The organism is Streptomyces araujoniae (genome assembly GCF_050871195.1).
Lineage (GTDB): Bacteria > Actinomycetota > Actinomycetes > Streptomycetales > Streptomycetaceae > Streptomyces > Streptomyces bacillaris.
In genome coordinates this window covers 6604074-6834759 of record NZ_CP194070.1, presented here as the reverse complement: position 1 = coordinate 6834759, position 230686 = coordinate 6604074, and the positions used below count along the sequence as shown (strand labels likewise).

Genomic DNA, 230686 nt, shown 5'->3' with positions numbered 1-230686 from the left:
CCGGCCGTTCCGGCCGTTCCTCCGATGCGGTCACCGGGTGCTCCTCTGGTCGGTCGCGTCCTGGCCGCACGAGCGGCGTACGACGAGACGGGCGGGCAGGGTGACGGACTGCGGGGTCCGTCCTTCGATCAGGTCGGCCAGCGCGCGGACGGCGGCCCGGGCGAGGTCCGCGGTCGGCTGGGCGACGGCGGTGATCGGCGGGTCCGTGTGGACGAACCACGGGATGTCGTCGAAGGCGGCGAGCGCGATGTCGTCGGGGACCCGCAGCCCCCGGGCCCGGATGGCGTCCAGCGCGCCGAGCGCCATCAGGTTGTCGGCGGCGAACACGACCTCGGGCGGCTCGGCCAGCGCGAGGAACCGCTCGGTGGCCCGCCGGCCGCTGGCGGCCTGGAAGTCGCCCTGCCCGATGTAGGCGTCGGGCAGCGCGAGCCCCAGCTCCCGCAGGGCCTCCCGGAACGCCTCGACGCGCTCGTTGCCGGTGGTGGTGGCCGCGGGTCCGGCGATGATCGCGAGCCTGCGGTGGCCGAGCCCGTGCAGATGCGCCACCAGGTCCCGGACCGCACCCGTACCGTCGGCCCGGACGACGGGCACGTCGATGCCCGGGATCCAGCGGTCCACGAAGACCATCGGCGTACCGCTCAGGGACACCTCCCCCATCAGCGGGGAGCCCCCGTCGGCGGGCGAGACCAGCAGTCCGTCGATCCTGCGGTCGATGAGGGTGCGGATGTGGTGGTCCTGGAGCTCGGGCCGCTCGTCGGCGTTGCCGATGATGACGCTGTAGCCGAGCGCCCGCGCCTCCTCCTCGACGAACCGGGCCAGCTCGGTGAAGTACGGATTCAGTACGTCGCTGATGACCAGGCCCAGCGTCCGGGTCTGCGCGGTGCGCAGGGAGCGGGCCACGGCGTTGGGCCGGTAGCCGAGGGCGTCGACGGCGGCGAGGACGCGCGTGCGCGCCTCCGCGCTGACGGACGGATGGCTGTTCAGCACCCGTGACACCGTGGCGACGGAGACCCCCGCCTGGGCCGCGACATCCTTGATGCTCGCCATGTCCGGACCACCTCCTTGTGGTTTCCGTACACCTCGAAACCAGGGGGTGGTGCGCTCGCACGACGCCGTGGAATCGATTACAGCGACGATTGGAATCGATTACACGGCTGAAAACAAGCCCCTCCTCCGTGTCCGAGACCGGATCGTGACTGGAGGAGGGGCTCAAGCCGCCGGCACCGGACCATGCGCTCCGGGCCGGCAGCCAGGTGTCGATGACCTCCGCGACGAGTGCGGCGCCGCGGCTGTTCTGGTGGATGCGGTCGGTCGTGAGCACGAGACCCCGTCACCGCGAGAGCGTGTCGAGGCTTCGGCGCAGTACGGCGTACCGGAGGAGGACGCCGACGCCGGCCGCGGGCGTCGGCTCCCGGTACGGGATCGGCGGCGGGTCCGCTCGGCGCGGCTCCTCGGTCTGGCGTTCGTGGAGCGGGAGGCAGGCCGCGTCGTTGGCCGTCGCCATCTCGGCGATCATCCGGCTGTACGCCCGCGGTGCACGCGCCGCCGCTCCGTCGAGCTGCCGGCCGAGGACCGGGAGCGACAGCAGACCGATCGTCGCGTCGGTCTCCGCCCGCAACCGCTCGACCACGGCTCCCAGGCACTGCTGGAACCACCCGGCCGAGGGGCGCTCGGGGAGGCGCTTGCGCCTCATGGTCCGTTCGACGGGGTGGCCGGGGAGGCTCGCCCGGGCGCCGTTGGTCCCGATCAGCACGGTGATCACATCGGGCGGGTCCGCGACGACGCCACCACGGCGACGCGGCCGGGCCGGAGGCGCGCGCCCGGCAAAAAAAGCCGGTCGGAGCGACGCAATCTCGCTCTGACCGGCTTCATCTGGTCGTTCGACCGTGGTGTCCGAGGGGGGACTTGAACCCCCACGCCCGATAAAGGGCACTAGCACCTCAAGCTAGCGCGTCTGCCATTCCGCCACCCGGACAAGGTGTCTGCCGTTCGCGGTGTGTTCCCCGCGGCGACAGAGAAAACAATACCAGGGGTTCGGAGTGCGTTTCACCTGCTTATCGGGGGCATACCCGGTGGTCAGTGGGGTGCGGCGTGCCGGTGCGAGTGGCCTCCGCGGTCCGGGGAGGTCGCGGGGCTACCTTCGCGTCCATGAGTGATCGCGGCTACCGGCGGCCCCGTCCGCTGTCCCCCCTGCGCGAGCATCTGCGCGACACGTTCTGGTTCGCCCCGACCATGGGGTTCGTCTCCGTGTTCGTGCTGTGGCTGGTCGCGTCCGAGGTGGACGACGCGATCGTCGCGTTCCTCCGGCGGGAGGAGGCCTACGACGAGCTGGAGACCCTGATCTCCCTCGCCCAGGACACGAAGACGATCGTCACCCAGATCAGCTCCGCGATGCTGACCTTCATCGGTGTGGTGTTCAGTATCTCGCTGGTCGCCGTGCAGATGGCCAGCGGGCAGCTCACCCCCAGGGTGGTACGGATCTTCGTCCGCAGCCGGATCAGCAAGGCCACGCTGACGGTGTTCCTGGCGACGTTCCTGTTCTCGCTGCTGGTCCTGGCCTCGTACGAGAGCGAGACCGACCCGCGCCGGGCGGTCTCGGTCCCGCTGCTGCAGAGCCTGCTCACGCTGGTGCTGGTCGGGCTGAGCCTGCTGCTGTTCGTCGTCTACGTCAGCTCGACGCTGCGGCTCATGCAGGTCGGGCCGGTCGTCGACCGGATCGCGCGGGACTCGTTCCGGGTGCTCGGCCGGATGCCCCGGGGGCCGGGCGGGTCCGAGGGGCTGGGGGCGCGGACCGGGCAGGTGCTGTACGAGGGGCGGGCCGGGGTGCTGCGGGACGTGAACACGGCGCGGCTGGTCCGGGTGGCCCGGCGGCAGGGCGTCGTCCTGCGGCTGATCCCCCGGATCGGTGACTTCGTGGTGCCGGGGACCCCGATGTTCGCCGTCCACGGCGGAGCCGTACCCCCTCGGCACCGGCTGCGGTCGGCGGTCTCCGTCTCGGTGGAGCGCACCCTGCACCAGGACCTGGCGTTCGGGCTGCGTCAGCTCTCCGACATCGCGCTGCGGGCCCTGTCGACGTCCGTGAACGATCCGACCACCGCCGTCCAGTGCCTGGACCGGATCGTGCAGTTCCTCGCGGTCGTGGTGCGGCTGCCGCTCGGCACGGTGCACCACCGGGACCGGGCGGGGCGGGTACGGCTGGTGCAGGAGGGGCCGGAGTGGGAGGACCTGGTGGATCTCGCCTTCGAGGAGATCCGGTGGTGTGTGACCGGAAGCCCCCAGGTGTCGCGGCGGCTCCTCGCGGGGCTGGACGATCTGATGCTGCTGGCGCCGGAGGAACGGCAGAAGCCGCTGGTCCGGCACCGGGCGCTGCTCGTCGAGGCCGTGGAGCGGAGTGTTCCGGTGGCCGCCGACCGGGAGTTCGCCCTGCTGCCGGACCGGCAGGGCATCGGGTAGCCCCGCCGGTCCGGCACGCGCCTGGCGCCTCAGTCGCCGCAGCGGCCCGTCCTCAGCGAGTGCAGGTGCTCACTGGACTTCCGGGCGAAGGCGAGGGACTCCACCGGGTTGTCGTGCTCGGCCTGCCAGTGGTGGTAGGTCCGGCCGTGGTGGGTCCGGCTGGTCACCTTGGACAGGAACGTCTTGTAGTCGATGTCCCCGTCGCCCACGTCCGTCATGCGGTAGCCGTCGCGGGTCGTCTCGTCCCGTACCCCGTCCTTGACGTGGAAGAGGGGATACCGGTTCGGGTACTTGAGGACGTACTTCAGCGGGTCGAGCGGGGCCCGGGTGCCGTCCACGCGCTTGCTGAACCGGAACTGCGCGCAGTACGCCCAGTAGATGTCCATCTCCAGGTAGACCAGGTCGGGATCGGTCTCGGCGAGCAGCACGTCGTAGAGGCGCACCTTCGGCTTGTCGGTGGCGAAGGAGAACTCCTCCGCGTGGTTGTGCTGGTAGAACTTCATCCCCCGCTTGCGGGCGGCGGCGCCGTACGTGTTGAAGTCGTCGGCGGCCCGCTTCCAGCCGTCCACCGTGGAGCCGTAGCGGAACGGGCCGGAGGCCGTGCCGATGTGCTTGAGGCCGAGGGCCTGGGCGTCGTCGAGCACCTTCTCCAGGTTCTGGGCGAAGGTGTAGGCGCCGGGGTTGTTGTCGTCGTAGTAGCCGACGTGGCTGCCGATCGGGTTGAGGCCGTGGTCCTTGGCCAGCCGCTTGAGCTGGGCGAGGGTGATGGGGCCGGCCGAGCCCTGGGTGTAGCCGGCCAGTTCGATCTCGTCGTAGCCGTACTTCTCCAGCTCGGCGAAGACGGGGGCGAAGCCGAGCGTGGAGATCTTGTCGCGCAGGCTGTAGAGCTGGATGCCGAGGCGGCCGGGGGGCAGGACGGGCTTCCCCTTGCCCTTGCCGTGGCCGTGGCCGTGGTCCTGGCCGTGGCCGTGGCCCTTGGCAGGTCCCTGGGCTGCGGCGGCCTGGGCGGTCGCCGTGCCGATGATCGTGGCGGCGGTGGCTCCGGCGGCGACGCCGAGGATGTTGCGGCGGCTCAGTCTGCGGGCGAGTTCGGTGTCCTTGGAGGTGCGGCTCATGTTCGCGTGGCTCCCTTGGATGACGTGGCGGGACATGGGGTGAGCGGTGCGGTGCCGGGTGCGCGACGGGGGATTGTCAGTGCAGTCCGGCAAGCTGGAGGAGCAGGGACTTCACCTCGGTGGCCCTGACCCGGTCGGTGAACGCGTGGGGGGTGGAGCAGAGGATGAGCGGACCTTCGTCGTCGCTCTCGGGGAAGCGGCCGTGGCTGCCGCGAATAGGTGAGGGGTCCAGGGGGACGACCGCCATGCGGTAGCGCATCCCGAGCTTCTTGCGGGCGACCGCCGAGACGGCCTTGAGCCGTACGTAGGGGTCCTCGGGGTCCATGAAGAGCTCGACGGGGTCGTAGCCGGGCTTGCGGTGGATCTCGACGAGCTGGGCGAAGTCGGGGGCGCGGGCGTCGTCGAGCCAGTAGTAGTACGTGAACCAGGCGTCCTTCTCCGCCACGGCCACCAGCTCTCCGGAGCGGGGGTGGTCCAGGTGGTTCGCCTTCTTGCCCTCGTCGTCCAGGAGCTGGTCGATGCCGGGCAGGTCCGCGAGCGCCTCCCGGACCGCTTCCAGGTCCTCGGGGCGGCGTACGTAGACGTGGGCGAGCTGGTGGTCCGCGACGGCGAAGGCGCGGGAGGCCATCGTGTCCAGGTACTCCATGCCGTCCTGGGTGTGCACCTCCAGCAGCCCCGCGCGGCGCAGCGCCCGGTTGATGTCGACGGGGCGGCTGACGCGGGTGATGCCGTATTCGGAGAGCGCGACGACGGTACGGCCTTCGGCGCGGGCGTCGGCCAGCAGCGGGGCGATGGCCCGGTCCAGGTCGGCGGCGGCCCGGTGGGAGCGCGGGTCGTCGGGGCCGTAGCGCTGGAGGTCGTAGTCGAGGTGGGGCAGGTAGCAGAGCGCGAGGTCGGGGGTGCGGGTGGCGATGATGTGGCGGGTGGCGTCGATGATCCATTGCGAGGAGACCAGGTCGGCGCCGGGGCCCCAGAAGTGGAAGAGGGGGAACGTGCCGAGTTTCTCGGTGAGTTCGTCGTGCAGGGCGGGGGGCCGGGTGTAGCAGTCGGGTTCCTTGCGGCCGTCGGCGTAGTAGACGGGGCGCGGGGTGACGGTCCAGTCGGTGTCGGCGCCCATCGCGTACCACCAGCAGATGTTGGCGACGGTGTAGCCGGGGTGGGCGCGGCGGGCGGCGTCCCAGAGCTTGTCGCCCGCGACGAGCCCGTTGTGCTGGCGCCAGAGCAGGACGTCGCCCAGCTCGCGGAAGTACCAGCCGTTGGCGACGATGCCGTGTTCGGCGGGCATGGTGCCGGTGAGGAAGGTGGACTGGGCGGCGCAGGTGACGGCGGGCAGGACGGTGGAGAGGGGGGCCCGCGCTCCCTGCTTCCCGAGTGCCGTGAGGTTGGGCATGTGGGCGAGGAGTTGCGGGGTGAGGCCGACGACGTCGAGGACGAGGAGGGGGGTGGGGCCCTGGTGGTCTGCCGTGCCCGGGGTGGTTCCGGGGGCGTCGTTGCTCATGGCAGCTCCTTGAGGCCGAGGTCGACGAGAAGGTCGCGGGCGAGGGTGAGTTCGGCGGCGATCCCGTCCGCGAGCTGGGTGCGGGTGCGGGGGCGGAGTTCGGCGGGGAGCGCCTGCCAGGTGTACGTCTCCACCTCCAGGTGCCGGGTCAGGGGCACGGCTCCCCCGACGAGCCGGGTCAGTGCCGTGCGGAGGACGGGGAGCGTGGAGGTGAGCGGGGGTGCGGGGGGCGCGTGCAGCGGTACGTGGAAGTGGGCGCGCCAGGGGGTGGAGTCCGGGAGCGCCCCGCCGGCGATCGCCTCGTCCAGGTCGTCGGTGCCGCGCAGCCCGGCGGCGGTGCGCGTGCGGGTCTGGTGGAGGAAGCGCGGTTCGGCGAAGGCGGCGAGCGCGGTGCGGACCTCGGGCAGGTGGGGGTGTTCGGCGTGCAGGGCGGCGGAGAGCTGGGACTTGACGACCGGGACGCCCGCGGCGGTGAGGGCGTCGAGCGCGGTGCCGGGGTCCTCGAAGGAGGTCGCCAGGTGGCAGGTGTCGACGCAGATGCCGATGCGCTCGTGGCCGACGTCGGTGAGCGGGGCGATGGCGTCGGCGGTGGTCTCCACGGTGCAGCCCGGCTCCGGTTCGAGGCCGACGCGGATGGACTTGCCGGTGAGTTCGGCGAGGGCGTCCAGGCGCTGGGCGAGCGTGGTGAGGGCGGTGCGCGCGGCGGCGGGGGCGCCGGGGTCGGTGGCGTAGGGGGTGCGCCAGGCGAGCGGGAGGGTGGAGATGGTGCCGTCGGTGACGTCGTCGGGGAGGAGGGCGGCCAGCAGGCGGGCCAGGTCGGTGGTGTGGGCGAGCCGGTCGGGTTCGGTCCAGTCCGGCCGGTAGACCCGGTACTTGACCTCGTCGGCGCCGAACCCCTCGTACGGGAAGCCGTTGAGGGTGACCACTTCGAGTCCCCGGCCGTCGAGTTCGGCGCGGAGGGCGCGGAGTTCGGCGGGGTCGTTGGTCAGGGCGCGGGCGGCGTCCCGGGCAAGCCAGAGGCCGATGCCGAGCCGGTCCCGGCCGAGCCGGCGGCGTACGGGTTCGCAGTGGTCGCGGAGCTGGGCGCGGACGCCGTCCAGGGTCTCGGCGGGGTGGACGTTGGTGCAGTACGAGAGGTGGACGACGGACCCGTCCGGGTGGCGGAAGCGCATGGCCTCACTCCCCGCCGCGCAGGATCGAGTTGCCCTCGTGGAGCGCGTCGGGAGCGGGGGTGTCCAGCTGGAGGCGGCCGCTCTGGCCGTAGAAGGCGACGGGGTTGCGCCAGAGGACCTGGTCGACGTCGTCCTCGGTGAATCCGGCCTTCAGCATGGCGTCGGCGACCTTGCGGGTCTTCAGCGGGTCGCTCCTGCCCCAGTCGGCGGCCGAGTTGACGAGCATCTTCTCGGTGCCGTGGTTCTTGAGGATGGTGACCATCCGGTCCTCGTCCATCTTGGTGTCCGGGTAGATGGAGAAGCCGGCCCAGCAGCCGCTGTCAGTGGCGGCCTTTACGGTTGTCTCATTGAGGTGGTCGAGCAGGACGAACTCCGGGGGGAGGTTCGATTCGCGGATGACGTCGATGGTCCGGTGGAGACCGGCGAGCTTGTCGCGGTGCGGGGTGTGGACGAGGGCGGGCAGCCCGTGGTCGGCGGCGAGCTGGAGCTGGGCGGCGAGCGCGTGGTCCTCGGCCGGGGTCATGGAGTCGTAGCCGATCTCCCCGACGGCGACGACGGAGTCCTTGACCAGATAGCGGGGCAGGGCGTCCAGGACGGGGGTGCAGCGGGGGTCGTTCGCCTCCTTGGGGTTGAGGGCGAGCGTGCAGTGGTGCGCGATGCCGTACTGGGAGGCGCGGAAGGGCTCCCAGCCGAGGAGGGCGTCGAAGTAGTCGTAGAAGCTGGCGGGCGAGGTGCGGGGCTGGCCGAGCCAGAAGGAGGGTTCGACGAGGGCGCGGACGCCCGCGTCGTACATCGCCTGATAGTCGTCCGTGGTCCTGGACGTCATGTGGATGTGGGGGTCGAAGATGCGCATCAGGACTCCTCCGTGGGGGCGGCAGGGGTGGCCCGTTCGGGTGCCGGGGCGTGCTCGGGTGCCGGATCGGTGAGGGCGAGGACCGTGCGCAGGCCGGGCGGGACCTCACGGCCGGCGGCGGTGCGTTCGGCGGCGAAGTCGGCCAGCATGCGGGCGAGTTCGGCATCCCCGTGGGCCCGTTCCCCGAGCCGGGCGACGGCGTCCACCGGCACCCCGGTGAAGAGGCACTTCAGCACGGCGTGGCGCCAGGCGTGCGGGGGCAGGTGGGCCGCCGCGTACGGGCCGACGGCGGCGGCGACCAGCCGGGTGTCGTTGGTGCGCAGGGCGTCCTCGACGAGCGGCAGGGCGGTGGCGCCGAGGGCCAGCCGGTCCAGGGTGAGCAGGACGGCCCGGCGTTCGGCGGCGGTGCCCTGTTCGTAGAGCCGGGTGACGGAGGGCAGCGGGGCGCGGGCCTCGATGAGGAGGAGGGAGCGTACGGAGTCGGCGTGCTGCTGACCGCAGTGCCGGCCCGCGGCGGCGAAGCGCAGTTCCCACGCGGGCGGGGCGGTCCCGTCGGTGTCGGGCCCGTCGGCCGCCGCCTCGTCGGCTGTGGCGTGGTGGGCGGCCTCGGTCAGGGCCGTGTCGAGCCAGGCACGGGCGGGGGCGTCGAGTTCGGCGTCGAGTTCCTTGCGGGTCTTCAGCACGGTGCGCCGCCTTTCCTGGTGCCGGTCGCGCCTCTGGTCATGGCGTCGCGCAGGAAGTCGATGGAGGTGCGGGCGAGTTCGGGGCCCGCGTGGGAGTGCCGGGGCAGCTCGACGACGGTGAGGCCCTGGTAGCCGGTGGCGGCGAGGGCGGCGAGTACGGGCGGGAAGTCGATCTCGCCGTCGCCGAAGGGGAGGTGCTCGTGGACTCCGCGCCGCATGTCCTCGATCTGGACGTGCCGGAGCCAGGGGGCGGAGTCCCTGACGCACTGGGCGGGGGTGGCCTCCTCCAGGCACTGGCAGTGGCCGATGTCGAGGGTGAGGCCGAGGGAGGGCGGGTCGCCCAGGAGGCCCCGGAGGTGGTGGAAGTCCGCGAGGGTGGCGAGGAGGTGACCGGGTTCGGGCTCGATGGCGAGGGGGACGCCGGTGCGGTCGGCGGCGTCGAGTACGGGGGTGATCGCTTCGGTCAGCCGCTTCCAGGCGGTCTCCGGTGCGGTGCCGGGCGGGGTGATGCCGCTGAAGCAGTGGACGGCGTGCGCGCCTAGTTCGGCGGCCACGTCGACCGCCCGGACGAGCAGCGCGGTGCGGGCGGCGCGGGCCTCGGGGTCCGGGTCGAGGAGGGAGGGGCCGTGCTTGCGGCGCGGGTCCAGGACGTAGCGGGCCCCGGTCTCGACGGTGACCCGGAGCCCGAGGGAGGTGAGCCGGCGGCCGACGAGTCGGGTCCGCTCGGTGAGGTCCGGGGCCAGCGGGTCCAGGTGCATGTGGTCGAGCGTCAGCCCGACGCCCGCGTAGCCGAGGTCCGCGAGGAGCCCCAGGGCGTCGTCGAGGCGGAGGTCGGTGAGCCCGTTGGTGCCGTAGCCGAGGTGGAGGGTCATGTGGGGCTCACCTTCCGGGCGAGGGCGCGGGCAAGAGGGACGAGGGCCATCACGGCGAGGCCGGAGCCGGGCGCTCCGTTCCGGGCGGCGAGCGCCGCCTGGAGCGGGATCATGGCCCGGATGCCTCCGCCGACCGCCCGCTGGGTGAGGGGCGGGGACGGGTTGAGCGCGGCGTGCAGGAGGGGTGGCCCGGCGGTACGGAGGTAGGCGCCGGTGAACGCGGTGAGCAGGAGGTCGGCGGGGGTGAGGTGGTGGGGACGGGCCGGTCCGTGCGCGCCCGGCCCCTGGGCCGGCACGGCCCGGTGTGTGCCGGGCCCTCCCGCCGGTACGGGCAGGTGCTCCATGGCCCATCCCGCCCGCGCGGGCCGGTGCTCTCCCGGGCTGTTCGTCCGGGCGGTCCGGTGCTCCCCCGCTCGCCCGGCCCGGGCCGCCCGGTCCGCCGGGGTCCGCGTCCGGGCCGCCCGGTCCGCCATGAGTACGGCCGTACCCAGCGCGCCCGTGGTGGCCAGGACCGCGAGCGGTACGGCGGTGGAGCCGCCCTGTGCCTCGTGGCGGGAGACCGCGGTGACGCCGTAGGTGTGCGCCCCGAGCACGAGGGCGGCGGGGAGGGGGCCGCGGACGAACGCGACCCGTGCGGCAACGTTGTCGGCCTCGCCCCGCGGGGTCGCGGCCGTGCCGCCCCCCGCGGCCGTAGCCGTCGCCGTCGCTCCCAGCAGGAGGTCGAGGGAGCGGGCCGCGGCCATCGCCGCCGGGCCCGCCTTCGTGTGCTTCAGCCGGAGGTCGTAGGCCCAGACCGTGGCGGCCAGGCCGGTGGCGACCGCGAGCGCCGGGCGGCCGGCCCGTGCCGCGAGGGCCAGACCCGCCGCCGTCAGGAGCCCGGCCGCGCCCAGGGCGGCGGCCGGACTGACGCGGCCCGAGGGGATCGGCCGGTGCGGGCGGTCGACGGCGTCCTCCTCGCGGTCCGCCCAGTCGTTGAGCGCCATGCCCGCCTCGTACAGGCAGAGCGAGGCGCCGACCGCGAGTGCCGTGCCCCGGCCGGGACCACGGCCCACCGCCGCGGCCCCGGCCAGTGCGTCACCCGGCACGGAGAACAGCGCGGAGACCCGGAACAGTTCGCTCCAGGCCCACACCGTGTCCCCTCTCCCGCGTCCGGGGGACGGCCGGCGCCTGTCCGGTGCGGGCGCAGTCCCACCCGCACCGGACAGGCCGTCTTCGGAGGTGCGGCCCGGGGCCCTCGCGGGCGCCCGCAGGCCGGCGCCCAGCAGCGGCAGGGCCCGCAGCAGCCGCCTCACGCCATGCCCCGCAGCCGCTCGGCGAAGGCCAGCAGGGTGGCGTACTGCTCCGCGAGCGCGGCCGAGGTGCCGCCGTCCGGGTCCTTGAAGTAGAAGCCCAGCTCGGGCCGGGGCCCGCTGAGGCCCGCCTCGTGGGCGCGGGCCAGCAGCCGGGCCAGGTCCAGGACGAGCGGGGCGGCGAGGGCCGAGTCGCACCCCTGCCAGATGGTCTGGAGGATCATCCGGGAGCCGAGGAAGCCGTCGAAGGCGATGTGGTCCCAGGCCGTCTTCCACTCCCCCATCGCGGGCACGTCGTCGATGTGGACCTCGCCCTCGGGTGCGGTGCCGAAGGTGTCGGCGAGGACGCGTTCCTTGCCCGCGTTCTTGGCGGCGGCCGCCGCCGGGTCGGCCAGGGCCGCCCCGTCCCCGCCGCCCAGCAGGTTCGACCCGGACCAGGCCCGGACGGGCAGGGCGCGCTGGAGGAACATCGGGGCGAGCACGGAGCGCAGGAGCGTCTGGCCGGTCTTGCCGTCGCGTCCCGCATGGGGAAGTCCGCAGGCGGCGACGTCGTCGGCCAGCTGGGGAGAGCGCAGGCCGGTGGAGGGGGTGAAGTTGACGTAGGAGCAGCCGGCCCGGAGGGCGGCGGCCGCGTAGAGGGAGCTGGCGGGGAGCCCCGGGTCGCCGGGGCCGGGGGCGGGTTCGGTGGAGGCGACGTTGACGACGACGGTGCGGGCCAGGTCGTTGCGGTGGGCGAAGTCGGTGAGGTCGGCGGCGAACGCGGCGATGAGCTGCTGGTCGGTGCGGGTGTCGCCGGGACGGGGGCCGCCGGGGCGGATCTCGGCGTCGGCGGCGTCGAGTTCGGCGCGTACGGCGGTGGGGAGGCGGTGGGGCAGTACGCCGCCTTCGGCCAGCGCCTCGGCCCGTTTGGCGAGGGGGCAGTCCAGGGTGTCGTGGCCGCCGAAGACCAGGGAGGTCAGGGGCGGCAGCCCGGTGTCGGCGAAGGGGGGCGTCTCGGTGACCATGCCGGTGGGCGGGTGGAGGCCCGCCGCGATGGCCGCGCACCCCGCGGTGGCGGTGGTGGCGACGGAGCCGCGCGCTCCGATGAACCAGACGCCTGTCCGGTGGCCTGGGCTGTCGGCTCCACGGCGTGAACTCTCCGTGGGCGTAAGGCCTTCACGAGCGGCGTGTGCGGTCACGGGCTGCCTCCCTGGGCGATGAGGGGTGGAGGACGGCGGGCGGGGGAAGGTCGGGGTGCTCCCCCCGCCCGTCGTCGGCAGAGGCGGCCGCCCTACGTCGAGGGCAGCTCCTTCAGTTGGATGTTGCGGAAGGAAACGTGGTCGTCGGGCCCGTGGTTCTGGAGTCCGATGTAGCCGTTCTTCAGGCTGCGGGCCGGGTCGGTGTTGGTGAAGTCGTTGATCTTCGCTCCGTTGAGGAAGATCTGCAGACGTTCACCCTGGACCTTGATCTCGTAGCTGTTCCACTGCCCCGGCGGCCGCAGGACGCGGTCACGGGCCTTGATGTTGGCCGACTTGAATCCGTAGACGGCACCGGTGGTGCGGTCGGCGGAGTCGGTGGCGTCGATCTGGATCTCGTAGCCGTTGTTCACGGCCGACCAGGGGTCGTCGGACATCGGGAAGCCCACGAAGACACCGGAGTTGTCGTCACCGGCCATCTTCCAGTCCAGCTTGAGCGAGTACGCCTTCAGCTCCTTGGCCTGGTAGGTGAGCAGGCCCATGCCGCCCTCGGAGTGCAGGGCGCCGTCACTGACGGTGAACTTGCCGGGGCCGGCCTGCTTCCACCCTTCCAGCGTCTTGCCGTTGAAGAGGGGCCGGTAGTCCTTGTTCGGCTTGCAGTCGGCCTTGACCTGGCCGGTGGCGTAGCGCAGGCCGCCGGAGAGGTGCTGGCGGAAGGCCGTCTCCGCGTAGGACTCCTTGGTGTGGCCGAGTCCGGTGTAGAAGGAGCGGCCGCCCTGGTAGGTCTGGCACCAGGAGATCGGGTGGTCCCCCTTCATGTTGCCGCCGGTGTAGGTGGTCTCGTCGAGGGTGGCCAGCACCTTCGCCTGGTCACGGGGGTTGGTGCGGTAGTTGTACCACTCGTCGGTGCGCTCCCACTCCTCGTCCAGGTGCGCGGTGGCCGGATGGTCGTGGTCCTCGACGCGGACGGTGGCGGGCTGGATCTGCGGGTGGGAGTCGAAGTAGGCGCCGACGAGCCCGCCGTAGAACTCCCAGTCGTACTCGGTGTCGGCGGCCGCGTGGATGCCGACGTAACCGCCGCCGGTGGCCACGTAGTTCTCGAAGGCCTTCTGCTGGTCGGCGTTGAGGACGTCACCGGTGGTGGAGAGGAAGGCGACGGCGTCGTAGCGGGCGAGGTTGCTGGTGGTGAACTGGGCGGCGGACTCGGTGGAGTCGACCGTGATGTTGGTGTCCTTGCCGATCTCCTTCAGCGCGGCGATGCCGGCCGGGATGGAGTCATGGCGGAATCCGGCGGTCTTGGAGAAGACCAGGACGCGCTTGGCGGTCTTGTCGACGGGGGTGTTGGAGAGTTCGAAGTCGTCGATGTCGTAGAGGGCTCCGTCGCCGCCCTTGAAGACGAGGAAGAGTTCGGTCTGCTTCTTCGGTGCTCCGCGCAGCGGGATGTCGATGTCCTGGAAGGTGTCCCAGCTGCCGGTCACCGGGACCGGGCCCGAGCCGAGGATCTTGCCGGTGGGCGATCCGGTGCGGACTTCGAGGAAGCCGCCGGAACCGGCCGACGAGACACGGGCGGTGAGCTTGGTGGTGCCGGCCAGCACGTAGGTCTTGAAGGAGATCCAGTCGTCGTTGTGGATGTCCCCGACGGTCTTGCCGCCGTGGGCGCTCGCCTTGCTCGGTGTGGTGACGCCGAAGGAGTTGTCGTAGTGCTCGGCCTGCCGGTGCCGGGGCTGGAGGCGCGCCTGGTCCCGGCCGGTCAGCTTGGCCTGGCCGCCACCGCCGTTGTCGGTGTAGGTGGCCGAAATGCCGCCGTAGATGTTGGCGTTGGGGTCGTGGCCGCCTTCCATGGCGGTCTTGATGGTGCCTTCGCAGCCGTGCTCGGTGGTGATGTCGTGGCCGTGGCTGTCGTGGCCCAGGGTGAACTTGACCTCGACCTTCGTGCAGTCGATGGTCCCGTCCTCGGGATCGCTGACGTTCACCTTGAACGGGACGGAGTCACCGAACTCGAAGAGCTGGCCGTCCTCGGGGAGCACCAGTTCCACGGTCGGGGCGGTGTTGCCGACGGTGATGTGGACGCTGGCCGAGCCGGTGCGACCGGTCGGGTCCTCGGCGGTGACGGTCGCCACGTACGTGCCGTTCTTCTTGTACGTGTACGTGGGGTTGGCGGCCGTGGAGGTGCCGCCGTCACCGAAGTCCCAGGAGTACGTGAGCGGGTCGCCGTCGCCGTCGGAGGTGCCGGCGGAGGAGAACTTCACCTTCAGGGGCGCGGTCCCGGAGGTCTTGTTCGCCGAGGCCTCCGCGATGGGCGAGCGGCCTCCGGTGGCGTTCTCGATGCGGTAGAGCGCGGAGTTCTCGTCGCCGCCGAACCAGGCGAGGCCGTAGTCCAGGACGTACAGCGCCCCGTCGGGGCCGAAGGCCATGTCCATGATCTGGGTGCCGGACCACGGCACGTCGTTGATGGACTGGACGGTGCCGTCGGCGTCCTGCTCGATCCGCTTGATCCAGCGGCGGCCGAACTCACCGGCGAAGAAGTCGCCGTCGTACGCCTCGGGGAACTTGACCGGGGAGTCGAGGTCGGCGTCGTAGCGGTAGACCGGTCCGCCCATGGGGGACTCGGAGCCGGAGCCGAACTCGGGCAGCGAACCGCCGTCGTACGGGATCCAGGCGGCCTCGGCGGGCGGCAGGTCGACCAGGCCGGTGTTGTGCGGCGACTCGTTCTTCGGGTTCGCGCAGTCGAAGGCGGCGCCGGAGACCTTGGTGGCGAAGTCGTAGTCGATGTAGGGCTCGTTGTCGCCGACGCAGTAGGGCCAGCCGAAGTTGCCGGCCTTCGTCACCCGGGCGAACTCGACCTTGCCGGAGGGGCCGCGCTGGGCGTCGGCCGCGCCCGCGTCGGGGCCGTAGTCACCGACGTACACGATGCCGGTGGCCTGGTCGACGGAGAAGCGGAACGGGTTGCGGAAGCCCATCGCGTAGATCTCGGGGCGGGTCTTGTCCGTGCCGGGCTCGAAGAGGTTGCCCTCGGGGACGGTGTACGAGCCGTCCTCGGCCACCTTGATGCGCAGGATCTTGCCGCGCAGGTCGTTGGTGTTGCCGGAGGTGCGCTGGGCGTCGAACGCCGGGTTGCGGTCCGGGCGTTCGTCGATCGGGGTGAAGCCGTCGGAGGCGAAGGGGTTGGTGTCGTCGCCGGTCGAGAGGTAGAGGTTGCCGTCCTTGTCGAAGTCGATGTCACCGCCGACGTGGCAGCAGATGCCGCGCGAGGTGGGGACGTCGAGGACCTTCTTCTCGCTGGCGGTGTCGAGCGTGCCGTCCTCGTTGAGCACGAAGCGGGAGAGCCGGTTGACACCGTCGAACTTCGCGAAGTCGGCGGCGGTGCCGGTCTCCGGCGCGTCGCCGGGCGGGGTGTCCAACGGGGGTGCGTAGAAGAGGTAGATGGCCCGGTTCTCGGCGAAGTCGGGGTCGACGCCGATGCCTTGGAGGCCTTCCTCGTCGTGTGTGTACACGGGGAGGGTGCCGGAGATCCTGGTGTTGCCGGCGCTGTCGGTGATCCGCAGCTCGCCGCCGCGCGAGGTGTGCAGGACGCTGCGGTCGGGGAGGACGGCGAGCGACATGGGCTCGCCGGTCTCATCCACGCCCTTGGCGAGGGTGACCTGCTGGAAGTCCTCCGCCACCGGCGTGTCGTGGCCCGGGTGGCCGGGGTGGGCGGTGGCGCCGGGGGCGGAGCCGAGGGTCAGGGTGGCGGCGGTGAGCAGGCCGCCGGTGAAGAGCGCGAGCGCTTTGCGGACGCGGGTCCGGGCCAGGAGCCGCTTTCTGGTTCTGTGCACGTGGTCCTCCGGAGAGTGCCGGTTGTACGGGCGGATGTAGCCGTGCCGTGCCGCGCGGGGACTGCCGCGCGTGCGGCACCGGGGACGGGAGTGACCCCGGTGACGCGAGTCATGTCGTGTACACGCTGAGGACGGTAGACCTGTTCGTCCGGGACGGAAAGCCCTTGTGCAAGGGTTGGGCCGAACTTCTGCTTCCGTCAGGACAAAGAGGATTCCGGGCAGGGCGGGGCGGCCCCGGGGCACCTCGTGGAGCCCCGGGGCCGCTCCGCCGGGATCTACTCGCCGCCGCCGAAGGCCGCGTCGAAGGAGGCCGCCGGCGGGTCGAAGTCGTACCGTTTCAGGCTGGCCAGCGCTTCCGGGGCGCCGGTGAGCCGGTCCATGCCCGCGTCCTCCCACTCGACCGAGACGGGCCCCTCGTAGCCGATGGACCGGAGCATCCGGAACACGTCCTCCCAGGGCACGTCGCCGTGCCCGGCGGAGACGAAGTCCCAGCCGCGCCGGGGGTCGCCCCACGGCAGGTGGGACCCGAGGCGCCCGTTGCGGCCGTCCAGCCGCTTGCGGGCCTCCTTGCAGTCCACGTGGTAGATCCGGTCCCGGAAGTCGTAGAGGAAGCCCACCGGGTCCAGGTCCTGCCAGACGAAGTGGCTCGGGTCGAAGTTCAGCCCGAACGCGGGCCGGTGGCCGACCGCTTCGAGCGCGCGCTTGGTGGTCCAGTAGTCGTACGCGATCTCGCTCGGGTGCACCTCGTGGGCGAAGCGCACCCCCTCCGCGTCGAAGACGTCCAGGACCGGGTTCCAGCGCTCCGCGAAGTCCTCGTAGCCGCGTTCGATCATGTGCGGCGGGACCGGCGGGAACATCGCGACCAGGTGCCAGATCGAGGAGCCGGTGAACCCGACGACCGTGTCGACCCCGAAGGCGGCGGCCGCGCGCGCGGTGTCCGCGATCTCGGCGGCGGCCCGCTGCCGCACCCCTTCGGCCTCCCCGTCGCCCCAGATGCGGGCGGGCAGGATGCCCTGGTGGCGTTCGTCGATCGGATGGTCGCAGACGGCCTGTCCCACCAGGTGGTTGGAGATGGCGAAGCACTTCAGGCCGTACTTGTCGAGCAGTTGGTGCCTGCTCTTCAGATAGCCGGGGTCGGCGAGTGCCTTGTCGACCTCGAAGTGATCGCCCCAGCAGGCGAGTTCGAGCCCGTCGTAGCCGAAGTCCCGGGCGTGCTTGCAGACCTCCTCCAGAGGGAGGTCGGCCCACTGGCCGGTGAAGAGGGTGAAGGGGCGGGGCATGGGCGGGGACCTCCTAGGAGGGGACGGCGGTGTGTACGGAGTTCTTGGCGGCGCTCTCCTCGACCGCGGCGAGCACCCGCTGCACCTGGAGTCCGTCCGCGAACGAGGGCCGGGGCTCGGTGCCTTCGGCGATCGTGCGGATCACGTCACGGGCCTGGTGGACGAAGGTGTGCTCGTAGCCGAGGCCGTGGCCCGGCGGCCACCAGGCCTCCAGGTAGGGGTGTTCGGGCTCGGTGACCAGGATGCGGCGGAAGCCGGAGGTGGCGGCCGGCTCGGTGTGGTCGTGGAAGGACAGCTCGTTGAGCCGCTCCAGATCGAAGGCGAGCGAGCCCAGCTCTCCGTTGATCTCCAGCCGCAGCGCGTTCTTGCGCCCCGCCGCCATCCGGGTCGCCTCGAAGGAGGCGAGCGCCCCGGAGGCGAGGCGGCCGGTGAACAACGCGGCGTCGTCCACGGTCACTTCGCCCAGCTCGGCGGTGTCCGCGCGGCCGGAGAGCCCGGCGGACGCCCCGGCGAGCAGGGGCCGCTCCCGTACGAAGGTCTCGGCCACGGCGGAGACGCCCGTCAGCAGCTCCCCCGCCAGGTACTGGGCGAGGTCGACGATGTGCGCCCCCAGGTCGCCCAGCGCCCCCGACCCGGCGTGCTCGCGCTTGAGCCGCCAGGTGAGCGGGGAGGCCGGATCGACCAGCCAGTCCTGGAGATAGCTGGCGCGTACGTGGCGCAGGGTGCCGAGCCGGCCGTCCGCGATGAGCTGCCGGGCGTAGGTGATGGCGGGCACCTTGCGGTAGTTGAAGCCCACGATCGCCACCTGGCCCCGGGCCCTCGCCGCCTCGGCGGCCCGGACCATCGCCTCCGCCTCGGCCACCGTGTTGGCGAGCGGCTTCTCGCACAGCACGTGCTTGCCCGCCTCCAGGGCGGCGATGGCGATCTCCGCATGGCTGTCACCCGGGGTGCAGATGTCGACCAGCTGCACATCGTCCCGGGCGATCAGCGCCCGCCAGTCGGTCTCGGCGGCCGCCCAGCCGTGCCGGGCGGCCGCGGCGTCGACCTTCGCCCGGTCGCGCCCGCAGATCGCGGCGAGAGCGGGGCGCACCGGCAGGTCGAAGACGTGTCCGGCGGTACGCCACCCCTGGGAGTGGGCGGCGCCCATGAACGCGTAGCCGACCATGCCGACCCCGAGCGTCCCGAGCGCCTGCCCCGATGGCGGCGCCGGTGTCCCGGTCTGCGCTTCCGTCCCCTGCTCTTGACTACGGGCCATGCGGACTTCCTCCTCGTCGGTGTGCGGTAACGGGCCGGGGGACGCGCTCGCCGCGCCCCCCGGAGTCCCGGTCAGTTGAAGCCCGTCGGCAGGTACTGGTCGATGTTGTCCTTCGTCACCACCGCCGAGTACAGGGTCAGGGAGGTCGGGATCTCCATCTCGGAGAGGCCGCCGATGCCCTTGCCCTGGCCGAGCGCCCGGGCCAGGTCGATGGCGGACGCGGCCATCGTCGGCGGGTAGAGGACGGTCGCCTTGATGACGGAGTTGTCGGCCTTGATGGCGTCCATGGCGGACTTGGCGCCGGCGCCGCCCACCATGATGAACTCGTCGCGGCCCGCCTGCTGGATGGCGCGGAGCGCGCCCACGCCCTGGTCGTCGTCGTGGTTCCACAGGGCGTCGAACTGCTTCTGCGCCTGGAGGAGCTGGGCCATCTTCGCCTGGCCCGACTCGACGGTGAAGTCGGCAGCCTGACGGGCCACCAGCTTGATGTTGGGGTAGTTCTTCAGCGCGTCCTTGAAGCCCTGGCTGCGCTGCTTGGTGAGCTCCAGGTTGTCGATCCCGGCCAGCTCGACGACCTTGGCGTCCGCCTTGTCCTTGAGCTGTTCCCCGATGTAGTGGCCGGCGTTGAGCCCCATGCCGTAGTTGTCGCCGCCGACCCAGCAGCGGTACGCCTGCGGGGAGGCGAAGATCCGGTCCAGGTTGACGACGGGGATGCCCGCCTTCATCGCCTCCAGGCCGACCTGGGTGAGCGCCTTGCCGTCGGCGGGGAGGATGACGAGGACGTCGACCTTCTTGTTGATGAGGGTCTTGACCTGGCCGATCTGGGCGGCGGTGTCGTTGGAGCCCTCGGTGATCTCCAGCGTCACCTCGGAGTACTTCTCCGCCCGGGACTTGGCGTTGACGTTGATCGCGTTGAGCCAGCCGTGGTCGGCCTGCGGTCCGGCGAAACCGATGGTGACGGGCTTGCCCGGCTGGTCGTCGGCGGCGGGCTGGCTGTTGCCGGCCGGCTCGGCGCTCTTGGGCTCGTTGCTGGTGCAGGCGGTCAGGAGCGCGCCCGCGGAGAGGGCGGTGGCTCCGAACAGCAGCCCTCTGCGGCTGGTCTCTGGCATGGCGGTGGAACCCTTCATCCGGTGGGTGACGTACGAAGTGCGGCTCTCGGTAAGGCGGTTGGTCAGGTGTCGGCGCCACGAAGAGTGCGGCGCTGGACCAGGACGGCGGCCACGATGATGGCGCCCTTGGCGATCTGCTGGACGTCGCTCTGGAGGTTGTTGAGCGCGAAGATGTTGGTGATGGTGGTGAAGATCAGGACGCCGAGGACCGAGCCGACGATGGTGCCGCGCCCGCCGCTGAGCAGGGTGCCGCCGATGATCGCGGCGGCGATGGCGTCGAGTTCGTACAGGTTGCCGTTGGTGTTCTGGCCGGAGCCGGAGAGCACGATCAGCATGAAGGCGGCGATGCCGCAGCAGAGTCCGGAGAGGACGTAGAGGTAGAGGCGCTGGCGGCGGACGTCGATCCCGGCGAGCCGGGCCGCCTCCGCGTTGCCGCCGACGGCGACCGTGCGGCGGCCGAAGGTGGTGCGGTTGAGGATCAGCCAGCCGATGACGGTGACGGCGGCGAACATGATGACCAGCGGCGGGACCCCGAGGATGTAGGAGTCCGGCAGCCCCAGGCTCAGGACCGAATCGACGGTGACGATCTGCGTCTTGCCGTCGGTGATCATGAGGGCGAGTCCGCGCGCCGAGGCGAGCATGGCGAGCGTCGCGATGAACGGGACCATCCCCCCGTACGCGATGAGCACACCGTTCACCAGTCCGGCGGCGACGCCGACGATCACGGCGGTGAAGGCGATGCCCGCGAAGCCGTACTCCTGGGTGGCCAGGGTGGTCGCCCAGACCGAGGCGAGGGCGACCATCGCGCCGACGGAGAGGTCGATGCCGCCGCTGGTGATGACGAAGGTCATCCCGACGGTGACGACCCCGATGACGGAGGCCTGCGTCAGGATCAGCTGGAGGTTCCCGGTGTCGAGGAAGGCACCGGGTTCGGTGATCCCGCCGACCAGGACGAGGGCGGCGAGGACGCCGAGCAGGGACAGGATCCGGACGTCGAGCCGCAGTCCGAGGCCGGGCCTTGCGCCACCGGTCTTCACCGGGGGCGGGCCGGCGGGGCCGGCGGGGCCGGCGGGGGCCCCCTTCTCCGGCCCGTTGTGCTGCGCCGACGGGGCGGGCTGTGTCATGGCGTCGGGCTCCCTTCCATCACGAGGTCGAGTACGCGGTGCTCGTCCAGCTCCTGGGCGGGGGCCGTGTGCACGACCTGGCCCTCCCGGAGCACCAGCACCCGGTCGGCGAGGCCCAGGACTTCGGGCACTTCGCTGGAGACGAGCAGGACGGCGAGGCCTTCGTCGGCCAGCCGGCGGATCACGGCGTACAGCTCGGCGCGGGCGCCGACGTCGACGCCCCGGGTGGGTTCGTCGAGCAGCAGCACCCGGCAGCCGCGCAGCAGCCAGCGGGCGAGGACGGCTTTCTGCTGGTTGCCGCCGGAGAGGGTGCGGATCAGGGCGTCCGGGATGTCCGGGCGCAGGGAGAGTTCACGGGTGGCCTCCCGCGCGGACCGCCGCTCGCCGCCCCGGTCGATCCAGCCCAGCCGGGCGAACCGGGAGAGGGAGGAGACGGAGACGTTGCGGGTGACGGACTCGGTCATCAGCAGCGCCTGGGCCTTGCGCTCCTCGGGGGCGAGGCCGATCCCGGCGGCGACGGCGGCCCGGACACTGCCGGTGCGCAGCTGCCTGCCCGCGACGGTGACGGTGCCGGTGGTCGCCTTGCGGGCGCCGTAGATCGTCTCCAGGATCTCGGAGCGGCCGGAGCCGACGAGACCGGCGAGGCCGACGATCTCACCGGGCCGCAGTTCGAGGTCGACGGGCGCGAACTCCCCCTCGCGGGAGAGCCCTTGGACCCGGAGGACGGGTTCGGCGGTGGGCGCGGCGGCCTCGGCCGGGCGGGGCGGGAAGACGTACTCGACATCGCGGCCGGTCATCATGGCAACGATGTCGCGTGTCGGCGTCTCTGCTGCGGGGAGCCCGACCGCGACCGCCCGGCCGTCCTTCAGCACGGTGACCCGGTCGCCGATGCGGCGGATCTCCTCCAGGCGGTGGGAGATGTAGACGACGGCGACCCCGTCGGCGGTGAGGCCGTCGACGATGCGGAAGAGGTTGTCGACCTCGTCGGGGTCGAGTGCGGCGGAGGGCTCGTCCATCACGATGAGCCGGACGTCGTGGGAGAGCGCCCGCGCCATGGAGACGATCTGCTGCTGGGCGGCGGAGAGCTGCCCGACGGGACGGGCGGGGTCGATCTCCGGGTGGCCGAGCCGGGCCAGCAGCGCCTTCGCGGCGAGGCGCCCCTCCCCCGTACGGACGATGAAGCCCGCGCTGGTCGGTTCGTGGCCGAGGAAGACGTTCTCCGCGACCGACAGCCCTTCCACCAGGTCGAGTTCCTGGTAGATCGTGGCGATTCCCAGGCGCATGGCGGCGATCGGGGACTTGAGCCGGACGGCTTCGCCGCGCCAGGTGATCTCACCGTCGTCCGGCTGGTGGGCTCCGGCGAGCACCTTGATCAGGGTGGACTTGCCCGCTCCGTTCTGGCCGAGGAGGCAGTGGACCTCGCCGGCCTGGACCTCGAGGTCGACGCCGTCCAGGGCGCGTACGCCGGGGAAGGACTTGGTGATGCCGGACATGGTGAGCAGGGGTGGTTCTGGTGCCATGACGAATCCCCTCGGCGGATGGGGTCTCCCCCGGCCGCCGGCTGGTGCCGGGCGTGCGGGGAGGGGCCGGTGAGCGGGCGGGGCGCGCAGCGCGGGCGGTGCCGTGGAGCCGGCGGCACTGCGAGCGGCTGCTGCTGACGGGGTACGTGACGCGTACCTGACCAGTGCGGTGGTGCGTACGGTGACGGGTGCGGGGTACTGGGGGTGGCGCGGGGCGCCGGGGTGGTGGCTGGGGCGGTGCTGGGCGTGGGGTGCTCGGTGGGGCGGTGCCGGGTGTGGTGCCGGCGTGGGGTGCTCGGGCGGGCCGGGGCCCGGTGCGGTCAGGCCGGGGAGAAGAGGTGGTCGCTGATGAGGCGGGCCGCGCCGATCACTCCGGCGGTGGGACCCAACTCACCCAGCACGATGGGGAGGTTGCCGGTGGCCAGGGGCAGGGACTGCCGGTAGACCTGGGTGCGGACACTGGCGAGGAGGTTGTGACCGAGGCCGGTGACCCCGCCGCCGATCACCACCAGACCGGGATTGAAGAAGCTCACGAGGCTCGCGATGACCTGGCCGAGCCGGTTGCCGCCTTCGCGGATGAGGTCGAGCGCCGCCGCGTCCCCGGCCGCCGCGGCGGCGGCCACGTCGGCGGCGGTGAGGCGGCCGGCCGCCTCCAGTCGGGCGGCCAGCTCGGGCGAGCGGCCCTCACGGGCGGCGTCCTCCGCGTCGCGGGCCAGGGCGGCCCCGCTGAAGTGGGCTTCCAGGCAGCCCTTGTTGCCGCAGGCGCAGGGACGGCCGTCCGGGTCCACCTGGATGTGCCCGATGTCCCCGGCACTGCCCGTCGTCCCCCGGTAGACCTCACCGCCGACGACGATCCCGCAGCCGATCCCCGTACCGATCTTGACGCAGAGGAAGTCGCCCACGGAACGGGCGACGCCCGCGTGCTGCTCCCCCATCGCCATGAGGTTCACGTCGTTGTCGACCATGACCGGGCAGCCCAGGTCCTGGCTGAGCGCCTCACGGACCGGGAACCCGTCCCAGCCGGGCATGATCGGCGGTGCGACCGGCACGCCTTCGGGGAAGCGGACGGGGCCGGGGACCCCGATGCCCGCGCCGTCGAACCCCTCGGCGAGGCCGGAGGCGCGGAGCTTGGCCGCCATCGCCAGGACCTGCTCGAAGACGGCGACGGGCCCCTCGCGTACGTCCATCGGCTGGTTGAGATGCCCCAGGACCTCCAACTCCGCGTTGGTGACGGCGACATCGATGGAAGTGGCCCCGATATCGACCCCGAGGAACCGCAGTTCGGGGGCGAGCCGGATGTTGTGCGAGCGGCGCCCGCCACGGGATGCGGCGAGTCCGTCGGCCACCACGAGACCGGTCTCCAGCAGCCGGTCCACCTCGACGGCGAGCTTGGAGCGCGAGAGTTCGACCTGATCGCCCAGCTGGGCACGGGAGTTGGGGCCCCCGTCGCGCAGCAGCCGGAGCAGCCGTGCCTGATGCGCGTTCGCGGGTCGTGCCGTCATGCGTCTCACGCGTCCCTCCCCGCCACATCCGGCCAGTCCGTCGGGCTTTCGAGGGGAACGTAGCAGCGCTTTCCCGGAGGGGGAAGAAGTTGCGCAGGAATCCGCCCCAACTTTCTCCACACTGAGGACAAAGCCGGGGCGGGGGCGTCGGCGACAGGCGGGGCGGGGAGCCCGGGGGCGGGCGGAGCGGTCAGGGATGCGCCCCGGGAGAGGGGCCGGAGAGGTAGGCGTCGGGAGAGGTCAGGGGCGCACGCCAGGGGCGGTCGGGACAGTCAGGGGCGTACGCCGGGGGTGGTCGAGGACGGTCAGGGGCGGTCAGCGGCGTACGTCAGGGGCAGTCAGGACAGTCAGGGGCGGTCAGGGGCGGTCAGGGGCAGCGGATGACCTGTCCGGCGTACGAGAGGTTCCCGCCGAAGCCGAAGAGCAGCACCGGCGCCCCGGCGGCGATCTCGCCGCGCTCGACGAGCTTGGAGAGCGCCATCGGGATGGAGGCGGCGGAGGTGTTGCCGGAGTCGACCACGTCCCGCGCGATGACCGCGTTGACCGCGCCGATCTTCCGGGCCACCGGCTCGATGATCCGCAGGTTGGCCTGGTGCAGGACGACGGCGGCCAGCTCCTCCGGGGCGACCCCGGCCTTCTCGCAGACCTGGCGGGCGATGGGGGGCAGCTGGGTGGTGGCCCAGCGGTAGACGGACTGGCCCTCCTGCGCGAAGCGCGGCGGCGTCCCCTCGATCCGTACGGCGTTGCCCATCTCCGGCACCGACCCCCACAGCACCGGTCCGATCCCCGGGCCGCCGGGCGTGTCGGGGGCGGACGGGTCGGCGGTGACGACGGCGGCGCCCGCGCCGTCGCCGAGCAGGACGCAGGTGGAGCGGTCGGTCCAGTCGGCGATGTCGCCCATCTTGTCGGCCCCGATGACCAGCGCGCGGGTCGCCGCCCCGGCCCGGATCGTGTGGTCGGCCATGGCCAGGGCGTGGGTGAAGCCCGAACAGACGACGTTGATGTCCAGCACGGCCGGCGACCCCATGGAGAGCCGGGCCGCGACCCGGGCCGCCATGCTCGGGGAGCGGTCGATGGCGGTGGAGGTGGCCACCAGGACCAGATCGATGTCGGAGGGCTGGAGACCCGCCGACGCCAGCGCCTTCGCACCGGCGTGCGCGGCCAGCTCGTCGACCGGCTCGTCGGGGCCGCCCACGTGCCGGGTCTTGATCCCGACCCGGCTCGTGATCCACTCGTCGCTCGTGTCGACCATGGCCGCCAGGTCGTCGTTGGTGAGCACCTTGGCGGGCTGGTAGTGGCCGAGCGCCACGACACGTGAGCCGGTCATACGGGTTCCCATCGTTGCGTAGGGCAGGAATCACCCAGTCTTGGTGGCTACCGCCCGGTACGAGGGCACGTGATCCCACAGGAATCCGGCCCGCGCGTTGGAGCATTGACAACACTCCCGCGCCCGTGCTGGGACGCTTTCCTCCGTTACGGGAGGGGCGCGCCCCGGCCATGGGAGGGTTCGCGTTCCGGCCACGTCGGCGTCCCGCCCCCGTCCTGCGACAGGGTGACGCGGGTGCAGGACAATGGCGGGGCCGGGCTTCGCCCCCACCCACGGCCGGGGCTCCGCGCACCGCATGGTCACCGACAGAATCGGGTTCAGCCTCATGGGACGGGTCACCGAGCGCCGCCGCACCCTCCGCATCCGGGACGGTGCCGTCTCCTCCCGCGCCGACACGCTCGTGGCGGAGGAGCCCCTGGAGATCCGGCTCAACGGGAAACCGCTGGCCATCACCATGCGCACCCCCGGTGACGACTTCGCGCTGGCCGCCGGGTTCCTGGTCAGCGAGGGCGTGATCGCCGGCGGGGACGAGGTGCGGTCGATCGTCTACTGCGCCGGGGCGACCGCGGACGGGGTGAACACGTACAACGTGGTGGACGTGCAGCTCGCCCCCGGTGTCGTCGTGCCCGACATCACGCTGGAGCGGAACGTCTACACCACCTCCTCGTGCGGCCTGTGCGGCAAGGCCAGCCTGGACGCGGTCCGGACGAGCACCCGCCATCCGGTCGGTGAGGCTCCGCCGGTCCGCCTCACGCCCGCGCTGCTCGCCGCCCTCCCGGACCGGCTGCGGGCCGCGCAGAAGGTCTTCGACCGGACCGGCGGGCTGCACGCGGCGGCCCTCTTCTCCGAGGCGGGCGAACTGCTGGACGTGCGGGAGGACGTGGGGCGGCACAACGCGGTCGACAAGCTGGTGGGGCGGGCGCTGACGGACGGCCGGCTGCCGCTGTCGCGGGCGGTCCTGCTGGTCTCGGGGCGGGCCTCGTTCGAGCTGGCCCAGAAGGCGGTGATGGCCGGGATCCCGGTGCTCGCCGCGGTCTCGGCGCCGTCCTCGCTGGCGGTGGACCTGGCGGCGGAGAGCGGGCTGACGCTGGTGGGATTCCTGCGGGGCGGGTCGATGAACGTGTACGCGGGTGAGCACCGGATCGCGCTGGAGGCGGAGGCCGGGCGGGACTGAGGCCCCCGACCGGGGCTCCGCCCCACGTCCCGTCCTCCGTACGCGAGGAACCTCCGTACGGGAGGGACCTCCGTACGGGAGGGACCTCCGTCTCAGGGGGCGGCGGCCGGTGCGGGTTCCCGGTGCCGCGGCCGCTCCTCGGGCCGCTCCGGGTCGCGCGAGCGGCGTTTGGCGATGACCGCGCAGACCATCAGCTGCATCTGGTGGAAGAGCATCAGCGGCAGGACGGCGAGGCTCGCGTGCGCCCCGAAGAGCACGCTCGCCATCGGCAGCCCCGCCGCCAGGCTCTTCTTCGACCCGGCGAACTGGATGGCGATCCGGTCCGCCCGGTCGAAGCCGAGCCGCCGCGCCCCGTACCAGGTCAGGGCGAGCATCACGGCCAGCAGGACCGCCTCGGCGGCGAGCAGGGCGCCGAGCCGGGCGGGGGTGACCTGGCTCCAGACTCCGGCGACCATGCCCTCGCTGAACGCGGTGTAGACGACCAGCAGGATCGAGCCCCGGTCCACCAGCCCCAGCACCTTCTTGTGCCGGGTGAGGAAACCGCCGACCCAGCGGCGCAGGATCTGCCCCGCGAGGAACGGCACGAGCAGCTGGACCACGATCTTCAGCAGCGAGTCGGCCGAGAGACCGCCGCCCGCGGAGCCGAGGAGGAGCGCGGCCAGCAGCGGGGTGAGGAGGATCCCGGCGAGGCTGGAGAAGGACCCGGCGCAGATCGCGGCGGGCACGTTGCCCCGGGCGATCGAGGTGAAGGCGATCGAGGACTGGATCGTCGAGGGTACGAGGCAGAGGAAGAGGAAGCCCGCCTGGAGTTCGGGCGTCAGGACGTACGGCACCAGTCCCCCGCTCGCCAGCCCCAGCAGCGGGAACACCAGGAACGTGCAGGCCAGGACGGTGAGGTGGAGCCGCCAGTGCTTCAGCCCGTCGAGCGCCTCGGCCGTGGAGAGCCGGGCCCCGTAGAGGAAGAAGAGCAGGGCGACCGCCCCGGTGGAGGCCCCGCCCGCCACCTCGGCCGCGGTGCCGCGCGCGGGGAGCAGGGCGGCGACGACGACCGTGCCGACGAGCGCCAGGATGTAGGCGTCGACCGGCAGCCAGGACGGCAGGGCGAGGGTGCGGCGGCGGGTCATGTGCTCCTGCGGCTTCTCTGCGGGGGGGGGGGCGGCTGTGGCTTCTCGGGGTCGTCGACGGGCAATTCGGGGCTGCGGCTTTCGGGGTCGTCGGCGGGTGATCGGCGGCTACGGCTTCTCGGGGCCGTCGGCCGCCGCGTTCTCCGAAGCGCGTGGGCGGCTCCGGGGTTCCGGACGCGCCCCACCATCCTGCCCCTCGCCCGGCGATCGGGAATCCCTCATACCGCTCTGACTGTCATCACGTATCGCGATGAAGCGCGCTAGCGTGGACCCGTGGAAACCTCCTACGACCCGGTCCAGCTCCGCACCTTCCTCGCCGTCGCCCAGACCCTGAGCTTCACCCAGGCCGCCCGCCGGCTCGGGATCCGCCAGTCCACGGTCAGCCAGCAGGTGCGGCGGCTGGAGGAGGCGGCCGGGCGGCAGCTGTTCGCCCGGGACACCCACCGGGTCGACCTGACCGAGGACGGCGAGGCCATGCTCGGCTTCGCGAGGACGATCCTGCGGGCGCACGAGCGTGCCGCGGCCTTCTTCGCGGGCACCCGGCTGCGCGGCCGGCTCCGCTTCGGGGCCTCCGAGGACTTCGTGCTGACCCGGCTGCCGGAGATCCTGGAGGCCTTCCGGCGCGACCACCCGGACGTCGAACTGGAACTCACGGTGGAGCTGTCCGGAACCCTGCACCGGCAGCTGGAGGCGGGCCGGCTGGACCTGGTGCTGGCCAAGCGGAGGACCGGGGACAGCCATGGCGAGCTGGTCTGGCAGGACGCGCTGGACTGGATCGGCGCCCCGCGGCTGCGGATCGACCCGGAACGTCCGGTGCCGCTCATCGTCTTCCCGCCGCCCGGCATCACCCGGGCCCGGGCCCTGGAGGTGCTGGAGGAGCACGGCCGGTCCTGGCGGATCGCCTGTACGAGCACGAGCCTGAGCGCCCTGGTCGCGGCGGCGCGGGCGGGGCTCGGCGTGATGGTGCACTCGCGGGGGCTGATCCCACCGGGGCTCGTACCGGTTCCGGCCCGGGCCGGGCTTCCGGAGCCGGGCGGCGTGGACTTCGTCCTGCTCCACGGGGACCGGCGGGGCGCGGCCCAGGAGGCGGCGGACGCGCTGGCCGGGGCGATCCTGGCGGGCGGTGACCGGCTGCACCGGGGCCTTCGCGGCCGGGAGTGACGTCCGGGGGCGCGGACGGAGTGCCGCCGGGAGTCGGATTCGGTGGAGATTTGGCCGCGAGCCGCTTACGCCGCCGTCAGAAGTCCGCCCGGGCGTTGCCCATCTGGCCGGATTTCGACGGTTGACCTCGGTGAATGCCACGTTTTACGTGGGGTTCGGCCACTCCCGCCGGGCCCCCGGTTGGGGTAGCGTCGCGGCGCTGTGCGGAGCGCCCGGAGGAGCAGGTCATTGCGTGAATTCACGGTCCCACCGCTGGCCGCGCCGCCGCTGGTGGGCGGTCTGGCCGACGCGGTCTTCGACCACGCGGAGGACGATCCGCAGCGGATCGCGTTCGGCCGCAAGGACGCGGCCGGACAGTGGCGGGACGTGACGTCGGAGGCGTTCCGCGACGAGGTACTGGCCCTGGCCAAGGGGCTGATCGCCCATGGGGTCCGGTTCGGCGACCGGGTCGCGCTCATGTCCCGTACCCGCTACGAGTGGACGCTCTTCGACTTCGCGCTCTGGTCGGTGGGCGCCCAGTCGGTGCCGATATACCCGACCTCCTCCGCCGAGCAGGTCCTCTGGATACTGCACGACGCCGAAGCGGTGGCGGTGATGGTCGAGCACGAGGACCACGCGATGACGGTGGGCTCGGTGATCGACCGGCTGCCGCGGCTGCAGCGGCTGTGGCAGCTGGACGCGGGCGCGGTGGGCGAGCTGCTCGACGCGGGGACGGCGGTCGACGACGAGGTGGTGCACCGGCACCGGCGGGCGGTGACGCCCGAGTCCGTGGCGACGGTGATCTACACCTCGGGCACGACGGGCCGCCCCAAGGGGTGCGTGATCACGCATGCGGGCTTCATGTTCGAGAGCGACACGATGGCCGCCCGCTGGGAGCCGGTGTTCCACTCCCGGCCCGGCGACGAGGCGGCCACGCTGCTCTTCCTCCCGCTGGCGCACGTCTTCGGCCGGATGGTGGAGGTCGCGGCGGTACGCGGACGGGTCCGGCTCGGCCACCAGCCGGAACTGTCGGCGAACGCGCTGATGCCGGACCTGATGACGTTCCGGCCCACCTTCATCCTGGCGGTGCCGTACATCTTCGAGAAGGTCTTCAACGGTGCCCGGCGCAAGGCCGAGGCGGAGGGCAGGGCCGGGCCGTTCGACAAGGCCGTGGACATCGCGGTGAAGTACGCGGAGGCGCTGGAGCTGAGGGCCTTCGGCCTCGGCCCCGGGCCGTCGGCGGGGCTGCGGGTGCAGCACCAGTTCTTCGACAAGGTGGTCTACAAGAAGGTCCGCGACGCGATGGGCGGCCGGGTGCGGCACGCGATGTCGGGCGGCTCGGGCATGAACCGCCGGCTCGGCCTGTTCTTCGCGGGGGCCGGGGTGACCGTCTTCGAGGGGTACGGGCTGACGGAGTCGACCGCGGCCGCCACCGCCAACCCGCCCGAGCGCACCCGGTACGGCACGGTCGGGCAGCCCGTCCCCGGCACGTCGGTGCACATCGCGGACGACGGCGAGGTGTGGCTGCACGGCCCGAACGTCTTCTCCGGCTATCTGAACGATCCGGCGGCGACCCGGGCCGCGCTCCAGGACGGCTGGCTGGCCACCGGGGACCTGGGCGCGCTGGACGAGGACGGCTACCTCACGATCACCGGGCGGAAGAAGGAGATCCTGGTGACGTCGGGCGGCAAGAGCGTCTCCCCGGCCGGCCTGGAGGAGCGCGTCCGGGCGCATCCCCTGGTCGCCCAGTGCATCGTCGTCGGCAACGACCGCCCGTACATCGCGGCGCTCGTCACCCTCGACCAGGAGTCCGTGGACCACTGGCTCGCCATGCAGGGCCGCCCTCCGCTCCCGCCCGCCGACCTGGTGCGCGACCCGGACCTGGAGATGGAGGTCCGCCGGGCGGTGGTGGCCGCCAACACGGCGGTGTCGCAGGCCGAGTCCATCCGTACGTTCCGGATCCTGGCCCATCCGTTCACCGAGGAGCTGGGGCTGCTGACCCCCTCGCTGAAGCTGAAGCGCAAGGCCATCGAGGCGGCGTACGGCGTCGAGGTCGACGCGCTCTACCACTGACGGCGGACGCGCCCCACCGCTGACGGCACGCCCCCTCCGGACCGTTCCGGACCATTCCGGATCATGGAACGGGAATGCCCCGGCGCGCCCGCTCGTTGTCGTAGGGAGTACCCAAACCGACGACGTAAAGGATCGACCGCTCGTGAGCCAGGTCCCCTCCATCACCCTCAACAACGGCCTCGACATGCCGCAGCTCGGTTTCGGTGTCTGGCAGGTGCCGGACGACGAGGCGGCGAAGGCGGTCGCGAAGGCCATCGAGTCCGGGTACCGGTCCATCGACACCGCCGCGATCTACGAGAACGAGACGGGCACCGGCAAGGCCGTCGCCGCCTCCGGTGTCGCCCGCGACGAGCTGTTCATCACCACGAAGCTGTGGAACAGCGAGCACGGGTACGACAGCACGCTGCGCGCCTTCGACGCCTCGCTCGACAAGCTCGGCCTGGACTACGTCGACCTGTATCTGATCCACTGGCCGGTCCCGGCCAAGGACGCCGCCACCGACACGTACCGCGCGTTCGAGAAGATCTACGCCGACGGCCGCGCCAAGGCCATCGGTGTGTCGAACTTCCGGCCCGAGCACCTGAAGCGGCTGCTGGACGAGACCTCGGTGGTCCCCGTCCTCAACCAGATCGAGCTGCACCCGCAGTTCCAGCAGGCCGAGGCGCGCGCCTTCCACGCCGAGCACTCCATCGCCACCGAGGCCTGGTCGCCGCTGGGCCAGGGCAAGGGCCTCCTGGAGGTGCCGACGGTCGTCGCCATCGCCCGGAAGCACGGCCGTACGCCGGCCCAGGTGGTCCTGCGCTGGCATCTGCAGACCGGGAACATCGTGATCCCGAAGTCCGTGACCCCGTCGCGGATCGAGGAGAACATCGACGTGTTCGGCTTCGAGCTGGACGCCGACGACCTCGCCGCCTTCGCGGCCCTGGACGAGGGCAAGCGCCTCGGCCCGGACCCGGCGGAGTTCAACGTCGGCGCCTGAGCACCGGGCGCCCCGGCGCCCCCACCGTCACGGCGGTGGGGGCGCCGTCGTCGGTCCGCGGCCCCGCACCACATCGGCCCCACGTCCCGGGAGTGAACAGAGCATGAGCAGCGATCCGGCGCCCGTCGTCGAGGCGGGCACCTACCGGCTGCGCAATGTCGGCAGCGGCCTGGTGCTGGAGGTGTACGGAGCCGCCAAGGGCAGTGGGGCCCGGGTGCAGCAGGGCCGGGAGGAGGCCGGGGACGCGACCCACCAGCGGTGGCGGCTCTCCCCGGTCCACGAGGGCGCGTCCCTCTACCACCTGGTCAACGCGCACAGCGACAAGCGGCTGGACGTGGCGGGCGCCGACACGGCGAACGGTGTCCGCATCCAGCAGTGGAAGGCCAACAACTTCGGCGCCCAGGAGTGGCTGATCGAGCAGCATCCGGAGGCGCCGGGGACGGTGACGCTGGTGAGCTTCATCAGCGGGCTCGTCATGGAGGTCGCGGACGGCTCCACCGAGGAGGGCGGGACGGTCCAGCAGTGGGAGGACACCGACTCCCCCTTCCAGTGGTGGCGGCTGGAGCCGGTGTCCTCCTGACCGGGCCCCGGCGGGGGTCAGTCCCGGCGGCCGAGGTGGACCGTGCGGGCGGTGAGCAGATAGACGTCCGGCCGCTGGTGGACGCCTTCGGGGTCCTCGGGGTCCAGCAGCCGTTCCAGTACGGCGCGGTCCTCGGCGTCGAGGAGTTCACCGAAGACCTCGTACTCCCGGGTCAGCTTGGCGATCACATGCTCGCGGGCGGGCGCGGAGAGCGGGGCCGGCAGGTCGAGCAGGAAGCTGCGGGTGCCCTGCGGGGCCAGCCCGACCGCCGCGATCAGGGCGCTCCAGTCCTCCGCCTCGCGCTTGCTGTCCGGGAGTTCGGTCCGCATCCGGTCGAACCGGGCGGCGGAGGCGGCGTCCAGCCGGGCCTCCAGGCCGGGCCGCCCGATGCCGATGTCCCGGGGCAGCCGCCGGGTGGGCAGCCCGCCCTCCAGGAGGGCCACCGTCCCGCCGGGGCGCAGGAGTTCCGCGAATCCGGCGAGGGCAGCGCGCTGATCACCCATGTGGTGCAGGGAGTTACCGGCCCAGATGAGATCGGCCTCGCCCAACCGGCCCGCGTCCTGAGGGAGTTCGGCCTTCACCGTACGGAACCGGTCGCTCACGCCGAGCCGCCGGGCACGGTCCGCCGCCCGCTCCAGCAGGGCGGGCGTGGGGTCCACGGCGACGACCTCGGCCTCGGGGAACACCTCGGCCAGCAGACAGGTGACGACACCGGGACCGCTGCCGATGTCCAGCACCCGGCGCACCTTCGGCGCGGTCGGCAGGGCGGCGATCCAGCGGGCGGCCTCCTCGTACGGGCCGCTGTTCAGCTCGGCCTCCTGCTCCAGCATCGGGCCCATGACGTCCCAGTCGAACTCCGTACCGGCGCCCGCGGCACCGGAGCCGTGCGTGTGCGTGTGCGAGTGACCGGCGCCGTGGGAGTGGGGGTGCGGGTCCTGGTGGCCGTCTCCGGCGTGGCTGCTGTTCATGGCGCCACCCTCGCCGCGGGTCAGCGCCCGGGCAAGTTCTGTTGCCGTCCCGGCAAGTCGGCGCGGCGCTCCTGCGGCCGTGGCGGCCGGAAGCCGCGGCGCACGGCTGAACGGGAGTGGAGCCCTCCGGTATCTGCGGGTCGGAGGGTACACCCTCGGTACGCCCCGGGAACATTGCTGCGACAGAAGCCTGACCGACATATTGCCGAGGCGGTCCGGTGGCCATAACTTGCCATTATGGAGCTGGAGTTGCGCCATCTCAGAACCGTCCGTGCCATCGCCGACACCGGCAGCCTCACCAAGGCGGCCGCCACGCTGGGCCTCGCCCAGCCCGCGCTCAGCGCCCAGCTGCGGCGGATCGAGAAGGCCCTGGGCGGCACGCTCTTCGAGCGTGACCACACGGGAGCCCGCGCCACTCCGCTCGGTGAACTCGTGCTGGAGCGGGCCCGTGTGGTGCTGCCCGCGGTGAGCGAACTCCAGGCGGAGGCGGTGCGGTTCGCCAACGCCACCGGGCCGCTGGAGCGGTTCCGGCTCGGCGGTACGCACGGCCCGCTGCTCGGCGGCCTGGTCGACCGGATCGCCACGGCGAACCCGGCGGCGCCGGTCTCGACGTACACCTCGTGGTCGGTGGACGAGATCGCCGCCCTGACCATCGACGGACGGCTGGACTTCGCGCTGATCGGCACGTGCGGCGAGAGCCCGCCGCCGCTGGCCGAGCGGCTGGTCTGGGAGGTGGTGGGGGTGGATCCGGTCTTCGTGATGCTGCCCGAGGACCACCCGCTGGCCGGGGAGAGGGAGCTGGAACTCGCCGCGCTGGCCGACCAGTGCTGGGCGGACGTTCCCGGCGACGGCTGTTTCGCGGACTGTTTCGCCACGGCCTGCGCCCGGGCGGGGTTCACCCCGGTGTCGGTCTACGAGACGGACACCTCGTCCGTCGTCCATCTGGTGCAGGTCGGGCGGGCGATCGGGCTCTGCCGGGCCACGTTCCCGCCGGTCCCCGGCCTGGTGACCCGGCCGCTCGCCGGTGCGCCGCTCAGCTGGCGCCATCTGCTGGGCTGGCACCCGCACTCCCCCGCCGCGGACGCCGCGGCGGCGACGGTGGCGGGCCAGACCCGGACGGCCTACGCGGAAGCCGTGTCGCGCAGCCCCAGCTACGCGCGGTGGCTGGCGGAGAACCCGCGGTTCGGGCTGGTCAGCTGAGAGCCGGGGCCGCCGGGCTCCGGCGTAAGCGGACGCCTCCCGGCCCCCGCCCCGTCCCCGTACGCCCGCGCGTCACACCGCTCCGTGGTCCGGTGCGGCAGCCGTGACCCGGGTGGCCAGTTCGACATCCTTCTCGGTGACCGCGCCGCCCGCGTCGTGCGTGTGGACGGCCAGGGCGACGGTGTTGTAGCCGAGCGTCAGCTCGGAGTGGTGGTTCAGCTCGTCCTGGATCCGCGCGATGTGCATGGTCAGCGCGGCGGCGGCGAGGTGGGAGGGCAGCCGGTAGGTCCGGGTGATCCGGTCGCCCTCCAGCGCCCAGCCGGGCAGCGACTCCAGCCGGTGTTCGGTCTCGGTCCTCGACAGCGGTTCGGCGGACATGGAGCGGCTCCCACGGGTCTCGGACGTCGGCGGTCCCGGATGCCGGTCTGCAACCGGCCGTCCGACGTTACGGTCTTCCCATGACCACTCTCTCCCCCGACACGGGCGTGGGGCCACTGCTGCGCGGCTGGCGGGAGCTGCGGCGGATCAGCCAGCTGGATCTGGCGCTCCGCGCGGACTCCTCGGCCCGCCACATCTCCTTCGTCGAGACGGGCCGCTCCCGCCCGAGCGAGGAGATGATCCTGCGGCTGGCCGACCACCTGGACATCCCCGTACGGGAACGCAGCGCCCTGCTGGTGATCGCCGGTTACGCGCCCCGCTACCCGCAGACCCCGCTCGACGACCCCGCGATGGCGCCGGTGCGCGAGGGGCTGGACCGGCTGCTCGCGGGGTACGAGCCGTATCCGGCGCTCGTCGTCGACGGCAGGTACGACGTGGTGGCGGCCAACCGGGGCATCGCGCTGCTCATGGAGGGGATCGCGGAGGAACTGCTCGTCCCGCCGCTCAACGCCATGCGGATCACCCTCCACCCGGCGGGGCTCGCACCGCGCATCCTGAACCTGCCGGAGTGGCGGGCGGATCTGCTGGCGCAGATGGAGCGGCAGATCGCGCTCGTACGGTCGCCCGAACTGCGGACGCTGTACGAGGAGGTGGCCGCGTATCCGGTGGAGGGCCGGGGAGCGGAGGCCGGGGGCGGGACCGGCGGCGGGACCGGCGGCGGGACCGGCGGCGGCACCGGGGCCAGGGACGGGGGCGGCGGGGACGAGACGGAAGCAGGCGACCGGGGCCGGGAGCGTACGCCGTCGTTCGCCCTGCCCCTGGTGATCGAGCACGGCGGCCGGGTGCTGTCGTTCATCGCCTCGATCGCGACGTTCAACACCCCGATGGACGTGACCGTGGCGGAGCTGGCCGTCGAGACGTTCCTGCCCGCCGACCGGGAGACCGCGGCCTATCTGCGCGAGCGGCTCGCGTAACCGTACGCGCCGCGCCCGTGCGTCCCCTGCCGTGACAGCCACGGCAGGGGACGCACGGCAGGGGACGCACGGGCGGAACGGAGGCCTGCGGGATCAGACGCGGGCCCCGTTGTCCGCCGGATCACGGCGGGGTGCGCGGGCGCGCCCCGACCTGGAGGACTTCCCCGGTGTGGGCGGGGGTGCGCTGGTGGTGCGTTCCAGGGCGAGCGCGGCCGGTACGGCGGTGAAGACCGAGGACCAGGTGCCCACGACGATGCCGATGAGCAGGGCCAGCGCGAAGTCGGTCAGCGAGTCGCCGCCCAGCACCGCGAGGGCGACCAGGATCATGAGGGCGCCCATGCCGGTGTTGACCGTGCGGGGAACGGTCTGGAGGACCGCCCGGTTGGAGATCGCGGCCAGGGGTGTCTTCCGGTTCCTGCCCCACAGCTCCCGCACCCGGTCGAAGACCACCACCGAGTCGTTGACCGAGTAGCCGATGACGGTGAGCAGGGCGGCCAGGAAGATGCCGTCCACGGGCCGCCCCAGCCAGGCGAAGGCCCCCACCACGATGATCACGTCGTGCACCATCCCGGCCACCGACCCCACCGCGAAGGTCCAGCGGAACCGGACCGCCAGATAGGCCAGCTGCACGAGCACGGCGACGCCCAGGGCGATCAGCGCGTTGCGCCGGAGTTCGTCGCCGAGGCTCGGGCCGATCAGCTCGTCCCGTACCTTCGTCGTCTCACCGCCCTCGGTGGCCAGCGCCTCCCGCAGGGCGTGTTCCCCGTCGTTGTCGAGCTTTCCGGTGCGTACGGAGATGTCGCCGTCGCCCGCCGTGGTGATCTCGGCGTCACCGAAGCCCGCGGCGGCGAGCGTGGAGCGGGCGGTCTCGACGTCGACCGGGCGGCTGGTGGAGTACTCCACGAGCCGGCCCCCGGTGAACTCGACGCCGAGGTCGATCCCGCGCACCACGATCCCCGCCACCGCGACGGCGACCAGGGCGGTGGAGACGACGAGCCAGCGGACCGGCCTGCGGAAGAGCTGCGGGTCCTTGCGGATGAGCCAGGTCCGTACGCTGCCGGGGCGCGCGATGCCGTTGACGCCCCGGTAGTCGCTGACGAAGCGGGAGCCCGCAGCGATCTCGGTGAGCGCGCGGGCGATGACCAGCGCGGAGAACATCGAGGCGATGACACCGATGGCGAGGGTGACGCCGAAGCCCTTCACCGGGCCCGAGCCCAGGAAGAACAGCAGCCCGGCGGCGAGGAGCGTGGTGATGTTCGAGTCGGCCACGGCGCTGAACGCCTTCTGGAAGCCGGTGGTCAGCGCCGAGCGCAGAGAACGTGTCGGCTGGGCCTGACACTCCTCTCTGGCCCGTTCGAAGACAAGGACGTTCGCGTCGACCGCCATCCCGATCGCCAGGACGAACCCGGCGAGGCCGGGCAGCGTGAGCGTGACGCCGAGGCCGACGAGCGCGGCGTACGAGATCACTCCGTACGCGGCGAGGGCGACGGCGGCCAGGGCGCCGAAGAGCCGGTAGACGAGGGTGATGAAGAGCGCGGTGGCGGCGGCGCCGATGAGCGCCGCCTGCGTGCTGGCGTCGATGGCCTGCGCGCCGAGCGTCGGGCCGACGGTCCGCTGTTCCACGATCTCGACGGGGACGGGCAGGGCGCCGCCCTTGATCAGCAGGGCCAGGTCACGGGCCTCCTTGGCGGTGAAGGAGCCGGTGATCTGGGTGCCGCCGGAGGGCAGTCCGGCCTGGCAGCCGACCGAGGGGTCGACCTGGGGCGAGGAGATGACCTTCTCGTCGAGGACGATCGCGACGCGCCGGCGCTCGTCCCCGGCGGGGTGGCAGGCGGCCTCACCGGTGAGCTTCGTCCAGTCCTTGCCCGCGTCCTTGTGGAAGTCGAGCTTCACCGTCCAGCCCGCGGCCTGCTGGGCCTCGAAGGAGGCGGAGGCGTCCTTGACGCCCGCGCCGGAGAGCCGGGAGGGCCCGAGGTCGAGCTGCGTGCCCTGCTCGTCGGGGAGGATCAGCCGCTTCTCCCCCGTCTCGGGTGCGGGGGCCGGGTCGGTGCCGGGGGGCGCGGCGCCGAGGACCTCGTGGAAGCTGAGCTGGGCGGTCCGGCCGATGACGGCCGCGGCCTGGCGCGGGTCCTGGACGTCGGGCAGTTCGACGATGATGCGGTCCTCCCCGGAGCGGGTGAGGACGGGTTCGGCGACCCCGAGGGAGTCGATGCGCTGGCGCAGGACCTCCAGGGTGAGGTCGGTGGTCTCCCGGTCCGCCTTGACGGTGGCGGAGTCCTTGGCCTGGAGCACCATGCGGGTGCCGCCCTGGAGATCCAGGCCGAGTCTGGGTGACATGGTCAGCGAGATGAAGACGGAGACGAGCAGCACGGCGACAGCCAGGACCGCTCGCACCGTGGTGGCGCGAGTCATGGGAATCCTCCGGTGGGGCGTCGGCCGCCCTCACCTCAGCGAGGACGCGACGCCGGATCGGCAGAACAGCGGGGCGGACGGCCGGTCGGGTGACCGGCGGCCGTGCTGTCCGGAGGACCCCGCACACCGGGCTGGGCGCCCCGGCGGCCGGAGGGTGTCGAGGAGGAGTCCGGGGTGCGCGGCGCCGTGGCACCGCAGGGCGGGCGGGGGCCAGCCGGGGCGGGCAGCAGCCCTTCGTACGCGGGTGGGGGCGCATGGCCCGTGAGGTGGGCGCGGCCGGCCCCGGCCCGGGGGTTGGGGGTGGTCGGCTCGGCGGCGGCCAGTGACCGCTCGTGGAGGCTCTGGGCCTGCGGATGGTGCTGGTGGGGCTGCGACCGCGGGGGGTTCTGGGGCTGGCCCTGGACCTGGAGGCGGGCGGGTCCGGTCCGGACGTTGAGGTGCTGGGGGCCGGGCCGGTGGTCGCGGGCGTCGCGGCCACCGGCTCCGGCGCCCGCGGGGCTCGGGGCCGTACGCGTACGCCGGAGGTCGTGGTGCGGGCCGCCGGGGTGGGCGGTGCGGTCGGTCTGCGGGGCGGGGGCCGGGGCGCTCGGCGTGTACGCGGCGGCCGAGGCGAGGCTGCCCAGGGCGCCGACGGGCAGTGCGGCCCCGGCGGCGGGGGCGCCGCCGACCAGGGTGAGCACGGCGAGGACCAGCGCGGCCAGCACGCGCCGCGTCCCCTGCGCCGGGTGCGGCCGCACCGGGAGCGCGTTCCCCCGGGGCGTCCCCGGGTGCGGGGTCACCTCGTTCGGCCGGGCAGGGAGGCGGCGGGAGTCGCCCCGTGGCGGAGCACGGAGCTGAGGATCTGTCCGGCGCCCCGGACGACGGTGGTGGACGGGTCGTCCGCCAGCCGCACGGGCGTGCCCAGGCACCGGGCGATCCGGTCGGTGACCTCGGGGCACAGCGCCCCGCCACCGGCGAGCACCGGGCCCTTGCGCAGGGCACCGCGGATCGCGCCGTGCCGGTCCTGGCGCCACATGGACTTCACCATGTCCAGGACCGTACCGACCAGGGTGGCGGGCAGTGTCGCCGGGTCCAGGTCGCTGAGCCCGGTCTCGGCCTGCCGGGCGTCCGCGATCCGGCCGCCGACGAGGAGCGTCACCTCGGTCAGCTCGGCGCCCATGTCGACGACGAGCAGCGGACCGGCGTCGCGCGGCCCGGCGTACGCGGCGGCGGCCCGGGCGCTGCTGAGGACCAGGACCCGGGTGGGCCCCAGCCCGGCGAGCAGCTCGCGCGCGGCGTTGCGGTGGACGGCTCCGGCGAGGACGGGGTGGCTGAGGACGATCACGCTGTCCGTCCGGTCGGGCCCGAGGGCGGCGTCCGCGATCCGGCCGAGGAGCCGGCCGCAGGACTCGGGGTCGACGATGCGCCCGCGCCGGACCGGCCGCTCACCGTCGGGGCCGCTGCCGAGGAGCGGGTCCGCGACCAGGCCGTGGCCGGGCACCCAGGCCCGGGTGCGGGAGCTGCCGAGGTCCAGGGCGAGCCCCCGGGCGGCCACGGTCCTGCCGCCGAGCCGGCGGTGTCCGTGACGCACCCGGAGCGCCCCGGGCTCACGCCCGGCCCCGGACCCCCCGACCCCGCTCCCGTCACGAAGCGGTCCGGAAACTTCCCCGAACGGCCGGGGCCTCCCACCGGCCGATCCGGAATCACCGAGCGGCCCGGGACCACGGAACGCGCCCGGATCACCGAGCGGCCCAGGCCCTTCACCGAGCCGGCCGAGTGCGGCGCCGAGCGACCCCAGTCCGTGACCGGGTCCGAGTCCGGCACCGGCTCCGTGTCCGGCTCCGTGACCGGGTCCGGCTGCTGGGCCGTACACGGGCCAGAACCCGTGCCCTGCTCCGCGTCCTTGTCCGGATCCGGGTCCCTGTCCGGTCCCAGGTCGCTCACCGCTCGCCCCGGAACCACGGAGCTGCCCGGCGTTCCCGAGCGGCCCCGGACCCCCGAGCGGCCGCGGCCCTTCACCGAGCCGACCGGGTGCGGCGCCGAGCGACCCGCGCGTCTCGCCGGGCCGACCCGGCCGGGGAACGGCACGGCCGCGTCGCTGTCCGTCGTCCGGAGAACGCATCGCCCCTCACCCCCGGTCGGCCGTCCCCAGCCGCCCACGCACCCATCGGCCCGCTGATAGCGAGGCATGACCAAGCCCTCACTATGCAATACCGGGTGAGGGAAAGCCACTTCCTCACCGATTCAAAGGCATCCCCGGCCTCCTCGGGTCGCGCCCCTTCCACGGCCCCGACCACCCCGTGACCCGCACGGTCCGCACGGGCTGCCCGCCTGCCTACACCTGTGCGGCCCGCACGACCTCCGTGTCCCCCGTGCCGAGCCCGGCCTCGGTCCCGGCCATCACCTCTGCCACGACCACGGCCACCACCTCGGCCTCACCCACCACATCGGCCTCGCCCGCCGCCTCCGTCACGGCGGCCACCTCCACCACAACAGCCGCCGCGGCCTCCCCGGGCTCCGCGACCGCCGTGCTTCCCCCCGAGAGGAAGTCCGCGAGCAGCTCCGCGAACTCCTCCGGGTCCGCGATCCGGATGCCCAGCCCCTCCGCCTTGGTCCGCTTCGCACCGGCCTTCTCACCCGCGACCAGCAGGCTGGTGCGCGCGGAGACACTGGAGGACGACTTCCCGCCCGCCCGCTCGATCAGCTCGTTCATCTGGTTGCGCGACAGCTTCTCCAGCGCCCCGGTCATGGCACCCGTGACCACCACCTTCATCCCCGCCAAGGGCAGTTCCGCACCGGCCTCCGCACCCTCCTGCTCCTCCGTGCCGGGCTCCGGGGGCGGGGTGGCCCCCGGCTCCGTCATCGTCACCCCGGCCCGGACGAGCTTCTCGATCAGCGGGGCCAGCTCCGCCAGCTCCTCGACGACCGCCGCGGCCTTCTCCTTGCCGATGCCGTCGACCCGCTGGAGGGACTCGGCGTCGGCGGCGACGATGTGGTCCATGGTCGCGAAGTACCGCGCGATCCGGCGGGACATGGAGCGCCCCGTCCCCCGTACGCCCAGGGCGCAGAAGACCCGTGAGAGCGGCCGGGAGCGGGCGGCCCCGATGGCGGCGAGGAGATTGTCGGTGGAGGTCTCGCCCATCCGGTCCAGGGCCAGGAGCTGGTCCCGCTCCAGGGTGAAGAGGTCGGCGAAGTCGGTGACGAGGCCCGCGTCGACGAGCTGGACGACCCGGGTCGCCCCGAGGCCCTCGATGTCGAGCTGGTCGCGGCCCGCCGCATACGAGACGGAGGCGACCAGGCGGCAGTTGCGGCCCCGGGTGCAGCGCCAGCGCTGCTCGCTCATGTCGATCTCGGAACCGCACTGCGGGCAGCTCTCGGGGAAGGCGATCGGTGTCTCGTCCCCGGTGCGCACATGGGCGACGGGAGCCTCGATGCGGGGGATGATGTCGCCCGCCTTGTAGACCATGACCTGGTCGCCCAGGCGCAGATCGCGGCGGGTGATGTCGGCCGGATTGTGCAGGGTGGCGTACCCCACGGTCGATCCGTCGATCTCCACCGGCTCCAGCACGGCACGCGGCGCGATGATGCCCGTGCGGCCCACGTTCCACTCGACGGAGAGGAGGCGGGTGATCTTCTCCACGGCGGGCAGCTTGTGGGCGATGGCCCAGCGCGGCGCCCGGGTGCCGGAGCCCGCCTCGCGCTGGTCGGCCGCGAGGTCCGCCTTGATCACGATGCCGTCGATGCCGAACGGCAGCGCGGCCCGCAGGGCGGCTATCTCCTCCACCCGCGCCTGCACCTCCTCGACGGTGGACACCCGGACCGGCGCCGCCTCCGTGGCCGCGGCCGTGTGCACGCCGAGCCCCGCGACATACGCCAGGAGTTCGCTGTGGGGCAGCTCGGTGAGGGTCTCGGCGATCTCGCCCGAATCCGCGAGCGGCAGGGCGCCGTAGGCGAAGAACGTCGTCTCCACCCGGTAGGCCCGGTCCTTGGCGCGCAGCGTGCCCGCCGCCCCGTTGCGCGGATTGGCGAAGGGGGCGCCGCCGTGCTCCGTACGGATCGCGTTGCCCTGCTCGAACTGCTCGGTCGTCATGAGGATCTCGCCGCGCACCTCCAGCGTGACCGGTGCGTCCAGCCGCTCGGGGAGGCCGACGACCGCCGCGGCAGCGTGCGAGACGTCCTCGCCCGCCGTGCCGTCGCCCCGGGTGATCAGCTGCTCCAGGCGGCCGGCCCGATAGCGGGCGGCGACCGCGAGGCCGTCGAGCTTCGGCTCCACGCTCCAGGCCGCGACCGGTCTGCCGATGCGCCGCTCCAGCGAGGCGGTCCAGCTCACGAACTGCTCGGCCGAGAACACGTTGTCCAGCGAGAGCATCGGCACCGTGTGCGGGACGTCCCCGACGGCGGCCCCGCCCGCCACCTTCCCGGTCGGTGATGACTCGTGTATCTCGTCGGGATGGGCCGCCTCGTACGCGGCGATCCCGCGCGCCAGCCGGTCGTAGGCGTCGTCGTCGAGGGTGCTCTCGCCCGTGGCGTAGTACGCGGCGGCGGCCCGGGAGGCCTCTTCGACCGCGGCGGCGTAGGCGGCGGCATCGGCGAGCACAGCGGCTGAGTTCGTCATGGTGACCATCCTGCCGTCCACCACTGACAACGCCCCTCCAGCAGCGCCCCGCCCCCTTCCCGTACCGACGTCGAACGGTCCTGCCGTGAACCCGGAAGCGGGCGTTCCCTGACATCGGGAAAGAGCGACGGGAGAGCGCTCTCCTATGCCGCCACCCCTCAACCTCGGCCATTTACCGGCTTGTTGCAGTGCTTGCGCATGCTATTGACATGCACGGGCCACGCTCTTACGTTCCCCACCAGAGAGCGCTCTCTCGTCCCACCGAGGAACATCCCCCCACTTCCGAACAGGAGTGCCGTGCTCTTCCGAAACCGACGCAGCCCCGAACACCGCCGCACACGATCCCCCCGGTCCTGGCGCGCCCGAGTCGCCGGACTCGCCGCCGCGGCCCTCGCCCTCTCGCTCGTCCAGGCCAACGTCGGCAACGCCGCGGCCGACCGCGGCGCCGCCGAGGTCGCGCCCAGGGCCGCCGCCGATGTGGTCCGGGTGGCCGAGTTCCTGGCCGAGTGCCCGTACACCCACCGGGCCCCCGACGACCCGATCGTCTTCCCGGGCCTGCCGGGCGCCTCCCACATGCACAGCTTCTTCGGCAACGACACCACGAACGCCCACTCCGACCTGGCCTCGCTGGAGAAGGGCCGCACCTCCTGCTCCCCCGTCACCGACCTCTCCTCGTACTGGGTGCCCACGCTGTACGACGGCGACCGGGAGGTGGAGCCCACCGGGACCACCTTCTACTACCTGGGCGAGGGCGTCCGCGACGACGTCATCCGGCAGATCCAGCCGTTCCCCCGGGGCCTGCGCATCGTGGCGGGCAACGCGAAGGCGGCCGGTCCGCAGGACAACACCATCGCCCGCTGGTCGTGTCTGCACGCCGGTCACGTCAACCCCTCGCAGGACTTCGTGAACTGCCCGGCCGGCACGATGCTGGAGTCGTACCTGGACTTCCCGCAGTGCTGGAACGGTACGGACCTCGACTCGGCCGACCACAAGAGCCACATGTCCTACCCGGTCGCGGGCGAGTGCCCCGCCACCCACCCGGTGCCGGTGCCCAAGCTCCGCCAGGTGCTGCGCTATCCGGTCAACGGCGACCCGGCCCGCTTCCGGCTGGCGTCGGGTCCCGGCTTCACGATGCACGGCGACTTCTTCAACGTATGGCCGGAGGAGGAGATGGCGCAGCGCGTACGCGACTGCATCAACGCCATCGTGAAGTGCGGTTTCGACGGCCGTCCCTGATTGTTCGTCAACTCGTCGACCGTTCGCCGGTGTCCGCCCCGGGGCCCATGCTCCGGGGCGGCGCCCTCCACCCGGCCCAGGCCCCCAGGACCCCCCATGAACCGCCCCACCCCCGCCAGGCCCCTCCCGGCGCCCCTGCTGTCCTCCCTGCTCGTCCTGTCGGCCCTGCTGGGCCTCACCGCCACGGCCGGCTGCTCCCCGGCGCCCGTGCCCGCTCCGCCACCCGCCGCATCAGCCCCGGCGACCACCGTCGGCACCCCCACCGACGCCGCCTGGGTCCAGCTGATGACCCCGATGAACGAGAAGGCGGTGGCCCTTCTCGCCCTCGCCGCCGAACGGGCGACCACTCCCCCGCTGCGGGCCTTCGCGGCCCGCCTCCGCAGCTCCCAGGAGGCCGAACTCGACCGCCTCCGGCCGCTGCTGACCCGGATGGGACTCCCCGGCACCGATGTGCACGCGGGCCACGACATGCCCGGCATGGTGACGGAGAAGGACCTCGCGGCGGCGCGGGCGGCCGAGGGAGCCGCCTTCGACCGGCTCTTCCTCATCCAGCTCCGCGACCATCTGCGCCACTCCGCCCAGGTGTCGCGGTCCGAGATCACGGCGGGTGCGCGGGCCGACGCCAAGGAGCTGGCCGCCGCCCTCGTCACGGCGCGCGAGGCCGCGCTCACCGAGCTGGCGGGGCTCCCGGGGGCAGCGCGGGCCCTCGGCTGACCCGCTGTCCGGGCTGCGGGTATAAAGGCTGCATGACAGCCGATGTGGACCCGCCCGTACGCCCGACCTTGGAGGACGTGGCGGCCGTGGCCGGTGTCTCACGGGCCACCGTGTCCCGGGTGATCAACGGTGCCACGACGGTGGACCCGGCGCTGCGCACGGTGGTCGAGGAGGCGGTGGCGACCACCGGGTACGTGCCCAACCGGGCGGCCCGTTCCCTGGTGACCCGGCGGACCGACTCCGTGGCGCTGGTCATCTCGGAGCGGGAACGGCAGCCGGTCTCCGAGCCGTTCGTCGGGCGGATGTTCTCCGACCCCTATTTCGGCCGGGTCGTCAGCGGTCTGCTCGAAGTGCTGCGCCCGGCGGGCATCCAGATGGTGCTGATGCTGGCGGACGACGAGGCCTCACGGACCCAGCTGCTCTCCTATCTGCGCCACGGCCATGTCGACGGAGTCGTCCTGGTCACCTCGCACGCGGACGACCCGCTGCCCTGTCTGCTCCAGGACACCCGGCTGCCCGCCGTCCTCGCGGGCCGCCCGCCGCGCCCCTCGTCGCTCGCCTATGTGGAGGTCGACCAGCAGGCAGGGGCGCGGCTCGCCGCCGACCATCTGGCCGCGCTGGGGCGGCGCCGCATCGGGACGATCTCCGGTCCGCAGGACAGGCCCGCCGGCCAGGTCCGCCTCTCGGGCTTCCTGGAGGCCCTGGCCGCGCACGGCATCGAGGACGTGGCCTGCGCCGAGGGCGACTTCACCCACGTGGGCGGTGCGGCGGCGATGCGCCGGCTGCTGGCCGAACAGCCGGAGCTGGACGGGGTGTTCATCGCCTCGGACCTGATGGCGCTGGGCGCGCTGCCGGTGCTGCTGCGGGCCGGGCGGGACGTGCCGTCGGATGTGGCGGTGGTCGGTTTCGACGACAGCAGCGCGGCCGCCGCCTGCGACCCGCCGCTGACGACCGTGCGGCAGCCGGTGGAGGAGATGGCGGCCGAGATGGCCCGGCTGCTGCTCAAGCAGATCGGCGGGCCCGGCGGCCCGTCCCCGTCCGTAGTCTTCCCGCCGACGCTGGTACGGCGTCAGTCGGCCTGATCCGAGAAGAGCCGGACCGGGAACACCCGGCCGGAGACGACCCGGACCGAGGACACCCGGTCCCAGACGACCTGGACCGGGAACTCCCGTCCGGAGAAAACCCGGCCGGGGATCAGCCGCCCCGGGAACACCCGGGGCCGAACCGGGCTCCCCGAAGCTTCACACCGCCGTACCCCGCTCCGGGAACGGCTCGTCCGCGTGCGGGGTGCCCGTGAATCCCTCGGCTCGCACCGGCACCTGGGGTCCGGAGAACTCCAGCAGCCAGCGGTTCAGCACCCGGTGCACCGCCTCCGCGCCCACCAGCCCGCCGCCCGGCGGCGGGGGCGCGCCCTCGGCCGTCTCGGCGGCCATGATGTCGAGCGGGTCGGTCATCCCGCGCGGCCAGAGCAGGAACGGCCGGGACTGCTCGCCGCCCAGGCCGCCGTGCGAGCCGATCTGCTCCTCGAAGGCGTGGACGGTGCCGGTCCCGGGGTCGTACATGGAGTTGACCATGATGTCCGCGACGTGCGGGAAGGTGTCGGTACGCCGTACGGCGGCGGCCGCGCCGGTGCCGAAGACGGCGATCGGGCCCTCCCCGTCGGCCAGTCCGGCCACCGGGACCTCGGCGCCGCCGGGCCCGAGCACCACGGAGCCGTGCTCCTCGCTCCGTACGAGGAGGAAGCCGATCCCCGGGTGGTTGGCGAGGGTGGAGAGCAGGGCCGGGTTGCGGCGGTCGATCTCCTCGCGGGAGGCCCGTCCCTCGATGTCGGGGAAGGAGATCAGGCCGAGGTTGCCGGAGGCCAGCACGATCGGGTCGGAGCGCTTGGCCGGGTGCTCCGCCTCCGGTTCCTCCGCCTCGGGCGGCCGGTGCAGGGCGATCCGGACGGCGTCCCGGGCCTCGGACGCGCTGTGGGTGCCCCGGGCCCGGCGCCGTACGGGCAGCCCGCAGCCCGCCCGTACGAGGTCCTTGAGCGTCAGTCCGTACCGTCCGGCGAAGGTCTCGCCGGGGCTCTGGCCGTGGTCGGAGAGGAGCACGATCCGGTAGGTGCGCGGGGTGTGGTCCGCGATCTTGGCGATCAGGGCGAGCGAGCGGTCGAGCCGCTGGAGGACCTTCTCGGCGTCGCGGCTGTGCGGTCCGGAGTGGTGGGCGACCTCGTCGTAGGCGACCAGGTCGGCATAGACGGCGGTGCGTCCGGCGAACATGTCCCCGATCACGGCGGCGACGACCACATCGCGTTCGACGACGGTGGCGAAGGCGCGGATGAAGGGGTAGAGGCCGCCGCGCTTGACCCGGGGGGTGACCTTGCGGGCGCGGGCCCGGGTCGACTGGCCGATCTCGCGGCCGACCTCGGCGGCGAAGGAGAGGGCGGTACGGACGGCGTTGGCCGGGTCGGAGAAGTAGGCGAAGTACCCGGAGCGGGAGCGGCGGCCCTTGCCGCGCCGGGCGGCCATGGAGAGGACCAGGGCGAGCTGTCCCGCACCGCCGCTGAAGAGGTTGCCCCGGCTCGCCCCGTCGATGGTGAGGAGGCCGCCGTCCCGGGTGCGGGCGATGGCGCGGCGCTGCATCTCCAGGGCGCTGGCGGGGCGGCTGGAGACCATGACGGTGCCGGTCTCCTTCTCGTACCAGCGGAAGGCGGGGATGTCGTGGTTGGAGCCGTGCAGCAGGGCGAGCTGGCTGGCGCCGGTCTGGCTGGACCAGTCGGTGCGCCAGGGGGTGAGGCGGTGGCCGGAGGAGTCGGCGAGCCAGCCCGCGACGGTCGGCATGAGCCCGTCGGCGGCCGCCTTGACCAGGGCGTCGTGGCCGACGCCGTCGAGCTGGAGGAAGACCGTGCCGGGCGGGCCGTCGCGGTCGGGTTCCACGGTGTTCGGGGAGCCGCGTCTGCGGCGCCGGTCGGCCAGGCGGGAGAGCCTGCGGCGGTAGGCCTCGTCGTCACGGACGGCGAGCGCGGTGGAGGTGGCGGAGGCGACGGCGGACATCACGGCGGCGACCACGACGGCGGTCTCGGGGGCGGCGTCGCCGCGCCCGTCCGGGATCAGGCTCAGCGCGATGAGCAGCAGCGAGCCGTTGAGGAAGAAGACCAGCGCGCCGAGCACGAGCGCGGGCACGATGAGCAGGGCGCGGACGAGGACGGGCCAGACCAGCGCGGAGAGCAGGCCGAAGGCGCCCGCTCCCCAGGCCGCCGTGAACGCGGTACGGGTGACGGTGTCGCCGTCGTCGGACTGGAGCCGGAAGTCGGGCAGGATCCCGGCGAGCGCGAGCATGGTGAGGGTGGAGACGGCCCAGACCGCGATGATCCGCATCAGCGCGCCCCCGGCCCTGCGCCACCCCGCCGTACGCGACCCCGTCGTGCCCCGCTCGGGCGTACGCCGCTCCGGCGAGGCCGGTCTCCGCTCAACCACGCCGGTCCCTCTCCTGGCCTTCCCGGTCCACCCCGATGCCCTTCTCCACCTGCGGGCCCGCTGCCCCTCCGAGGCCCCCGCCCCAGCCTTTCACAGCGCCGGTGCCGGTCAGCGGCCGTCGTGGGGACGTCCGGGGGCGCTTAGGGGGTGTCTTGCCGGTCAGGCCGGATCAGGGAGCGGGGTCCGGTCCCGTGCGTCGCAAGGCGGAGGAGGGAGTCGACGCGGAGCGTCGGCGAGTGACGACAACGCCGCGAGGTGCGGCACCGGACCCCGCGAGCCCGGCGTGAACGGCAAGACACCCCCTAGGCTCGTACCACCGGCGCCTGCCGCACGGAGGCGGGCGCATGAGAGGTCACAGGGCGAGCGAGGAGGCGGGGCGTACCGGTGGAGGTCACCTGGTGGGGTCATGCCACCTGCACGATCGAGGACTCCGGCGTACGGGTGTTGACCGATCCCCTGTTCGTACGGCGCTTCGCGCATCTGCGGCGGCGCCGGGGCGAGGTGCCGCCGCCGCAGGCCGCCCTCGCGGAGGTGGTGCTCGTCTCGCATCTGCACTCCGACCATCTGCACCTCCCCTCGCTCTCCCGGCTGTCCCCCGGTACCCGGCTGATCGTGCCGAGCGGCGCGGTGGCGGCCGTTCCCGGGCTGCGGTCGCTGCACCGGAAGCTGGACCTCCGGATCACCGAGGTACGGGCGGGCGACGAGGTGCGGGTCGGCGAGGTGCGGGTGCGGGCGGTCCCGGCGCTGCACGACGGCCGCCGACTGCCGGTCGGGCCGCGCCGGGTGCCCGCGCTCGGTTACGTGGTCGAGGGCGAGGCCCGTACGTACTTCGCCGGGGACACCGGGCTCTACGACGGGATGGGCGAGGCGGTGGGCGCGGTGGACGTGGCGCTGCTGCCGGTGGGCGGGTGGGGCCCCTATCTGGGGCACGGCCACCTGGACGCCGCCCGGGCCGCCCGGGCGCTGCGGCTGCTGGAGCCGCGCTCGGCGGTGCCGGTGCACTTCGGCACGTACTGGCCGATCGGTCTCGACGGGGTGCGGCCGCACGAGTTCCACGGGCCGGGTGACGAGTTCGTCCGGCAGGCGGGCATCCGGGCACCGGAGGTGGCGGTGCACCTGCTCTCCCACGGCGAGCGGGTGCGGCCGGAGGCCGAGCGGTGATCCAGGAGTTCCAGTCGGTGGTGCGGGAGCTGCCCACCGAGTCGGCCCAGCAGGCCGTGGGCTATCCGACGCTGTTCCTGCTGGTGGCGCTGGGGTCGCTGGTGCCGGTGATCCCGACGGGGGCGCTGGTGAGTTCGGCGGCGGTGGTGGCGCTCCACCAGTCCTCACCGTTCTCGCTGGTCCTCGTCTTCCTCGTGGCCTCGGCGGCGGCGTTCCTGGGCGATGTGTGCCTGTACTGGCTGGGGCAGCGGGGGGTGCGGTCGAAGAACGGGTCGAAGTGGCTGGAGACGCTCACCCGGCGCGCCGCGCCGGAGCGTCTCGCCCAGGCGCAGGAGAAGCTGGCCGAGCACGGCGGGACGGTGCTGGTCCTCTCCCGGCTGGTCCCGGCGGGGCGGATCCCGGTGATGCTGGCGTGTCTGCTGGGGAAGATGCCGCTCAAGACGTTCGCCCGGGGCGACGTCCCGGCCTGTCTGGCCTGGGCGGCGACGTACCAGCTGATCGGGATACTCGGCGGCTCGCTCTTCCCGGAGCCGTGGCAGGGCGTGGTCGCGGCGGTGGCGCTGACCGTGGTGATCAGCGGGGCACCGGCGCTCTGGCGGAGGCTGCGGGCACGGTTCGGCCACGGGACGGCCTGAGGGCACGGGGCGATCCGGGTCCCGGGGCGGCTGAGGACCCGGACCGTCCGGAGGACCCGCGACCGACCGGAAGGCCCGGGACCGACCGGAGAACCCCGACCGACCCGAAGGCCCGGGACCGACCGGGGAACCCCGACCGACCCGAAGGCCCGGGACCGACCGGAGAGCACCAACCCGCCTGAGGGGCCCGGGCGCGTCCGGACCTCCGCCGGGCCCGGCTCAGCGCAGTTCGTCGAGGGCCGTCGCGAACCGGCTCAGCGCCCGCTCCACGTGCGGCAGCTCCAGCGGCTCCGCCGCCGTCAGGGACTCCCGCCGCTCCGCGGGCGTGGCGCCCAGCAGGGGCCCGGTGGAGAGCCGTACGCGCAGGGCGCCCAGCTCGTCCCCGAAGCGGTGGCCGCCCGGGGTGGGGGCGCCCAGCCGGTCGGTGAGGTGCTCCTCCAGCTCCATGGAGTCCGTGACCCCGAGCGCCGCCAGCCGGGCCCGGAGCGGGCCGAGGTCCGCGTAGAGGTGGCGGCCCGCCTGCGGGGGCCGGGCCAGCGCCCCCACGCCGAGCACCGTGCGGTGGACGGCGGCGGCCACCCGTCCGTGGAGCCGCGCGGCCTGCCGGACCCGTTCCCGTACGGCCTCCGGTTCGCCCAGGGCGTGGGCGGCGGAAGGGGCGAGGGGCCCGGCGACCAGGGCGCCCAGGGCGGTGAGGACGTCGAGCGTTCGGGCCCGGAGCACCGCTCCCCGCCCGGTCCCGGGGAAGCGGGCGACGGCGAGGGGCCAGGCGGCGGGGGTGAGGGCGCCGGAGAGGTCGCTGATCACCGTGACGTCGTCGGGGCACATCTCGGCGGGGCTGAGCAGGACCGTGTCCCGGGGCCGGTGCACGGTGTCGCGCCAGGTCTCGTCGCTGATGATGTGCAGCCCCTCCCCGACCGCCGCCTCGCACGCCTCCCGCACCAGCTCGGGCGGGGCGACGGTGGCGGTGGGGTCGTCGGCCACGGAGAGCACCAGCAGCTTCGGCCGGCCGCCCTCGGCCCGCACCCGGCGCACGGTCTCCAGCAGGGCGTACGGGTCGGGGACGCCCCCGCACTCCGCGGGCGTCGGCACCTGGTAGGCGGGCCTGCCGAGCAGCCGCGCCTGGGGCATCCAGGTGGCCGGGCAGGGGCGGGGCATCAGGACGTCACCGCCGTGGGCGGCGATCAGGGCGAGGAGGAGCGGCTGGTCTCCGGGGGCCGCCACGATGTGCTCCGGGGAGCCGTGCAGCCCGCGCCGGTCCCAGAAGCCCCGGGCCGCCTCGCGGAGGGTGCGGCCACCGCCGGGCGGCTCGGCCCGGGTGCGGTCCGCGGCGGCGGCGAGGACGGCGGCCAGCTCGGGAAGGACGGGGAGGCCGGGGTCGGGGGCGGGCGGCCCGTAGCGGACGGGCCCGTGGTCCTCGTGCATCTCCGGCCTCCTCGCTCCCCGTCGGGCCGTCCGCGGCTCCGGGGCGCTCTCCGGCCGTCCGCGGGTACCGGGGCGTCCCGGCTCACGGGCCTCCGGCGCCCTGGGCCCTTTATACGGAGGTTCGGGCCGGTGCGCCCGTCCACCTGCGCACCCGGGCGAGCCGGGGCGGGACTGGGCCGTTGTGCCGGTGGTCGGCGGAGCGTGGTGAGGCTCTCAGCGCGCCTGCTGGTTCATCGGCGGGCGTCCGGGTATTCGCTGAGCCATGTCGCCCATGTCGTCATCGCGCCCATCGTCCGCCTCCTCCGCCGCCGACCGGGTCCGGCACTGGTTGCAAGGACGGGATCTCGCCGTCTTCCACAGCGTCGCCGACCGGCACTGGCCGGGCGCCGATCCTCTGCTGCCCAAGCTGAGCCGGAGCGCCAACCACGGGCTGCTCTGGTTCGGCACGGCCCTCGGCATCGCGGCCGTCGGCCCCAGCGCCCGGTCCCGCCGCGCCGCGCTGCGCGGGGTCGCCTCGCTGGCCGTGGCCTCGGCGGCGATCAACACGATCGGCAAGGGCGCGGTCCGCAGGCAGCGGCCGATACTCGACCAGGTGCCGGTGATGCGGCAGCTGAAGCGGCAGCCGGTCACCACGTCGTTCCCCTCCGGCCACGCGGCGTCGGCCGCCGCCTTCGCCACCGGGGTGGCGCTGGAGTCGAAGGGCTGGGGCGCGGTGGTCGCACCCGTCGCGGCGGCCGTGGCCGCCTCCCGCGTCTACACGGGTGTCCACTACCCGGGCGACGTCCTGGCCGGTGCCGCGCTCGGCATCGGGGCCGCGTTCGCCCTGCGCGGGGTCGTCCCCACCCGGGGGCAGCTCCCGGCGCCCGGCCGCCCGCCCGGTGAGGCGCCCGCGCTGCCCGGCGGGAAGGGGCTCGTGGTCGTGGTGAACCAGGCGTCGGGCACGGCCACCGCGACCGCGTCGCTGGTGCGTGAGGCGCTGCCGCAGGCCGAGGTCGTCGAGTGCGCGCCGGAGGAGCTCTCCACCGCCATGGAGAAGGCGGCCGGCCGGGGCAGGGCGCTGGGGGTCTGCGGCGGCGACGGCACGGTCAACCTCGCGGCCTCCGTCGCGGCGACGCACAGCATGCCGCTGGCCGTCTTCCCGGGCGGAACGCTCAACCACTTCGCCTACGACCTGGGCATCGAGACGGTCCAGGAAGCGGCGGCGGCCCTCACCGCGGGCGACGCCATACAGGTCGACCTGGGCCGCTTCCGTCCCGGCCCGAAGGGGCCCGAGGGGGCGGACGGCTACTTCCTCAACGCGTTCAGCCTGGGCGTCTATCCGGAGCTGGTACGGACCCGGGAGCACTGGTCGCCCCGGATCGGCGGCTGGCCCGCCGGAGTGCTCGCCGCCTTCCACGTGCTGCGCGGACGGCAGCCCCTGGAGGCCGAACTCCAGGGCCGCAGGCGGCCGTTGTGGCTGCTCTTCGTCGGCAACGGCCTCTTCCAGCGGGTCGGCCCGGCGCCCGGCCGACGCCACAACCTGGCGGACGGGCTGCTGGACGTGCGGGTGGTGCACGGCGGCCGGACGCCCGCGCTGCGGCTGCTCGCGGCGGCGGTGGCCGGTCCGCTGACCCGCTCCCCCGCCCATGCGGCGGTGCGGCGGCGTCGGGTGCGGATCGCCGGCCTGACGCCGGGGACGCCGTACGCGTACGACGGTGAAGTGGCGCGCTCCGGGACGGAGTTGCTGATCGACAAGCTGCCGGAGGCGCTGACGGTCTACTGCCCGATGCCCGTCTGAGACCCCACCCGGCCGTCCGGGATTCAAGACACCCATCTCACTATCCGGCATGGCGGCGTACGGTGGCGGCAGCGCGCAACCGCCGTACCGAGAGAGGACGCCGCCATGCCGGACGCTGCCCTGCCGAAAGAGACCGCGGTCTACACCCATGGCCACCACGAGTCGGTGCTGCGCTCGCACCGCTGGCGGACGGCCGCCAACTCGGCGGGCTATCTGCTCGGTGAACTCCGGCCCGGCATGGCGGTGCTGGACGTGGGCTGCGGCCCAGGCACCATCACCGCCGACCTGGCCGCGCTGGTCGCGCCGGGCCGGGTGACGGCGGTCGACACCGGCACCGGCATCCTGGAGCAGGCGGCGGCGGTGGCCGCCGAACGCGGCCTGGAGAACGTCGAGTTCGCCGTGGCCGACGTCCACGCGCTGGACTTCCCCGACGATTCCTTCGACGTCGTCCATGCCCACCAGGTGCTCCAGCACGTGGGCGACCCGGTGCAGGCGCTGCGTGAGATGCGGCGGGTCTGCCGCCCCGGCGGGGTGGTCGCCGTGCGGGACAGCGACTACGCGGCGATGGCCTGGTATCCGGAGACACCCGGGCTGGCGGAGTGGCAGGAGGTGTACCGCCGGGTGGCCCGCGCCAACGGCGGCGACCCGGACGCCGGGCGGAAGCTGCTCTCCTGGGCGCGGCGGGCCGGGTTCACCGACATCACCCCGACGGCCGCCGCCTGGTGCTTCGCCACCCCGGAGACCCGCGCCTGGTGGAGCGGGCTGTGGGCGGACCGTACGACGGACTCCGTCTACGCCGAACTGGCGGTACGGGGCGGCCATGCGAGCGCCGAGGAGCTGGCGGCCATCGCGGACACCTGGCGCGGCTGGGGCGCGGAGGCGGACGGATGGTTCCTGGTCCCGCACGGCGAGGTGCTCTGCCGGGGGTGACCCCCCGGGGCCGCTCGTGAACCCGCGGTCCGTCCAGGCGCGCGATGGCGTGGACGCGGGCGGCGGCGGCCCGGCCCTCCGCCGGACGGCGGGGCCGGACGGCGGCCTTCGGTGGCGTACGCCCTTCCCCGGCAGGGCCCTCGCGCCGGGCCCGCACCACGGCGGCCGGATGCGGGCGGGCCGGAGCGGGCCCGAATCGATCACACCCGGGGCACGGGCCAATTACCCTCGTACGCATGGAGATTCTCGGAACCACGCTGCGTATCTGCGTCGACGACCTGGAGGCCGCGGTGGCCTTCTACGAGGGGCTGACGGGCACCCCGGCCCAGCGGTTCGAGCGCGGCGGGGTGTCGGTCGCCGCCATCGGCTGCTTCCTGCTGATGAGCGGTCCCGCGGCCGAGCTGGAGGTGCTGCGCAAGGTGGGGGCGACCATCGCCGTCAAGGACGTCGACGAGGCGAACGCGGCGCTCACCCGGGCGGGCGCGCGGATCGTCGCGGGGCCGGTGCCGACCCCGGCGGGCCGCAATCTGATCGCGCTCCACCCGGACGGCTCGGTCTTCGAGTACGTGGACCGCAAGGTCACGGTCTGAGCCGTCCGTCCGGACCGGAGGCCGACGCGTCAGGCCGGTGCGAGCGCTCCGACGACGAGGTCCGCGAGGAGCGCGCCCGCCGTGCCGTCCGGGTCCAGATCCGGGTCGTAGATGGTGACGTTGAGGCCGACGCAGCGCGGCGACGAGAGCAACGTACGCAGCAGGGGGGCGAGTTCGTCCGGCATCAGGCCGCCGTCGTCCGGGCTGTCGACGGCGGGCATGACGCTCGGGTCGAGGACGTCGGCGTCGAGGTGGACCCAGTAGCCGTCCAGGGCGGGGGTCTCCAGGCTCTCCACGGCGGCCCGGGCCAGCTCGGCGGCGCCCCGCTCCCTGAGCCGGCCGACGGTCACGTGGGGGATCTTCAGCGCGGCGAGCTCTGCCTGGTCCTCGTCTCCGTCCCGCATCCCGAAGAGGCGGACGTCCTCGTCCTTGAGGTAGGGGCGGAGCCCTTCGAGGTCGCTCAGGTCCGCTTGGCCGCGCCCGGTGGCGATGGCCAGCTCCTCCCCGCCCGCGGCCCCGACGTGGTCACTGTTGCCCACGTGCCGGAAGTCGGCGGACCCGTCGACGGCGGCCAGCCCGTACCGGCCGAGGCGGCGCAGCGCGAGGGCCGCGCCGAGCTGGATGGAGCAGTCTCCGCCCAGGACGACGGCGAACTCCCCGGCCCGTACGTGCCCTTCGATCCGGTCCGCGAGGGTACGGGTGTAGCGGGCGATGGCGGCGGCGTTGAAGACCCCGTCGCCCGGCTGCCAGTCCCCGCGGTCGTAGCGGGGCGGCACCACGACGCCGCCCTCCAGGGCACCGAGCCGCTGCACGATCCGCTGCTCACGCAGGGCGCCCGCCAGCTTGTAGCAGCCGGGAACGGTCCCGGGGGCGGGGGGCCGCAGACCCAGGTTGGAAGGGGCGTCGAGGACCACGATGGTGCGCATGCGGCCCATCCTCCGCCGCCGCCCCGGGAGGCTCAAGCGCTTTCGGCGGACCGCGTGACGGCCTGCGGGGCTCAGGGCGCGGGTGCGGTGATCGCCCAGCGTTCGTGGTCGCGCCAGGCGCCGTCGATGTGGAGGAAGTCGGGCGAGAAGCCCTCCAGGCGGAATCCGGCCCGCCGGACCAGGGCGATGGAGGCCGCGTTGCCGGGCTGGATGTTGGCCTCCAGGCGGTGCAGGCCGAGCGGTCCGAAGGCGAGGTCCATGACGAGGCCGAGCGCCTCGCCCATCAGTCCGCGCCCGGCCGCGTGGGCGAAGGCCCCGTAGCCGAGGGCGCCGCAGCGGAAGCCGCCGAGGACGATGTTGTTGATGTTGATGAACCCGGCGATGGCCCCGTCCGGCGCCCCGTGCGCACCGCCCCCGCCGCCCCGCTCGCAGACGAGGAAGCCTTCGCGGGCCGGGTCCCGGGCGAGGGCCTCGGTGTACGCGGCGTAGGTGTCGGGCCGCTCGGGCGGGAAGAGCCACGGGTGGTGGTGGGCGCGGCTCTCCCGGGCGCGGGCGGTGAACTCCGCCGCGTCGGCCCCGGTGAAGCGGCGCAGGGCCGTCCGGGGGCCTTCGGCGAGATAGGGGCCGGTGCCGGTCGGGGTCCGGTGGCCGTTCGGATCGGGCATCGTCCCAGCGTACGACGGGTACGGGCGCGGGGCGGACCCGGCCGCCCCAGGCCCGTACCCGTCGGATGCCCGTCCCGTCACCCGCCGGTACGCGGTGTCACCTGCCCTTGCGGCGGAAGAGGTAGCCGCCGCAGACCAGCCCGATGAGGAACATGGCGAGCAGGGCGAGCCAGAGGGGCATGGTCACCTGCGGGATGATCACCCGGATGGTGACGCTCTGGGTGTTCACGCAGATGAACACGATGACCAGGGCGACCAGCACCGCGACGGCGATACGTCCCGGGGTCCACAGCCCGGTGCCGCTCCTGCCGTCGCTCGTCACGTCCTTGGGACTCATGGTCCGGTCCTTCCGCCGCCGCCCCCCGGGGTCCCAGCATGGCCCGGTGCCGGGCCCGGAGGGCGGTGATGTTCGCCCGTTCGGGTGAACGCGGAGTGAGGGGCGCGGCGGCGGGGACGGTGGTCAGCCGGCCGGGACCACCGGGAGTTCCAGGACGCCGGTGTCCTCGGGGGCGCTGACCACGGTGACGGGCTTGATGCCCCGGTTGCCGAAGTACGCGGTGTCGCTGGCGGCGATCACGAACTCCAGCCGGTGCCCCTTCTCGTACCGGTGGACGATGCCGGGCAGCTCCACCGTGAAGGGCCGGGTCACATCGGGGACCCGGACCGGCGAGACCAGCCGGTTCACCAAGGTCCGGGTGCCGTCGGGGGCGACGTCGTACACCTTCGCGAAGAGGACGAGCTTGTCGGAGGCGTCCCCGCTGTTCTGGACCCGCTCCGCCTTCGGCGAGACGACCTTGAGGGTGGCCTTCGGGGCGCCGACCACGTCGAGGGGCGCGGTGAACGGGGCGCTGCGCCAGCCGAGGTAGGTGCCCTTGGTGTCGTACGGCTTCGGGTCGGGCAGCCCGATCAGCGGGGCGATCGAGCTCTCCGAATGGCTGCTGGGGACCAGCCAGTTGGTGTACTGGCGGCTGCCCCGGACGACCTTGGAGCGGTTGTCGACGAGCTTGCCGTCGCCGGAGAGGTACAACTGCTGGGAGAGGGCGGGCAGCCGGTCGGCGGTGCCGTAACCGCTCTGCCAGGAGCGGTAGTAGGCGAACTCGGGTCCGGTGTCGGTCTCCGTCCTCTTCCGGAGGTACCGGTCGAACCAGGCGAGCACCCGCTGCCCCACGTAGCTGCTCTCCAAGTTTCCTTCGCTCAGGTCGAGTTCGCCGGGAACCTGGCCCCCGCTGTGGCCCCAGGACTGCCAGATCATCTTGGCCGGGGTGCCCTGCGCCTTCAGGGTCTCGTAGGTGGCGGTCGCCTCGTTGAGGTTGAAGAGGCTGTCGGCCTGGCCCTGGACGACGAGGGTGGGCGCCGTGACCCGGTCGAGGTAGGAGACGGGCGAGACGCTGCGGGCGTAGGCGAGCATCGCCTCCGTCCTGTCGGCGGGGTAGCGGCCGGAGTTGAGGAGGCGGATGGTCTCGCAGGCCCGGGCGGCGAAGTGCAGGCAGTCCAGCCGGTTGAAACGGGAGGGGTCCAGGCTCGGGTTGAGGAGCGGCTGCCCCTCGCCGATCAGGTAGAACCCGTTGGTCCACTGCCACTTGAAGACGCCGGGGGTGTCGGAGGTGACGCCGGTGCGGGCCCCGGTGTTGTTGGGGGCGAGCGCGTAGGCGAGGTCGTTCCAGGTGATGAGCGGGACGAGGGCGTCGAGCCGGGGGTCGGTGGAGGCGGTCGCCAGTTGGATGGCGCCGCCGTAGGAGCCGCCGATCATGCCGACGCGCGGGTCACCCTCACCGTCCTGGACGACGTAGTCCGCGCGGGTGCCGTCGTCCGCCGCGCGGGTGCCGCCGAGGAAGTCGAGGAGTCCGCTCGCGGCCTTTCCGTCGATGGCCGGGTCGTCCAGGGTGATCAGGCAGCCGGACTTGCCGAAGCCGAGGCCGGAGTAGACGAGCCCGACATAGCCGCGGGTGGCGACGGCCCTGCCGATGGCGTCGGTGGAGCCGTCGGACTTGCTGCCGCCGAAGCCGTTGGTGGCGAGGACGGCGGGGGCGGGGCGGTCCGCGTCGACGCCCGCCGGGCGGTAGAGATCGGCGTCGACCGTGCAGGAGCGCCCGCCCGCCTGGACGGTGAACTTCAGCGGGGTGACGGTGTACGGGGCCGGCTCGGCACGGGCCGGACCGGCGAGGACGAGGGGGGCGGCGAGAGCGGCCGCCGCGAGGGCGACGAGCGGGTTGCGCACACCGGGAACAGCACCTGACACGTAGACCTCCACACCGAGGACACCCTACCGACCGGTTAGTACTGGACCGCGCTCATGCTGTGACACGTGTCATAGCCGTGTCAACGCTGGCGACAGCGGTCGTTGACGGACCTTCACATCCGCGGGGCCGCCCGCCGAGGGTGCTCGGGACGGGCCCCGCAGGTGTCTAGAGGAGCGCCGGGACCTCGACGGTCAGCGTGCAACGGCCGCCGTCCGCCGGGGCGTCGAGCACGGCCGGCACGCCCAGCGGGACCGTCAGGGCGGTCGGCCCGTGGCCGAACCCCAGCTCCTCGATCACGGGTATCCCGAGCGGCCCGAACCGGTCGGCGAGCACCGCGCGGACCTTCTCGTACGGCCCGCACTCCTGCCAGGAGCCGCAGATCACGCCGGACAGCCCCGCCAGGGCGCCGGAGCGCAGCAGCCGGGTGAGGATGCCGTCGAGCCGGTAGGGCTCCTCGCCGGTGTCCTCGATCGCCAGCAGCCCGCCCCGGGCGTCCGGCCGGGCGTGCGGGGTGCCGATGGCGGCGGCGAGGAGGCTGACGCAGCCGCCGTAGAGGACGCCCCGGGCCCGGCCGGGGACGAGGGGGGCGGCGGTGTCCAGGCCGAGGGTGCGTACCTGCTCCGGCGCGAAGAGCGTGGCGCGCAGGTGCTCGCGGGTCGGCGCGTCCTCGACGAACCTCTCGGTGGCGATCATCGGGCCGTGCAGGGTGGCGTATCCGGCGCGCAGCGCGAACGCCTCGTGCAGTGCGGTGATGTCGCTGTAGCCGACGAACACCTTGGGTCCGGCCGCCCGGATCGCCGCCCAGTCGAGCAGGTCGACCATCCGGTGGGCGCCGTATCCGCCCCGGGCGCAGAACACGGCGTCCACGGACGGGTCGCACCAGGCGGCCAGGAGGTCGGCGGCCCGGTCCGCGTCGGTCCCGGCCAGATGGTCCAACTCCGGGTGCACGTCGAGGACATGGGGCATCACGACGGGCTCCAGGCCCCAGTCGCGCAGCACCCCGAGCCCCGCCTCCAGCCGGTCGGCGGGGACGGGTCCACTGGGGGCGACGACGGCGACCCGCGCCCCGGGACGCAGCCGGGGCGGCCGGGCCAGGGGGGCCGCCGGGGAGGGAGGTGCCGTCACTTCCCGAGCTCCAGCGGCGGCACATCACTCCGGTCGATACCGAACGTCTGTACGTAGAGGGAGAGTTCGGCCTCCAGCGCCCTGATGAGGGTCTCCGCCCGCCGGAATCCGTGCCCCTCCCCCTCGAAGGTGATGTAGGCGTGCGGCACGCCCCGCCCCTCGATCGCGGCGAGGAACCGGTCGCACTGGGCGGGCGGGCAGACCAGGTCGTCCAGCCCCTGGAGCAGCAGGAACGGGGCGGTGAGCCGGTCGGTGCCGTTGATCGGCGCGCGTTCCCGGTAGCGCTCGGGCACCTCGGCGGCCGGTCCGATCAGCGACTCCAGGTACTGCGACTCGAAGTCGTGGGTGCCCTCGGTGGACCAGCCGTCCAGGTCCAGGACCGGGAAGAGGATCGTGGCGCAGGCGTAGCGGTCGGTGTTGACGAGCGAGGCGGCGGCCGTCCAGCCGCCCGCGCTGCCGCCCCGGACCGCGAGCCGCCGGGGGTCGGCGGCGCCCTCCGCGACCAGGGCGTCGGCGACGGCCTCGCAGTCCGCCACGTCGACGATTCCCCACTGTTCGCGGAGCCGTTCGCGGTAGCGGCGGCCGTAGCCGGTGGAGCCGCCGTAGTTGACGACGGCGACGCCGATGCCGCGCGAGGTGAAGTAGGCGATCTCCAGGTCGAGGACGAGCGGCGCGTGACCGGTGGGGCCGCCGTGCGCCGCCACGAGGTAGGGGGGCAGTTCGCCCTCGGGGCCGGTCAGTCCGGGGTGGTTCGGCGGGTAGACGTGGGCGTGGATCTCGCGGCCGTCGGAGCCGGTGAACGTCCGGTCCCGCGGTACGGGGAGGTAGGCCGGGTCGACGGCGTCCTGGTGGGCGGAGCCGATGACCCGGGTGCGTCCGGTGGCGGTGTCCAGTTCGACGACCTCGTAGCCGGTGCGCGGGCTCGCCGCGACGCCGACGACCCGGCTGCCGTGCACGGCGAGGGTGTCGGCCCAGGTGGTCCAGTGGCCGGGGACGTCGGCGAGTTCGCCGGTCTCCGGGTCGAGGATGCCCAGCCGCTGGGAACCGCGGCCGTGCAGGACGGCGATCAGCCCGTTCTCCAGCGGGTGGAACCAGCGCAGCCCGATCTTCCACAGCGGACCGCCGAACTCCTCGCCCCGGGGCGGCAGAAGGCGGCTGCTGGGCACCACTCCCCCGGCGACGGCGTCGGGCCGGATGCGCTGGAGCTCCCACCAGTCGGCCAGGTCGGAGACGAAGAGGAGGGTGCCGTCGCGGTCCCACTCGATCTGGCACACCGACTCGTCGTCATCGCCCACCAGGGGCCGTACGCCGGTGAACCCACCGCTGTCCGTGATCTCCGCGACCATCACCACCGTGCCGTCCCACGGCATCCGCGGGTGGTCCCAGGCGATCCAGGCGGCGCGTCGCCCGTCGTGCGAGACCCGGGGGCCGGTGACGAACCGGTGCCGCCCGTCGGAGAGTTCGCGTACGGCGGAGCGGTCGTCGGCGGCCGAGCCGTCCAGCGGTACGGCGGCGATGACGCGGCGTACGTCGGTGGGCCCAGGGCCGGTGAACTCCTCCAGCACGCACCAGACTTCGCCCTGCTCGCCCCGGTCCGGATGCACCTGCGGGTCCACCCAGCGCAGCCCGCCGCCGATGTCCGAGACGGGGGTGAGGGGCCAGGGCGCGTCCGGGCCGTCGGGGGCGTACGCGTACAGCCGCTGGTCCGCGAAGTCGACGAACACGACGAGCGGCCCGCCCTCCTCGCGCACGACGCCCGCCCAGGGCTGTCCGCCGTACTCGATGACCCGGCTGCGCGGGTTCCACGGGGCGGGCAGCACGGGCTCGGTGGTGCCGTCCGGGCGGCGCCGCACCAGGGCGCGGCGTCCTCCCTCGGCCGGGCGCGGCTCGGTCCACCACACCTCGTCCCCGACCGCGGAGAGGTGGTCGGGGCGGCCGTCGTGCGAGGCGGCGAGGGCCGCGTCGATCGGTGACGGCCAGGAACCGTACGGGGCTGCGGGCACGGTGTTCACGGTGGAGGTCCCCCCAGGGAGCGGTCGGGCGGTGCGCGGGTATCGGTGCGGTGCTGGTCAGGCGGTGCGCAGATAGTGGTCGAGGACGCGGACGCCGAAGTGGAGGGCGTCGACGGGGACGCGCTCGTCGACGCCGTGGAAGAGCGCCTGGTAGTCGATCCCCGGGGGCAGCTTGAGCGGCGAGAAGCCGTAGCCGGTGATGCCGAGCTTGGCGAACTGCTTGGCGTCGGTGCCCCCGGACATGCAGTAAGGCACGGCGTGCGCTCCCGGGTCGAACTTCTCGACGGCGGCGCGGAGTCTGGCGTACGTCGGTGAGTCGACCGGGGCCAGGAGGGCCTGCTCCCGGTGGTAGAACTCCCAGGAGACGAGGGGGCCGGTGAGCCGGTCCAGGGTCTCGTGGAACTCGTCCTCGCCGCCGGGGACGAACCGTCCGTCGACGAAGGCGGTGGCGTGGCCGGGGATGACGTTGACCTTGTAGCCGGCGCCGAGCATCGTCGGGTTGCTGCTGTTGCGGATGGTGTTCTGGACGAGCGTGGCGGCCGGGCCGAGCTTGGCGAGGAGCTGGGGGACGTCGAACCCGGGGTCGTCCAGGTCCACGGTGATGCCGTGCAGGGCGGCGATCTCGGTGATGGCGGCGCGGACGGTCGGGGTGAGGCGGACGGGCCACTCGTGCTCGCCGATCCGGGCGACGGCGGCGGCGACGGCGGTCACCGCGTTCTCCCGGTTGACCTTGGAGCCGTGTCCCGCCCGGCCCTCGGCGCTGAGCTTCAGCCAGCCGGTGCCGCGCTCGCCGGCCCCGATGGGGTAGAGGGAGAGGCCCTGTCCGGCGTGGAAGGTGAACGCCCCGGACTCGCTGATGCCTTCCGTGCACCCCTCGAAGAGTCCGGCGTGCCGGTCGGCGAGGAAGCCGGAGCCGTCGACGGCGCTGTCCTCCTCGTCGGCGGTGTAGGCGATGACGATGTCGCGCGGCGGCCGGAACCCTTCGCGGGCCCACCCCCGTACGGTGGCGAGGACCATCGCGTCCATGTTCTTCATGTCGACGGCCCCGCGCCCCCACACCACCCCGTCGCGGACCTCGCCGGAGAACGGGTGGACGGACCAGTCGGCGGGTTCGGCGGGCACCACGTCCAGGTGGCCGTGGACGAGCAGCGCGTCGGCTGACGGGTCGGTGCCGGGGATCCGGGCGACGACGTTGGTCCGCCCGGGGGTGCGCTCCAGCAGCGTCGGCTCGATGCCGGCGTCCGCGAGCCGCTCGGCGACGTACTCGGCGGCCGGGCGCTCCCGGCAGTCGCCGCCGCCCCGGTTGGTGGTGTCGATCCGGATCAGGTCGGAGGTGAAGGTCACCACCTCGTCGAGCGCCTGCCGGTCCACGGGGCCGAGCGGGTCGGTGGCCTCAGCCATACTGTTCCTCCACGGCGGCCGACACGATCGTCGTCACCGCCTTGAACGTGCGGATACCTTCGTACATCGTCGCGCCCGTGTAGGCGACGCGCCTCTCGCCGCTGGGCGCCACCCCGGGCACCACGGTCGCGGCGGCGGCCAGATGCTCGGCGTCGAACTCCAGCTCCACGGTGAACGTCCCGCCGGTCACGGGCGTCCGCGCTCCGGCGAGCGCGGTGGCCTCCCGGGCGGCGGCGCGGATGTCGGCGGCGGTGCGGGCGGGGGTGCGGCAGACGGCCGCGTACCGCGACACGTAGTCCTTGACGGCCACCTTGCGGGCGTCGGGGGCGTATCCCGCCGCGTCCACGCAGGTCAGGTCGTCGCCGGTGACGAGGACGACGGGCACGCCGTACTCGGCGGCCACGTGCGCGTTGAGCAGCCCCTCGCTCGCCCTGGTCCCGTTGAGCCAGACGCCGGTGATGGAGTTGGCGAGGTAGGTGTGGGCGAGGACCCCCTCCGTACCGGCTCCCGTGTGGTAGCCGACGAAGGCGACCGCGTCCACGTCGCCGTGTTGGATGCCCTCCACCATGGAGAGCGACTTGTGCCGCCCGGTGAGCATCTGCACCCGGTCGTCGAGCTGCTCCAGCAGGAGGTTCCGCATCGACCAGTGGGCCTCGTTGACCAGCACCTCGTCGGCGCCGCCGTCGAAGAACCCGAGAGCGGCCGCGTTCACGTCGGAGGTGAACATCGGCCGGCAGCGCTCCCACTGCGGGGTGCCCGGCAGCACGTCGGCCGGCCAGGTCACTCCGGTGGCGCCCTCCATGTCGGCGCTGATGAGGATCTTCATGCCGCCACACCGTACGCCCCGCGGGCGGTGGGGGCCAGGGAGGGGCGGCCCGGGGCGGGTCCGGTCGGCCGAAGCTCCCCCCACCGGGTGCGCGGCGAACACTATGAACGCAAAGCGCACGAGGGTTCTGCCCCGGGCGGCCCGCTTCCTAGCATCCCCGCATCGCGGCGCGTACCGGCGCCGTACGGAGAGCCAGGAGCCGCACCCGTGCAGCAGCACCCCACCCCCCGCGTCCCCGCCCGCACGACCGCCCCGCTGTACCGTCGCGGCCGCCGCCGCTCCGCCCTGGTGGCGGGCCTCCTGGCGACGGCCCTGCTCACCACGGCGGCCCACGCCCCCGTGGTCCGGGCCGACGCCCCCACGGCCCCCACCGCGGCCGGCTGCCCCTCGGCCCTGGCCGGAAAGGCGCGGTGCTACACCGGCCGGGACGCGCAGGGGGCGCACTACGCGATCGCCGTCCCCACCCGCTGGAACGGCTCCCTGGTCGTCCACGCCCACGGCGGCCCCGACCTGGGCGAGGCATCCGACCCGGACCGCTCCACCGGCGACCTGGAGCGCTGGGCCGTCATGGTGAAGGAGGGGTACGCCTGGGCGGGCTCCTCCTACCGGCGCGGCGGCTACGGTACGCGGATGGCGGCGGCCGACACCGAGAGTGTGCGCCGGGTCTTCACCGACCGGTTCGGGAGGCCGGGGCGGACCTATCTGCACGGCCAGTCCTGGGGCGGCAACGTGGCCGCGAAGGCGGCGGAGACGTACGGCCGCACACCGGGGGCGTACGACGGGGTGCTGCTGACCAACGGGGTGCTGGGCGGGGGTTCGCGCGGCTACGACTACCGGGTCGACCTGCGCGTGGTCTACCAGTACTACTGCGGCAACCACCCGCGCCCCACCGAACCGCAGTATCCGCTCTGGCAGGGGCTGCGGCCGGACTCCACGATGACGGCCGCCGGGCTGCGCTCGCGGCTGCGGGAGTGCACCGGGTTCGACGCCGAGCCCGCCGCCAGGACCCCGCTCCAGCAGCGCAACCTGGACGACATCCTCGCCGTCACCGGCATCCCGGAACGCGCCCTGGAGTCGCATCTGCGGTTCGCGACCTTCACCTTCCGCGACATCGTGTCGACCCGGCTGGGCGGCCGCAACCCCTTCTCCAACCAGGGCGTACGGTACGCGGGTTCGCACGACGACCGGGCGCTGAACGCGGGCGTGGAGCGGTTCGCGGCCGATCCCTCCGCGCGCCGGGACCTCTCCTTCGACAGCGACCTCACCGGCCGGGTCTCCGTCCCCGTCCTCACCCTGCACGCGATCGGCGACCCGACGGCCTTCGTGGAGCACGAGTCCGCCTACCGGTCCACGCTCCGGGGCGCGGGCCGGGCGCACCTCCTCGTCCGGAGCTTCACGCGCGAGAGCGAGCACAGCGGGCTCAGCGACGCCGAGTACGCCACCTCCATCGCCGCCCTGGACCGCTGGGCGCGCACCGGGCACCGGCCCACCCCGCGCTCGCTGGCCGCCGCGTGCCCGGCCGTCGACCGGGCGTACGGCACGGGCTGCTTCTACGACCCGGCCTTCACCCCGGCCCCGTACGCCTCCCGGGTGCTGCCCCGGCCGGGCGGGCACCACTGGCCCGCCCTGACCGCCGGGCAGGAGCGGGCGTGGAGCCGGATCGACGGGGTGGGCATCGCGCCCTGAGCCGCCTCAGGGGAGCAGCTTCTCGATCCGCTCCAGCTCGTCCGCGGTGAACTCCAGGTTCCCGACGGCCCGGACGCTGTTCTCCAGCTGCGCGACGCTGCTCGCCCCGACCACGGCCGAGGTGAGGCGGCCGCCGCGCAGCACCCAGGCCAGGGCCAGCTGGGCGAGGGACTGGCCGCGCTCCCCGGCCAGGGCGTCCAGGGCGCGCAGCCGCTCCACCAGGGCGGGCGTGACCGCGTCGGCCGTCAGGAACGGACTCGTCCCCGCCGCGCGGGAGCCGGCCGGGATGCCGTTCAGATAGCGGTCGGTGAGGATGCCCTGTTCCAGCGGGGAGTAGGCGATCGAGCCGGCACCCAGCTCGTCGAGCGCGGTGAGCAGCCCGTCCTCGGGGCGGCGGTCGAGCATCGAGTAGCGGGGCTGGTGGATGAGGAGGGGGGTGCCGAGGTCCTTGAGGATCGCGGCCGCCTCGCGGGTCTCCTCGGCGCTGTAGTTGGAGAGGCCTGCGTAGAGCGCCTTGCCCTGGCGTACGGCGGTGTCGAGCGCGCCCATCGTCTCTTCGAGCGGGGTGCCGGGGTCGGGCCGGTGGGAGTAGAAGATGTCGACGTACTCCACGCCCAGGCGCTTCAGGCTCTGGTCCAGCGAGGCGCGCAGATACTTCCGCGAGCCCCACTCCCCGTACGGCCCGTCCCACATGTGGTAACCGGCCTTGGTGGAGATGACCAGCTCGTCGCGGAGGCGGGCGAAGTCGGTGGCGAGGGCGCGGCCCAGGGTGAGTTCGGCGGAGCCGGGCGGCGGGCCGTAGTTGTTGGCCAGGTCGAAGTGGGTGATGCCGAGGTCGAAGGCGCGGCGCAGGATGGCGCCCTGCGTCTCGGGGGTGCGGTCGCCTCCGAAGTTGTGCCAGAGGCCGAGGGAGAGCGCGGGCAGCATCAGGCCGCTGCGGCCGGTGCGCCGGTAGGGCATGGCGGAGTAGCGGTCGGCGGACGGCAGGTACATGGGCAGGCTCCGCGGGAGAGATCCGGGGCGTACGGGGGACGGAGTCCAGGCTTCCGCAGATCGATCCAGCAGTCCAACAGGAGATTCCGCTCGAATTCATCGCCTACATTGCTCAATCATGGAACTGCGTCAGCTGGAGCACTTCGTCGCCGTCGCCGAGGAGCAGCACTTCACCCGGGCCGCCGAGCGCCTCGCCGTCTCGCAGTCCGGGCTCTCCGCCTCCGTACGGGCGCTGGAGCAGGAGCTGCGGACGCCGCTGTTCAGCCGCACCACGCGGACGGTCCGGCTCACCGAGGCCGGGCGGGCGCTGCTGGTGGAGGCGGAGCGCACGCTGGCGGGGGCGCGGGCGGCGCGGGACGCGGTCGACGCCGTACGGGGGCTGCTGCGCGGGACGCTGACGGTGGGGGTCGAGCAGTGCGTGGCGGGGGTGAGCCCGGCCCGGCTGCTGGCCGCGTTCCACCGGGCCCATCCGCAGCTGGAGCTGAGGCTGCGCCAGGAGGGGACGAGCAGTCTGCTGGACGGGGTGGCCGGGGGGCGGCTCGACCTGGCGTTCGCGGCGACGGTGGACCCGGCGGAGTGGCGCGGGGAGCTGATGGAGCTGGCGCGGGAGCCGATGGTGGTGCTCTGTGCGGCGGGGCACCGGTTCGCGGGGCGGGCCGAGGTGGCGTGGGAGGAGTTGCCGGGCGAGTCGTTCATCGACTTCCACCCGGACTGGGGGCCGAGGCGGGCGGCGGACGGGGCGTTCGCGGCGGCGGGGGCCCGGCGGACGGTGGGCCTGGAGGTGAGCGATGTGCACAGCCTGCTGGAGCTGGTCCAGGAGGGGCTGGGGATCGCGGTGGTGCCGCACCACTTCTCCCGCAAGCCGGAGGCCGCCCGGCTGGTGGCGGTGGGCGTGGCCCCCGCGGGCGGACGGCGGGCGGTGTACGAGAGCGTGGTGGTGCTTCCGTCGGCGGGGAGCCTGAGCCCCGGGGCGCGGGCGCTGATGCGGCTGGTACGGGAGGACGGGGCGCGGGCGGCGGAGGCGGGCTGAGCCGACCGGGAGCCCGGGCCGCCGCGCCCGGCACCCCGGGGTCCGCACCGGACGCGCGCCTGCCGTGCGGAGCCCGGTCCGGACCCGCGGGGCCGGCCCACCCCCGTACCGCCCGTGCGGAGCCCGGACCGGACGGGCGGGCCAGGCCGCCCCCGTACGGCTCGGTCCCGCCGCGCCCCGCCCCCGTACGGCTCAGTCCTCGTGGCCCAGCTGGAGGTCGCGTTCCGTGCGGCCGCCACCCGCGACCTGGAGCACGGTGGCGACGGGCGGGTAGCCCGCGGCGATCACCGTGTACTCGCCGGAGGCGAGGTCCACGAAGCGGAACGCCCCGTCGGGGCCGGTGGTGAGGGTGCGCACCGCGTTGCCCGCCGCGTCGAGCAGGGTGACCCGGGCGTCCTCCACGGGGCGTCCGTCGGGCGTCCGGACGATGCCGCGCAGTACGGCCCCGCCCGCCAGCTCGATGTCCTGCCGGGTCTCGCGGGCCGCCTGGACGCTGACCGGGAGGGCGGCGGGGCGGAAGGCGGGGGCACCGGCGGCCAGGGTGTACTCGCCCGCGACCAGTTCGGTGAGGACGTAGCCGCCCTCGCGGCCGGTGCGGGTGGAGGCGACGACCTCGCCGCGTACGTCGGTGAGGGTGACGGCCGCGTCCGGGACGGGCGCCCCGTCGGCGGCGAGGACGGACCCGGCGAGCCGTCCGGCGCCGCCGAGGACCATGTCCAGCTCGACGGGGCGGTCGCCCACGGTGACGCTGACGGCCTGGGGCTGGTGCCCGCCGGCCGCGGCGATGAGGACGTAGTTCCCGGCGCCCGGGACGCTGAGCGCGTACCGCCCGTCCTCGCCGCCGGCCCCGCGGCCCACCTGCCGCCCCTGGACGTCGATGAGAGTGAGGGCGGCCCCCTCCACCGAGGTGCCGTCGGGGTGCCGGACGGTGCCCCGGACGGGCACGCCGGAGAGGTGGCCGACGGCCGGCTGCGGAGGGGTGGCGCGGGCGGCGGGGATCGGCGTGGGCTCGGTGGCCGCTTCGGGGCTGTGGTGGGACACCAGCGGTTTCTCCTTGAGGAAGAAGGCGAGGATCAGGCCGAGAACGAGCACCGGCACGAGGTAGAGGAAGATGCGCGGCATCGCGTCGACGTACGCCTGGATGTAGGCGTCGCGGAGCGCGGGCTCCATCGCGTGGACGAGCTGCGGGGTGATCGACTCGGGCGGGGGCAGCTCGACGCCGGTGGGCAGGCGGACGCCGAGGGCGTCGGAGAGCCGTCCTGCGAACAGGGTCCCGAAGACGGCGGCGCCGACGCTGCCGCCGATCTGCCGGAAGTAGTTGTTGGCGCTGGTGGCGGTGCCGAGGTCGGCGGGGCGTACGGAGTTCTGCACGGCGAGCACGAGCACCGACATGACCAGCCCGATGCCGGTGCCGAGGACGGCCTGCCAGAGGCTGTACTCCAGCCGGGAGGTGCCCGCCTCCAGCCCCGAGAGCAGCCACATGCCGACGACGGAGACGGCGCCGCCGACGATGGGGTAGATCCGGTAGCGGCCGGTACGGGTGATGAGCTGGCCGGAGACGATGGAGCCGCCCACGATGCCGAGCATCATCGGGAGCATCAGCAGCCCGGACTCGGTGGCGCTGGCCCCGTCGACCATCTGGAGGTAGGTGGGCAGATAGCTGGCGGCACCGAAGAGCGCGATGCCGATGACCGCGCCGATCAGACCGGTGACGTTGAAGATCGAGTCCCGGAACAGCCGGAGCGGGATGATGGGTTCGGCCGCCCGGTGCTCGACGGCGACGAAGAGCAGCGTCGTGACGACGGCCCCCGCCGTGAGGCCGAGGATCGTGCGCGAGCCCCAGGCGTACTCCGTACCGCCCCAGCTGGTCACCAGGACCAGGCAGGTGGAGGCGGCGGCCAGCAACACCGCGCCCAGCACGTCGAGTCGGGGCCGTACGGCGGGCTTCGGGAGCTTCAGCACGACGGCGATCACGGCGAACGTGACGAGCCCGAACGGCACGTTGATGTAGAAGCACCAGCGCCAGGAGGCATGGTCGGTGAAGAAGCCGCCGAGCAGCGGCCCGGCGACCGAGGCGAGGCCGAAGACCGCGCCGATGAGGCCCATGTAGCGGCCGCGCTCCCGGGGCGGCACGATGTCCGCGATGATCGCCTGGACGCCGATCATGAGCCCGCCGCCGCCGATGCCCTGGAGGGCCCGGAAGGCGATCAGCTCGTCCATGGTCCGCGACCAGCCGGCCAGCGCGGAGCCGATGACGAAGACGACGATGGCGAACTGGAAGACGCCCTTGCGGCCGAAGAGGTCGCCGAGCTTGCCGTAGAGCGGCAGGACGATGGTGGAGGCGAGGAGGTAGGCGGTGACCGCCCAGGACATCTTCTCCAGGCCGTGCAGCTCCCCGACGATCTTCGGCAGGGCGGTGGCGACGATCATCTGGTCGAGCGCCGCGAGGAGCAGGGTGAGCATCAGCCCGAGGAAGACCATCCGGATCCGGCGGGGGCTGATCGCGTCGGCGGCCGGGGGCGCGGGCGGGGCCGGCGGTGAGGGGGGCGGCTCCCCGGCGGATGCGGCCGTACCGTCCGGCCCGTCCTTCAGCAGCGTGATACCGCCCACCACGTAACGCTCCCCTCCGTCGTACGCACCCGGCGCACGCGTCTGTCGCACGCATTCGCGCCGCCCATTTGTCGCATCGCGCGGCAAGGCGGGGCAAACGTGACCAGGGGCGCGCAGGGCGCGCACGGAGGGCTTATGCGCCGGTCGGAGCCACTACGGCGCACCACCGGCCGCCCCGGAAAACCACTCGTTCCGGTGAGGGCGGCCGAGCGACGGGGCCGGGCCGTTCGACGGCCCGGCCCCCACGCGCGTACGTCCTACTTCTCGACCTGGGCGGCGAGGTTCTGGAGCAGCTCGTCGTAGATCCGGCCGAGGCCCTTGGGGGCGAAGGTCCGCTCGAAGAAGCCGCCGATGCCGCCCGCGCCGTCCCAGACGGTGGTGACGACGGCCTTGGACTCGCCCTCACCGGCCGGGGTGACGGTCCAGGTGGTGACCATCGAGGAGTTGCGGTCCTTCTCGACGAGCTGACCGTCGGTCGGCTCGGTGACCTCCAGCAGGCAGTCGCGGACCCGCTTGCTGGTGGCCTGGAGCTTCCAGTGCACGAGGGTGCCCTCGCCGTCGCCGCCCTCGCGGACCTCGTACTCGCTGAAGTGCGCGGTCAGCACCTTGCCGCGGACGTCCTTGTAGTCGGCCAGCGCGTCGAACACCGTCTCCGCGTCCGCCGAGATGATCCGCTCCGTGGTGGCCTCGACCTGCGCCATGGCTGTTCCTCCAGCAGTCCGTAGTTCGGGGGGTGAGCTGAGCCAACCACCTCGGGTACGGCCGCTCAAAATCGGGTCCGGAGGGCCGGCTCGCACGATCATGGGAACAGGTGTTCTATTCTGTCGCCAGTGCTACCGAGGAGGCGTCCATGCGCTGGGACAATCTGGCCGAAAACCGCCCCATGACCGGCAACAGCGCGCTCTTCGCCGCGGACGCGGTGACCACGCGCACCTTCGACACCCCGGAGTTCCGGGGCATCACCTTCCACGAGGTCCGGGCCCGTTCGATCCTGAACCGGGTGCCCGGGGCCTCGCGGATGCCGTTCGAATGGACGGTGAACCCCTACCGGGGCTGCTCGCACGCCTGCGTCTACTGCTTCGCCCGCAAGACCCACAGCTATCTGGACCTCGACACCGGCGTCGGCTTCGACTCCCAGATCGTCGTCAAGACCAACGCGCCCGATCTGCTCCGGCGCGAGCTGGCCTCCCGGCACTGGCGGGGCGAGCACATCGCGATGGGCACCAACGTCGACTGCTACCAGCGGGCGGAGGGCCGCTACCGGCTCATGCCGGGCATCATCTCCGCCCTGCGCGACCGGGCGAACCCCTTCTCGATCCTGACGAAGGGCACGCTGATCCTGCGGGACCTGGAGCTGCTGCGGCAGGCCGCCGAGGTCACCGAGGTCGGCGTCTCGGTCTCCGTCGGCTTCACCGACCGCGAGCTGTGGCGCACGGTCGAACCCGGCACGCCCTCCCCCGGCCGCCGCCTCGACACCGTCCACACGCTGGCGGAGGCCGGGATCGGCTGCTCGGTCCTGATGGCGCCCGTCATCCCCTTCCTCGGCGACACCCCGGAGCAGCTGCGCGCCACGGTCTCCGCGATCGCGGCGGCCGGGGCGGTCTCGGTGACCCCGCTCGTCCTGCATCTGCGCCCCGGCGCCCGCGAGTGGTACCTGCGCTGGCTGGGCCTGCACCATCCGCACCTGGTGGAGCGGTACGAGCGGATGTACGGGGACGGGGCGTACGCGCCCACGTGGTACCAGCGCCGGATCACGCGTCAGGTCCACGAGCTGGCGGACGAGTTCGGGATCGGCCCGGCGCACCGGGGCGGGTCACGGCGCGTCGCGCCGGCGCGGAGGGCGGAGGAGGGGGAGCCGGCGGAGGAGCAGGGGCCGACGCAGCTCACCCTCCTGTGACGGGGGCGACTACCGCAGGGCACCCCCTGCGCAAGGCACCTCCCCGCGCAGTTTGCCTCCCCGGGGCCCCTTCCGCAGGGCCGATGGCGTGACCGTACGGGTCGATTCCGCGCGGAATCGGCCCCGGCCGGGTGATCTCGGGGAGCATGCGGCCGGGGACCGGCCGTCGGCCGCCGCGTCCCCTCCACCTCGGGAGGCCCCATGACGAAACGTGCAGGAATTCTGGTCGCCGCCGGTGCGACGGTCGCCGGTCTGCTGGCCGCCGCTCCGGCCCCGGCCGCCGCTTCCCCGGCGAGCACACCGCCCGCCCCGGGGCTCACCTGGACAGGCTGTCCGACGGAGAACCATCCGACGCTCCAGTGCGCGAAGGTCACCACCCCGCTGGACCACGCGAACCCGTCGGGCCGGAAGATCACCCTCGCCCTCTCCCGTATCCCGCACACGGCCAAGGCCTTCCAGGGCCCGCTGCTCGTCAACCCGGGCGGTCCCGGCGGCAGCGGACTGTCGATGGCCGGGTTCGTGGCGTCGGCGCTGCCGGAGAAGGTGGCATCGCAGTACGACGTGATCGGGTTCGACCCGCGCGGGGTCGGCAGGAGCAGCCCGCGGCTGGACTGCCTGCCGGGCCACGCCGATCCCGTGCGCCCCGACTCGGTGCCCGCCTCCCTGCGGGACGAGCGGATCAACCGCGACCGGGCCGCCGCGTTCGCCCGCGCCTGCGGCGAGAAGCACGGCGACGTGCTGCCGTACATGGACACCGTCAGCGCGGCGAAGGACCTCGACGTGATCCGCCGGGCGCTGGGCGCGGAGAAGATCAACTACTTCGGCTACTCGTACGGTACGTATCTGGGCGCCGTCTACGCGAAGCTGCACCCGGAGCGGGTGCGGCGCCTGGTCCTGGACTCGGTGGTCGGCCCGGACGACGTCTGGTACCAGGGCAACCTGAACCAGGACTACGCGTTCGACGACCGCCACAAGGCGTTCGCGGCCTGGGTGGCGCGGCACGACGCGGTGTACGGGCTCGGCACGGACCCGGCCGGGGTCGAGGCCGCCTGGTACCGGATGCGGGCGGCCGTGGCGGCCGAGCCGGCGGGCGGCAGGGTCGGGGCGAGCGAGCTGGAGGACACCTTCCTGCCCGGCGGCTACTACAACGGCTACTGGCCCTACCTGGCCGAGGCGTTCGCCGCGTACGTCAACGACCGGGACACCGAGGCCCTGGTGACGGCGTACGACAACTTCGGCGCCACCGGCCCCGGCGGCGGCAACAGCTACTCCGTCTACACCGCCGTCCAGTGCCGCGACGCGGGCTGGCCCCGGCACTGGTCGGCCTGGCGCCACGACGCCCGCCGGATCCACGCCAAGGCGCCCTTCATGACCTGGAACAACACCTGGTACAACGCGCCGTGCGCCTCCTGGCCGGTGGCCCCGCTCACCCCGGTCGACGTCACCAACCACCGCCTCCCGGCAACCCTGATCCTCCAGGCGACGGGCGACGCGGCGACCCCGTACGCGGGCGCGGTCTCCATGCACCGCAAGCTCAAGGGGTCCAGCTTCGTGGTGGAGGAGGGCGGCGGCAACCACGGCATCACCCTGAGCGGCAACGCCTGCCTGGACAAGCACCTGACGGCCTATCTGACCGACGGGACCGTCCCGCGCGGGCGGGGCACGGACGAGGCCGACGCGGTCTGCGCGGCGCTGCCGGACCCGAAGCCGCTGCCGGCCGCGAAGGCGGCGGCCCAGTCGGTGGACAACAGCACGGGCAGCCGCCTGCACGGATTGCTGGGGCCGCGCCACTGAGCCCCGGCCGCCGCCCCGGCGCCCGTCTCACTCCCCCGGCAGCCGGCTGAGCGCCTCCGCCGCCGCCCTGCCCAGGCGCGGGTGCGGAAGGGCCGCCGTGAGGACCGGGCGGGCGCGGGGGTCTCCCAGGTGGCCGAGGCCCTCCACGCAGGCCAGGGCCACATGCCCGTGCGGGTCGCCGGGGGCCAGGAGGCGCTGGAGGGTGGCGACCAGGGCGGGGACCGCCTCGGGGGCGCGCAGGGTGGTGAGCAGGCGCACCGGGTGCACGGCGTACGCGGTGCGCAGGGCGTTGGTGGCGAGCGCGGCGGCGGCCCGGGGGGTGCGGGGGTCGTTCAGGCGGGCCAGGGCATGGGCGGCGGAGACGCAGCGTTCCGGGTCGCGGTGGTTGAGCAGGAGGACCAGCGCCTCGAAGGCCCTGCGGTCGCCCGCGCAGCCGAGCCGGAAGGCCGCGATCTCCCGGGCCCAGAGCGGCCTCCCCGGCTCGACCAGGACCCGGGCCAGCACCTCGTGGTCGTCGGTGGCCACCAGCAGGTCGTACGCGGCCGGGCCGTCGGCGGCCGGGTCCGGCGCGGCCGGGCCGTCCGCGGCCGGGTCCGGCGGACCGGCCGCCGCCTCGTCCCGCAGCCGGTCCATCAGCGAGCGCAGCTCCTCATCCATGACGCTCAGCGTATCCATGCACACGCTCCGTACGGGACGGGAGCGTTGAGCCGATGTGGTCCAGCGCACAACGACCCAGGGGTGGCGCGCTCGTTACTCGCCGGTTAATCTCATCTGAGCGGGAACACACTCCCCCGCAAGCTCCGGTGGCCTGGTGACGCAGCCACCCGGAGTGCTTGTCGGTTCGGCAGTAACCAGTGCGACGCGACTCCGGGACAGAGTCCGTCACCCCTCCCGGCCGGGCGTGCTCCAGCGCCCCCGGCCCCGCGCTCCACGACACGCATCACGCATGCCACGCGCCGCTCCCTCATCGCCGCGCGCGCCTGCTCCCACAGTCGTCACTCACCCTGGAGTCCCGTGATGGACACCCCGCTCTCCACCATTGCCGTCGTCGGTCTCGGCACCATGGGCACCGGCATCGCCGAGGTCCTGGCCCTCGCCGGCCGCGAGGTCATCGGCATCGACATCAGCGAGGCGGCCGCCCGGCAGGCCGTCACCTCCCTCGAAGCCTCCACCGCACGGGCCGTCGCGCGCGGACGGATCACCGAGCAGGAGCGGGCCGGGGCGCTGGCCCGGTTCCGTACCTCCGGCGCCCTCGCGGCCGCCGCCGACGCCGAGCTGGTCATCGAGGTCGTGCCGGAGTCGTACGAGCTCAAGCAGCAGGTGTTCCGCGAGCTGGACGGGATCGTCGCGCCCACCGCGATCCTCGCCACCGGCACGAACGCCCTGTCCGTCACCCGGCTCGCCGCGGAGTCGCAGCACCCCGAGCGCGTGCTCGGCCTGCACTTCTTCAACCCGGCACCCGCGATGAAGCTGGTCGAGGTCGTCTCCTCGGTGCTCACCGCGCCGCCCGCCGTGGAGACCGTCACCAGGCTGGCCCGGGAGCTGGGCAAGGAGCCGGTCGCGGTCGGGGACCGGCCCGGGTTCGTCGCGGACGGGCTGCTCTTCGGCTACCTCAACCAGGCCGCCGCGATGTACGAGGCCAACTACGCCTCCCGGGAGGACATCGACGCGGCGATGAAGCTCGGCTGCGGGCTGCCCATGGGCCCGCTCGCCCTGCTGGACCTGATCGGCATCGACACCGCCCGGACGGTCCTGGAGGCCATGTACTCCGCCTCGCACGACCGCCTCCACGCCCCCGCCCCCGTCCTCGGCCAGCTCAGCGAGGCCGGGCTGACCGGGCGCAAGGCCGGGCGCGGCTTCTACACGTACGAGGCCCCGGGCAGCCAGACCGTCGTGCCCGACGCGCTCACCCCGTCCGCCGGAGCGGCCGCCGGCGAGGGGCGCTCCGTCGCCTCCGTCGGCGTCGCGGGCTCCGGGACCATGGCCTCCGGGATCGCGGAGGTCTTCGCCAAGGCCGGGTACACCGTGGTCCTGGCCGCCCGCGGCCAGGAGAAGGCGGACATCGCCAAGGGCCGGATCGCGAAGTCGCTGGAGCGTTCGGTCGGCAAGGGGCGGCTGACGGCGGAGGCCCGCGACGAGACGCTGGGGCGGATCACGGCGGCCGGTTCGCTGGACGCCTTCGCGGAGGTCGACCTCGCCGTGGAGGCGGTCGCGGAGGACCTGGAGATCAAGCAGCAGCTCTTCGCGACCCTGGACAAGGTCTGCCGGCCGGGCGCGGTCCTCGCCACCACCACCTCGTCCCTGCCGGTCGTCGCGATCGCCCGGGCCACCGCCCGGCCCGAGGACGTCGTCGGGATGCACTTCTTCAACCCGGCGCCCGCGATGAAGCTGGTGGAGGTCGTCCGTACGGTCCTGACCGCCGACGACGTCCACGCCACGGTCCGCGCGGTCTGCGCGAAGATCCGCAAGCACCCGGTGGACTGCGGGGACCGGGCCGGGTTCATCGTCAACGCCCTGCTGTTCCCGTACCTCAACAACGCGATCAAGATGGTCGAGGAGCACTACGCCTCGCTGGACGACATCGACGCGGCCATGAAGCTGGGCGGCGGCTACCCGATGGGCCCGTTCGAACTGCTGGACGTCGTCGGGCTCGATGTCTCCCTCGCCATCGAGAAGGTGCTGCACAAGGAGTTCCGCGACCCGGGGCTCGCCCCCGCGCCGCTGCTGGAGCACCTGGTGGCCGCGGGCTGCCTCGGCCGCAAGACGGGCCGGGGCTTCCGCGAATATGCCCGTCGCTGACCCGGGGGCCGGGTGGGGCGGGCTGCTGGGACCCTCCGGCTCCCCGCCCCCGAAGGCGCGCTCTCCTGCACCGATGCGTTACGTTCATGCCATGTCCCAGCCCGCCAAGTCACCCCGTGCCACCGCCGCGCCCGACGCCCCGGAGACCGCCGCGGGGTCGCGCGCCGCCGCCCAACGGCTCAAGATGCGCCGCGAACTGGCCGCTGCCGCGATGGAGCTCTTCGCCACGAAGGGGTACGAGGCGACGACCGTCGACGAGATCGCGGGCGCCGCGGGCGTCGCCCGGCGGACCTTCTTCCGCCACTTCCGCTCCAAGGAGGAGGCGATCTTCCCGGACCATGACGACACCCTCGTCAGGGCCGAGGCCGTCCTCAACGCCGCCCCCGCGCACGAGCATCCGCTCGACACCGTGTGCCGCGGCATCAAGGAGGTCATGAAGATGTACGCGGCCAAACCCGCCGTCTCCGTGGCCCGTTACAAACTGACCCGTGAGGTACCCACCCTCCGGGAGGCCGAGATCGCGTCGGTGGCCCGCTACGAGCGGCTGTTCACCCGCTATCTCCTGGGCCACTTCGACGAGCGCGACCACCACGTGGGCAACGACGACCCGCTGCTGGCGGAGGTGGCCGCGTCCGCCGTGGTCACCGCGCACAACCACGTACTGCGCCGCTGGCTGCGGGCGGGCGGCCAGGGTGATGTGGAGGCCCAGCTCGACCGGGCCTTCGCCATCGTGCGGGAGACCTTCGGCACCGGGATCGGGGCGGGCCGGACCGCCCCGGCCGATGCCACCAGGGCCCCGGCGGCGACCGTGGCGGCCGAGGGCGAGGTGCTGGTCGCGGTGGCCCGTACGGACGCCCCGCTGGACGAGGTCATGCGAACGATCCAGCAGGCGCTCAAGGAGCGCTGAGCGGGACGGTCGGCTCTTCGCCGGGGGGCCAGGACGGCGGTGCCTCCCCGGTGGCGTCCCAGGGCGGCGGTGCGCCGCCCTCGCTCCAGGCGGCCAGCTCCTCGGGGCCGTAGCAGAGGATGCCGCACCGCTCGGCGTAGTCGAGCGCGGGCTCGGTGAAGCCTCCGGTGGAGACGACGAGCGCGATGTCCGCCCCGTGCACGGCGTAGCAGGTGCCGCCGAACCGCTGGAGGTCCTGCGATCCGGCCCGGTTCTCCGGACCGTACCGCTTGCACTGGACGACCAGGCGGCGGCCGTCCGGGGTGGTGGCCAGCACATCCGCGCCCAGGTCCCCGGCGCCGCCCACCACCTCGGCGTCCGCGCACCCGTCGCGCCGGCACAGCTCGGCGACGGCCTCCTCGAAGGCGTACGGGTCCAGCTCCGCGTAGTCGAGTGGACCGGCGGCCTCCGGGGGCGCCGGGCGGGCCTGGGCGCGGGCCTCCTCGGCGGCGTCCAGCTCCGCGATCCCCGCGTCCACGATCCCGTACGCGGCCTCCGTGACGGCCTCCGCGACCCGCCGGGCCCGGCGGCGGCGGCGGAACACGACCAGGGCGGCGGCCAGGAGCAGGCCGACCACGAGCACGGCGGCGACCGGGTGGCGTCCGGCGCTGCGCCAGGCGGCCCGCAGGGCCATGCCGCCACCCGCGAGGACCAGCGCGACCAGGGCGAAGCCGAAGGTGGTGCGCCGGAGGTCGAAGGGGCCGCGCCCGCTCCGGACGCCGTCTCTGCGGATCGGTATCGCCATCGGTCTCCCACCCCTGTTCCGCACTGCGGCTTCCAAGATCATCCGTTCTCGGCCGTCTGCCCCGAGCCGGCCGTTCGACGCATGCGGAGCGCGCCGTCCGGCGCGCGCGGCGGCCGAAAACGACTGGTCCGCCGGGCGCCGCTGTGCTGAGGTGCGCGGATGCCGCACACCGATAGCGAGACACGTGACCTCTTCGACCGCACGATGCGGGAGCACGCCCGCCCCGACGGACCCGGCGTCCGCGTCGAGCGCGTCGGCCCCGTCGTCCGCCAGGTCGGCGGCCCGGACGACTGGAACGGGGTGGTGTGGTCGGCCCCGGGGCTGGACGCCGCCGGGGCCGATGCCGCCATCGCCGCGCAGATCGAGCACTGCACGGCGCTCGGCCTGCCGGATTTCGAGTGGAAGCTGTACGCCCACGACTCCCCCGCCGACCTGGGGGAACGGCTGCGGGCCGCCGGGTTCGTGGCGGAGGAGCCGGAAACACTGCTCGTGGCGTCCGCGCAGCTGCGGGCCGGGCCCGCCGAGCTGCCCGAGGGGCTGAGCCTGCGGCCGGTGACCGACGCGGCGGGGGCGGAGCTGATGGCCCGCGCCCATGAGCGGGCGTTCGGCACCGACGGGCGGCGCCTGCTCCACCAGGTGGTGAAGCGGCTGGCGGAGGCGCCGGAGGACTTCGTGGCGGTGATGGCGGTGGACGGCGACGGGGAGCCCGTCTGCTCCGGGCGGATGGAGCTGTACCCGGGTACGGGCTTCGCCGGGCTCTGGGGCGGGGGCACGGTGGCCGGCTGGCGGGGCAGGGGTGTCTACCGGGCGCTGCTGGCGTACCGGGCGCGGATCGCCGTCGAGCGCGGCTACCGCTACCTCCAGGCCGACGCCACCGCCATGTCGGCCCCGATCCTGCGCCGGCTGGGCTTCACGGAGCTGGGGACGACGACGCCGTATGTGTACCGGCCGACCCGGTAACCGCACGCCAGCAGGACAGAACGGGTCGTAACACCCATCGTGTTGCTCATGCGTGCCTACGAGATGACAAGTGAGAGAAATTGTTGGCACTGGGTGCCTTGTCAGGTGTCACGGAGTGCCATACGTTGAAGGTGTCCGGGCGGCCGGCGTGCTGGGGATCTCCCGTACGCCGGCTGTCCCCGCAACCACCGTGCTGCGCGCCCGGACGCCTGCGTCACAGGCACCCTTCTGCTCCACCCGAGCAAAGCCGAAGCTCCACCCGCCGAACCGACGGCCATACACCTCCACACCGCACCGCTCCCTGCCAGCAGGGCCCCTCAAGCGTTCCCTCGACGCCGCACCACCGGAGGCAACACCGTGAAGGAAATCCTGGACGCCATCCAGTCGCAGGACAGCACGGCCGCGGACTTCGCGGCCCTGTCCCTCCCCGAGTCCTACCGCGCGATCACCGTGCACAAGGACGAGGCGGAGATGTTCGCGGGGCTCGAATCCCGCGACAAGGACCCGCGCAAGTCGATCCACCTGGACGAGGTCCCGGTCCCCGAACTCGGCCCCGGCGAGGCCCTCGTCGCCGTGATGGCCAGCTCGGTGAACTACAACTCCGTCTGGACCTCCATCTTCGAGCCGGTCTCCACCTTCGGCTTCCTGGAGCGGTACGGACGGCTCAGCGAGCTCACCAAGCGCCACGACCTGCCGTACCACGTCATCGGCTCCGACCTGGCGGGCGTCGTCCTGCGCACCGGCCCCGGCGTGAACGCCTGGAACCCGGGCGACGAGGTCGTCGCGCACTGCCTCTCCGTCGAGCTGGAGTCCTCCGACGGCCACAACGACACGATGCTCGACCCCGAGCAGCGCATCTGGGGCTTCGAGACCAACTTCGGCGGCCTGGCGGAGATCGCGCTCGTCAAGTCCAACCAGCTGATGCCGAAGCCCAAGCACCTCAGCTGGGAGGAGGCGGCGGCTCCGGGCCTGGTCAACTCGACCGCGTACCGCCAGCTCGTCTCGCGCAACGGCGCCGGCATGAAGCAGGGCGACAACGTCCTGATCTGGGGTGCCAGCGGCGGACTCGGCTCCTACGCCACCCAGTTCGCGCTGGCAGGCGGCGCCAACCCGATCTGTGTCGTCTCCTCCCCGGAGAAGGCCGACATCTGCCGGGCGATGGGCGCCGAGGCGGTCATCGACCGCAACGCCGAGGGCTACAAGTTCTGGAAGGACGAGCGCACCCAGGACCCGAAGGAGTGGAAGCGCTTCGGCAAGCGCATCCGCGAGTTCACCGGTGGCGAGGACATCGACATCGTCTTCGAGCACCCGGGCCGCGAGACCTTCGGCGCGTCCGTGTACGTCACCCGCAAGGGCGGCACCATCACCACCTGCGCCTCCACCTCGGGGTACATGCACGAGTACGACAACCGCTACCTGTGGATGTCCCTCAAGCGCATCATCGGCTCCCACTTCGCCAACTACCGCGAGGCGTGGGAGGCCAACCGCCTCATCGCCAAGGGCAAGATCCACCCCACGCTCTCCAAGACGTACACGCTGGAGGAGACCGGCCAGGCCGCCCACGACGTCCACCGCAACGCCCACCAGGGCAAGGTCGGCGTCCTCGCACTCGCCCCCCGCGAGGGCCTGGGCGTCCGCGACCAGGAAATGCGCGAGCAGCACATCGACGCCATCAACCGCTTCCGCAACGTCTGAGGTTCTCCCATGACCGAACGTCAGAAGGACCGGCCCTGGCTCATGCGGACGTACGCCGGTCACTCGACCGCCGAGGCGTCCAACGAGCTGTACCGCCGCAACCTCGCCAAGGGCCAGACGGGTCTCTCGGTCGCCTTCGATCTGCCCACGCAGACCGGATACGACCCGGACCACATTCTCGCCCGCGGCGAGGTGGGCCGTGTCGGTGTGCCCGTCTCGCACCTCGGTGACATGCGCCGGCTGTTCCAGGACATCCCCCTGGAGCAGATGAACACCTCGATGACGATCAACGCGACCGCCATGTGGCTGCTGGCGCTCTACCAGGTGGTCGCGGAGGAGCAGGGGGCCGACCCCGGCAAGCTCCAGGGGACCACGCAGAACGACATCGTGAAGGAGTACCTCTCGCGCGGGACGCACGTCTTCCCGCCGGTGCCCTCGCTGCGGCTGACCACCGACATGATCACGTACACGGTCAACCGCATCCCCAAGTGGAACCCGATCAACATCTGCAGCTACCACCTCCAGGAGGCGGGGGCGACCCCGGTCCAGGAGATCGCGTACGCCATGTCGACCGCCATCGCGGTGCTCGACGCGGTCCGCGACTCGGGCCAGGTCCCGGAGGAGAAGTTCGGTGACGTGGTCGCCCGGATCTCGTTCTTCGTGAACGCGGGCGTCCGCTTCATCGAGGAGATGTGCAAGATGCGCGCCTTCGGCCGTATCTGGGACCGCGTCACCCGGGAGCGGTACGGCGTCACCGATGCCAAGCAGCGCCGCTTCCGCTACGGCGTCCAGGTCAACTCCCTCGGCCTGACCGAGGCGCAGCCGGAGAACAACGTCCAGCGCATCGTCCTGGAGATGCTGGCCGTCACCCTCTCCAAGGACGCCCGCGCCCGTGCCGTACAGCTCCCGGCCTGGAACGAGGCGCTGGGGCTGCCCCGGCCCTGGGACCAGCAGTGGTCGCTGCGGATCCAGCAGGTGCTGGCGCACGAGAGCGATCTGCTGGAGTACGAGGACATCTTCGCCGGGTCGCACGTCATCGAGGCCAAGGTGGACGCCCTGGTCGAGGAGTCGCTGGCGGAGATCGACCGGATCCAGCAGATGGGCGGCGCGATGGCGGCCGTCGAGTCCGGCTACCTCAAGTCGGAGCTGGTCTCCTCGCACGCGGCCCGGCGGGCCCGGATCGAGGGCGGCGAGGAGAAGATCGTCGGCGTCAACATCTACGAGACGACCGAGCCCAACCCGCTCACCTCCGACCTGGACGGCGCGATCATGACCGTCGACCCGGCGAACGAGGCCCGGGTGGTCGCCGCCCTGCACGAGTGGCGGGACAACCGCGACGAGGCCCGGGCGACGGAGGCGCTGGCCGCGCTGAAGAAGGCCGCCGCGGGCACCGAGAACATGATGGAGGCCACCGTCGAGTGCGCCCGCGCGGGCGTCACCACCGGCGAGTGGTCCTGGGCGCTGCGGGACGTCTTCGGGGAGTTCCGCGCGCCGACCGGGGTCTCCTCGGCCCCGGTCGCGGTCACCGCCGAGCCGGGCAGCACACTCGCCCTGGTCCGCGAGAAGGTCACCCGGACCGCCGCCGACCTGGGCGTGGGACGGCTGCGCCTGCTGGTCGGCAAGCCGGGCCTGGACGGGCACTCCAACGGGGCCGAGCAGATCGCCGTACGGGCCCGGGACGCCGGGTTCGAGGTGGTCTACCAGGGGATCCGGCTGACTCCGGAGCAGATCACCGACGCGGCGCTGGCCGAGGACGTGCACTGCGTGGGGCTCTCCATCCTCTCCGGCTCGCACGCGGAGCTGGTGCCCGACGTGCTGCACCGGCTGCGCGAGGCCGGGGCACCGGACATCCCGGTGATCGCGGGCGGCATCATCCCGCCGGCCGACGCGACGGCGCTCATCGAGGCCGGTGTGGCCGCCGTCTTCACCCCGAAGGACTTCGGCATCACGGAGATCATCGGCCGTATCGTCGACGAGATCCGGAAAGCGAACAAGCTCGACCCTCTGGAGGTCTCCGCATGACCACGCCCACCACCCCCGTGAACCGGCTGCGCCCGCGCCGCTCGTGTCTGGCCGTGCCGGGCTCCAACCCGCGCTTCCTGGAGAAGGCCCAGGGCCTCCCGGCCGACCAGGTCTTCCTGGACCTGGAGGACGCCTGCGCCCCGCTCGCCAAGGAGGGTGCCCGCCACACCATCGTGGACGCGCTGAACAACGGTGACTGGAGCGGCAAGACCCGGGTCGTACGGGTCAACGACTGGACGACCCACTGGACCTACCGGGACGTCATCACGGTCGTCGAGGGCGCGGGCCCCAACCTCGACTGCATCATGCTGCCGAAGGTCCAGGACGCCCAGCAGGTCGTGGCACTGGACCTGCTGCTGACCCAGATCGAGAAGACGATGGGCTTCGAGGTCGGGAAGATCGGCATCGAGGCGCAGATCGAGAACGCCAAGGGCCTGGTGAACATCGACGAGATCGCCGCCGCCTCGCCGCGCCTGGAGACGCTGATCTTCGGCCCGGCCGACTTCATGGCCTCGATCAACATGAAGACCCTGGTCGTCGGCCAGCAGCCGCCCGGCTACCCGGCGGACGCGTACCACTACATCCTGATGCGCATCCTGATGGCGGCCCGCAGCCACGACCTCCAGGCGATCGACGGCCCGTTCCTCCAGATCCGCGACGTGGACGCCTACCGCGAGGTGGCCGGTCGCGCCGCCGCCCTCGGCTTCGACGGCAAGTGGGTGCTCCACCCGGGCCAGGTCGACGCGGCCAACGAGGTCTTCTCGCCCTCGCAGGAGGACTACGACCACGCCGAGCTGATCCTCGACGCCTACGAGTGGTGTACCTCCGAGGAGGGCGGCAAGAAGGGCTCCGCGATGCTCGGCGACGAGATGATCGACGAGGCCAGCCGCAAGATGGCGCTCGTCATCGCGGGCAAGGGCCGGGCCGCCGGAATGCAGCGCACCTCCAAGTTCGAAGCCCCGGAGGCCTGATCATGCAGTTCGGACGCACTTTTGAGGAGTTCGAGGTCGGTGCCGTCTACAAGCACTGGCCCGGGAAGACGGTCACGGAGTACGACGACCACCTCTTCTGCCTGCTGACCATGAACCACCACCCGCTCCACATGGACAGCAACTACGCGGAGAAGACGACCGACTTCGGGAAGAACGTCGTCGTCGGCAACTACGTCTACTCGCTGCTGCTCGGCATGTCGGTGCCGGACGTCTCCGGAAAGGCCATCGCCAACCTGGAGGTCGAGTCGCTCAAGCACATCGCGCCGACCTTCCACGGCGACACCATCTACGGCGAGACGACCGTCCTGGACAAGACCCCGTCGAAGTCCAAGAACGACCGCGGAATCGTGTACGTCGAGACCAGGGGGTTCAAGCAGGACGGCACCGTGGTCTGCGTGTTCCGCCGCAAGGTGATGGTCCCCACCGAGACGTACATCAAGGAGCGGGGCGGCGAGCAGCCCGGCCGCCCGACGCCCGCCAACTAACCGTGCAGGGCCGTGAGGCCATCCGCGTGAAGCCACAGGAGAAGCAGCCATGACGCGACTCGCCCAGACGGCCGGTCTGAACGACGTCCAGCGGGAAATCCTTTCCACGGTCCGGGATTTCGTCGACAAGGAGATCATTCCGGTCGCGACCCAGCTGGAGCACCGCGACGAGTACCCCACCGAGATCGTGGAAGGGCTCAAGGAACTCGGCCTGTTCGGGCTGATGATCCCCGAGGAGTACGGGGGTCTGGGCGAGTCGCTGCTCACCTACGCGCTCTGCGTGGAGGAGATCGCGCGCGGCTGGATGAGCGTGTCCGGGATCATCAACACGCACTTCATCGTGGCCTACATGCTCAAGCAGCACGGCACCCAGGAGCAGAAGGACACCTTCCTGCCGCGCATGGCGCTCGGCGAGGTGCGGGGGGCCTTCTCGATGTCGGAGCCGGCGCTCGGCTCCGATGTCTCGGCGATCACGTCGAAGGGCGTCAAGGAGGGCGACGAGTACGTTCTCAACGGCCAGAAGATGTGGCTGACGAACGGCGGGACGTCGACGCTCGTGGCCGTTCTCTGCCGAAGTGACGAAGGCCACCCCGAGGGGACCGCGCCCCACAAGTCGATGACGACCTTCCTCGTGGAGAAGGAGGCCGGCTTCGGAGAGGTCCGGCCCGGCCTGACCATCCCCGGAAAGATCGACAAGATGGGTTACAAGGGCGTCGACACGACCGAGCTCATCATGGACGACCTGCGCATTCCGGCCAATCGAGTCCTGGGGGGCACGACCGGCCGAGGGTTTTACCAAATGATGGACGGTGTCGAGGTCGGACGGGTCAATGTGGCCGCACGTGGCTGCGGTGTCGCTCAGCGTGCGTTCGAGCTGGGCGTTTCGTACGCCCAGCAGCGCCACACCTTCGGCAAACCGATCGCGCAGCACCAGGCGATCCAGTTCAAATTGGCCGAAATGGCCACCAAGGTCGAGGCCGCTCATGCGATGATGGTGAATGCAGCACGCAAAAAGGACTCCGGGGAACGGAACGACCTGGAGGCAGGGATGGCGAAGTACCTCGCCTCCGAGTACTGCAAGGAAGTCGTCGAGGACGCCTTCCGTATCCACGGCGGCTACGGCTTCTCCAAGGAGTACGAGATCGAGCGCCTCTACCGCGAGGCACCGATGCTGCTGATCGGTGAAGGTACCGCCGAGATCCAGAAAATGATCATTGGCCGGCGACTCCTGGAGGAGTACCGATTCCAGGGCTGATTGCCCGTTCTGAGGTGATTTGGTGGCGAAGAACATCACACCGGGTCACCCTCGACGGGCGGCGTTCGACAGTCCGACTCGGCTGCTGGCTTGCCCAGTTGCGCCCGGCAACCGATAGCATCTTCGGAAAGCCGCCGTCCCCCGTTGCCAGCGCGGCATCATCCGCTACGAAGGTCATTCATGCCCGACAGCCCTACCTCCGCAAACCGCGGCGGGGTCCGCATCGCCCGCGGAGCATCGCCGTGGCTCCTCCCGACCGTCGCCACCGCGGCCCTCAGCCTGGCCCGCGCCCGCAAGTCCGGGCGCTGGGCAGCAGCGGCCGTGCCCACCACCGCGCTCGCGGCGGGCATGCTGTGGTTCTTCCGTGACCCCGAGCGCGAGATCGCCGAGGGCCGGGTCATCTCCCCGGCCGACGGCGTGGTGCAGAGCATCATGCCGTGGAAGGACGGGCGGACCCGGGTCGCGATCTTCATGAGCCCGCTCAACGTCCACGTCAACCGCGCGCCGCTGGCGGGCACCGTGACGTCGGTCGAGCACGTGCCGGGTGGGTTCGTTCCGGCGTTCAACAAGGAGAGCGAGAACAACGAGCGCGTTGTCTGGCACTTCGACACCGAACTGGGCGACATCGAGATGGTGCAGATCGCGGGAGCGGTCGCCCGTCGCATCGTGCCGTACATCCCGCAGGGGACGAAGGTGGAGCAGGGCGAGCGCATCGGCCTGATCCGCTTCGGCTCCCGGGTCGACATCTACCTTCCGGAAGGTATCGATGTCGCGGTCGAGGTCGGCCAGGCCACCACCGCGGGGGTGACTCGAATTGACCGTAGTTGATCCGGATACCAAGGTCGGCTGGGTGCCCGAGGCCGAGCAGGAGGGCGACACCGACGGCACGGAGGACATGCCGCTCTCGCTGCGGCTGTCGATAGCGGACACGCTCACTCTCGGTAACGCCACGTGCGGTTTCATGGCGGTGTACTTCACCACCACGGGGATCCTCATCCCGCACCTCACGGGCAGCGAGGAGACGGGCATGGCCCGTCACTCGGCGGCCACCGCCGTGATCCTCATGCTGATGGCGGCGATCTTCGACCTCTTCGACGGGCTCGTGGCGCGCAAGCTGCGGTCCTCGCCGATGGGGGCCGAGCTGGACAACCTGTCCGACCTCATCAGCTTCGGGCTCGCCCCGGCGTACTTCGTCCTCGTGTACGGGATGGTCGCGGACGACGCCCATCAGCGGGTGTCGGCGCTGGCGGCGATCGTGGTGCTCCTGGCCGTGGTGCTCAGGCTGGCCAGATTCTCCTGTGTGACCTTGAAGGACGGCATGTTCCAGGGCATGCCGAGCCCCTTCGGAGCGCTGACGGTCGTCTCGATCGTGCTCCTGGAGCTGCCGTTCATCCCGACGCTGCTGGCGATCATCGGGGTGGCGTGGCTGATGGTGAGCCGGGTCGAGTACCCCAAGCCGCGGGGCATCCTCGCGGTGGCGATGCTCAGCTGGATCGTGAGCGCGATGGGGCTGCTCGCCGCATGGGCGTTCGACGCCCCGGGCGGTCAGCTGCTGCTCCAGACCGGCTGCGCGCTCCAGGTGGTGCTGGGCGCGGTGATCCCGCTCTTCGCCACGGCGCGACGGGTCAACACGTTCCGTGACAACCGCCGCGAGGCGCGGGCGGCACAGCACCCGTAGCGGGTACGTACGCGGAATGCACGCGCGACAGGGCGAGGGCCCGGATGCTCCCCGGCATCCGGGCCCTCGTGCGTTTCCCGACGGGTGGGCCGTTCGGGCGGCGCGGCGGGTGACGGCCGGACCGCCATGTCGTCCCGGCGGCCGTCGCCGCCCCCGCCGTCCGGCACCCCCGCTATCCGACGCCCCCACCGGATCGGCCGTCAGGGGGGCCAGGAGCGGCTTACGGGCGCCCGTGCAGCCGGGATGAGCGGCAGGGGGTCGCAGAAGGTCCCCCGGGCGTTCCTGGCCTCGGTGACGCCGTGCGGATCGCCGCCCCCGTCGCGGGCTACGGGCGGGGGCGGCCTCACCCGCGCTGGCCGGATCTCGACCCCCGAGGCCATGCGGTCGGCGGCTCATACCACGGACCGCCCCCTCCGTACCAGAGGTGGACCCCTCCCGGTGGCTGAGAAGTTCCGGCAGCGAACTGAGTACGGGGGTCTCGTCAATCCGGCGCGCCGGGCTTCTAGAATCACCTCGCATCCGACGCCCCGACGACTCGGGCGGGACGCGGAGCCGGGGGACGACGGGGGTCCGATGATGACGAAGCACAGGTTCGGCGCGGGGCGTGCGGTGGCGGTCGCGGCGGCGGGTTTCCTGCTCGCGGGCTGCGGGAGCGCGGGGTCGAAGGCCGGGGAGGAGCCCAAGCCGTCCGCCTCGGCGGGGCAGGCCGGGGAGTCCGCGGAGCCCTCCGGGTCGCCGGACCCGAAGGAGCCGGCGGAGTCCGGGGAGCCGGGGGCGCTGCCCAGCGCGTACGACTTCACGCCGAGCCCGGACCGGGTGCCCAAGACGGCGGCCGACGCCCGCAGGCTGACGCGTAACGCCATCCTCGGGGAGCCGGACTGGACGGCGGGCATGGTGCGGGGGACGCCGTACGAGACCGCCGGGACCTGGACCGTGCTGGCCGATTCCTGTGTCTGGAGCCGGAGCGCCCTGCCCGACGGGGTGCTGGACTCCTTCACCCGGCGGCTCGACGTCCCGGCCCAGGACGGCAAGGGGCGGGTGCGGGGCTCGGTGACGGTGACGGTGCACAAGAGCGTCGAGGCGGCCGACCGGGAGATCAAGGACACCGTCCAGGAGAGCTTCCGCTGCCCGTCCCAGGAGCTGGGCGGCGGGCAGCGGCTGAGCGGGCTGATGTCGCTCCAGTTCGACCAGAAGGACGTGCGCAACGCGGACGCCTCCCTCTTCGAGGCCGGGAAGTTCACCGGCCCCGGATCGGACGGCACCCAGGACTACGTCTGGTCCAAGTCCCGGATCGGTCCGGTCACCACGGCCGTCTCGGTCAAGGGGGCCAAGGGGTACGAGACCACCGACCTGCTGCGGATCGCCGCCGAGGGCGGGGCCAAGGTGCTCTACCGGGTCGAGCTGGAACTCACCTAGGCCCAGGGCGAATCCGGGCGTACGACACGATCACGACGCAGGGACGTAACCGCTGATGGAACCGCTCCGCTCCACCGATCCGGCGCGGATCGCCGGGTACCGCATCCTCGGCCGGCTCGGCGCCGGGGGCATGGGCGTGGTCCTGCTGGGCCGGTCGCCCGGTGGCGCGCTGGTGGCCATCAAGCTGATCCGGGCCGAGTACGCGGACGACGCCGGGTTCCGCACCCGGTTCCGGCGCGAGGTGGCGATCGCCCGGCAGGTGCGCAACCGGTGGGCGGTGCCGGTGGTCGACGCCGACACCGAGGCGCCCGCACCGTGGCTGGCCACCGAGTTCGTGCCGGGGCCGCCGCTGAGCGAGGCGGTGGGGAGCGGGGGGCCGCTGCCCGAGCGCAGTGTGCGGGCGCTCGGCTCGATGCTGGCGGAGGCGCTGGAGGCCGTCCACGGGGCGGGACTGGTCCACCGGGACGTGAAACCCGGGAACGTGCTGCTGGGGCTCGACGGCCCCCGGCTGATCGACTTCGGGATCGCCCGGGCCCTGGACGACACGGTCCTCACGGCGACGGACGCGATCGTCGGCTCCCCCGGTTTCCTCTCCCCGGAGCAGGCGCAGGGGCGGCGGATCGGCCCGCCGAGCGACGTCTTCTCGCTGGGCTGTGTGCTGGTGTACGCGGCGACCGGGGGGCGGCCGTTCGGCAGCGGCCCGGTGGAGGCGATGCTCTTCCGTACGGTGCACGACCCGGCGGAGCTGGGCGCGCTGCCGCCGGGGCTGCGGCCGGTGGTGGAGGCGTGCCTGTCGAAGGATCCGGAGGGGCGGCCGACCTCCGGGGACATCCGGCGGACCTTCGCGGAGGACGCCTCGGGGGGCAGCTGGCTGCCGGGGCCGGTGACCCATCTGATCGCGGAGCGCTCGGCCCGGATGCTGGCGCTGCCCGACATCGAGGCGACCAGCCTGGACGCGGGCTCCACGGGAGGGACGGCTCTCCCGCCGCATCCCGGGGCCACGCCGCGGTCCGGATTCCCGGCCCCTGCCGGTGCCACTCCGGCGATCGGCGGCGGGGGCCGGGACACCACCGCCGTCCCCCGCTCCCCCGGCCGCCGGAAGTTCCTCGCGTACGTCACCGGGGGCGCGGTCCTCGCGGCGGCGGGCGGCACCACCGCGTGGCTGGCCACGGCGTTCGGCGACACGAAGGACCCGGGCGGGGACGGCAAGGAGCGCGGCGGGACGAACACCGCCCGGCCCGAGCTGCGCATCGGGCTCCAGGCCGACCTCAGCGGTCCGTCCGCGGGGACCGGCAAGGGCCAGGAGCGGGCGGCCCTCCTGGCGGTCGAGGAGCACAACGCCCGCGAGGACGCGCCGTTCTCGCTGCGCCTGGTGGTGGCCGACGACGGCGGTGACGAGGAGAAGGCGAAGGCGGCGGTACGGCGGTTCGCGGAGGACCCGCTGGTGGTCGCGGCCATCGGGGCGACCGGTGCGGACGCGGCGCGCGAGGCGCTGGTCGCCTACGACGAGGTGGCGCTGCCGCTGCTGAGCGTGGTCGACGGGGACACCCGGAACCTGAACCGGATCTTCCTCTCCGCCCGGCCGCGCAACGACATGCAGATGCTGCCGGTGGCGCAGTACCTGGGGGCGAAGGGCCTCAACACCGTGGCGCTGGTGGACGACGGGACCGAGTACGGCCGCCAGACCACCCGGTTCCTGGACGCGGGGCTGCGCGGCAACGGCCGTACGGTCTTCGCTGAGACCGTACGGGAGGGCACCGCCGATCTGGACGCGGAGGCGGGGCGGATCGTCGCGAAGAAGCCGGACGCCGTGGTGTACGGGGGCGGGTGGCGGGATGCGGCCCGGTTCGCGCGAGCACTGACGAAGGCCGGCTTCCGGGGGGCGAGGATCGGCACCCAGGCCGTGCACGATCCCCGGTTCCCGGCCGAGGCGGGCGAGGACGCGGCGGGGTGGCTGGTGGTGTCGACGGCCGCCGACCCCGCCTCCGTACCCTCGGTGAAGGCCTTCGCGGCGGCCTACCGCAAGCGGTTCGACGGTGCGCCGCCGCTGCTGGCCGCCGAGGCGTACGACGCGGTCGGGCTGATCGCGGCGTGCGCGGAGGGGACGGGCCGGACGTCGCTGACCCGGCAGGACATGCTGCCGGTGCTGCGCACGACCCGGTACAAGGGCGTGTCCAAGAGCTACGCGTTCGAGCCCGCCAACGGGATGTACGCGGGGACCGGGGTCTTCATCTACCGCGTGGAGCGGGGGACGTTCCGGTACGCCGGGATGGACGGCCGGGAGGTCTGAGGCCGGGCAGGGGCCACGGGGCCGGTCCGCCGTCGTCGGCGGGACCGGTCCCCGTGCTCACGTCGCTTCAGCCTGCCCGCGTCACTTCAGCGTGTACGCCTTCGCCGCCGGGGAGACCGACGCCGGGCTGATGACCTTCAGCCCGCCGGGTGCCGTGGCATCGGGCTTCATGATGACGCTCTCCCGGGTGGAGGGCGCCTCGGGGTCGGAGAAGTCGTGGGTGACCCCGAACTCGGTGCCGTACCCCTTGATCGTCAGGAGCGCCCTGCCGATGCCCTCACGGGTGAGGTCCTTCTCGTCGCAGGCCTTGTCGAGCGCCTCACCGAAGACGGAGGCGGCCGTCCACCCCGCGACGACCCCGTTGTCGAGGACGTCGTTCGGGTACTTCGAGGCGTACTCCTTCGCCAGCAGGGACGGCCCGTCGCCCGGGTCGCCGATGGGCAGGGTGGAGGAGGCGATGTAGTAGTCCTTCAGCAGGGCCGGGCCCGCCTGGGTCTTCAACAGCTGCGGCGCGTAGGCGGAGTTGTTGCCGACGACGGGGACAGCGAAGCCGGTGGCCGCGGCGACGCCGACGAGCGAGGCCGCCTGGCGCGGGCCGGCGCTGACGACGACGGCCTTCACCCCGGCCTGCTTGAGGGCGGCGACCTGGGCCGTCATGTCGTTGTCGGTCGGCTTGATCTTCTGCTCGACGATGGTCAACCCGGCTTCCTTCGCCGCGTACTTGGAGCCGGCGAGCGCGTTCTCGCCGTAGTCGCCCTCGAAGTAGACGTGCCCGATCCGGTCGCCCTGGGCGATCCGCTTCTCCTTGAGCAGATGGTCGATCAGGTTGATGGTCTCGACGTCGTACGTGGCGCCGATGACGCGGATGTACGGGGAGCCCACCAGGTTGGCCGACCAGGCCTGCGGCAGCACGAGCCCCTTGTCCTTGCCGTCGATCCGCTGCTCGACGGCGGCGACGAACGGGGAGCCGATGAACTGGGCGAAGCCGAGCACCTTCGGCTCCAGCTCGGTGTAGCCGGCGATCGCCTTCTGCGGGTCGTAGCCGTGGTCCCGTACGGTCAGCTCGATCTTCCGGTCGCAGATGCCGCCCTTGGCGTTGATCTGCTCCGCCCAGAGCTGCTGGGCCTGGGTGACGCTCTTGCCGAGCGAGGCGTACACCCCGGTCATGTCGGTGAGGACACCCAGCGAGATCGTGGAGGAGGTGACCCCGGGGCCGGTCTTGATCCCGGCCTCGTCCTGCCCGTCCCCCTTCCCTCCGGTCGCCTTGCCGCTGCACCCGACGAGGGTGACGGTGAGGGCCGCGACCACGGCCGTGAGCGCTCTGAGTTTCATTTCTTCTCCCCTGATTTCTTCGGACGCGTGGTGCGGCGCGGGCGCCCGGCGCCGGGGCGCGGGCGGGCGAGGCCGAGGCGGGCGAGGCCGCCGGGCAGGAACAGGACCACCGCGACCACCGCGGCGCCGTACAGATAGCGGGACGCCTCACCGGGTGCCAGACCGCCCGTGCCGGGGGCGGAGACCAGCGGGAGGGAGTCGCTGTAGTGGGTGAGCACCTGCGGGAGCAGCGAGACGAAGGCGGCGCCGATCACGGCTCCCGCGACGCTGCCGAGCCCGCCGATGACGATCATGGCGAGGTATTCGAGGGACAGGATCATGCCGAAGTACTCGGGCACGGTCCGCTGGAAGACCAGGGCGAGCAGGACGCCCGCGAGACCGGCGTACATGGAGGAGAGGACGAAGACCCCGGCCCGGTAGCGGGCCACCGGCACGCCCATGACCCCTGCCGCGATCCGGTGGTCGCGGATGGCGTTCATCGCCCGGCCGGGCCTGCCCCGCAGCACGCCCCGGGCGAACAGGGCGCTGAGCAGCAGTGCGGCGAGCCCCAGGTACCAGAGCTTCTCCGACGCCCCGAACGGGACGGCTGCGACGAGGAGTTCGGTGTCGTCGAAGGTGAACCCGAAGAGGGAGAGCGGCGGTACCGCCCGTCCGTTGTAACCCCCGGTCAGGGAGCCCGCGTTGAACAGGACGTGCTGCCCGATGAAGATCAGCGCGAGGGTGGCGATACCGAGGTAGGCCCCGCGCAGCCGTCCGGCGATCGGGCTGAACACCCCTCCGGCGAGGCCCGCGAGGAGCACCGCGAGGACGGCGGCCAGCCAGGTGGGCAGTCCGAGTCCGGTCAGGGTGTGGCCGTTCTCGGTACCGGACTCCCCCGCCAGGACGCAGTAGCCGTACGCGCCGACCGCGAGGAAGAAGGCGTGTCCCATGGAGAGTTGGCCGGTGGCTCCGGTGAGCATGTTGAGCCCGATGGCGCCGATCGCCGCCGCCATCGCGAACAGCCCGGCCTGGAGCCAGAAGCGGTCCAGGTAGAAGGGGAGGACGAGGAGCAGCAGGGAGCCGGCGAGGACGGCGTACGTACGCGGTCGGCGCAGCCGTTCGGTGAGGCCCGGCGCGCCGGCCGGGGCGGGCGCGGACGGAGTCGCTGTTCCGGGGGCGGGGACGGCGGCGGTGTCAGACACGGGCCAGCTCCTTCGTGCCGAAGAGTCCGGCCGGCCGGATCAGCAGGACCGCGACCATCACCAGATAGGGCGCCAGGTCCCCGATTCCCCGGCCGAGGAAGGAGAGGTCGCTCTGGTAGCCGGTGGCGAGCGCCTCGGTGACGCCGACGATGAGCCCGCCGGCCAGCGCCCCGGTCGTGGAGTCGAGGCCGCCGAGGATCGCGGCCGGGAACGCCTTGAGCGCGGCGAGCGAGGTGGCCCGTTCCAGTCCGGGCGTCGGGAAGACGGTGAGGAAGAGGGCGGCGACGGCGGCCAGCGCCCCGGCGACGGCCCAGGCGGCGAGGGAGACCCTGCCGAGCCTGATGCCCATGAGAGCGGCGGTCTGCGGGTTCTCGGCGGCGGCCCGCATGGACACACCCCAGGAGGTGTAGCGGAAGGCCAGCAGGAACACGGTGATGAGGAGCCCGGCCGCCAGGAACGCGGCGATCCTGGTCTGGGCGAGGGTGATCCCGCCGATGTGGACCACCTCGTCGCCCCACGGATCACCGAGCGCGAGGACGTCCGTGCCCATGCGGCGGGTGAGTTCGGTGATGAGGAGGATGTCGACGCCGATGGTGACGATGGCCAGGACGCTGTGGTCGCTGCCCCGGTAGCGGCGCATCACGAAGAACTCGATGGCCGCACCGACGGTCGCGGCCCCGGCGATCCCGACGAGCAGCGCGGGCCAGAACCCGATGTCGTCGTGGAGCACGGCGGTGACGTAGCCGCCCGCCAGCAGCAGTGAGGCGTGGGCGAAGTTGACGACCTCGGTGGCCTTGAAGATGACGACGAAGCCGAGGGCGATCAGCGCGTAGACCGAACCGATCGACAGGCCGCCGAGGAGGAGTTCGACGAACGTGGTCATGCGGGTGCTCCCAAGTAGGCCTGGACGACGGCCGGATCGTTCTGGACCTCGGCGGGCGTGCCGCCCGCGATCCTGCGTCCGAAGTCGAGTACGGTCACCGCGTCCGCGAGCTTCATCACCACCCCCATGTCGTGCTCGACCATGACGATGGAGATGCCGAGGCTGTCGCGTACGTCGGCGACGACGGCCGCGGTACGGCGGCGCTCGTCGGCGGTCATGCCCGCGATCGGCTCGTCCAGGAGCAGGACCTTCGGCTCCATGCACAAGGCGCGGCCCAGCTCGACGAGCTTCTGCTGTCCGTACGGGAGCGAGCCCGCCGGACGCTCCAACGCCTCTTCCAGGCCGATGAACCGGGCGATCTCCCGGACCCGTTCGCGGTGGCGCCGCTCTTCGCGGGCGGCGGAGGGGAGCCGCAGTCCGGTGGCGAGGAACCCGGAGCGGGTGAGCCGGTGGCGGCCCAGGAGCAGGCTCTCGGCGACGGTGGCGTGGGGCGGGAGCGCCAGGTTCTGGAAGGTGCGGGCGACCCCGAGGGCGGCGATGGCGTGCGGCGCGAGCCCGGTCAGCTCGGTGGCACCGAGGCGGACGGTGCCCGCGGCGGCCCGGTAGACGCCGGAGAGGACGTTGAAGCAGGTGGACTTGCCCGCGCCGTTGGGGCCGATGACGGCGTGGACGCTGCCGGGTTCGACGGTGAAGGAGACCGCGTCGAGGGCGGTGAGCCCGGCGAAGCGGACGGTCACGTCGGTGACGGTGAGCGGGGCCGGGGCGCTGTCCGCGGGGGCGGGGGCCGGTGCCTTCCTCACGCGGACCACCTGCTCAGGGTGCGCCGACGGTGGGTGGCCGCCTCGGCGTCGGCCGCGGCCTCCTCGTCGACCACGCCGAGATAGCGCCGGCGGACCTCGTCGGAGGCGGCCAGTTCGGCGGCGGGCCCGTGCAGGGCGACCTCCCCGACGTCGAGGACGTACGCCGTCGAGGCCAGGCGCAGTGCGATGGCCGCGTTCTGCTCGACGAGCATGACGGAGGTGCCGCCCGCGTTGATCTCCTGCACGGTCTCCGCGATCCGGGCCGCCATCAACGGGGCCAGGCCGAGCGAGGGTTCGTCCAGCAGGAGCAGCCGGGGCCCGGCCATCAGGGCGCGCCCCATGGCCAGCATCTGCTGCTCGCCGCCGGAGAGGAGTCCGGCCCGCTGGTGGGCGCGGTCGGCCAGCACCGGGAAGAGCTCGTGCACCCGGGCCAGGGCGGCCCGCGTCTGCGTGCGTCCGCCGCGCGCCCCGAGTGCGCCCGCGCGCAGGTTGTCGGCCACCGTCATCCGGGCGAAGACCTGCCGGCCCTCCGGGACCTGGACCACTCCGGCGGCCACCACCTGGGCGGGCCGCAGCCCCTCCAGGGGACGGCCGTCGAACCGGACGGTGCCGGTGCCGGTGCCCCGGTGGAAGCCGAGGGTCCGCGACACGGCCCGCAGCAGCGTGGTCTTGCCCGCGCCGTTGCCGCCCAGTACGGCGGTGATCGCGCCGTCCGGCACATCGACGGAGATGTCGCGCAGGGCCCGGACGGGTCCGTATCCCACGGACAGTCCGCGGATCTCCAGCGTCGCCATGCGTCCTCCTCCTTCCGCCTTCTCGTGTCGTGCTCATCTGTGGGGGTGTGGCTTCGTGTGGTGCCACAGACCAGCACCGGCGGGGGCGCGCGTCCACGGCCCGGGGCGGACTCGATGCGGGTGACCAGCGATCGGAGGGCCTCGTTGTGCACGCGCACAGAGCCGGTGCGGGACGGGCTCCCGCCCCGTACGGCCGGTGGCATCCTCGTCGGTCACCGGGAGACCGGCCCCGGTGGCCGCCGCCGCGGCGGTGTCCCGTCGGCCGCCCCGGTGGCGGGCAGGCGGTGCCGGTCGCCGGTCCGGCGGACGGAGGCGGGGATGCGGAGGGAGACGGGGGCCGGGGACGCGCACGCCGGGAGCGCCGACCGGTCATGCTCCGGGAGCCCAGGGGCCGGGGGCTCGGGCCCCGGGGGCCCGGGGGCCGGAGGCACGGGGGCCGGAGGCACGGGGGCCGGAGGCACGGGGGCCGGAGGCACGGGGGCCGGAGGCCTGGACGCGTGGGAGGCCTCGGCGCCGGGCGGCGTGGCGCCGGGCGGCGTGGCACCGGGGGGCGTGGCGCCGGGCGAGCGGTGGCAGGCGGTCCTGGTGGCGGGGGCGCCGGAGCTCTCCGCGCGGCTGCTCGCGGACGTGTTCGGCCCGCTGCTGGCCCTGGCCCCGGCGGAACGGGCGCTGCTGGTGGGGACGTTGGACGCGTGGCTGGAGTGCGGGGGTTCGGTGGGGCGCGCGGCGGTGCGGCTGCGGTGTCACCGGAACACGGTGTTCAACCGGCTGCGCCGCCTGGAACGGCTGACCTCACGGTCGTTGTCGCACCCGTGCGAGTTGGTGGAGACGGTGCTGGCGCTGGAGGCGCTGCGGTGGGCGGCGGGGCGAGGGTGAGCCGTCGGGGTGCTGCCTCGGGTGCCCTCCGGCCGCCCCCCTACCGACGGCGGGTGGGAGGGCACGGAGGGACGGGCCGGACGGCACGGAAGGCGGGTGGGAGGGCACGGAGTACGGGCTGGCACGGAGTGCAGGCCGAAGGACACGGAGTACGGGCCGGACGGCACGGAAGGCCGGACAGCACGGAAGGCCGGACGGCACGGAAAAGGCCGGCCGTACGTCCCCGTACGGCCGGCCCGATCGATCCGTCCGCCGCCGTCAGCTCAGGAAGTCCCGGGCGATCGACTCGGCCGCGCGTTCCAGCAGGGGGCCGGCCTGCGCCATCGAGACGGCCGGGTCCGGTTCCAGGTCGGCCAGGGCGTAGGCGCGGGCGATACCCGCCCGCCCCAGGGCCTCGGGCTCCAGGGCGAGGCGGCCGCAGACCGCGACGACCTCGATGCCGGCCTCCCGGGCGGCCGCCGCGACGCCCGCCGGGGCCTTGCCGTGGAGGGTCTGCTCGTCGAGCGAGCCCTCGCCGGTGACGACGAGGGTGGCGCGGGCGAGCGCGGGGGCGAAGCCCAGCACGTCGAGCATGACCTCGATGCCGGGGCGGAAGCGGGCGCCGAGGGCGACGAGCGCCCCGTAGCCGATGCCGCCGGCCGCGCCGGCGCCCGGCAGGGCGGCCTTCTCCGGCCCCAGGACCGAGGCGTAGTGCGCCAGGGCCGCGTCGAGGACCGCGATGTCCTCCTCGCTCGCGCCCTTCTGCCGCCCGTAGACCTCGGGCGCGCCCTTGGGCCCGGTCAGCGGGTTGTCCACATCGCTGGCCAGGATCAGGTCGACGTCCTTCAGGCGCGGGTCGAGCCCGGAGAGGTCGGCCTCGGCCAGCGCGGCCAGTCCCCCGCCGCCGGGACCGACGGGCTTGCCGTCCGCGTCGAGGAAGCGGGCCCCGAGCGCGGTGAGCATGCCCGCGCCGCCGTCCGTGGTGGCGCTGCCGCCGACCCCGAACACGATGGTCGTCGCCCCGGCGTCCAGCGCGGCCGCGAGCAGTTCGCCCGAGCCGTACGTGGTGGCCGTGAGCGGGGCGAACACCCCGTCGGGCAGGTGCTGGAGGCCCGAGGCCTCGGCCATCTCCACCACGGCGGTGGAGCCGCGCAGCGCGTACGCCGCCGTCACCGGGTCCCCGACGGGCCCGGTCACCCGAGCCTCCCGGCGCTCGAACCCGGCGGCCACCGCCGCCGCGACCGTGCCGTCGCCGCCGTCCGCGACCGGGAGGGTCTCCACCTCCAGGCCGGGGACGACGCGCCGCAGCCCGGCCGTCACCCGCTCCGCGACCTGTACGGCCGTGAGCGAGCCCTTGAACTTGTCCGCCGCGACGAGCACGCGGGCGGTCTCCACATCTGCTCCGTCCGTCACCTTGCATCCCTTGCTTTCGAACAGGCAGTCGCGCCGCCCCGACCCTATCCGCACACCCCCTGATCTGCCATGGGCGTCCACAACCGCCCCCGTCCGCTCCCGGCCCGCCACTACGCTGGCGGCCGTGACCACCACTGATGCCGCCGCCTACGCCACGTACATCGCCGGGCTCCCCCGGGTCCTCGCCGGGGCCGCCTGCCTCTTCCGGGACGCGGAGGGCCGGGCGCTGCTCGTCGAGCCGAACTACCGCGAGGGCTGGGCGCTGCCCGGCGGAACGATCGAGTCCGAGACGGGCGAGGGCCCCCGGGAGGCCGCCCGCCGCGAGACGGTGGAGGAGATCGGGCTCGACATCGCGCCGGGCCGGCTGCTCGCCGTGGACTGGGTGCGCGGCCCGGGACGGCCGCCGATCGTGGCGTACGTGTACGACGGCGGGGTGCTCGCACCGGAGCAGTTCGCGGCGATCCGGCTCCAGGAGGCGGAGCTGCTCTCCTGGAAACTGGTGGCCCCGGCCGAGCTGGACACCTATCTGCTGGGCTCGCTCGGGCAGCGGGTCCGGGCGGCGCTGGAGGTGCTGGCGTCCGGCGGCGGGACGGTGGAGCTGGAGGACGGCCGGCCGGTCGCTTAGTCCGCGCGGTGCCGGGAGGCCCGGGCGTCAGCCCTGCTGGGCCTCGGGCTTGATCTCCACGTCGCGTGCCGACTCCTCGCGCTCGGCGACCCGCGCCTCGGTGCGGTGGCCGCGCGCGATGTAGTCGCGCACCACCGACTCCACGGCGTCCTGCGGGTTTCCGACGCCCGCGAGCACCATGACTTCGACGACGAGTTCGGCGTCCAGACTGACGCTCACCTTGGCCATGGCCGGACCCTACACCGGCGAAACCCGCTCGTGGGAGGCGTCTGCGCTCCGTACGCTCGCCCCATGACCCTTGTCGCGATCCTCACCGGTGCCGGCATCTCCACGGACTCCGGCATCCCCGACTACCGGGGGCCGAACGGGGTGTGGCGGAAGGACCCGGAGGCGGAGAAGCTCGTCACGTACGACTTCTACATGGCTGATCCGGAGATCCGCCGCCGCTCCTGGCTGCTGCGCCGCTCCATCCACGCCGCCGCCCCCGAGCCGAACGCGGCCCACCGGGCGGTGGTGGAGCTGGAGCGGTCCGGCACCCCGGTCCGGGTGATCACGCAGAACGTCGACGGGCTCCACCAGTCGGCCGGGCTGCCCGACCGCAAGGTCCTCGAACTCCACGGCACCGCGCGCCAGGTGGTCTGTACGGGCTGCCACGCCCGGTCCTCGATGGCGGAGGCCCTGGAGCGGGTGGACGCGGGCGAGCCGGATCCGGCGTGCGCGGTCTGCGGCGGGATCCTGAAGGCGGCGACGGTGATGTTCGGTGAGCGGCTGGACCCGCGGGTGCTGGCCGACGCGATGACGATCGCCAAGGCGTGCGAGGTCTTCGTGGCGGTCGGCTCGACGCTCCAGGTGCAGCCCGCCGCCTCGCTCGCCGGGATCGCGGCCGAGCACGGGGCGCGGCTGATCGTCGTGAACGCGGAGCCGACCCCGTACGACGCGCTCGCCGAGGAGGTCGTCCGGGAGCCGATCGGGACCGCCCTGCCGAGGCTGCTGCGCGCGCTGAACGGTGCCCGGGCCTGAGGTCCCGCCGCGCTACGGCGTCTCCAGCCCCGCCCGGACCCGGCGCGAGGGCTGGAAGACGTACAGGTCGAGGATGTCGGGGGCGTCCGCGATCCCGGGGCCGCCGGCCGACGCCCAGGTGATCACGTCCTGCTCGGCGTGCTCGTCGTTGACCAGGCCGAGCCAGACCGGGCGGCCGCCCGCGCGGCGGCCCTCGGCGGAGGGCTGGACGACGATCACGTTGCCCTGTTCGCAGGCGTCCAGGCACTCCACGGCCCGCACGGTGGCGCTGCCCTCCAGGCCGGAGCGGAGGCGGGCGAGCTGGGCGGCGTGGTCGACGCCCGGGATCTTCTCCGTGCCGCAGCAACAGCCCCGGCAGACGCTCACGGTGGGCCGGGCGGAGCCCTGGGCGGGCACGTCCTTGCGGGGGCGGCGGCTCATGCGCGTACTTCCGGTCGGCGGGGCGGTGGACGGCCGGGGCGCCAGCAGGCCCCGTCAGGACCATCGACGCTGGTCAGCGTGGTCACCGCGACTCTACCCAGCCCCCGCCGGTTCGAACATCCGCCCCCTCCCCCGCCCGACGGGCCCGCCCGGCAGGGTCCGACCGGTGAGGTAGTCTTGGCGGCTGCGAAGGGGAGTAGCCCCGCAAACCGGTCGTCGACACACTGGAGCCCTCGGGTTCCCGGTGGCCGGGCTCGTGAGACCTTGACAGGGTTTCTCACGGGTGGGCGAGACCTTCGGTCCTGTATGACACGTCCACGTCCCCCGTGGGCGCTCCCGTCATGCCGGGCCGAGTGGTCCTCCGAGAAGCCCGTCCGGCACTTCGCGAAGACCCGGGGCCCGGCTCGCACAGAAAGCCACCCGGAATGCACCTCGACCCCCTGGCGATCATCACCGCCTTCGGGCTGATCTTCCTCGCGGAGCTGCCCGACAAGACGATGTTCGCGTCGCTGGCCATGGGCACGCGGATGCGCCCGCTCTACGTGTGGTTCGGCACGTCGTCCGCGTTCATCGTGCATGTCGCCATCGCCGTCGGCGCGGGCAGCCTGATCGGGCTGCTGCCCGACTGGACCGTCAAGCTCGTCTCGGCCTCCCTCTTCGCCTTCGGCGCGTTCATCCTGCTGCGCGGCAGCGCCGGGGACGACGACGACGAGACCGAGGTGAAGACCGTGACCGGCTTCTGGCCGGTCTACTCGACCGCGTTCATGGCCGTCTTCATCAGCGAGTGGGGCGACCTGACCCAGATCACCACCGCCAACCTGGCCGCCTCCAACGGCACCTGGTCCACCGCGATCGGTTCGGCCGCCGCCCTGATGTCCGTCTCCGCGCTGGCGCTGCTCGCGGGCAAGTTCATCGCCAGCCGCGTACCGCTGAAGACCGTGCAGCGCATCGGCGGGATCTGCATGCTCGGACTCGCGATCTGGACGGCCGTGGAGATCTTCACCGGCTGAGAGGGGCGCTCGCGAGCGGAGGAGGGGCGTACCGGGCCGGTGCGCCCCTCCTCGCGTCCGGAGTTCAGAACAGCGCCCGCACCCCGTCGTCCGGTACGCCCCCGCTCTCGAACGCCAGCAGTCGCTGCTTGCGGTCCAGGCCGCCGCCGTAGCCGGTGAGGCTGCCGGAGGCTCCGATCACCCGGTGGCACGGGACGATGATGGAGACCGGGTTCTTGCCGTTGGCCAGGCCGACCGCCCGGGAGGCGCCCGGCTTGCCGAGTCCGTCGGCCAGTTCGCCGTACGTACGCGTCTCGCCGTACGGGATCTTCAGCAGCTCCGCCCAGACGCTCCGCTGGAACGGGGTGCCGTGCAGGGCGAGCGGCACGTCGAAGGTGGTGAGGTCGCCCGCGAAGTACGCCGTCAACTGGCGGATGACCTCGGGGAAGGGTTCCGGGTCGGGGACGCCGAAGCTCTCCTCGGGTGGGCGGTGGCGCTGGTCGGTCATGTAGAGGGCCGAGAGGACGCCGTCGGTGGCGACGAGCGTCAGCGGGCCGTAGGGGCTGTCGAGGACCGTGTGCTGCTTGGCAGACATGGGGACTTCCTCCGTCAGGCGGGCAGGTGGTTGATGGGGTGGTCGTCCACGGTCCAGAGGTACTGGACGGCGTACGCGCGCCAGGGGCGCCAGTCGGCGGCCCGGGCGGTGAAGGCGGCGGGGGTGGCCGGGAGGCCGAGGTGTTCGGCGGCCCGGCGGATGCCGAGGTCGGTGGGGAGGAAGGCGTCGGGGTCGCCCAGGGCCCGCATGGCGATCGTCTCGACCGTCCAGGGGCCGAAGCCGGGGAGCTCGGAGAGTTCGGCGCGGGCCCGGGCCCAGTCGGTGTCGTGGTCCAGGCGGAGCGTTCCGTCGGCCAGGGCGGCGACCAGGGTGGTGAGCGTGGTGCGGCGGGTCCGGGGCAGGGCCAGCTTCTCCGGGTCCAGCCCGGCCAGTGCCCCGGGGGACGGGAAGAGGTGGGTGAGCCCGCCCTCGGGGTCGTCGATCTCCACCCCGTGGGCGGTGACCAGCCGGGCCGCGTGGGTGCGGGCGGCGGCGGTGGAGACCTGCTGGCCGAGCACCGCGCGTACGGCGAACTCGGCGCCGTCCACCGTACGCGGCACCCGGCGGCCGGGGCCGGCGTCGACCAGCCCGGCCAGCAGCGGGTCGGTGCGCAGCCGGTCGTCGACGGCGACCGGGTCCGCGTCCAGGTCGAGGAGCCAGCGGCACCGGCTGATCGCCTGCGTGAGGTCGCGGGGGTCGGTGAGGGAGAGCCGGGCCGCGATGTGACCGGGCCGAGGGGTGAGGGCGACGGTGCCGTGGCCGTACGGGAGGGTGAGCGTGCGGCGGTAGGCGCCGTCCCGCCACTCCTCGACACCGGGGACGGCGGTCGCGGCGAGGTGGCCGAAGAGGTTGCTGGGGTTGAGCGGGGTGCGGTACGGGAGGCGGAGCGCGATCACGCCGGGGGTGGCGGGGGCCAGGGGGGCGCGGGCGGCCCGGGTGCGGAGTTCGCCGGGGGTGAGGGCGAAGACCTCGCGGACGGTCTCGTTGAAGGTGCGCACGGAGGAGAATCCGGCGGCGAACGCCACCTCGGCCAGGGGCAGGGCGGTGGTCTCGATGAGCAGCCGGGCGGTCTGGGCCCGTTGGGCGCGGGCCAGGGCCAGCGGACCGGCGCCGAGTTCGGCCAGGAGCTGGCGTTCGATCTGGCGGGCCGAGTAGCCGAGCCGGGCGGCCAGGCCGGTCACGCCCTCGCGGTCGACCACACCGTCCTGGATGAGCCGCATCGCGCGGGCCACCGAGTCGGCGCGGGCGTTCCACTCGGGGGATCCGGGGCTGGTGTCGGGGCGGCACCGCTTGCAGGCCCGGAAGCCGGCCTGCTGGCAGGCGGCGGCGCTCGGGTAGAAGCTCATGTTGCGGGCCTTGGGCGGCACGACGGGGCAGCTGGGGCGGCAGTAGATCCGGGTGGTGAGGACCGCGGTGAAGAACCAGCCGTCGAAGCGGGCGTCCTTGGACTGGACGGCCCGCACGCAAGCCTCGGTGTCGGTGTGCATGGTTCCAGCATGGGCCACCGGTCAGGGGCCTGGCTGGCGGAAATCCGACATGGGTGTCGAGGCACCGCCACCATCGAGGTCCCGGAGCCCTCGGGGCCCGCAGCCGTCGAAGTCCCGGGGCCCGGGGCACTCGGGGTCCTGGACTCAGCCGCGCATCGCGAGGACTTCCTCGAACTCCACGTACGCGTGCGCGTCGAAGAGCACGAACCGCACCTCCTCCACCGGCGCCACCGTCTCCGCGAGCACCGTGCGCACCGCGATCCGCGCGCCGTCGTCCATCGGCCAGCCGTAGATACCCGTCGAGATCGCCGGGAACGCCACACTCCTGGCCCCCAACTCGGCTGCCAGAGCCAGCGATTCGCGATAACAGGAGGCGAGCAGCGCGGAGCGGTCCTGGGCGCCGGAGAAGACCGGGCCGACCGTGTGGATCACCCAGCGGGCGGCCAGCCGGCCTGCGGTGGTGACGACGGCCCGGCCCGTGGCGAGGCCCTTGCCGTACTGCGAGGCGCGCAACTCCCGGCAGGCCGCGAGGATCTCGGGGCCCCCGCGCCGGTGGATGGCGCCGTCGACCCCGCCACCGCCGAGGAGCGAGGAGTTGGCGGCGTTGACGATGACGTCGACGGACTGGTCGGTGATGTCCCCGCGGACCAGCCGGACCGCGGGGGTGACGGAGGTGCTCATGCGGACATCATGCCGCGCCCCGGACCCCCGCGCCGCCCGGTCCGGGCGGACCGGCCCGCGCGGGCGCCACCACGGCGGCCATCGGCGTGGGCACCGTACGGGGCAACCATCTGGGCGGGGCGGCACAGCGACGCCGGTCCCCGGCATCGCGCGGGTCGTCGGCCGCGCGCCCGGTGATCGGGGCGGCGGCGGGCCGTGCGGCACGGGTGATCCGGCGGGGGCGGCGGCCCCGCACGGCCCGGGGGTTCAGGACGTGGTGCGCAGGTGTCGCCATACGGCCTTGGCGGCGTGGTGGCCGGACATGCCGTGCACACCGGGGCCGGGCGGGGTGGCCGAGGAGCAGAGGAAGACCGCCGGGTGGGCGGTGGCGTAAGGGACGCGGGCGAGCTTGGGGCGGATCAGGGTCTGGAGGCCGGAGAAGGCCCCGCACGCGATGTCGCCGCCGACGTAATTGGCGTTGCGCTCGGCCAGTTGGGGCGGCCCGGAGACGGCGCGGGCGAGCACCAGGTCGCGGAAGCCGGGCGCGAAGCGCTCCAGTTGGCGCTCGATGACGTCGGTGGCGTCGCCCTCCCACCCGGCCGGGACGTGCCCGTACACCCAGAAGACCTGACGCCCCTCGGGGGCCCGGGAGGGATCGGTGAGGCTCGGCTGGGCGGTGATGAGGAAGGGGACGGAGGGGTCGCGGCCCTCGACGGCGGCCTTCAGCGCGGTGTCGATGGTGCGGGCGTCCGGGCCGATGTGGACGGTGCCGGCGCGGCGGGCCTCCTCGGCGGTCCAGGGGACGGGACCGGAGAGCGCGTAGTCGATCTTGAAGGCGGAGGCGCCGTAGCGGTAGTGGCTGTAGGCGGAGCCGAGTCCGGCGATGCGGGCGAGGGCGGAGGGCGAGGTGTCGAAGACGTAGGCGCGGGCGGGCGGGAGTTCGTCGAGCCGCTTGACCTCGCTGCCGGTGCGGATGGTGCCGCCCTGTTCGCGGAGGTAGGAGGCGAGGGCGTCCGCGATGGCCTGGGAGCCGCCGCGCGGAACGGGCCAGCCGTTCTCGTGGGCGGCGAGCGCGAAGACGAGGGCGATGGCCGAGGTGGCGAAGCCGCTGGTGGGCGCTATGGCGTGGGCGGCGAGCCCGGCGAAGAGACCGCGGGCCTTCTCGCCGCGGAAGCGCCGGGCGACCCAGGTGGCGGGCTGGACGCCGAGCAGCCCGAAGCGGCCCAGCCGGTACGGGTCCTGGGGCAGACCGAGCCAGGGCGCGCGCAGGAAGTCGGCGGCCAGGGTGTCCCAGCGGCCGAGGAACGGGGCGAGGAGGCGGCGGTAGGCCCCGGCGTCGGCCGGCCCGAGCGTCATGGCGCTCTCGCCGACGGACCGGGTGAGGGCGGCGGCGGTGCCGTCGGGGAAGGGGTGGGCGAGGTCGATCTCGGGGTGCAGCCACTCCAGCCCGTGCCGGGCCAGGGGCATGGCCCGGAAGGCCGGCGAGCCGATGCCGAGCGGGTGCACGGCGGAGCAGGGGTCGTGCCGGAACCCCGGCAGCGTCAACTCCTCGGTGCGGGCCCCGCCGCCGATGGTGTCGTGGGCCTCGTGGACCTCCACGGAGAAGCCCCTGCGGGCCAGTTCGGCCGCGGCGGTCAGCCCGTTGGGCCCGGCCCCCACGACGACCGCGTCGAGCATCGGCACCTTGGGACTCCTTCGTCGGCCTGCGGGCGGAGCCCCAGGATATTCGGGCGCACCGACAGCGGGTACGTCCGGGTGCCCGACGTTTCCCCGGGACCGCCCCGTCGACGGTCCGGGCCACCCGGACCAGGACCCCTCGGGTGCGGGCCCGCCTCCGGATTCGGACGGGTGCGGACGGTCCGGGTGCGGACGGTACGCGCCCGCCCGGGTGCGGACGGTCCGAGTGTGCACGGGTACGAGCCCCGCCCAGGTGAGGACGGCCCGGCTGCGGACGGTACGAGCCCGCCCGGGCGAGGACGGCCCGGCTGCGGACGGGTGCGGCCTCGCGCGCGCACGCCGCCCCGTCAGCCGCCCGCGCGCAGGGCGGCCAGGACGCGCTGGACGGTGGACTCGTCGCGGCCCGCCGTGAACGGCAGGTCGTTGCCGCCCGCGATCCGGAACGGGGCGCCGGACAGGGTCGACTGGGCGCCGCCCGCCTCGGTGACCAGGAGCAGTCCGGCCGCGTGGTCCCAGGCGTACTCCCAGTTGAAGGCGGTGGCGTCCAGGGTGCCACGGGCGACCGCGAGGTATTCGAGCCCGGCCGAGCCGCAGGGGCGGGCCGCGATGCCGTCGGTGCGCAGGCCGAGCAGGGCCCGCTTCTGCTCGTCGGTGGTGTAGTCGGGGTGCGACATCGCCACGGTCAGTACGGCGCCGGGGGCGGGTGCGCCGGAGCGTATCGGCGTGCCGTTCAGGGTGGCGCCCCGGCCGCGCACGGCGACGGCCATCTCGTCCAGCACCGGTGCGTAGGTCCAGGAGGCGTGGACCTCGCCGTGGTGGGCGAGGGCGACCAGGGTGCAGAAGCCGGCCTCGCCCCGGACGAACTGGCGGGTGCCGTCGACCGGGTCGACGATCCAGACGGGGGCGTCGCCGCCGAGGGCGTCGTAGAGCCCGGGGTCGGCGTGGACGGACTCCTCGCCGACGACGACCGAGCCGGGCAGCAGCTTGGTCAGGGCGACGGTGAGGTGTTCCTCGGCGAGCCGGTCCGCGGCGGTGACCAGGTCGTGCGGGCCGCTCTTCTCGATGATCTCGTGGGCGGCGAGCTTCCGGTGGCGAGGCAGGATCTCGGCCGCCGCGGCGGCGCGCACGGCCGCCTCGACCTCGGCCGTCGGTCCGGTGTGCCCGGCGGTCCCGTACAGGAAGTCATCGATCATGGCTCCAGCTAAGCACGCACCCCGGGCGCCCCGGGCCCCGGGGTGAACCGGACATCTCCGGCGCACGGTCGGATGCCCGACAGAGCCCGCAAAATACGGCCAGAAACAAATGCCGCGCCAATTCCCTCCGCATATTCCTGAGGCCGGTGAAATCCACAGCGTGACAAGTGGAGGACCTCCGGTTAGTGTGGGCCTGGATTCGGGGCTGTAGCTCACGCATTGACACGCCCCGTACGGCCCGACCGGCCGTCACGCTGGAACGCGCAACCGGGGGGGAACTGTGCCGCAGCCAGTTGACCCCCCGTGGTTACCACGCCCCGGCAGGACCGGCCCAGCCGTCCGGACTTCCCCACCGCACCGCCACGATCCGGGCCGGTACCGACCGCCCTGCGGTCGCGCGTCCGGCCCGGGCCCACTGTTCCCACGGATGTCACAGAGTCTTAACGTGCGCACCGATACCTCGCATCAGAGGGCCGCGACAGTGGAACCGACCACGGAACGGAAGCGTCCTGAACAAGGAATCCCATTCCCACAGGGATTACCGCAGGGTTTATCCGTGCGGCAGTAATGCCTGCCGCACGGAATATGCATGACGCATGAATATACGGCGGCGACCGGACAGTAATGCCGTCACGCGTCGAAAGGTGTGCGACTCCGCATTTCCGTCCTCCCGGCCCCACACCGGGAGTGGAACTCGCCCGGCGGGGAAGGCGCGCCCCGAGCACGCGATTCACCATATTCACAACATGCCGAACGGTACTGCGGTGTCGCCCGACACCGTTGGAGCACGAGGGGTTCTGGTATGGCAGAGAAGGGGAGATGCGGACTACTGGTCCTGCACTCGTCACCTTTGATACGCAAGGCGATTCTCGACCTGTTCCGGGGTGATCCGGGCGTCACCGTCCTGGGCGGGTCCCCGCACCCGACCGCCCTCGGCAGCCTCCCCGGGCGCCGGCCGGACGTCGCACTGGTGGAGTACGAACAGTGGCAGGGGGTGCGCGGCAACCTGGCGCACTGGAGCGGGACCCGGGTCATCCTCTACAGCAGGGACAACACCCCGCGCAGCGTGGTGGACTGCATCCGGGGCGGGGCCGCCGGGTTCGTGCACGAGTCGTGCCCGCCGGAGTCCATCGTCAAGGGACTGCACGACGTGCTGAGCGGGCGCAGCTTCTGGCACCTGGGGGCCGACGAACCCGAGCGGGCGCCTGTCGCGCCGCGCGCCGACGCGGGCGGGCAGTGGAAGCTGAGCGGGCGCGAGGAGGAGATTCTCGACCTGCTCCTGCGCCGCCGCTCCAACGAGGAGATCGCCCAGGAACTCTGCCTCACGCAGCAGACCGTGAAGAACTACGCGAGCCGGGTCTTCCACAAGGTGGGCGTGTCCGGGCGCAAGGAGCTGTTCCGGATGCTGAGGCCCTGCGGATGACCGACGCCTTGCGGATGACCGAGGCCCTGCGGACGGACCGCGCCACGCGGGAGGAGACGGCGGCCGGAATGGCGGAAAGTCCTTTGCTGATGGAGCGCGAGGGGCGGGTGGTCACCCTCACGCTGAACCGGCCACACCGCCGCAATGCCATGTCCACCGCGATGCTGGAGCAACTTGCTCAACAGTTAAGGCAGTTGACGGATCCCGGCGAGGAGCCGCCGGGGGCGCTGGTGGTCACCGGGGCCGGCGGGACCTTCTCCAGCGGTGCCGATACCCGGGAGCCCGACTGGCGGGACCTGTCGCGCCGGGCGGTACGGCGGGGCCATTTCCGTACGGTGTTCGCGGCGTTGCACGAGGTGCCCTTCCCCGTGGTGGCGGCCGTGGAGGGGTACGCGCTGGGCGGCGGACTCGAACTGGCCCTGGCCTGCGACCTGGTGGTGGCCGGCGAGGGAGCGCTCTTCGGCCTTCCGGAGCTGGGCGTGGGGGCCGTGCCGGGCGGCGGGGCGGTCCACTCGCTGGTGCGGCGGGCCGGGCGCGGGGTGGCCGCGCGGATGCTGCTGATCCCCGGGGAGCGGGTGCGGGCGGACGAGTTGGCCCGGCTGGGCGCGGTGGAGCGTACGGTTCCGGACGGCGGGGCGCTCGCCGAGGCCGGGGCTCTGGCGGCGGCGGTGGCCGAGGGTGATCCGGCGCTGCTGGCGGCGGGGGTACGGCTGTTGCGGGACTCCGGCCACCTGGACCGGACGGCGGCGCTCGGCGTGGAGAACGGCTACTGGTGGCAGGCCGCCTCGGCGGCGAGCCGGGACTCCACCACCCCTGCGGACCAGGGGTCTTCGCACCCCTCCGACCGGGGCATTTCGGGCCACGGGAGGTGAGCGGTTCGTTGCAGCAGGTGAGCTGCTGCGGCTAGGGTTGTTGATCAGATTCAGTAATCAGTGAACATGCAGGGCACATGCTGGGCGCGCCGTACGGCAGACGCCGGCGCAGAGGAGAGAGAGCAGAAGAGACGTGACCCCTCTCATCGAATGTACGGATGTCACCAAGAAGTTCGGTGACTTCACCGCGCTCAGCCGACTGAACCTGACGGTCCCTCCGGGCGTGATCTACGGATATCTGGGCCCCAACGGAGCGGGCAAGAGCACCACGATCCGGATGCTCGTCGGCCTCTCCCGGCCCACCTCCGGCCAGGTGCGGGTACTGGGCCAGGACCCGACCGACCCCGAGGTCCGGCGGCGCATCGGCTACCTCCCGGGCGAACTGCGGCTGGACGAGCGCCTCACCATCGGGCAGACGCTGGACTCCTGGGGCCGGCTGCGCGGGCTGACCGACACCGCCTACCGCGACGAGCTGGTCCAGCGGTTCGGTGTCGACCCGTCCCGCAAGGTGCGCGGCCTCTCCACCGGCAACCGCCGCAAGGTCGGCCTGGTCGGTGCCTTCATGGCCCGGCCGGAGCTGCTGATCCTGGACGAACCGACCAACGGGCTCGACCCGTTGATGCAGCAGGTGTTCCTCTCCACCACCGAGGAGGCCCGCGACAACGGGCAGAGCGTGCTGCTCTCCTCGCACATCCTCTCCGAGGTGGAGCGGGTCGCCGACCTGGTGGCGGTGCTCCAGGGCGGCAAGCTCGCCGCCTCCGGGCCGACGCAGGAGCTGCGCCGGCAGGCGGCCCAGCGCTTCCACATCACCTTCGCGGAGGGCGAGGAGGTCCCGCTCGCCGCGCTGACCGCCCTGGAGGGCGCGTCGAAGGTGGAGCGGCGGCTGCCGGAGGGCCAGGAGGTCTCCCTCGCCTGGTCCGGTTCGCCCGACGCGCTGGTCAAGTTCCTCGCGGGGCACCGGATCACGACGCTCACCGCGCCCGAACCGGACCTGGAGGAGGCGTTCCTGGAGTACTACCAGCAGGACGTCCCGGGCAGCCGGAGCGCCACGGCCGACGAGCCCTCCCCGGCCGCCGGCCCGGTGCGGTGACGACCGCCGACCCCGTGCGGTAACGAGCGCGGGCCGGGGGCGTACGGCCCGGATCCGGCGCCCCGCCCCCGGCCCGCGACGGGCCTCAGTGATCAAGGCCGCCCCACGGGCCGGCCGGAAGGGAAACACATGTCATCGCCCAGCTCGGAGATCTTCCGGCGCGGAGTACAGATCCAGAAGCGCACCCTCGTCGCCTGGTCGGCCGCGCTGGTCCTGCTCGCCCTCTCCGTCGTCGGCGCCTGGCCCTCGATGGAGAGCTCCGGCGCCCTGGAGGACTTCTCCACCGGCCTCTCGCCGGAGCTGGCCTCGGCGCTCGGCGTCGACCAGATCGCCAGCGCGACCGGTTACCTGAAGGGCAACCTCTACGCGGTCCTCCTCCCCCTGCTCCTCGGTCTGATGGCCGTGACCGCCACCGCCGCGCTGACCGGCGGCGACGAGGAGGCCGGGCGGCTGGAGCTGCTGCTCGCCCTGCCGGTCGCCCGCCGCCAGGTCTTCCTGATCCGCTTCCTCTGCGTGGCCTTCGGCCTGGCCCTCACCAGCGTGCTGGTCTGGCTCGCGGTGTACGGCTCGGTGGTCTCCTTCGACATGGACGTCTCCGGCGGCGGGGTCGCGGCGGTGACCCTGACGGTCGCCCTGCTCGCGGTGGTGCACGCGGGGATCGCGTACGCCGTCGTCGGCTTCGGCCTCGGGCGCGGCCCGGCGCTGGGCGTGGCGGCGGGCGTGCTCGTCGTCGGGTATCTGCTGCACGGCATCGCACCGATGTCCGACGCCCTGGAGCCGCTGGCGAACATCTCGCCGTGGGAGTGGGCGCTCGGCAGCGACCCGCTCCTCAACGGTGTGCCGTGGGGCGGGGTGGCGCTGCTGGTGGCCGTCTCGGTCGTGGTGGTCGCGGCCGGCACCTACGCCGTGGACCGACGGGACGTCAAGAACGCCTGACGCACCATCACCTCTACCTGATAGCACGTCAGAAAGCGGCCCGGCGACCTCCCTTCGGAGGGGCCGGGCCGCTCTTCGTGTGTGCGGCGCGATAGTGACGTTCACGGCCGAAAATCGAGTACCAACGGTCATCAAATAAGGCTTGCATGAGTACTTGACGGCCATATCGAGGCTCATGTAAGGGCCGCTAGCTTCGGTCCATGGACAGCAGCCGAGCCCATCCCCCGGACCCTTCCGATCCCATCGTGCTGACCGGCATCGGGTGTGTACTGCCCGGTACTCCCGATGTCCAGACCTTCTGGAGCCATGTCTCCACCGGAACCTCACAGGTGACCCGGTTGGAGAGGCCCGCCTTCGCCGCCGCCGGGCTCCCCGTCCACGCGGCCGCGCAGCTCGGCGGCTTCGACGCCGCGACCCGGCTGCCGGACCTCCTCCCCGCGCACGCCGCGAAGTACAGCCGCGACATCCTGGCGACCATGTCCGCCGTGCGCGACGCGCTCGCGGACGCCGGAATCGAGCGGGGCGACATCGCCCCGGAGCGGCTGAGTATCGTCCAGTCCTCCTCCCGGGGCCCGCTCTCCTGGTGGACCGAGACCATCACGGCGGACCCGGGGTCGGACCCGTACGGAGGCAAGGCGACGGCCATGTTCCGCGGGCTCGCGGGCTGCCCGGCCACCCTGTCCGCCATCGACGTCGGCGCCATGGGCCTGGTCACCACCGTCAGCAGCGCCTGCGTCGGCGGCCACCACGCGATCGGCCTCGCCCTGCGCGAGCTGCGCTCCGGCAGCGCCGACGTGGTCCTCGCCGGGGGCCACGAGTTCCCGATCGTCCCCGAGGTCGCCCGTTGCTATCTGGCGCTCGGTGACGGAGTGCTCTCGCCGGAGAGCGAGGATCCGGCCACCGCCGTACGCCCCTACGACCGGGATCGGCGCGGCTTCGCCCTGGGCGAGGGCGCCATGACGCTCTGCCTGGAGCGGGAGTCCCGCGCCCGGGAGCGCGGCGCGCGGATCTACGCACGGGTCCTGGGCCACCGCGCCCTCAACGAGGCCCACCACGCCACCAGCATGGACCTGGTCGGAGACGTCACCGCGTCGGTCGTCGCCGGGGTGCTCGACGACGCCGGGCGCAAGCCGGAGGAGATCGGTTACGTCTGCGGCCACGGCACCGCCACCCGGTACAACGACATCGCGGAGAGCCGGGCCCTGCGCCGTCTGCTGCCGCGCCACGACGACGCCGACCTGCCGCCGCACGGCTCCAACAAGCCGATCTACGGCCACACGTTCGGCATGGCCGGGATCATCAATGTCGCCGCCACCTCGCTGATGCTCCATCACCAGCGGCTGGCCCCGACCGCCAACCACCGTACGCCGGACCCCGAGTGCGACTACGACCACGTGGCCGAGGGGCCGCGCGACGCCGAGTTCGACCTCGCGGTCTCGCTGTCCTTCGCCTTCGGCTCGCAGACCTCCGTCATGGCCCTGGAGCACGTATGACCACAGCCCCCGTACGCCCCTCAGTCCCTCATCTGGCCTCCGGACCGGACGAGTTGGTACGCCGCTTCGTCCGCGAGGGCGACCATGTGCACGCGGCGGCCACCATGTCCCGGCCCAACGCGCTGCTGAACGCGGTGTGCCGGGCCTTCGCCGGCAGCCGCAGCCTCACCGTGAGCACCACCGCCGTGCACTCCAGCGCCCACGCGCTCGCCCTCTCCGGGGCCGTACGGAAGGTGATCACGGGCTTCGTCGGGGACACCTTCCCCTCGCCGCGCCCCAACCGCCTCTACCGGGAACTCGCCGACGGGAAGCCGTTCGAGATCGAGATGTGGTCGCTGCTCAGCTACACGCAGCGGCTGATGGCGGCCGCCCTCGGCCAGCCCTTCGCCACCACCGGCTCGATGCTCGCGGAGACCGATCTGCGCCACGGCAAGGAGGGCAGCCTCCATCTGGTGGCCCACCCCGAGGACCCCGAGCGGTCGGTCACCCTCCTCGCCCCGCTGCGCCCGCGCTTCACCCTCTTCCACGGGGTCTGCGCCGACCGGCGCGGCAACGTGGTGGCCGTCCCGCCGCTGGGCGAGGGCGCCTGGGCCGCGTACGCGGCGACGGAGGGCGTGCTGGCCTCGGTGGAGGCGATCGTCGACGACGAGGTGATCGCGGCGATGCCGGACCGGGTGGTCATCCCCGCCGCCCGGGTCCTCGGCCTCTGCGAGGCGCCGCTCGGCGCCCACCCGCAGTCCCTGCGTACCGGACAGCTGGCCGGGATCGACGGCTACCTGGACGACTACGCGTTCCTCACCGACATCGTGTCCGCCTGCAAGGACCCGCAGACGGCCGCCGCCTGGTACGAGCAGTGGGTCGGCGGGGTGGCAAGCCACGCCGAGTACCTGGAGCGGCTGGGCGAGCGGCGGCGCGCCGCGCTGGTGTTCCCCGCTCCCCCGGGCCCGCCCGCGCAGGCCCCGGCCCCGGCCGACGTCTCCACCGCCCCCACCGAGCAGGAGCAGCTGATCGTGCTCGGGGCGAGGACGGTCGCGGAGCTGGTCCGGGAGCGCGGCTACGACACGCTGCTCGCCGGGATCGGCACCTCGCACATGTCGGCGTGGCTGGCGGCCCGGCTGCTGGCCCGCGACGGCATCCAGGTGCAGGTGGCCGCCGAGCTGGGGCTCCAGTCGATGGATCCCGAGGCCGGTGACGTCTTCCTCTTCAGCCAGCGGCACGCCGAGCGTTCGCAGATGCTCACCGGGGTCGCGGAGACGCTGGGCGGGGCGGTCGCCGCCAACCCCCGCTGCCTGGGGGTGCTGTCGGCGGCGGAGATCGACCCGGACGCCAACATCAACACCACGCTGCTGCCCGACGGCCGCTGGATCACCGGCTCCGGAGGCGCCAACGACATCGCCTCCTCCGTGGACTGCGTGGTGATCGCGGTCGCCTCCCCGCGCCGGTACGTGCCCCGGCTCACCCATCTGACCAGCCCGGGCCTCCATGTCCGTGACGTGGTGAGCCAGTTCGGGCGCTTCGCCCGTACGGGTCCGGGCACGCCCTTCGAGCTGGCGAGCTGGCTCCCGCCGGTGGCGGGCCGGGGCCGTACCGCGGAGGACCTCCCCGACGGGCCGGAGGCCGCCGTACGCGAACTGACCGGCTGGGACGTGGGCGTCGGCCGGTTCCTGACCGACGAGAAGGCCGTCACCACCGAAGAACTGGCACTACTGCGCACCATGGATCCGGAAGGCTGCTACCGATGACGAGCACCACCACTGGCACGGTCCCCGACCCGGCCACCGCGCACCTCCGCCCGCTGCCGCCCACCGCGATCGCCCCCGTGCGGCTCGCCGGGATCGGCCACTACTTCCCCGGCGCCCCGGTCACCAACGCCCACTTCGAGCAGATCGAGGCGCTCGGCATCGACGACGCCTGGATCCGCAAGAACACCGGGATCGTCAGCCGCCACTGGCCGGCCGACGAGAAGGAGCGCGCGGTGGAGATGGCCGCCAAGGCGGTGGACCAGGCCCTGGAGGCCGCCGGGCTGGGCCCGGACGACATCGACCTCGTCATCGGGACCACCTCCACCACCCGGCCGCGTACCAACCCCTCCAGCGCGACCAACAACTACATGGACATCTCTCTGCCGCTCCAGAAGCAGGTGGGGCTGCGCCACGCGACCTGCTTCGACGTCACCTCGGTGGCCTGCGCGGGGTTCATGTACGGCACCGCCACCGCGGCCGCGATGCTCCCGGCGCTCGGAATGCGCAACGCGCTGGTGGTCTGCGCGGAGAACCCGCGGCCGATCCTGAACTTCGACTACCGCTACTCGGCGCTCTTCGGCGCGGGCGCGGCGGCGGCCGTCTGGTCGGCGGAGACCGAGGAGCGCGGGCTGCTGGACGTGGCGCTGCACGCGGACGGCTCGTACTTCGACGCGTTCGACATCGACGAGAACGACAAGATGCTGATGCGCGGCCGGGAGGTGGGCGCGGTCGGCCCGAAGCTGCTCTCGCACGTGGGCCAGGAGATCCTGGAGCGCAACGGGCTGACGGTGGACGACATCGACTGGTTCGTCCCGCACCAGGGCAACCTGAACATGATCAACCAGGTGTGCGAGACGCTGGCGATCCCCCGCGAGAAGCTCCTCACCAACATCCAGGAGCGCGGCAACACCTCCAGCGTCTCCATCCCCAGCTGCCTCTCCGAGAACATCCGCGCCGGGAAGATCCGCTCGGGCGATCTCGTCGCCACGATCGGCATCGGCCGCGGCTTCAGCTGGGGCGCGATGCTCCTGCGGATTCCGTGAGCACGGCCACTCCTGATCTGCCGGGCGGCCCCCGGCGACCACCGTCGAGTACGGGAAGACGAGAGATGCACGACGAGACCTCCCTGTGGCGCGAGAGCGGACTGCGCCTGTCCGGATTCGGGCACTACTACCCACGCCTCCTGGTCGAGAACGAGACCGGCGACGACCCCGCGGGCAACGCGGTGGACGAGGCCGTCATCGGCCGGCTGGACGTCCGCAGCCGGCACGTTGCGGACGAGGAGGAGACCCCCGCGTACATGGGGGTCCGGGCCGCCCGGGCAGCCCTGGAGCAGGCGGGTGTGGGCGCCGACGAGGTGGACCTGCTGGTCTTCAGCAACTGGACGGACCGGCAGTTCGTCCCCGAGTGGGGCCCGCACGCAGCGCATCTGCTGGGCGCGGACCGGGCGCTCGCCTTCGATGTGTGCGGTGCCTGCACGGGGTTCGTGCACGGGGTGCAGACGGCGGCGGCGCTCTTCGGGGCGCACGCCACCTGGCGCCACGCGCTGGTCGTCTCCAGCGAGCGGTTCTCGCGCCGGGTGCGGCCCGGCAGCAAGGGCGAGCTGATCGTCGGCGACGCGGCCGGTGCGGCGGTGCTGTCGCGCGGGGCCGAGCCGGACGCGGGGCTGTGGGACTCGCTGCTGATCAGCGACGGCTCGGGCCGCGAGACGGTCACCGTCTACCCGCCCAACGGCTGGATCAAGAGCAGCCGTGAGCTGGTCTCCATCGCGGCCGGCTCGCACGCCGACCTGGCACAGCGGATGCTGGCCCGCTCGGGCACCAAGATGGACGAGATCGACTGGGTCGTCCCGCACCCCGGCACGGGCCAGCTCCACACCGCCGTACGGGAACGCCTCTCCATCCCGGAGGAGCGCTTCATCACCAACTACGAGACGGTGGCCAACACCGGCAGCGCCTCGGTGCCGATCGTGCTCTCCGAGATGTCGCGCGACGGCCGGCTGAAGACCGGGGACCTCTGCTACACACCGACGGTCGGCTCGGGCTGGTACTACGGAGGGCTGCTCTTCCGTGTCTGATCAGTCGTCACATGCCCTTCCCTACCCCTCCGGTCGCGGCACCGCCCTGGTCACCGGCGGCAGCCGGGGCCTCGGCGCGGCCATCGCCCGCCATCTCGCCGCCGTCGGCTGGCACACCGTGATCTGCGGACGCGACACGGAGAGCCTGGACGCGGCCGTGAAGGCGGCGGCCGACGACGGGCTGGCGCTCCACGCCGTCCGGGCGGACGTCACCGACGAGGGGTCGGTGGCCGCCCTCTTCGAGCGGCTGGCCGAGGACGCCCCGCCGCTCGGGCTCTGCGTGAACAACGCGGGCAACAACTTCTCCCGCCGCCTGGTGAGCGTCAAGGAGCAGCCGGGCGGGCCGCCGCTGCTCTCCCCGCATCCGCTGGAGGACTTCCAGCGGGTGGTGTCCTCCCTGCTCACCGGCACCTTCCTGGTCGGCCGCCACGCGGCGCAGGCGATGCTGGCCGCCGGGACGCCCGGGGCCATCGTCAACATCTCCTCCACCGTCCGCCACGGCGCGTACGGGCAGTCGGCGTACTGCGCGGCCAAGTCCGGCGTGGAGGCGCTGACCCGCACCTGGGCGGTGGAGCTGGGCGAGTACGGCATCCGGGTGAGCGCGGTGGCGCCCGGGGTCATCGACGGCGAGGCGCTGCGCCGCCGGTCGGCGGCGAGCGAGCGGCACGCCGCGTACATGACCGACCTGCGGCGCCATGTGCCGCTGCGCCGCTGGTGCGACGAGAGCGATGTGGCGCAGGCGGTCGCCTTCGCCGCCGACAACCCCTCGGTGACCGGCACCGTGCTGGAGGTCGACGCGGGCGGACTGCCCGCCCGTGTCCTGCCCCGGGACGACGACCGGACCCCCCGAGCCCGTACGACAGCCGCGAGCGCGGACCTCCCGAAGAAAGCGGAGAACACAGCATGACCAGCGGCTTCGCCCCCACCCTGCTCGAAGGCAGGACCACTTTTCTGACCGGCGCCAGCAGCGGGATCGGGGCCGTCCTGGCGACGATGCTCGCCGCCCACGGCTCCCGCGTGGCGCTGATGGCCCGCAGCGAGAAGGAGCTGCGGCTGCTGGCCGAGCGGATCGAGGCGGACGGCGGCCGGGCGGTGGCCGTCCCCGGCGACCTCACCGACGCCGAGAGCGTACGCGCCTCCGTCCGTGAGGCCGAGGAGCTGCTCGGCCCGATCGACCGGCTGGTCCACTGCGCGGGCGAGGCCCGCAACCAGGCGTTCCTGTGCGACCAGGACGAGGACCAGTGGATGGCCACGCTCGACATCAACCTGCTGGGCGCCTTCCGGGTGGCCCGGGCGGTCGTGCCGGGGATGATGGAGCGCCGCGAGGGCAACATCGTGATGGTCTCCTCCATCGCCGGGAAGCGCGGCCTGCCCGCCAACACCTCCTACTGCGCCTCGAAGTTCGGGCTCAACGGGATGACGCAGGCGCTCGCCTCGGAGCTGGGCGCCTTCGGTGTGCGGGTCAACGCGGTCTGCCCCGGGCTCACCGACTCCCCGGCCGCCACGGACGGCGAACGGTACGGCGACCCGTTCATGGCCGCCATCGCCAAGCACCACGGCCCCCCGGACCTGACCTGGGAGCGGTACCTCAAGCGCGCGGTCAACTCCACCATCCTGCGCCGGCTGGTCCGACCCGAGGAGATCGCCGCCCAGGTGCTCTTCCTGCTCTCCGACCTCTCCGGCGGGATGACCGGCCAGGCCGTCAACGTGGACGCGGGGGCTCTGTGAGCGGGGAGTACGGGAGCCCTGCGGGCGGGGAGCACGGTGCGTGGGCCCCCGGCCCCCGGGACGCCCTGGTCACCGGGATGGGCTTCTGCCTGCCCGGCGCGGGCGACGAGCCGGTGCGCCGGGCCGAGGAGGTCTGGGCGACCGCCGCCACCGGGACCAGCCATGTGGAGCGGGACGGCTTCCACCACGGGACCGTGCGCGGGGCCCGGGAGGCGTTCACGGAGCTGCTGCCGGAGATGCCGGCCCGCTATCTGCGCAGCTACGCCGATGTCCACCTCTACGGGCTGGTCTCGCTGGCCGAGGCCTGCGCGGACGCCGGACTCGACCACCGGGCGGGTGAGTTGAGGGGTGCGGACGTGCTGACCGCCCGTGCGGGGGTGGACAGCAACTACGACAGCTACCGCGCCTGGCACGACGCCGACCCGGCGACCATCAGCGCGGCGGACGCCAAGTCCCTGTTCGTACGGCTGCTGGTGGCGGGCACGTCCAGCGATGTCGGCCCGGTCCAGGCCGCGTTGCTCGGCTCGACCGGCGCCAACTACACGGTGAGCTGCGGCTGCGCCTCCTCCTCGGTGCTGCTCGGCATCGCCCGCATGATGATCGCCTCCGGCCAGAGCGACCTGGTCGTGGTCACCGGGGTGGACCGGTTCGACACCGAACGCGTCCTGCACGGGCACCGGTTGCGGGAGGTCGTGGAGCGCGAGGGCGTGACCGTACGGCACAACGACGACCCGCCCGCCGCGCCCCGGCACGACCGGCCGATGCGCCCGTACGACGCGGCGGGCGACTGCATGAACTACGGCGACGGCTCGGTGACCCTCGTCCTGGAGAGCCGCGCCCACGCCACCGCGCGCGGCGCCCGCGTCCACGGGGCGGTCCTCGGCCAGGCCACCACCCGCGGCGGGCTGAACAGCGCGGTCGCCATCGACACCGGCGGTACGGGCCTCGCCGAGGCGGCCCGCCGGGCGCTCGGCGGCCACACCACGCTGGAGCGGATCCCGTACGTCAACGGGGGCGGCGAGGGCGACGCGCTCTTCACCCGGATCGAGTCCAACGCCGTACGGGCCCTGTGGGGCGAGAAGTCCGAGCAGGTGCTGGTGAGTTCGCAGGAGGCCTGCTTCGGCCACAGCGGTGCGCCGCTGGGCAATCTGGGCGCGGCGCTGACGCTGATGATGATGCGCGAGGGAGAGGTCTGCCCCACCGCCAACTGCACGACCCCCTCCCCCGTCTGCACGTTCGACCCGGTGCCGGGCACGAAGACGCGGGCGCTGGACTTCGACCGGGCGCTGAGCTTCAACTACCAGGTGGGCGGGGTCAACAGCGCCCTGCTGCTGGGCGGTGGCGATGTCTGCTGAGCCCACGACGGCCGGCGTCCGCCCGCCTTCCGTGAGGGGCGGTCGCGATGCCCGCTGAGATCCCCCTGCTGCGGCTCTCCGGTGCCGGGTTCGTCCTGCCCGGCCCGGACCGCCGCGCCTGCACCGATCTGGACACCTTCTGGCGGGTGGTCCGCGACGGGGCGAGCTGCCTCTCCCCGTACGCGCACCCCGAGCTCCCCCTCCGGCTCGCCGGAACGGTCGACGGCTGGGACCCGGAGACCGAACTGCCCCTGTCCGAGCGGCAGATCCGCCGCTCCTCGCGGGCCGGGCTGATGGCCACCGGGGCGGTGCACCGGGCCCTGGAACAGGCCGGGCTGAGCGCCGCCGACCTCGACCCGGAGCGGACCGCGCTGGTCGCCTGCTCGCTCCAGTTCGCCTTCCCGGAGACCGAGCGCTACTACACCCTCGCCCGGGACAAGGGAATGGCCGCCCTCGGCATGGAGTACTGGCTCAACGGCACCCCGCCCAGCGTGGTGGGCACGGTCGCCTCGGGCCTCCAACTCCCCTGCCAGACGCTGAGCGTGGCGGGCTCCTGCAATGTGGCGCTGCGCACCCTCCACCTCGTCCAGCAGATGTTCCGGTGCGGGGACATCGACCGGGCGATCGTCGTCGGCGTCGACACCACCGTCGACCCGGTCTTCGTCGCGGGCACCAGCCACACCGGGCGCAGCGGCTACCGGGCCTCCTCGCTCTCCGACAACCCCACCGACATCCGGCCGCACGACGAGATCCAGACCGGGAACGCCACCGGGGAGGGCGCGCTCGCCGTCGTCCTGGAGGACCCGGCGGCGACCGGGGAGCGCGCGGGGCTGCTGCACCGGGCCCACCTGCGTACCTCACGCTCCAACGGCCCCTCCACCGTGGCGACCGGTCCGCCGTCCAACGTGGTGGGCGATGTGCTGGCCACCCTGGCGTCGGCCGGGCGCGGCCTCGGGGACCTGGCGTTCGTCAACGACTACGCGGACGGCAACCGGTTCGTCGAGGACCACCTCTGCCAGGCGCTGGCGGGTGTGCGGGAGGCGGCCGGGTACGCCGGCGAGCTGCGCCTCACCAACCAGGAGGCGGTCTTCGGCCATGTCGCCGGGACCGGCGGCCTGGTCAAACTCCTCGGCAGCCTCCTCATGCTGCGCCACGGCCATATCGCGCCGAGCGCCAACACCCTTGTCCCGTACGCCGCGCTGCCGGGCGATCCGGTGCTCGCGGGCGGCACGGCGACCGGCGGCGACAGTGCGCTGGTGCTCGCCTCCGGGGCGGGCGGCGACGCGACGAGCATGGTCATCGAATACGAAGGCGGCGACTTGCCATGACCCACGTTCACAGCACCGCGACCCGGCCCGGGACGGCCGGGGAGCGGGACCCGCTGCGGGCACCGATCAGCACCCGCGTCACGGTCGACGCACCGGGGGCCGGGGGCGCCGCCCTCTCGGCGGCGCTCGGCGCACTCGGCCTGACGCCGGAGGCCCCGGGCACCGGCGGGGGCGACGGCACGCCCGTCGCGTACTGCGCGCTGCTGCTCGGCGACGAGGCGTACGGGGCCGGGCCCACGGCGGGCCTGGACCGCGAGCGGATCCGGGCAGCCGCCCTGGCGATGGCGGCGGCGGGCCGGGGCCGTCTCGTCCTGGTCACCGACGCGACGGGCGAGACGCACACCGGGACCGACCCCGACCGGCACGCCCGGCTCGCCGCGGACCGGGCCTGGTGGCAGCACCTGGTCACCGAGGTCGCCGGGCACGGGGTCACCGGCAACACCGTGGTCACCGGTTACTCCCCCGACCTGGGCCACCGTCTCCCCGAGTCGGCCGAGGCGGGGCTGCTCCGCTATCTCGTGCAGCGCCGCCCCACCACGGCGGCCGATGTGGCGGCCACGGTCGCGTTCCTGGTCTCCGAGGGGTGCTCGTACCTCGTCGGCGAGACGGTCCCGGTGGACGGGGGCGCGGGTCTCGGCCAGATCCCCTCCCTGCCCGCCGGACCGCAGCCGGTTGCCGCCCCGCGCCCCAACATCCCCCTGGAACCGCAGCAGTTTGAGCCGGTCACCGGCCAGGACCTGCTGGGCCACACCGTCCTGGTGGCGGGGGCCAGCAGCGGCATCGGCCGGGCCGCCGCCCTGCACCTGGCCGGGCGCGGGGCCGATGTGGTCCTGGCCGCCCGGCGGACGCAGGCGCTGGAGGAGGCGGCCGCCGAGATCGAGGCGCTGGGCCGGCGGGCCTGGACCCTGCGCTGCGACCTCTCCGACCCCGAGGACGCCGCGACGCTGGGCGAACGCGCCTGGAAGGCGGCCGACGGGGTCACGACCCTGCTGTACGCGGCCGGGCACCTGGGCTTCAGCGCGGTGGGCGGCGACCCGGCGTCGGCGGCCCGGACCTTCACGGTGAACCTGCACAGCTTCGTGGCCGTCACCGAGTATCTGACGGCCCGCTGGCGGGAGGAGCGGATCCCGGGCGCGGTCGTCGGCGTCTCCTCGGTCAGCTCCACGCTCAGCCCGGTGGCGGGGCTGGAGTACTACGGGGCGAGCAAGGCCGCGATGGCCCAGTACATCCGCTGTCTCGCGGTCTCGGTCGCCCGCCACGGCATCCGCGCCAACTGCGTGGCCCCCGGCATCATCGAGACCCCGATGGGTGACGCGGCCGGACCCGACCACCGGCGCGGCTGGATCAGCCGGATCCCGGCCGGGCGGGTCGGACGGCCGCCCGAGGTGGCGTCGGTCCTCGGCCATCTGCTGAGCGGCTCGGCCGCCCGGGTGACGGGGGCGGTGCTGCGCGTGGACGGCGGCTTCGGGCTGGGTGACGTGGCGCCGCTGCGGCCGGGGTTCCCGGAGCCGGTGGCCGTGGACTCCGTGGAGGAGGCCCGGTGAGCGCGGTCACGGAGACCACCGGTCTCCCGGCGGCGCTCGTGGCCGGGGCCTCCTCCGGCATCGGCGCCTGCGTCGCCCGTCGGCTGGCCGCCCGCGGACACGCCGTGGCGCTGGTCGGGCGGCGGGAGGCGGAGCTCAAGGAGGTCGCGGAGTCGATCCGTACGGAAGGGGGCACCGCGCTCCCGCTGGTCCTGGACCTGGCGGAGCCGGGCGCCCCGGCCGAGGCGGTCGCCGCCACGGCCGCCGCGCTGGGCCCGGTCGGCGTGCTGGTGTGCAGCGCGGGAGCCATCCGGCTGGCCGCGATCCACGAGACCGAGGAGCGGCACTGGGAACGGCAGGTGCGGGTGAACCTCACCGTGCCGTTCCTGCTGGCGCGCGAGGTGCTGCCCGGGATGCGGGAGCGGCGCCACGGCTGGATCGTCAACATCGGTTCCGGGGTGGGCTCGGAGGTGGTGCCGGGCAGCGGTGGTTACGGCGTCAGCAAGCACGCCGTGGAGCGGCTGACGGAGCTGGTGCACGAGGAGAACCGGGACCTGGGCGTCCGTGCGGTGACCGTCGCCCCGGGCTGGGTCGCCACCCGGCTCGCGGCCCGCCCCGCCGATCTGGGTGTCCCCGAGGACGAGGTGCTGGACGCGGAGGACATCGCGGACACCGTGGCGTGGCTGCTGGACCGCCCGGCCCGGATGAGCGTGGGCCCGCTGGTCCGCGTCGAGCCCACGGCGAGCCGGGCCGCCGCCGGTGACGCCATGACCCGCCATCTGACCCGGTCCCGCGCCGGGGACGCCGGACCGATCGCCAAGGAGAGCCGCTGATGGGCAGGACCACCCTCATCGAGCACGACGTGCCGGTGGAGATGCGCGACGGGACGGTCCTGCGGGCCGACGTCTGGCGCCCCGCCGACGGGCCGCCCGCACCGGCCGTGCTGTTCCGCACCCCGTACGGCAAGTCCACCCTGGGCCTTGCCACGCTGACTCCGGCGCAGTGCGTGGACCGGGGGTACGCGGCGGTGGTGCAGGACACCCGGGGCCGGTTCGCCTCGGAGGGCGCGTGGGCGCCGCTGGACTGGTCCCAGGAGGGGCCCGACGGGTACGACACCGTCGAGTGGACCGCCGAACAGCCCTGGTGCGACGGGAACGTGGCCATGGCGGGCACCTCGTACCAGGCCATCGTGCAGTGGCTGGCCGCCATGGAGAAGCCGCCGCACCTGCGGGCCATCGCGCCCACCATGTCCACCTCGGCCCCGTTCGACGCCGAGCAGCTGGGCGGTTCGCTGCGGCTGGACCACCTCACGAGCTGGCTCGGGCTGACCGCGCTGGAGTGGGTGCAGCGCCGGGCGGCGGCGGGCGATCCGGTGGACGGGGCGGTCGTGGCGGAGGTCGTCCAGCTGCTCACGACCCCCGAAGTGCCGCTGCGGCGCTGGCCGTTGTCGACGGTCCTTGACTTCGAGGGGTTCCCGGGGCGGTTGCGGGACATCTTCGCGGGCCGGGTGGCGACGGTGGCCGACTACCGCCTGGGCGAGGTGGGGGTGCCGACGTTCTCGGTGGGCGGGTGGTACGACGTGTTCTCGTACGGCACGATCGAGCTGCACCGGGCGATGCGCGCCCAGGACCCGGTGGCCGGACGGCATGAGCTGGTGATGGGCCCCTGGGTGCACTCCGGCCAACTCCCGCAGGTGCAGGGCGAGGTGAACACCGGGCTGTACGGCTCGGCGCAGGGCGCCCGGCTGGCCGATCTGCACCTGGACTTCTTCGACCGCCACCTGCGGTCGGCCGGGGAGAGCGCGGACCGGGAACGCGGCGGGGACGTCCGGTACTTCCTCTTCGGTGACGACACCTGGCACGTCGCCGCCGCCTGGCCGCCGCCCGGGGCCGTCGACTCGTCCTGGTATCTGGCGGGAGGGGACGGGGAGGGCCGCCTGCTGCCCGACGCGCCCCCGGCCGCCCCGGGCCACGACACGTTCACCTACGACCCCGAGGACCCGGTGCCCTCGCACGGCGGCCGGGTGCTCCAGCTCGGCCGGCTGGTGGCGGGTCCGCACGACCAGTCGCATCTGGAGGCCAGGCCGGACGTGCTCTGCTACACCTCCGAGCCGCTCACGGCCCCACTGGACGTGGTCGGCCGGCAGCGGCTGCGGCTCCGCTTCGGCTCGGACGCGCCCGCCACCGCCGTGGTCGCCAAGCTCACCGACGTTCATCCGGACGGGCGTTCCCTGCTGGTGGCCGAGGCGAGCCTGCGGCTGGAGGCTGAGGGGGACGGCCCGGCGGACGAGCCGTTCGACGCCGAGCTGCTGCTCGGGGACACGGCGTGGCGCTTCGCCCCCGGCCACCGGCTGCGGGTCCACGTCACCAGCAGCAACTTCCCCCACCTGGACCGCCATCCCAACGTTCCGGGGCCGATCGGAGCGGCGGAGGGCTGCTGCCCCGCACGGCAGTCGGTCTGGTACGGCGGCCCGTACGCGAGCGTGCTGCGCCTCCAAACGCTGCCCGCGCCGGACGCCGGGGAGGCCCGGTGAGCGACCGCCCGGACCTGGACGTACTCGACCCGGCCTCCGCAGCCGTACCGACCGCCGAGCAGTGCGTCCTGGGCCCCCTGCTCCGACGGCGGGCCGCCGCCACCCCGGAGGCGCCGTACGCGCTGATGCCGGACGGCGATCTCTGGACGTACGCGCGGACGCTCCGGGAGACCGAGGAGACGGCCGCCGCGCTCCAGGCGCTCGGGGTCGCGCCGGGGCAGCTGGTGCTGAGCTGGCTGCCGAACGGGCCGGACGCGCTGCGCGTCTGGTACGGGGTCAACGCGGCCGGGGCCGTGCTCGTCCCGCTCAACATCGCCTACCGGGGCGCGATCCTGCGCCAGGTGATCGCGGACAGCGGGGCCGGGGTGCTGGTCTGCCGGCCCTCGCTGGCGGCCCGGCTGGAGGAGCCGGACGGCCCGGACGAGGTCGGGGCCGTCCGGACGGTGGTGCTGCTCGCGGGCCCCGAGGACACGGCCGAGGAGGTCGAGGCGCTGGCCGCACGGCTCTCCGCGCGCTTCCGGGTGGAGACCGGACTGCGCAGTGGGCAGGGGGAGTTCACCGAGCCCGTACCCGCTCCGCAGCCGTGGGACCCGCAGACCGTCATCTACACCTCGGGAACGACCGGCCCGTCCAAGGGGGTTGTCTCCTCCTACGCCCACCTCTACAGCAGCTGCACCGCCGCCTTCCACGGCATGGCCGGACCCGAGGACCGCTATCTGCTCCAACTGCCGCTGTTCCACGCGGGCGGCACGATCGGCGCGTACGGGATGCTCGTGCACGGCGGCTCGGTGACGGTCGTCCCGGCCTTCACCACCAGCGAGTTCTGGCCGCTGATCCGGCGGACCGGGACGACCCTGTGCACGCTGCTCGGGGTGATGGCGACCTATCTGCTCAAGCAGCCGCCGCAGCCGCAGGACACCGGGCACCCCCTGCGGGCGGCCTACGTCATCCCCTTCACCGAGGGGGCGACGGAGTTCGCCAAGCGGTTCGGGGTGTCGGTCCGGGCGCTGTTCAACATGACCGAGGTCTCCTGCCCGGTGCTCTCGGCCCCCGACCACCACCCGGGCGTCCCGATGCACTGCGGGGAGCCGAGGCCGGGCATCGCCGCCCGGATCGTGGACGACCACGACCGGGAGGTCCCGGACGGCGAGGCGGGCGAACTGGTGCTGCGGGCCGAGCGGCCGTGGTCGTTCCTCAGCGGCTACCTCGGGCGGCCCGCCGAGACCGCCGCCGTCTGGCGCAACGGCTGGTTCCACACCGGGGACACGTTCCGGCGGGCCCCCGACGGCGGGCTGGTCTTCGTGGACCGGAAGAAGGACGCCATCCGCAGGCGCGGCGAGAACATCTCCTCGTTCGAGGTGGAGGCCCAGGCGGTGGCCCATCCCGGGGTGCTGGAGGCGGCCGCGGTGGCCGTCCCCGGCGACGAGGGCGAGGACGAGGTGCTGCTCGTGGTGGCGGACCGCGACCCGGGCGCACCGGTCGACCCGGCGGAGCTGCTGGAGTTCCTGCGGGGGCGGCTGGCCCACTTCATGCTGCCGCGCTACATCCGGGTGCTGCCCGAACTGCCGAAGACACCGACCGGAAAGCCGACCAAGCACACGCTGCGCGCCGAGGGCGTGGTGGCGGGGACGTGGGACCGCGAGGCGGCGGGCATCCGGATACGCAGGGAGAAGATCGTATGAGCAACCAGGAAGCGGACCAGGCACTCCCGGGCCGGGGTCCCGGGCGCGAGTGGGCGGGCGCGGCCACCGAGCGGTTCGCGGACTTCGCGGACCGGGTGGACGGCAAGGAGGACGTACCGCTCCGCGCCTCGCTGGACGGCGGGGTCGCCACCCTGACGCTGGACCGGCCCCGCCGCCGCAACAGCCTCGATCTGACGCTCTCCCGCCATCTGCTGCTCGGCCTGATGAGCGCGGGCGACGACCCCGGGGTCCGTACGGTCGTGATCACCGGGAGCGGCGGGGCGTTCTGCGCGGGGGACGATGTCGAGAGCGTACGGCGGTGGCGGCTGGGCGACCGGGTGGACACCCCCTTCGACCCGGTCACCTCGGACGCCCACTACCTGCGGGTCTGCGAGGCGATCCTGCATCTGCCGAAGCCGGTGATCGCGGGGCTGACCGGGGCGGCGGCGGGCGCGGGCGCGGAGATCGCCTGCGCGGCCGACTTCCGGCTGGCCTCCACCCGGGCGTCGATCGGCAGCTGCCTGGCCGGGGTGGGGCATGTGGGGAACGTGGTCCTGATGTCCCGGCTGACCGGTCCGGCGCGGGCCACGGAGATCTATCTGACCGGGCGGATGGTGTCGGGGGACGAGGCGGTGCGGCTCGGCCTCTTCGACCGGCTCTGCGAACCGGAGGAGTTCGACCGCGAACTGGCCGACCTGGCAAGCCGGTTCGCGGCGTTGCCGACCGCTTCGGTGGGGCTCTTCAAGGAGCTGCGGGAGCGGAGCTGGGGGCAGCCGGCGGAGTACGGGCTGCGGCTCCAGGACGCGTACCACCTCAAGACGCACGCCACGGTGGCCGACGCCCGGGAGGGGATGGCCGCGTTCGCGGAGAAGCGTCCGCCCCGGTTCACCGGGGGCTGAGCAACGCTCCGGGAGGGGTGAGGGGCCTGCTCACCGGGGCCGGAGGCACCGGCGCGCTCCCTTCGCCGTCGCGATGAAAAGAGTATTCTGATTCTGATGAACGAAGCACCGCGGCAACGACCTCCGGCGGCTCCGCCGCCCCCTCCCCCGCCCCCCGCCACCCCGGTCGAGGAGAGCGCCCACAGCCTCGACGTCTCCGGCGCCCGGCTGCACTACTGGACCGCCGGGGCCGCCGACCGCCCGGCCGTCGCGCTCACCCACGGCGCCGGGGCCGACCACCGGATGTTCGACCCGCAGATCCCGGCGCTGGTCGGCGCGGGCTACCGCACCCTGCGCTGGGACGTGCGCTACCACGGCGCCTCCGCCTCCACCACGGGCCGCTTCCGGACCGGCTACGCGGCCGAAGACCTGGCGGCCCTGCTGGACGCGGCCCGGGTGCGCAGGCCCGTGGTGCTGCTGGGGCAGTCGATGGGCGGCAACATCGCCCAGGAGTATCTGCGCCGGAGGCCCGACGAGGTCGCCGCGCTCGTCGTGATCGGCTCCACCTCCAACACCCTGCCCATCACCCTCGGCGAGCGGCGCCGGCTGGCCCTCTCCCGCACCCTCATGCGGCTGATGCCCTACCGGCGGCTGAGCCGCTGGATGGCCCGGGCCTCGGCGGAGGACCCGGCGGCCCGGGAGTATCTGCGCGAGACCTTCGTGGCCAACGGGCGGCGCTCCTTCCTCACCACCTGGGACGGCATGACCCGCACGGTCGCCCCCTCGCCCGGCTACCGTGTCGAGCAGCCCGAGCTTCTGATCTGCGGTGAACGCGACGGCACGGGTAACATCCGCTCCGCCATGGAACGGTGGAGCGAACGCGATCCGAACAGCGAGTTCCATGTCGTCCCCGGCGCCGGACACGTCGCCAACCTCGACCGTCCCGACGAGGTCAACCGGCTGACCGTCGCCTTCCTGAAGGCCTGAGAACCCAGCGAGACCATGACTGACCACGAGATCACCCCCGAACCCGACGCCGACGCCGCTCCGGCCGCCGAGTCCTCCCCGGCCGCCGGCTCCTCCCCCGGCGGCGGCCTCTCCCCGGTCCCCGGCCCCGAAGGGTTCAGCGGCGCCGAGGCCGCCTTCATCAGCGAGATGGGATCCCTGATGGAGCGCTGGGGGCTGCCGCAGGCCACCGGACGCCTCTTCGGCTACCTCCTGCTGCGCAACAGACCGGTGGACCTGGACACCATGACCCGCGAGCTGGGCCAGGCGAAGAGCGGACTCAGCGTGGCGGCACGGCAGTTGGAGTCATGGACCCTCGTCCGGCGCTCCACCAGGCCCGGCAGCCGGCGGATCGACTACGAGGCGGTGGGCGACCTCCAGCACCTGCTGCTCGTGAACAACGCCCATATGCGCAAGTTCACCGAGACGCTCAGCTCGGGCGTCCCGGTGGCGCGCGGCGAGGCCCGGGACCGGCTGGCCTCGCTCGCCGAGCTGTTCAGCGGGTTCGTGGAGCAGACCGAGGCGCTGGTGGCCGCCTGGGAGGCCCGGCGCGCCGCCTCCTGAACCCGCCCGGGAAGCCCAGCCCGGACCCCGCCGCCGCTGCCCGGACCGCCCGACGGCCCGGTGCCGTACGCGGCCGGTACGCGACGCCCCCGGCCGTACCCCTTCCGACGGAGTGACCGTGAACGTGCCCGTGAGAACGCCGTCCGCCCTCGCCCCCGAACCGCCGGTCCGTCCGCCGGTCGTGGACGCCTGCGCGCTGCTGTACGACGACGCGGGCTGGCGGGCCTATCTGCACCGGCTGGGCGAGAACGCGCCGGAGTACCTGGACGTCTTCTCCGCCTCCTTCTGCCGCTACTTCGGCGCCGACCACGCCACGTACCGCGACGCCCTGGCGCTGCGCAGGCAGGACGCGGTGGACGTGCTCCTGCCGCCCGGCCGGCCGCCCTTCGACCTGGACGCGTACCTCGCGGACCGGCGACGGCAGGGGGTGACGGGCGAGTTCGCGATGGGGTCGGCGGAACGGCTGCCGGACGGCCGTACCGTCAACGAGTGGCTGCTGGAGACCACCCGGGACGTCCGCGACCGGGTCCACGTCTGGGCCGGGCTCTCGCTGCGCGACCCGTCCGCGGCCCTCGACGAGCTGGAACGTTCCCTCGCGGCGGGCGCGACCGGGCTGTGCGTGATCCCCTTCCTGGACGGCACCGATCCGGCCGATCCGCGCTTCTCGCCGGTCTGGGACGCGGCGGCCGGGGCCCGGCTGCCGGTCTGGCTGCACACCGGCCACCACTTCGCCCGCAGCCATCCGAGCGGCCTGGGCAGCTGGCGTACGGTCGAGACGCTGGCGGCCCGCCACCGTGGACTGCTGCTCGTCGCGGGCCACGCGGGCTGGCCCGACGTACAGGAGACGCTGCTCACCGCCGCCCGGCATCCAGGGGTCTACCTGGAGTTCTCCTCGCACCGGCCCCGGCACATGCCGAAGCCCGGCTCCGGGTGGGAACCGCTGCTGCACCACGCCCGGGGCCTGGCCCGCGACCGGGTCCTGTTCGGCACCTCCACCTGGGTCAACCCGGCCCCGACCGCCACCCTGGCCGACGAACTGACCGGGCTCGCCCTGCCCGCCGAGGTGACCAGCGCCTGGCTCTCGGGCAACGCGGAGGCGCTGATGGCCCGCGCGGCGGGGCCGGACCGGGGCTGAGCGGGCCCGCCGGGCTTCCGGCGCGAGCGGGACCCGGCCCCGCCACGGAGCCCGCTCATCCGCGGGTGCGCGCTCCGGTCGCGGGGCTCCCGCGCGCGGGCGTTCACCGGTGTGCCGGCCCCGGTACCGCCGGGGTCAGACCCAGTCCCGCTGGGCGGGCGGCTCGCAGAGTTCCAGGACGACCGCCCCCGACGACTCCGGCTCCTCACCGGCCAGGGGCTTCACCCGGGCGCCGACCGTGACCATCTGCGGCGCGGCCCCGACGACCTGGCAGCGGAAGACGAAGCCTTCGGGGAAGCGGACCAGGGACTCGTTCCGGGCCGCCTCGGTGTAGCGGTGGACCACGGCGGTCCGGACGACCACACCGTGACCGGTGGTGCGTTCGGGCTCCAGTTCGCTCGACGCGCACACCGGGCACAGCAGCCGCCGGAAGGAGGCGGTGCCGCACCAGCGGCAGCGGTTGTAGGAGAGGCCGCACTCCTCGTGCGCCTTCTGGACGGTGCCCATTGCTGCCTGAGACACGGATCGACCCCCTGCGCTCGACTCGGACGCGCCGCACCTGGCTGACGGCGCGTCCGCACCATATGGCACTGAGTGCCGACGCGTAAAGGCACTGAGTGCCGATTATTACCGAGTCTTCGCGGCGGGCGGGCGCTCAGCCCTCCCCGACGGCCGCCTCGATCTGCTGCACGACCCGCCACATCGGGGTCCCTTTGGCGGCCACCATGACGATGACCTCGTCGTCCCCGGACCCGGCGGTGGCACCGGACAGCCCGGTCGCCGCGGGCAGGGCCGGTTTCTCCCGGGCGGGCGAGGGCCCGGCGGGCCGCTCCCACACGCCCCGTACGAGATCGAGCGCATGGTCCACGGCCGCCTCGGGATCACCCGCGCCACCCGAACGCAGCCACAGCCGCAGCCCGTTGTTGTGCGCGGCGACCACGGAGGCGGCGATCACCTCGGCCCGCAGCTCCCCGTCCCGGTCCGTGCCGAAGCGGCCCCGGAGGTGACCGGCGAGCGTCTGCTCGTAGCGGCGCACCACGGAGAGTTCGTACGTCCGCAGCCCCGGCACCTCCCGGGTGAGCCGGTAGCGCTGCACGGAGAACTCGGGGTCGGCCGCGTACATCCGCAGCACGATCCGCGCCGCGTCGCAGACCGCGCCCACCGGATCCTCGTCGCCCACGGCGGCGAGGAACTCGGTCATCTCCGCGAGACACCGCTCATGGTCCGGGAAGACCACGTCCTCCTTGGAGGGGAAGTAGCGGAAGAAGGACCGCCGCCCCACCCCGGCCCGCGCCACGATGTCGTCGACCGTCGTCCGCTCGAAGCCCCGCTCCAGGAAGAGCTGGAAGGCCGCCTGCGCCAGCACCTCCCGCATGGGTGCCTTCTTCTCGGGTCCGCGTGCCTCGCTCATGCGGCGAAACGTAGCATCGGAGGGAGGGTTTTGGCACTGGGTACCTTTACAGAGGGTACTGAGTACCATAAGGTCACCCTTACGAAACCACACCCAGGTGGAACCGGGCCTGATCGGCAGGGACCACACCGAGGTAGGCAGGAGAGCCGGCGTGAGCTTGAGGATCGTTGTCTGTGTGAAGTATGTGCCCGACGCGACCGGTGACCGGCGTTTCGCCGATGACCTGACGGTGGACCGTGAGGATGTGGACGGTCTGTTGTCGGAGCTGGACGAGTACGCGGTCGAGCAGGCGTTGCAGATCGCGGACGGTGCGGACGGTGCGGAGATCACTGTGGTGACGGTGGGTCCGGAGGACGCGAAGGACGCGCTGCGCAAGGCTCTGTCGATGGGTGCGGACAAGGCGGTCCATGTCGAGGACGACGATCTGCACGGCACGGATGTGATGGGGACGTCGCTGGTGCTGGCGAAGGCGGTCGAGAAGACCGGTTACGACCTGGTGGTCTGTGGGATGGCCTCGACCGACGGGGTGATGGGTGTTCTGCCGGCGCTGCTGGCGGAGCGTCTGGGTGTGCCGCAGGTGACGCTGCTGTCGGAGGTTTCGGTGGACGGTGGTGTGGTGAGCGGGCGGCGTGACGGTGACACCGCTTCCGAGCAGCTTCAGGCCTCGCTTCCGGCGGTGGTCTCGGTGACCGACCAGTCCGGTGAGGCGCGTTACCCCTCGTTCAAGGGGATCATGGCGGCGAAGAAGAAGCCGGTTCAGTCGCTGGATCTGGATGATCTGGGGATCGGGGCGGACGAGGTGGGTCTGGAGGGTGCGTGGACGGCGGTCGAGGAGGCGGCGGAGCGTCCGGCGCGGACGGCGGGCACGATCGTGAAGGACGAGGGTGAGGGTGGCCGGCAGCTGGCCGAGTTCCTGGTGGGCCAGAAGTTCATCTGAGCCCCGCCCCGCGGTGAGTGCCTCTCGTTTCCCTCTCTCTTCTCTCTCTGTGTCTGGAGTGCGTTGTCATGGCTGATGTTCTTGTTCTGGTCGATCACGTGGACGGTGCGGTCCGCAAGCCCACTTTGGAGCTGCTGACGCTGGCCCGCCGTATCGGCGACCCCGTCGCCCTCGCTCTGGGGGCGGGTGCGGAGGCGACCGCGGGGGTGCTCGGCGAGCACGGTGCGGTCAGGGTGCTGACCGCGGATGCGCCGGAGTTCGCGGAGTATCTCGTGGTGCCGAAGGTGGATGCGCTGCAGGCGGCGTTCGATGCGGTGTCGCCGGTGGCGGTGCTGGTGGTGTCCTCGGCGGAGGGCAAGGAGATCGCGGCGCGTCTGGCGCTGCGGACCGGGTCGGGGATCATCACCGACGCCACCGATCTGGAGGCCGGTGCGCAGGGTCCCGTCGCGACCCAGGCGGCTTTCGCCGCGTCCTTCACCACCAAGTCGCGTGTGTCCAGGGGTGTTCCGGTCATCACGGTGAAGCCGAACTCGGCTCCGGTCGAGCCGGCGGGTGCGGCGGGTGCGGTGGAGGCGCTGGAGGTGGTGTTCGGTGCGGCGGCGACGGGGACGAAGGTGGTCGCGCGGACGCCGCGTGAGTCGACCGGGCGTCCGGAGCTGACCGAGGCCGCGATCGTGGTCTCGGGCGGCCGCGGGGTGAACGGGGCGGAGAACTTCCCCCTGATCGAGGCGCTCGCGGACTCCCTGGGGGCTGCGGTGGGGGCCTCGCGTGCGGCGGTGGACGCGGGCTGGTACCCGCACACCTCCCAGGTCGGCCAGACCGGCAAGTCCGTCTCCCCGCAGCTGTACATCGCCTCCGGTATCTCCGGGGCGATCCAGCACCGGGCGGGCATGCAGACCTCGAAGACGATCGTCGCGGTCAACAAGGACCCCGAAGCCCCGATCTTCGACCTCGTCGACTACGGCGTCGTCGGAGACCTCTTCACCGTCGTCCCCCAGCTCACCGAAGAGATCAACAACCGCAAGAGCTGACCTTCCCCGCTCCACCCCTCCGGGCCGCACGGTGCACCCCACCGTGCGGCCCGGAGCCGTATCAGCCGCGCTCCTCCGCCGGACGGACCGGCACTCCGCCACGGTCCCCCGCCGTGCCGAGTCCGAAGGTGGTGAAGGCGGTCCGGTCCGGCAGCGGGTATGTCTCCTTGCCCGTCAGTGTGTTGACGATGACGGCGGAGCGCCAGGCGGCCAGGCCCAGATCGGGGGTACCCACCCCGTGGGTGTGCCGTTCGGCGTTCTGCACGAAGACCGATCCCTCGATCTCCGGTGCGAGGACGAGCCGTTGGTTCTCGTCGACCTGCGGACGTCCGGCACCGTCGCGGACGATGGAGGGGTCCAGGGAGGCGAGCAGGGTGTCGAGGGGACGTTCCCGGTACCCGGTGGCCAGGACCACGGCGTCCGTGGTGAGGCTGCCCCGGGTCTCCTGCTGGCGGTGCTCGACGGCCAGTCGTATGCGGCCGCCGTCCGTGCGGCTGGCGCCGGTGACCTCGATGCCGGGGGTGAGGGTGACGTCGGGCCAGTCGCCGCCGAGGCTGCGGCGGTACAGCTCGTCGTGGATGTCCCCGAGCGTGTCCCCGCTGACGCCCTTGTAGAGCTGCCACTGGCTGGGCAGCAGCCGGTCCCGGGTGGCCTGCGGGAGACCGTGGAAGTAGCGGGTGTAGTCCGGGGTGAACTGTTCCAGGCCGATCTTGCTGTACTCCATCGGCGCGAAGGCCGGGGTCCGGGCCAGCCAGGTGAGCCCCTCCGCGCCCTCGGGCCTCGACCGCAGGAGATCCAGGAGGACTTCGGCGCCCGACTGCCCCGAGCCGACGACGGTGATGTGGCGGGCGGCGAGCAGCCGGTCGCGCTGGGCGAGGTAGTCGGCGGAGTGCAGGACGAGGGGGACGGGGTCGGCGGCCAGGTCCCTCAGCGGCTCGGGGACGTACGGCGCGGTGCCGACGCCGAGGGCGAGGTTGCGGGCGTGGGTGAGCCCGGCCCCCAGCGTCTCGCCGTCCGGGCCGAGCCGGGTGAAGCCGACGGCGAACGCGCCCTCCCCCGCGTCCCAGGCGATGGCGTCGACGCGGTGGCCGAAGTGGGTGGAGGGCAGTTCGTTGCTCACCCAGCGCAGGTAGTTGTCGAACTCGGAGCGGTGGATGTGGAAGCGCTCGGCGAAGTAGAACGGGAAGAGCCTGCGCCGGGTCTTGAGGTAATTCAGGTAGCACCAGGGGCTCGTGGGCTCGACCAGGCTCACGAGGTCGGCCAGGAAGGGGACTTGGAGGGTGGCTCCCTCGATCAGCAGTCCGGGGTGCCAGTGGAAGGCGGTGCGCTGCTCGTGGAAGGCGGTGCGCAGGCCGGGTACGCCGTCGGCGAGGGCGGCGAGCGAGAGGTTGAAGGGGCCTGCGCCCACCCCCAGCAGGTCGAGTGGCGGTGTTCGGGGTGCGGGCGTCATGCGGTTCCTCCAACGGATTTCGTGCGCGTCGGCAACGTCATGGCGACAGCCTTTCCTCGGCGGGGGCGGCGGTATCGCCTCCGCCGTCCTCGCTGTCGCCGTCGCCGCCGCCTCCTTCTCCGCTCGCCACCCGTTCCGCCGTCTCCGTCACGAGGTCGAGCAGCGGCAGGAGGTCGGCCGTCGCCGCGACGGGGTGCAGGAGCGTGGCCTTGAGCCAGAGCCGGTGGTGCCCGTCGCCGTCCTCGGCCACCGCCCGCCCGAGGACGGCCCGGCCGTCCAGGAGCAGGGCCCGGCGGACCTCCGCGACGACGGCGTCCCCGGCCTGCGCCCCCAGCGCGTCGGCCACGACCGGCCGGAACAGCACGGTGCTGATCCCGACCGGGCCCGGCCGGCGGCGCAGTGCGGGCCGCGCGTCGACGGCCCGGGCGAACTCCTCGGCCGTCGTGACGCAGTGCTCGACCAGTTCGCCCAGTCCACGGCGGCCGAGCGCCCGGAAGGTGGCCGCGATCTTCAGGGCGTCGGGGCGCCGGCTGGTCCGGATCGAGCGGCCGAGCAGGTCGGGCAGCCCGGCCTCGGTGTCGTCGTCGGCGTTGAGGTAGTCGGCGCGCAGGGAGAGCGGGGCGAGCAGCGCGGTGTCCGCGACGGCCAGCACCCCCGCGGCGACCGGCTGCCAGCCGAGCTTGTGCAGGTCGAACGTCACGGAGACGGCGCGGTCGAGCCCCTTGAGCAGGGGTGCCAGCCGCTCGCTGAAGAGGAGGGGCCCGCCGTACGCGGCGTCGACGTGGAGTTCGGCCCCGTACCGCTCCGCGATCTCCGCGATCTCGGGGAGCGGGTCGATCCGGCCTTCGTCGGTGGTCCCGGCGGTGGCGACGACCAGGGCCGGGGCACCGTCGAGTGCGGCCAGGGCGCGGCCGAGGGCTGCGGGGTCGGTACGGCCGTCGCGGCACAGGACGACCGCCAGGGCGGGGAGGCCGAGCATCCAGGCGGCCCGGTGCACGCTGTGGTGGGCGTTGGCGCCGGTCACCACCCGCAGCGGGGCGGGCGCGGCCCGTTCACGGGCGAGGAGCAGGGCGACCAGGTTGGATTCGGTGCCGCCGCTGGTGATGAGGGCGTCGGGGGCGGGGGCCTCGGGGTGGACGAGCCGGGCCAGGGCAGTGGTGGTCAGCTCCTCGACCACCCCGGCGGCGGGCGCCTGGTCCCAGGAGTCCATCGACGGGTTGAGCGCCGCCCCGGCCACCTCCGCCGCGACCGCCACGGCGAGGGGCGGGCAGTGCAGATGGGCGGCGCACGCGGGGTCGGCCGGGTCGGCGGCGCCCTCGGCCACCGCCCGCACGAGGCCCGCCAGCGCGGCCTCGGCGCCCACGCCCTCCTCCGGCAGCACCGGGTGGCACAGGGCTGCGGTCCGCCGGGCCACGGCGTCCGGCCCTCCGGCGGGCAGGGGGCCGCCCCGGACACGGGCGGCGGTCTCCAGCGTGTCCAGGACGACCGAGGTCAGGGCGCGCACCCGGCCGGGCCCGTCGGCGCCGCCCGCGAGGAGATCTCCCGTACCGCCACGCTCCAGGGGGAGCCGGGCGGGCGGCAGGCCCTGAGCACGCTCCATGGCGCAGTCCTTCGATCGACGTGCAAGATCCACCATCGGGATTCGCCGGTTAGGCTAACCTAACTCTCCCCTCGGGGGAGAACGCACTCCGGCCACCCGGCCCGACCGCCCGGTCTTCCGAACGAGCCTGCCCCCGACCGGAGTCGGGGGCAGCGGGTGTCACGTGGGGTGTCCCGGTGCGGAGGCGGCGGTGGCCGCTCCCGCACCGGGACGGATCACGCCGCGTCGGTGGGCAGCTCCGCGCGGATCTCCCGCGCGGCGGCGACCAGGTTCTCCAGGGAGGCCCGGGTCTCGGGCCAGCCGCGGGTCTTCAGGCCGCAGTCGGGGTTCACCCACAGCCGCTCGGCCGGGATGGCCTCAAGTCCCTTGCGCAGCAGGGCCGCCGCCTCCTCGGTGCTCGGGATGCGCGGGGAGTGGATGTCGTAGACGCCGGGTCCGGCCTCGCGCGGATAGCCGTGGGCGGCCAGTTCGCGGGCGACCTGCATGTGCGAACGGGCGGCCTCCAGGCTGATGACGTCGGCGTCGAGGTCGTCGATGGCCTGGACGATGTCACCGAACTCGGCGTAGCACATGTGGGTGTGGATCTGGGTGTCCGGACGCACCCCGGAGGTGGCGAGGCGGAAGGACTCCGTCGCCCACTCCAGGTACGCGGCGTGCTCGGCAGCGCGCAGGGGCAGCGTCTCGCGCAGGGCGGGCTCGTCGACCTGGATCACCGAAGTCCCGTTCGCCTCCAGGTCGTTCACCTCGTCGCGCAGGGCGAGCGCCACCTGGCGGGCGGTCTCGCCGAGCGGCTGGTCGTCGCGGACGAAGGACCAGGCGAGCATGGTGACCGGTCCGGTCAGCATGCCCTTGACCGGGCGCTCGGTGAGCGACTGCGCGTACGCCGTCCAGCGCACGGTCATCGGCTCGGGGCGCGAGATGTCCCCGGCGAGGACCGGCGGGCGGACGTAGCGGGTGCCGTACGACTGGACCCAGCCGTGCTGGGTGGCGAGGTAGCCGGTGAGCTGCTCCGCGAAGTACTGCACCATGTCGTTGCGTTCGGGCTCGCCGTGGACCAGGACGTCGATCCCGGCCTTCTCCTGGAAGGAGAGGACCTCGCGGATCTCGTCCTTGATCCGCTCCTCGTACCCGGCCCCGTCGATCCGGCCGGCCCTCAGGTCGGCGCGGGCGGTGCGGAGTTCGGTGGTCTGCGGGAAGGAGCCGATGGTGGTGGTGGGCAGCAGCGGCAGCCCGAGGTGGGCGCGCTGGGCCACGGTCCGCTCGGCGTACGGCTGGGAGCGGCGGCCGTCGGCATCGGTGACGGCCGCCGTACGGGCCCGGACGGCGGGGTCGCGGGTGATGGGGGCGTCGGCGCGGGAGGCCAGGTCGGCGCGGTTGGCGGCGAGTTCGGCGGCGATGGCCTCGGTGCCTTGGGAGAGCCCCCTGGCCAGGGTGACGATCTCGGCGGTCTTCTGCCGGGCGAAGGCCAGCCAGCGCAGCACCTGCGGGTCGATGTCCCGCTCGGCCGACGCGTCCAGCGGGACGTGCAGGAGGGAGGAGGAGGCGGAGACGTCGACCTGGTCCGCGAGGCCCAGGAGCGTGCCGAGGGTGGCGAGCGACTTCTCGTAGTCGTTGATCCAGATGTTGCGGCCGTTGACGACGCCCGCGACGAGCCGCTTGCCGGGCAGTCCGCCGGCCGCCGCGAGGTCGTCGAGGTTGGCGGCGCCGGACTCGGTGAAGTCCAGCGCGATCCCCTCGACCGGGGACTTGGCCAGGACGGGCAGGGCCTCGCCGAGCCGGCCGAAGTAGGAGGCGACCAGCAGCTTCGGCCGGTCGGCCAGTGAGCCCAGCTCGCGGTAGGCGCGGGCGGTGGCGTTCAGCTCGGCCGGGGTGCGGTCCTGGACGAGGGCGGGCTCGTCCAGCTGCACCCACTCGGCGCCGGCGGCCCGCAGGTCCGCGAGGACCTCGGCGTACACGGGCAGCAGCCTATCCAGCAGGGTCAGCGGCTCGAAGCCGGCGGCGACTCCGGGGGCCGCCTTGGCGAGCAGCAGGTAGGTGACGGGGCCGACCAGGACCGGGCGCGGGGTGTGGCCGAGCGCCAGGGCCTCCTTGAACTCCTCGACCTGCTTGGCGGAGTCGGCGGTGAACACCGTGTCCGGCCCCAACTCGGGGACCAGGTAGTGGTAGTTGGTGTCGAACCACTTGGTCATCTCCAGCGGCGCCACGTCCTGGGTGCCGCGGGCCATGGCGAAGTAGCCGTCGAGGGCGTCCGCGTCGACCGCAGCGCGGTGCCGCTCGGGGACAGCGCCGACCATGACACTGGTGTCCAGGACGTGGTCGTAGTACGAGAAATCACCGGTCGGCACTTCGTGGACGCCGGCCTCGGCGAGCTGCTGCCAGGTGCCCCGGCGCAGTTCGGCGGCGGTCTGCCGGAGGGCGCCCGCGTCGACGCGGCCCTTCCAGTAGCCCTCGACGGCCTTCTTCAGTTCACGGTTCTGACCCTGGCGGGGGTAGCCGTACACGGTGGCCCGTGCTGCCGCGGCTGCGGGCTTCGCTGTCACGTGACTCTCCTTCGCGAGCGTGTCTCCAGCTGTTCCCGGGACGGAACGCGGACGCGAAGGGGTGACGGACCGGGCGGAAACGCGACACGCTGACCGTGTCCGTCCACCCGACGGTTACGCCGACCCGCCCACGAGGTCACCGGGAACTCCGCACACGAACGGTCGCGTGCGGGCAACGGGCAGGTCTTCGGACTCGCGGGCACGTCTGCCGGGGGCAGACACCTAGTGGCCGTCGCTTCCCAGACCCGTCCGGGTCCAGTGCGTATGACGGCGGTCGTTCCCGCTCACCGCTGCGGGGCAGTCCCGGATTCCCACCGGGTTCCCTCTTACGACGCTCCCGTCCGGCTGACGGGGCGAACCAGCTGCACCGGTCACCCTAAGCGGACGACCGCCGGGCGCACACCGTTGTTCACACTTCGGACAGTGAAATGAGACACGGGCCACGCAGGGAGGGCGCCCGGCGGCTTCGGACGGCCCGGATTCCGCTCCCCTTCGCCCGTTCGCTGACTTCCGGTCAGCTCGTGGTGGCACGGTGACACAGATGTAACCGAATGGCGTAGGCGAGCCGGAACCACTGAGCGTCACAGGCCGTTCTTCTTGCCAATACACGGCCGCCGACCCGCGGCGGCGAGGAGAGAAGGGGAGCGCTGCATGAAGAAGACAGTCGGCTGGGCCCAGGACGGCGACGGCTGGACGATCACGGTGAACGGCACGCAGTACCGGGCCGTGGAGCGCGCCACCGACGGGCGCGTGGACAACTATCTGGTGCGGGGCAACGAGCTGAGTGCCGAGTGCCCGAGCCTCGGCCACGGGCTCGGCCTGATCCGGGCGCACGAGTCCCGGAGCTGACCCGGCAGGGCCCGACGACGAGGTGCGGCGCCGCCGCCCGCGCCTCGCACGGCCCGCCACCCCTTGTCCGGGCCCCCGCTCACGGGCCGGGGCCCATCAGCGGCCGACACCGCCTCGGATACGGGCGGCTTCACCGCCTCAGGCGCCGCCCGACGCGCCCGGCCCCTGACGCAGCAGGTACGTGTCCATGATCCAGCCGTGCCGTTCGCGGGCCTCGGCGCGCACGCGGCTGATCCGGTCCGCGACCTCGTCGAGCGGGCCGGAGACCAGGAGTTCGTCCGGGGTGCCGATGTAGGCGCCCCAGTAGATCCACAGCCCCCGGCCCGTCAGATGGGTGAAGCTCTCGTGGCCGTCGAGCATCACCACGATGTCGCCGTCGTCGTCCGGGAACCCCTCCGCGAGCCGCCTGCCGGGGGTGATGCGGATCGGGCGGCCCACCTGGTTCAGGGACGTACGGTGGCGGGCGGCGAGGGCGGAGACGCTGCTGATGCCGGGGATCACCTCATGCCCGAACTCCACCGTCCCCCGGTCCCGGATGTCTTCCAGGATCGCCAGGGTGCTGTCGTACAGGGACGGGTCGCCCCAGACCAGGAAGGCCCCGCACTCCCCCGGTGCCAGCTCCTCGGCGATCAGGCGCTCGCAGATGTCGGCGCGGCGGTGGCGCCAGTCGTGGACCGCCGAGGTGTAGCGCCCCCGGTCGTCCTGGGTGCGGTCCCGCCAGGGGTCCTCGGCCTCGACGACCCGGTAGGGGCCGGTGAGGTGTTCGGCCAGGATGTCCCGTCGCAGCCGGGTGAGGGACTCCTTCTCGCGGCCCTTGCCGAGCACGAAGAAGACCTGCGCCCGGCGCATCGCCTTGATCGCGGCGAGCGTCAGGTGGTCGGGGTCACCGGCGCCCATGCCGATGACGAGGATGTGGCGTGGTGGTGCGTCGCTCATGTCGGCCGATCATGCCAGGGCGGGCCGCCGGCCCGGGCAGGGGGCGGGGCGGCCGTCGGCACCGACCGGCGCGGGCAGGACCCGGCCCGGGGCGAGGGCGCGTCCGTGTCGGAGCGAGGCGGGGTGGACTTACTAGGACGTCCAACTATATGTTCGTGAGCAGAGAGGCGACCGGCATCGTGCCGGGCGCCTCGAAGGCCCGTGGTGTCAGGGAAGCCGGTGCGATTCCGGCGCGGTCCCGCCACTGTGACCGGGGAGTCCGTCCTCGCAGGACACGCCACTGACGGCGAACCAGCCGTCGGGAAGGCACGAGGGCGCGCGCTGATCCGGGAGTCAGGATACCGGCCACGGGAATAGTTCCGTGTTTCCACGAGGATGGAGCAGACACGCATGGCACCGGTCCGCACCCACGGCCCCGCGGGCACGTCCCGGCGAGCGGTTCTCCCCGCCCCCTGACGGCCCCGCCCTTCGCGTCCCCCCTGGCGGCAGCCCTTCCGCGCCCCCGTGCACCCGACCGGTGCGCGGGCCGGTGGCAGCCGTGCGCCATCCCCGGATCTCTCCTGACGATCTCACCGACGAGAGCAGGTTTCCATGGTCCGCGAACTCACCCATTTCATCGGCGGCAAGCACACGCCCGGCACCTCGGGCACGTACGGCGATGTCTACGACCCCAACACCGGGCAGGTGCAGGCCCGGGTGCCGCTGGCCGGCCGGTCCGAGACCGAGGCCGCCATCGCCGATGCCGCCGAGGCCCAGCGGGAGTGGGGCGAGTGGAACCCGCAGCGCCGCGCCCGCGTGCTGCTGCGCTTCCTCCAGCTCGTGGAGAAGGAGAAGGACTCCCTGGCCCGGCTGCTCTCCTCCGAGCACGGCAAGACCGTGGCCGACGCGCACGGCGACATCGCGCGCGGTCTGGACGTGGTGGAGTTCGCGGCCGGTGTCCCGCATCTGCTGAAGGGCGAGTTCACCGACAACGCGGGCGCCGGGATCGATGTGCACTCGCTGCGCCGGCCGCTCGGCGTGGTCGCGGGCATCACCCCGTTCAACTTCCCGGCGATGATCCCGCTCTGGAAGGCCGCGCCCGCCCTGGCCTGCGGCAACGCCTTCATCCTCAAGCCCTCGGAGCGCGACCCCTCGGTACCGCTGCGGCTGGCCGAACTCTTCCTGGAGGCCGGGCTTCCGCCGGGGGTCCTGAACGTCGTCAACGGCGGCAAGGAGGCCGTGGACACCCTGCTGGAGGACCCGCGCGTCAAGGCGCTCGGCTTCGTCGGCTCGACGCCGATCGCCGCGCACATCTACGCGACGGCCGCCGCCCACGGGAAGCGGGCGCAGTGCTTCGGCGGGGCCAAGAACCACATGATCGTGATGCCGGACGCCGATCTGGACCAGGCGGTGGACGCGCTGATCGGGGCCGGGTACGGCTCGGCGGGCGAGCGGTGCATGGCGATCTCGGTGGCCGTGCCGGTCGGTGAGGCCACCGCCGACGCGCTGGTCGCCAGGCTCACCGAGCGGATCGGCGAGCTGCGGATCGGCCGCTCGGACGACCCGGACGCCGACTTCGGGCCGCTGGTGGGCCGCGACGCGGTGGACCGGGTGCGGGGCTATGTCGACCTCGGTGTCGAGGAGGGCGCCGAACTGGTCGTGGACGGAAGGGACTTCACCCTCGGGGGCCACGAGGACGGGTTCTTCGCGGGCGCCTCGCTCTTCGACCGGGTCACCCCGGACATGCGGATCTACCAGGAGGAGATCTTCGGGCCCGTGCTCTGTGTGGTCCGCGCGGCGGACTACGAGGAGGCGCTGCGGCTGCCCTCGGAGCACGCGTACGGCAACGGCGTCGCCCTCTTCACCCGCGACGGCGACATCGCACGCGACTTCACCCGCCGGGTCGACACCGGCATGGTCGGCGTGAACGTGCCGATCCCGGTGCCGGTGGCCTACCACACGTTCGGCGGCTGGAAGCGGTCCGGCTTCGGGGACCTGAACCAGCACGGTCCGGACGCCATCCGCTTCTACACCCGTACCAAGACCGTCACTTCGCGCTGGCCCGCCTCCGGGATCCGGGACGGTGCGAGCTTCACGATTCCGACCATGGGATGACCGCTGTGACCACCCTGCTCAGCGACGACCAGCTCGCGGTCGTCGAGACCACACTCGACTTCGCCCAGGAGCACCTGGCCCCGCACGCGGTGGCCTGGGACCAGGAGAAGCACTTCCCCGTCGACGTCCTGCGGAAGGCGGCGGACCTCGGGCTCGGAGGCGTGTACGTACGGGAGGAGGTGGGCGGCTCCGGGCTGTCCCGCTCCGACGGGGTCCTCGTCTTCGAGGCCCTGGCCACCGGCTGCCCGTCGGTCGCCGGATATCTCTCGATCCACAACATGGTCGCCTGGATGGTCGACCGGTACGGCACCGAGGCGCAGCACGCCCGGTATCTGCCGGAGCTGTGCACCATGGAGCAGTTGGGCAGTTACTGCCTGACCGAGCCGGGCGCGGGCTCCGACGCGGCGGCGCTGCGCACCCGCGCCGAGCGCGACGGCGACCACTACGTCCTGACGGGGACGAAGCAGTTCATCTCCGGGGCGGGTGCCGCGCACCTCTACATCGTGCTGGCCCGCACGGGTGACGGCGGTCCCGGCGGGATCTCCGCGTTCCTCGTCGAACGGGACGACGCGGGGCTGTCGTTCGGGGCCAACGAGAAGAAGATGGGGTGGAACGCGCAGCCCACCCGGCAGGTCGTGCTCGACGGTGTGCGCGTCCCGGCCGACCGGATGCTGGGCGCCGAGGGCGAGGGTTTCCGGATCGCGATGAACGGCCTCAACGGCGGCCGGCTCGGCATCGCCGCCTGCTCGTTGGGTGGGGCGCAGAGCGCGCTGGACCGCTCCCTGGCCCATCTCGCGGACCGGGAGGCGTTCGGGGCACGGCTGCTGGAGGCGCAGGCGCTGCAGTTCCGGCTGGCCGACATGGCGACCGAACTGGCCGCCGCCCGGGCGCTGGTGCGGCAGGCCGCCGAGGCGCTGGACCGGAAGACGCCGGGGGCACCGGAGTTGTGCGCGATGGCCAAGCGGTTCGCCACCGACACCGGGTACGCGGTCGCCGACCGGGCGCTCCAGCTCCACGGCGGCTACGGCTATCTCTCCGAGTACGGCATCGAGAAGATCGTCCGGGACCTGCGGGTCCACCAGATCCTGGAAGGGACCAACGAGATCATGCGCGTCATTGTGGCCCGGAGTCTGACGGGAGCCCTGCGATGACCGAGGAGCACGTCGTCGTCCGTACCGAGGGGCGTACGGGGGTGGTGACCCTGAACCGGCCCAAGGCGCTCAACGCCCTCACCCACGACATGGTCGGGACGATCGCGGCGGCCCTGGACCGGTGGGAGCACGACCCGGCGGTGGCCACGGTCGTCCTCACCGGCGCCGGGGAGCGCGGCCTGTGCGCGGGCGGCGACATCCGGTCCATCTACGAGGACGCCCGCGCGGGCGGCAGGGCGTCGGCCGCGTTCTGGCGCGACGAGTACCGGCTGAACGCCCGGATCGCCCGCTACCCGAAGCCGTACGTGGCCGTCATGGACGGCATCGTGATGGGCGGCGGGGTCGGCGTCTCGGCGCACGGCAGCGTCCGGATCGTCACCGAGCGGTCGAAGGTGGCCATGCCGGAGACCGGGATCGGCTTCGTGCCGGATGTCGGCGGCACGTATCTGCTGGCCCTGGCCCCCGGGGAGCTGGGCACCCATCTCGCCCTGAGCGGGGCGGTGGTGGGGGCCCGGGACGCACTGCTGTGCGGGCTGGCCGACCACTTCGTCCCGGCGGCGGAGCTGCCCGCCTTCCTCGCCGCGCTGCGGACGGAGGAGGTACCCGAGGTGCTGGGGCGCCACGTCCGGCAGGCGCCCCCCGGGGTGCTGGAGGCCGACCGGGCCTGGATCGACCACTGCTACGCCGCCGACACGGTCGAGGAGATCGTGGACCGGCTGCTCGCCTCCGACGCCCCGGCGGCCGGTGAGGCGGCGAAGACGATCCTGGGCCGTTCGCCCGTGGCGCTCAAGGTCACCCTCGCCGCACTGCGCCGGACCCGTGGACTCGGGCCGCTGGAGCGGGTGCTGGAGCAGGAGTACCGCGTCTCGTACGCGGCGCTCTCCTCCGCCGATCTGGTGGAGGGCATCCGGGCCCAGGTGATCGACAAGGACCGCGCCCCACGCTGGACCCCGGGGACGCTCGTGGAGGTCACGGAGGCGGACGTGGCCCGGTACTTCGCACCGACCGGCGACGAGGAGCTGTTCCTCGCCGCAGCCGACTCACCGCAGGAGGTGCCCTGGTGACCACCACCACGACCGTCGCGTTCATCGGCCTCGGCCACATGGGCGGCCCGATGGCCGCCAACCTCGTCCGGGCGGGATACCGGGTGCTCGGCCACGACCTGGTGGAGAGCAGTCTGGCCGCCGCCGAGGAGAGCGGGGTGGAGCGGGCGAAGTCCGCCACGGAGGCCGCCGCGGTCGCCGACGTGGTGATCACCATGCTGCCCGCCGGCCGCCATGTCCTCTCCCTCTACGGGCAGGAGGGGCTGCTCGAAGCGGCCCGCCCCGGCACGCTGTTCGTCGACTGCTCCACCATCGACGTGGCCGACTCCCGCGCCGCGCACGCGGCAGCGGCGGCGACCGGTCACCGCTCACTGGACGCCCCGGTCTCCGGCGGGGTGGTGGGTGCCGAGGCCGGCACACTCACCTTCATGGCCGGAGGCGACGAGGCCGCCTTCACGGCGGCCGAGCCGCTGCTCTCCGTGATGGGGAAGAAGGCGGTGCACTGCGGCGGGGCCGGTGCCGGGCAGGCGGCCAAGATCTGCAACAACATGATCCTGGGCGTCTCGATGATCGCCGTCAGCGAGGCGTTCGTCCTCGCCGAGAGCCTCGGCCTCTCCGACCAGGCGCTGTACGACGTGGCATCGGCGGCCTCCGGCCAGTGCTGGGCCCTCACCGTCAACTGCCCGGTCCCCGGCCCCGTCCCGACCAGCCCGGCCAACCGCGACTACCGCCCCGGCTTCGCCGCCCCCCTGATGGCGAAGGACCTCGGCCTGGCCGCCAACGCCCTGCGGGCAGGCGGCATCGACGCCGAACTGGGGCTCAGGGCAGCCGAGTTGTACGCACGGTTCGCGGAAGGGGCCGGAGCGGACCAGGACTTCTCCGGGATCGTCCGCGCGATCCGGGCCGCTTCGCCGCAGACCACCGAGACGCAGGAGGGCACCCCCGCATGAGCGAGCACGACGACACCCCCGCCACCCCGGGCCCGTACGGGACGATCCTGGTCGAGCGCCGGGGCCGTACGGCCCTGCTCACCCTGAACCGCCCCAAGGCGCTCAACGCGCTGAGCCTGGAGGTCATGCGCGAGACGGTGGAGGCGGCCGAGGCGCTGGACCGGGACCCGGGCGTCGGCTGCATCGTCATCACCGGCAGCGGCGAGAAGGCGTTCGCGGCGGGCGCGGACATCAAGGAGATGCAGCCGCAGAGCTACATGGACATGTATCTCAGCGACTGGTTCACCGCCTGGGACCGGCTCGGCCGGCTCCGGACCCCGACGATCGCCGCCGTACGGGGCTACGCCCTGGGCGGGGGCTGCGAGTTGGCGATGCTCTGCGATCTGGTGATCGCCTCGGAGTCGGCCGTCTTCGGGCAGCCGGAGATCCGGCTCGGGGTGATCCCCGGCATCGGCGGCTCCCAGCGGCTGACCCGGGCGGTCGGCAAGGCCAAGGCGATGGACCTCTGTCTCACCGGCCGGAACATGGACGTCCAGGAGGCGGAACGGGCCGGGCTGGTCTCCCGGATCGTCCCGGACGCGGCGCTGCTGACGGAGGCGCTGGCGGCCGCGGAGACGGTCGCCGGGATGTCGGCGCCGGTCGCGATGATGGCGAAGGAGGCGGTGAACCGCGCCTTCGAGACCACGCTCGCCGAGGGCGTCCGCTTCGAACGCCGCCTGTTCCACGCGGTGTTCGCGACGGCCGACCAGAAGGAGGGCATGAAGGCCTTCACCGAGAAGCGGCCCGCGGAGTTCACCCACCGCTGAGCCGCGCGCACCCCGGTGCCCCCTGCCCCTCCCGCGACGGGAAGGGCAGGGGGCACCCACCCGCACACCCCCCTTATTGCATATATGCGCAATTGCCTGCGGAGGGCAGGGGTGCCCGGTGGGAGTGGGCACCGCCCGCCGGTCTCCCACCCCGTCGGAGCCCGTCCCGCGCACGGGATGATCCACACCGCGATGCGCGTTGTATCCGGTGTGTCCGGTTCCGCTGTCGAGCCGGACGCCCATGGACGGGACAGACGGAGCTGGAGGCGGCGCTGTGCACGGTGAGTACAAGGTTCCCGGCGGCAAGCTGGTCGTGGTGGACCTGGACGTGGCGGGCGGGGCGCTGCGCGACGTCCGGGTCTCCGGGGACTTCTTCCTCGAACCGGACGAGGCGATCCTCGCGATCGACGCGGCGCTGGAGGGCGCCCCGGCCAACACCGACACCGCCGGGCTCGCGGCCCGGATCGAGGCGGCGCTGCCCGACTCCACGGTGATGCTCGGGCTGAGCGCGGAGGGCGTCGCCACCGCCGTACGCCGGGCGCTGGCGCAGGCCACGGAGTGGAGCGACTACGACTGGCAGCTGATCCACGACGCGCCCCAGTCGCCCGCGCTGCACATGGCGCTGGACGAGGTGATCACCGCCGAGGTGGCGGCGGGGGTGCGTCCGCCGACGCTGCGGGTCTGGGAGTGGGACTCCCCCGCCGTGATCATCGGCAGCTTCCAGTCGCTGCGCAACGAGGTGGACCCGGCGGGCGTGGAGCGGCACGGGGTGAACGTCGTCCGCCGGATCTCCGGCGGGGGCGCGATGTTCGCGGAGCCCAGCTCGACCATCACGTACTCGCTGGCCGTCCCGCAGGCGCTGGTCTCCGGGCTCTCCTTCGCCGACAGCTACGCCTATCTGGACGACTGGGTCCTCGAAGCGCTGGCGGACATGGGCATCAAGGCCTGGTACCAGCCGCTCAACGACATCGCCACCGAGGTCGGCAAGATCGCGGGCGCGGCGCAGAAGCGGGTGGTCGGACCGGACGGCGGGCCGGGGGCCGTGCTGCACCACGTGACGATGGCGTACGACATCGACGCCGACAAGATGCTGGAGGTGCTCCGCATCGGCAAGGAGAAGCTGTCGGACAAGGGGACCCGCTCGGCGAAGAAGCGCGTCGACCCGCTGCGGCGGCAGACGGGGCTGCCGCGCCAGGTGGTGATCGAGCGCATGATCGACTCGTTCCGCAACCGGCACGGGCTGACCGCCGGCAGCGTGACGGCCGCCGAGCTGGCGCGCGCCGAGGAGCTGGTCCGGACGAAGTTCGCGACGGAGGAGTGGACGGCCCGGGTGCCGTAACGGCTCCCGGCGCCCCGGAGGGTGTCGTACGGGCCCGCATACTGGGAGGTATGGACAGAACACGGTCGGGCTCCGGGGTACGGGATCGTCTGGGCAGGGAGCTGTTCGCCCGGGTGGCGGGGCCGTCCGGGCCGGAGAACCGGGCCCGGATCCACGGCACCCCCGGTCCCCGCTGGTTCGGTCCCGAGCGGCCGGTGCGCCGGGTGCACGGAGACGCGTCCATGTTCATCGGCGGGCTGCGCGCCCTGCTCCTCCAGTCGCTGCACCCCCTCGCCATGGCCGCCGTCGCGGGCCACTCCGGGTTCCGGGGCGACCCGTGGGGGCGGCTCCAGCGGACCAGCACGTTCCTGGCGGTGACCACGTTCGGCACCGCCGAGCACGCGCAGCAGGCGGTGGACCGGGTGCGCGCCGTGCACGAGCGGGTGCGCGGGAGGGCGCCCTCCGGGGAGCCGTACCACGCGGCCGATCCGCATCTGCTGTGCTGGGTGCACATCGCGGAGGTGGACAGCTTCCTCCGGGCCCACCAGCGGTACGGGGCACGGCCGTTGGACGGTGCCGGGTGCGACGGTTACATCCGCGACATGGCGACGGTGGCCCGCGCCCTCGGTGTCCCCGACCCGCCGCACGACCGGGCGGAGCTGGCCGCGGGCATCGCCGCCTACCGCCCGGAGCTGCGCGCCACCCGGGAGGCCCTGGACGCGGCCCGCTTCATCCTGCTCCGGCCGCCGCTCCCCTGGGCGGCCCGTGCCCCGTACGCCGTACTGGCCGCCAACGCCGTGGCCGGGCTGCCGCCCTGGGCCCGGGCCCAGCTGCGGCTGCCCCGGGTGCCGGGGGTCGAGGAGGTCTGCGTACGGCCCGCCGGGAGGGCGCTGACCCGGACGATCCGGTGGGCGATGACCCCGCCGCCCCCACCGGCCGGAGGCTGAGCACCGCGCGCCCGCCCGCCGCCTTCGCGCCTTCGCGCCCGGCCGTCCGGGTGCCGCGACGGGCCGGGGGCAGGACGATGGAGGGGACCGTACGCAGGGGGGCCGTGGCGGGAGGCCCCGATGGCACGCAGTGGATCGACCGATGTCCTCGTCGTGGGCGCGGGGCCCGTGGGGCTGATGCTCGCCGCCGAACTGCGGCGCGCGGGCGCCTCCTGCCGGATCGTGGACCGCCTCCCGGCCCGGCTCCCGTACGCCAAGGCGGTCGGCGTGCAGCCCCGCACGCTGGAGCTGTTCGACCGGATGGGGCTGGTGCGGGACGTGCTGGACGCGGCGGTCCCGATGCGTGGGCAGCTGACGTACGAGAACGGGGTGGCGCTGGGCCGGATCGACCTGGTCCTGCCGCCCGAGGTGCCGTACGGCTTCGCCGCGCTGCCGCAGTACGAGACGGAACGCGTCCTGGAGGAGCACCTCGGGCGGTACGGCACGGGGATCGAGCGCTCGACGGAGCTGCTGGCGTTCGCCCAGGACCCGGCCGGGGTGACGAGTCGGCTGACCACGGCGTCCGGGGCCGAGGAGGAGGTCCGGTCGCGGTACCTGGTGGGGTGCGACGGGGCGCACAGCCTGGTCCGCAAGGCGCTCGGGCTCGCCTTCGAGGGCGGTGCGTTCCCGGAGGAGTACATGCTCGCGGACGTCGAGGTGGGGTGGGGGCTGGAGCCCGGGTACGGGGTGCGGTCGATGCACCGCACCGAGGACGGCACGGTCGACGACCTGCTGGTCTGCATCCCGCTGCCGGGGAAGGGCCGCTACCGGATGTCGATGCTGGTGCCGCCGGAGCTGTCGGCCGCCCGGGGGCCCGGGCCGTCGGCAGGTGACGGGGTGGCCCACGGGCTGGAGGGCGGCACGGCGCCCGCCCTCGGTGACATCCAGAAGGTCCTGGACCGGCTCTCGCCGGAGCCGGTCACCGCGTCGGCGCTGCGCTGGTCGTCGGTGTTCCGGATCAGCCACCGGCTGGTGGACCGGTACGGGGAGGGGCGGGTGTTCGTCGCCGGGGACGCGGCGCACATCCATCCGCCGACCGGCGCCCAGGGCATGAACACCGGTGTCCAGGACGCCTGCAACCTGGCGTGGAAGCTGGCGCTGGCGCTCGGGGACGCGGCACACCCGCGCCTGCTGCCGAGTTATGACGCCGAACGGCGCCCGGTGGGCGAGGAGGTGGTGGGCCGGACCGTCCGCCATGCCGCCGAGGGCGTCCAGGCCGACCGGAGCGCCCCGGAGACGCTGATGCTCCGGCAGGCCCAGCTCCTGGTCGGCTACCGGGAGAGCCCGCTGGTGACGCCCCTCCCGGCCGGGGACGGGGCCCCGCTCCGGCCGGGTGACCGGGCCCCGGACTGCGGCGGGCTCACCGGTGACATCGCCGCCCACCCCGTCCGCCTCTTCGACCTGCTGCGCGGGCGTGAGCACGTCCTGCTGGTGTACGGGGACCATCCGGCGGGAGACACTGTGGCCGATCTCGCGGCGGCGGCACGGGAGTCGTCCGGCGGCCGGATGGTCACGTACGGCGTCCTGCCCCCGGACGCAGCCGCGCCGGACCGGACGGGAGCGCCCCGTCACCACGACAGCCGGGGCGAGTTCGCGCGCCAGTACGGGCCCGGGGAGGGGGCGGCCTTCGCCGTACGCCCGGACGGTTATCTGACGGCCTGTCTCCAGCCGCCCACGGTAGGGGCGTTGAAGGAGGCGCTGGGGATGGTCTTCGCTCCGTGAGGGCTGCCGTCACCGTCATTCCACGGTGACCACGACCGAGTGCCAGCCGCTCGCCCCGTCCGGAACGGTCCCGGTGCGCCGCTCGGTCTGCGTCTCGCCCGTGCCGTCGGTGGCACGGACGGTGAGGGTGTGGCCGCCGGGGGTGGCCCGCCAGGGGTAGGACCACTGGCGCCAGGTGTCGATGGTGGTCTGCTCGGCCAGCTGGGCCGGGCGCCACGGGCCGTCGTCGACGCGGATCTCGACCTTCTCGATCCCCCGGTGCTGGGCCCAGGCCACCCCGGCGACCATCACGGTGCCCGCCCCGGGTCGCCCGAAGGGCTTGGGGGTGTCGATCCGGGACTGGGTCTTGATCGGGGCCTTCCGGGCCCACTTCCGCTTCACCCAGTACGCGTCGAAGTCGGCGAAGGTGGTCAGCTCGATGTCCTCGATCCACTTGCAGGCCGAGACGTAGCCGTACAGGCCGGGGACGAGCATGCGGACGGGGAACCCGTGGGTGAAGGGGAGCGGTTCGCCGTTCATGCCGACAACGAGCATCGCGTCCCGGCCGTCCATCACGTCCTCGACGGGGGTGCCGAGCGTCATGCCGTCCACCGAGCGGGCGATGATCTGGTCGGCCTTCCCGCCCCGGGACGGCGGCTTGACGCCCGCCTCCTTGAGCAGGTCGGCCAGACGGACGCCGATCCACCGGGCGTTGCCGATGTAGGGGCCGCCGACCTCGTTGGAGACGCAGCAGAGGGTGATCTCACGTTCGATCAGGGGCCGCTCCAGCAGCTCCCGGTAGGTGAACTCCAGCTCCTTGCGTACGCCCAGGCCGTGGAGGCGCAGCCGCCAGGTGTTCGCGTCGACCTTGGGGACCACCAGGGCGGTGTCGACCCGGTAGAACCGGTCGTTGGGGGTGGTGAAGGGGGAGAGTCCGGGGACCCGGAGCTGCGCTCCCGCCGGGATCGGCTTCGCGGGCGAGGCCGGGGCGGGGAGGCGGACGGCGTCGCGGGAGGCGATGGCGTCCTGGGCGTTGCGGCTGTTGAGCGTACGGCCGAGGGCTCCGGCGGCGGTGGAGGCGGCGGCCGCGGCCGCGGCGGCGACCAGGAAGCCCCGCCGGTCCCAGCCCTCCTCGCCCTGCGGGTGCGCGCGCGGGGCGGTGAGCCGGCCGACGAGGACGTACAGCAGGACCGCCCCGGCCACCGCGCCGACGAGGGAGGGCAGCGCGTCGGTGAATCCGGTGGAGTCCGGGCGGCTGAGGGCGGCCGCCGCGCCGACGGCTCCGAAGGCCAGGACGGCGGCGGAGCCCGTACGGCGGTGGCGCAGGGCCAGGAGGCCGACGGCGACGGCGAAGAGCGCGAGCGTGGCGACGATGCCGAGTTGCAGGACGAGTTTGTCGCTCTCGCCGAAGGTGCGGACCGCCCAGTCCTTCACCCCGGTGGGGGTCCGGTCGACGGCCGCCCCGCCGACCGCCGTGACGGGGCTCGCCTCGGGTCTGACGGCGGCCGAGACGAGTTCGGCCACGGTCAGCGCGGCGAATCCGGCGAGCAGGCCGCTCAGGGCGGCGAGCGCGCCGCGGGTCAGGGCTGTGCGTGTGATCCTCACGGAGGTCATTCGGAGCCGCGTCCCGCCCGGATTGCCCGTTCACCCGAACGGCACGGGGCGCCCGGGACGCGAACCGCCCCGGCGGGCACGGGGCCGGCCGGGGCGGAATGGAGCGGAGGGGTCTCCCCCGCCCCTCACCTCAGGCGAGGCTCGCGATCGCCTGGTTGAACGTGGCGGACGGGCGCATGACGGCGGCGGCCTTGGCCGGGTCGGGCTGGTAGTAGCCGCCGATCTCGGCCGGGGAGCCCTGCACCGCGATCAGCTCGGCGACGATGGTCTCCTCCTGCTCGGCCAGGGTCTTGGCGAGCGGGGCGAAGGCCTCCGCGAGCTTGGCGTCGTCGGTCTGCTGCGCCAGCTCCTGGGCCCAGTAGAGGGCCAGGTAGAAGTGGCTGCCGCGGTTGTCGATGCCACCGAGGCGACGGCTCGGGGACTTGTCCTCGTTGAGGAAGGTGCCGGTGGCCCGGTCCAGGGTGTCCGCGAGGACCTGGGCCCGCGCGTTGTCCGTGGTGGTGGCCAGGTGCTCGAAGCTGACCGCGAGGGCCAGGAACTCGCCCAGGCTGTCCCAGCGGAGGTAGTTCTCCTTGACGAGCTGCTGGACGTGCTTGGGGGCCGAGCCGCCGGCGCCGGTCTCGAAGAGGCCGCCGCCGTTCATCAGCGGGACGACGGAGAGCATCTTGGCGCTGGTGCCCAGCTCCAGGATCGGGAAGAGGTCCGTCAGGTAGTCACGGAGCACGTTGCCGGTGACGGAGATGGTGTCCTCGCCGCGGCGGATGCGCTCCAGGGAGAAGGCGGTGGCCTCCTCCGGGGTCTTGACCGAGATGTCCAGGCCGTCGGTGTCGTGGTCGGCGAGGTACGTGGTGACCTTGGCGATCAGGTTGGCGTCGTGGGCGCGGCCCTCGTCCAGCCAGAAGACGGCCGGGGTGCCGGTGGCACGGGCTCGGGTGACGGCGAGCTTGACCCAGTCCTGGATCGGCGCGTCCTTGGTCTGGCACATCCGGAAGATGTCACCGGCGCCGACGGCCTGCTCCAGCACGACGGTGCCGTCCGTGCCGACGACGCGGACGGTGCCGGTGGCGGCGATCTCGAAGGTCTTGTCGTGGCTGCCGTACTCCTCGGCCTTCTGCGCCATCAGACCGACGTTGGGCACGGAGCCCATGGTGGCCGGGTCGAAGGCGCCGTTGGCGCGGCAGTCGTCGATGACGACCTGGTAGACACCGGCGTAGCTGCTGTCCGGGAGGACCGCGATGGTGTCGGCCTCGTTGCCGTCCGGGCCCCACATGTGGCCGGAGGTGCGGATCATGGCCGGCATGGAGGCGTCGACGATGACGTCGCTGGGGACGTGCAGGTTGGTGATGCCCTTGTCCGAGTCGACCATCGCGAGGGCGGGGCCCTCGGCCAGCTCGGCCTCGAAGGACGCCTGGATCTCGGCGCCGACGCCCGGCAACGAGTCGAGGCCCTTGAGGATGCCGCCCAGACCGTCGTTGGGGGTGAGGCCGGCGGCGGCGAGCTGGTCGCCGTACTTGGCGAAGGTGTTCGGGAAGAAGGCGCGGACCGCGTGGCCGAAGATGATCGGGTCGGAGACCTTCATCATGGTGGCCTTGAGGTGCACGGAGAAGAGCACGCCCTCGGCCTTGGCGCGGGCGACCTGCGCGGTGAAGAACTCGCGCAGGGCCGCGACGCGCATGACGGCCGCGTCCACGACCTCGCCCTTGAGGACGGGTACGGACTCGCGGAGCACGGTGGTGGTGCCGTCGTCGCCGTGCAGCTCGATGCGGAGCGAGCCGTCCTCGGCGATGACCGCGGACTTCTCGGTGGAGCGGAAGTCGTCGACGCCCATGGTGGCGACGTTCGTCTTCGAGTCGGCCGTCCAGGCACCCATGCGGTGCGGGTGGGCCTTGGCGTAGTTCTTGACGGAGGCGGGGGCGCGGCGGTCGGAGTTGCCCTCGCGCAGCACCGGGTTCACGGCGCTGCCCTTGACCTTGTCGTACCGGGCGCGCACGTCCTTGTCCGCGTCGGTCTGCGGGTCGTCCGGGTAGTCCGGAAGCGCGTAGCCCTGCCCCTGGAGCTCCGCGATCGCGGCCTTGAGCTGCGGGATCGACGCCGAGATGTTCGGCAGCTTGATGATGTTCGCGCCGGGAGTCCTGGCCAGCTCGCCCAGCTCGGCGAGTGCGTCATCGATACGCTGCTCGGCCTTGAGGTGCTCCGGGAAACTGGCGATGATCCGCCCCGCGAGGGAGATGTCACGGCGCTCCACCGTGACCCCGGCGGTCGAGGCGTAGGCCTCGATCACGGGCAGGAGGGAATAGGTCGCCAGGGCAGGGGCCTCGTCGGTGTGCGTATAGATGATGGTCGAGTCAGTCACCGGGTGCTCCGCTCCACGTCTGCAACATTGCTTGACATCAAGATATCTCGTCGCAGCCCGCGGCTCCACAAGGCCCCCGCACGGCTTCACGGTCCGTACGGGTCCCGGTGACGCTGCCCTCACTCCGGGTTACGCCCCCGGGGGCCGGTGCTCGTACCACCGCAGGTCGTCCTCCAGCTGGGCGGCGAGCGCGATCAGCCGTTCCTCGCCGCGGGAGGGCCCGAGGAGCTGGGCGCCGACGGGGAGGCCGGAGCGGGTGAAGCCGGCCGGGACGCTGATGGCGGGCCAGCCGAGCACGTTCCACGGCCAGGCGTAGGGACAGGCGGCGGCCATGGTGACGTCGGTGCGCCAGGCGCCGATCCGGTCGAAGGTGCCGATACGGGGCGGGGGCGCGGCGGTCGTCGGGGTGAGGAGGACGTCGTACGTGTCGAAGAACGCGCCGATCCGCCGGTGCTGGCGCACTTCGCGGGCGCGGGCGGCCCGGACCACCCGGCCGCCGAGCCGCGTCCCGGTCCGCAGGGCGCTGCGGGTGCGCGGGTCGAGGAGGGCCGGTTCGGGGTGGCGGGCGGCGAACTCGGCTATGCCGGTCGTGGCGCGGGGGACGAAGGAGAGGCCGATCAGCCCGTACCGGGGGCGGGCCTCCTCGACGTGGTGGCCGAGCCGGGCCAGGGTCTCGGCCAGGGCGGCGACGGCCCGTCGCACCTCGGGGTCGGGTCCGGCGCCGGTGAGGGTGAGCGGGGGCCGCCAGGCGAGGGCGATCCGGAGGCGGCCGGGGTCCCGGCGGGCGGCGTCCGAGGCGCGGACGGCGGGCGGGCGGTGGAGGTCGCCGGGGTGCGCACCGGCGGCCGCGTCCAGCAGGAGCGCGGCGTCGGCCACCGTACGGGCGAGCGGGCCGTTGACCGTGAGGCCCTGGAAGGCGTCGTGGTGCGGGTGGACGGAGACCCGGCCGCGCTGGGGCTTGATGCCGACGAGGTGGGTCCAGGCGGCGGGGATGCGGACGGACCCGGCGCCGTCCGACCCGAGTGCGGCGGGGACCAGCCCCGCGGCGACGGCGGCGGCCGATCCGCCGGAGGGGCCGCCGGGGGTGTGATCGGTGTTCCAGGGGTTGCGGGTGGCGCCGAAGGCGGGCCCTTCGGTGAACGGCCACTGGCCCAGTTCGCAGGAGTTGGTCTTGCCGACGATGACGGCCCCGGCGGCGCGCAGCCGGCGGACGGCCTCGCTGTCGGCGGTGGCCGGGGGCCGCTCCCCGTCGCAGCCGAAGTGCGTGGGCAGGCCCGCCACGTCGGTGTCGTCCTTGACCGCGACCGGCACGCCGAGCAACGGCAGCCGCTCCCCCGCCGCGAGCCTGCGATCGGCCTCGGCGGCCTCCGCGAGGGCGGCTTCGGCCCGCAGATGACGGAAGGCGTTGAGGCCGGTCCGGGTGGCCTCGATCCGGGCGAGGGCGTCGGCGACGAGAGCGGTGGAGGTGGTGGCGGACGCGGCGAGGAGACGGACGCTCTCGACGAGTCCGGGCAGGGGCGCGGGGACGGCTGCCGGGGCGGGCGCGGGCGCGCGTTCATGGACGGAGACGGGCGCCGGGGCGGGAGCGGGCGCCCGTTCGTGGACGGAGACGGGCGCCGGGGCGGGAGCGGGCGCCCGTTCGTGGACGGAGACGGGCGCCGGGGCGGGAGCGGGCGCCCGTTCGTGGACGGAGACGGGCGCCGGGGCGGGCGGCAGGCTGTCGGGGCGCGACGCCCGGCTGTCGGGGCGGGACTCCCGGGCGTCCCGCGCCTCGCTCTCCGGCGCCCGGCTCCCCTCCGCCCGACTGACCTCCGCCCGACGGTCCTTGGCCCGGCTGTCATGGCGCGCCGCCCCGGCGTCCGGCGCCCCGCTCTCCGGCGCCCCGCCCTCAGGCGCCCGACTGTCCTCCGCCAGGCCGGGCAGAGCCTGACCGTCCGGCACCGGATCGTGCGGCGCCCGGCCGTCCCGGCCCGGAAGGGCTCGTACGTCCGGCTCCGTGCGCTCGGTGGTGGGCTCCGCTGAGGACATGGGCGTGCCGCCTCCCTCGTGGCCGCGGGGCCGGCCGGTCGTCCCGGCCGCTTCCCACACGTACTTACTGGAGGGTAACGAGAGGAGGCGGCACGCTCAACCGTTACGGGTGCCGCCTCCGCGGCACCCCTGCCGCGTCACGGCCGGACATGGATCTCCCCGATGCCCGTGCCGATCTTCCCGCAGTGGGCGGTGGACTGGCCGGACTCGCCGGGCCGCAGGGTGACGCGGTTGCCGTCGACGTCCGGGGCCCAGCCGCAGACCAGGTGGACCCAGAAGGTCTGCGACTGGCTCCCGTTGTTGCGGCAGAGCGCGTAGCCCGTGTACTCGTCGACGGCGTGCTTGCCGGTGTGGCAGGAGAGGCCGGGCGGAATCGCGGCCGGGGCTGCGGCCGCCGTCGGCGCGGTGACCGGAAGCGCCAGCGCGGCGACCACCGACGCCGTGCCGAACGCCCGACGGGCGGACCGGGTCCGCTTCCCCGTGAACAGCTTCATGGTTCTCCTTCATGGGTTCGTCCGTACGTGACCCCGGGCGGGATCACGTACCGCTCTCCCCACGCTCCGTGGCCGAAAACACCGCCACGCCTGACGCTCCGTACACGCGCCGGGCGGCGCCCCCGGTCCCGGCGTACGCTCGAATGTGCCGGTCACCCCGCTCGGCCCCGTCCGACCGGCGCCTTTCCGAGGAGGCGACGTGAGCGGACACCGATGGGCCGCACGGGCGGCCGCGGGAGCGGCGGCCGTCGCACTCACCGTGACGGGTGGCGCGGTCGCGCAGGCTGACGACGACGACATCGCCTCGCTCGGCGCGGAGCAGATCACGGAACGCTCGCGCGACGCCCTGCTCAAGGTCACCTCCCTGCGGCTGAGCGCGCGGGGCAGCGTCGACGGGAGCGGCGACTCGATGAGCGTCGACCTGGCCCTGGACCGGGACGGCGACTGCGCGGGCGGGATCGACATGGGCGAGGACGGTTCCGTCGAGATCGTGAAGCGCGCCGACGACGTCTGGCTGAAACCGGACAGGGCGTTCTGGGAGACCCATGTCCCGGTCGGCGGCTCCACCTTCGACGCGATCCTCGACGGCCGTTACATGAAGGCGAAGGCGGACGACCCCCGGCTGCTGTCGGTGACCGAGGTCTGCGATCTCGACACCTTCCGCGAACTGGTCGAGGACAACCGCGACGCCGCCGACCGGGGCACGCTGACGAAGGGCCGCGAGACCGAGGTGAACGGCGCGCCGGTCATCCCGGTGACCCGCGCGCGGGGCGACGAGCGGGTGACCGTGTTCGTGGCCACCGAGGGTGAGCCGTACCCGGTGCGGATCGCCGTGGAGGGGCCGAAGGAGAAGGGGACGGTGACCTTCTCCGGCTTCGACCGGCCGGTGCCCGCCGGGACACCGTCGGCGGACGAGACGGTGGATGTGACGGCGCTGCTGGGGCGCAGCGTGAAACCGGTCTGAGCACGGCCGGTCCCGCCCCTCGGACGGGACCGGCGGAACCGGCTCGTACCCCGAGGGGTGTCAGCCGGTCAGGGCCGGGATGATCCGGGATCCGTACGCGTCGATGGTCGCCTCGCGCGCGTCGTGCATGTTGTAGACGGCGAACTGGTCGACGCCCATGTCCCTCAGCGCCTGGAGCTTCTCGATGTGGGCCTCGGCCGGACCCAGCAGGCAGAACCGGTCGACGATCTCGTCGGGGACGAAGGCGGTGTCCGGATTGCCGGTGCGCCCGTGGTGGCTGTAGTCGTAGCCGGAGCGTCCGGCGATGTACGCGGTCAGCGCCTCCGGGACAAGACCGGAGTGCTCCCCGTAGCGGGCGACCAGGTCGGCCACGTGGTTGCCGACCATCCCGCCGAACCAGCGGCACTGCTCGCGGGCGTGGTCGAGGTCGTCGCCCACGTAGGCGGGGGCGGCGACGCAGATGGTGACGGAGTCCGGGTCCCGTCCGGCGTCGGCCGCCGCGTCCCGTACCGCCTTGATCATCCATTCGGTGAGGAACGGGTCCGCGAGCTGGAGGATGAACCCGTCCGCCTTCTGCCCGGCCAGGGCGAGGGCCTTGGGCCCGTACGCCGCCATCCAGACCGGCAGCCGCCCGTCCTTCACCCACGGGATCTGCAACGGCTGCCCGTCGACCGTGGCCTCCCGCCCCTCGGCGAGGTCCCGGATGACGTCGATGGCCTCCCCCAGCCGGGCCAGCGTGTTGGGCCGCCGGCCCGCGACCCGCATGGCGGAGTCCCCGCGCCCGATCCCGCACACCGTCCGGTTGCCGTACATGTCGTTGAGGGTGGCGAAGGTGGAGGCGGTCACCTCCCAGGTGCGGGTGCCCGGGTTGGTGACCATCGGGCCGACGATCATGCGGTCCGTGTGCTCCAGGATGCGGCTGTAGATGACGAACGGCTCCTGCCAGAGCACCGCCGAGTCGAAGGTCCAGCCGTAGCGGAAGCCGTTGCGCTCGGCACGGCGCATCAGGCCGACGACGGCGGAGGCGGGCGGGTCGGTCTGGAGGACGAGTCCGAAGTCCATGCGGGATCTCCTGGTCCGGGTACGGCAGGTGTCGCGGGAGTGTCGGGGCCGTGGCTGCCTCGGCCGGTGAACCTCCCTCTGTCGACAGCGGGTTCGTGGCACGGGTGCGCACTCTCGGCCGGTACGGCGCGGCGCCGGGACCGCTCCGTGCCCCGGGATCCTTCCACATCGGAACCGGCCGAACCCTGTTCGACGCGTCGCATTCACGTGCCCGGGGGAGAGCCACCCGGAGGACCGGTTCTTTTCCCGGGCTGGAAACCGATCCTGAAGCTTTTCAGAGAAAGGGGACGATGCAATCACGCCAATCCAGAGTTGTCTGAAACTCCGTCATGCACCCATATCTCCCCCGAATCTCGCATGACCCGTGACGCACGACACCCAGAGAAAGAGGGATTTGCCCCCTGAGCCCCCATTAATCCGCATGGATCTTCACCTCTGCTCCGCATAGCGTGCACAACAGTTTTCTCCTCTCAGAGAATTCTCATCTTTGCGTGCAGACGGGGTGCAAAATGTGGAGGCATGCGCTTTCGCGCAGCAGCAGAGGGGCCCTGGCCGGCCTCTTGAGCGTGGCCATAGTGGGAGTGTCGGCGCCGGGGGCGCTCGCCGCGCAATCGGCGCCGGAAGTGGTGAGCGCGACCGGGAAAGCCTCCGGCACCGCGGACGACACCGCCACGAGCGCCTTGGTGGAAGCCAAGCGCACGGGGAAACCCGTGGAACTCGTGGCGGAACGCTCCGAACGCGCAACGGTGTTCGCCAACCCGGACGGGGTCTCCTTCACGGCGGAGCAGTCGACCGTTCCGGTCCGTGTGGCGAAGGAGGGTGGCGGCTGGCAGACCCCCGACGCAACTCTCGTACGGTGGAGCGACGGCACTGTGGGGCCCAGGGCCGCCACGGCGGACGTGAGGTTCTCCGGGGGTGGGGGCGAATCTCCGCTCGCCACGATCGCGGATGAGGGGCGTTCACTCAGCCTCTCCTGGCCCGGCACTCTGCCGAAGCCCGAACTCGACGGAGCCACGGCCCTCTACCCGGAGGTCCTGCCCGGTGTCGACCTACAGGTCAACGCGACGGTGGAGAGCTTCCAGCACCTCCTGGTGGTGAAGACGCCCGAGGCCGCCGAGGACCCGCGGCTGAAGAAGGTGTCGTTCGGACTGAGGACCGAGGGGCTGACGGTCCGCCAGGGACCGGCGGGCAACCTCACTGCCGTGGACGCGAACGGAGCCACGGTCTTCCGCGCGCCGCCTGCGCAGATGTGGAACTCGGCCGGCAAGGCAGCTGCTGCCAAGGGGCAGAAGACCGCTCCTCGAAGGGCCCCGGCCCTGGCCGGATCCGCCCACGCGACCGCGGCTCCTCTCACCGCCCAGGAGATCCCCGGCGACACGGCGGAGAACAACCCTTCCGGCAAGGGCATGGAGCCCGGACAGGGCGACCGGGTCGTCCGGATGGACGTGCGGGTCACGAAGGACGCGCTCGCCGTGACGCCGGACACCTCCATGCTGACCGAGGCGAAGGGGACGGACTTCCCGCTCTTCATCGATCCGAACGTCACCTGGGGCGAGTCGGAGCGTACGCTCCTGCGCTCGGACGGCTACGAGTCGTACGGCTGGGGCAACGGCGACGACGACCTGGGCAAGGGCGCCGGCAAGTGCGGCACGTGGAACGGCTACTACTGCGGCCCCGGCTATGTGCAGCGGCTCTACTACGAGTTCTCGCCCGCAGAGCTCAAGGGCAAGCAGGTGCTCGACGCCACCTTCCGGGTGACCGAGCCCTGGGCGTTCCAGTGCAGTCCACGCTGGGTCGATCTGGTACGCACCAACAACATCTCGTCATCCACCACCTGGGCCTCCCGTCCCAAGGAACTGGACCTGATGGTCGACCGGAACGTTTCCGCGGGCCGTGGCTCCCTCTGCGACCCCGACTCCCCGGACGCGGCCATCGAGTTCCGGGACAACCCCGAGGAGACCAACGAGAATCTGACACCGACCGTCCGTGACTTCGCCGCGGGCAAGTTCTCCCGGCTCACCCTGCAGATCCGTGCCCATGACGAATCGGACACCTCGGCCTGGAAGCGGTTCCGCAACGACGCTGTCCTGTCCGTGAAGTTCGTCGCCCTCCCCGCTCTGCCGACGGGCGTGGGCCTGGTGTCCGGCAACGGCACGGTGTGCTCGACGCAGGCGGCTGACCCCGACATCATCAGCGACCCGACCCCGCTGGTCACCGGCAAGCCGAGGACCGCGTCGGGCGGGGAGTCCGGTGCGAGTCTTCGGATCCGGTGGCGGACGCAGCGCCTGGACGGCGGTACGTGGGTGACCGCGCACACCGATGTGGACAGCCCCACGTCCGGCTACGTCGGCAACCTCGTGACCCAGTCCAAGAGCCTGCCCAAGTTGTCCGAAGGGGTGCGCTACCGGCTCCTCGCCCTCACGCTCTCGTTCGACGAAAAGGGAGGCAACCGGCTCAACACGGGTTACACGACACCGTGCTACTTCATGGTCGACGCCACCGCCCCCAAGGCGCCGAAGGTGACGCTGGAGAGCCCGCACACTCCGTGCCTGCCCAATTCCTGTGTACCTCGCGGGCGGCCGGGGGCTCCGGTGAACTTCGCCTTCGCCGCGGCCGACGGAGATCCGCCCACCCTGTCGTACCAGTACAGGCTGACGTCGCAGGAGGCTTGGGCCAACGCCCAGAAGGTCTGCAGCACCGGGACGAGCTGGGCGTGCGCAGCGGTGCCGGAGCACAGCGTGCTGATCAAGGGAGGGAAGGCGACGGTCAAACCGGCGAAGTCCGGAACGTACCGCATCTACGTCCGTGCCAAGGACAGTCTCGGACGCTGGGGTGCGCAGAGCACGCTGGACTTCGCGATCGCGTCCGGAGAGGCCCCGGAGGGGCGCTGGCATCTGTCCGAGGCCGACGGGGTCGCGGTTGACTCCGAAGCCACCGACGGACGCGACGACCTGACGCTCGGCGGTGGCGCGGTACGTGACGACCGCGGCCGCCGGGGGCTGCTGACACACGACGCCCAGGGGGTACCGCTGTCTCAGCCGGTCACCGACCGGGGCCTGGCCCTGAACGGGACGGACGGCCACGCGTCGTCCTCCGCCCGGGTTCTGGAAACCGACAAGTCCTACACCGTCACTGCCTGGGTGCGCCTCGACCCCGGCGCCAACCGCACCATGACCGTCCTGAGTCAGACACCGTCGACCGCAAGCCCCTTCACCCAGAAGTACAGCCCCTTCTACCTCTCCTACGGGGTCGGGGGCGACGGGACATGGAGTCTGCGGACCCTTTCCAAGGAGGGCCAGTTCGCCACCGTCAAGGCCAAGCACACGGCCTCGCGCGGGGTCTGGACGCACGTGGCCGGCGTCTATGACGCCGAGGAGAGCACGATCGGCCTCTACGTCAACGGACTCCTCCAGGAGACCGCTGCGGCCGGGACCGCTTGGGCCTCGGACGGTCCGCTACAGGTCGGACGGGTCATGCACGCCGACGTGAACAAGGACTACCTCCACGGCTCGGTGGACGAGCCCGCGGTATGGCAGAGGGCCCTCAGTGAGGCGGAGATCAAGGATGAGGCGAAGCTGCTGACCTCGGAAGGCTTCGCGGGAGTCGAGCTCATGGCCGACTGGAACCCCTCGGCGGGCAGCGGCACCACCGTCCCCGACACCACGTCCGGCTACGGCAGGAGCCTGACGCTCCAAGGTGGCGCGGCCCTGGCCGACGAGGCCATCGTGCTGGACGGTGTGGACGACCGGGCCACGACCACGGCGGGCCCGGTCGTGGACGACCTCGGGTCCTTCACCGCCTCGACCCTGGTGAAACTCGACCCGGAGAAGCTGCTGACCAAGAGCATCGGCTACACCGGCCAGGTCCACGGCCAGCGGACCTCCGACGGTTCGGCCTGGGGCTTCTGGTACCAGCTGTCGGGCAAGGACACGGTGCTGGACATGGAGACCGGGCTGGAGACGACGGTGCCCGTCGGCAAGTGGCACTTCGGGCGGCTCAACAACGACGGCTCTTTCAGCTCCATCGTCTCCGACGAGGTCGCCTCCCTCGACAGCGAAGTGCGGCTGACCGGGACGTTCGACGCCCAGGACGGCACGATCAGCCTGTATCTGGGCCACAACCAGAACGGCGACGCCAAGGCGTACACCGCCCGGGCGAGCAGTGGTGAGTTCGCCCTGGGGGCGGGTTTCACCAGCGGCGCCTGGAAGCACCACCTGCCGGCCCGGATCTTCGAGACCCGTCTCTGGGCCGGGGCGATGGCGAGCTCGGCGCAGATCGACGAGCACGTGGGCGACTGACCGAGACACCACCCGTGGGGCGGCGCCATGCGAGACATGGCGCCGCCCCGCCTTTGAGCGGCCATGGAGCCGCAGCGAAACACCACACCGTTGGTGAGACCCGTGGGGGAGAACCGCATGTTGTTCGGCACAGGTAAACCACGACCACGGAAGACCGGCAGACGAGGCCGGAGCATTCTGGCAAGCACTCTGGCCATGTTCGTGGCTGTTCCAGTGATCTACGCGCCGACCGCCGAGGCCCGGCCGGGGGGCCTGGGCCGCCCCGAGGTCCAGGAGCAGCGGGTCAGCAAGGTGCGACCGGTCGACGGCCCGGGCGCGCAGAAGTCGCGGGCCCAGGTGGCCGCCGATCTGGCGGCCAATACGGTCCAGGCCCGCAGAGCCGAGGCCGAACAGCGAAAGTCCGTATGGCCCGAGCCCGGCAGCGCGAAGCTCACCCGGGGAGCCGCCGAACGGTCCGCGGGCGGTCTGCCGTTGGCCCTGCGTCCGGCCCCGGGCGGGAAGAGCCCGGCCGACGTCGGCACAGCCACCGTGAACGTCCTGGACCAGAGGACCGCAGACCGTCTCGGTATCACCGGCGTGGTCATGACCGCCGAGGCCGAGACCGCGGGCAAGAGTGAGATAGCGGTCGGCTACGGCGACTTCGCCTCGGCGGTGGGAGGCGGCTGGGCCGGACGCCTGGAACTCTCGAGGCTGCCCGCCTGCGCGCTGACGACTCCGGAGAAGTCCCTCTGTCGTACGCGTACCCCCCTTGCGTCGGCCAACGACACGCGCGAGCAGACCGTGACCGCCGTCGTACCGCTGAGCGCCCCCGCCGATGCCGGCTCGGCGCGGTCTGTCTCCTCCCCCTCCGGCCCCACCGTTCTGGCCCTGGCAGCCCCTGGCGCCGGTGCCGGGGAATCCCCCTCGGGCAGTGGTGACTACTCGGCCACCGACCTCTCCGAGTCCTCGTCGTGGTCGGCCGGCAGCAGTTCGGGTTCCTTCACCTGGTCGCACGACTTCCCCCTGCCCACGCCTGCCGCCGGACCGGCGCCGACTCTGTCCCTCGGCTATGACTCGGGCAGTGTCGACGGCCGCACCGCCTCCACGAACAATCAGGGCAGCACGGTCGGCGAAGGGTTCAGCAGCACCGAGTCGTACGTGGAGCGCTCCTACGGGAGCTGCGACAAGGACGGGCAGGACGGCATCTTCGACCTGTGCTGGAAGTACGACAACGCCCGCCTCGTCCTGAACGGCAAGTCCTCCGCCCTGGTCAAGGACACCGCATCGGGCGAGTGGCGGCTCCAGGGCGACGACGCGTCGCAGGTCACCCGGTCCACCGGGGCCGACAACGGGGACGACGACGGCGAATACTGGACCGTGGTCACCGGTGACGGTTCCACGTATGTCTTCGGCCTGAACAAGCTGCCGGGTGCAGCCGCCCAGCGCACCCACTCCGTATGGACCGCACCCGTCTTCGGCGACGATTCGGGTGAGCCCGGATACGACGAGGGCAGTTCCTTCGCCGGCCGTTCGCTGACGCAGGCATGGCGGTGGAACCTCGACTACGTCCACGACACCCGTGGCAACGCGTCCACCTACTGGTACGCGGCCGAGGAGAACCACTACCGGAAGAACAAGGCGGCCAAGTCCGATGCCCCCTATATCCGCGGCGGGTACCTCAAGGAGATCCAGTACGGCCTGCGCAAGGGGGCGCTGTTCACCGGCAACGCCGACGCCAAGGTGACCTTCGGCCACGACGAGCGCTGCACGGTCTCCGACTGCTCCGAGCTGAAGAAGGAAACCGCCGAGAGATGGCCGGACGTCCCCTTCTACGCCCTCTGCTCGAAGGGCTCCGGCGACTGTGACGCGCTGGCGCCGGCCTTCTTCACCCGCAAGCGTCTGACCTCGGTGAACACCTTCACCTGGTCGGCGGCGGCTTCCTCGTACGATCCCGTCGACTCCTGGGCGCTGACCCAGAAGTATCTCGACGGGGGCGACATCGGTGACACGACCGACCACGTGCTGACGCTCCAGTCGCTCCGGCGGACCGCCAAGGCCGGTGCCACCCCCGTCGTCATGGACCCGATCACCTTCACCTACCACATGCGCCCCAACCGGGTGGACGGTACGGACGACATCCTGCCGCTGACCCGGCCCCGGATCTCGACGGTCACGTCGGAGACCGGTGCCGTCTCCACCGTCACGATGTCCGCTCCCGAGTGTGTGCGGAGCGAGGTGACCGGAGCCGCCGAGGACACCAACACCCGGAGCTGCTTCCCGCAGTTCTGGAACATCAACGGCTCCTCCACCGCCTCCGTGGACTGGTTCCACAAGTACCGGGTACTCGCCGTGGTCACCTCCGACCCGGGTGGGCACAACGACGTCCTGGAGCAGGAGTTCGCGTACAGCGGCGCGGCCTGGCACTACAACGACTCGCCCCTGACGCCCAAGGAGGAACGGACCTGGTCCGACTGGCGCGGGTACCGCCAGGTGACCGTCTACAAGGGAGCCAAGGACACCACCCGCTCCCGGACGGTCTCCCTCTACCTCCAGGGCATGAACGGCGACGCCACTCGGTCCGGGACCTCCAAGTCCGTCAGCGTGCCCGGTCTGCCGGTCCCGGGCCTCACGGTCCCCTCCATCACCGACGACGCCGACTACGGAGGCCAGCTCCGCCAGCAGATCACGTACTCCGGTGCCACGGCGATCGGGGCCGTGGTCAACGAGCCCTGGGCGCAGGAGACGGCCCGGCAGAAGGTGCCGGGCGCCGGGGACCACGTCGCACGTTATGTGCGGACCCGGAAGACCACCACCCACACGTACCTGACCGTGCCGAAGTCCTGGCGCTCCCGTACGGTCACGACCGATCACGACGACCACGGGATGCCGTACCAGGTCCAGGACGGCGGTGACGACGCCAGATCAGGCGACGAGACCTGCACCCGCACCTGGTACGCGCGGAACGCGGACGCCGGTATCACCACTCTGCCGTCCCGGGTCAGGACCGTCGGCAGGGCCTGCTCGGTGACCGATGCCGCGCTGAACCTGCCGGCCACCTCGGCACAGCGCGGCGATGTCCTCTCGGACACCGCGCTCGCCTACGACAACGCCACTTGGTCCGCCGCCCAGAAGCCCACCGTGGGCCTCACCACCTGGAGCGGCCGCGCGGCCTCCTACAACACGGCGGACCAGCCCTCGTGGCAGACCGTCTCCACAACGGGCTACGACGCGCTCGGCCGGGCCACCTCCTCCACCGACGCGGCCCAGCACACGACGAGGACGGATTACGTTCCGGCGCAGGGCGGTCCGGTGACACGCACCGATGTCACCAACGCCAAGGGCCACAAGACCATCACCTTCTTCGACACCCGGCGCAATCTGCCGTTGCGGACGTTCGACCCCAACGCCAAGAAGACGGAGGTCGCCTACGACGCCGCGGGCCGCATGACCGAGGTCTGGCTGCCGAACCGCAACCGTGCCGCCGGCTACAGCCCGAACCAGAAGTTCGGCTACCGCCTGAGCAGGACCGACACGTCCGCGGTCTCCACCTCGGTGCTCAACAAGGACGGCACCACTTACCAGACCACGTACGCGATCTACGACTCCCTGCTGCGTCCGCTCCAGAAGCAGTCGCCGACTCCGCAGGGAGGCCGGCTGCTCACCGACACCCGTTACGACTCTCGGGGCCTGGCCTACGAGACGCACGCCGACATATTCGACAGCAAGAACCTGCCCAACGGCACCTATACCCGGGCCGAGTACGGCGAGTCGCCCACCCAGACCGAAGTCGTCTTCGACGGCGCCGGCCGCGAGACATCGCGTTCGGTGTACTTCTTCGGGGTCAAGCGCTGGACCACATCCACCCAGCACACCGGCGATTCCACGGCCACCTCGTCCCTCACGGGCGGCAACGCGACCCGGGCGGTCGTCGATGCCCGCGGGCTGACGGTCGAGACGCGCTCGTACGCCGGTTCCTCCCCCGACGATGTCCAGTACGGCAGCGCCACCGGTGCCGCGTACACATCCGCGAGAACGGGCTACACGCTCGACGGCAAGGAGACCACGTTCACCGGGCCGGACAACTCCGTGTGGACTTACGGCTACGACCTCTTCGGCCGCCGCACCACGGTGAACGACCCGGACAAGAAGGACGCGGACAGCGAGTACAACGCGCTCGACCAGCTCACCAGGATCACCGACAGCAGAAAGGCTGCGGTCCTCACCGAGTACGACGAGATCGGCCGGATAACCGCCACCTGGGCCGGCAGCAGGACGGATGCCAACCAGCTGACCGCGCACCGGTACGACGACGTGCTCAAGGGCAGTCCGTCCTCCTCCACCCGCTACGTCGGTGGCAAGGCCGGAAAGGCGTACGTCCGCGAGGTCGTGGCCTACGACAGCCTGGGCCGCGCCACGGACACCCGGCTGAAGCTTCCCGCGAGCGACCCGCTGGTCGTGGCCGGGGCACCGGCCACGATCGACTTCTCGACCGCCTTCAACATCGACGGCTCGAAGGCGAACTCCACGGAGCCGGGGTTGGGCGGCCTTCCCTCCGAGATACTCACCTACGGCCACACGCCCCTGGGCGAGATCAAGTCGATCGTCGGCTCCACCGGGTATCTGCTCTCCGCCGACTACTCGGCCCTGGGCCAGGTGCAGCAGCTCGTGCTCGGCACCGCGAACACCGAGGCCCACAAGAAGGCCTACGTGACCAACACCTACGAGGAGGGAACCGGCCGGCTGACCCGGAGCCACGTCACGGACCAGACGCATCCGTACATGCTCCAGGACCTCAACTACACCTTCAACGAATCCGGCAACGTGACGGCCATATCCGACCCGACGACGCTGGGCGGAGCCGGCAAGGCCGAGACCCAGTGCTTCGCCTACGACGGTTTCCGCCGTCTCACGGAGGCATGGACCCCCGCCTCACAGAAGTGCGGCGACACCCGGAAGGCCGACAGCCTCTCCGGACCCGCTCCGTACTGGACCGGCTATACCTACGACGACGCCGGTCAACGCCGGACGGAGACCCAGCACCGGACCACCGGTGACGTCACGACCACCTACTGCTACACCGACGCCCGGCCGCATCTGCTGACCGGGACCAGCACGCAGAACAACTGCGCGGCTCCGCAGCGCTCGTACACGTACGACGAGACGGGCAACACGCGCAGCCGACCGGGTGCGTCCGGGACTCAGGACCTCAAGTGGAACAAGGAAGGCAAGCTGGAGAGCCTTTCGGAGGGCGCCAGGAGCACCGACTACGTCTACGACGCCGACGGCAACCTGCTGATCCGCAGCGAGAAGAACGGCGAGCGCGTTCTGTACGCCGGCGGGACGGAACTGCATCTCAAGTCCGACGGAAAGTTCTGGGCCCAGCGCTTCTACGGTACGCAGCAGCTGACCGTCGCCGTCCGCTCCAACGAGTCGGGCACCAACAGGCTCCAGTACCTGGCCGGTGACCGCCACGGAACCTCCTCTCTCGCCATCGCCTCCGACACCCAGGCGTTCACCAAGCGGTACATGACCGTCTTCGGCGCGGAACGCGCGGGAGCCATCGGCCTCTGGCCGGGAGACCGGGGGTTCCTGGGCAAGACGCATGACAGGTCCACGGGACTGACGCATGTCGATGCCCGTGAGTACGATGCGGCGCTCGGCCGTTTCATCAGCGTCGACCCGCTGTTGGAGCCGGGCAAGCACCAGTCGCTCAACGGATACGGATACGCCGAGAACAATCCGGCGACCCTGTCCGACCCATCGGGGCTGGGCTCCTTCTCCTGCACCATGGGGGTGGACTGCAGTGCCGAGGTGGTCAAGGTCGAGTCCACCGTGTCGCCGCCGCTCTACGGCGCCAGCAGCACGGGTCACTCGGGCACCGCGTGGAACTCCCCTCTCGGCTTCACGGGCAGCTCAGCCTCTCCCCTGCTGCCCTCCCCGCCGCCGCTGCTCATGGGGCCCGATCCCATCGAGCTGCAGTACACGGGGCCGATGAGCCCGGCACAGAAGATGCAGGCGCTCAAGCGGTACCTGGACAGCATCCCCGTGCAGTCCGGCTCGCTGGTCCACAACGACCACGGCGGGGACGGGAAGGTCAAGAGCGACGGGCCCTGGACCCTTGCGTTCCGTTGGTGGTGGGGCAGCCGAGGCCTCAACCCGACGAACACGATCTCGGATGTTTCCTACGACGGGGACGACAAGATGACTCAGATGGTCATCAAGAGCAGCGGCATGAAAGATGTACGCCAGGCGGTGGCGAAGCAGTACAACGAGACTGGAAAGATGACAGGGAACGACAAGTACAGCGTCACCAAGAATCGTGACGGCAGCGCGAAGAGCAAGACTCAGATGGCAGGCGCCTATGCCAGCGACTTCGGCGGCCTCCTCATCGGGAAAGAGGACCGGGAGGTGCAGGGCGTCCTCGGCTCCTACGACGTCGAGTACGAGATCGTCAAAAGCAAGGGGCATGAGCTGACTGTCGAGTACGTCGTCAAAACCGCCATCAACAACGAATCGTTCGTCCCCGGGCACGACAAGAGTCAGAAGAAGTACAACAACTACCCTCAGTACATGGGCGGAGCCTTCGCTGGCTACCGGGTGGACATCAGTTGGTCCGAGACCATCTACAAGTAGGCGGACGTGAGCGCAGTGGATCGATACAAGGTACGTCTGGCGGGGACGGTGCTCGCGGCAGTGCTCATCAGTGGTGGGACCGGATGCGCCGGACCGGACCACACGATCGAGCGGGCACAGATTGTGGGCGCCTGGAAGGCCGACGACGGCGGGCGGATCGAGTTCACGGCCGATGGACGGTTCGCCATGTCCGGAATCCATCGCGAAGCGGAGACCTTCAGCTTCAGCGATCCTCCGCCCGCCGGAGAGCGTCTGGCGGGCGCCGGTACGTGGGAACTGGAGAACCAGCGGTTCATCGAGCTCACGTATGAGAAGGGTGGTTCCTTCTCGCACACCGAGACCGGCAGCATGGGCATAGCCGAGACCGGGGAGAAGCCGGTGCTCTACTTCTCCACGGACAGCGACAAGGAATACGGGTACGAAGTGCGCAAGGTCTCGTAGCCGTTCCACGTCGGGCAGGGCCGGTTCCGTCCTCGGGCGGGGCCGGCCCTGCCGCGTGTGTGAGCCGTGCGCGGGTCACTCCGCGTACTGGCAGGTGCCTCGCGGGAGGTAGGTGCCGTGACCGGCGCGGCCGGTGAACTTGCGGTGCTCGATGACGGGTTCGCCGCGCGAGAGCACGGTCTCGACCTGGCCGGTGATCCGTTTGCCCTCGTACGCCGAGTAGTCGACGTTCATGTGGTGCGTCTCGGCGGAGAGGGTCTGCTCGGCGGCCGGGTCGTAGATGACGATGTCCGCGTCGGCGCCCGGGGCGATGGTGCCCTTCTTCGGGTAGAGGCCGAACATGCGGGCCGGGGAGGCGCAGGCGATCTCGATCCAGCGGCGGCGGGTGATGTGACCGTCCACCACCGCCTGGTGGAGCAGGTCCATCCGGTGCTCGACGCCCGGCATACCGTTGGGGATCTTGGAGAAGTCGCCGCGGCCCATCTCCTTCTGGCCGGAGAAGCAGAAGGGGCAGTGGTCGGTGGAGACGACCTGGAGTTCGTTGTTCCGCAGGCCCCGCCAGAGCGCCTCCTGGTGCTCCTTGGGGCGCAGCGGCGTGGAGCAGACGTACTTGGCGCCTTCGAAGTCGGGCTCGGCCAGGTTGTCGGTGGAGAGGAAGAGGTACTGGGGACAGGTCTCGCCGAAGACCGGGAGGCCCTTGTGGCGGGCGGCGGCGATCTCGGCCACCGCCTCGTCGGCGGAGACGTGGACGACGTAGAGCGGTGAGCCGGCGACCCGGGCCAACTGGACGGCGCGGTGGGTGGCTTCGGCCTCCAGGGCGACCTTGCGGACGTCTCCGTGGTAGCGGGGGTCGGTGCGGCCGGCGGCCAGGGCCTGTTCGACCAGCACGTCGATGGCGATGCCGTTCTCGGCGTGCATCATGATCAACCCGCCGTTGCCGGAGGCCTGTTGCATGGCGCGGAGGATCTGGCCGTCGTCGGAGTAGAAGACGCCCGGATACGCCATGAAGAGCTTGAAGGAGGTGACGCCCTCCGCGACGAGACGGTCCATCTCCTTGAGCGAGGAGGGGTTCACGTCCGCGAGGATCATGTGGAAGCCGTAGTCGACGGCGCAGTTGCCGTCCGCCTTGGCGTACCAGGTGTCGAGCCCCTCACGCAGGGACCTGCCCACGCTCTGGATCGCGAAGTCCACGATGGTGGTGGTCCCGCCCCAGGCGGCGGCCCGGGTGCCGGTCTCGAAGGTGTCGGCGGCGTAGGTCCCGCCGAACGGCATCTCCATGTGGGTGTGCGCGTCGACGCCCCCCGGGATGACGTACTTGCCGGTGGCGTCGATCCTGCGGTCGGCGGTCCAGGATTCGGCCGCGTCCGTGCCGTGGGCGGCGAGCGCGGCGATGCGTCCGCCCTCGACGAGGACGTCGGCGTGGATCTCGTCGGACGCGGTGATGACCAGGCCACCGTGGATGACGGTGCGGCTCATGGGTACCTCCTCGCTGGGGCGGTACGGGGGCCCGGCCGCGTGGGCGGACCCCCGTACGCTGCCCGGTCGGCGCTCGTACGGTGCTCGGTGCTCGGACCGCTGCCGTACGGCTCGGACTGCGGTCGTACGGTGTTCAGCCGGCGGCGCGCAGGGCGTCGGCCAGGATCGACGCACCTTCCTCCGCCTCGGCGACGGTCAGGGTCAGGGGCGGGGCGATCCGCAGCACGCTGGTGTTGTGGCCGCCGCCCTTGCCGATGAGCAGGCCGCCCGCGCGCGCCGCCTCCAGGACGGCCCCGGCCGCCTCCGGGTCCGCCTCGTCCGTGCCGGGCTTCACCAGTTCGATGCCGATCATCAGGCCCCGGCCGCGCACCTCGCGTACGGCGTCCGAGGCGGCGGCGACCGACCGCAGCCGCTCGATGAGCAGACCGCCCACGCGCCGGGCGTTGCCCTGGAGGTCGTGCTCCAGGTGGTAGCCGAGGTTGGCGAGACCGGCCGCCATGGTGACGGGTGAACCGCCGAACGTGGAGATGGAGTTGGCGTCCAGGCAGTTCATCACCTCGGCGCGGGCAACGACTCCGCCGATGGACATGCCGTTGCCGATGCCCTTGGCGAAGGTGAGGATGTCCGGCGGCCCGTTCTCGGCGTGCGCCTGCCACCCCCAGAAGTGGTCGCCGGTGCGGCCCCAGCCGGTCTGCACCTCGTCGGAGATCCACAACACCCCGTGCCGGTCCAGGACTTCGCGGAACGCGGCGAACAGTCCGTCGGGCGGTGAGGTGAAGCCGCCGACGCCCTGGATCGGTTCCGCGATGAGGGCGGCGGCCTCCCGGGTGTGGCCGAGGAGGTCCTCCAGATCGGCGACGCACGCCCGGATGAACTGCGCGTCGCTCAGCTCGGCGTACGGGCCCCTGGTGCGGACGCCCCCGTGGACGTACAGCGTCTGGAGCGGGGAGAGCGTCGTGGGCGACCAGGCGTGGTTGCCGGTGATGGAGACGGCCGAGAACGAGCGGCCGTGGTAGCTGTTGCGCATCGCCAGGATCTGGTTGGACCGGCGGTAGGCGGTGGCGAGCAGCAGCGCAGTGTCGTTCGCCTCGGTGCCCGAGGTGGTGAAGAAGACCCGGGCGTCGGGGATGCCGGAGAGGTGGGCGACGCGCTCGGCCAGCTCCACCATCGGGCGGTTGAGGTAGAGGGTGGAGGAGTGGATGATCCGCCCGGCCTGTTCGGCGACCGCCTTGGTGACCTCGGGCAGGGCGTGGGCGGTCATGGTGGTGAGGATGCCGCCGAAGAAGTCCAGGTAGCGGTTGCCGTCGGCATCCCAGACGTACCGGCCCTCGCCGTGGGTGAGTTCGATGGGGTGGCGGTAGTAGAGAGCCAGCCACCCGGGGCTGACGGCGAGGTGGCGTTCGTACAGTCCGCTCACGGCTCCACCAGCCCGTCGTAGGCGTCGGGCCGCCGGTCGCGGTAGAAGGCCCACTGCTGGCGGACCTCCTCGATCAGGCCGAAGTCCAGGTCCCGGACGAGGAGTTCCTCCTCCTTGTCGCTGGCGACATCCCCGACGAACTGGCCGCGCGGGTCGACGAAGTAGCTGGTGCCGTAGAAGTCGTTGTCGCCGTACTCCTCCTGGCCGACGCGGTTGATCGCGGCGACGAAGTACTCGTTGGCGACGGCGGACGCGGGCTGTTCCAGCTGCCAGAGGTAGGCGGAGAGACCGCGCGAGGTGGCGGACGGGTTGTAGACCAACTGGGCTCCGTTGAGTCCGAGTTGGCGCCACCCCTCGGGGAAGTGCCGGTCGTAGCAGATGTAGACGCCGACCTTACCGACGGCCGTGTCGAACACCGGCCAGCCGACGTTCCCCGGCTTGAAGTAGTACTTCTCCCAGAACCCCTTGACCTGCGGGATGTGGTGCTTGCGGTACTTGCCGAGGTAGGAGCCGTCGGCGTCGATCACGGCGGCGGTGTTGTAGTAAAAGCCGGACTGCTCGACCTCGAACACCGGGACCACGACGACCATGCCGGTCTCCCGGGCGAGGTCCTGCATCCGGCGGACGGTCGGCCCGTCCGGGACCGGCTCGGCCCAGCGGTAGTGCTCGGGCTCCTGGACCTGGCAGAAGTAGGGGGCGTTGAACACCTCCTGGAACCCGATGATCTTCGCCCCCTGCCGGGCGGCCTCGCGCGCATGCTCCTCATGCTTGGCGATCATGGATTCGGTGTCGCCGGTCCAGGTCGCCTGGACGAGTGCGGCGCGTACGACGTGGGACATGAGCTGCTCCTTCGACGCGGCGTCAGAGAGCCTCTACGCGATTTCTACGCACGTAGATCGGTGCATGGATGGAGAACGTAAGCCCCTCCGTCCGGCGGGGCAAGACCATCGCCGTGAACCGGCTGAGTCGATCATGTTTCGCACCCGAGCGGTCCACAACGGCCACGGTACGCATCATTCCCCGCACCCGGTGGCGTCTCGGGCGGATCGGATGGCGGTCGCCCCGAAACGCGCTCCGGCCCGTGGCCTCCGGGGCGTCCGAGCACCGCGGCATCACGAGGGGCAGGACCGTCGCCGCGGGGAGCGGTGGTCGGGCGGAAGCACCTTCATGCGGTACGCGCTCCTCGGCAGGACCGGGCCGCGGGTCGGCGAACCGGCGCCGGCGCCATGCCCCCCCCGGAACGCCATGCCCCGGGACACCACCGGTCCGGGACGCCATGAGTCCGGCCACACGACCGTACGGGAGACCTCCGGCCGGACCCTCGATACCCGCCCGGAGGCGGGCGGGCCCCGCGCCCGCCTCACACCCCCGGCACGCCCGCCACCCGCAGTGCGTGGACCAGGTCCCACTCCCGCTCCACCGACACCTCGCGGGCCGCCGCCAGCAGGTGCGGCAGGATGCGGCGGCCCTCGTCGCCGCCCGCGATCCCGGCCGCCTCCTGGGGCGTACGTACGCGGACGAAGGCACCGAGCAGCGCCCGCGCCTCGGCCCCGTGGCCGGACCCGTCCAGGGCCAGGACCGCTTCGGCCACCTCGGCGGCGGGTCTCGCCACGCCCTGCCGGAGCAAGAGCCCGCAGTCGTCGCCACGGCCCGCCGCGGCCAGCGCGCCCGCCGCCGCGGCGAACCCGGCGGGCGGCAGCGACGACGCCTCCCAGAGCAGGGTCGTCCAGTCGGCGGCGAGCCCGGCCCGGTGCAGCGCGACCGCCAGCACCGGCAGCCGGGGCGCGGGCCAGGCCGCCATCTCGCAGAGCACGACATGGGCCTCGCCGCTGTGCCCCGCCGCACGGAGCAGGACCAGCCGTTCGACGGCGGCGACCACGGCCGCGCCCGCCTCCGGGTCCGGCTTCGGCGCGGCGACGCGGACGCGCGCCTCCGGCTCCCCCGCAGCGCCTCCGCCGAACCGGGCGCCGCGCGGGGCGGAGCCGCCCTTCACCGGGGGCGCGGGCAGCACGGGAACGGGAGAGGGCGCGTACCCGGTCCCCTCCCCCTCGTCGTCCACATCGAGCCCGGCGAACCGTGCGCCCCGCGGCTTCTTGCGCCGGGGCGCGGGGGCGGGGCCGGGAACAGGACCGGCCCCGGAACCCGTCCCCGACCTGCGGAGGGACCGGGAGCGCGCCAAAGGGTGGGGGGCCGGTTCATCTCCAGCGGCCGGTTCACCAACGGCAGTCGGCTCACCCCCGGGGGCCGGTCCGTGTCCGGGGGCCGGTCCGTGTCCGGCGGCCGGTCCGTGTCCGGCGGCCGGTTCACGTCTCCGTACGGATTCAGGTACGGGCTCCGACGTCGGTACGGACCCCGACGCAGCCCCCGGAGCGGACCCCCGCGGCGCCGCCCCCGAATCCGGCCCCGGTACGGGCTCCGGTGCCGCCCCGCCCCAACTCGCCGGGCCGCGCCCCGTCCACTCCTCGGCCCCTTCGCCCGCCCTCGGCCGCGGAACCGCCACCGCCGCCAGCCGCCCCCGCAGTTCCGCGCAGCGGGCCGCCGCGCGCCGGTGGTCGTCCTGTGCCCAGGCCAGCGCCTCCGCCGCGGCCGAGTCCACGCCCACCGGTCCGGACGCCCCCACCGGTCCGGACGCCCCCGCCGGCCAGGCGGCTCCCGCCGCCCCCGCCGTACGCAGCCGCTCCGCCGCCCGGCCCTGCTCCCGGATCATCAACTCCAGCCGCTGGACCAGCTCCTGGCGGCCGCCGGGCCGCCGGTCCTGGGCCGCGGCGGAGGCTGAGTGGAGCGCGGCGGCACGTACCGAGACCCGCTCGGCCAACTGCGTTCCGTGCAGTGCGGCCAGGTCCGCGAGCAGCGACTCCACGACGTCCCAGGGCGGTATCTCCACCCCGTCGAGGCAGGACCGCATCCCTTGCGGATCGCGCCGGGCGAAGACCCCGTACCACCCGCTCCCGGGGTCGAGCCGTGCCGTCAGCTCTCGTAGATACTGTGCGAACGTGCCTACATCCACTGCTTGTTGACGCACCGTCATCGCTGCTCTCGCCGACTGTCGACTTCGACTGGAGCCTTCCAGTCCGCAGGCATTCGACCGCAGGTGTGTTACGGGGCGGCTACGCGCGGCTTTCGTCCGCGCTGCGGCGGGCGCACGGCACGGGCACCGTGCGCCCCTCCGCACGCCAGGGCGGCCGGGCGCGGGGCCGGTCTCAGAAGGTGACGGCGATCCCGGTGTGCGGGCGCTTGCCGAGGCGGGCGACGGTGGCGGGCCAGTCGACGAGCCAGAACTTCCAGGTGTACTTGCGGGTGAGCAGCTTGCGCACCGCGCGCGTCTCCGCCGCGTCGAGGAGGCGCGCGGTGCCCTCGGCGCTCGGGGCGCCCGCCGCGATCCGGCCGCGCACATCGCAGACGGTGACGGTGACGGCGGTGCTGTTCCGGAGCCGCTTGACCTTCCACGAGTCGGAGCGGGTCCAGACGTACAGCACCTCGCCGTCGACAGCGGCCCAGACGGGCGTGGCGACGGGTGTGCCGTCCTTCCGGTACGTGGTCAGGCTGACGTATTCGCTGCGCGCGAAGTCCTGGAGAGTCACGGACGCGACCCTACGCACCGCGCGGCCGTTACGCGATCAGGGGGATGGCAGCGGGTTCGGCGGGCGGTCCGGAGGTCCGGGCCGGACCGACGGGCTCGGCGGGACCGGAGGCCGTCGCACCCTCCGGTCCGCAACTGCCGAGCAGTCCGTCCAGGGAGAGGCCGAGGGCCCCGGCCAGCGCGGCGACCGTGAAGAAGGCGGGCGTGGGGGCGCGACCGGTCTCGATCTTGCGGAGGGTCTCGGCGGAGATTCCCGCGCTCGCCGCGACGGCGACCATGCTGCGCTCCCCGCGCGCCTCGCGGAGGAGGCGGCCGAGCCGTTCGCCGCGGAGGCGCTCTTCGGGGGTGAGAGGGGTGCGGACCATGGCCCCACTCTACTACGGCCCACCATTCTTATACCGTCATTACTATACCGCTTCGACCGGTATAGTAATGGGCATGGTGCACATCAAGACCGACACATCCATCGAGGCCATGCGCGACTCCGGCCGGGTCGTCGCCCAGATCCTGACCCGCGCCCGGGAAGTCGCGGCGGTCGGCGTGACCCCCCGCGAGCTGGACGCTGCGGCCCGCGAGGTGCTGCGCGAGGCGGGGGCCGCCTCCCCCTTCCTCGACTACAAGCCGCACTTCGCGCCCACCCCCTTCCCGGCCGTCATCTGCGTCTCCGTCAACGACGCCGTCGTCCACGGCATCCCCTCCGCCGAACCGCTGCGCGACGGCGACCTGGTCAGCGTGGACGCGGGCGCCCTGCTCGGCGGCTGGGCGGGGGACGCGGCGGTCAGCTTCACCGTGGGCGAGGCCCGCCCCGCCGACACCCGGCTGATCGCCACGGCGGAGGCGGCCCTGGAGGCGGGCATCGGCGCGGCCGTCGTCGGCAACCGGATCGGGGACATCGCGCACGCCATCGGCACGGTCTGCCGGGCGGCGGGCTACGGCATCCTCGACGGCTACGGCGGCCACGGCATCGGCCGTTCGATGCACGAGGACCCGTCCGTACCGAACGAGGGCCGCCCGGGGCGCGGTATGCCGCTGCGCCACGGGATGGTCCTCGCCATCGAACCGATGCTGCTCGCGGGCGGCCAGGACGAGTTCCGCCACGATCCGGACGGCTGGACCCTGCGGACGACCGACGGCAGCCGGGCCGCGCACGCCGAGCACACGGTAGCCATCACGGACGACGGCCCCCGCGTGCTCACCCTGCTCTGACCGGCGCTCAGGTCTCCCGGAACCCTCGGATCCCGCAGCGGCCCGGGACCCCGCAGCGGCCTGGGACCTCACAGCGGCCCGGGGCCCCGCGGAGGTTCCGGGTCTCGCGGAGGTCCCAGGGGCTGCGGAGGTCCCGGGGCCCGCGAAGGCCGAGGGCCCGCTCAGCGCCCGACGAACGCCCTCGCCAGCTCCTCGCCCCGGCTCTCCGCCCTCGCGCGGCTCTCGATCGGGGAGATCCGGGAGTCCTTGAACGCGATGTACGTGACGCCGGACGCGGCCCCGCCCGTCGTCGGGTGGGGGTCGATGGACAGCTCCTCGGCCAGGGCGTACGAGCCCTCCCCGATGATCCCGGCGGGCCCGGTGTCACCGATGACGGCGTACCGCACCCTGCCCTCGTAGATCACGGCGACGACGCTGCCGCCGGTCAGCCCGGACTTCCGGTAGTCCCAGGTGCGGCTGGGCGCCGGCACCACCACGAACGGCAGCGCGGCCGAGTCCAGCGGTTTGCCGCGCGAACTGGTGAAGGCGGTCTGCGGCTGGAAGTAGGGGTCGGTCTTCTTGTTGCAGACCTTCGTCCGCCGCCCGTCGCAGTCGATGTCCATGTCCGCCTTCCAGAAGACGGCGTCGCCGGTGGCGCAGACGGGGACGGTGGCCTTGGCGCTGCCGGCGTCCGTACGGTACTTGCCCCGCGAGATCTGCCGGCAGGAGCGGACCTCCGCGAGCAGTTCCCCGGCGGTCACGGGGGCGTCCTCGGCCGGAGCATCGGCCCGGGCGCCGACCGTGGCATCGGTCCGGACGCCGGCCGTCACGCCGGCCGGGGCATCCGCCGTCGCACCGGCCGGAACTCCGGGATCCGGGTCCGCGCGGCCGTCGCCCGCCCACGCGTCCGGCAGGCGGCCGGCCCGCTCCCCCGGCGAGGTGTCCGGTGCGGGCCTGTGGGGTGTGGCGGTGGCGGGCAGCGCGGCGGGCCCGAGCAGGGCGGCGCCGCACACGGCGGAGGAGACGGCGGTCAGAGCGAACGTTCGGGTGCGCATCGTGGGGGACGGCCCTTCCAGTCGACCGGAGAGACCCGTCCGGGCCCCTCCTCCGCCGGCACGGCTCACCGGCGCTCCCTCCCCCGGCGGCCGGACCGGCCGTACGCGGCGTCTGCGCGTACGGCCCGCCCGGCCGCCCCTTCTGCGAACTTCCCAGCACTCCAAGCACTCCAAGCACTCCAAGCACTCCAAGCACTCCAAGCACTCCGAGAACACCAGGAACTCGGGGAACCCGGGGAAGCCGCCTCATGGGATCGCCTCGCACGGCGGCCCCATGAGGCCGGGTCAGCTCCTGCCGCCCGGCTGCACCACCATGGCCGAGCCTCCGCCCCGCCGCACCTTTTCCGCCGCCGCGAGCCAGCGCCCGTCGGGCAGCCGCTGTACGGCGGTGGCGGCGCCGATCTCCGGGTTCTGCCGGAACGCGTGGCCGAGCGCTTCGAGCCGGCCCCGGACCGGGCTGTTCCAGAGCCCCGGCTCGATCTCGGTGGTGGCCGCGTTGCGCTGGCTGGCGCGCGGGGCGGCGAGCGCCTCGACGAGCGGCAGCCCGCGGTCGAGGTGGCCGGTCAGGGACTGCAGCACGGTGGTGATGATCGTGGCGCCGCCCGGTGAGCCGAGGGCGAGGACCGGCTTGCCGTCCTTGAGCACGATGGTCGGGGACATCGACGAGCGGGGGCGCTTGCCCGGGCCCGGCAGGTTGGGATCGTGGACGGCCGGGTTGGCCGGGGCGAAGGAGAAGTCGGTCAGCTCGTTGTTGAGGAGGAAGCCGCGCCCGGGGACGGTGATGCCGCTGCCGCCGGTCTGCTCGATGGTGAGGGTGTAGGAGACGACGTTGCCCCACCTGTCGGCCGTCGTCAGATGGGTGGTGCTCTCCCCCTCGTACGTCGTCGGCGCCGCCGTACCACCGCTCCCGCACCGGCCCGGGTTGCGCGGGTCACCCGGCGCGACCGGGCTGGTCAGCACCGCGTCGTCCCTGATCAGGCAGGCGCGCGAGGCGGCGTACCGGTCGCTCAGCAGCTCCTTGGTGGGGACGTCCTCGAAGGCCGGGTCGCCCACCCAGCGCCCCCGGTCGGCGAACGCGATGCGGCTCGCCTCGATGAGCCGGTGGAGGTAGCGGGTCTCGCTCGCCCGGGAGAGGTCGGTGGGCTCCAGCATGTTGAGCGCCTGGCCCACCGTCGTGCCGCCGGACGAGGAGGGCGCCATGCCGTAGACGTCCAGGCCCCGGTAGCCGATCCTCGTCGGGGGCTGCTGGAGGGTGCGGTAGGCAGCGAGGTCGCCCCGGGTGAGGTCGCCGGGGCGGACGGTCCGGGCGGACTTCGGGTCGACCGGCGGCCTGCGGACCGTACGGACGATGTCGTCGGCCAGCTCGCCCCGGTACAGCTCGCCCACGCCCTTGCGGCCGAGCCTCTCGTAGGTGCGGGCCAGGTCCGGGTTCTTGAACACCGAGCCGACGGCGGGCAGTTGGCCGCCCGGGAGGAACAGCCGCGCGGAGGCCGGGAAGTCGGCGAAGCGGGCCTGGTTGGCGGCCGTCTGCGAGCGGAAGGTCTCGTCCACCACGAAGCCGTCCCGCGCCAGGCGTTCGGCCGGTTTCAGCAGCGTACGGAGGGACTTGGTGCCCCACGCGTCGAGCGCCCGCTCCCAGGTGGCCGGGGTGCCCGGAGTCCCGACGGAGAGGCCGCTGGTGACGCCCTCCTCGAACGGGATGGGCTTGCCGTCCTCCAGGAAGAGGGAGGCGTCCGCACTGCGGGGCGCGGTCTCGCGGCCGTCGATGGTCCGGACGGTGCGCTTCTTCGCGTCGTAGTGGACGAAGTACCCCCCGCCCCCGATGCCCGCCGAGTACGGCTCGGTCACCCCGAGCGCGGCGGCGGTCGCCACGGCCGCGTCGACCGCGTTGCCGCCCTTGCGCAGCACCTCGATCCCGGCCGCCGAGGCGTCCCGGTCGACACTGGCCACCGCTCCCCCGTACCCCACCGCCACCGGGGACTTGGGCGGGACGGGAGCCCGGTGGGCGGGGGTCGCGGAGCCCGCGGGAGCGGCGGCCCCGAGCGAGGCGACCACGGCCAGGGCGGCCACTATCGATGTGTTCCGGCCGACGGAACGGCGCATACGAACCTCCAGTCAACGGATCTCCGCGCAGGCTAGCCCGGTGACACCCGGATCGTCAGGACCGCCTCGAACGGTTACCCGAATGACCGATAACATGCCCGGCCATGACGGACGACGTGCGCAACATCGTGCTGGGCGTGATAGCCGCCGGGATCAGTGCATCGCTGGGCTGGCTGGCCCGTACCTACCTCCTGCGGCGCAAGCTCCGCCGCAAGCAGGCGTTCTTCGGGCTGCCGGCCCACTCCGAGTGCCTGCTGGTCGTCAACCGGTACGCGGGCGCCGAGGGGGCCGTGCACCGGTACGACGTCTTCGCCCTGCTGGAGCTGTCGGCGCTGATCAAGGACTGCGGGGCCCATGCGCAGATCGTGACGCACGACGCGGCCCAGCAGGGTTTCGGGGAGCGTACGGAGTTCTGCGTGGGCGGCCCCTCGGCCAACCAGCGGATGGCGGCCCATCTGCGGACCCTGCTCCCCGGCGTACGGATCAACACCGAGCCGGAGGCCGGACCGGACAAGGTCGCCTTCCAGATCGGTTCGGAGCGCTACCGGCTGGAGCCGGGGACCTCGGAGTACGTCCTGCTCGCCCGACTGACGGGCGGTCAGGAGGCGCGCCCGGTCTTCCTGTTCTGCGGGCAGCGGGCCATCACCAACCAGGCGGCGACCCGTTATGTGACACGCCACTACGACAAGCTGCTGCGCAAGCACGGCAACAAGTCGTTCGCGCTGCTGCTGAAGGTGGTCAACTCCCAGGCGTACGGCCCCGATGTGGTGGAGGTCGTCGGCGATGTGACGCGTGCGGCGCAGGCGCCCGTACCGACGGCTCCGCCCTCCCACCGGGCCACCGACTGAACGCCCCCGGTCACGCTCAGCGCCGCAGCCGCGCCCGTCCCGCGTCCACCATCGCGTTCAGCTCGGCGATCCGCAGGGGGCGGGCCAGCAGCACCACGGTGAGCAGGAGCACGAGCGTCCCCGCTCCGGCGGCCGCCACGTCTCCCGCGCCCTCGGCCGCGCGGGCCGCCGCGTAGGCGAGCGCCCCGGCGGGCAGACAGGCGGCGATCAGCCGGAGGTGCGCGCCGAGGGTGGGTGAGCGCAGCAGCCGGCCCGTGCCGGTGGCGGAGACCCGGCGGGAGAGGACGTACGCGGTGACGGCGAAGCCGGTGCAGAAGGCCACCGTGCTCGCCGCGGCCATCCCCGTCACCGCCCAGCGGGCGGGCAGCAGCCAGAAGGCCGCGGCCGAGAGGCCCCCGTTGACGGCGGCGACCACCAGGTTGAGCAGAAAGGGGGTGCGGGTGTCGCTCATCGCGTAGAAGCCGCGCGCGAGGACGTACTGCCCGGAGAAGGCGATCAGCCCGGGGGCGAAGGCCATCATGATCCCGGCCATCACCGTGATGTCTGCGTCGGTGGTGCGGCCGTACCCGTAGACCGAGCCGATCACCCAGGGCGCGAGGACCAGGAACGCGGTGGCGGCGGGCACGATGACGGCGGCGCTGGTCCGCAGGGCGTACCCGACGTCGCGCCGCACCCCGGCGAGGTCCCCGTCGGCCGCCGCCCGGCTCATCCGGGGCATCAGCGCCGTGACGAGCGAGACCGTGATGATGCCCTGCGGGACGACCCAGAGCTGATAGGCGTAGCTGTACGCGGTGTAGCCGGCGCCGCCCGCCACGCCCTGCGCGTCCGCGAGCTGCTGGGTGGTGGTGGAGAGCCGGGTGACCACCCAGTACGCCAGTTGGTTGGTGAGGACCAGCAGCACGAGCCAGCCGGCCGAGCGCATCGGCCGGGTGAGCCCGCTGCCGCGCCAGTCGAACCGGGGCCGCCAGCGGAAGCCCGCACCGCGCAGCGCGGGGATCAGGGCGAGCGTCTGCACGGCGATCCCGGCGGTGGTGCCCCAGCCGAGGAGGTGGGCGTGCGCGTCGGAGAGGGTGCCGTCGGAGCCCGCGGCGACGGCGATGTAGAGGCCGAACACCCCGATGATCACGACGTTGTTGAGGACCGGGGTCCACATCATGGCACCGAACCGGCCGCGGGCGTTGAGGACTTGGCCGAGGAGGGTGAAGAGCCCGTAGAAGAGGATCTGCGGCAGGCAGTAGCGGGCCAGCGCGGTCGTCAGCTCCGCCTGGCGGCCGTCGTAGTCGGTGTACAGGCCGACGATCAGGGGCGCCGCCGCCACGGCGAGTGCGGTGAGGGCGAGGAGGCCGACGGTGCACAGGGTCAGCAGCCGGTCGGTGTACGCCACTCCGCCGTCGGCGTGCTCCTTGGCGGCGCGGACCAGTTCGGGGACGAAGACCGCGTTGAGCGCGCCGCCGATGAGGAGGATGTAGAGGATGTTGGGAACGGTGTTGGCGACCGTGTAGCCGTCGGCGGTCATCGCCGTGCCGAGCGCGGCGACGACGACCGCGGAGCGGACGAAGCCGGTGGCCCGGGAGACGACGGACCCGGCCGCCATGACCGCCCCGCTGCGCAGGACGGAGGCGGAGCGGGGCGCCGCCGCCGCGGGCCGGGACGCGTCAGCCGCGGCCGCCGCCTCTTCGGGCCGGGGCTTCCCGGCTCCGTCCCGCGCACCGGCCTCCCCAGGCTTTCCGGGCTTTCCGGCTCCGTCTGGCACACCGGCCTCCCGGGGCTTCCCGGCCCCGTCCCGTTCACCGCCCCCATCCGGCTTTCCGGGCCCGTCCGGTATCGCCTTCCCGTCCGGTGTCCCGGCCTCCCCCGGCTCGGCGGTCACGCCCACAGGTCTCTCCCACGTCCGAGGTTCTGGCCGACGGTGGAGGGTACTCCGCGCGGTCCGGCGCCGGTCGGGCGGGGCGTCGGCGGAACCCGGCGGGGAGAAGACGGAACCTCGCAGGGCCGAAATCGCCTCTCATCTGTCGAGTCCTGCTGCCCTGGAGGTTGTTCCGTTGAGTTCCGCACGCCCGCGCATCCGCCGCCGTACCGCCCTGACCGCCGTCCCCGCGGCGCTGCTCACCGCCTCCCTCACGGCCTGTTCGGGCGGCGGGGCGGTCGGTTCCGCCGTGCAGGCGGGTGGGGACGCCAAGGCCCCGGAGACCAGCATCTCGGTGAACCTCACCGGCGACGCGGCGGCTCCGGGTGAGCCCGTGAAGGTCACGCTGGCGCACGGGAAGCTGAAGACGGTGTCGGTGACGGCGGGCGAGGACGGGCAACTGGCCGGGAAGATATCCGCCGACGGGCGGACCTGGATATCCGAGCGGGTCGCGGCTCCGGGCACCGCGTACACGGTCGAGGCGAAGGACGCGGACGGCGGCAGCGACAAGGCGGCGTTCACGACCGCCGAGGCGGAGAAGGTGAACAAGCTGACGCTCGCGCCGGGCAAGAACACCACGGTCGGCATCGCCCAGCCGCTGTCGATCGTCTTCGACCACCCGGTGAAGAACAAGGCGGCGGTGGAGAAGGGGCTGAAGGTCTCCACCTCGAACGGCACCGAGGGCTCCTGGGGCTGGCTGCAGGACCACTCGGGCAAGGACCGCGTCGACTGGCGGCCCCAGGAGTACTGGAAGCCCGGCACGAAGGTCACGCTCAAGGCCGAGCTGAACGGCATCGACACGGGCGCGGACGGCGGCTGGTTCGTCCGCGACTACCTCACGACGTTCACCATCGGCGCGGCCCAGGTGGTCAAGGTCGACCTCGACGGACACCGCCTCGCCCTGCACCGCGACGGCAAGCAGGTCATGGACATCCCGATGTCGGCCGGTACGCCGGGCGGCAAGAAGGCCTCCTGGCGGGGCACGGCCGTCCTGATGTCGAAGGAGGGCACGATCAACATGAACTCCGAGACGGTGGGGCTCGGGGACGCCTACGACAAGATGGTCGACTTCTCGATGCGGCTGACCTGGTCGGGGATGTACGCGCACGCGGCCCCGTGGAACGCCCCCTACTTCGGCAACGCCAACCGCAGCTCGGGCTGTCTCGGGATGAGCGACGCCAACGCCTCCGCGCTCTACGAGCAGGTGCGGGTGGGCGACCCGTTCGAGATCACCGGCGCCGACGCCAAGGGCACGGTCGCCGAGGGGAACGGCTACGGGGCGTGGAACGTCTCGTGGACCGACTGGCAGGCCAAGAGCGCGCTGAGCTGACGCGCGCGCGGACCGCCGCGCCGCCCCCGGCCACCGCGGGCGGCGCACGCGCCCTCGTACCACCGCGGGCCGCGCACACGTCCCCCTACCACCGCCGGCCTGGCGCTCGTCCCCGTATCACCGCGAGACTGCTGACACCACGTCCAACAATCGTTACCTTCACGCAACACACCCGGTAGTTACCAGCGGTAAACCACCGGGGTTACCGTCGGGTCACTTTGCACTGACACGCGTGAGGAGTGACCCGTGGTACGTCCGAAACCCGCTCTGCGCACCACCGCCTCGATCACCACCGCCGCAGTCCTGCTGACCGGAGCCGCCCTGGGCGCGGCTCCGGCGGCAGCGGCCGCGCCCGTCCCCGCTTCGGCGAGCGCCTCCGCGCCGGGGCTGACGTTCCACGACATCCCCGGTTCCGGCGGCATCACGCTCAAGGGCAACGTGTTCCGGCCCGCCACCGGTCCGGCCGGGGCCAAGCACCCGCTGATCGTCTTCCCCACCAGCTGGGCCATGCCGCAGATCGAGTATCTGGCGCAGGCCCAGAAGCTCGCCGACTCCGGTTACGTGGTGGTGAGTTACACCTCGCGCGGCTTCTGGCTCTCCGGCGGGAAGATCGAGGTGGCCGGGCCCCCGGACATCGCGGACGCCTCCGCCGTCATCGACTGGGCGCTCGCCAACACCTCGGCGGACCCGGACAGGATCGGCATGGGCGGGGTGAGTTACGGGGCGGGCATCAGCCTGCTGGCCGCCGGGCACGATCCCCGGATCAAGGCGGTGGCCGCGCTGAGCGGCTGGGCCGACCTCATCGAGTCGATCTACAGCGGCCGGACCCAGCACCTCCAGGCCGCCGCCCTGCTCGGCGGGGCGGGCGTGCTCACCGGCCGTCCGAGCGACGAACTCTCGCAGACGCTCAAGGACTTCCTCGGCTCCAAGCTGGACAAGGAGCCGGAGATGGTCGCATGGGGGGCCAAGCGCTCCCCCGCCACCCACCTGGACGCGATCAACGCGAACGGCGCGGCCATCCTTATGGGCAACGCCTGGGGCGACACGATCTTCCCGCCCAACCAGTACGCCTCGTTCTACGAGAAGCTCACCGGCCCCAAGCGGCTGGAGTTCCGCCCCGGCGACCACGCCACCGCCGAACTGACCGGCCTCTTCGGTCTGCCGAACGACACCTGGACCAACACCCGCCGCTGGTTCGACCGTTATCTGAAGGACGAGCGCAACGGCATCGACAGCGAGCCGCCGGTCCAGCTCAAGTCCCGTACGGACAAGGGGTACGAGGGGTACGCCGACTGGAAGTCGGTCGGCGCGGCGGAGAACCGCATCGCGCTCGACGGGACGAAGAAGGTGTGGGCCAACGTCGATTCGGGGGCCAACGGCGGCATCACGCTGCTCTCCAACGCGCTGGACCAGTTCCTGAAGCTGCCGCCCACCGTCTCCGTACCCCTTCTGCCGCGCACCTTCGCGAGCGTGTGGCAGTCGGAGAGATACGGCTCCGAGCAGCGCGTCCGGGGCACGGCCGAGCTGCACACCACGGTCACCAGCACCAGGTCGAGCGGCACCTTCGTCGCGTATCTGTACGACGTGGGACCGCTCGGGATCGGGAAGCTGGTCAGCAACGCCCCGTACACGTTCCACGGGCAGACGCCGGGCCGGCCGTTCGCCGTCGACCTGGAGCTGTTCTCCACGGCCTACGACGTCCCGGCCGGTCACCGGCTCGCCCTGGTGATCGACACCGTCGATCCGCTGTACATCGAGCACAACCCGACCGGCGCGCAGCTGACCTTCTCCTCGCCCGCCTCGGACCCGAGTCATCTCTCGGTCCCGCTGCGCGAGAAGTGATCACCGACTGCTGCCGGGCGGGACATGCTCGGCTACTGGCCTCCCGGCAGCAGCTTCCCCGGCTCGGCCGGGGCCACCCCCACCGCCTCCGTCCTCGGATTGCGCCGTTGCCGTTTCGCCACCCAGGTGGCGAACCACGAGAGCAGCATGCACAGTCCGATGTAGATCGGAGAGATCACCATCACGACGGGGATGAAGGGAAGATCGTAGTCGAGATTCGACGCGATCAGCTTTCCCGCGTGGAGGAATTCCTCGTAGGTGATCAGATATCCCAGTGAGGTGTCCTTGAGCGCGACCACCAGCTGACTGATGATGGTCGGCAGCATCGCCCGTACCGCCTGCGGGGCGAGGACGAATGTCATGACCTGCGTCTTGCGCATCCCGAGGGCGTACGCGGCCTCCCGCTGGCCCCGGTCCACGGCGTTGATCCCGGTCCGGAAGACCTCCGCGAGGACCGAGCCGTTGTAGAGGGTCAGTCCGGCGACCAGGGCGGGCAGCGCGTGCACCTTCAGCGCCACGAAGATGAAGAAGATCATCACCAGCACCGGCATGGCCCGGAAGAACTCGACCAGCAGGGTGCAGAGCCAGCGCACCGGGCGGTGCACGGAGAGCCGGCCGACCGCGAGGACCGCGCCGAGCGCGAGCGAGAGGACAGCGGCGTAAGCGAACGCCTTGAGCGTGTTGCCGAGGCCGCGCAGCAGCAGTTCCTGAATGCCCTTGTACTCGAAGGGGCGCCACTTCTCGGCGGTGAACTGGTCGGTGTCGAAGAGGAGATAGACGATCCAGCCGACGAGCGCGAGGATCACGGCCGTCGAGGCGATCCCGTAGAGCAGATGGCGTCGGCGGGCCTGCGGGCCGGGGATGTCGTAGAGCGCGGTGGCGTTCGGGGCGGAGTGGGTCATCGTGCGACTCCCCAGCGCTTCTCCATCACGTTGAAGAGCGCACTGATGGTGAGGGTGATGATCAGATAGCCGACGGCGATCCAGACGAACGTCCAGATGATGCTGTAGCCCAGCTCGTTGAGCGTCCGGTAGGTGCCGAGCAGCTCGGTGACGCTGAACGCCCCGGCGATCGCGGAGTTCTTGGCCAGCGCGATCAGGGTCGAGCCGACGGGCGGGATCACCGAGCGGAAGGCCTGCGGCAGGACGACGGTGCCCAGCGTCTGGCCGAAGCTCATCCCGAGGCTGCGGGCAGCCTCGCCCTGGCCGGTGGGCACGGTGTTGATGCCGGAGCGCAGCACCTCGCAGATGAAGGCGGAGGTGTAGCAGCCGAGCGCCAGGACGGCGAAGAGCTGGAACGGCAGGACGAGCCCGAAGCGGGGCAGGCCGAGGAGGACCGCGAAGAAGAGCAGCGTCAGCGGGGTGTTGCGCAGCACGGTCACCCAGACCGTGCCGAGCACCCGCAGCGAGCCGACGGGCGCGACCCGGAACGAGGCCATGACGAAGCCGAGGGCGAGGGCGAGGGCCGAGGAGTAGACGGTCAGTTCGACGGTGCCGAGGAAGCCCTTGCCGTAGAGGGAGAAGTTGTCTGTCAGTACGTCCATGGGTGGGCCGTCCCCCTCAGTTCGCCGGGTAGCGGTCGATGGGCGGCGGGGTCGGCGCGGGCACTCCGGAGAGGCCCAGCGTCGCTTCGAACGCCTTCTTCCAGTTGCCGTTCTTCTCGTTCGCCTCCAGCGCGTCGTCGAGGGCGAACCGCAGCGCGTTGTCGGAGCGCGCCACACCGATGCCGTACGGCTCCTCGGAGAAGGACTTGCCGACGACCTTCATCTCGTCCGGCGCCTTGGCGGCGAAGCCGAGGAGGATGGCGTCGTCGGTGGTGACGGCATCGACCTGGTAGGTCAGCAGGTTGTCGACACAGACCGAGTACGTGTCGTACGCGACCAGGATCGCCTTGGGGTACTCCTCGGCGATGCGCTGGTAGGGGGTGGTCCCGGCGGCCGAGCAGACGGTCTTGCCCGCCAGGTCCTGGGGGCCGTTGATGTCGTCCTCGTCGGTCCGCACCAGCAGGCCCTGACCGGCCATGTAGTAGGGCCCGGCGAACCCCACGAGCTTCTTGCGCATGTCGTTGATGGTGTAGGTGCCGACGTAGTAGTCGATCTGGCCGTTCTGGAGCGCCGTCTCGCGGTTGGCGGAGGCGATGGTCCGGAAGCGGATGGTCTTCGGCTCGAAGCCGAGCGAGGCCGCCATCATCCGGGCGATCTCGATGTCGAAGCCGGAGTAGACCCCGCTGGCCGGGTCCTTCTCGCCCAGGTAGGGCTGGTCCTCCTTGGCTCCGACGATCAGGTAGCCGCGGCGCTCGGCCTTCCGCCAGGTGGCCGATTCCGGCAGCTGGAACCCCTGGTCCACCTGGTAGACGGGGAGCGCCTCGGCCTTGGGGCCCTTGACCGGCGGGCTGCCCTCCTTGCCGCAGGCGGCGGCGAGGACGGCGAGCAGGAGGCCGAGGGCGAGCGCGGTGCGGCGCCCGAGGCCGGTGCGCGGACTGGTGGTACACGACACGAGAAGCCCCCCGTCAGTGCTTGAGGATCTTGGACAGGAAGTCCTTGGCACGGTCGCTCTCCGGCGCGGTGAAGAAGTCCTCCGGGGTGCGGTCCTCGATGACGCGCCCGTCGGCCATGAAGACGACGCGGTTGGCGGCGGACCGGGCGAAGCCCATCTCGTGGGTGACCACGACCATGGTCATCCCGTCCCGGGCGAGCTGCTGCATGACCTCGAGGACCTCGTTGATCATCTCCGGGTCGAGCGCGGAGGTGGGCTCGTCGAAGAGGAGCGCCTTGGGGTCCATGGCCAGGGCGCGGGCGATGGCCACGCGCTGCTGCTGGCCGCCGGAGAGCTGGGCGGGGAACTTGTCGGCGTGGGCGGCGAGGCCGACCCGCTCCAGCAGTTCCCGCGAGCGCCGGTCGGCCTCCTCCTTCTTGCGCTTGCGGACCTTGATCTGGGCCAGGGAGACGTTGGCCAGCACGGTCTTGTGAGCGAAGAGGTTGAACGACTGGAAGACCATGCCGACTTCGGCGCGGAGCTGGGCGAGGCCCCTGCCCTCCTCGGGGAGGGGTTTTCCGTCGATCAGGATGGCGCCGGACTCGATGGCCTCCAGCCGGTTCACCGCCCGGCAGAGGGTGGATTTCCCGGAGCCGGAGGGGCCGATGACCACCACCACCTCCCCGCGGCCGACGGTGAGATGGATGTCCTGAAGTACGTGCAACTCTCCGAAGTGTTTGTTGACGTCCCTCAGTTCGATCAACGGATCGACGGCCATGCGCTGCCCTACCCACTTGTCGCTGTGTCGAGGTCAGCGCAAACTATCCATCCCAAAAAGGGACTTCGCACTCGACACGCGCCAATGGCGCATAAGGCTGTTTATCTCTCTTGAAGATGAGTTTCCGGGGACGGGGCGCACTCCGGGGGTCCGATTCTCGCCACGGAGGGTCGGCTCTCGCCCTCCGTGGGGGTCAGTTCTCGGCCGACTCCGCGTAGAGCTGCGAGAGTTCGGGGCTGCCCGACATGGCCCAGTCCAGCCCGGCGGCGACGACGTCGATCTCCCGCCCGGACTCCAGCCTCACCACGGGCTGCCCGCTCGGCCAGACGTGCCATACGGCACCCGGAACGGTGCGCACGAGCACGGTGCCCAGGTAGAGACCCGCGTCGTTGCCCAGCCAGGGCAGCTCCTCGGGGTCGTCGCGCCAGCGGGGCTGGAGCTGGTCGAGCGCGGCCAACGAAGCCGGGGTGTCGTCGAGTTCGAGCCCTTGCCGCCCCGCCCGGGCACGCAGCAGTTCGCATTCGGCGAGCAGTTCGGCCACACCGCCGGGATCAGCCTCGACGGCGGACGCGAGCGCGTGGCCCTGCGTACCACCCTGACGCTTACGCCAGTTGTCCAAGAAAGGGATGTTCATACCACTAGGGTCCCATCCTGGCCAGGTTCCGCACCACAGGGCGCGCGGGGGCCCGGGGGAAGCCGGGGCGCCCCGCCGGAAGCCGAAGAGGGCGCCGTCCTGGTGGACGGCGCCCTCACGGGGTGATCAGACGGCTCAGCCGAAGGCCTTGAAGGCCGACCAGTCCGAGGAGATGACGATCTTCGCCGGACCGTTGGTGTTCGTCTTCGACGGGTGGTAGACGCGGGTCTGGCCGTCCGCCTTGAAGCGGACCCACATGTCGGGTATCCGGTCGCCGTTCAGGTCCGGGACACCGATGACGGCGGAGATGTTCGTGTCGGCCCAGTTGTTCCCGTACAGGACGTCCCCGTCACGGGAGTTGGCGCCCGTGGTGAGCGAGACCAGGTCCACGCTGCCCGCGACCGGGCCCGGCTTGCCGTGGCGGACGTACATGTTGCCGTTCGAGCGGTTGCGCCACACCAGGTCGGGCGTACCGTCCAGGTCCACGTCGGCCACGTTGATGATCTCGCGGACACCCCAGGCGTCGGCGTTCATCCGGGTCGCCTGCTGGAAGCCGCCGCCGGTGTAGCCGCTCAGCGCCCAGAACGCGTCCCCGACCCGTACGAACAGGTCGGGAAGCTTGTCGCCAGTGATGTCCCCCACGGCCTTGATCTGGTCCCAGGTGGCCGGGTCCGGGGCGTTGGACGGCAGCCGCACCCGCAGCCGCTTGTCGACGTTGAAGCTGCCGTAGCCGTCACCCGGGTAGAGCCAGAAGCCTCCGTCGGGGGTGCGGGCGAAGAGGTCGGTGACGCCGTCGCCCGGGTAGACGTCGGAGTGCTTGCTGATCAGCGCCGTCTTGTTGGTGGCGGCGTCGTACCAGTGGCCCGGCGGGTTGAGCTTGCCGTCGGTGGTGTACGAGGCGGCCAGGGAGCCGAACAGCTCGCCGTCCACGTCCCCGACGTAGGTCCGCAGGTTGCCGGAGGAGTTGATGACCAGCAGGTCGGGCCGGCCGTCGCCCCCGGTGTCGCCGGGCCCGTCGGCGGTGTCCCGGGGCGGCACGTAGAAGACGTAGTCGGTGCGCTCACTGCGGTTGCCCACCGCGTCGAACGCGTACACGTGCAGGTAGATCGGGCCGGCGTGCGGGGGCTTGAGGTTGGTGACGGTGGCGCTCCCGGAGGTGGCCGTCACCTCCTTGGCGTTCAGCCCGTTGAAGGCGTAGCTGAACTTGGTCGCGCCGCTGGCCTTGAAGGTGGCGGAACCGGTGCCGCCGAACTTGACGGTCGCCCAGGTGGCGCCGTCGGGGGTGGCCTCCAGGAACACGTCGCTGGTGACGTCGGGGGCCGGTGGGGCGGAGGCGTCCACGGTGACGCGGCAGGGCTCCGTGCCCAGCGGGAAGTAGGTGGAGACGGCTCCGGCCGAGTCCTCGGACCGTACGTCCCACGAGTAGGTGGTCTTGTCGGCGAGACTGCTGGAGGGGATCGTCACCGACCCCTTGCCGCTGCTCAGACTGGTGACGAGGGTTCCCGCGGGGGCCGTCGTGCCGTTCTTCCAGAACCGGAAGCGCAGGCCCTTCAGGTTGCCGTCAGGGTCGGTGGCGGTCGCCGAGAGGACGAGGTTGGCCCTGGCGACGGTACGGCCGGCGCCCGGTCCGGGCACACAGGCCCCGCCCGGAGAGGTCGTGCCGCCGGTCGGCTGGTTGGGCTTGCGGTTGTAGTCGACCTCCAGCGCCGCGGACTTCGCCGAGAACTTGCGCCAGGTGTAGGAGTCCTTCTTCGACTCGTCCGGGGAGCGCATGCCGACGGTGAGCGTCGCCCAGCCCTTGTCGGCGGCCTGCTGGGCCGCGTTCCGCACGTTGTACTTCACGAACGCGTCGGAGCAGGAGGAGTTGTAGCCGTGGGCGAAGGACTGCTTGCCCTGGGAGGTGTCCCACCTCGGCTGCTTGTTCCAGGTGGTGCCCGAGGAGATGGCGCCGGTCAGCGACAGCTCGTACTCGCGCTTCGTGCACGACCAGGCATAGTTGTTGATGACCTTGAACTCGGCGCTGGAGATCTCGGCGCCCTTGAGCTTGGTGTCGTAACCCATGCGCCAGAAGGCGCGGGCGGTGCCGCCGGTGTCCTGCTCGTACCCGACGCGGGCGTCGGCCGTACCGGAGTTGAAGTTGGTGCCGTTGTAGAAGCTGGTGTTGGGGTACGGCTTGTAGGCCGTCGTCCACGCCTTCCAGCCGGGCTGGATCGTCGGGTCCAGGAAGACGGGGAACAGGACGTCCTCGTCGCTGAACAGCCCACTGGCGGAGACGTCCAGGCTCAGCCGGGCGTCACCGGTGCCGTCGCCGTCCAGACGGGTCGCCAGCGGGCTCTGCCGGGCACCCGGCTCGATGCCGACCAGGCCGGAGAGGTTCAGCACGTCCTCGGGGGTGGCCACGGTGGTACGGGGCCCGGCCTCCGGGGCCTCGGGGTCCATCCCGGCGGAGTCCCAGCCGAAGGGGGTCGGGATCGAGGTGATCTCGTCGCCGGTGGCCCGGTCCACGACCAGCACGCCGTCGGTGGTCTCGTCGTGGCGGAACACCGCCGTCTCGGAACGGAGGCCGTACGTCAGCGATGTGACGGCGTCCTGGGCCGCGGCCTCCCTCGTCTTCACGATCAGCAGCTGGCCGAAGCCGCCCTCGTCACGGGCGACGAGCAGCAGGTCCACTCCGGGCAGCACCTCGGAGTACAGGGCGCGGGGTCCGTCGAGCAGGGGCTCGGGCAGCGGTCCGGGCCAGGTGTACGCGATGGTGTGGCCGTCGAACTCCGACTCCGCGAGGACGGTCTCACCGGCCGGGGTGCGGTCGGCCAGGGCGAGCAGCGGCACCCGGGCGTACGAGCGCCCGGCCCGGTCCCCGCCCTTGCGGGCGCCGTCGGCGCTGCCGTCGGAGAAGCGCACCGGGACCGGGGCGTTGACGGGGCTGATGCTCAGCCCGTCGTCGGCCTTGCCGGTCCGCTTCAGGGTGGTGTCGATGTCCGCCCAGCGCCCCTCCGCGTTCTTCACCCGCTGCGGCAGCGCGTGGAACTCGGCGCGCCACTGCCCGCTGGGCAGCGCCCAGGTGCGGGAGGTGGCCGTGGTGGCGGTGTCGACGAGGACCTTCTTGCCGCGGCGGAGCGCCTCGGCCATGGCGGCGCTCTCGTCGCGGAGCCCCGTGGAGACGGGCTTGGCCGGCTTGGCGACGGCCGGGCCGTCCCCACCGGGTGACGGACTGTCGGTTCCGGGCTGCCACCAGGGCAGCAACGCGGCGGTAAGCGCGGCCAGCAGGAGGCCGAGGGTGCACGTCAGCCTGGTGCGCGTACGCACGAAGGGGCTGAGGAGGCGTGGCGCGGACACTGCGGGCTACTCCCGTGGGGCCGGACGGAAAAGGGATGGCAGAGACGATCCCGTTCGACGGACCGGTGGGCGGAGAGCGCCGAACGATCGCACAGGGACCGCAAGGAGTGTCCACCATGAGAAGTTCATTAATTCGTTACAGCTGTGTGGAAAGTGAGGAGAGTGATACCGGGTATCTCCGATTTTGACATCTCTTGACGGGCCGTTATGGACTCACAGGAGCGGAAGCAGGGCCATATGCCCGAACTGACAGCCCGTACGGCGATCTAGCGGATCTTGTCCTGTGTTCCAACTCACGTGCGTCCCCCCGTCGTCACCTTCCGTGATCTTGCCCAACGGTCCACCCCTGACAGAGAGTGCCCACCCATGCGCCCTTCACCGGGCGTGTGCTTTCCGGTGCTCGCGCACCTCTGTTCCATTTCCTCTGTTTCTTCACGCCCGGGTGGGAGTCGACGCGTATGCGTGCTGCAGGTCCGCTGTCCTGGCGGGGACGTGGCCGATTGGCCCTGACATCGTCAGGGCGTGCTCGGCGGCGTCGTGCCCGCATATCAGTCGTTCTCTTGATGTCGTCGACCTTGATGGTCACGAGCCTCTCCGCCGAGGCCTGGGCCGTCCCCGGCCCCGGCATGTTCCGGGAGGAGACGCAGCTCGAACTGCCGGACATCCCGGGGACCGACCCGATCGGCAAGGACGAGACCGCAGAGACCAGTCTGACCACCGCCGACGAGGTCCCGGTCGCGCCGTACGAGCCACAGGCCATCACTCCGTGGCAGGCGGACAGCGGCACCGCCGACCTGACCGGCCTGGAGCCGGGTGCCACCGTGCCCGTCGCCGACCTGCCGGTCGCCCTCGGCGTCCCCGAGGACGGCGACCCGGCCGCCCTGGCCGGACAGTGGAACGTGGCTCTCGCCGCCCCCGAGGCCTCCCAGGACGCGGGCGTCGCCGGGCTGATCATGCAGGTCACCCCGCCGGCCGGCGCCGACCCGGAGGCCGAGGTCGCGCTCAGCGTCGACACCACCGCCTTCGCCGACCTCTACGGCCCGCAGGCCGCCGACCGCTTCGGCCTCATGCTGCTGCCCGAGTGCGTGTACACCGCCTCCGGCACCGGCGACTGCGCCCCGGACGAGGGCGACGGCGGCACGGAGACGATGTCCGGGGGCACCGCTGGCTCGGACACCTTCGCGTCGCTGCCCAGCGAGGTGGAGCTGCTGTCCGCCGAGGACGCGCCCACCCGCACCACCGCCGCCAAGAACGTCCAGACCCGCCGCGTCCTGACGGGCAGCGTGCCCGTGGGCCAGCTGCTCGGTGAGAAGCGGACCCCCGCTACCGAGGCGGACGGCGCGTCCGCCCGCTCGCGCGTCGACGGAGACTCCGCCAAGGCCGACTCCTCCGTGCGCCCGGCCGCCCTGCGCGCCGCGTCCTCGTCCGGCTCGCGTGTCGTCGGCGCGCTCGACACCGGCGCCTCGGCGGCCGGTGACTACACGGCCACCCCGCTGCTCTCCTCGGGCTCCTGGTCCGCGGGCTCCTCGTCCGGTGCCTTCACCTACGGGTACCAGGTCCAGACCCCGGAGACCGGCGGCGGCCTGACACCCAAGATCAACCTCTCCTACTCCTCGCAGTCCGCCGACGGCCGCACCTCCGCCACCAACAACCAGGCGTCGTGGATCGGCGACGGCTGGGAGTACAACGCCGGCGCGATCACCCGGACCTACGCAGGCTGCACCCAGGACTCCAAGAAGCCGGGGTCCAACAACGCCACCCACCGCACCGGTGACATGTGCTGGGGCTCCGAGAACGCCACGCTGTCCCTCGGCGGCATGACCACCGAACTCGTCTGGAACGAGGCCAAGAAGACCTGGACCACCGCCAACGGTGACGGCTCCAAGGTCGAGCTGATCAAGAAGCCCGACCTCAAGAACGGCGCCAAGGACGGCGAGCACTGGGTGGTCACCACCCGCGACGGCACCCGCCACTACTTCGGCCTCCACCGGCTGCCCGGCTGGTCCGACAAGGGCACCTCCACCACCGAGGACGACGACCCGGTCACCAACTCCGTCCTGACGGTCCCGGTGTTCGGCAACCACCCCGGCGAGGACTGCTACAAGGCGGGCAACTTCGCGGGCTCCTCATGCACCCAGGCCTGGCGCTGGTCCCTCGACTACGTCGAGGACGTCCACGGCAACGCCATGTCCCTGTGGTGGGCGCGCGAGACCAACTACTACGCCAAGAACTTCAACTTCAAGGCCCCGGTCTCCTACCACCGCGGCGGCTATCTGACCCGCATCGACTACGGGCAGCGCGCCGACAGGATCTTCTCCGCTCCGGCTCCGGCCCGCGTCAACTTCACGGTCGCGGAGCGGTGCTTCAAGGAGGGCGCGCTCGACTGCACCGAAGGGAACTTCACCTCCAAGGACCCGGGGAAGTACCGCATCTGGTACGACACCCCGGCGGACCTCCGCTGTGCCGCCGGCAAGATGTGCTGGAACGCCAACCCCGCCTTCTTCTCGCGCAAGCGCCTCGACAGGATCACCACGTCGGCGCAGCGGCGCACGGACACCACCGCCCGCCAGGTGGTGGACGAGTACCAGCTCAAGCAGGACTTCCCGACGCTCAAGGCCGGTTCCAACCCGGCCCTCTGGCTGGAGTCGATCACCCGTACCGGCTACGGGCGCAACGGCACCACGGACGCGAAGGTCACCCTCAACCCGGTGCGCTTCGAGTCCAACCAGGAGGACATGCCCAGCCGCGTCATGCGGCCCAAGGACACCCGCCCCCGCTTCTCCCGGCTGCGTATCGCCCGCGTCATCAGCGAGTACGGCGGTGAGACCGTCGTCAACTACAAGCAGCCCGAAGGCGCTTGCGCGACGGGCACCGGGCTGCCGGGCAAGGGCGACACCACCGGGCTGAAGTCCAACACCCGCCTCTGCTACCCCTCCTACTGGCACCCCGACCCGGCAGTGGAGGACATCGACTGGTTCCACAAGTACGTGGTCGCCGACGTCGAGGAACTCCCCAATGTCGACGGGGCGTTCTCCACGCTGACCGCCTACGCGTACGAGAACGCCGGCTGGCGCCTGGCCGAGCAGGAGTTCACCAAGAAGTCCACCCGTACCTACTCGCAGTTCGCGGGCTTCGAGCAGGTCACCACTGTCACGGGCGCCGACGACCCCGAGATCGGCAGCAAGCGGTCCAAGGCTGTCGTCCGGTACTTCCGCGGCATGGGCGACTCCGTGTCCGTGAAGGACATCGCCGGCACCGAGATAGCCAAGGACCAGGAGCCCTTCGCCGGCCGTGTCGCGGAGGAACTGACCTACAGCAACGCCACGGACGCCGACACCAACTGGCTCACGCGTTCCGTCACTTACCCGAAGGCCACCGAACTCGCCAAGCGGGAGCGGGGTGACGGCCTCACCGCCCTGCGCGCCTGGCGCGTCACCGAGCCCAAGCAGCTCTCGTACACCAAGTCCTCGGGTACCGGCGACGACAAGCGCACCGAGCGCGTCATCGAGACCAAGACCACGTACGACGAGGAGTACGGCCTGCCCACGCAGGTCGAGTTCTCCGGTGACACCGGCAGGACCGGCGACGAGTCCTGCTCGGCGATGGAGTACCTCCACCAGGAGAAGGCCCACATCATCGGCCTGACCAAGCAGGTCAAGTCGTCCGCCACCACCTGCGCCGACGCCGACTTCGGCAACCTGGCCACCCTCAGCTCCGCCGGCCGCACCGCCTACGACAACCAGGCGTACGGTGCTGCTCTCCCCGAGTCCGCCCGTGGCCTCGCCACCCAGGTCTGGTCGCTGAAGGCGGACGGCACCGGCTTCCAGAGCGAGGGCACCACCGGCTTCGACGCCATCGGCCGTGTCGTCAGCCAGACCGACCCGGAGCTGAAGACCTCGAAGATGACCTACGACCCGCCCTCCGGGCAGGCGTTCAAGGTCACCACCGAGAACTCCCTGGGCCACAAGCAGATCGACGAGCTGGAGCCGGGCCGCGCGACCACCACCAGGTCGACCGACGCCAACGGCCACGTCAGCCAGTCGTCGTACGACCCGCTGGGCCGGCTCAAGGAGGCGTGGGGCCCCGGCCGCACCCCCTCCGCGTCGGCGGTGCCCGACTTCGCGGCGACGTACACCACCCCGGCGGGCAAGCCCCCGTACATCACGACCTCCTCGCGCGGCCATGAGAACCGCGTGGAGACCTCGGTCACGATCTTCGACGGCCTCGGCCGCGAGCGCCAGAGCCAGGAGCAGGCCACCGGTGGCGGCCGTCTGATCACGGACACCCTGTACAACAGCTCGGGCGAGGTGTGGCAGACCAACAACGCCTACTTCGCCGAGGACAAGCCCAACGGGGAGCTGTTCCCCCCGATCGCCGACACGGCCATACCCAACGCCACCCGCTACACGTACGACGGTCTCGGCCGGGTGCTGCAGGAACTCCCCCTGCTGCGCGGCGTGGAGATGCCGACCAGGGCGACCAAGTACACGTACGCCGCCGACCACTCCACGGTGATCAACCCGTCGGGCTCGGCCTCCTACCGCGTCTACTCCGACGCGCTGGGGCGTACCGCCCGGGTCGACACGTTCACCAACACCGCGCGCGACGACTACACCTCGATGCGCTACGAGTACGACGCGCGGGGCCAGTTGGCGAAGGCGGACCACTCCGCCGACCGCTCCCGCCCCTGGACGTGGACCTACGACCGCCGGGGCCGCCTGGACACGGCCACCGACCCGGACTCGGGCGCCACGGTCACCAAGTACGACAGCCGTGACCGCCCGGAAACGGTCACCAACGCCCGGGGCATCAAGACCTGGACCGAGTACGACGAACTGTCCCGGCCCTCGCAGCAGCGACTCAACGACAAGAACGGCACCCTTCTCAGCCAGTACACGTACGACGACGCCACCGGCGGCAAGGGGCTGCCCTCCTCCGTCAAGCGCTACACCGACGGTCTGCCGTACGAGCTGAAGGTCGGCGGCTTCACCTCCGACTACCAGCCCACCTCCACCACCCTGTCCCTGCCGCCGTCCATCGCGAGCACGTGGGGGGTCAGCGCCTCCTACCGCTACGACTACACGTACACGGACACCGGTCAGCTGAAGGAGGCGTCGCTGCCCGCCGCGGGCAAGCTCGCCGCGGAGAAGCTGGTCGTCCGCTACGACAAGGACGGCCTGCCGCTCTCGGTCTCCGGCAAGGACTGGTACGGCGCCGAGGCGGTCTACTCCTCCTACGGCCAGTTGCTGCGCGCCACGCTCGGCGCACAACCCAACCGGGTGTGGACGCAGGCCAATTACGACGAGGCCAGCGGCGAACTCATCGACCAGCAGGTCTACCGGGAGAAGAAGGGCGACACCTCCGTCGTCGGAGGCAACCTCGTCTCGCACCGCTCCTACTGGTACAACAACGCGGGCAGCGTCACCGCCATCCGCGAGCGCTCCCTCGGCATCGAGGAGCGGCAGTGCTTCACGTACGACCCGCTCGGCCAGCTGACGAAGGCCTGGACCGCCAAGGACCAGAACTCCTGCGCCGCGGGCCCGGCCGGTTCCGGCGGCACGTCCAACGCGACGGCGGGCACGGACGGTTCCGGCTACTGGCAGGAGTACGAGTACGACCTGCTCGGCAACCGCAAGAAGCTCACCGAGAAGGACCTGACCGGCGACACGGCGAAGGACGCCGTCACCGAGTACGCGTACGGCAAGACCGACGGCAGCCAGCCGCGCACCCTCACCAAGGTGACCAAGAAGTACGTCACCCCGCAGGGCGCCCAGGTCACCGCCGAGGCGCAGCGCCTGTACGAACTGACCGGCGAGACCAAGACCGTCACCTCCACGGCGACGGGCGACAAGCAGGAGCTCACCTGGACCTACGACGGCCAGGTCGAGCGGATCGTCGGCCAGGGCAGCGGCGGGAAGACCGAGTACGTCGGTCTCGCGGACAAGTGCCTCGACCTGCAGACGGGCGTCGCGGCGGCCGGCCAGCCGGTGCAGCTGTATCCCTGCAACGCGAGCAACGCGCAGAAGTGGCAGTTCTCGGTCACCCCCAATCAGAGCGATGCCGACCTGGGCGCGCTGCTCGTCGACCGGGCCTGGTGCCTGCGGCCTGCGGCCAACACCGCCGGTTCGGCCCTGCAGGTGCAGAAGTGTGACGGTTCGGCCGCCCAGCAGCTGAAGCGCAACGCAGCCGGACAGCTGACCCACCCGGCCTCCGGCCTGTGCGTCGCCGTCAAGGACGGAGCTACGGCCAACGGCACGCCGATCGTGCTCGCGGCCTGTTCCGCCGGCTCGGCCGCGCAGCAGTGGGAGCCGCAGAACGAGACCCGTCACATCTACGGCCCCGACGGTTCCCGTCTGCTGACGGTCCAGGGCAAGCAGGCCACCTTCCACCTGGGCGAGTCCGAGGTCACCGTCCAGAAGGGCGGAACGCTGGTCAGCACCCAGCGTTCCTACGCCTCCCCCGGCGGCTCGGTCATGCGCTACACCTACGGCACCGGCGCCGAGAACCTGGTCGCCATCGCCTCGGACCACCAGGGCAGCCCGTACGCGGAGGTCGCCTTCTCCGACACCATGTCGGTGCGGATCCGCAAGCAGGACCCCTTCGGCAACCAGCGCGGCGCGCCCACGAACACCATGCGGACGCACACCGGGTTCCTGGGTGCGACACGTGACGACTCCTCCGGCTACACGCCCCTGGGAGCCCGTCTGTACGACCCGGTCGTCGGCCGCTTCCTCTCCGCCGACCCGGTCCTGGACCTGGCCGACCCGTTGCAGTCCAACGGCTACGCCTACGCCCACAACAACCCGGTCACCCTCTCCGACCCCACGGGTCTCTCGGTGACGCTGACCGCGTCGGAGAGAGCCGCGGCCCTCTCGGGCGCCGGCCTGAGCGCCGCCCAGGTCTCCGCGGCCCAGGCGACGATGGGCAAGTCCCTGACCTCGGTGATCCTCTCCGCGGCCTGGGGTGCGCTGAAGGACTTCATCGGCATCACCGATGCCATGAACTGCTTCGGCGGTGACATGTGGGCCTGCGGAAGCCTCATCATCGGGGCGATCCCCTGGACCAAGCTGGGCAAGATCCCGTCCGTCCTGAAGGCGGTCAACCGCACGATCTCCGCCATCCAGGCCTTCCACAAGGCGAAAAAGGCGGCCCAGGTAGTCCTCGCCGCGGCGAAGGCGGCGGAGAAGAGAGCGCTCGACGCCAAGAAGGCGGCGATCGAGAAGGCCAAGAAGGCCGCGCAGGCAGCCAAGAAGAAGGCTGCCGAAAAGGCCAACACGATCAGCAACAAGGCGGTCAACCAGACAAAGAAGACCGGCAACCCGGTCCAGAAGCAGGCCCAGGCGAAGGCGGCCCCGAAGGCCTCCTCGGCCGCCAACGTCAGCAAGGGCTCAGGAGGCGGCGCCAAGGCCACGTCCAGGCCCGGCGGCTCCTCCGGCGGCTCGGCCCGCTCCAACGGCGGCTCGAGCGGAAGCGGCGGGTCCGGCAAGACCGGTGAAGGCAGCGGCGGTTCCTGCTCGATCAGCAACAGCTTCACCCCTGGCACCAAGGTCCTCATGGCCGATGGCTCAACGAAGCCGATCGAGGACGTGAAGGTCGGCGACAAGGTCAAGGCAACCGACCCCAAGACAGGCGAGACCCGGATCGAAACGGTCACCGCCGAGATCAAGGGCGAAGGACTGAAGCACCTGGTCAAGGTCACCATCGACACCGACGGCGACCGGGGTACGAAGACCGCCGAGGTCACGGCCACCGACGGACACCCGTTTTGGGTGCCCGAGTTGGGTGAGTGGATCGACGCCACCGACCTCAAGTCGGGCCAGTGGCTCCGCACCGGAGCCGGCACTCAGGTCCAGATCACTGCGGTCGAACACTGGACCAGCTCGGGCGCGACAGTCCACAACCTGACGGTCGGCAACACCCACACGTACTATGTGGTGGCGGGCGTCACGCCGGTCCTGGTTCACAATTGCGGACCTGAGGCTAGAGCAGCAGCTCAATCCGCACCCGCGGACGCCACGATGAGCGCAGCAGCTCGGTTCCGGGGTACCGATATGGTTTCCACCGGTCACTCTGGCCATTCGTCCCGCCCAGCCTATTTCGAGCCCGAGATTGATTCCGCTCTCGCGGATGGTGGGCAGATCGCCGGACGCGGAGCCGATAACTGTGCAGAGATCCGGGCCTGCAATACTCTGATCGCCGAACATGGAGCCGATTTCGAGGACCAAGTTGGACGCTCGCTACGGTTGAGCGACATCGAATTCTTGACCGTTCGCAGTGCAACGGGTGCCCCAGAAGCGGCCTGTCTATCCTGCCAGAGTGTTCTTGTCCGGCGCGGAGCGACAGATCTATCGAGGTGAGAAGGATGCGTGAATCGGAGCTAGAGGAATTCCTCAGCTCGTTTGGCTGGGAGGTGGCTGGGGTGGGTCGTGAAGCCGATGCCATCCTGACAGGCCTGGAGCGTGTCGGATTCGCCTGCCATGAGGAGGCGAGGAGCTTCTTGGGCGAATATCTCGGCCTGAAGATCGACCACCTTCCGGCCCTCGTTATCGCCGGAGAGAGGATCTCAAGCTGGACGCATTTCGATCCGTCCGCCGTGTGCACTACCCGTGATGCGGACGTGGCTCGCCGATGCGCAGACGTGGCTGGCACGGCTCTGTTTCCGATTGGAGTGGACAGCTTTCATCTGACCGTATATTCGGGAAGCGACGGAAGGCTCTATGCAGGGTTCGATTCATCGGTCTATCGATATGGGGAAAATTGCAATGCGATGTTCTCGATGATGAAAGCTGGAGTTCGTCCAATCTCATTGGGTGAGTGGACGCTTCAGTGAGAACGATGTGCCGTCGCCTTTGCTGAAATTGGGGTTCATTTGAATCTTCAACGCCCTCTTGGCTGAGGAGTCAAGAACCCTGAAAGGCATACACGAGCCCTCGTCGACAATGATGCCGATGAGGGCTCGATGCCGTTTGACGGCAGTAGTTGACGGCAACGTCAGCGGACGGGGAGCGCGCAGGACGGTGCGTCGTCGCTAGCGTCAAGCTGGTTGGCGGTCTCGGCAGTGTCGCGGAGAGTGTGGCCGAGGAGGTCGATGGCGTCGCGCTGGAGGCGGAGTCGGACATGGGCGTAGACGGTGGCCGTGACACCGATGTGGGCGTGGCCGAGGAGTTCTTTGATCACGACGAGTTCGACGCCCTGCTCCAGGAGGAGCGTTGCGGTGGAGTGCCGTAGGTCGTGGAAGCGGATGCGGCGGAGCCCGGCCCGGTCGAGGAGGGCGCGGAAGCTGCGATTGAGGTTCACGGGATCGATCGGCTCTCCTGCTGGCGTACTGAAGACGAGGCCGTTGTCCCTCCATTCCTCCGCTGCCGCCTCTCGTTCTCCTTCCTGTACCTCACGGTGTTCCTGGAATGAGTAGATGCACTCGCTGGGGAGAGCGATGCGGCGTTCGGATGCACGGGTTTTGGTGGGTAGGGCGGTCAGCCCGCCGGTCTGGGTGCGCTGGAGGGTGCGCCGGATGCTGGCAGTACCTGTCTGGAGGCCGAGGTCTTCCCACTGAAGGCCGAGGAGTTCGCCCTTGCGGAGTCCAGTGCGGAGGGCGAGTTCGTACAGCGCGAACAGGCGATTCTTACGGACAGCAGCGAGGAACTGGCGGGCCTCATCTGCCGTGAGCGGTTCGAACCGGCGGGGGCGCGGCGTACCCGTGCGGACGTTGCGGGCGACATTGCGTGTGATCTCCTCCTCGCGGACGGCGTGCTCCAAGGCGGACTTGAGCACGGAGTGGATGTACGCCAGCGTCAGCGGGGAGAGCCGCTTGGAGCAGCACGCTCCGGCGGCGCAGCAACGGGGCTGATCCCGGCCGGCATCGATGCGGCGGGCGCAGCACTGGCATGTGGTGCGGAGCTGTTTGAGCCAGGTACGGACGTCTTTGGCGGTGAGCTTGGCGAGCTTCTTCTTGCCCAGGCCGGGGACGAGGTACTGGTTGACGCACGCGGTGTAGCGGGTGTGGGTGTTCTCGCGGAGCTGGTGGACGGCGACTGCCTCCAGCCAGTACGTCAGGTACGCGCTGACGCTGCCCTGCGCGGAGGGGATAGGGACGCCGCGCTTGCTGGCGGCGATCTTCTCGGTGAGCTTGGCCAGTGCGTCTTTGCGGGTGGTGCCGTAGACGCGGAGGAGGGGACCGAGCCGGCTCACGATCCGGCCTGCGGCCGACTTCGAGATCCCGAACAGGGGAGCCATCTGCCGCAGAGTTAGGTTCGTCGGCCAGTAGGCGACGACCAGCAGAACCCTATCGAGCGGCAGACTCCATGGACGGCCTCTGCAGACCGGAGGCGGCTTCCTGAACTGCAGCACAGTGATCAGCTTCCGGAGCAGATCGAGATCGGGGCCCTGTACAGGCAGTTCGAAACGTACGCCATGGGCGCGGCAGAGTTCGTCGGTGCGCTTGAGAATCTGGTTCCTCTTCTGAGGCTGCTGCGGCCGTAGCCTGCGCGCGACCCCCAGGAGAGCAGTGCCCTAGGGTTCGGGCATGAGTGCGCAGACGTACGTATCGGAGCTGTTTTCGCTGGCCAGCCGGGTCGCCGTCGTGACTGGAGGCAGCTCCGGGATCGGGCGGGCCATCGCCGGGGCCCTCGCTCGGGCCGGGGCCAGTGTCGTTGTGGTGGCTCGGCGCGAGGCCGAGTTGGAGGCCACCGTTGGGGAGTTGGAGAGAGAGGGGTGCCGGGCTGCCTGGGTCAGTGCTGATCTGGGGACCGGTGAGGGGGTGCGGGCGGCCGCCGATGGGGTCGTTGCCGCATTCGGGGAGCCGGACATTCTTGTCAACTGTGCCGGGATCAACCTGCGGCCGCCCATGGACGGCCTCGGTGAGGACGTCTGGGACACCACCATGGCCGTGAACCTCAAGGCGCCCTTCCTGCTGGGGCAGCGGTTCGGGCCCGGGATGGCTGAGCGTGGGTACGGGCGGATCATCCATGTCAGCTCGCAGCAGGCCCACCGCGCCTTCGTGAACAGTGGGGCGTACGGGGTGTCCAAGGGCGGGCTGGAGTCCCTGGCCCGGTCTCAGGCCGAGGCGTGGTCTCCGTATGGCGTCACCGTGAACACGCTGGTGCCGGGGTTCGTGCTGACCCCGCTCAACGAGCGGCTCTCCTCCGATCCTGAGAAGGTCGCCTCGCTCGCCGCCCGTACCTTCGTCGGGCGCAACGGGCTGGCCGAGGACTTCGCGGGGGCCGCCGTGTTCCTGGCCGGGCCCTCCTCCTCGTACGTCACCGGGCAGGCGCTGTTCGTGGACGGCGGGTTCTCGTCGCACTGAGGCTGAGAACCGGGGAGTTCGCCCGTACGCCGACGCCCGGGAGTTCTCTGGTCGCCGGGGTTCGAGCGACAGCGACCGTGTGGCGGGCCCGTGTTCTACCGGAGCCCGCCGCTCCTCCCCCGAAAAAATCCTCAGGAACTCTGCTGCCAGAGCGCTGCTGCCGCCTCCTCCACCGCCGATGCGACCGCCGTCGACGTCGCCTCCTTCGTGAGGCCGAGGCCGGTCAGGGCGCCGGTGCCGGCCTCGAACTCCAGCAGGGCCAGCAGGATGTGCTCCGTGCCCACGTAGTTGTGGCCGAGCCGCAGCGCCTCGCGGAACGTCAGCTCCAGGACCTTGCGCGCGTCCGCGTCGTACGGGATCAGCTCGGGGACCTCGTCGGCGGCGCGCGGCAGCGTGGCCTCCGTCGCCGTGCGCAGCGCCTCCGGGGTCACGCCCTGGGCCGTGATGACGCGGAGCGCGATGGCCTCCGGTTCGGCCAGGAGTCCCAGGGTCAGATGGGCCGGGACGATCTCGGCGTGGCCGGCGGCCTTGGCCTCGTTGTGGGAGGCCATGACGACGTTCCGGGCCCGCTGGGTGAAGCGGCCGAAGCCCTGGCTCGCGTCCAGGTCGGACGCTTCGTCGCTCTTCTTGGTGACGAAGCGTTTCTGGGCGGCCTGGCGGGTGACCCCCATGCTGCGGCCGATGTCGGTCCAGGACGCGCCCGAGCGGCGCGCCTGGTCGACGAAGTGGCCGATGAGGTGGTCGGCCACGTCTCCGAGGTGGTCGGCGGCGATGACCGCGCCGGAGAGCTGCTCCAACGCGTCGGGGTTGGACTTCTTGATGGCCTCGATCAGGTCGTCGAGGCGCACGGACGGCGTCGCGGGAAGTGGCTGCGTCATGCGTCAACCCTAAGTTGACACCCGCAGGAGTGTCAACCTTGGGTTGCGCACGAGGCTCCGGCTCGACCGCTCCGTCAGAGGTCCAGGTCCACCACCACCGGCGCGTGGTCGGACGCGCCCTTGCCCTTCCGCTCCTCGCGGTCCACATAGCTGTCCTTGACGGCGGCCGTGAAGGCGGGGTTGCCGTACGTCAGGTCGATGCGCATGCCCTTGTTCTTGGGGAAGCGCAGCTCCCGGTAGTCCCAGAAGGTGTACGCGCGGTCGTACTTGAGGGGGCGGGGCACCACCTCGGCCAGGCCCTCCCCCTCAAGAGCCGAGAGGGCCGCGCGCTCGGCGGGCGTGACGTGGGTGGCGCCCTCGAAGAGCGCCGGGTCCCAGACGTCCTCGTCGGTCGGGGCCACGTTGAAGTCGCCCAGCACGGCGAAGGGCAGCGGGCCCGTCACCTCGGGTGCGACGGCCTTGCGGAGGGCTTCCAGCCAGGCCAGCTTGTACGTGTAGTGGTCGTGCTCCACCTCCCGGCCGTTGGGGACGTAGACCGACCAGAGGCGGACCGGGCCGCAGGTCGCGGAGATCGCGCGGGGCTCCTGGACCCCGTCGTAGTCCGGGCCGCCGGGCAGCCCGGTGACGACGTCGGTGAGGCCGACCCGGGAGAGCAGCGCGACCCCGTTCCACCGGCCGGTGGCGTTGACGGCGGACTCGTACCCCGCCTCGCGCAGGGCTTCGGCGGGGAACTGCTCGGCCGTGCACTTGGTCTCCTGGATGCACAGCACATCGGTGCCGCTGCTCTCCAGCCAGGCCAGCAGCCTCGGCAGCCGGGCGGTGATCGAATTGACGTTCCAGGTGGCGATGCGCATGGCCCCCAACCTAGCGGCTCCCACTGACAGCCGACGAAAACCCGCCGCCCGGCGACAGGACGGCGGGGAGGAGAGGGAAGGGAAGACAAGGTAGGGGAAGGTCCCGGAGGGAGCGCTGCCCGGCTCCTACAGCTCCGTGGTGCCGCCCGGGGCCAGCCTGCCGTGGTCCGCGCCGCCCAGGGCACCGATCTGGTTGTCGTAGATCGGCCGGGCCAGGTCGGTGAGCAGAGCGTCGTGCACGTCGATCGCGCGGCGCGGCTTCACCTCCCGTACGTAGTCGATGACCTCGGAGATCTTGCTCCAGGGGGCCATCACCGGGAGCAGCAGGGTGTCCACGGGCCGTTCCGGGACGGTCAGCGCGTCGCCGGGGTGGAAGACCGAACCGTCCACCAGGAAGCCGATGTTGGTGATCCGGGGGATGTCGGGGTGGATCACCGCGTGCAGTTCCCCGTGCACGGTGATGTCGAACCCGGCCGCCGAGAACGCGTCGCCGTCGCCCACCGTGTGCACCCGGCCGGGGAAGGCGGCCGAGAGCTGGTCGGCGACGCTGCGCAGGGTCCAGATCTCGGCCGCCGGGTTCGCCTCCAGGCCCGCCCGCAGCCGGGCCTCGTCGAAGTGGTCCGGGTGCTCGTGCGTGACGAGCAGGACGTCGGCGCCGAGGGCCGCGTCGTCCTCGGAGAAGCCGCCCGGGTCGATGACCAGGACGCGCCCCTCCTTCTCGATCCGCACGCAGGAGTGGGTCTTCTTGGTGAGCGTGAGTGGCTGAGGCGATGCGTTCATGGGTCCATCCTGCTACGCGGGCGGGGTGGTTTCCTCCTGGATCACGGACCGCGCGATCGAGAAGGCCGCGCCCGCCGCCGGAATGCCGCAGTAGACGGCGGTCTGGAGCAGAACTTCCTTGATCTCGGCGGGTGTCAGACCGTTGCGCAGGGCGGCGCGGGTGTGCGCGGCCAGGCCCTCCAGGTGGCCGGAGGCGACGAGCGCGGTGAGCGTGACGCAGCTGCGGGTCCGGCGGTCGAGCCCGTCCCGGCTCCAGGCCTCGCCCCACTCGTACCGGGTGACCAGCTCCTGGAAGTCCTCGGTGAACGCGTCGGTGGCGGCCGTCACCGCGTCGACGTGGGCGTCCCCCAGGACCTCGCGGCGCATCGCGGTGCCGCGTTCGTGGCGGCTGTCCGGCTGCGGGCCCGCGGCCTCGGGCGCCGGGGCGATCTCGGCGACGGGTGCCACGGGCACGAAGGGTGCGGGCGTGGCCGGGCCGGGGGCCGGCGAAGGTACGGAGGCCGTGGTGGGCGCGTCCTGCCAGGCGGTGGAGAAGTGGGTCAGCAGCAGGTCGCTCACGGCGGCGGGCTGCTCGACCGGGGCCAGGTGGGAGGCGCCGGGGACCAGCGCGAGACGGGCGTCGGGAATCCCCGCGACCAGGGTGCGCGCCTCGGCGGGTCCGGTGACCTGGTCCTCCGCGCCGACCAGGACGAGGGTCGGTACGCCGATCCGGCCCAGGTGGTCGCGGATGTCGAAGGCGGCCAGCGCCTCGCAGGCGGCGATGTAGCAGCCGGGGTCGGTGGTGCGGACCATCTGTACGGCCCACTCGACGATCGCGGGCTGCGAGGCGGCGAAGCCTGGGGTGAACCAGCGTTCCGGGGCGGTGCGGGCCATCGGCTCCAGGCCGTTGGTGCGGACGATCACCCCGCGCTGGCGGAACTCGTCGGCCGTGCCGAACCGGGGCGAGGAGGCCACCAGCGCGAGCGAGGCCACCCGGTGCGGGTGGCGCAGGGCCAGGTCCGTCCCGACGGCCCCGGCGATCGAGCAGCCCAGGTAGCCGAAGCGCTGCACGCCCAGCCCGTCCAGGGTCGCGATCAGCCGGTCCGCCAGCTCGGCCACGGAGGACGCCGGCCGGGCGGGGGCGCCCCCGTGTCCGGGCAGGTCGTAGCGGAAGACTCTCCAGTGCTGGGCCAGCTCGGGTATCTGGCGGTCCCACATGTGCCAGGTCGTCCCCAGGGAGGGGCCGATCACCAGTACGGGAGCGTCTTCCGGTCCGTCGAAGCGGTATTGCAGGGTCTCAGTCGCCATCTCACTCACCCTGCCCACGCTCCCATATCCGGCGGGGGCACCGGTCGCCGGGGGAAGCCGGCGACCGGCAGGCCGACGTCAGGGGCGGCGCAGAGGGCGGCGTCAGGGCGTCGCCGCCGAGACGACATAGACGACAGGGCTGGCCGGGTCGGTCATATTGACCGTGATGGTCTGGGTGGGGCGCGGCTTCTCGTTGCGGTGCGTGATGCTCGCCCAGTCCTCGTTCGGACCGAAGTACCAGCCGGTGATGTTGATGTCCCGGGCGTTGATGTTGACGGCGCCGGGCTCCAGGGCCGCGCGGCCGGTGCCGATTCCGGTCAGGAACCGGTCGAGCCCGCCGGAGGTGGTCCGGAACGTCACGTACATCCGGCTGGCTTTCCAGTTGTTCGTCTCGTAGTACTGGATGCCGACCGCGTTGCCGGGCACCGGGATCTCGAAGATCCTGCGCTGCATCTTGGAGGGCCAGCCGTCGCGGAGCCCGTCCGCGGCGGCCGCGGCTTCCTTGTCCTTGCCCGAGCGGCGGCTCTGGCCCGCCGAGATCAGCAGATAGCCGGCCGGGATGCCGATCAGCAGCACGATGATCGTGGCGGTGATGAACCGGCGCCGGAAGACCCGCCGACGGCTCTCGGGGGGCTTTCCCTCACCGCCGCCCGGCCCGTCGGACAGGGGCGACGGCACCACGGGGTGGTCGGCTGCGATCATGATCAGGTGGTCCCTCGTGCTGCGGAGCGGGGTTCGCGTGCGGGTCGGGGTCGGGGGCTGGTTCCCGTACGCCGGGGGGTGTCTTCCCTACCGGGCGACTTCGAGCGTACGGAATCCGGGGCCGCTCCCCCTGACGGACGGGGTACGGAGGCGGAGACGCCGGACGCCCGGTCGTGGTTCTGCGGTGGGGCTGCGGGGTTCCGCGGTGGCTGTCGCTGCTGTCCTCCGCCGTGGCTGTGGGGGGTGCGGTTCAGTCGGCCGTCCGGGTCGAGCGGGTGTTGCGGATGGTGCTCGCCGCCTGGTCGTAGATCTGGGCGTACCGCTCGTACCGCTCGACACGGCGCCGGTTGGCCCGGCGGAAGCGGCGGGCGACCAGCCGGGCGAGGTCCGCGGCGCCGACCATACCGGCTTCGGGGCCCAGCTGGGCCTTGGTGATCTTCGCCTCGGGGCGGTAGCCGCGGCCGGTGAGGTGGCGCTTGAAGGCGTCCCGGGCGGGGTTGATCAGGAGGTCGTCGGCGGCGCTGACCCCGCCTCCGATGACGAAGCAGGACGGGTCGAGCGCGGCGGCGAGGTTGGCGATGCCGACGCCGAGCCACTGGCCGATGTCCTGGAGGAGTTCGATGCACATCGCATCGCCCTCGCGGGCCAGTTCGGTGATGAGGGGGCCGCTGATGTCGGAGACGTTCCCCTTCACCCGGTCCAGCAGATAGTGCGCGACCGGGGAGTCGGCGGCTGCCAGCTCCTTGGCCTCGCGGACGAGGGCGTTGCCGGAGCTGTACTGCTCCCAGCAGCCCCGGTTGCCGCAGGGGCAGCGGTGGCCCGAGGGCACGACCTGCATGTGGCCGAACTCACCGGCGACCCCGTACTTGCCGCGCTTGACCTGGCCGTCCTCCAGGATCGCGCCGCCGATCCCCGTACCGAGCGTGATCATGACGAGGTGGTCCTCGCCGCGCCCGGCTCCGAAGCGCCACTCCGCCCAGGCGGCCGTGTTGGCGTCGTTGTCGACCATGACGGGGACGACGAGACGGGAGGCGATGGCGTCGCGCAGCGGTTCGTCGCGCCAGGCGAGGTGGGGGGCGAAGAGGACCTTGGAGCGGTCCGCGTCGACCCAGCCGGCCGCGCCGATGCCGACCGCGTGGACGTCGTGGCGGTCGGAGAGGTCCAGGACCAGTTCGACGATGGTGTCCTCGACGACCTTGGGGCTCTTGGACTTGTCGGGGGTCTCGGTGCGGACCTTCTCCAGGATGTTGCCGTCGGCGTCGACGACGCCCGCCATCACCTTCGTACCGCCGATGTCGATCCCGACCGTGGGGACGCGGGGGGCGGAGAGGTGCGAGCGGCGTTCCTTGGTGCCGACGGTCTTGAGGACGGTGGCGCGGGCGGAGCCGCGGTGTGCGAAGTCGCGGTACGTGCTCATCGTCCCTGCGGGGTCTGGGGGGCCGGCCGGCTCTCGCGCCCGGCGGCGGACGGCGCCCGCCGGGCTCGATTCTGCCACTGCCCGACCCCGGGAGGGCTCGCCCGGGGTCGGCCGCGCCGGGGCGGGTCGCCGGTCAGGAGCCTTCCTCGGTGGCGGCGGAGGTGCCCGGGAGGGTGGGGGCCGGGGTCCGCTCCAGTTCGTGGCTCAGCTCCTCCAGCTCGCTGCCGCCCGCCATCTGCCGGGTCAGCTCGTCGAGCGTGATGTCGTCCTTGGTGTGGCTGCCGGACATCACCCCGCGCTTCAGGAGGACGAACCGGTCACCGACGAGGTGGGCGTGGTGCGGGTTGTGCGTGATGAGGACCACGCCGAGCCCGGCGTCCCGGGCGGCGGCGACGTACTTGAGGACGACGCCCGACTGCTTGACGCCGAGGGCGGCGGTCGGCTCGTCGAGGACGAGGACCTTGGCGCCGAAGTAGACAGCGCGGGCGATGGCCACGCACTGGCGCTCACCGCCGGAGAGCGTGCCGATGGGCTGGTCGACGTCGCGCAGGTCGATGCCCATGCGGAGCAGTTCCGTACGGGTCGTCTCGCGCATCTTCCTCACGTCGAGCCGCCTGAAGGGGCCGACGCCGGTGGTGGGCTCGGAGCCGAGGAAGAAGTTCCGCCAGACCGGCATGAGCGGGACGACGGCGAGGTCCTGGTAGACGGTGGCGATGCCCCGGTCCAGGGCGTCGCGCGGGTTGGCGAGCACGGTCTCCTCACCGTCGATCAGGAACCGTCCGGCGTCGTGCCGGTGCAGCCCCGCGATGATCTTGATGAGGGTGGACTTCCCGGCGCCGTTGTCACCGAGGACGCAGGTGATCCCGCCCGCGTGGACCTCCAGGGAGACGTGTTCCAGGGCCTTGATGTTGCCGTAGAACTTGGACACGTCGTCCAGCTCGACCAGGGGGCCCGCGCTCTTCTCGGACGTGGCCGTCATGTCGTCGCCTCCGCGCGCTTGCGCACCCACGCGTTGAGCAGGGTGGCCAGGAGCAGCATCGCCCCCAGGAAGAACTTGAACCAGTCCGGGTTCCACTCGGCGTACACGATGCCCTTGCTGGTCATGCCGAAGATGAAGGCACCGACCGCCGAGCCGATCGCGGAGCCGTAGCCTCCGGTGATCAGGCAGCCGCCGATGACGGCCGCGATGATGTACGTCAGCTCGTTGCCGACGCCCTCGCCGGACTGGACGACGTCGTAGCTGAAGAGCAGGTGCTGTCCGGAGATCCAGGCGGCGAAGGCGACGCCGAGGTAGAGCCCGATCTTCGTACGGATGACGGGGACGCCGACCGCGCGGGCGGCGTCGGCCGCACCGCCGACGGCGAAGATCCAGTTGCCGAAGCGGGTCCGGAGCAGGATCCAGGTGGCGAGCGCGACGAGCGCGATCCACCAGAGGATCGTCACCTTGAACTCGACGCCGCCGATGGTCAGGGTGGAGGCGAACAGGGCGTGGGCCGAGTCGAAGCCCTCCATGTCCCCGATGGCCTTGGTGGAGACCGTGCCGCTGATCAGCTTGGTGAAGCCGAGGTTGAGGCCGGTGAGCATCAGGAACGTGCCGAGCGTGATGATGAAGCTGGGCAGCTTGGTACGGGTCAGCATGAACCCGTTGAACGCGCCGATGGCGAGCGTGACCAGCAGCGACACCAGGACGCCGACCCAGACGTTGGCCGTCATCTGGTAGCTGAACATCGAGGAGATCAGCGCGGAGCTGGTCACCAGGACCCCGGCGGAGAGGTCGAACTCGCCGCCGATCATCAGCAGGGCGACCGGCGCGGCCATGATGCCGAGGACCGAGGCCGCGTACAGCACGGTGCCGAGGCTGGAGGCCTGGAGGAAGCTGTCCGCGACGATCGAGAAGAAGACGAAGACGGCCACCGCGCCGACGACCGAGCCCAGCTCGGGGCGGCCGAGCAGCTTGCGCAGCGGCGAGGTGTGGACGAGGCGCTCGTCGAGCTGCGCGGGCTTCTCCGGGGCGGCGGTGGAGCCGCTCATCGGGTGCCCCGCTTGGTGTAGTCGGCCAGGGCGTCGGCGTCGGCGGCCGTGATGATCTGCGGGCCGGTGAGGACGGGCTGGCCGCCGCCGAGGACGTTGCGGTTGTAGCGGTAGAGCCAGAGCAGGTCGACGGCCTGGTACCCCTGGAGGTAGGGCTGCTGGTCGACGGCGAAGCCCAGCTTCTCGGACTGGAGGCCGCCGGCGACCTTGGCGTTCAGGTCGAAGGTGTTGATCTCGGCCTTGCTGCCCGCCGTCTGCTTGGCCTGGACGGCGGCGTCCGCGAAGGGGGCGCCGAGGGTGACGACCGCGTCGATGCTCTTGTCGGACTGGAGCTTGGCCTCGATGGACGCGGTGACGTCGGGCATGTTGGTGCCGTCGACGTACAGGTTCTGCATCGTGCCGTCGAAGGTCTTCTTCGCCCCGGCGCAGCGCTGCTCGTGGCCCACGTTGCCCTGCTCGTGCAGGACGCAGAGCGCCTTCTTGCGGCCGCGTTCGTTCAGCTCGTCGCCGACGGCCTCACCGGCGATCGTCTCGTCCTGGCCGATGTGGGTGAGCGCCCCGAACTCCTTGGACTCGGCGGAGCCGGAGTTCACGGTGACGACCGGGATGCCCGCCTTGACGGCCTTGGCGACCACGGCCTTCATGGCGTCCGGCTTGGCCAGCGAGACGATCAGCCCGTCGACCTTCTTGTCGATCGCGGTCTGGACGAGCTGGGCCTGCTGGTTGCCCTCGTCGTTGTGCGAGTAGAGGAAGTTGATGTTGTCCTTGACGGCCGCCTGCTCGGCGCCCTTCTGGACGATGTCCCAGAAGGTGTCGCCGTCGCCCGAGTGGGTGACCATGGCGAAGGTCCAGCGGGGCGTGTTCACCGCGGCCCGCCCCTCGGCGGCCGCGGCGGCGCGCTCTTCCGCCCGCTTGCCGCCGGTGCTGCTGCATCCCGCGGCTGCCAGCGCCACTGCCAGGACGGCGCCCAGCGCGCGTACCCCTGTCCGAACCCTTGCCACGCCGTGCCCTTCTTCTGTTTCTTCCGCTGCTCGTCGCTGTGCGCTTGACCGGGCCGGGGAGCGTACGGCTCCGGGCCGGCTGCCCAGTATCCCCGAGCGGCTGCCGGGCGCGCCCGGCGCCCCGGCCCGTGCGGGGTGCGCCCACCCCAGCCCGTCAGGCGTTCGAGGACGGAACCGTCGCCGTGGGGGGCGGTCGCTCTCGGGGGACCCGTGCCTCAGGATCCTCTGCCCGCGGGCCCACCGGCGCAAGGGTTCCGTCCTCGAACGCCGGACGGGCTCGATTTTCCCGGGCGCATGATGGAACGGCGCCGGACGGGCTGGATGTGCCCCCGGGACGGGATGAGTCGACGCCGGGCGGGCTGAATCAGCGCGACAGGAGCTGGAAGGTGAACGTGTAGCGCGAGGCCCGGTAGACGTGGGACGCGAACTCCACCGCGCGGCCCGTGTCGTCGTACGTCGTGCGCTCCATCGTCAGCAGCGGCGCGCCCGGTTCCTCCGCGAGGGCCCGGGCCTCCCCCGCCGTCGCGGCCCGTGCGCCGACCGACTGGCGGGCGCTGTGCAGGGTGATGCCCGAGGCCCGCATCAGCCGGTAGAGGCCGGTGGACTCCAGCTCCGGGGCCCGGAGGCCGAGCAGGTCCGGGGGGAGGTGGTTGCGCAGGAGGGCCATCGGCTCGTCGTGGGCGTAGCGCAGCCGCTCGACGAGGTGGACCTCCGTGCCCTCGGGGAGGCCGAGCGCGGCGGCGATCTCGGCGGTGGCCGGTTCCGTGGTGGCGCGCAGGACCTTGGTGGCGGGGCGCTGGCCGGCCGCCTCCAGGTCGTCGTAGAGCGAACTCAGCTCCAGTGGGCGGCGGACCCGGCTCTGCACGACCTGGGTGCCGACGCCCCGGCGGCGGACCATCAGCCCCTTGTCGACGAGCGACTGGATGGCCTGGCGGACCGTGGGGCGGGAGAGGCCGAGGCGGTGGGCGAGGTCGATCTCGTTGCCGAGCAGCGTGCCGGGGGGCAGCCGGCCCTGTTCGACGGCGGCCTCCAGTTGCTGCGCGAGCTGGAAGTAGAGCGGCACCGGGCTGGTGCGGTCCACGCTCAGCGGCAGGGGCTGCGGCTGATCGGCTCCTTGTGCGGTCACGGGCCGAGCCTAGTTCGATTGTCCGGACAAAGCCATGGCCGAGCATTTGTCCGGACAAATGCTTGACAGGATGACCGGACCGCCGTCACCTTGGGGCCATGCGCATCGGACTCATCGGAACGGGACGTATCGGCACCTTCCACGCGGAGGTGCTGAGCCGTCACCCGGCCGTGGGCTCGCTCCTGGTGGCGGACGCGGATCCGGAGCGCGCCGCCGCTGCGGCCACCCGGACCGGGGCCACCGCCGTCACCGTGGACGCGATGTTCACCGGCGGAGGCCTCCCGGACGCGCTGGTGATCTGTTCCGCGACCGCCGCCCACGCCCCGCTCATCGCCCGCGCCGCCCGGGCCGGGCTGCCCGCGTTCTGCGAGAAGCCGATCGCCCTGGACCTGCCCGGCACGCTCGGCGCCCTCGCGGAGGTCGAGGCGGCGGGCAGCGTCCTCCAGCTGGGGTTCATGCGCCGCTTCGACGCGGGGTACGCGGAGGCGAGGGCGGCGGTACGGGAGGGGCGGCTCGGGCGGCTGCACACCGTGCGGGCCGCCACCTCCGACCCCGCTCCCCCGCCCGCCGCCTATCTCCCGCTCTCCGGCGGGCTCTACCGGGACTGCCTGGTCCACGACTTCGACATCCTGCGGTGGGTGACGGGCCGCGAGGTGCGCGAGGTGTACGCCACCGGGTCGGACGCCGGGCCCGCGATGTTCCGGGAGGCGGGGGACGTGGACACCGCCGCCGTCCTGCTCACCCTGGACGACGGCACCCTCGCCACGGCCACCGCGACCCGCTGCAACGGGGCCGGCTACGACGTCCGCATGGAGCTGGCCGGGGAGCTGGACCAGCTGGCCGTCGGTCTCGACGACCGTACGCCGCTGACCTCGGCCGAGCCGGACGGCCCGGGCGCTCCGCCGAAGCCGTGGCCGGGGTTCCTGGAGCGGTTCGCCCCGGCGTACGAGGCGGAGCTGGACGCCTTCCTCAGGGTGGTCCGGGGCGAGCTGGCCAACCCGTGCGACGGGCGGGAGGCCCTGCACGCGCTGCGGATCGCCGAGGCCTGCGAGGTCTCCCGCCGCGAACGCCGCCCGGTGGCGATGACGGAGATCCCGGGCGGCTGAGGCCTCTTGCCCCCTGCCGGGTCACCGGCAGGCTCGGGGGGGGCCTGCTCACCGGCAGGCTCGGCGGGCCGGGTCCCGGTCGCCGCCTCGTCGGCGGTGTGGACCGGCGTGTTCGGCGGATCGTCGCCCTACCAGCGCACCGGCAGCCGGCGGACCCCGCGCATCAGCAGACCGGGCAGCCACTCCGGCTCGCCGCCCGCCGGGTCGCGGGCCAGCTCCGGGCAGCGCTCCAGCAGCGCACCGATGGCGATCTTGGCCTCCATGCGGGCGAGCGGGGCGCCCAGGCAGTAGTGCGCCCCGTGGCCGAAGGCCAGATGGCCCTGGGGTGCGCGGCGGATGTCGAAGGTGTCCGGGTCCGTGAACTTCTCCGGGTCCCGGCCGCCCGAGGCGAGGGCGACGAGCACGGGTTCGTCGTACGGGATCACGGTGGAGCCGACGGTGACCTCCTCCCGGGTGAAGCGGAAGGTGGCGGTCTCCACCGGGCCGTCGTACCGCAGCATCTCCTCCACCGCCCCCTCCAGCAGTCCGGGATCGGCGCGGAGCAGGGCGAGCTGGTCCGGGTGGTCGAGCAGGGCCCGTACCCCGTTGGAGATCAGGTTGACGGTGGTCTCGTGACCGGCGACGAGCAACACGAAGGCCATGCCCACCAGTTCCTCGCCCGACAGCCCGTCGCCGCCCTCGTCGCGGGTCCTGATCAGGGCGCTCATCAGGTCGTCACCGGGCGAACTCCGCTTCTCCCGGATGAGTTGGACGAGGTAGTCGCTCATCGCGCCGACCGGGTCGGCCGACTCCCGCTGGGCCGGGGTGGGGGTGACGATGGCGCTGGACAGCGCGCGGAAGGCGTCCCGGTCGATGTCGGGGACGCCGAGCAGTTCGCAGATGACGGTCATCGGCAGGGGGAAGGCGAGCGCGTCGACCAGGTCGGCGGAGCCGGCCGGGACCATCGCGTCGAGCAGTCCGGTGGTGATCTCGGTGACCCGGGGGCGCAGCGCCTCGATGCGGCGGGGGGTGAACTCGCGGGCGACGAGCCGCCGTAGCCGGGTGTGGTGCGGGGCGTCCAGCTCCAGCATGTTGGAGCTGATCGGGTTGACCTCGTCGGCCCACCGCCCGCTGGCGCGCCAGTCCTTGCCGAACCGCTGGTCGGCGAGGGCCGCGCGGGCCTCCTCGTACCCGACGATGAGCCAGATCCGCTCCATCTGCTCGGTGCGGACCGTGTGCACCGGACCCTCGGCGCGCAGCTTCGCGTAGTACGGGTAGGGGTTCGCCGTGAAATCCGGCAGTTCCCGCAGATCGAGCATGGTCATCGTCGGTCAGCCCCCTCTTCCGGTCCGGTCGGCCCGGCACCTCCCGGTCCCCTCAGCGTAGGCCGCCGTCCTCCTCGCCGTCGCCGTCGAGCAGTCCGGCATCGTGGACCAACAGGGCGATCTGGACCCGGTTGTTGAGGTCGAGTCTGGCGAGAATGCGCGAGACCTGGGTCTTGACGGTGGCGACGCTGAGATAGAGCTCGCGCGCGATCTCGGCGTTGGAATGCCCCCGCCCGACGGCGACCGCCACCTCCCGCTCCCGCTCGGCCAGTTCCGCGTACCGCCTGCGCGCCCGCTCCTTCCGGGAGGTGCGCTCGTCCTGCGCGGCACCCGCCGCCCGGTCCATGAGCTGTCGGGTGACGGCGGGCGAGAGCACCGGGTCCCCGGCGGCGACCCGGCGGACGGAGTCGACGATCTCGGCGGGCGGGGTGTCTTTCAGGACAAAGCCCGCCGCTCCGGCGCGGATGGCCCGCAGGACCTGTTCGTCGGCGTGGAAGGTGGTGAGGACGACGACTTCGGGCGCGTCGGGGCGGCGGCGCAGCTCCTCGGTCGCGGTGAGCCCGTCCACGCCGGGCATCCGGATGTCCATCAGGACGACGTCGGGGCGCAGCCGTTCGACGAGGGCGGCGACCTCGCTGCCGTCCGTGCCCTCCCCCACGATGTCGATGCCCTCGGCCCCGCCGAGCATCAGGGTGAGCCCGGCCCGCACGAGCGGGTCGTCGTCGACGACGAGCAGCCGGACGGGCGGGGTGCCGGGAGGCGGCGCGGAGGCGGGGGACGGTGGTGGCGGGGTGTTCATGACAGCCACCGTAACCAGCGGACCGCACGCCACCGACGCCCCGCCCCGCAGGGCCGGCCCCGGCTCCCCCGGAGAGGCCGGAGACCCCGGAGGGGCGAGAGCTGGGGGCCGTACGGGAGCGGCACCCGGCCCCGGCGGCTGCGGCGGGCCGCGTGGTGGGGACCGTACGGGAGTGCCCGGCGCCGGCTGCCCCACCGCGGGCCGCTCCGTCGGCACCGGCCCCGCCGCTCGCCCCGTCCACCGCCACCGGCCGCGGTCCCGGCGGTCGTGGCGCGCCTCACCCCGCCGGCCACGGCAGCCGGGCCCGGACCAGGAAGCCGCCGTCCGGTGCGGGGCCGTGCTCCAGGCTGCCTCCGGCGAGGGTGGCGCGTTCGGTGAGGCCGATGAGGCCCTGGCCGGAGCCGGGTACCCGTTCGAAGGGTTCGGTGGGGGCCGGGTTCGCCACTTCCACGGTGAGCCCGTCGCCGGGGCCGCCGGTCACGGTGACGGTGACCTCGGCCCCCGGGGCGTGTTTACGGGCGTTGGTCAGGCACTCCTGGGCGATGCGGTACACCGTGCGGCCGGTGGCGGCGGGGGCCTCGCCCGGGGCGGCGACGCGCTGGTCGAGGGTGACGTCCATGCCCGCCTGCCGGGACTCCTCGATCAGCGCGTCCAGGGTGGTGAGGGTGGGCTGCGGGCGCTCGCCCTCGCCGCTCTCCCCGGGGCCGCGCAGCACGCCGATGATCTCCCGCAGGTCCTGGAGCGCCTCGTGGGAGCTGTCCCGGATGACCCCGGCGGCCCGGGCGATCTCCGCGGTGGGGGCGTCGGGCCGGAATTCGAGGGCTCCGGCGTGGACGCTGAGGAGGGTGAGCCGGTGGGCGAGGACGTCGTGCATCTCGCGGGCGATGGCCTCCCGGGCCAGCCGCTGGGCCCGCTCCGCGCGGAGCTCCGCCTCGGCCTCGGCGCGGCGGGCCCGTTCGCGGAGCGAGAGGACGAGCTGGCGCCGGGACCGTACGCCCATGCCCCAGCTGAGCGCCAGGAGCACCAGCAGCACCCCGAAGAGGACGGAGACGAGGTATCCGGTCTGCGGGTCGGGGCGCACGAGCGGCTGGAGGGGCACCGTGGCCAGCGCCGCCGCGCCGACGATCGCCGTCGGCTTGAGCGGGCGGTGGACGGCCAGGCTGAACAGGGCGACCAGCAGGGCGCCGACGGCGACGGGCTCGACGACGGCGACGGCGGTCAGGGCCACGGCCAGCCCGACGGGCCAGCGCCGCCGGAGCCAGAGCGCGCAGCAGGCCGCCGCGCCGGCCACGGAGTCCACGAACACCACCACGTCGGCCGTGGACTCGTCGGCTTCGATCACGGAGACGGCGACCATGCCGATGAAGGCCGCGCAGAGGAAGGCCGTGATGTCGACGACCCAGTCGCGTACGGTCCGCCGCCTGCGGGCCCGGTCGCCGGGCAGCTCGGGGTCGGCCATCGCCGAAGGGAGCAGCCAGCGGTACTCGGTGCGGGTCATGTCGACAAAGTTACGCAGCCCGGCGGCCGGAACGCGTCCCGCGCGGCGAGGGAGCGACCAAAGTCGTGCGGCCCGCTACTTTCGTCGCGGCGATGGGGCCGGGCGGCCGAAGCGGCGGGGACGGGGCGGGCGCGAGGCTCGGTCCATGAAGAAACTCATCGAGGCGGTCGGGCTCATCATCCTGCTGCAGGGCGTCGGGGGGCTGGTCCACGAGTGGACGGGGTGGCTGCGGCTGTGGACGTTGGCCCGGCACATGGACCTCTTCGGTGACCGGGCGCTGTTCGTCAGCGTCGTGCTGATCGTGACGGGGTTCGCGATCATGATCGCGCCGGGCGCGGTCCGGAAGAAGTCCTGACCGCGACGGACGCGATCGGGAGAGAGCCCGGCACCTGGCGCGCACGGTCAGGACGGAGCGGGGCTTGCGCCCGGGGTCCCGGACCGGTCCGCCTCGTCCACGCTGCGCCGCCCCCACGCGGTGCCCGCCAGGACGAGGACGGCACCCGCCACCCCCAGGACGCCGAGCCGTTCGCCGCCGAGGCCGATCCCGACGGCGGCGGCCCAGAGCGGTTCCGTACCGAGCAGGAGGCTGACCCGGGACGGCGAGGTGCGGCGAACGGACCACATCTGCACGAAGAACGCGAAGAGCGTGCAGAACACGGAGAGGAAGACCAGCCCGGCCCACTCCCGGGGCCCGAAGTCCGCCGCCACGCTCCACGGCGACGCGCCCGTTCCCGGGAGGGCGACCAGGACGGCGAAGACGGCGACCGCGCTGCCGAGCTGGACGGTGGTCAGGGAGAGCGAGTCGGCCGACCGGACCGCCTTGATCCGGGCCATCGCCAGGACGTGGACCGTACGGGCGAGGGCGGCGAGCAGCATCAGCAGGTCACCGGCCGAGGGGCTGGTGAAGCCGCCGCCCTGGGTGAGGAGGACCACTCCGGCGACGGAGAGGCCTGCGGCGGCGACGAAGGAGGCCGGGGGCCGGACGCGGGTCACGGCCGCCTCGGCGAGCGGCGTGAAGATCATGGTGAGGCTGATGATCAGCCCGGCGTTGGTGGCCGAGGTGTGGACCACCCCGTACGTCTCCAGCAGGAAGATCCCGCTGAGCACCAGCCCCAGCAGCACGGCCCCGCGCAACTGCGCCCCCGTCAGCGCCCGCAGCCTGCGCCACCCGGCCACCACCAGGACGGGCAGCACGATCGAGAAGCGCAGGACGAGGACGGCGATCACGGTGTGGGTGGTGGTGATGCCCTTGGCCGCGAGATAGCTGGCGCCCCAGACGGCGGCGACCGCCAGCACGGGCAGATCGGTGAGCCAGGCCCGGCGGGACGGGACGAGGGCGGGGAGGGGCGCGACGGCAGCGGACACCTTCGGTGCTCCTGGTTCTCCACGGAGGGACACATGGTGGAGACCTCACCGGCTCACACGTGGAACGATCACGCTACGCGCCGGGCGCGCCGGAAAGGAACACCTGTCTCACGGGCCGGATCCCGCCCGGCCCGCCCGCCGGTATCGCCGGTGGTCAGAGGCGGGGCGCGCCGGTGGCCGGGGCGGTGACGCGAGCGGCCGGTGGTCCGGCGGCGCCCGTGGCCGTCCCTAGAATGACGCCTCGATAACTCTGAGCTACGGAGTGGTCACATGGCGGCAGTACGACTGGACGGGCGGGTCGAACGGGGCAACCAGACCCGGCAGCTGGTCCTGGGGCGCGCGGTGCAGATCGCCTCGGTGGAAGGCCTGGAAGGCCTCTCACTGGGACGGCTGGCGACCGAGCTGAAGCTCAGCAAGAGCGGGGTGTTCGCCCTCTTCGGATCGAAGGAGGAGCTGCAGCTCGCCACCGTGCGCGCCGCGGTCGCGGTCTACGTCGACCATGTACTGCGCCCGGCCCGTGCGGTCCCGCCGGGGGTCGGCCGGGTCTGGCGGATGTGCGAGGCGTGGATCGCGTACTCCCGTGACCGGGTCTTCCAGGGCGGCTGCTTCTTCTACGCGGCCACCGCCGAGTTCGACGCCCGCGGCGGCAAGGTGCACGACGCCCTGGCCGCGGCGCAGACCGGCTGGGTCACCTTCGTGGAGGAGACGATCGAGGAGGCACGGGCGGCGGGCGAACTGTCCGCCGACACCGACGTACGCCAGCTGGCCTTCGAGGTGATCGCCTTCCTGGAACTGGCCAACGCGGAATCGGTGCTCCAGAACAACAGCCTCGGATACGCCAAGGCGGCCCGGGCGATCCTGGCGCGGCTGCGGACGGCGGCGACGGAGAGCGCGAGGCTGCCGGTGCTCTGAGCTTCCCCGGCTCACGGCCACCGAGCCGTACGCCTCCCGGCGGCCTTGCCGGGGCTCCGGCGCCGAGCGCGGTCTGCGGGATTCGACTCCTTGGCACACCCCGTACGTAGCGAACCAGCGGCCACCGCCTCCACCTCAGTACCGAATAGCGACTTACCAGGTGACGCGCGATTCCGAGGACCTAGCGTGCTAGTGTCCGGCCAAAGGCCCGGAGGTGGGCCAGTGGCGAGCCGCTTGCCCGGACGAGCGTGCAGGAAAGCCCCAAAGGTGCGATGCCTGACCTCCAGTTCCCATGATGGAATTCCCCTTGCGCTGCACTGCTCTCACATGCGGCCGCAATCCGGGTTGTAGTCGCGGATGAGACGGCCATGCCACACACTCACGACAAGGCTGCCTTTGAGGCATGCCGAAGGTTTCTGAATCTTCCGAAGCAGGTGCTCCGCCGCTGCTGCACCGGGGGCAAGATCTCCCTGGACGCCCCTGGTGGCGGACAGCAGCAATTCCAGGCGCTCCTGTTCGACTGTTTCTTCAGCTCGGACGAAGATCACCCATGGGACCGCATGATCGGTCGAACGTTCCGGCAGTTGATCTGCTACTTCAGCTGGGTGGCGCCGCAGCCTGATCGTCTGCTCGTTCGGACCAACACCGCGGACCGCATTGCCAGTTACCTTCTGCCTCATACCCGGGTGTTCGATGACGGTTCGCATGAACACTCGGGAATCGCCGGGCTGCGCGTCGACGGGTTCAGCTCCGACACCATCCACCTCTGCCATATCCCGACCGGTGGGCGGCTCGACCTGCAGAACACCGGCCACTCGGCTTCGGCCCGGTTGATGCGGTACTCCTTTAAGGGGGAGCTGGAGTTCCGGCTCAGGAGTGAGGCCGATGACGGGCGCGATCCCGTTCATGCGGACTCCTCGCTCACCGCGGCCGAAGAAGCGGCGAGCGGTCACTGGGCGCCGAGCCCGTCCACGCCCTTGCGCAGTGCTTTGATGGCCCGGAGCCATCTGTGGTGGTACGCGCTCCGGCACGGCGCAGCCCTGGTCAGGCCGAGGCGGAGCAACACCGTTCAGTGTCTTCGGTGGGACGTGGGTCGGTCCTGCGAGCAGATCGGCAGCCTGTTGACGTCAGGGCCGCTGAGCATCCCTGGGGCCGTGTTTACGCCACGGAGCCATGAATTCGACGTGAGTCTTCTTCGGTTGGACTCGGTGTCGATCGAACTCCGTACGCCGCTGGTGACTCGCGGCACTGTCCACCCGTGGAATCGGTTGCTCGACGTCGAGCGTGAGAATGAAGAACGTCGCCGAACTCGCCGGCCGGCCGGACCCGGGCGTGTTTCCACATGCCGATGACACCGTGTCAGGCTGTCGGGTACTGTCCTGGTATGGCCGAGGCGACGGCCACGGTTGTGTGTTCCGGCCCGTGCCCGGACACGCTCGACAGCCGGAAGTTCAGTCATCGCGATCTCCTCGGCCTGTCGTGCTCTTCGCGCGCATGCACCGAGGCACGGGTGCGTGTATGCGGGAAAGTTGCGCGATGGCTCGGAATGTCTCCGGCAAGGTGATGCCGCCGCATCTGCGACCGGCCATTCCCGATGAGGTTGCGGAGATCGTCGGTTACCTGCAGGAAATTCTGCGCTACTGCGCCCCCGATCGAGCTGGGCACGGGTGGGCCCGGATGTGCATGTACCGGGCCAGTGACGCGATGGACGCGGTCGGGCACCTGGCCGGCCTGATCGCCGCGCAGTTGGAGCGTGTCGGGGAGGACCGCGCAGTCATCCAGCACATGCTCCGGGCCGATCAGGAGTGCCTTCGTACGGCGGTCGCGGTTCCCTTGACGGGGGAACGGGGTACGGAGCGCGACCTGAGGCTCATGCCTAAGTGGCTCCACCTACGTGTGCAGGGATCAGTGACACGGGTGGTGCTCAGACTCTCGGTGCCGCTGCGTCACTGCGGGGGTGAGCCGGACCGGAAATGGCCCGCACGATGCCTGTTCGCGTTGTCCGAAGCCATGGACGAACTGGGCCGGCTCATCGGCACGATTGCCGCGCTCCACGCGAACGTCATGGACCAGGAGACGCTGGGGCGCTATCAGCACTTGTTCCAGCAGCGCTCCCGGACGGAGTTGCCCGGCGAGGACGACAGGGCGCAGCTGGCCGGCCTGTTGGGCCTGCCGTACGAAAACCCCAGTTCTGTCTGGTACTTCAGCGCTCGGGCGAAGGCCACGCGCCCGGCCGGGTCCAGCTGGAGCGGCATGCCCGAGTCAACGGTCGCGACGGCGCTGACGATGCTGGGCGACGCCTTTCACGGTCAGCGGTGGGAACGGCCTGACGGCAATCCGCAGGAGTACGTACGGACCGCGGCGCTGGCTTGTCTCCACGGGCTGACGGCCGTCGGTTGGGACGATGAGGGCCCGCCCTTGTACTGGCTGTCCGAGGACGAGCGGCGGTCCGCACTGGCGGTGGCTGCCGTCCTGGCCGGCCGCACCCGCGACGATCGGTGGCGCTGATGCGACAGTCGTACGACCTCACCACGAACTCCGATGCGCTGGGGGAACTGTTCGTGAGTACGGAGTGGGGAGCACTCGCCGCCCTGATGCTTCTGGGGTCGGCGGTGATCCTGCTCGTCATCGGCCTGATCGCGGTCTGCCGGGCTGACCGGAAGGACATTCCGGCCGTGTTGAGGGCGCTGGCGTGCTGGTTCCCTTGGGGGCGGCGGAACCGGGGCCGATGACGGCCCGTGATCTGCGGTGGGTGTCCGGTCGGGAGTTGCCCGGGCTCAGCAGCGAGCGGGAGGTGAGCCCCGCCTCAGCCCGCAGGGCGCGGGCTGAGGCGGGGCTCCCGGCGCTCAGCTGTAGTAGGCGATCTTCTCGTCGAGAACCTCCATGGCCTGGTGCAGCGCCGCCACCCGCTGTTCCAGGGCGGTACGGCGCTCGCGCAGGAAGGCGACCCGCTCCTGCGGAGAGTGTTCGGCGCGCAGGATGGTGACGAACCCCCGCAGGTCCGCGATGCCGAGACCGGCATCGCGGAAGCACGTGATCAGACCGATCCAGAAGACGTCGTTCTCGGTGTACTCCCTGCGCCCGCCGCCGGAGCGCCGGATCGGGCCGATCAGCCCTTCACGCTCGTAGTACCGCAGCGTGTCGATGGAGACGCCCGTGCGGTCGGCGGCCGCCGCCGGGGTGAGGGCGGTCATGGTGAGGATCTCCTTTCGTGACCGTCGCTACCGGGCTTCGGCGAAGCGCGCCAGGTGCTCGTCACCGAGCCGCACACGGCGTGCGGCAAGTGCCTCCTCGATCTGCTCCACCCGGCTCGCGCCGACGATGGGATCGACGCCCTGGCGCATCAGCCACGCGAGGACGACCTGGTTCCTGGTGGCCGAGAGCTCGTCGGCGACGCTGTCCAGGACCCCGAGTACCCGAGCGGTCCCGGGGTGATCATAGATAGCCGGAAGCGGCTTGTCCGCGCGCACGTACGAACCCCACATCAGCGAGCTGTACGACCACACGGCGAGCCCTTCCGACCTCGCGAGATCCAGGTCCTCAGCGGCAAGCATGCGGGGACCGCCCTCCGCGACGGGGGCGAGCGGGCGCGGCTGGACGAGTGAGTGGCGCAGTTGCAGGGCTGTCCACGGCTCCAGGCCTCGCTCCCGCGCGAGCGACCGGGCTCTCTCGACGCGCCAGGCGGGATGGTTCGCCGCCCCGACCCGCAGGGCCACTCCCTTGGCGACCAGCTCGCCGAAGGCGCCGACCGTCTCTCCCAGCGGCACGGTCCGGTCCTCCGCGTGGGCCCACAGCAGGTCGACGTGATCGACTCCGAGACGGCCCAGGCTCTCCTCCACACCGGAGTGAACGGCGCGCGCCGAGAGTCCTTCCGCGCTGTCCGGCGCGTGCGGGACGAGCGGGTTGTGGCGGACCTTCGTCGCGATGCGTACCGTGTCGCGCGCGCCCGGCCGGGCCCGCAGCCAGGCACCGATGACGCGCTCGCTGGCACCGCCGGCACCACTGGGGTCGGTCCAGAAGGAGTAGCAGTTCGCGGTGTCGAGCCAGACACCGCCGTCGGCGACGAAGGAGTCGAGGATCGCGAAGGCCTGTTCGGGGGCGACCCGAGTGCCGAAGTCCATCGTCCCGAGGACGATCCGGCGGTCTGTGATGTCCATGCCGCCCATCCTCGAATCCGGAGTGCGCTCCAGGTCAAGCGATCGTGAACCGGGCGGCCGTGTCCGCGACCGGCCCACGGATCACTCGGCGTCCGATTCCCGCCGGTCTCCGGGCCTCCGGGCGACTTTGCTGGAACCCGTCGCCGGATCGGCGGCGCTCCCCGAAGGCAAGGAACCCAGCCATGTCCAGCACCACCACCATCACCGCCCCCGCTCCCCGGGCCGCCCTGGTCACCGGAGGCAGCCGGGGTATCGGCGCGGCCGTCGCCCTGCGGCTCGCGGAGGCGGGGGTGGACGTCGCCATCACCTACGTACGGGACGAGGAGGCCGCCCGTGCGGTCGTGGCGAAGATCGAGGGGACGGGCCGGCGCGGGGTGGCCCTGCGGGTCGACGCGGCGGACGCCGGGGCGGCGGGGCGGGCGGTGCACGAGGCGGCGGACATGCTCGGCCGGCTCGACGTCCTGGTCAACAACGCGGGCATCGGCGTCCTCGGCCCGATCGCGGAGCTGCCGGACGCCGAGGTCGAGCGGGTCCTCGCGGTGAACGTCCGGGCGGTCTTCCTCGCCTGCCGGGCGGCGGCGGACCGGCTGGCCGACGGCGGTCGCGTCGTCTCGGTCGGCACCGCGCTGAGCCGGTACGTGGGCGGGCCCGGCTCGACGCTCTACGGGATGAGCAAGTCCTCCCTCGTCGGGCTGACCAAGCCGCTCGCCCGGGAGCTGGGACCCCGTGGCATCACGGTGAACCTGGTCCAGCCCGGCCCGGTGGACACCGACCTCAACCCGGCCGGCGGCCCGCTCGCCGAGGGGCAGCGGGCGGCGACGGCACTGGGACGGTTCGGTACCGCGGAGGAGGTCGCCTCCCTGGTGGCGTATCTCGCGAGCGCGGAGGCGGGTTTCATCACCGGTACCGAGATCGTGGTGGACGGCGGCCACGCGGCCTGAGCCGTCACGGAGGGCTCCCGGAGCCCGGAGCGCCCGGCTCCGTCGAGCTGCCCCGTCCCGGCCGCGCGCCTACGCTGGCCGGGGCGGGGCAGATGTGCCCCGGGGGGGACGTGACCGAGGCAGGGCCGACCGGAAGGACAGCGCGGACATGGGCGACGTACCCGTTCATACGCTCAACGACTCCACCACTCTCCCGGCGGTGGGTCTCGGCACCTACCCGCTGGACGACGCGGAGGCGGAGGAGGCCGTCGCGGGAGCCCTGGACCTCGGCCACCGGCTCGTCGACACCGCCCTCAACTACGGCAACGAGACCGGCACCGGCCGGGCCATCGCCCGCAGCGGTGTCCCGCGCGAGGAGATCCGGCTGACCACGAAGGTGCCGGGGCGGCACCACGGGTACGCGGAGACGCTCGCCTCCTTCGAGGAGTCGCGGGCCCGCCTGGGCGTCGAGTACGTCGACCTGTATCTGATCCACTGGCCGCTCCCCCATGTCGACAAGTACGTCGACACCTGGAAGGCGATGATCCGGCTCCGCGAGGACGGTCTCGTCCGGTCCATCGGCGTCTCCAACTTCACCGCCGCCCATCTGGAGCGGCTGGAGCGGGAGACGGGCGTGCTGCCGTCGGTCAACCAGATCGAGATGCATCCGCTCCTTCCCCAGGAGGAGTTGCGGGCGGTGCACGCGGCGAAGGGCATCGTCACGGAGGCCTGGAGCCCGCTGGCCCGGGGCCGCGAGGTGCTGGAAGACCCGTCCACGGTGGCGATCGCCGAGGACCACGGGGTGACACCGGGGCAGGTGGTGCTGCGGTGGCACACCCAGGTCGGGGCGGTGCCGATCCCCAAGTCGGCCGATCCGGGGCGGCAGCGGGAGAACCTGGACCTGTTCGGGTTCGAGCTGACGGCCCAGGAGCTGACCACGATCGCGTCGGGGCGGCAGCGGCGCTTCGGCGGCGACCCGGACACCCACGAGGAGTTCTGAGCGGCGGACGTACGGGCCCGTGGCGTTGCGGGCGGGCCCGTGGTGTTCGGCGGGCCTGTGGCCTGTGGCCTGTGGTGTTGCGGGCGGCGGACGGGGCTGCTGTGTGCCGAGCCGCCGCCGTTACGGGCCCGTGGGCCGCCGCGACCCCCCAGTGATCGCGGCGGCCCACCGGTCGCCGTCCGCTCTCAGCCGCCCAGCTCCCGGTGGCGGGCCGCCAGGGCGTCGGCGCCGCCCTCGGTGAGGGATCCGTACAGCCGCAGCCGGGAGATCCCGCCGTCCGGGAAGATGTCGATCCGTACGCGGGAGGCGCGCACCGGGGCGTCCAGTACGAAGCGGTGGTTGGTGTCGGGCTGGAGCCGGGTCCGGGGCAGGATCTCCGACCAGTCGCCGTCCTCCCCGTCCCGCACCGAGAGGCTCGCCCAGCCCGCCGAGTTGCCCTTGAGGTAGGCGGTGTCGATCTCGACGGCCCGGATCTCGGACTGGGCGGCGAGGCGGTAGCGGATCCAGTCGTTGCCCCGGTCGCGGCGGCGGCGGGTCTCCCAGCCGTCGTCCATCTTGCGGGAGCGGCCGGGCTGGATGGTGTTGGTGGCCGGGGAGTAGAAGCGGTCGGAGGCGTCCTCGACCTGGCCGCCGTTCTCCAGGGCGGCGAGGTCGAACGTGCCGAGGGCGGCGAGCCAGGCGGGGTCCGGTGCGACCTCCCCGTACACGCGCAGCCGGGCGATCCCGCCGTCCGGGTGCTGGTTGATCCGCAGGTGGGTGAAGCGCTGCTCGGCGTCGACGGCGAACCCGTTGGCCGCGTGGCCGCCGACCGGGGTGCGCGGGACGAGGACCGTCCACTTCACGTCGGGGGCGAGGAGGTCGTCGGGGGACGGCGAGCCGGGGAGGGACGCCCCCTCCACGGAGACGGCCTGGGGGTAGTTGCCCCGGAAGTGGGCGGTGTCCAGGACGATGCCCCGGATGACCCCGGGGGCGCCGAGGCGGACGAGGGCCCAGTCGTGGTCGTCGGGGGTGGGGTGCGGTTCGGCGGCGCTCACCCCGCGTCGGCGGCGGGTCTCCCAGCCGTCCATGATCTTGCCCTTGTGGCCGAAGTGCTCCGGGTCGAAGACGGCGGGCTCGGGCTTGAGCAGGTTCTCGCGCTCCGCGAAGAACTCGTCGTTGGCGGCGATGACCCCGGCGCCGAGGCGCCGGTCGGCCAGGTCGACGAGGTGGGTGAAGGGGAAGTCGGCGGTGCGGTGGTCGGAGTACGGGTCGCCGCCCGCGTACGGGAGGGC

The 230686-nt window shown here is 72.4% G+C and carries 182 protein-coding genes, 1 tRNA gene, 2 pseudogenes and 2 riboswitches (1 of these 187 running past the window's edge); of the genes and pseudogenes, 85 read left to right on the top strand and 100 right to left on the bottom strand.

Translation table 11 applies throughout. The features are described 5' to 3' along the window. Positions 1-30: 30 nt before the first annotated feature. The 3 genes and pseudogenes from ACQ9ZG_RS29135 to ACQ9ZG_RS29125 all read right to left on the bottom strand — a co-directional run bounded on the left by ACQ9ZG_RS29135 (position 31) and on the right by ACQ9ZG_RS29125 (position 1975). Complete coding sequence (locus ACQ9ZG_RS29135; protein ID WP_018491906.1) at positions 31-1047, bottom strand: LacI family DNA-binding transcriptional regulator; 1017 nt, start codon at positions 1045-1047, stop codon at positions 31-33. A 184-nt stretch (positions 1048-1231) separates the two neighbouring features. Beyond that, positions 1232-1798, bottom strand: a pseudogene (locus ACQ9ZG_RS29130) (SGNH/GDSL hydrolase family protein); the annotation flags it as partial. Positions 1799-1887: 89 nt separating this feature from the next. Then, positions 1888-1975 (bottom strand) — tRNA-Leu (locus ACQ9ZG_RS29125). A 173-nt stretch (positions 1976-2148) separates the two neighbouring features. On the opposite strand from ACQ9ZG_RS29125, the gene ACQ9ZG_RS29120 reads away from it, so the two are divergent. Continuing rightward, positions 2149-3453: a DUF2254 domain-containing protein gene (locus ACQ9ZG_RS29120; RefSeq protein WP_109917365.1), complete on the top strand. Its 1305-nt coding sequence runs from the start codon at positions 2149-2151 to the stop codon at positions 3451-3453. 29 nt (positions 3454-3482) lie between these two features. Here ACQ9ZG_RS29120 and ACQ9ZG_RS29115 read toward each other — a convergent pair whose 3' ends face one another. The 16 genes from ACQ9ZG_RS29115 to ACQ9ZG_RS29040 form a co-directional block, all read right to left on the bottom strand. Then, on the bottom strand, positions 3483-4568 hold the full coding sequence (locus ACQ9ZG_RS29115) for a sugar phosphate isomerase/epimerase family protein (protein ID WP_109917366.1): 1086 nt from the start codon (positions 4566-4568) through the stop codon (positions 3483-3485). Between the two features lie 76 nt (positions 4569-4644). Next, entirely contained in the window at positions 4645-6066 is a 1422-nt protein-coding gene (locus ACQ9ZG_RS29110; protein WP_109917367.1) for an alkaline phosphatase family protein, read from the bottom strand. Next, on the bottom strand, positions 6063-7238 hold the full coding sequence (gene eboE, locus ACQ9ZG_RS29105) for a metabolite traffic protein EboE (protein ID WP_109917368.1): 1176 nt from the start codon (positions 7236-7238) through the stop codon (positions 6063-6065). Before eboE ends, ACQ9ZG_RS29110 begins: the two co-directional genes overlap by 4 nt. 4 nt (positions 7239-7242) lie before the next feature. Next, positions 7243-8091, bottom strand: coding sequence for a TatD family hydrolase (locus tag ACQ9ZG_RS29100; protein WP_109917369.1), 849 nt, complete (start codon positions 8089-8091; stop codon positions 7243-7245). Continuing rightward, positions 8091-8774, bottom strand: a complete 684-nt coding sequence (locus ACQ9ZG_RS29095) for an EboA domain-containing protein (protein WP_028418627.1) — start codon at positions 8772-8774, stop codon at positions 8091-8093. Before ACQ9ZG_RS29095 ends, ACQ9ZG_RS29100 begins: the two co-directional genes overlap by 1 nt. Beyond that, positions 8768-9646 (bottom strand): sugar phosphate isomerase/epimerase family protein, encoded by an 879-nt coding sequence (locus ACQ9ZG_RS29090; protein WP_109917370.1) that lies wholly within the window; start codon positions 9644-9646, stop codon positions 8768-8770. The genes ACQ9ZG_RS29095 and ACQ9ZG_RS29090 overlap by 7 nt, the downstream gene beginning before the upstream one ends. Further along, a complete protein-coding gene (locus ACQ9ZG_RS29085; protein WP_499281377.1) occupies positions 9643-10776 on the bottom strand; it encodes an SCO3242 family prenyltransferase in 1134 nt (377 codons plus the stop codon). The genes ACQ9ZG_RS29090 and ACQ9ZG_RS29085 overlap by 4 nt, the downstream gene beginning before the upstream one ends. Positions 10777-10934: 158 nt before the next feature. After that, complete coding sequence (locus tag ACQ9ZG_RS29080; protein ID WP_309076586.1) at positions 10935-12113, bottom strand: inositol-3-phosphate synthase; 1179 nt, start codon at positions 12111-12113, stop codon at positions 10935-10937. A gap of 92 nt (positions 12114-12205) precedes the next feature. Next, entirely contained in the window at positions 12206-15925 is a 3720-nt protein-coding gene (locus ACQ9ZG_RS29075; RefSeq protein ID WP_109914244.1) for a ThuA domain-containing protein, read from the bottom strand. A 275-nt stretch (positions 15926-16200) separates the two neighbouring features. Then, complete coding sequence (locus tag ACQ9ZG_RS29070; RefSeq protein WP_028418622.1) at positions 16201-17205, bottom strand: sugar phosphate isomerase/epimerase family protein; 1005 nt, start codon at positions 17203-17205, stop codon at positions 16201-16203. A gap of 13 nt (positions 17206-17218) precedes the next feature. Beyond that, positions 17219-18370, bottom strand: coding sequence for a Gfo/Idh/MocA family protein (locus ACQ9ZG_RS29065; protein ID WP_018491893.1), 1152 nt, complete (start codon positions 18368-18370; stop codon positions 17219-17221). A gap of 161 nt (positions 18371-18531) precedes the next feature. After that, positions 18532-19569, bottom strand: coding sequence for a substrate-binding domain-containing protein (locus ACQ9ZG_RS29060; protein WP_026238208.1), 1038 nt, complete (start codon positions 19567-19569; stop codon positions 18532-18534). Between the two features lie 62 nt (positions 19570-19631). Beyond that, positions 19632-20693, bottom strand: a complete 1062-nt coding sequence (locus ACQ9ZG_RS29055; RefSeq protein WP_109914245.1) for an ABC transporter permease — start codon at positions 20691-20693, stop codon at positions 19632-19634. Next, positions 20690-22213: a sugar ABC transporter ATP-binding protein gene (locus ACQ9ZG_RS29050; protein ID WP_026238207.1), complete on the bottom strand. Its 1524-nt coding sequence runs from the start codon at positions 22211-22213 to the stop codon at positions 20690-20692. Before ACQ9ZG_RS29050 ends, ACQ9ZG_RS29055 begins: the two co-directional genes overlap by 4 nt. Before the next feature lie 320 nt (positions 22214-22533). Further along, a complete protein-coding gene (locus tag ACQ9ZG_RS29045) occupies positions 22534-23715 on the bottom strand; it encodes an ROK family transcriptional regulator (RefSeq protein ID WP_028418619.1) in 1182 nt (393 codons plus the stop codon). A gap of 367 nt (positions 23716-24082) precedes the next feature. Then, positions 24083-25042: a beta-ketoacyl-ACP synthase III gene (locus ACQ9ZG_RS29040; protein WP_028418618.1), complete on the bottom strand. Its 960-nt coding sequence runs from the start codon at positions 25040-25042 to the stop codon at positions 24083-24085. 325 nt (positions 25043-25367) lie between these two features. Here ACQ9ZG_RS29040 and fdhD point away from each other — a divergent pair, with 325 nt between their 5' ends. Beyond that, the gene (gene fdhD / locus ACQ9ZG_RS29035; protein ID WP_109916144.1) at positions 25368-26216 is read left to right on the top strand and encodes a formate dehydrogenase accessory sulfurtransferase FdhD; all 849 of its coding nucleotides are present in this window, start codon (positions 25368-25370) and stop codon (positions 26214-26216) included. 92 nt (positions 26217-26308) lie between these two features. Here the strand turns inward: fdhD and ACQ9ZG_RS29030 are convergent, their stop codons facing one another. Beyond that, complete coding sequence (locus ACQ9ZG_RS29030) at positions 26309-27340, bottom strand: bile acid:sodium symporter family protein (protein ID WP_028418616.1); 1032 nt, start codon at positions 27338-27340, stop codon at positions 26309-26311. A 273-nt stretch (positions 27341-27613) separates the two neighbouring features. Between ACQ9ZG_RS29030 and ACQ9ZG_RS29025 the strand changes: the two genes are divergently transcribed. The 4 genes from ACQ9ZG_RS29025 (at position 27614) to ACQ9ZG_RS29010 (ending at position 32112) form a co-directional block, all read left to right on the top strand. Next, positions 27614-28501, top strand: coding sequence for a LysR substrate-binding domain-containing protein (locus ACQ9ZG_RS29025; protein ID WP_499281376.1), 888 nt, complete (start codon positions 27614-27616; stop codon positions 28499-28501). A gap of 252 nt (positions 28502-28753) precedes the next feature. Next, complete coding sequence (locus ACQ9ZG_RS29020) at positions 28754-30553, top strand: AMP-dependent synthetase/ligase (RefSeq protein WP_026238205.1); 1800 nt, start codon at positions 28754-28756, stop codon at positions 30551-30553. A gap of 142 nt (positions 30554-30695) precedes the next feature. Further along, positions 30696-31532: an aldo/keto reductase gene (locus tag ACQ9ZG_RS29015; RefSeq protein ID WP_018491883.1), complete on the top strand. Its 837-nt coding sequence runs from the start codon at positions 30696-30698 to the stop codon at positions 31530-31532. A gap of 103 nt (positions 31533-31635) precedes the next feature. Further along, complete coding sequence (locus ACQ9ZG_RS29010) at positions 31636-32112, top strand: RICIN domain-containing protein (protein WP_109916089.1); 477 nt, start codon at positions 31636-31638, stop codon at positions 32110-32112. Positions 32113-32129: 17 nt separating this feature from the next. Here ACQ9ZG_RS29010 and ACQ9ZG_RS29005 read toward each other — a convergent pair whose 3' ends face one another. Continuing rightward, complete coding sequence (locus tag ACQ9ZG_RS29005; RefSeq protein WP_109916090.1) at positions 32130-33080, bottom strand: class I SAM-dependent methyltransferase; 951 nt, start codon at positions 33078-33080, stop codon at positions 32130-32132. A gap of 237 nt (positions 33081-33317) precedes the next feature. Here ACQ9ZG_RS29005 and ACQ9ZG_RS29000 point away from each other — a divergent pair, with 237 nt between their 5' ends. Further along, positions 33318-34280, top strand: a complete 963-nt coding sequence (locus ACQ9ZG_RS29000) for a LysR family transcriptional regulator (protein ID WP_499281375.1) — start codon at positions 33318-33320, stop codon at positions 34278-34280. Between the two features lie 72 nt (positions 34281-34352). Here the strand turns inward: ACQ9ZG_RS29000 and ACQ9ZG_RS28995 are convergent, their stop codons facing one another. Beyond that, entirely contained in the window at positions 34353-34658 is a 306-nt protein-coding gene (locus ACQ9ZG_RS28995) for a 4a-hydroxytetrahydrobiopterin dehydratase (protein WP_109914569.1), read from the bottom strand. An 80-nt stretch (positions 34659-34738) separates the two neighbouring features. Between ACQ9ZG_RS28995 and ACQ9ZG_RS28990 the strand changes: the two genes are divergently transcribed. Further along, positions 34739-35632 (top strand): helix-turn-helix domain-containing protein, encoded by an 894-nt coding sequence (locus tag ACQ9ZG_RS28990; RefSeq protein ID WP_499281374.1) that lies wholly within the window; start codon positions 34739-34741, stop codon positions 35630-35632. A gap of 93 nt (positions 35633-35725) precedes the next feature. Here the strand turns inward: ACQ9ZG_RS28990 and secD are convergent, their stop codons facing one another. The 4 genes from secD to ligA form a co-directional block, all read right to left on the bottom strand. Next, complete coding sequence (gene secD, locus ACQ9ZG_RS28985) at positions 35726-38044, bottom strand: protein translocase subunit SecD (protein ID WP_109917254.1); 2319 nt, start codon at positions 38042-38044, stop codon at positions 35726-35728. A 35-nt stretch (positions 38045-38079) separates the two neighbouring features. After that, positions 38080-38748, bottom strand: a complete 669-nt coding sequence (locus ACQ9ZG_RS28980) for a hypothetical protein (RefSeq protein ID WP_499281373.1) — start codon at positions 38746-38748, stop codon at positions 38080-38082. Positions 38749-38819: 71 nt separating this feature from the next. Further along, on the bottom strand, positions 38820-39524 hold the full coding sequence (locus ACQ9ZG_RS28975) for a rod shape-determining protein (RefSeq protein WP_499281646.1): 705 nt from the start codon (positions 39522-39524) through the stop codon (positions 38820-38822). Between the two features lie 834 nt (positions 39525-40358). After that, positions 40359-42638: an NAD-dependent DNA ligase LigA gene (gene ligA / locus ACQ9ZG_RS28970; protein WP_258312329.1), complete on the bottom strand. Its 2280-nt coding sequence runs from the start codon at positions 42636-42638 to the stop codon at positions 40359-40361. Between the two features lie 297 nt (positions 42639-42935). On the opposite strand from ligA, the gene ACQ9ZG_RS28965 reads away from it, so the two are divergent. From ACQ9ZG_RS28965 to ACQ9ZG_RS28955, 3 genes are all read left to right on the top strand, one after another. Next, positions 42936-43874: a DUF1996 domain-containing protein gene (locus ACQ9ZG_RS28965; protein ID WP_028418604.1), complete on the top strand. Its 939-nt coding sequence runs from the start codon at positions 42936-42938 to the stop codon at positions 43872-43874. A 96-nt stretch (positions 43875-43970) separates the two neighbouring features. Further along, positions 43971-44588, top strand: a complete 618-nt coding sequence (locus ACQ9ZG_RS28960) for a DUF305 domain-containing protein (protein WP_109915682.1) — start codon at positions 43971-43973, stop codon at positions 44586-44588. 32 nt (positions 44589-44620) lie between these two features. After that, on the top strand, positions 44621-45670 hold the full coding sequence (locus ACQ9ZG_RS28955) for a LacI family DNA-binding transcriptional regulator (RefSeq protein WP_109915683.1): 1050 nt from the start codon (positions 44621-44623) through the stop codon (positions 45668-45670). A 159-nt stretch (positions 45671-45829) separates the two neighbouring features. Here the strand turns inward: ACQ9ZG_RS28955 and ACQ9ZG_RS28950 are convergent, their stop codons facing one another. Continuing rightward, complete coding sequence (locus tag ACQ9ZG_RS28950; RefSeq protein WP_109915684.1) at positions 45830-47950, bottom strand: phage holin family protein; 2121 nt, start codon at positions 47948-47950, stop codon at positions 45830-45832. Between the two features lie 483 nt (positions 47951-48433). Here ACQ9ZG_RS28950 and ACQ9ZG_RS28945 point away from each other — a divergent pair, with 483 nt between their 5' ends. Both ACQ9ZG_RS28945 and ACQ9ZG_RS28940 read left to right on the top strand, forming a co-directional pair. After that, entirely contained in the window at positions 48434-49210 is a 777-nt protein-coding gene (locus tag ACQ9ZG_RS28945; protein WP_109915685.1) for an MBL fold metallo-hydrolase, read from the top strand. Next, positions 49207-49845 (top strand): DedA family protein, encoded by a 639-nt coding sequence (locus ACQ9ZG_RS28940; RefSeq protein WP_084991045.1) that lies wholly within the window; start codon positions 49207-49209, stop codon positions 49843-49845. Before ACQ9ZG_RS28945 ends, ACQ9ZG_RS28940 begins: the two co-directional genes overlap by 4 nt. A gap of 219 nt (positions 49846-50064) precedes the next feature. Here ACQ9ZG_RS28940 and ACQ9ZG_RS28935 read toward each other — a convergent pair whose 3' ends face one another. Further along, positions 50065-51270: an aminotransferase class I/II-fold pyridoxal phosphate-dependent enzyme gene (locus ACQ9ZG_RS28935; protein WP_499281372.1), complete on the bottom strand. Its 1206-nt coding sequence runs from the start codon at positions 51268-51270 to the stop codon at positions 50065-50067. 271 nt (positions 51271-51541) lie between these two features. On the opposite strand from ACQ9ZG_RS28935, the gene ACQ9ZG_RS28930 reads away from it, so the two are divergent. The 3 genes from ACQ9ZG_RS28930 (at position 51542) to ACQ9ZG_RS28920 (ending at position 54567) form a co-directional block, all read left to right on the top strand. Next, positions 51542-53047: a bifunctional phosphatase PAP2/diacylglycerol kinase family protein gene (locus tag ACQ9ZG_RS28930; protein WP_499281371.1), complete on the top strand. Its 1506-nt coding sequence runs from the start codon at positions 51542-51544 to the stop codon at positions 53045-53047. Between the two features lie 120 nt (positions 53048-53167). Then, the gene (locus ACQ9ZG_RS28925; RefSeq protein WP_109914602.1) at positions 53168-53977 is read left to right on the top strand and encodes a methyltransferase domain-containing protein; all 810 of its coding nucleotides are present in this window, start codon (positions 53168-53170) and stop codon (positions 53975-53977) included. Positions 53978-54213: 236 nt separating this feature from the next. Next, positions 54214-54567, top strand: a complete 354-nt coding sequence (locus ACQ9ZG_RS28920) for a VOC family protein (protein WP_018491865.1) — start codon at positions 54214-54216, stop codon at positions 54565-54567. Between the two features lie 29 nt (positions 54568-54596). Here ACQ9ZG_RS28920 and ACQ9ZG_RS28915 read toward each other — a convergent pair whose 3' ends face one another. The 8 genes from ACQ9ZG_RS28915 to ACQ9ZG_RS28880 all read right to left on the bottom strand — a co-directional run bounded on the left by ACQ9ZG_RS28915 (position 54597) and on the right by ACQ9ZG_RS28880 (position 63762). Further along, complete coding sequence (locus tag ACQ9ZG_RS28915; protein WP_109916026.1) at positions 54597-55493, bottom strand: arginase family protein; 897 nt, start codon at positions 55491-55493, stop codon at positions 54597-54599. A 71-nt stretch (positions 55494-55564) separates the two neighbouring features. Then, a complete protein-coding gene (locus ACQ9ZG_RS28910; protein WP_109916028.1) occupies positions 55565-56158 on the bottom strand; it encodes a GNAT family N-acetyltransferase in 594 nt (197 codons plus the stop codon). Between the two features lie 97 nt (positions 56159-56255). Beyond that, a complete protein-coding gene (locus ACQ9ZG_RS28905) occupies positions 56256-56495 on the bottom strand; it encodes a LapA family protein (protein WP_018491862.1) in 240 nt (79 codons plus the stop codon). Between the two features lie 123 nt (positions 56496-56618). Then, a complete protein-coding gene (locus ACQ9ZG_RS28900; protein ID WP_109916030.1) occupies positions 56619-58376 on the bottom strand; it encodes a CocE/NonD family hydrolase in 1758 nt (585 codons plus the stop codon). A 187-nt stretch (positions 58377-58563) separates the two neighbouring features. Next, positions 58564-59523: a S66 peptidase family protein gene (locus tag ACQ9ZG_RS28895; protein WP_109916032.1), complete on the bottom strand. Its 960-nt coding sequence runs from the start codon at positions 59521-59523 to the stop codon at positions 58564-58566. Beyond that, positions 59520-61535, bottom strand: coding sequence for a S9 family peptidase (locus ACQ9ZG_RS28890; protein WP_499281370.1), 2016 nt, complete (start codon positions 61533-61535; stop codon positions 59520-59522). The genes ACQ9ZG_RS28895 and ACQ9ZG_RS28890 overlap by 4 nt, the downstream gene beginning before the upstream one ends. A 57-nt stretch (positions 61536-61592) precedes the next feature. Further along, entirely contained in the window at positions 61593-62936 is a 1344-nt protein-coding gene (locus ACQ9ZG_RS28885; protein WP_109914291.1) for a M20/M25/M40 family metallo-hydrolase, read from the bottom strand. After that, the gene (locus ACQ9ZG_RS28880) at positions 62929-63762 is read right to left on the bottom strand and encodes a M55 family metallopeptidase (RefSeq protein WP_028418590.1); all 834 of its coding nucleotides are present in this window, start codon (positions 63760-63762) and stop codon (positions 62929-62931) included. The genes ACQ9ZG_RS28885 and ACQ9ZG_RS28880 overlap by 8 nt, the downstream gene beginning before the upstream one ends. Before the next feature lie 255 nt (positions 63763-64017). Between ACQ9ZG_RS28880 and ACQ9ZG_RS28875 the strand changes: the two genes are divergently transcribed. Continuing rightward, positions 64018-65448: an alpha/beta hydrolase gene (locus tag ACQ9ZG_RS28875; protein WP_499281645.1), complete on the top strand. Its 1431-nt coding sequence runs from the start codon at positions 64018-64020 to the stop codon at positions 65446-65448. Between the two features lie 6 nt (positions 65449-65454). Here the strand turns inward: ACQ9ZG_RS28875 and ACQ9ZG_RS28870 are convergent, their stop codons facing one another. Continuing rightward, a complete protein-coding gene (locus ACQ9ZG_RS28870; RefSeq protein ID WP_028418588.1) occupies positions 65455-66441 on the bottom strand; it encodes an aldo/keto reductase in 987 nt (328 codons plus the stop codon). Between the two features lie 118 nt (positions 66442-66559). Here ACQ9ZG_RS28870 and ACQ9ZG_RS28865 point away from each other — a divergent pair, with 118 nt between their 5' ends. Further along, the gene (locus tag ACQ9ZG_RS28865) at positions 66560-67471 is read left to right on the top strand and encodes a LysR family transcriptional regulator (RefSeq protein ID WP_499281369.1); all 912 of its coding nucleotides are present in this window, start codon (positions 66560-66562) and stop codon (positions 67469-67471) included. 192 nt (positions 67472-67663) lie between these two features. On the opposite strand, the gene ACQ9ZG_RS28860 is transcribed toward ACQ9ZG_RS28865, so the two are convergent. Further along, positions 67664-70084 (bottom strand): MFS transporter, encoded by a 2421-nt coding sequence (locus ACQ9ZG_RS28860; protein WP_109917035.1) that lies wholly within the window; start codon positions 70082-70084, stop codon positions 67664-67666. Between the two features lie 254 nt (positions 70085-70338). After that, entirely contained in the window at positions 70339-70782 is a 444-nt protein-coding gene (locus ACQ9ZG_RS28855) for an SRPBCC family protein (protein ID WP_109917034.1), read from the bottom strand. Between the two features lie 149 nt (positions 70783-70931). Between ACQ9ZG_RS28855 and ACQ9ZG_RS28850 the strand changes: the two genes are divergently transcribed. Continuing rightward, on the top strand, positions 70932-71978 hold the full coding sequence (locus ACQ9ZG_RS28850) for an Rv2578c family radical SAM protein (RefSeq protein ID WP_499281368.1): 1047 nt from the start codon (positions 70932-70934) through the stop codon (positions 71976-71978). A gap of 201 nt (positions 71979-72179) precedes the next feature. Further along, on the top strand, positions 72180-73772 hold the full coding sequence (locus ACQ9ZG_RS28845; protein ID WP_499281367.1) for an alpha/beta hydrolase: 1593 nt from the start codon (positions 72180-72182) through the stop codon (positions 73770-73772). 27 nt (positions 73773-73799) lie between these two features. Here the strand turns inward: ACQ9ZG_RS28845 and ACQ9ZG_RS28840 are convergent, their stop codons facing one another. Beyond that, complete coding sequence (locus tag ACQ9ZG_RS28840; protein ID WP_499281366.1) at positions 73800-74453, bottom strand: adenylosuccinate lyase; 654 nt, start codon at positions 74451-74453, stop codon at positions 73800-73802. 336 nt (positions 74454-74789) lie between these two features. Here ACQ9ZG_RS28840 and ACQ9ZG_RS28835 point away from each other — a divergent pair, with 336 nt between their 5' ends. Then, positions 74790-76571, top strand: coding sequence for a 3-hydroxyacyl-CoA dehydrogenase family protein (locus ACQ9ZG_RS28835; protein ID WP_109916973.1), 1782 nt, complete (start codon positions 74790-74792; stop codon positions 76569-76571). Between the two features lie 91 nt (positions 76572-76662). Next, positions 76663-77478 carry a TetR family transcriptional regulator gene (locus tag ACQ9ZG_RS28830; RefSeq protein ID WP_018491847.1) on the top strand — a complete coding sequence of 272 codons (816 nt, stop codon included), beginning with the start codon at positions 76663-76665 and terminating at the stop codon, positions 77476-77478. Here ACQ9ZG_RS28830 and ACQ9ZG_RS28825 read toward each other — a convergent pair. Then, positions 77465-78262, bottom strand: coding sequence for a restriction endonuclease (locus tag ACQ9ZG_RS28825; RefSeq protein WP_028418581.1), 798 nt, complete (start codon positions 78260-78262; stop codon positions 77465-77467). The genes ACQ9ZG_RS28830 and ACQ9ZG_RS28825 overlap by 14 nt on opposite strands. A 159-nt stretch (positions 78263-78421) precedes the next feature. On the opposite strand from ACQ9ZG_RS28825, the gene ACQ9ZG_RS28820 reads away from it, so the two are divergent. The 10 genes from ACQ9ZG_RS28820 to ACQ9ZG_RS28775 all read left to right on the top strand — a co-directional run bounded on the left by ACQ9ZG_RS28820 (position 78422) and on the right by ACQ9ZG_RS28775 (position 91055). Beyond that, positions 78422-79222: a GNAT family N-acetyltransferase gene (locus tag ACQ9ZG_RS28820; protein WP_109917699.1), complete on the top strand. Its 801-nt coding sequence runs from the start codon at positions 78422-78424 to the stop codon at positions 79220-79222. 357 nt (positions 79223-79579) lie between these two features. Beyond that, on the top strand, positions 79580-80917 hold the full coding sequence (gene ccrA / locus ACQ9ZG_RS28815) for a crotonyl-CoA carboxylase/reductase (RefSeq protein WP_018491844.1): 1338 nt from the start codon (positions 79580-79582) through the stop codon (positions 80915-80917). A gap of 9 nt (positions 80918-80926) precedes the next feature. Continuing rightward, positions 80927-82939, top strand: a complete 2013-nt coding sequence (locus ACQ9ZG_RS28810) for a protein meaA (RefSeq protein WP_028418578.1) — start codon at positions 80927-80929, stop codon at positions 82937-82939. Then, entirely contained in the window at positions 82936-83910 is a 975-nt protein-coding gene (locus tag ACQ9ZG_RS28805; RefSeq protein ID WP_070201045.1) for an HpcH/HpaI aldolase/citrate lyase family protein, read from the top strand. The genes ACQ9ZG_RS28810 and ACQ9ZG_RS28805 overlap by 4 nt, the downstream gene beginning before the upstream one ends. A 2-nt stretch (positions 83911-83912) precedes the next feature. Next, positions 83913-84416, top strand: a complete 504-nt coding sequence (locus ACQ9ZG_RS28800) for a MaoC family dehydratase (RefSeq protein ID WP_028418576.1) — start codon at positions 83913-83915, stop codon at positions 84414-84416. A gap of 49 nt (positions 84417-84465) precedes the next feature. Further along, entirely contained in the window at positions 84466-85671 is a 1206-nt protein-coding gene (locus tag ACQ9ZG_RS28795; protein WP_028418575.1) for an acyl-CoA dehydrogenase family protein, read from the top strand. Between the two features lie 180 nt (positions 85672-85851). Next, positions 85852-86499 (top strand): phosphatidylserine decarboxylase, encoded by a 648-nt coding sequence (locus tag ACQ9ZG_RS28790; RefSeq protein WP_018491839.1) that lies wholly within the window; start codon positions 85852-85854, stop codon positions 86497-86499. Positions 86500-86521: 22 nt separating this feature from the next. Next, entirely contained in the window at positions 86522-87349 is an 828-nt protein-coding gene (gene pssA / locus ACQ9ZG_RS28785; protein ID WP_028418574.1) for a CDP-diacylglycerol--serine O-phosphatidyltransferase, read from the top strand. A gap of 573 nt (positions 87350-87922) precedes the next feature. Next, the gene (locus tag ACQ9ZG_RS28780) at positions 87923-88765 is read left to right on the top strand and encodes a hypothetical protein (RefSeq protein WP_028418573.1); all 843 of its coding nucleotides are present in this window, start codon (positions 87923-87925) and stop codon (positions 88763-88765) included. 55 nt (positions 88766-88820) lie between these two features. Then, a complete protein-coding gene (locus ACQ9ZG_RS28775; RefSeq protein ID WP_499281365.1) occupies positions 88821-91055 on the top strand; it encodes a bifunctional serine/threonine-protein kinase/ABC transporter substrate-binding protein in 2235 nt (744 codons plus the stop codon). Between the two features lie 81 nt (positions 91056-91136). Here ACQ9ZG_RS28775 and ACQ9ZG_RS28770 read toward each other — a convergent pair whose 3' ends face one another. From ACQ9ZG_RS28770 to ACQ9ZG_RS28750, 5 genes are read right to left on the bottom strand one after another with little or no spacing between them, the layout of a single operon-like run. Beyond that, entirely contained in the window at positions 91137-92387 is a 1251-nt protein-coding gene (locus ACQ9ZG_RS28770; RefSeq protein ID WP_028418571.1) for an ABC transporter substrate-binding protein, read from the bottom strand. Next, positions 92384-93568: a branched-chain amino acid ABC transporter permease gene (locus ACQ9ZG_RS28765; RefSeq protein ID WP_499281364.1), complete on the bottom strand. Its 1185-nt coding sequence runs from the start codon at positions 93566-93568 to the stop codon at positions 92384-92386. The genes ACQ9ZG_RS28770 and ACQ9ZG_RS28765 overlap by 4 nt, the downstream gene beginning before the upstream one ends. Continuing rightward, positions 93561-94451, bottom strand: a complete 891-nt coding sequence (locus ACQ9ZG_RS28760) for a branched-chain amino acid ABC transporter permease (RefSeq protein WP_028418569.1) — start codon at positions 94449-94451, stop codon at positions 93561-93563. The genes ACQ9ZG_RS28765 and ACQ9ZG_RS28760 overlap by 8 nt, the downstream gene beginning before the upstream one ends. Next, positions 94448-95260: an ABC transporter ATP-binding protein gene (locus ACQ9ZG_RS28755; protein ID WP_050451540.1), complete on the bottom strand. Its 813-nt coding sequence runs from the start codon at positions 95258-95260 to the stop codon at positions 94448-94450. Before ACQ9ZG_RS28755 ends, ACQ9ZG_RS28760 begins: the two co-directional genes overlap by 4 nt. Next, entirely contained in the window at positions 95248-96045 is a 798-nt protein-coding gene (locus ACQ9ZG_RS28750) for an ABC transporter ATP-binding protein (protein ID WP_109917456.1), read from the bottom strand. The genes ACQ9ZG_RS28755 and ACQ9ZG_RS28750 overlap by 13 nt, the downstream gene beginning before the upstream one ends. A gap of 537 nt (positions 96046-96582) precedes the next feature. On the opposite strand from ACQ9ZG_RS28750, the gene ACQ9ZG_RS28745 reads away from it, so the two are divergent. Next, positions 96583-96921 carry a helix-turn-helix domain-containing protein gene (locus ACQ9ZG_RS28745; protein WP_499281363.1) on the top strand — a complete coding sequence of 113 codons (339 nt, stop codon included), beginning with the start codon at positions 96583-96585 and terminating at the stop codon, positions 96919-96921. Positions 96922-97179: 258 nt separating this feature from the next. Here the strand turns inward: ACQ9ZG_RS28745 and ACQ9ZG_RS28740 are convergent, their stop codons facing one another. Then, entirely contained in the window at positions 97180-98295 is a 1116-nt protein-coding gene (locus tag ACQ9ZG_RS28740; RefSeq protein WP_099218080.1) for a glycerate kinase, read from the bottom strand. A 142-nt stretch (positions 98296-98437) separates the two neighbouring features. On the opposite strand from ACQ9ZG_RS28740, the gene ACQ9ZG_RS28735 reads away from it, so the two are divergent. Further along, complete coding sequence (locus ACQ9ZG_RS28735) at positions 98438-98938, top strand: NUDIX domain-containing protein (RefSeq protein ID WP_109915978.1); 501 nt, start codon at positions 98438-98440, stop codon at positions 98936-98938. Positions 98939-98965: 27 nt separating this feature from the next. Here ACQ9ZG_RS28735 and ACQ9ZG_RS28730 read toward each other — a convergent pair whose 3' ends face one another. Then, positions 98966-99166 (bottom strand): hypothetical protein, encoded by a 201-nt coding sequence (locus ACQ9ZG_RS28730; RefSeq protein ID WP_028418564.1) that lies wholly within the window; start codon positions 99164-99166, stop codon positions 98966-98968. Between the two features lie 63 nt (positions 99167-99229). Between ACQ9ZG_RS28730 and ACQ9ZG_RS28725 the strand changes: the two genes are divergently transcribed. Continuing rightward, on the top strand, positions 99230-99958 hold the full coding sequence (locus ACQ9ZG_RS28725) for an SIR2 family NAD-dependent protein deacylase (protein WP_109915979.1): 729 nt from the start codon (positions 99230-99232) through the stop codon (positions 99956-99958). A gap of 12 nt (positions 99959-99970) precedes the next feature. Here the strand turns inward: ACQ9ZG_RS28725 and ACQ9ZG_RS28720 are convergent, their stop codons facing one another. Continuing rightward, on the bottom strand, positions 99971-100378 hold the full coding sequence (locus ACQ9ZG_RS28720) for a (2Fe-2S) ferredoxin domain-containing protein (protein ID WP_109915980.1): 408 nt from the start codon (positions 100376-100378) through the stop codon (positions 99971-99973). Between the two features lie 425 nt (positions 100379-100803). On the opposite strand from ACQ9ZG_RS28720, the gene ACQ9ZG_RS28715 reads away from it, so the two are divergent. Further along, positions 100804-101388: a TMEM165/GDT1 family protein gene (locus tag ACQ9ZG_RS28715; protein WP_028418561.1), complete on the top strand. Its 585-nt coding sequence runs from the start codon at positions 100804-100806 to the stop codon at positions 101386-101388. Positions 101389-101452: 64 nt separating this feature from the next. Here the strand turns inward: ACQ9ZG_RS28715 and ACQ9ZG_RS28710 are convergent, their stop codons facing one another. From ACQ9ZG_RS28710 to ACQ9ZG_RS28690, 5 genes are all read right to left on the bottom strand, one after another. After that, positions 101453-101962: a methylated-DNA--[protein]-cysteine S-methyltransferase gene (locus ACQ9ZG_RS28710; protein ID WP_099218075.1), complete on the bottom strand. Its 510-nt coding sequence runs from the start codon at positions 101960-101962 to the stop codon at positions 101453-101455. A gap of 14 nt (positions 101963-101976) precedes the next feature. Continuing rightward, entirely contained in the window at positions 101977-103449 is a 1473-nt protein-coding gene (locus tag ACQ9ZG_RS28705) for an AlkA N-terminal domain-containing protein (protein WP_109915981.1), read from the bottom strand. Positions 103450-103593: 144 nt separating this feature from the next. After that, positions 103594-104130: an O-acetyl-ADP-ribose deacetylase gene (locus ACQ9ZG_RS28700; protein WP_109915982.1), complete on the bottom strand. Its 537-nt coding sequence runs from the start codon at positions 104128-104130 to the stop codon at positions 103594-103596. A gap of 246 nt (positions 104131-104376) precedes the next feature. After that, positions 104377-105786, bottom strand: coding sequence for a phytoene desaturase family protein (locus ACQ9ZG_RS28695; protein WP_375138251.1), 1410 nt, complete (start codon positions 105784-105786; stop codon positions 104377-104379). 347 nt (positions 105787-106133) lie between these two features. Next, positions 106134-106979 (bottom strand): inositol monophosphatase family protein, encoded by an 846-nt coding sequence (locus tag ACQ9ZG_RS28690; protein ID WP_028418556.1) that lies wholly within the window; start codon positions 106977-106979, stop codon positions 106134-106136. An 802-nt stretch (positions 106980-107781) separates the two neighbouring features. Between ACQ9ZG_RS28690 and ACQ9ZG_RS28685 the strand changes: the two genes are divergently transcribed. The 20 genes from ACQ9ZG_RS28685 (at position 107782) to ACQ9ZG_RS28590 (ending at position 130343) form a co-directional block, all read left to right on the top strand. Continuing rightward, a complete protein-coding gene (locus ACQ9ZG_RS28685; RefSeq protein ID WP_026238196.1) occupies positions 107782-108402 on the top strand; it encodes a response regulator transcription factor in 621 nt (206 codons plus the stop codon). After that, positions 108399-109274 carry an enoyl-CoA hydratase/isomerase family protein gene (locus ACQ9ZG_RS28680; protein WP_109914677.1) on the top strand — a complete coding sequence of 292 codons (876 nt, stop codon included), beginning with the start codon at positions 108399-108401 and terminating at the stop codon, positions 109272-109274. Before ACQ9ZG_RS28685 ends, ACQ9ZG_RS28680 begins: the two co-directional genes overlap by 4 nt. 133 nt (positions 109275-109407) lie before the next feature. After that, a complete protein-coding gene (locus ACQ9ZG_RS28675) occupies positions 109408-110364 on the top strand; it encodes an ABC transporter ATP-binding protein (RefSeq protein ID WP_018491817.1) in 957 nt (318 codons plus the stop codon). A 129-nt stretch (positions 110365-110493) separates the two neighbouring features. After that, positions 110494-111300, top strand: coding sequence for an efflux permease Rv1217c-related protein (locus ACQ9ZG_RS28670; protein ID WP_084991109.1), 807 nt, complete (start codon positions 110494-110496; stop codon positions 111298-111300). Between the two features lie 200 nt (positions 111301-111500). Next, positions 111501-112793 (top strand): beta-ketoacyl-[acyl-carrier-protein] synthase family protein, encoded by a 1293-nt coding sequence (locus tag ACQ9ZG_RS28665; protein WP_109914676.1) that lies wholly within the window; start codon positions 111501-111503, stop codon positions 112791-112793. Next, complete coding sequence (locus ACQ9ZG_RS28660; RefSeq protein ID WP_109914675.1) at positions 112790-114535, top strand: CoA-transferase; 1746 nt, start codon at positions 112790-112792, stop codon at positions 114533-114535. The genes ACQ9ZG_RS28665 and ACQ9ZG_RS28660 overlap by 4 nt, the downstream gene beginning before the upstream one ends. Next, a complete protein-coding gene (locus ACQ9ZG_RS28655) occupies positions 114532-115578 on the top strand; it encodes a ketoacyl-ACP synthase III (protein ID WP_018491813.1) in 1047 nt (348 codons plus the stop codon). The genes ACQ9ZG_RS28660 and ACQ9ZG_RS28655 overlap by 4 nt, the downstream gene beginning before the upstream one ends. A gap of 65 nt (positions 115579-115643) precedes the next feature. Further along, the gene (locus tag ACQ9ZG_RS28650; RefSeq protein WP_499281362.1) at positions 115644-116612 is read left to right on the top strand and encodes a ketoacyl-ACP synthase III; all 969 of its coding nucleotides are present in this window, start codon (positions 115644-115646) and stop codon (positions 116610-116612) included. Beyond that, positions 116605-117519: an SDR family NAD(P)-dependent oxidoreductase gene (locus ACQ9ZG_RS28645; protein WP_018491811.1), complete on the top strand. Its 915-nt coding sequence runs from the start codon at positions 116605-116607 to the stop codon at positions 117517-117519. Before ACQ9ZG_RS28650 ends, ACQ9ZG_RS28645 begins: the two co-directional genes overlap by 8 nt. After that, entirely contained in the window at positions 117516-118340 is an 825-nt protein-coding gene (locus ACQ9ZG_RS28640) for an SDR family NAD(P)-dependent oxidoreductase (RefSeq protein WP_018491810.1), read from the top strand. Before ACQ9ZG_RS28645 ends, ACQ9ZG_RS28640 begins: the two co-directional genes overlap by 4 nt. Further along, complete coding sequence (locus ACQ9ZG_RS28635) at positions 118337-119695, top strand: beta-ketoacyl-[acyl-carrier-protein] synthase family protein (protein WP_109916375.1); 1359 nt, start codon at positions 118337-118339, stop codon at positions 119693-119695. The genes ACQ9ZG_RS28640 and ACQ9ZG_RS28635 overlap by 4 nt, the downstream gene beginning before the upstream one ends. 47 nt (positions 119696-119742) lie before the next feature. Then, complete coding sequence (locus tag ACQ9ZG_RS28630) at positions 119743-121023, top strand: beta-ketoacyl synthase (protein ID WP_109916376.1); 1281 nt, start codon at positions 119743-119745, stop codon at positions 121021-121023. Continuing rightward, a complete protein-coding gene (locus ACQ9ZG_RS28625; protein WP_499281361.1) occupies positions 121020-122567 on the top strand; it encodes an SDR family NAD(P)-dependent oxidoreductase in 1548 nt (515 codons plus the stop codon). The genes ACQ9ZG_RS28630 and ACQ9ZG_RS28625 overlap by 4 nt, the downstream gene beginning before the upstream one ends. Continuing rightward, a complete protein-coding gene (locus tag ACQ9ZG_RS28620) occupies positions 122564-123379 on the top strand; it encodes an SDR family oxidoreductase (RefSeq protein ID WP_499281360.1) in 816 nt (271 codons plus the stop codon). The genes ACQ9ZG_RS28625 and ACQ9ZG_RS28620 overlap by 4 nt, the downstream gene beginning before the upstream one ends. Beyond that, a complete protein-coding gene (locus ACQ9ZG_RS28615) occupies positions 123379-125079 on the top strand; it encodes a CocE/NonD family hydrolase (RefSeq protein ID WP_109915339.1) in 1701 nt (566 codons plus the stop codon). Before ACQ9ZG_RS28620 ends, ACQ9ZG_RS28615 begins: the two co-directional genes overlap by 1 nt. Next, positions 125076-126761, top strand: a complete 1686-nt coding sequence (locus ACQ9ZG_RS28610; protein ID WP_028418542.1) for an ATP-dependent acyl-CoA ligase — start codon at positions 125076-125078, stop codon at positions 126759-126761. The genes ACQ9ZG_RS28615 and ACQ9ZG_RS28610 overlap by 4 nt, the downstream gene beginning before the upstream one ends. Then, the gene (locus ACQ9ZG_RS28605) at positions 126758-127660 is read left to right on the top strand and encodes an enoyl-CoA hydratase/isomerase family protein (RefSeq protein ID WP_099218064.1); all 903 of its coding nucleotides are present in this window, start codon (positions 126758-126760) and stop codon (positions 127658-127660) included. Before ACQ9ZG_RS28610 ends, ACQ9ZG_RS28605 begins: the two co-directional genes overlap by 4 nt. A gap of 96 nt (positions 127661-127756) precedes the next feature. Further along, positions 127757-128626, top strand: a complete 870-nt coding sequence (locus ACQ9ZG_RS28600; protein WP_109915340.1) for an alpha/beta fold hydrolase — start codon at positions 127757-127759, stop codon at positions 128624-128626. Positions 128627-128641: 15 nt separating this feature from the next. Further along, entirely contained in the window at positions 128642-129208 is a 567-nt protein-coding gene (locus ACQ9ZG_RS28595; RefSeq protein WP_028418539.1) for a GbsR/MarR family transcriptional regulator, read from the top strand. Positions 129209-129326: 118 nt separating this feature from the next. Further along, complete coding sequence (locus ACQ9ZG_RS28590; protein WP_109915341.1) at positions 129327-130343, top strand: amidohydrolase family protein; 1017 nt, start codon at positions 129327-129329, stop codon at positions 130341-130343. Positions 130344-130478: 135 nt separating this feature from the next. Here the strand turns inward: ACQ9ZG_RS28590 and ACQ9ZG_RS28585 are convergent, their stop codons facing one another. Together ACQ9ZG_RS28585 and ACQ9ZG_RS28580 are read right to left on the bottom strand one after the other, a co-directional pair. After that, positions 130479-130850: a Zn-ribbon domain-containing OB-fold protein gene (locus ACQ9ZG_RS28585; protein WP_018491799.1), complete on the bottom strand. Its 372-nt coding sequence runs from the start codon at positions 130848-130850 to the stop codon at positions 130479-130481. A 148-nt stretch (positions 130851-130998) separates the two neighbouring features. Further along, positions 130999-131718, bottom strand: a complete 720-nt coding sequence (locus tag ACQ9ZG_RS28580; RefSeq protein WP_028418537.1) for a TetR family transcriptional regulator — start codon at positions 131716-131718, stop codon at positions 130999-131001. Positions 131719-131905: 187 nt separating this feature from the next. Between ACQ9ZG_RS28580 and ACQ9ZG_RS28575 the strand changes: the two genes are divergently transcribed. Next, positions 131906-132691, top strand: coding sequence for an electron transfer flavoprotein subunit beta/FixA family protein (locus ACQ9ZG_RS28575; RefSeq protein WP_109914300.1), 786 nt, complete (start codon positions 131906-131908; stop codon positions 132689-132691). A gap of 68 nt (positions 132692-132759) precedes the next feature. Then, positions 132760-133722 carry an electron transfer flavoprotein subunit alpha/FixB family protein gene (locus ACQ9ZG_RS28570; protein WP_109914302.1) on the top strand — a complete coding sequence of 321 codons (963 nt, stop codon included), beginning with the start codon at positions 132760-132762 and terminating at the stop codon, positions 133720-133722. Between the two features lie 61 nt (positions 133723-133783). Here ACQ9ZG_RS28570 and ACQ9ZG_RS28565 read toward each other — a convergent pair whose 3' ends face one another. The 3 genes from ACQ9ZG_RS28565 to metE all read right to left on the bottom strand — a co-directional run bounded on the left by ACQ9ZG_RS28565 (position 133784) and on the right by metE (position 139312). Then, positions 133784-135172: a lysine N(6)-hydroxylase/L-ornithine N(5)-oxygenase family protein gene (locus ACQ9ZG_RS28565; protein WP_109914237.1), complete on the bottom strand. Its 1389-nt coding sequence runs from the start codon at positions 135170-135172 to the stop codon at positions 133784-133786. 37 nt (positions 135173-135209) lie between these two features. Further along, entirely contained in the window at positions 135210-136772 is a 1563-nt protein-coding gene (locus tag ACQ9ZG_RS28560) for a pyridoxal phosphate-dependent decarboxylase family protein (protein ID WP_499281359.1), read from the bottom strand. A 215-nt stretch (positions 136773-136987) separates the two neighbouring features. Beyond that, positions 136988-139312 (bottom strand): 5-methyltetrahydropteroyltriglutamate--homocysteine S-methyltransferase, encoded by a 2325-nt coding sequence (metE, locus tag ACQ9ZG_RS28555; RefSeq protein WP_109916984.1) that lies wholly within the window; start codon positions 139310-139312, stop codon positions 136988-136990. 161 nt (positions 139313-139473) lie between these two features. After that, positions 139474-139690, bottom strand: a riboswitch (cobalamin riboswitch). A gap of 273 nt (positions 139691-139963) precedes the next feature. Between metE and ACQ9ZG_RS28550 the strand changes: the two genes are divergently transcribed. Continuing rightward, the gene (locus ACQ9ZG_RS28550; RefSeq protein ID WP_018491439.1) at positions 139964-140161 is read left to right on the top strand and encodes a hypothetical protein; all 198 of its coding nucleotides are present in this window, start codon (positions 139964-139966) and stop codon (positions 140159-140161) included. A 138-nt stretch (positions 140162-140299) separates the two neighbouring features. Here the strand turns inward: ACQ9ZG_RS28550 and cobF are convergent, their stop codons facing one another. Further along, a complete protein-coding gene (gene cobF / locus ACQ9ZG_RS28545; protein ID WP_109914770.1) occupies positions 140300-141097 on the bottom strand; it encodes a precorrin-6A synthase (deacetylating) in 798 nt (265 codons plus the stop codon). A gap of 185 nt (positions 141098-141282) precedes the next feature. Further along, positions 141283-141461, top strand: a riboswitch (cobalamin riboswitch). 227 nt (positions 141462-141688) lie between these two features. On the opposite strand from cobF, the gene ACQ9ZG_RS28540 reads away from it, so the two are divergent. The 8 genes from ACQ9ZG_RS28540 (at position 141689) to ACQ9ZG_RS28505 (ending at position 151167) form a co-directional block, all read left to right on the top strand. Then, on the top strand, positions 141689-143191 hold the full coding sequence (locus ACQ9ZG_RS28540; RefSeq protein ID WP_109915195.1) for a CoA-acylating methylmalonate-semialdehyde dehydrogenase: 1503 nt from the start codon (positions 141689-141691) through the stop codon (positions 143189-143191). Further along, positions 143188-144342: an acyl-CoA dehydrogenase family protein gene (locus ACQ9ZG_RS28535; RefSeq protein ID WP_109915194.1), complete on the top strand. Its 1155-nt coding sequence runs from the start codon at positions 143188-143190 to the stop codon at positions 144340-144342. Before ACQ9ZG_RS28540 ends, ACQ9ZG_RS28535 begins: the two co-directional genes overlap by 4 nt. Further along, positions 144339-145406: an enoyl-CoA hydratase/isomerase family protein gene (locus tag ACQ9ZG_RS28530; RefSeq protein WP_109915193.1), complete on the top strand. Its 1068-nt coding sequence runs from the start codon at positions 144339-144341 to the stop codon at positions 145404-145406. Before ACQ9ZG_RS28535 ends, ACQ9ZG_RS28530 begins: the two co-directional genes overlap by 4 nt. Beyond that, positions 145403-146335, top strand: a complete 933-nt coding sequence (gene mmsB / locus ACQ9ZG_RS28525; RefSeq protein ID WP_109915192.1) for a 3-hydroxyisobutyrate dehydrogenase — start codon at positions 145403-145405, stop codon at positions 146333-146335. Before ACQ9ZG_RS28530 ends, mmsB begins: the two co-directional genes overlap by 4 nt. Beyond that, entirely contained in the window at positions 146332-147141 is an 810-nt protein-coding gene (locus ACQ9ZG_RS28520) for an enoyl-CoA hydratase (protein ID WP_099218006.1), read from the top strand. Before mmsB ends, ACQ9ZG_RS28520 begins: the two co-directional genes overlap by 4 nt. 274 nt (positions 147142-147415) lie before the next feature. Beyond that, positions 147416-148480, top strand: coding sequence for a lipoate-protein ligase LplAB (gene lplAB / locus ACQ9ZG_RS28515; RefSeq protein WP_018491446.1), 1065 nt, complete (start codon positions 147416-147418; stop codon positions 148478-148480). Positions 148481-148530: 50 nt separating this feature from the next. Continuing rightward, positions 148531-149406 carry an oxygenase MpaB family protein gene (locus ACQ9ZG_RS28510; protein ID WP_499281358.1) on the top strand — a complete coding sequence of 292 codons (876 nt, stop codon included), beginning with the start codon at positions 148531-148533 and terminating at the stop codon, positions 149404-149406. Between the two features lie 120 nt (positions 149407-149526). Next, on the top strand, positions 149527-151167 hold the full coding sequence (locus ACQ9ZG_RS28505) for an FAD-dependent monooxygenase (protein WP_109917361.1): 1641 nt from the start codon (positions 149527-149529) through the stop codon (positions 151165-151167). A gap of 15 nt (positions 151168-151182) precedes the next feature. On the opposite strand, the gene ACQ9ZG_RS28500 is transcribed toward ACQ9ZG_RS28505, so the two are convergent. The 4 genes from ACQ9ZG_RS28500 to ACQ9ZG_RS28485 all read right to left on the bottom strand — a co-directional run bounded on the left by ACQ9ZG_RS28500 (position 151183) and on the right by ACQ9ZG_RS28485 (position 157635). Further along, a complete protein-coding gene (locus ACQ9ZG_RS28500) occupies positions 151183-152760 on the bottom strand; it encodes a molybdopterin-dependent oxidoreductase (RefSeq protein WP_499281357.1) in 1578 nt (525 codons plus the stop codon). Between the two features lie 130 nt (positions 152761-152890). Then, positions 152891-155113, bottom strand: a complete 2223-nt coding sequence (locus ACQ9ZG_RS28495) for an NADP-dependent isocitrate dehydrogenase (RefSeq protein WP_109916988.1) — start codon at positions 155111-155113, stop codon at positions 152891-152893. 129 nt (positions 155114-155242) lie between these two features. Further along, positions 155243-156628, bottom strand: coding sequence for an amidase (locus ACQ9ZG_RS28490; RefSeq protein ID WP_499281644.1), 1386 nt, complete (start codon positions 156626-156628; stop codon positions 155243-155245). A gap of 650 nt (positions 156629-157278) precedes the next feature. Then, positions 157279-157635, bottom strand: coding sequence for a hypothetical protein (locus ACQ9ZG_RS28485; RefSeq protein WP_109915628.1), 357 nt, complete (start codon positions 157633-157635; stop codon positions 157279-157281). 199 nt (positions 157636-157834) lie between these two features. On the opposite strand from ACQ9ZG_RS28485, the gene ACQ9ZG_RS28480 reads away from it, so the two are divergent. Next, complete coding sequence (locus ACQ9ZG_RS28480; protein ID WP_109915629.1) at positions 157835-158599, top strand: hypothetical protein; 765 nt, start codon at positions 157835-157837, stop codon at positions 158597-158599. 60 nt (positions 158600-158659) lie between these two features. On the opposite strand, the gene ACQ9ZG_RS28475 is transcribed toward ACQ9ZG_RS28480, so the two are convergent. Then, positions 158660-159661 carry a TIGR03842 family LLM class F420-dependent oxidoreductase gene (locus ACQ9ZG_RS28475; protein WP_018491453.1) on the bottom strand — a complete coding sequence of 334 codons (1002 nt, stop codon included), beginning with the start codon at positions 159659-159661 and terminating at the stop codon, positions 158660-158662. 509 nt (positions 159662-160170) lie between these two features. On the opposite strand from ACQ9ZG_RS28475, the gene ACQ9ZG_RS28470 reads away from it, so the two are divergent. The 3 genes from ACQ9ZG_RS28470 to ACQ9ZG_RS28460 all read left to right on the top strand — a co-directional run bounded on the left by ACQ9ZG_RS28470 (position 160171) and on the right by ACQ9ZG_RS28460 (position 171012). Next, the gene (locus ACQ9ZG_RS28470) at positions 160171-163959 is read left to right on the top strand and encodes a LamG-like jellyroll fold domain-containing protein (RefSeq protein ID WP_109915630.1); all 3789 of its coding nucleotides are present in this window, start codon (positions 160171-160173) and stop codon (positions 163957-163959) included. 195 nt (positions 163960-164154) lie between these two features. Then, complete coding sequence (locus tag ACQ9ZG_RS28465; RefSeq protein ID WP_109915631.1) at positions 164155-170571, top strand: RHS repeat domain-containing protein; 6417 nt, start codon at positions 164155-164157, stop codon at positions 170569-170571. Between the two features lie 6 nt (positions 170572-170577). Beyond that, positions 170578-171012, top strand: coding sequence for a hypothetical protein (locus ACQ9ZG_RS28460; protein ID WP_146225716.1), 435 nt, complete (start codon positions 170578-170580; stop codon positions 171010-171012). 75 nt (positions 171013-171087) lie between these two features. Here the strand turns inward: ACQ9ZG_RS28460 and hydA are convergent, their stop codons facing one another. From hydA to ACQ9ZG_RS28430, 6 genes are all read right to left on the bottom strand, one after another. Then, the gene (gene hydA, locus ACQ9ZG_RS28455; protein ID WP_109915633.1) at positions 171088-172488 is read right to left on the bottom strand and encodes a dihydropyrimidinase; all 1401 of its coding nucleotides are present in this window, start codon (positions 172486-172488) and stop codon (positions 171088-171090) included. Positions 172489-172621: 133 nt separating this feature from the next. Beyond that, positions 172622-173905, bottom strand: coding sequence for an aspartate aminotransferase family protein (locus tag ACQ9ZG_RS28450; protein ID WP_109915634.1), 1284 nt, complete (start codon positions 173903-173905; stop codon positions 172622-172624). Then, positions 173902-174744, bottom strand: a complete 843-nt coding sequence (locus ACQ9ZG_RS28445; RefSeq protein WP_018491456.1) for a nitrilase-related carbon-nitrogen hydrolase — start codon at positions 174742-174744, stop codon at positions 173902-173904. Before ACQ9ZG_RS28445 ends, ACQ9ZG_RS28450 begins: the two co-directional genes overlap by 4 nt. A gap of 521 nt (positions 174745-175265) precedes the next feature. Beyond that, entirely contained in the window at positions 175266-176933 is a 1668-nt protein-coding gene (locus ACQ9ZG_RS28440) for a hypothetical protein (RefSeq protein WP_499281356.1), read from the bottom strand. A 172-nt stretch (positions 176934-177105) separates the two neighbouring features. After that, on the bottom strand, positions 177106-177486 hold the full coding sequence (locus ACQ9ZG_RS28435; protein ID WP_109915703.1) for a PPOX class F420-dependent oxidoreductase: 381 nt from the start codon (positions 177484-177486) through the stop codon (positions 177106-177108). A 28-nt stretch (positions 177487-177514) separates the two neighbouring features. Further along, the gene (locus tag ACQ9ZG_RS28430; protein ID WP_109915702.1) at positions 177515-177850 is read right to left on the bottom strand and encodes a helix-turn-helix domain-containing protein; all 336 of its coding nucleotides are present in this window, start codon (positions 177848-177850) and stop codon (positions 177515-177517) included. A 73-nt stretch (positions 177851-177923) separates the two neighbouring features. Here ACQ9ZG_RS28430 and map point away from each other — a divergent pair, with 73 nt between their 5' ends. Further along, positions 177924-178691, top strand: a complete 768-nt coding sequence (map, locus tag ACQ9ZG_RS28425) for a type I methionyl aminopeptidase (protein ID WP_028418277.1) — start codon at positions 177924-177926, stop codon at positions 178689-178691. A gap of 161 nt (positions 178692-178852) precedes the next feature. Here map and ACQ9ZG_RS28420 read toward each other — a convergent pair whose 3' ends face one another. Both ACQ9ZG_RS28420 and ggt read right to left on the bottom strand, forming a co-directional pair. Further along, complete coding sequence (locus ACQ9ZG_RS28420; protein ID WP_499281355.1) at positions 178853-179725, bottom strand: glycoside hydrolase family 75 protein; 873 nt, start codon at positions 179723-179725, stop codon at positions 178853-178855. A gap of 285 nt (positions 179726-180010) precedes the next feature. Further along, positions 180011-181828 carry a gamma-glutamyltransferase gene (gene ggt / locus ACQ9ZG_RS28415; protein WP_109917192.1) on the bottom strand — a complete coding sequence of 606 codons (1818 nt, stop codon included), beginning with the start codon at positions 181826-181828 and terminating at the stop codon, positions 180011-180013. 104 nt (positions 181829-181932) lie between these two features. Between ggt and ACQ9ZG_RS28410 the strand changes: the two genes are divergently transcribed. Then, positions 181933-182676 carry a hypothetical protein gene (locus ACQ9ZG_RS28410; protein ID WP_028418274.1) on the top strand — a complete coding sequence of 248 codons (744 nt, stop codon included), beginning with the start codon at positions 181933-181935 and terminating at the stop codon, positions 182674-182676. Positions 182677-182692: 16 nt separating this feature from the next. Here ACQ9ZG_RS28410 and murJ read toward each other — a convergent pair whose 3' ends face one another. Then, the gene (murJ, locus tag ACQ9ZG_RS28405; protein WP_499281643.1) at positions 182693-184288 is read right to left on the bottom strand and encodes a murein biosynthesis integral membrane protein MurJ; all 1596 of its coding nucleotides are present in this window, start codon (positions 184286-184288) and stop codon (positions 182693-182695) included. A 430-nt stretch (positions 184289-184718) separates the two neighbouring features. Here murJ and ACQ9ZG_RS28400 point away from each other — a divergent pair, with 430 nt between their 5' ends. Both ACQ9ZG_RS28400 and ACQ9ZG_RS28395 read left to right on the top strand, forming a co-directional pair. Further along, on the top strand, positions 184719-185912 hold the full coding sequence (locus ACQ9ZG_RS28400; protein ID WP_109914413.1) for a L,D-transpeptidase: 1194 nt from the start codon (positions 184719-184721) through the stop codon (positions 185910-185912). 246 nt (positions 185913-186158) lie between these two features. Next, entirely contained in the window at positions 186159-187754 is a 1596-nt protein-coding gene (locus ACQ9ZG_RS28395) for a CocE/NonD family hydrolase (protein WP_109914581.1), read from the top strand. Between the two features lie 32 nt (positions 187755-187786). On the opposite strand, the gene ACQ9ZG_RS28390 is transcribed toward ACQ9ZG_RS28395, so the two are convergent. The 6 genes from ACQ9ZG_RS28390 to ACQ9ZG_RS28365 form a co-directional block, all read right to left on the bottom strand. Further along, complete coding sequence (locus ACQ9ZG_RS28390) at positions 187787-188656, bottom strand: amino acid ABC transporter permease (RefSeq protein WP_028418270.1); 870 nt, start codon at positions 188654-188656, stop codon at positions 187787-187789. Next, entirely contained in the window at positions 188653-189297 is a 645-nt protein-coding gene (locus tag ACQ9ZG_RS28385) for an amino acid ABC transporter permease (protein WP_018491468.1), read from the bottom strand. Before ACQ9ZG_RS28385 ends, ACQ9ZG_RS28390 begins: the two co-directional genes overlap by 4 nt. Positions 189298-189313: 16 nt before the next feature. Then, positions 189314-190249 carry a glutamate ABC transporter substrate-binding protein gene (locus ACQ9ZG_RS28380; protein ID WP_084991194.1) on the bottom strand — a complete coding sequence of 312 codons (936 nt, stop codon included), beginning with the start codon at positions 190247-190249 and terminating at the stop codon, positions 189314-189316. Positions 190250-190262: 13 nt separating this feature from the next. Further along, a complete protein-coding gene (locus ACQ9ZG_RS28375; RefSeq protein WP_018491470.1) occupies positions 190263-191006 on the bottom strand; it encodes an amino acid ABC transporter ATP-binding protein in 744 nt (247 codons plus the stop codon). Positions 191007-191199: 193 nt separating this feature from the next. Then, positions 191200-191640, bottom strand: coding sequence for a DUF6278 family protein (locus ACQ9ZG_RS28370; protein ID WP_018491471.1), 441 nt, complete (start codon positions 191638-191640; stop codon positions 191200-191202). A gap of 135 nt (positions 191641-191775) precedes the next feature. Further along, a complete protein-coding gene (locus ACQ9ZG_RS28365) occupies positions 191776-194976 on the bottom strand; it encodes a DNRLRE domain-containing protein (protein ID WP_109914582.1) in 3201 nt (1066 codons plus the stop codon). A 563-nt stretch (positions 194977-195539) separates the two neighbouring features. On the opposite strand from ACQ9ZG_RS28365, the gene ACQ9ZG_RS28360 reads away from it, so the two are divergent. Together ACQ9ZG_RS28360 and ACQ9ZG_RS28355 are read left to right on the top strand one after the other, a co-directional pair. Then, on the top strand, positions 195540-203333 hold the full coding sequence (locus ACQ9ZG_RS28360) for a ricin-type beta-trefoil lectin domain protein (RefSeq protein WP_258312004.1): 7794 nt from the start codon (positions 195540-195542) through the stop codon (positions 203331-203333). 5 nt (positions 203334-203338) lie between these two features. Continuing rightward, positions 203339-203806 carry an SUKH-3 domain-containing protein gene (locus ACQ9ZG_RS28355; RefSeq protein ID WP_109914583.1) on the top strand — a complete coding sequence of 156 codons (468 nt, stop codon included), beginning with the start codon at positions 203339-203341 and terminating at the stop codon, positions 203804-203806. 161 nt (positions 203807-203967) lie between these two features. Here ACQ9ZG_RS28355 and ACQ9ZG_RS28350 read toward each other — a convergent pair whose 3' ends face one another. Beyond that, positions 203968-205164 carry a tyrosine-type recombinase/integrase gene (locus ACQ9ZG_RS28350; RefSeq protein WP_375138271.1) on the bottom strand — a complete coding sequence of 399 codons (1197 nt, stop codon included), beginning with the start codon at positions 205162-205164 and terminating at the stop codon, positions 203968-203970. Continuing rightward, a pseudogene (locus ACQ9ZG_RS28345) lies at positions 205141-205335 on the bottom strand (helix-turn-helix domain-containing protein); the annotation flags it as partial. The pseudogene ACQ9ZG_RS28345 and the gene ACQ9ZG_RS28350, both read right to left, overlap by 24 nt. 163 nt (positions 205336-205498) lie before the next feature. Between ACQ9ZG_RS28345 and ACQ9ZG_RS28340 the strand changes: the two are divergent. Further along, a complete protein-coding gene (locus ACQ9ZG_RS28340) occupies positions 205499-206278 on the top strand; it encodes an SDR family NAD(P)-dependent oxidoreductase (RefSeq protein WP_109914584.1) in 780 nt (259 codons plus the stop codon). 131 nt (positions 206279-206409) lie between these two features. Here the strand turns inward: ACQ9ZG_RS28340 and ACQ9ZG_RS28335 are convergent, their stop codons facing one another. From ACQ9ZG_RS28335 to ACQ9ZG_RS28290, 10 genes are all read right to left on the bottom strand, one after another. Next, on the bottom strand, positions 206410-207156 hold the full coding sequence (locus ACQ9ZG_RS28335; RefSeq protein ID WP_109914585.1) for a Clp protease N-terminal domain-containing protein: 747 nt from the start codon (positions 207154-207156) through the stop codon (positions 206410-206412). 74 nt (positions 207157-207230) lie between these two features. Next, positions 207231-208010, bottom strand: a complete 780-nt coding sequence (locus ACQ9ZG_RS28330) for an exodeoxyribonuclease III (protein ID WP_028418263.1) — start codon at positions 208008-208010, stop codon at positions 207231-207233. A gap of 126 nt (positions 208011-208136) precedes the next feature. Next, complete coding sequence (locus tag ACQ9ZG_RS28325; protein ID WP_109914586.1) at positions 208137-208790, bottom strand: MBL fold metallo-hydrolase; 654 nt, start codon at positions 208788-208790, stop codon at positions 208137-208139. 12 nt (positions 208791-208802) lie between these two features. After that, complete coding sequence (gene pcaDC / locus ACQ9ZG_RS28320; protein ID WP_499281354.1) at positions 208803-210077, bottom strand: bifunctional 3-oxoadipate enol-lactonase/4-carboxymuconolactone decarboxylase PcaDC; 1275 nt, start codon at positions 210075-210077, stop codon at positions 208803-208805. A gap of 102 nt (positions 210078-210179) precedes the next feature. After that, positions 210180-210779: a hypothetical protein gene (locus ACQ9ZG_RS28315; protein ID WP_109917248.1), complete on the bottom strand. Its 600-nt coding sequence runs from the start codon at positions 210777-210779 to the stop codon at positions 210180-210182. A gap of 250 nt (positions 210780-211029) precedes the next feature. Further along, entirely contained in the window at positions 211030-212196 is a 1167-nt protein-coding gene (locus tag ACQ9ZG_RS28310; RefSeq protein WP_109917247.1) for an ROK family glucokinase, read from the bottom strand. A gap of 133 nt (positions 212197-212329) precedes the next feature. Then, positions 212330-213175, bottom strand: coding sequence for an ATP-binding cassette domain-containing protein (locus ACQ9ZG_RS28305; RefSeq protein WP_084991214.1), 846 nt, complete (start codon positions 213173-213175; stop codon positions 212330-212332). Beyond that, positions 213172-214227, bottom strand: coding sequence for an ABC transporter permease (locus ACQ9ZG_RS28300; RefSeq protein WP_018491482.1), 1056 nt, complete (start codon positions 214225-214227; stop codon positions 213172-213174). The genes ACQ9ZG_RS28305 and ACQ9ZG_RS28300 overlap by 4 nt, the downstream gene beginning before the upstream one ends. Continuing rightward, entirely contained in the window at positions 214224-215228 is a 1005-nt protein-coding gene (locus ACQ9ZG_RS28295; protein WP_441350843.1) for a sugar ABC transporter substrate-binding protein, read from the bottom strand. The genes ACQ9ZG_RS28300 and ACQ9ZG_RS28295 overlap by 4 nt, the downstream gene beginning before the upstream one ends. A 364-nt stretch (positions 215229-215592) precedes the next feature. After that, entirely contained in the window at positions 215593-216354 is a 762-nt protein-coding gene (locus ACQ9ZG_RS28290; RefSeq protein WP_109915375.1) for a GntR family transcriptional regulator, read from the bottom strand. A gap of 98 nt (positions 216355-216452) precedes the next feature. Here ACQ9ZG_RS28290 and ACQ9ZG_RS28285 point away from each other — a divergent pair, with 98 nt between their 5' ends. Then, positions 216453-217460, top strand: coding sequence for a Gfo/Idh/MocA family protein (locus tag ACQ9ZG_RS28285; protein ID WP_109915376.1), 1008 nt, complete (start codon positions 216453-216455; stop codon positions 217458-217460). Between the two features lie 128 nt (positions 217461-217588). On the opposite strand, the gene ACQ9ZG_RS28280 is transcribed toward ACQ9ZG_RS28285, so the two are convergent. The 3 genes from ACQ9ZG_RS28280 to ACQ9ZG_RS28270 all read right to left on the bottom strand — a co-directional run bounded on the left by ACQ9ZG_RS28280 (position 217589) and on the right by ACQ9ZG_RS28270 (position 221061). Then, entirely contained in the window at positions 217589-218764 is a 1176-nt protein-coding gene (locus ACQ9ZG_RS28280; RefSeq protein WP_109915377.1) for a cytochrome P450 family protein, read from the bottom strand. Between the two features lie 52 nt (positions 218765-218816). After that, positions 218817-219563 (bottom strand): response regulator, encoded by a 747-nt coding sequence (locus ACQ9ZG_RS28275; RefSeq protein WP_109915378.1) that lies wholly within the window; start codon positions 219561-219563, stop codon positions 218817-218819. Between the two features lie 277 nt (positions 219564-219840). Further along, positions 219841-221061 carry a sensor histidine kinase gene (locus ACQ9ZG_RS28270; RefSeq protein ID WP_109915197.1) on the bottom strand — a complete coding sequence of 407 codons (1221 nt, stop codon included), beginning with the start codon at positions 221059-221061 and terminating at the stop codon, positions 219841-219843. A 145-nt stretch (positions 221062-221206) separates the two neighbouring features. Between ACQ9ZG_RS28270 and ACQ9ZG_RS28265 the strand changes: the two genes are divergently transcribed. After that, entirely contained in the window at positions 221207-221416 is a 210-nt protein-coding gene (locus ACQ9ZG_RS28265; protein ID WP_028418252.1) for a hypothetical protein, read from the top strand. Between the two features lie 47 nt (positions 221417-221463). Here the strand turns inward: ACQ9ZG_RS28265 and ACQ9ZG_RS28260 are convergent, their stop codons facing one another. Continuing rightward, positions 221464-222426 (bottom strand): DMT family transporter, encoded by a 963-nt coding sequence (locus tag ACQ9ZG_RS28260; protein WP_109915198.1) that lies wholly within the window; start codon positions 222424-222426, stop codon positions 221464-221466. A gap of 270 nt (positions 222427-222696) precedes the next feature. Between ACQ9ZG_RS28260 and ACQ9ZG_RS28255 the strand changes: the two genes are divergently transcribed. Further along, positions 222697-223338, top strand: coding sequence for a TetR/AcrR family transcriptional regulator (locus ACQ9ZG_RS28255; protein ID WP_109915199.1), 642 nt, complete (start codon positions 222697-222699; stop codon positions 223336-223338). A gap of 323 nt (positions 223339-223661) precedes the next feature. Here ACQ9ZG_RS28255 and ACQ9ZG_RS28250 read toward each other — a convergent pair whose 3' ends face one another. Then, positions 223662-224246 carry a hypothetical protein gene (locus tag ACQ9ZG_RS28250; protein ID WP_146225679.1) on the bottom strand — a complete coding sequence of 195 codons (585 nt, stop codon included), beginning with the start codon at positions 224244-224246 and terminating at the stop codon, positions 223662-223664. Positions 224247-224874: 628 nt separating this feature from the next. Here ACQ9ZG_RS28250 and ACQ9ZG_RS28245 point away from each other — a divergent pair. Together ACQ9ZG_RS28245 and ACQ9ZG_RS28240 are read left to right on the top strand one after the other, a co-directional pair. After that, on the top strand, positions 224875-225846 hold the full coding sequence (locus ACQ9ZG_RS28245; protein ID WP_109915201.1) for a hypothetical protein: 972 nt from the start codon (positions 224875-224877) through the stop codon (positions 225844-225846). After that, positions 225846-226070, top strand: a complete 225-nt coding sequence (locus ACQ9ZG_RS28240; RefSeq protein WP_146225680.1) for a hypothetical protein — start codon at positions 225846-225848, stop codon at positions 226068-226070. The genes ACQ9ZG_RS28245 and ACQ9ZG_RS28240 overlap by 1 nt, the downstream gene beginning before the upstream one ends. A gap of 114 nt (positions 226071-226184) precedes the next feature. On the opposite strand, the gene ACQ9ZG_RS28235 is transcribed toward ACQ9ZG_RS28240, so the two are convergent. Beyond that, positions 226185-226532, bottom strand: a complete 348-nt coding sequence (locus tag ACQ9ZG_RS28235) for a MerR family transcriptional regulator (protein WP_028418247.1) — start codon at positions 226530-226532, stop codon at positions 226185-226187. A 27-nt stretch (positions 226533-226559) separates the two neighbouring features. Next, the gene (locus ACQ9ZG_RS28230) at positions 226560-227495 is read right to left on the bottom strand and encodes an aldo/keto reductase (RefSeq protein ID WP_109915203.1); all 936 of its coding nucleotides are present in this window, start codon (positions 227493-227495) and stop codon (positions 226560-226562) included. Between the two features lie 182 nt (positions 227496-227677). Here ACQ9ZG_RS28230 and ACQ9ZG_RS28225 point away from each other — a divergent pair, with 182 nt between their 5' ends. Together ACQ9ZG_RS28225 and ACQ9ZG_RS28220 are read left to right on the top strand one after the other, a co-directional pair. Then, a complete protein-coding gene (locus ACQ9ZG_RS28225) occupies positions 227678-228436 on the top strand; it encodes an SDR family NAD(P)-dependent oxidoreductase (RefSeq protein WP_084991238.1) in 759 nt (252 codons plus the stop codon). A 148-nt stretch (positions 228437-228584) separates the two neighbouring features. Beyond that, complete coding sequence (locus ACQ9ZG_RS28220) at positions 228585-229415, top strand: aldo/keto reductase (RefSeq protein ID WP_499281353.1); 831 nt, start codon at positions 228585-228587, stop codon at positions 229413-229415. 185 nt (positions 229416-229600) lie between these two features. Here ACQ9ZG_RS28220 and alc read toward each other — a convergent pair whose 3' ends face one another. Then, positions 229601-230686: the 3' portion of an allantoicase gene (alc, locus tag ACQ9ZG_RS28215; protein ID WP_109915027.1), read on the bottom strand. The gene runs 36 nt beyond the window's last position; only the last 1086 of its 1122 coding nucleotides appear in the window; its start codon lies beyond the right edge, outside the window — the gene reads right to left on this strand; it ends in the stop codon at positions 229601-229603.

What these genes read in the sequence shown, in the direction of transcription:
- ACQ9ZG_RS28305 (WP_084991214.1), bottom strand. Translation starts at nt 213,175, where the DNA reads ATGACGGCCACGTCCGAGAAGAGCGCGGGCCCCCTGGTCGAGCTGGAC.
- ACQ9ZG_RS28475 (WP_018491453.1), bottom strand. Translation starts at nt 159,661, where the DNA reads ATGGACTTCGGACTCGTCCTCCAGACCGACCCGCCCGCCTCCGCCGTC.
- ACQ9ZG_RS29005 (WP_109916090.1), bottom strand. Translation starts at nt 33,080, where the DNA reads ATGAACAGCAGCCACGCCGGAGACGGCCACCAGGACCCGCACCCCCAC.
- ACQ9ZG_RS28360 (WP_258312004.1), top strand. Translation starts at nt 195,540, where the DNA reads ATGTCGTCGACCTTGATGGTCACGAGCCTCTCCGCCGAGGCCTGGGCC.
- ACQ9ZG_RS29110 (WP_109917367.1), bottom strand. Translation starts at nt 6,066, where the DNA reads ATGAGCAACGACGCCCCCGGAACCACCCCGGGCACGGCAGACCACCAG.
- ACQ9ZG_RS28330 (WP_028418263.1), bottom strand. Translation starts at nt 208,010, where the DNA reads ATGCGCATCGCCACCTGGAACGTCAATTCGATCACCGCCCGGCTGCCG.
- ACQ9ZG_RS28505 (WP_109917361.1), top strand. Translation starts at nt 149,527, where the DNA reads ATGGCACGCAGTGGATCGACCGATGTCCTCGTCGTGGGCGCGGGGCCC.
- ACQ9ZG_RS28285 (WP_109915376.1), top strand. Translation starts at nt 216,453, where the DNA reads ATGCGCATCGGACTCATCGGAACGGGACGTATCGGCACCTTCCACGCG.
- ACQ9ZG_RS28650 (WP_499281362.1), top strand. Translation starts at nt 115,644, where the DNA reads ATGCACGACGAGACCTCCCTGTGGCGCGAGAGCGGACTGCGCCTGTCC.
- ACQ9ZG_RS28950 (WP_109915684.1), bottom strand. Translation starts at nt 47,950, where the DNA reads ATGCGGATCATCGCGGTCTGGGCCGTCTCCACCCTCACCATGCTCGCG.
- ACQ9ZG_RS28500 (WP_499281357.1), bottom strand. Translation starts at nt 152,760, where the DNA reads ATGACCTCCGTGAGGATCACACGCACAGCCCTGACCCGCGGCGCGCTC.
- ACQ9ZG_RS28920 (WP_018491865.1), top strand. Translation starts at nt 54,214, where the DNA reads ATGGAGATTCTCGGAACCACGCTGCGTATCTGCGTCGACGACCTGGAG.
- ACQ9ZG_RS28995 (WP_109914569.1), bottom strand. Translation starts at nt 34,658, where the DNA reads ATGTCCGCCGAACCGCTGTCGAGGACCGAGACCGAACACCGGCTGGAG.
- ggt (WP_109917192.1), bottom strand. Translation starts at nt 181,828, where the DNA reads ATGCGCCGTTCCGTCGGCCGGAACACATCGATAGTGGCCGCCCTGGCC.
- ACQ9ZG_RS28390 (WP_028418270.1), bottom strand. Translation starts at nt 188,656, where the DNA reads ATGACCCACTCCGCCCCGAACGCCACCGCGCTCTACGACATCCCCGGC.
- ACQ9ZG_RS28910 (WP_109916028.1), bottom strand. Translation starts at nt 56,158, where the DNA reads ATGCCCGATCCGAACGGCCACCGGACCCCGACCGGCACCGGCCCCTAT.
- ACQ9ZG_RS29050 (WP_026238207.1), bottom strand. Translation starts at nt 22,213, where the DNA reads ATGGCACCAGAACCACCCCTGCTCACCATGTCCGGCATCACCAAGTCC.
- ACQ9ZG_RS28250 (WP_146225679.1), bottom strand. Translation starts at nt 224,246, where the DNA reads ATGAACGGGATCGCGCCCGTCATCGGCCTCACTCCTGAGCCGGAACTC.
- ACQ9ZG_RS28510 (WP_499281358.1), top strand. Translation starts at nt 148,531, where the DNA reads ATGGACAGAACACGGTCGGGCTCCGGGGTACGGGATCGTCTGGGCAGG.
- ACQ9ZG_RS28960 (WP_109915682.1), top strand. Translation starts at nt 43,971, where the DNA reads ATGAACCGCCCCACCCCCGCCAGGCCCCTCCCGGCGCCCCTGCTGTCC.
- ACQ9ZG_RS28710 (WP_099218075.1), bottom strand. Translation starts at nt 101,962, where the DNA reads ATGTCTGCCAAGCAGCACACGGTCCTCGACAGCCCCTACGGCCCGCTG.
- ACQ9ZG_RS28795 (WP_028418575.1), top strand. Translation starts at nt 84,466, where the DNA reads ATGACGCGACTCGCCCAGACGGCCGGTCTGAACGACGTCCAGCGGGAA.
- ACQ9ZG_RS28730 (WP_028418564.1), bottom strand. Translation starts at nt 99,166, where the DNA reads ATGGCCAAGGTGAGCGTCAGTCTGGACGCCGAACTCGTCGTCGAAGTC.
- ACQ9ZG_RS28310 (WP_109917247.1), bottom strand. Translation starts at nt 212,196, where the DNA reads ATGAGCACGTACCGCGACTTCGCACACCGCGGCTCCGCCCGCGCCACC.
- ACQ9ZG_RS29000 (WP_499281375.1), top strand. Translation starts at nt 33,318, where the DNA reads ATGGAGCTGGAGTTGCGCCATCTCAGAACCGTCCGTGCCATCGCCGAC.
- ACQ9ZG_RS28825 (WP_028418581.1), bottom strand. Translation starts at nt 78,262, where the DNA reads ATGGCGATACCGATCCGCAGAGACGGCGTCCGGAGCGGGCGCGGCCCC.
- ACQ9ZG_RS28385 (WP_018491468.1), bottom strand. Translation starts at nt 189,297, where the DNA reads ATGGACGTACTGACAGACAACTTCTCCCTCTACGGCAAGGGCTTCCTC.
- ACQ9ZG_RS28375 (WP_018491470.1), bottom strand. Translation starts at nt 191,006, where the DNA reads ATGGCCGTCGATCCGTTGATCGAACTGAGGGACGTCAACAAACACTTC.
- ACQ9ZG_RS28700 (WP_109915982.1), bottom strand. Translation starts at nt 104,130, where the DNA reads ATGAGCACCTCCGTCACCCCCGCGGTCCGGCTGGTCCGCGGGGACATC.
- ACQ9ZG_RS28830 (WP_018491847.1), top strand. Translation starts at nt 76,663, where the DNA reads ATGTCCCAGCCCGCCAAGTCACCCCGTGCCACCGCCGCGCCCGACGCC.
- ACQ9ZG_RS28685 (WP_026238196.1), top strand. Translation starts at nt 107,782, where the DNA reads ATGGCAGAGAAGGGGAGATGCGGACTACTGGTCCTGCACTCGTCACCT.
- ACQ9ZG_RS28445 (WP_018491456.1), bottom strand. Translation starts at nt 174,744, where the DNA reads ATGTCCCACGTCGTACGCGCCGCACTCGTCCAGGCGACCTGGACCGGC.
- ACQ9ZG_RS28625 (WP_499281361.1), top strand. Translation starts at nt 121,020, where the DNA reads ATGACCCACGTTCACAGCACCGCGACCCGGCCCGGGACGGCCGGGGAG.
- ACQ9ZG_RS28220 (WP_499281353.1), top strand. Translation starts at nt 228,585, where the DNA reads ATGGGCGACGTACCCGTTCATACGCTCAACGACTCCACCACTCTCCCG.
- ACQ9ZG_RS28660 (WP_109914675.1), top strand. Translation starts at nt 112,790, where the DNA reads ATGACCACAGCCCCCGTACGCCCCTCAGTCCCTCATCTGGCCTCCGGA.
- ACQ9ZG_RS29120 (WP_109917365.1), top strand. Translation starts at nt 2,149, where the DNA reads ATGAGTGATCGCGGCTACCGGCGGCCCCGTCCGCTGTCCCCCCTGCGC.
- ACQ9ZG_RS29135 (WP_018491906.1), bottom strand. Translation starts at nt 1,047, where the DNA reads ATGGCGAGCATCAAGGATGTCGCGGCCCAGGCGGGGGTCTCCGTCGCC.
- ACQ9ZG_RS28835 (WP_109916973.1), top strand. Translation starts at nt 74,790, where the DNA reads ATGGACACCCCGCTCTCCACCATTGCCGTCGTCGGTCTCGGCACCATG.
- ACQ9ZG_RS28560 (WP_499281359.1), bottom strand. Translation starts at nt 136,772, where the DNA reads ATGGAGCGTGCTCAGGGCCTGCCGCCCGCCCGGCTCCCCCTGGAGCGT.
- map (WP_028418277.1), top strand. Translation starts at nt 177,924, where the DNA reads ATGGTGCACATCAAGACCGACACATCCATCGAGGCCATGCGCGACTCC.
- ACQ9ZG_RS28670 (WP_084991109.1), top strand. Translation starts at nt 110,494, where the DNA reads ATGTCATCGCCCAGCTCGGAGATCTTCCGGCGCGGAGTACAGATCCAG.
- ACQ9ZG_RS28905 (WP_018491862.1), bottom strand. Translation starts at nt 56,495, where the DNA reads ATGAGTCCCAAGGACGTGACGAGCGACGGCAGGAGCGGCACCGGGCTG.
- ACQ9ZG_RS28615 (WP_109915339.1), top strand. Translation starts at nt 123,379, where the DNA reads ATGGGCAGGACCACCCTCATCGAGCACGACGTGCCGGTGGAGATGCGC.
- ACQ9ZG_RS28255 (WP_109915199.1), top strand. Translation starts at nt 222,697, where the DNA reads ATGGCGGCAGTACGACTGGACGGGCGGGTCGAACGGGGCAACCAGACC.
- ACQ9ZG_RS29045 (WP_028418619.1), bottom strand. Translation starts at nt 23,715, where the DNA reads ATGACGGCACGACCCGCGAACGCGCATCAGGCACGGCTGCTCCGGCTG.
- ACQ9ZG_RS28935 (WP_499281372.1), bottom strand. Translation starts at nt 51,270, where the DNA reads ATGCACGAGGACCACGGGCCCGTCCGCTACGGGCCGCCCGCCCCCGAC.
- ACQ9ZG_RS29040 (WP_028418618.1), bottom strand. Translation starts at nt 25,042, where the DNA reads ATGACCGGCTCACGTGTCGTGGCGCTCGGCCACTACCAGCCCGCCAAG.
- ACQ9ZG_RS28335 (WP_109914585.1), bottom strand. Translation starts at nt 207,156, where the DNA reads ATGACGCAGCCACTTCCCGCGACGCCGTCCGTGCGCCTCGACGACCTG.
- ACQ9ZG_RS28280 (WP_109915377.1), bottom strand. Translation starts at nt 218,764, where the DNA reads ATGACCATGCTCGATCTGCGGGAACTGCCGGATTTCACGGCGAACCCC.
- ACQ9ZG_RS28420 (WP_499281355.1), bottom strand. Translation starts at nt 179,725, where the DNA reads ATGCGCACCCGAACGTTCGCTCTGACCGCCGTCTCCTCCGCCGTGTGC.
- ACQ9ZG_RS28880 (WP_028418590.1), bottom strand. Translation starts at nt 63,762, where the DNA reads ATGAAGATCCTCATCAGCGCCGACATGGAGGGCGCCACCGGAGTGACC.
- ACQ9ZG_RS28990 (WP_499281374.1), top strand. Translation starts at nt 34,739, where the DNA reads ATGACCACTCTCTCCCCCGACACGGGCGTGGGGCCACTGCTGCGCGGC.
- ACQ9ZG_RS29010 (WP_109916089.1), top strand. Translation starts at nt 31,636, where the DNA reads ATGAGCAGCGATCCGGCGCCCGTCGTCGAGGCGGGCACCTACCGGCTG.
- ACQ9ZG_RS28750 (WP_109917456.1), bottom strand. Translation starts at nt 96,045, where the DNA reads ATGGCGACGCTGGAGATCCGCGGACTGTCCGTGGGATACGGACCCGTC.
- ACQ9ZG_RS28725 (WP_109915979.1), top strand. Translation starts at nt 99,230, where the DNA reads ATGACCCTTGTCGCGATCCTCACCGGTGCCGGCATCTCCACGGACTCC.
- ACQ9ZG_RS28265 (WP_028418252.1), top strand. Translation starts at nt 221,207, where the DNA reads ATGAAGAAACTCATCGAGGCGGTCGGGCTCATCATCCTGCTGCAGGGC.
- ACQ9ZG_RS28630 (WP_109916376.1), top strand. Translation starts at nt 119,743, where the DNA reads ATGCCCGCTGAGATCCCCCTGCTGCGGCTCTCCGGTGCCGGGTTCGTC.
- ACQ9ZG_RS28440 (WP_499281356.1), bottom strand. Translation starts at nt 176,933, where the DNA reads ATGACGGTGCGTCAACAAGCAGTGGATGTAGGCACGTTCGCACAGTAT.
- ACQ9ZG_RS28850 (WP_499281368.1), top strand. Translation starts at nt 70,932, where the DNA reads ATGCGCTGGGACAATCTGGCCGAAAACCGCCCCATGACCGGCAACAGC.
- ACQ9ZG_RS28780 (WP_028418573.1), top strand. Translation starts at nt 87,923, where the DNA reads ATGATGACGAAGCACAGGTTCGGCGCGGGGCGTGCGGTGGCGGTCGCG.
- ACQ9ZG_RS28470 (WP_109915630.1), top strand. Translation starts at nt 160,171, where the DNA reads ATGTGGAGGCATGCGCTTTCGCGCAGCAGCAGAGGGGCCCTGGCCGGC.
- ACQ9ZG_RS28865 (WP_499281369.1), top strand. Translation starts at nt 66,560, where the DNA reads ATGGAACTGCGTCAGCTGGAGCACTTCGTCGCCGTCGCCGAGGAGCAG.
- ACQ9ZG_RS28695 (WP_375138251.1), bottom strand. Translation starts at nt 105,786, where the DNA reads ATGCTCGACGCGGTCGTCGTGGGGGCCGGGCCCAACGGGCTGACCGCC.
- ACQ9ZG_RS28845 (WP_499281367.1), top strand. Translation starts at nt 72,180, where the DNA reads ATGACGAAACGTGCAGGAATTCTGGTCGCCGCCGGTGCGACGGTCGCC.
- ACQ9ZG_RS28680 (WP_109914677.1), top strand. Translation starts at nt 108,399, where the DNA reads ATGACCGACGCCTTGCGGATGACCGAGGCCCTGCGGACGGACCGCGCC.
- ACQ9ZG_RS28485 (WP_109915628.1), bottom strand. Translation starts at nt 157,635, where the DNA reads ATGAAGCTGTTCACGGGGAAGCGGACCCGGTCCGCCCGTCGGGCGTTC.
- ACQ9ZG_RS29100 (WP_109917369.1), bottom strand. Translation starts at nt 8,091, where the DNA reads ATGCGCATCTTCGACCCCCACATCCACATGACGTCCAGGACCACGGAC.
- ACQ9ZG_RS28790 (WP_018491839.1), top strand. Translation starts at nt 85,852, where the DNA reads ATGCCCGACAGCCCTACCTCCGCAAACCGCGGCGGGGTCCGCATCGCC.
- ACQ9ZG_RS28655 (WP_018491813.1), top strand. Translation starts at nt 114,532, where the DNA reads ATGACGAGCACCACCACTGGCACGGTCCCCGACCCGGCCACCGCGCAC.
- ACQ9ZG_RS29065 (WP_018491893.1), bottom strand. Translation starts at nt 18,370, where the DNA reads ATGGTCGGCTACGCGTTCATGGGCGCCGCCCACTCCCAGGGGTGGCGT.
- ACQ9ZG_RS28580 (WP_028418537.1), bottom strand. Translation starts at nt 131,718, where the DNA reads ATGCGGGAGGTGCTGGCGCAGGCGGCCTTCCAGCTCTTCCTGGAGCGG.
- ACQ9ZG_RS28595 (WP_028418539.1), top strand. Translation starts at nt 128,642, where the DNA reads ATGACTGACCACGAGATCACCCCCGAACCCGACGCCGACGCCGCTCCG.
- ACQ9ZG_RS28240 (WP_146225680.1), top strand. Translation starts at nt 225,846, where the DNA reads ATGCGACAGTCGTACGACCTCACCACGAACTCCGATGCGCTGGGGGAA.
- ACQ9ZG_RS28605 (WP_099218064.1), top strand. Translation starts at nt 126,758, where the DNA reads ATGAGCAACCAGGAAGCGGACCAGGCACTCCCGGGCCGGGGTCCCGGG.
- ACQ9ZG_RS28915 (WP_109916026.1), bottom strand. Translation starts at nt 55,493, where the DNA reads ATGCGCACCATCGTGGTCCTCGACGCCCCTTCCAACCTGGGTCTGCGG.
- ACQ9ZG_RS28370 (WP_018491471.1), bottom strand. Translation starts at nt 191,640, where the DNA reads ATGAACATCCCTTTCTTGGACAACTGGCGTAAGCGTCAGGGTGGTACG.
- fdhD (WP_109916144.1), top strand. Translation starts at nt 25,368, where the DNA reads ATGGGACGGGTCACCGAGCGCCGCCGCACCCTCCGCATCCGGGACGGT.
- secD (WP_109917254.1), bottom strand. Translation starts at nt 38,044, where the DNA reads ATGACTCGCGCCACCACGGTGCGAGCGGTCCTGGCTGTCGCCGTGCTG.
- pcaDC (WP_499281354.1), bottom strand. Translation starts at nt 210,077, where the DNA reads ATGGCGACTGAGACCCTGCAATACCGCTTCGACGGACCGGAAGACGCT.
- ACQ9ZG_RS28355 (WP_109914583.1), top strand. Translation starts at nt 203,339, where the DNA reads ATGCGTGAATCGGAGCTAGAGGAATTCCTCAGCTCGTTTGGCTGGGAG.
- ACQ9ZG_RS28585 (WP_018491799.1), bottom strand. Translation starts at nt 130,850, where the DNA reads ATGGGCACCGTCCAGAAGGCGCACGAGGAGTGCGGCCTCTCCTACAAC.
- ACQ9ZG_RS28530 (WP_109915193.1), top strand. Translation starts at nt 144,339, where the DNA reads ATGACCGAGGAGCACGTCGTCGTCCGTACCGAGGGGCGTACGGGGGTG.
- ACQ9ZG_RS28270 (WP_109915197.1), bottom strand. Translation starts at nt 221,061, where the DNA reads ATGACCCGCACCGAGTACCGCTGGCTGCTCCCTTCGGCGATGGCCGAC.
- ACQ9ZG_RS28870 (WP_028418588.1), bottom strand. Translation starts at nt 66,441, where the DNA reads ATGTACCTGCCGTCCGCCGACCGCTACTCCGCCATGCCCTACCGGCGC.
- ACQ9ZG_RS28775 (WP_499281365.1), top strand. Translation starts at nt 88,821, where the DNA reads ATGGAACCGCTCCGCTCCACCGATCCGGCGCGGATCGCCGGGTACCGC.
- ACQ9ZG_RS28540 (WP_109915195.1), top strand. Translation starts at nt 141,689, where the DNA reads ATGGTCCGCGAACTCACCCATTTCATCGGCGGCAAGCACACGCCCGGC.
- ACQ9ZG_RS28855 (WP_109917034.1), bottom strand. Translation starts at nt 70,782, where the DNA reads ATGGCGCAGGTCGAGGCCACCACGGAGCGGATCATCTCGGCGGACGCG.
- ACQ9ZG_RS28430 (WP_109915702.1), bottom strand. Translation starts at nt 177,850, where the DNA reads ATGGTCCGCACCCCTCTCACCCCCGAAGAGCGCCTCCGCGGCGAACGG.
- ACQ9ZG_RS28820 (WP_109917699.1), top strand. Translation starts at nt 78,422, where the DNA reads ATGCCGCACACCGATAGCGAGACACGTGACCTCTTCGACCGCACGATG.
- ACQ9ZG_RS28245 (WP_109915201.1), top strand. Translation starts at nt 224,875, where the DNA reads ATGGCTCGGAATGTCTCCGGCAAGGTGATGCCGCCGCATCTGCGACCG.
- ligA (WP_258312329.1), bottom strand. Translation starts at nt 42,638, where the DNA reads ATGACGAACTCAGCCGCTGTGCTCGCCGATGCCGCCGCCTACGCCGCC.
- ACQ9ZG_RS29055 (WP_109914245.1), bottom strand. Translation starts at nt 20,693, where the DNA reads ATGACACAGCCCGCCCCGTCGGCGCAGCACAACGGGCCGGAGAAGGGG.
- ACQ9ZG_RS28410 (WP_028418274.1), top strand. Translation starts at nt 181,933, where the DNA reads ATGACGGACGACGTGCGCAACATCGTGCTGGGCGTGATAGCCGCCGGG.
- ACQ9ZG_RS28760 (WP_028418569.1), bottom strand. Translation starts at nt 94,451, where the DNA reads ATGACCACGTTCGTCGAACTCCTCCTCGGCGGCCTGTCGATCGGTTCG.
- ACQ9ZG_RS29030 (WP_028418616.1), bottom strand. Translation starts at nt 27,340, where the DNA reads ATGACCCGCCGCCGCACCCTCGCCCTGCCGTCCTGGCTGCCGGTCGAC.
- ACQ9ZG_RS28275 (WP_109915378.1), bottom strand. Translation starts at nt 219,563, where the DNA reads ATGAACACCCCGCCACCACCGTCCCCCGCCTCCGCGCCGCCTCCCGGC.
- ACQ9ZG_RS28550 (WP_018491439.1), top strand. Translation starts at nt 139,964, where the DNA reads ATGAAGAAGACAGTCGGCTGGGCCCAGGACGGCGACGGCTGGACGATC.
- ACQ9ZG_RS28565 (WP_109914237.1), bottom strand. Translation starts at nt 135,172, where the DNA reads ATGACGCCCGCACCCCGAACACCGCCACTCGACCTGCTGGGGGTGGGC.
- ACQ9ZG_RS28235 (WP_028418247.1), bottom strand. Translation starts at nt 226,532, where the DNA reads ATGACCGCCCTCACCCCGGCGGCGGCCGCCGACCGCACGGGCGTCTCC.
- ACQ9ZG_RS28665 (WP_109914676.1), top strand. Translation starts at nt 111,501, where the DNA reads ATGGACAGCAGCCGAGCCCATCCCCCGGACCCTTCCGATCCCATCGTG.
- ACQ9ZG_RS28805 (WP_070201045.1), top strand. Translation starts at nt 82,936, where the DNA reads ATGACCACGCCCACCACCCCCGTGAACCGGCTGCGCCCGCGCCGCTCG.
- eboE (WP_109917368.1), bottom strand. Translation starts at nt 7,238, where the DNA reads ATGCGCTTCCGCCACCCGGACGGGTCCGTCGTCCACCTCTCGTACTGC.
- ACQ9ZG_RS28800 (WP_028418576.1), top strand. Translation starts at nt 83,913, where the DNA reads ATGCAGTTCGGACGCACTTTTGAGGAGTTCGAGGTCGGTGCCGTCTAC.
- ACQ9ZG_RS28720 (WP_109915980.1), bottom strand. Translation starts at nt 100,378, where the DNA reads ATGAGCCGCCGCCCCCGCAAGGACGTGCCCGCCCAGGGCTCCGCCCGG.
- ACQ9ZG_RS28225 (WP_084991238.1), top strand. Translation starts at nt 227,678, where the DNA reads ATGTCCAGCACCACCACCATCACCGCCCCCGCTCCCCGGGCCGCCCTG.
- ACQ9ZG_RS28230 (WP_109915203.1), bottom strand. Translation starts at nt 227,495, where the DNA reads ATGGACATCACAGACCGCCGGATCGTCCTCGGGACGATGGACTTCGGC.
- ACQ9ZG_RS28535 (WP_109915194.1), top strand. Translation starts at nt 143,188, where the DNA reads ATGACCGCTGTGACCACCCTGCTCAGCGACGACCAGCTCGCGGTCGTC.
- ACQ9ZG_RS28690 (WP_028418556.1), bottom strand. Translation starts at nt 106,979, where the DNA reads ATGATCGATGACTTCCTGTACGGGACCGCCGGGCACACCGGACCGACG.
- ACQ9ZG_RS28810 (WP_028418578.1), top strand. Translation starts at nt 80,927, where the DNA reads ATGACCGAACGTCAGAAGGACCGGCCCTGGCTCATGCGGACGTACGCC.
- ACQ9ZG_RS29070 (WP_028418622.1), bottom strand. Translation starts at nt 17,205, where the DNA reads ATGCCCCGCCCCTTCACCCTCTTCACCGGCCAGTGGGCCGACCTCCCT.
- cobF (WP_109914770.1), bottom strand. Translation starts at nt 141,097, where the DNA reads ATGAGCGACGCACCACCACGCCACATCCTCGTCATCGGCATGGGCGCC.
- ACQ9ZG_RS28300 (WP_018491482.1), bottom strand. Translation starts at nt 214,227, where the DNA reads ATGAGCGGCTCCACCGCCGCCCCGGAGAAGCCCGCGCAGCTCGACGAG.
- hydA (WP_109915633.1), bottom strand. Translation starts at nt 172,488, where the DNA reads ATGAGCCGCACCGTCATCCACGGTGGCCTGGTCATCACCGCGTCCGAC.
- ACQ9ZG_RS28600 (WP_109915340.1), top strand. Translation starts at nt 127,757, where the DNA reads ATGAACGAAGCACCGCGGCAACGACCTCCGGCGGCTCCGCCGCCCCCT.
- ACQ9ZG_RS28770 (WP_028418571.1), bottom strand. Translation starts at nt 92,387, where the DNA reads ATGAAACTCAGAGCGCTCACGGCCGTGGTCGCGGCCCTCACCGTCACC.
- ACQ9ZG_RS28930 (WP_499281371.1), top strand. Translation starts at nt 51,542, where the DNA reads ATGTCGTCATCGCGCCCATCGTCCGCCTCCTCCGCCGCCGACCGGGTC.
- ACQ9ZG_RS29115 (WP_109917366.1), bottom strand. Translation starts at nt 4,568, where the DNA reads ATGAGCCGCACCTCCAAGGACACCGAACTCGCCCGCAGACTGAGCCGC.
- ACQ9ZG_RS28340 (WP_109914584.1), top strand. Translation starts at nt 205,499, where the DNA reads ATGAGTGCGCAGACGTACGTATCGGAGCTGTTTTCGCTGGCCAGCCGG.
- ACQ9ZG_RS28640 (WP_018491810.1), top strand. Translation starts at nt 117,516, where the DNA reads ATGACCAGCGGCTTCGCCCCCACCCTGCTCGAAGGCAGGACCACTTTT.
- ACQ9ZG_RS28520 (WP_099218006.1), top strand. Translation starts at nt 146,332, where the DNA reads ATGAGCGAGCACGACGACACCCCCGCCACCCCGGGCCCGTACGGGACG.
- ACQ9ZG_RS29090 (WP_109917370.1), bottom strand. Translation starts at nt 9,646, where the DNA reads ATGACCCTCCACCTCGGCTACGGCACCAACGGGCTCACCGACCTCCGC.
- ACQ9ZG_RS28465 (WP_109915631.1), top strand. Translation starts at nt 164,155, where the DNA reads ATGTTCGTGGCTGTTCCAGTGATCTACGCGCCGACCGCCGAGGCCCGG.
- ACQ9ZG_RS29060 (WP_026238208.1), bottom strand. Translation starts at nt 19,569, where the DNA reads ATGCCAGAGACCAGCCGCAGAGGGCTGCTGTTCGGAGCCACCGCCCTC.
- ACQ9ZG_RS28885 (WP_109914291.1), bottom strand. Translation starts at nt 62,936, where the DNA reads ATGGCTGAGGCCACCGACCCGCTCGGCCCCGTGGACCGGCAGGCGCTC.
- ACQ9ZG_RS28570 (WP_109914302.1), top strand. Translation starts at nt 132,760, where the DNA reads ATGGCTGATGTTCTTGTTCTGGTCGATCACGTGGACGGTGCGGTCCGC.
- ACQ9ZG_RS28715 (WP_028418561.1), top strand. Translation starts at nt 100,804, where the DNA reads ATGCACCTCGACCCCCTGGCGATCATCACCGCCTTCGGGCTGATCTTC.
- ACQ9ZG_RS28325 (WP_109914586.1), bottom strand. Translation starts at nt 208,790, where the DNA reads ATGAACGCATCGCCTCAGCCACTCACGCTCACCAAGAAGACCCACTCC.
- ACQ9ZG_RS28315 (WP_109917248.1), bottom strand. Translation starts at nt 210,779, where the DNA reads ATGATCGCAGCCGACCACCCCGTGGTGCCGTCGCCCCTGTCCGACGGG.
- ACQ9ZG_RS28955 (WP_109915683.1), top strand. Translation starts at nt 44,621, where the DNA reads ATGACAGCCGATGTGGACCCGCCCGTACGCCCGACCTTGGAGGACGTG.
- ACQ9ZG_RS28705 (WP_109915981.1), bottom strand. Translation starts at nt 103,449, where the DNA reads ATGCACACCGACACCGAGGCTTGCGTGCGGGCCGTCCAGTCCAAGGAC.